A 230686-nucleotide genomic window follows, 5' to 3' on the forward strand; every position below is an offset into this window, starting at 1 on the left:
TGGCTGGCGGCCTACGAGCTGGTCGCGGCCACGCTGACCCCGCACCCGGCATCGACCTGGGCCAAGGGCCCGGACGCACTGCCGCTGACCGCGCCGCTGCGCGAGATGACCGACCAGGTCCTCGACGACGAGTTCCCGCTCTCGATGTTCTACGAGGCGCTCCACAAGAAGATGACGCCCGTCATCGAGTCGACCATCGGCATGACCGGCTCCAGCGCACTCTAAATTCCCCGGGGTTGCAAGTGCACCGCAAGGTGCGCTTGCAACCCTTCTACATGTGAGGTCTACACTCAGGATCATGGCAACGCTTACGGATCTGACAATACTCATTGCCGGCGCCACCTCCCCCTCCGGGGTTGCCGCGGCCCGCGCCCTGTGCGACGCCGGGGCCACCGTCCTGGCCGCGGGCTCCAACGCCGAGCGGCTCGCCGAACGCCTGCCCTTCGTCCACGGGCGCTACGAGGTGGACCTGGCGAACCACGCGGCCGTCACCGAGCTGCACCAGCTCATCGACACCGAGCGCGGGCGCATCGACGGGCTGCTGCACCTTGTCGGCGGCTGGCGCGGCGGCAAGGGCCTGGCCGGCCAGAGCGACGAGGACGCCGAGTTCCTGCACACCCAGGTCGTCACCACGCTGCGCAACACCACCCGCGTCTTCCACGAGGACCTGCTGGCTTCCCCGCGCGGCCGTGTTGCCATGGTGACCGCCACCGCAGTCGACGCCCCCACCGGCTCCAACGCCAACTACACCACCGCCAAGGCCGGCGCCGAGGCCTGGATGCGCTCCGTCGCCGCGGCCATGAACACCGCACAGTCCGGCAGCAAGACCAACCCGGAGCCGCAGCGCACCGCAGCGGTCCGCTGGGTCATCAAGGCCTTCAGCGACGAGGCCACCCGGGCGGCGAACCCCGACCGCAGCACCGCCGGCTTCACCGACGTCGAGGCGCTCGGCGCCGCCGCCGTCTCCCTGTTCACCACGGACGCCGCCACGCTCAACGGGGCGCGCATCCCGCTGCCGGTTCTCTGAACCCGGCGCTAGACTTCTTACCGACGCGCGGGCCCTCCGGCCCGTGCGCCCCACACCCCAGAACGGTTAGGACCCCTTTCCCCGTGACTTCTTCCCTGACTTCGGCCCTGCACGACACCTCGGTGCGCGGCTTCGCCTCCGACAACTACTCCGGCATCCACCCGGAGGTCCTCACGGCCCTGGCCGAGGCCAACGGCGGCCACCAGGTCGCCTACGGCGAGGACCAGTACACCGAGCGCCTCGGCGAGGTCATGCGCGGCCACTTCGGCGACGAGGCAACGATCTTCCCGGTCTTCAACGGCACCGGCGCCAACGTCACGGCCCTTCAGTCGCTGCTGCCGCGCTGGGGTGCCGTGGTTTGCGCCGAGTCCGCACACATCAACGTCGACGAGAACGGCGCCCCGGAGCGCATCGGCGGCATGAAGCTGCTCTCGGTGCCGACCACCGACGGCAAGCTGACCCCCGAGCTGATCGACCGCGAGGCCTGGGGCTGGGGCGACGAGCACCGCGCCCAGCCGCTGGCCGTCTCGCTGACCCAGTCCACCGAGCTCGGCACGCTGTACACCCTCGAGGAACTGCGCGCCATCACCTCCCACGCCCACTCGCTGGGCATGCGCGTGCACATGGACGGCGCCCGCCTCTCCAACGCCGCCGCCGCACTCGGCGTCGGCCTGGGCGAGATGACCACCGGCACCGGCATCGACATCCTGTCCCTGGGCGGCACCAAGAACGGCATCATGTTCGGCGAGGGCATCGTGGTCCTCTCCCCCGGCCCGGCCGACTCGCTGAAGTACCTGCGCAAGATGAACATGCAGCTGGCCTCCAAGATGCGCTTCATCTCCGCCCAGCTGCTGGCCCTCTACGGCACGGACCTGTGGCTGGCCTCGGCCTCCCACGCCAACGCCATGGCCGCCAAGCTCAGCGCCGCCGTCGCGCAGGTCGAGGGCGTGGAACTCGTCTACCCGACGCAGTCCAACGGCGTCTTCGCCACGCTGCCCAACGCCGCGGCCGACGCCCTGCGCGAGCGCTTCCGCTTCTACGACTGGGACCGCGCCGCCGGCCAGGTCCGCTGGATGTGCTCCTTCGACACCACCGAGGCCGACGTCGACGCGTTCACCGCGGCCCTCGCCGAGGAAATGGCCGCACTCAAGGCCTGATCCCCAGGGCGCCCCGCGCCCCGGTGCCGGGAGGCCGCGACACGCTGCCGCGGCCTCCCGGCGTGCCGTGACGCAACAATGCGCCACGGCACTTTAGACTCGCCATGTGAGCTCCCATGGACCGATATCAGTAGTGCCGCCTGCGTTCCTCGAAGCGCTGGCCGCGGTGCGCCGCACCAGCTGCCGCAGCGAATTGCGCCTGGAAGAGATTCCCGCCCCGGCACGGCTTGCCCCCTACGCCCTGGCCCTGGCCGCCGATGTCCACGAGCGTGTCCCGCGCGGCCCGCACTCCGCCGGCAAGGCCGGAGGCGACCCGCAGCAGGCGGTGCACGGCGAGGAGCTCGCCACCGGACGCTTCATCCTGCTGCACGACCCCGAAGGCTCTGCCGCATGGGACGGCAGCTTCCGAATCGTCACCTACATCAGGGCCCGCATGGAGTCGGAGATGGGCAACGACGCCATGCTCGGCTCGGTGGCCTGGACCTGGCTTGTCGACGCGCTCACCGAATCCGGGGCCGAGTACCGCCAGGCCGGCGGAACCGCGACCCGCGTGCTCTCGGAGAGCTACGGCACCCTCGCGGAGCGCAACGACACCATCGACATCGAGCTGCGCGCCTCCTGGACCCCCGGCGACGGAGACATCTCGGCGCACCTTGAGGCCTGGGCGGAGATGGTCTGCACCTTCGCCGGGCTGCCACCGCTGCCCAGCGGCGTCACGGCGCTGCCGCACCGCCGCTTTTCCTGAGCATCGGCCGCCAACCGCCGCCCCGCCGAGGCCCTTCATCCCCCGGGGCCGGCATTCGGTACTAGAATTGGTTGCACCATGACCCGTACCGAACAAGCCCAGCGCCACCGCGCTACAGATGCACCCAGCCGCGACGCCGCACCCCGGGAGTCGACAGAAACCCAGGCCGGGGAGGTGGTTGCCGAACCGATTCCGCTGGACACCCCGCGCGACGGGGTCCCCGAGGTCATCACCACACTTCCCGGGCTCAAGCGCGCAGCGCGCGCCATCGCCGCGGGCACCGGGCCCGTCTCCGTCGACGCCGAGCGCGCCTCCGGCTTCCGCTACGGCCAGCGCGCCTTCCTGGTCCAGCTGCGCCGCGAGGGATCCGGTTCCTGGCTCATCGACCCCGAGCCGTTCGAGGACCTCGACGAGATCCAGCAGGCCATCGGCGACGAGACCTGGATCCTGCACGCCGCCTCCCAGGACCTCCCCTGCCTGGCCGAGCTCGGCCTGGCCCCGGCCCGTCTCTTCGACACCGAACTCGCCGCACGCATCGCGGGGCTGCCGCGCGTGGGGCTTGGCCCGGCCGTGGAGGCGTTGCTCGGATTGCGCCTGGCCAAGGAGCACTCGGCCGCCGACTGGTCCACCCGCCCGCTGCCCGAACCCTGGCTGCGCTACGCCGCGCTCGACGTCGAGGTGCTTGACCAATTGCGCGAGGAGCTCGTCAAGATCCTGGAGACCGACGGCAAGCTCGAATACGCGGAGCAGGAGTTCGAGGCGGTGCGCACCGCACCGCCGGCGGCCCCGCGCACCGACCCATGGCGCCGCACCTCGGGGCTGCACCAGATCCGCGAACGCCGGACGCTGGCCGCGGTGAAATCCCTCTGGGAAGCCCGCGAGGCGCTGGCGCGCACCCGCGACGTCGCCCCCGGGCGCCTGATCCCGGACTCCGCGCTTGTCGCCGCGGCCAAGGCCATGCCCACCAGCGTCCCGGCGCTGCTGAAGACCCCGGGCTTCCACGGCCGCTCCGCCGCCAAGGACGCCCCGCGCTGGCTGCGCGCCCTGCAGGATGCCCGCAACACCCGCGAGCTGCCGCCGAACCAGGTCCCCTCCAACGCGCCGCCTCCGCCGCGCGTCTGGGCGGACAAGGACCCGGTGGCCGCCGCGCGCCTGCAGACCGCCAAGTCCCGGATCACCCGCACCTCCGAGGCCCTGAACATCCCGCTGGAGAACCTGCTGACCCCGGACTACCTGCGCCGGCTGTGCTGGACCCCGCCGGCGGAGATCGACCTCGACTCGGTGACCGACGCACTGCGCGAGCTCGGCGCCCGCCAGTGGCAGATCGACCTGCTGGCCCCGGTGATCACCGTGGCACTGCTGGACCCGGACAAACTGGCAGCGCGCTAAAAGCCACGCCGGTGTGCCGCACCCCCCCTCCCCGCCGCGGGAGGCGGAGTGCGGCGCACCGGTTTTTCGTGCCACTTGCACTCTAAGTTACCGACCAGTAGCGTATGGGGTGGATCACATTCCACCCAGCAATCGCAAGGAGCACCGGTGAGCCCACAGTCAGTGAACACGCGCCAGGCCACACGCCAGGTCCGCGACGTCGTCTTCGTCGACGGCGTCCGCACCCCCTTCGGCAAGGCCGGGGACAAGGGCATCTACCACGGCACCCGCGCCGACGACCTGATCGTCAAGTGCATCAGGGACCTCATGCGCCGCAACCCCTCGCTGCCGGCCGAACGCATCGACGAGGTGGCCATCGCCGCCACCACCCAGACCGGGGACCAGGGCCTGACCATCGGCCGCACCGCCGCGCTGCTGGCCGGCCTGCCGCAGTCCGTCCCGGGCTTCGCCATCGACCGCATGTGCGCCGGCGCCATGACCGCCGTGACCTCCACCGCCGGGTCCATCGCCTTCGGCGCCTACGACGTCGTCATCGCCGGCGGCGTCGAGCACATGGGCAACCACCCCATGGGCGCCGGAGCCGACCCCAACCCGCGTTTCCTTTCCGAACGCATCGTGGACCCCGCCGCACTGAACATGGGCAACACCGCGGAGAACCTGCACGACCGCTTCCCGGCCATCACCAAGGAGCGCGCCGACGCCTACGCCGTCGCCTCCCAGGAGAAGCTCGCCGCGGCATACCGCGCCGGGCAGATCCAGCCGGACCTGGTGCCCGTCGCGGCCCGCCGCCCCGAGGAGGGCTGGGCGCTGCACACCGCCGACGAGCCCCCGCGCCCGGGCACCACGCTGGACTCGCTGGCCGGGCTGCGCACCCCCTTCCGCGCGCACGGCCGCGTCACCGCCGGCAACGCCGCGGGCCTGAACGACGGCGCCACGGCGGCGATCCTGGCCAGCGCCGAGGCCGCCGAGGAACTCGGCCTGCCCGTGAAGATGCGCCTTGTCTCCTACGCCTTCGCCGGCGTCGAACCCCAGGTCATGGGCATCGGCCCGGTCCCGTCCACCGAGAAGGCGCTGGCCCAGGCGGGCCTGGGCATCGAGGACATCGGGCTCTTCGAGATCAACGAGGCCTTCGCCGTCCAGGTGCTCTCCTTCCTTGACCACTTCGGTATCGACCAGGACGACCCGCGCGTGAACCGCTACGGCGGCGCCATCGCCGTGGGGCACCCGCTGGCCTCCTCCGGGGTGCGGCTGATGACGCAGCTGGCCCGCCAGTTCGCCGAAGACCCCTCCGTCCGCTACGGGCTGACCACCATGTGCATCGGGCTGGGCATGGGCGGCACCGTCGTCTGGGAAAACCCGAACCACGCCGACTTTGGAAAGGACGCCTAGCCATGAGCCAGGGAACCATCGAGAACTTCACCGACCTCGCCGCGGCGGTCCCGCACGAGATCACCACGCACTCGCTCGTCACCGACGTGGTCCTGCCCGGCGGCAAGCGCCTGGCGCTGCTGACCCTGGACAACGGCCTCGACCACACCAAGCCGACGACGTTGGGCCCCAACACGCTGATCGAGCTGCACGGCGTGCTCACCGCCCAGAAGGCGCGCGCCGCCGCCGGGGAGATCGACGCCCTGGCAGTGACGGGCAAGCCGTACTTCCTGGTTGCCGGCGCCGACCTCTCCGGGGTCAAGCACCTCTCCTCCCCGGAGCACGGCGCCGCCATGGCAACGCTGGGCCACGCCGCCTACGACCTGCTCGCGGACTTCGGCGTGCCGACCTTCGCGTTCATCAACGGCGTCGCGCTGGGCGGCGGCCTGGAGATCGCGCTGGCCTGCACCTACCGGACGGTGTCCTCAGGCGCCAACGGCATCGGCCTGCCTGAGGCATTCATCGGCCTTGTCCCGGGCTGGGGCGGGGTCTACCGGCTGCCGCGGCTCACCGGCCCGGAGGCCGCGATGACGGTGATGATCGAAAACCCGCTGAACAACAACCGCTCGCTCAACGGCACGGCCGCGGCCAAGCTCGGCATCGCCGACGCGCTCTTCGGGCCCGCCGACTTCCTGGAGCAGTCCCTGCTCTGGGCCGAGGGAGTGCTGGAGGGCACCCTGGAGGTCGAGCGCCCGAACGCCGTGGATCCCGCAACGGATCCGGCGGTCGCGGCCCGCTGGGCGGCCGCCGCGGCCAAGGCCCGCGCCTTCGTCGAGGCGAAGACCGCCAACGCCGCCCCCGCGCCGGCGAAGGTGATCGAGGTCTTCGAGGCCGGCGCCACCATCAGCCAGGCGGAGTCCGCCCGGTTGGAGATCGCGGCACTCACCGAGCTCATGCAGACCAACGCCTTCCACAACACCGTCTACTCGTTCCTGGACCTGGTGCAGAAGCGGTCCAAGCGACCGGCCGGCGCGCCGGATGCCAAGCTCGCGCGGCCCGTGTCCAAGGTGGGCGTCGTCGGCGCCGGGCTCATGGCCGGCCAGCTGGCACTGCTCTTCGCCAAGAACCTCAAGGTGCCGGTGGTCATCACCGACATCGACGAACAGCGCGTGGCCAAGGGACTTGCCTACATCCACGGCGAGGTCGACAAGCAGCTGGCCAAGGGGCGCATCTCCCCCGATGCCGCGAACCGCACCAAGGCCCTGGTCACCGGTTCCGCCAGCAAGGAAGCCTTCGGCGACGCGGACTTCGTGATCGAGGCGGTCTTCGAGGAACTCGCCGTCAAGAAGCAGGTCTTCGCCGAGGTTGAGGCCGTGGTCTCCCCCGAGTGCATCCTTGCCACCAACACCTCCTCCCTCTCGGTCACCGAGATGGGCCGGGACCTGGCGCACCCCGAACGGCTTGTCGGGTTCCACTTCTTCAACCCCGTGGCCCAGATGCCGCTGTTGGAGATCGTGCGCACCGAGCACACCAACGACACCGCCCTGGCCACCGCGTTCGCGCTGGGCAAGGCGCTTCGCAAGACCAGCGTGCTGGTCAAGGACGAGGCGGCCTTCGTCGTCAACCGCATCCTGCTGCGCCTGATGGGCGAGGTCTCCAACGCCTTCGACGACGGCACAGACGCAACCGTCGCCGACACCGCGCTGCGCCCCATGGGGCTGCCGATGACACCGTTCACGCTGCTGGCCATGGTCGGCATCCCGGTGGCCCAGCACGTCTCGGGCTCCCTGAATGCCGCATTCGGCGAGCGCTACCGCGTTTCGGGCAACCTGCAGGTGCTGATCGAGCACGGCATCAAGTCCCTGTGGGTCCCGACCCCCGAGGGCGGGCAGGAGATCCCCGAATCGACGTTGGGGCTGCTGTCCTTCGGGTCGAGCCCGAGCACTGCCGGGGAGCTGCTGGTCCGCACGCAGGACGCGCTGGCGCAGGAGATCGGCTTGATGCTTGCCGAAGGCGTCGTCGCGGGTCCCGAGGACATCGACCTGTGCATGATCATGGGCGCGGGCTGGCCCATGCACTTGGGCGGCATCACGCCGTACCTCGACCAGGTCGGGGCCTCCGAACGCGTCAACGGGAAGAAGTTCCACGGCAAGTAGGCGCGCGGGAAGTCTTCGAAAGTGTCTGTCAGGTGGCCCGGGAGCACATGCTTCCGGGCCACCTGTCGCCTGCGGTGTGTGGGACCGCAGGATTCTCCCTGCTTCATCCATCGACCTTGCGGGGTTTCTAGGCAACACTGTGCTTATGAAACAGAACATTGCTTTGTCACCCACCCGCAGGGTTGTTCTCGGCACCTCGTTGGCGGCAGGAGCCGCGGCAACGCTTGCGGCGTGCGGGGGCGGCAAGTCCGGCGATACGGTCCCCTCCCCCAGCGGCACCGCATACGAGGCAACCGACCTGTCGCAGCTACCCGTCCAGGGCACTACCTCGGTGACGGTCAACGGGCACAACTACCTGCTCTACCGCCCCGACGAGAAAACCGTGCTGGCCTACACCTCCGTCTGCACACACCAGGGGTGCAAGGTGGGGACGGGCGACAGCAAGAACTTCATCTGCCCCTGCCACGGTTCGGAGTACTCGAAGCTTGACGGCTCGGTCACCCAGGGGCCCGCGCCGAAGGCGCTGACCAGGTACGCTGCGGTCATCGAGGGCGAGAAGGTCAAAATCTACCTGTAGCCGGGCTGGGCTTCGACCCGTGGAATGATGGAAGCATGAGTTCCCTTTCTCCACAGACCCGTCGTGCCTTTGTTGGATCCACCGTGGCCGCCGGTGCCGCAGTCGCCCTCGCGGCCTGCGGCGACGGTTCCTCGGCCGCGCCGAACAACGTCCCCTCGGCCCCGCCCGAGCCCGTCGGCGAGGGCACCGTCGTGGCCACGCTTGCCGAACTGTCCGTCGGCACGCGCCTCTCGGTGACGGCCCAGCGGACCGGCCCCGACGGGAAGACCAAGGACGCGGGTTTCCTGCTCTTCCGTCCCAACGAGAAGACCGTACTGGCGTATACCGCCATTTGCACGCACCAGGGGTGTGCGGTGACCACCAAGGCCCCCAAGGGCGAGGACTTCTACTGCCCCTGCCATGGTTCCTACTTCCAGCCCTCTGACGGCAAGGCAATTGCGGGCCCGGCGCGCGGCGCCCTGGAACGCATCGCCGCGTCGATCAAGGGCCAGGACGTACTGATCTTCGTTTAGGCTGGCTGCCGAGGCCGCGCGCTTGCGGCCATCAGTGGCTTTCGCCGGCAAGAAACCCGCCCACGATCGACTCCATGATTTCCAGGATCCGGTCGGGGCGGGTTTCGTTTGGTCCCTGCCGCCGCAGGATGCCCGAGCTCAGAGTTTCCGCCACCGGGGATTCCGGCGGCCAACCAACGGGAACCCGCAGGAACCAATCGAATCCGGGTGGCCGGGGAGGAATTCCCGCTGCGGCGAGGTACCCGTTGATCGCTTCTTCCACATCGGCCCGGTCATCCGCGCTGAATGGCTCCCGCCGGGAACACTCGGCCTTCGACACAACCATCGTTACCCGCACGCTCCTGCCTTCGTCGGATCCGGGGAAGCGGCGCAGGTTTGCCGCGCCCGCGACCCAGCACATCATGGCAAACCAGCCGTTTTCCGGCAACAACTCCCAGCCAGGCTCCGGCGCGTGGACCGGCACGTGATTCCACATGGCCACAACCGTAGCCGCCCGGGCTCCCGGCTGCCACCGCGACGACCAGCGGGCGGCGGCAGGGGTTTGACGCGGGAGCAACCGTGGCGTTGGAGACTGCAGCACGGGCCGGGTTCACAGCACAGGCGGCCCACGCCCTGGATCCGAGACCCGGCTAGCTTTCGGCGAGCCGACGTGTTTCCTCGGCGATCTTGATGACGCGGTCGATCACGGTGCGCGTGCTTACCCTGGTTCTCGCCTCCGGCCTTGTGAGGATGTCGATATGGCGGCCGAGGACGAGGTCCTCGATGGGGCGCAGCACGACCTGGTCGCGGAAGTATGGAATCAGCCCGGTGTAGCGAGGCAACAGCCCCACGCTGCGGGTCTCGGCAATGATGGCCGCCACCATGTTGAACTCATTGACTCGATGCGTGATCTGGATCGGGGTTCCGGCGCTTGCGAATAGCGCCTGGACGATCAGTGGTTCGAGAGCGAACCCCTCGTGTGCCGCCACCCAGGTTTCGTCCGCCAGGTCGGCCAGGCGTACCCGCTTCCGTTGTGCCAGGGGGTGTTCACGATGGATTGCCACGTCGATCGGCTCCTGCAACACCGGAGTAACGTGCACCCTGCGCGCGGGCCAGCGCTCCGAAGCCAGCGGTCGGTGGGCAATCACGACGTCGTGCTCACTGACCAGGTCGACGAATCCACTGACCGACACGTCCTCGTCCCGGCAGCGCACCGACGGCCCGTCGGGGTCGTCGAGGCTGCTCGCGATGAGTGTCGGGAACCATGCAAGGCCGGCGCTGTGGAAGGCGGTGACCGAAACCGGTTCCCGACGCGCCTGAAGGTACTCCGTGACTGAGTTCTCCGCGCGGGCAAGGGATTCCAGCACTTCGCCACCGGCATCGGCGAGTCGTTCCCCCGCCGGGGTGAGCACCAGCACCCGGCCCCGCTGTTCGGTGAGTGGTATGGGCAGTCCACGCTGCAAAGCGGCAAGTTGCTGGGACACTGCGGAGGGCGACAGGTGCAGGGCCTGTGCCACAGCGGTGACCGATCCACGATCCCTCAGCTCGCGCAGGGTCCGAAGGTGGTGAATTTCCATGAAGCACAGCTTACAAGATATTGAAGACACTGCCCGTTGTTCTGAATGATTAATGCTACCTACAGTAAAAGCATGCCTTTCACCTCGATTTCCGCTCGCCGGTTCCTGCCCGATCTGCTGCTCATGATCATCGCCATCCTTTGGGGCGGCAGTTACCTGGCAACGCAGGACCTGGCGGCCGCATCATCCGCCGCCGCGGTGATGTGCGCCCGGTTCGTACCCGCAGCCTTGATCCTGGTGTGCGTCAATTTCGCTCGGCCCGGGGTCAGGCTCCGCGATGCGGCGTTTCCGGGAATCCTGCTTGGATCCCTCCGCGCGGCGACAATCGCACTGGAAACGATCGGCGTCACGCTCACGAGCGCCACGAATGCGGGGCTGATCATTGCCCTCTCCATTCTTTTCACACCGATACTCGAATCCGCGCTCACTAAACGGCGGATGCCCCCATCCTTGATCGCCAGCATCCTGCTTGCCCTCGCCGGCATCGCCCTGCTCGTGGGCGGGCAGGATTTCGCCGGGTTCAACCTCGGCGACGGACTGATGCTTGTCGCGGCGGCAACACGGGCCCTCCTCGGTGTCGCCGAGGCGCGGTTTACCGTCGGCAGAAGCACCGACGTGCTGGGACTGACAACCGTCGAGATCCTGTTCGGCGCTGCCATCTTCGCCGCATGGGGTGGAAGTTCGCTGCTGGAGCACATTCCCGGCTTCACCATGGCAAACTGGCTCGCCATTGCCTACCTGTGCCTCGGCTGCACGATCTTCGCGTTTCTCGGGCAGCTCTGGGCAACGAAACACACCTCGGCCTCGCGCGCGGGAATGTTGCTTGGCACGGAACCCGGGTGGGCCCTCCTGGTGGGCGTCCTTCTAGGCGGGGACCGCATCGGGACCCTCGGCTATGTGGGAGCCGCGGTGCTTCTGGTCGCGACCTGGTGGGGCGCACGCGCGGAACAGCGCTGGCGCGGAAACGGCCCGGGCACCCGGAACACCGCGGTGCCCGCGGAGAAGATCCCGGCCGCCGGCTGAATCCGCTCTTCACGGGGCCCGGGGCCGGCGTGAGAGCCGCCGTCAGTCCGGGCCCGGGGCGTCGGGACCCATCCGGTGCACGCGGTGGGCGGTGGCTGCCATGAACCGTTCGTCGTGGCTTGCCAGCAGCACGGCACCCCCGCGGGCCAGCACGGACCCGATGGCAGCCTGCAACAGGGCCATCCCTCGGGCATCAAGTGCCTCGGTGGGTTCGTCGAGCAACAGGACCGACGGCTCGCGTGCTAGCACCGTGGCCAAGGCCACCAGCCGTCGGGCGGAGGCCGGCAACTCGTAGGGATGCGTCTCCGCCTCGTCTGCCAGGCCGAGGGCGGCAAGCACCTCCGGGATCCGGGCGGCCCGGGGACCGCGCCGGGGAAGACCGAAGGCGACCTCGCGGAGGACCGTGCGCTCGAACAGCTGGTCGGCGGGATTCTGCAGCAGCAGCCCCACGGAACCGTCCGAGGCGGCACGTCCTGCGACCCTCCCGGAGGAAGGCCGGAGCAATCCGGCGGCGGCCTTGAGCACCGTGGTCTTGCCGGCACCGTTCGGCCCGGCGAGCGCGATGCACTCCCCTGCCCTGACTTCCAGGTCCAGGCCGTCGAGCACGGGCGTGGCGGTGCCGGGGTAGGCGATCCGCACCCCGTCGAACCGGAGCAGGAGTGGCGCATCCGGGGCCGGCTGCCGGTGGTGCGGTATCGCAGCGGGCACCGGCCCCGCCACCGGGGTCCCGCCCCACGCATGACCCGGTCCCGGCCCCAGGCTCACCACCTCGTCGGCGTCGGCCGCAAACCGGTCCATGAAGCGGGTCAGCAGCACCACCGCGGTGCCGTCGGCGCGCAGTTGCCCCACCAGGGCGCAGACTCGGGCCGCTGCCGCGTCATCCAGCCCGGCCAGCGGTTCGTCGAGTACCAGCACGGGTGCCTCGCCCAGGGCCAGGGCCGCCAGCGCCACGAGGCGCTCCTGCCCGCCGGAGAGTTTTCCCGGGTCGCGGTCCAGCAATGCGTGCAGGCCAAGCCTGTCCGCGAGGGCGGCGATCCGCCCGCGCATCCGTTCCCGCGGTACCCCTGCGTTCTCCAGGCCCAGGGCCAGCTCTTCCTCCACGGTCTCGCGCACCCCGGAGAGGTAGTGGCGGGCGTCCTGGGGCAGCATGCCCACCTGGCGGGCCCACCCCACAGGGTCGATGCGCACGTGGCTGCAGGCTTCGTGGCGGACCTCCCGCCCCGCCAGCCCCAGTGTCGCTTCCAGCTCGTCTCCCTCGTGGCGCGGCAGCATCCCTGCCAGCACGGCGCCGAGCGTCGACTTCCCGGAGCCCGAGTCGCCCACGATGGCCGTCAGCGACCCCGGCGCCAGGGAGATGTCGATCCCCGCGAGCGAGTCGCGCGGTGCCCCGTGGTAGCGGAACCTGCAGATCCCCGCTTCGAGCACCACGGTGCCCCGCGCGCTCATGCCAGTCCCGCCCAGGAGGGAGCCAGCACGGCCAGCGGTCCCAGGACGGCGCAGGCCAGGGCCGCCCGGCGCAGCCGCCGCTGGGGCGTGGAGTCCGGCACCGAACGCAGCCTGGTGTGCGGCCCGGCGGCGGGGAAGCCGCGCGCCGCCAGGTGTGCCGAGCGGTCCACGGAATCCTGCAGGGAAGAGAGCACCAGCGGCACGGCGCGCAGTGTGGCGCGCCGCCACCACCCGCGGACCCCGGTGCCGGCGGCCGCCCCGCGCAGGGCCTGCGCCTCGCCGATGACCCGCTGCCGGGCCGCCATCCGGGGCAGCAGGGACAGCGTGGCGGCCAGCAGGTACCCCAGTTGGGGCGGAGCGGGCGAAAGGTCGACTGCCGCGACGAGGTCGTGGCGGTCGATGAGCACGGTGCACAGCAGCCCCGCGACCACCAGCACCGCGGTGCGCAGGCCCAGGGCTCCCGCTGTCTCGAGGCCCCCGGCGGTGACCCGCAGCGGACCTGCCTCCATGAGCACCCGGGCGCCGGAGGTGTCGACCATGGCGTGGATCAGCAGCTGGGATCCCCAGGCGGGCAGCAGGATGGCCGCCGCCAGGCCGGCCAGCCGGCGGGCGCGTCGGGCCCGGGCCGCCAGCAGGAGGCATCCGAGCAGCACCCCGCAGCTGAGCCACCAGCGTCCCGCGGCGACAGTCGTTGACGTGACGGCCGCAGCGAGCGCCAGCACGGTGAAGGGGTGCAACGTGGAGCAGGGGTGCAGCGCCCCGGCGCGGGAACCTCGCACCGGTGTCAGCGGTTGCCGCGGCTGCCGAGCACGCGGTGGCGGCGCACGAAGGCGAAGCTTGCGCTCAGGCGCCCGGGCAGCGCGTGGACAAGCAGGGCCGCCAGCAGGAAGACGATCGCCTTGTCTCCGGGATCGGAGATCAGCGCCTGCTTGGTCACCGCGGAGAGCAGCGAGTCGCCCATGGAGCGGAACGCCGCGACCACCGCGCCGGTCCCGACCCCGGAGGTGCCGCCGAAGACGAACGCGGCCACCGGTGCGGAGACGACACCCACCAGCACGCCGGCGGCAAGGCCGGCCACCGGTGCCAGGTAGGGTCGGCGGACCGCGCCGAAGCGGGCGGCCGTGCCGGCCAGGAAGCCCACCAGCGCGGCGCCGGCAGCGAAGGGCAGCACCGTCGGGTTGAACAGCGACCAGATGAGCGTGCCGAGCACGCCGGTGGCGGCCCCGGCACGGCGTCCGGCCAGGAAGCCGACCAGCACCGTGCCCAGCGAGTCCAGGTACAGCGGCACCATCACGGAGCCGACGAACTGGCCCAGCACGATGTTCAGGCCCAACGCCACCGGGATCAGGGTGAGCGTGGAGACGGGCAGCTCCGGCAGCACCGCGGCCAGCAGCAGCACGGCGGCGGCCAGGTAGGCCGTGAAGGTTGCCAGGGCCACGGTGGCGCCGAGCCCGTCGGTGAGGCCGGCGGGCTGCGTCAGCACCAGCGCGGCGTAGGTGCCGGCCAGCAGGAGCGCCCCGGAGGCGGCCAGCAGGCGGTTGTGCAGCGGGGTTCCGGCGGCGCGCTCGGGCAGGGTCAGGTTCTGTGACATGGTCAGTGAATCCTCGGGTGCGGGGCACCGCCGAGAAGGCCGGTGGCGCCGGTAGGCGTATTCCAGGGCCTATGTCACCTCGGCCGGGGGTGTGGACCTATGTCACCTCGGTCCGGTCAACGATTCTAGCCCAGGGTCCGGGCCAGGGCGCCCAAGCGGTCGACGAGCTCCTTGAACCCTGCCTCGGGGTCGTTCCGGGAAACGACGTGCGCGTTGGCGGGCTTGCCCCAGAGCGAGCGGAAGTCCGCCACGGTGGTTCCGAAGAGCAGCGGGGATTCGGTTTCCACCTCGATCGTCGCCGGGCGGGTGCGGTGGTCCAGGGTTCCGGCGGCGATCCCTGCGGCGAAGAAGTCGTGCACGTGGGCGATGTAGCCCTGGTCGTATTGGCGGTGGAACTCGAAGTAGAACCGCAACGCGTCGGAGAGGTAGCGCACCAGCGGGTTCGACGCCGTGCTGCGCAGCCCTTCCGGGTCCTCTGCCCGGACGTGCTCGGGTTCGGCGCAGCCGGCCGCCGCGGCAAGGTCGGTGAGCAGCCCCGGCTGCATCTCGAAGCGCTCGGTGGTGTCAAGGGAGCAGACGATCGGCAGCTTGGAGTCCTCGAGCCCCGCCTCGGCGGCTGCCGTGTAGGCGGCATAGACCTCAGCGGCCGCGTGCGGGTCCACGTGGGTGTTCCACTCGGCGGTCGGGGTGGTGTTGCCCTGGTGGTAGAAGGCCCCTCCCATGATGACGACCTTCCCCAGCAGCCAAGGCAGCCGCGGTTCGCGGCGCAGCGCCAGCGCGAAGTTCGTCAGTGGTGCGGTCAGCAGCGCCGTCAGCTCGCCCGGGTTGGCGCGGGCGGCCTCGATCCAGTGGTCGATGGCGTCCAGCTCCCCCGCCGGGGACTGTGCCGGGGCCGGCAGCGTGGCGTAGCCTACCCCCTGCGGACCGTGGGTTTCCGGGGTGGTGACAAGCGGGACGCGCAGCGGCTCCCGCGCCCCGATGAGCACGGGGACCTGCGGCTGCCCGCACAGCTCCAGCAGCGCCCTGTTGTTTGCTGCAACCTGGTCTGCGTCGACATTGCCCGGCGTGGCGGTGATGGCCACGATCTCAACGTGCGGGCAGGCGGCCAGGTAGGCCAGTGCGAGGGCGTCGTCGATTCCCGTGTCGTTGTCCAGCAGGATCCTGGTGCGTGGCATGTCCATGGCTAGAAGAGGGCCACCTTCGGGACCCGCGGGAAGATCGCGTCGAGCTCCTCAAGGTCCCCGGCGTCGGGGATCCAGCTCGCCGCCGCAGCGTTTTGCCGCACCTGCTCGGGCGTGGTGGCCCCGGCGATGACGCTGGCAACGGCCGGCTGAGCGGCAAGCCAGGAGAAGGCGACCTGGAGCTCGGTGAGGCCGCGTTCGCGGGCAAAGTCGGAGAAGCTGCGCAGCTGCCCGAAGTCCACGGTGTGCATCAGGTGCTGTCGGGCGTGGGTCAGGCGGGAACCTTCCGGGGCGGTGCCGTCGGAGTACTTGCCGGTCAGCAGCCCGTTGGCCAGCGGGAAGTAGGGCAGCAGGCCCAGCGAGTACGCCTCGGCCGCTGGCGCGACCTCGAGCTCGGCGCGCCGGTCCAGCAGGTTGTAGTGGTTCTGAGCGGAGATGAAGCGCTCGCCGCCCTGGATCCGGGCGGTGAACTCGGCCTCGGCGATCTGCCAGCCGGTGCGGTTGGAGTGACCGATGTAGCGCACCTTGCCGGCACGCACGAGGTCGTCGAGGGCCGAGAGGGTCTCGGCCACGGGCGTGTGCGGGTCCGGTGTGTGGAACTGGTAGAGGTCGATGTAGTCGGTGCCCAGGCGGCGCAGCGACGCCTCGACGGCCTTGGTGATGTAGGAGCGTGAACCCCGGGCGCCGAAGTCGTTGCCGTTGGCCCCCTGCATATCCATACCGAATTTGGTTCCGACCACGACCTCGTCCCGGCGCTTTCCCAGCGCCTTGCCGAGCATCGTTTCGGAAAGCCCGGGTTCCATTCCATAGATGTCGGCGACGTCGAAGAATGTGATTCCGGACTCAATTGCGGCCCCGATGACGGCGTCGGTTCCGGCCTGCGTCGACGTCGGCGTCCCGGCCCGCCCGAGGTTGTTGCACCCCAAACCGACCGCCGAAACCGCCAGGCCGGAATTGCCCAAACGCCGAAACTCCACAGTGCTCATAAGGATTCACTCTCTCAAATATTTATGCATTACCTGCCGCTTGCGCGGACGTCGCCGGGAAGCCTCGGTGAACGCGGCCCCCGGAAAATTCAAACACGGCCCGCACCGCGCGGCACAGTGTGTCGCCCTAACGTCGTCCCGGGTTCCCATCAAACGCCTACAGACCCTATAGGATGGGGAACATGTCTAAAGTCCTCACCTCCCTGCCCGTTGGCGAACGCGTAGGTATCGCGTTCTCCGGCGGCCTCGATACGTCCGTTGCCGTTGCCTGGATGCGTGAAAAGGGTGCCATTCCCTACACGTACACCGGCGACCTTGGCCAGTACGATGAACCGAATATTGATGCAGTCCCGGGCCGTGCCCTGGAGTACGGCGCCGAGGCCGCACGCCTCGTCGACTGCAAGCCGGCACTGGTTGAAGAGGGCTTCGTGGCCCTGGCCTGTGGCGCCTTCCACATCCGTTCCGGCGGAAAGTCCTACTTCAACACCACCCCGCTGGGCCGCGCCGTCACCGGCACCCTGCTGGTTCGCGCCATGCGCGAAGACGGTGTCGATGTATGGGGCGACGGCTCCACCTACAAGGGCAACGACATCGAGCGCTTCTACCGCTACGGCCTGCTCTCGAACCCCAAGCTCCGCATCTACAAGCCGTGGCTGGACCCGGCCTTCGTCGCCGAGCTCGGCGGCCGCCAGGAAATGAGCGAATGGCTCGTCGAGCGCAACTTCCCGTACCGCGACTCGGCAGAGAAGGCCTACTCCACCGATGCCAACATCTGGGGCGCAACCCACGAGGCAAAGACCCTCGAGCTGCTGAACACCTCGCTGGAGTCCGTCGAACCGATCATGGGCGTGCGCTACTGGGACGAGTCGGTCGAGGTCAAGACCGAAGACGTGTCGATCACCTTCGAGGCCGGCCGCCCGGTCGCGATCAACGGCGTCGAGTTCCCGAACTCCGTGGCCCTTGTCGACGAAGCCAACAAGATCGGCGGCCGCCACGGCCTGGGCATGAGCGACCAGATCGAGAACCGCATCATCGAGGCCAAGTCCCGCGGCATCTACGAGGCACCGGCCATGGCGCTGCTGCACATCGCCTACGAGCGCCTGCTCAACGCGATCCACAACGAAGACACCGTGGCCAACTACCACGCCGAAGGCCGCCGCCTGGGCCGCCTGATGTACGAAGGCCGCTGGCTGGACCCGCAGGCCCTGATGCTGCGCGAATCGCTGCAGCGCTGGGTCGGCTCCGCCGTCACCGGCACCGTCATCGTTCGCCTGCGCCGCGGCGACGACTACACGGTGCTGGACACCGTGGGCCCGAACCTGAGCTACCACCCGGACAAGCTGTCCATGGAACGCGTCGGCGACTCGGCCTTCGGACCGCTGGACCGCATCGGCCAGCTGACCATGCGCAACCTGGACATCGCCGATTCCCGTGCGCGTCTGGAGCAGTACGGCACCCAGGGCCTGCTGGGCAGCAAGACCGTCGAGCTCGTCGGCAAGCTCGAGGCCGGCGGGGCTTCCGCCATCGTCGACGCCGAGGCCGCAGGGGTCGACGAGTTGGCACAGGACCGTTCGCTTGAGCGCGCGGCCTTCGATGCCGGCACCGACTAGCCACTAGTCCGCCTGGCCTTGCGCCGGGGCGCCAGGGGGCGTTGTCCTTCACCCGGATCCGATCCGGGTGAAGGACAACGCCCCTTCGCATGACCCGTGTTTCACGCGCCTCGCCGCCGACGCACATCCACCGGGAGCCCGCGCTTTTCCCACCCCGTTCTGACATGATGGCCTGCATGAGCAACAGCCACGGCGATGCGGACCGGCGCCTCGGCATCGCGCCGGATGTCCAGACCATTCCCACGCATGTCTGGAACTATGCCCAGGACCAGGGCGAACTGGCCGACGCCGCCCGTGATATCAGGCGCTACCTGGAGGAGCTTGCCGAGCTCGGCAGCATCCCCATCTACGCAATCGAGTCGCGTGCCAAGAGCCTTGCCTCCTACCAGAAGAAAGCCAACAAGAAGGGTACCAACGGGGACCCGAAATACTCCGACCCGGCGTCCCAGATCACCGACTGCGTCGCCGCGCGGGTCATCGTCTTCACCACACGTGCCCGGCACGACCTGGCGGAACTCATCGAATCCCACGCCAACGTTGTCGAGCGCCAGAATCCCGGGTACACCAAGCACAACGGCTACGACAGCGAGCACCTCGTCGTTTCCAGCCTCAGGAACAGCGAGGCACTGGCCAGGCACGTCGCCCTCGGGCGCTACTTCGCGAAGTACCCCGGGCTCGAAATCCAGATCCGGAGCGTTGCCGGCCATGCGTGGGCGGAGTACGAGCACGACATCCGCTACAAGTCCGGCGCCTACCAGGAGCTCTCCGCGGACGGAAAATCCCAGATCGACCAGTGGTTCGTCGAGGCCGGGGGCATGCGACGGGTCATGGACGAGCTGTTCGGCCTGATCGAGGACCGGCTGACCGCTGTGGAAGCCGATGCCTTGGGGAGTCCCGGGCCGGGCGGCCGGGTCGACGACTCCGAGGAGGGTTTCGCCGAGGACCCGACCCCGCGGCACCTGGATGCCGAAATGCTCGGCGACTTCATCACCAGGCGCTTTCCCGACCAGAAGCGGGGCGACCCGGCCGCGATCAGCCAGCTCCTGGACCACCTCCACGCCCTGAACGTATCGACGGTTGCCAAGCTGAATGCGGAACTTGCCAACGTCGAGGCCGGGCACGTTGCCTGGCTTATGGACTACCCCGGGGAAACCAGCGGCGTGCGCCGTCTCGACGACGAGCTGCTCGCCGTGTTCACCGACCAGTACGTCACTGCGGCCGAAAGCGAAGAGCGCAAGCAGTTCCTCAGGCTCAGGCTCAGGCGCGTCCGGGGAAAGTTCGCCATCTATTCCGTCGGGGAGGGAGCCGATCCCTCTCGAAGGCTTGTCACGGCGGCCAAGGCGGTGCGGGAAACCGCCAGGCTCGTCGCCAACATCCGGGGGCGTGGGGCCGTGGTGATGGACGGGGCCGTGGCGCTCGGTCGTGGCGACCTGATGCCTTCCACCAATGCCGTCATGGTGAAAACCGGCGACGGGCCGATCCACGTGGCAACGAACCTCACCAGAAGCTGGGCCGAGACGGTGATGTGCGAGCTCGTGGGCAGGACGCCGGGATCCTCGCTGCGCGTCTTCCGCTCCGGGGACCTGCTTGTCGAATCGCCCCCTGGCACCGGCTCCGAAACCGGCACGGAGTCCCCGGGTGGGCGCAACTGACGCGGCCCCGGGGGCACCGCTCCCCCGGGGCTGGGCATCCCGGGGCGTCCGGGAAGCACAGTGCCCGGCAACGAATCGTCGTTGCCGGGCACTGTGCATTGCGGCGTTGCGGCCGCCGGGCCTGTACGCGCTGGGCTATGCCAGCGAGAAGGTTCCCTTGGCCGGCAGCGGGTGCGCCTGCTTCAGGTTCTCCAGCCCGTCGAACGGCGCCGTGGCGATGGAGAGCTTCGTGTAGTCGAGTTTCGCCTCGCGCAGGCAGGTCTTGATGGCCGAGACGGCGCGCTTGGGCTCCGGGGACAGGATGCGGATGTTCAGCTTGCGCGGCGCGTAGTCCGAGGACTCCACGGTGCCCAGGCCGCGCCAGGCCAGGTGGCCGGTCAGGGCTTCCTTGGCCGTGGATTCGAGGTACTTGTCACGGTCCGTACCGTCGACCGACTTCAGCGCGTACTGCACGATGACCCAGTGCTGCTCCTCGTCGGTGAGCGGCGCGTAGCCGTCCTCGGCGCACTGTTCGGTGAAGGCGTCGAGCAGCCCCTCCGCGACCTTCTCGGTGACGTCCTTGGCGGTCTCGGTCTTGGACTGGTGGCCGACGGTGCCGTGGTTGACGACGAACTGGCCCAGTTCCTCGCCCTCGTACTGCGAGTACCAGGCTTCGCGGAAGGTCAGGGTGCCGTCTTCGTCGCGGCGGTACGTGCGGACAATTGCCATGTGGTGGTGCTCCTTTAGCGGGTGGTGGCGCCGGAGTGCGCGGCTCGGCCGCGGGCAAACCATGCGTTCGTGGTGTCGTCGAAGGGCGCGTGGGCGGTTCCGACAAGGTTCAGTAGTGATGCTGCTTCGTGCTCGATGGCCTCGGCGAGCTCGCGCGGGTAGCCCATCTGTGCGCGGTGCTCGGCGAACTCGTCCCGGTCGTCCACGAAAACCCCGCGTTCCCGGGAATCCACGACGTCGAGGTCCATGTCCACGGAGTTCACTTCCCAGCCCCCGCGCGGCAGCTCGCGCCAGCCGATGTTGCAGGAGAGGTCGAGGTAGGTGCGCAGGTCCTCCACCTCCGGGGCGTCGTAGAAGGTGCCGACCCAGTAGCCGGTGTGCGGCACCAGGCACACGGCGTCGGTGTCCGCCCAGTGCCCGTGGCCGGGGCGCGAGACCAGCGAACCGGCGGGCTGGTAGATCCAGTGGCCGTGGGCGTCGCTGCCCAGGTAGTAGCCGGGGACCACCCAGTGGGGCTGCCCGTCGTACTTCCAGGCGCGGGCCACCACGATGTCGCCGGCGGCGGCATGCGCCGGGGCGCGGGGAAGGTCTGCGGGGATCGCCGCTGCGGGCCTCATACCTGCGGGATCTGCCCGGTGGGCAGCTCCTGGCCCGGCAGCGGCCGGGCGAAGGGCACCTTGGTGCCCAGCACCTGGGCCAGGGTGTCGTTGGCGATCTGCGCGGCGGTGAGGCCTACGCGTTCCATGACCTCGCCGCGGGTGCCGTGGGCCAGGAACTCGGTGGGCAGGCCCACCTCGTTCAGCGCCGTGTCGACACCGGCGGCACGCATCTCCTGGCGGATCCGCGAACCCACGCCGCCGGCACGCACGCCGTCCTCGACGCAGACGACGATCCGGTGGCGGGCGGCCAGCCCGATGATGGAGCGTGGCACGGGCAGCACCCAGCGCGGGTCCACGACCGTGACGCTGACGCCCTGGGCATTCAGCCGGCCCGCAACATCCAGGCAGAGTTCGCTCATGGCGCCGACCGAGACGACCAGCACGTCGCGTTCCTCGCCGGCACCGAGCTTGGCCAGCACGTCGACTCCGTCGTGCAGGCGTTCCAGCGCAACGATTTCCGGTCCGACCTCGCCCTTGGAGAACCGGACGACGGTCGGCGCGTCCTTGATGGCCACGGCCTCGCGCAGCTCCTCGCGCAGGCGCACCGCGTCGCGCGGGGCCGCAAGGTGCATGCCCGGGATGATCTGCATCAGGGCCATGTCCCACATGCCGTGGTGGCTCGGCCCGTCCGGGCCCGTCACCCCGGCGCGGTCGAGGACGACCGTGACGCCGGCCTTGTGCAGTGCAACGTCCATGAGCAGCTGGTCGAAGGCGCGGTTCAGGAACGTCGCGTAGATGCACACCACCGGGTGCAGGCCGCCGAAGGCCAGGCCCGCTGCGGAGGTCATGGCGTGCTGCTCGGCGATTCCGACATCCAGCACGCGGTCCGGGTGGCGTTCGGACATGGCCTTGAGGCCCACCGGCTGCAGCATCGCGCCGGTGATCGCCACGATGTCCCGGCGCTCGTCAGCGATGTCCGCGATTTCCTCGCCGAAGACCGAGGTCCAGGACTTGGCCGAGGCCTTGGAGACCGGTTCGCCGGTCTCCGGGTCGATGACGCCCACGGCGTGGAACTGGTCGGCCTCGTCGGCGCGGGCCGGCGCGTAGCCGCGGCCCTTTTCGGTCAGCACGTGGACGATGACGGGGCCGGCGAAGTGCTTGGCCTGTTGCAAGGCCTCCTCGACCGCGGCCTGGTTGTGCCCGTCGATGGGGCCCAGGTACTTCATGCCGAGGTCCTCGAACAGGCCCTGCGGGGCCCACCAGTCCTTGACGCCCTTCTTGGTGGCGTGCAGCGACTTGTAGGCGAACTGGCCCACGGCGCCGGAATCCTTCAGGCGGTCCTTGAGCTTGTCCATGGTGTGCTCGTAGGCCGGCAGCGTGCGGAACTTGTCGAGCTGGCGGCGCAGGCCCGCGAGCTGGTCGGCAAGACCGCCGATGGTCGGGGCGTAGGAGCGGCCGTTGTCGTTGACGACGATGACCACCCGGCGGTCCTTGTCGGCGGCGATGTTGTTCACTGCCTCCCAGGCCATGCCGCCGGTCAGCGCGCCGTCGCCGACCAGGGCCACGACGTAGCGGTCGGATTCGCCGGTGAGCTTGCGGGCGCGCGAGATCCCGTCTGCCCAGGACAGGGAGGAGGAGGCGTGCGAGGATTCAACGACGTCGTGGACCGATTCGGCACGCTCGGGGTAGCCGGAGAGGCCGCCCTGCTGGCGCAACGTGGAGAAGTCCTGGCGGCCCGTGACGAGCTTGTGCACGTAGGACTGGTGGCCGGTGTCGAAGATGACGGAATCACGGGGGGAATCGAAGACCCTGTGGATGCCCAGCGTGAGTTCGACGACCCCGAGGTTGGGACCCAGGTGCCCGCCGGTGCGTGCCACGTTGTCGATGAGGAACGTCCGGATCTCCCCGGCCAGCTGGTGCATGTCGGCCATGCTCAAACCCTGCAGGTCGCTCGGCTCGTTGATGGCCTGAAGCAGTGACACGGAGGCTGTCCTTTCGATGTGGCAAATACCCACTCAATCCTACCGCCCCCGGTTTGCCGGCGGGGCACCTCGCGGCGCACGCCACAGTGGCGTGCGGTACCGCGGCGGTCCGGCTGCGTAAGATCGAGGGGCACCGAAGTCCGCATTCCCGATCCGATCCAGAGGCTGGCAAACCGCATGAACTCCCCCGAAAGCTCCCCCGAAAACACACCGGCGCCGAGCGTCCTCTTTGTCTGCAACACCAACGGCGGCAAGTCGCAGATGGCCGCAGCCCTGCTGCGCCAGATCGCGGGAGGGTCCGTGCACGTGGAGTCCGCAGGACTGGTTCCGGCGCACCACATCAACGAGGCAGCTGCGGATGCCATAGCGGCGGTCGGGGCCGACATGCGCACCGAAGTTCCCTCGGAGCTGACCGAGCAGCGCCTGCGGGCCGCGGACCGCGTGGTCATCGTCGGGGAGGCGAAGGTCCCCGAGCTGGAGGGCGTCTCGATGGAACGCTGGGTACCGGAGGCTGCTCCGGGGAACCTGTCCACCGAGCGCGAGCGGCTGGAGTTCCTGCGCGAGGACCTCGCGGCGCGCGTCGCGACCTTGAACGGGGAACTCGGCGCTTCCGGAAGCTGAACCTCCCCGCTCCGCTTAATGTGGCTACGGGCGCCAGCGGATCCCGCCGTCCGCGCAGGCCTCGGTCCCGGCGGCCGGGCCGCCGAGGCAGGCCGCGTCGATGATCATCCGCGTTCCCACCGGCTCCGGAAGCACCACCGTCAGCGGAACGGGCTTGTTGCCCTGGCATCCGTAGGCACCCGCCGCCAGCGGTTCGACATGGGTGCTGAGCAGGATCCTGTCGTCGTGGAACCGCGCCTGCGGGGCCAGGACCTTTCCGGTGACCCCGCTCGAGCACTCGAGCCGAGTCACCTCGAGCTGCAGCGTCGTGGATTGGGGGGTGAGCGCATCGCGGTCATGCAGTTTCCAGGTCCCTATGCCGGGTTCCGTTTCGCCCACCGCGGCGCACCCTCCGAGCAGGAGCACCGCGCAGGCCAGCAGGCCGGACACCCGTGGATTAGCGGGGCTGACTGGGTACATGGTTCCCTCCCTGGATGCCGGCCCGGACCGCCGTCGTTTCCCACCATTGTGCACCGCCGGCATCGAACACGCCACGGCCGCGCAGCTGCGGCACCGGGCGGGAAGGTGGAAGGCGGGCGGGATACGGCAAGGGCCGGCCGGTCCCGGGAATTCCCGGGGCCGGCCGGCCCTTGCGTGCGTTGAACTGCGCTAACTGGTTAGTTGGCGGAGATCTGGCGCAGGACGTACTGCAGGATGCCACCGTTGCGGTAGTAGTCTGCCTCGCCCGGGGTGTCGATGCGCAGAACGGCATCGAAGGAGACGGTCTTGCCGTCTTCCGCCACGGCGGTGACCTTCAGGGTCTTGGGGGTGGTGCCGTTGTTGAGTTCGGTCACTCCCTCGACGGAGAAGGTCTCGGTGCCGGTCAGGCCCAGGGTGTCGGCGTTCTCGCCGGCCGGGAACTGCAGCGGAAGAACGCCCATGCCGATGAGGTTCGAGCGGTGGATGCGCTCGAAGGACTCGGTGATGACGGCCTTGACGCCCAGCAGTGCGGTGCCCTTGGCTGCCCAGTCGCGCGAGGAGCCCGAACCGTATTCCTTGCCGCCCAGGACGACCAGCGGGGTGCCGGCTTCCTTGTAGTTCTGCGCCGCATCGTAGACGTAGGCCTGCGGTGCGCCTTCCTGGGTGAAGTCGCGGGTGAATCCACCCTCGACGCCGTCCAGGATCTGGTTGCGGATGCGGATGTTCGCGAAGGTGCCGCGGATCATGACTTCGTGGTTGCCACGGCGCGAGCCGTAGGAGTTGAAGTCCTTGCGGTCCACGCCGTTGGCCAGCAGGTACTGGCCGGCCGGGGTGTCCGACTTGAACGAGCCGGCCGGGGAGATGTGGTCGGTGGTGACCGAATCGCCCAGCTTCAGCAGCACGCGTGCGCCGGAGATGTCCTCAACCGGTGCCGGGGTTGCCGTCATGCCCTCGAAGTACGGTGGCTTGCGAACGTAGGTCGACTCCTCGGCCCACTCGAAGGTGTTGCCGGCCGGGGTGTCGAGCGCCTTCCAGCGATCGTCGCCGTCGAAGACGCCTTCGTAGCCCTTGGCGAACATTCCCTCGTCGATCGACGAGTCGATGGTTGCCTGGACCTCGGTCGGGGTCGGCCAGATGTCCTTGAGGAACACCTCGTTGCCTGCTTCGTCGGTGCCCAGGGAATCGGTTTCGAAGTCGAAGTCCATGGTGCCGGCCAGTGCGTAGGCGATGACCAATGGCGGGGAAGCCAGGTAGTTCATCTTCACGTCCGGGTTGATGCGGCCTTCGAAGTTGCGGTTGCCGGAGAGGACTGCGGTTGCGGCGAGGTCGTTGGCCTGGATGGCCTCGGAGATCTCGGCATCCAGCGGGCCGGAGTTGCCGATGCAGGTGGCGCAGCCGTAGCCCACGACGAAGAAGCCGAGCTTCTCCAGGTACGGCATGAGGCCGGACTTTTCGTAGTACTCGGTGACGACCTTCGAGCCCGGGGCGACCGAGGTCTTGACCCATGGCTTGGCGGTGAGGCCCTTTTCAACGGCCTTGCGCGCCAGCAGTGCAGCGGCAAGCATGACCGAAGGGTTGGACGTGTTGGTGCACGAGGTGATCGAGGCGATGGAGACCAGGCCGTGGTCGATCGAGAACGCGGTGCCGTCGGCCTTGGTGACCTCGACGGAGGTCGACGGGCGGCCGATGTTCAGTTCGTCGGCTGCGCCGGCGGCGTAGTTGTGGATGTCCTTGCGGAACTGTTCCTTGGCGCTGGAGAGCTCGATGCGGTCCTGCGGACGCTTCGGGCCGGCGATGGAGGGAACAACCGTGGACAGGTCCAGTTCCAGGAACTCCGAGAAACGGATTTCGCGGTCGGCGTCGTGCCACATGCCCTGTTCCTTGGCGTAGGCCTCCACGAGGGCCACGTTCTCGGCCGAGCGGCCGGTCAGGCGCAGGTAGTCCAGGGTGACGTCGTCGATCGGGAACATGGCCGCGGTGGAACCGAATTCCGGGGACATGTTGCCGATGGTGGCGCGGTTGGCCAGCGGAACCTGGGCAACGCCCTGGCCGTAGAACTCGACGAACTTGCCGACGACACCGTGCTTGCGCAGCATGTCGGTGATGGTCAGCACGACGTCGGTCGCGGTGGCGCCGGCCGGGATCGAGCCGTTGAGCTTGAAGCCGACAACGCGCGGGATCAGCATGGACACCGGCTGGCCGAGCATTGCTGCCTCGGCCTCGATGCCGCCAACGCCCCAGCCCAGCACGCCCATGCCGTTGACCATGGTGGTGTGGGAGTCGGTGCCCACGCAGGTGTCCGGGTAGGCGCGGAGCACGCCGTTGACCTCGCGGGTCATCACGGTGCGGGCCAGGAACTCGATGTTCACCTGGTGCACGATGCCGGTTCCCGGGGGGACGACCTTGAAGTCGTCGAACGCGGTCTGGCCCCAGCGCAGGAACTGGTAACGCTCCCCGTTGCGCTGGTACTCGATCTCCATGTTGCGCTCGAGCGCACCGGCGTTGCCGGCGACGTCGATCTGCACGGAGTGGTCGATGACCATTTCGGCCGGTGCCAGCGGGTTGACGCGGGTCGGGTCGCCGCCGAGTTCCTTCACGGCTTCGCGCATCGTGGCAAGGTCAACGATGCACGGAACACCGGTGAAGTCCTGCATGATGACGCGGGCCGGGGTGAACTGGATCTCGGTGTTCGGCTGCGCCGAAGCATCCCACTGGCCCAGGGCCTTGACGTGGTCCGCGGTGATGTTCGCACCGTCCTCGGTGCGAAGCAGGTTCTCCAAAAGAACCTTGAGGCTGTACGGAAGGCTTTGCGCGCCTTCTACTGCGTTCAGCCGGAAAATTTCGTATTCGTTGCCATCGACGTCCAGTACGCCTTTGGCCCCAAAGCTGTCCACATTGCTCATTGGGACTCCTCTCGCCAGATTCTCATCTTCGTTGCACGCGTGCACCCGATTCCAGTTAGGAAGCCCTAACTGAGATTGTTGTGCGTTGGTTCGCGGCAGAGCTATAGACAGTCTATCCCCCACACGCGCCCAGACCCCGCCGACCCGACACGTTCGGGCCGAACGGAGTCACATCCACGCCTAGCGGCGCTCGAACAGCCCCACGGTTTCCATGTGGTGCGTGTGCGGGTAGAGGTCGATCACGTCGACCTCGTTCAGCCGGAAACCGGCCGCGGCCAGGTCCGCGGTGTCGCGGGCGAAGGAGGCCGGGTCGCAGGACACGTAGGAAATCCGCTTGGCCCCCGATCGGACCATCGCGGCAACAGCGTCCTTGCCGGCGCCGGTGCGCGGCGGGTCCAGCACTATCGAGTCCAGTCGCGCCTTGCGCTCATTCAGCTCGCGCGAGAGCGTCCGCTCGACGCGTCCCTGCGACACGACGGCCTGCGGGAAGGAGCGCAGGTTCTTCACCGCGTCCTTGCTGGTGCCCGGGGCACCCTCGATGGAAAGCACCATGCCGTCGTCGCCCACGGCCTTGGCCAGCGGCGCGCTGAAGAGCCCGGCACCGGCGTAGAGGTCCGCGACGCGGGCACCGTAGCCCGGGGCCAGCTGCGCCATGACGCGCTCGACAAGCGTGGCGGGGGCAAGCCTGTGGATCTGCCAGAAGCCCTCGCCGGTGATCCTGTAGTCGTGGCCGGCAACCGACTCGGAGAGCCAGGTGCGCCCGCGCAGGCGCTCGAGTGCACCGCGGCCGTCGGCCACCGAACCGCCGACCTGGGTGACGGAGGCGGCGGAGGCCCACTCCGGCAGGCGCTTCGCGGCACGGCCCGCGGCGCCGGCATGGGTGCCGTCCTCGACGAAGAGCACCAGCACTCCGGGCTCGGGCCCGGAGCCCACCGCGACCTCGACGCGGCTGATGCCCAGCAGCGGCAATTCCCAGAGCTTGAGCTCGTTGACCTTGGGGTGTGCCAGCGGCATCTCCTTGACGGGGACCAGCTGGTTGGAACGGTACGGGCTCATGGCCAGGCGGCCCTTGACATCCACGGCGAACGCGGCGCGGGTGCGCCAGCCCAGGGCATCCGCGCTTTCGCCCTCGGGGGCCCGTACGCCGGTGAACCCGTGTTCGGCGGCGTCGATCTTGCCCAGACGCTCGAGCTGCTCGGCGAAGATCAGCCCCTTGAGCTCACGCTGGTGTTCCAGGTCGATGTGGCCGAACTCGGCCCCGCCCACCGGCAGGACACCGCGCTCGGCGGCGCGCAGGGAGTCCGCGGCGGCCCAGAAATGCGGCACGCGGTGCTCGGAGGCCTCGTGGACCTCGACCACATCGCCGCGCCAGAAGCGGGACTTCTCCCCCGCGTCGCGCAGCACGATGCTGACCTCTTCGCCGGGGATGCCGTGGCGGACAAAGACCACCCGGCCCTCGTGGCGGGCGACGCTGTGTCCGCCGTGGGCTGCGGCGCCGAGGCGCACTCGCAGGATGTTCTTCTCGGTGCTCATGGGGTTGGATCTTTCGCGTTGGAAACCGGCGGTGGTGCCGGAGTGGTCTGGTGGCCCGGGGAGGCCTGTTCGGTGGATCCGCCGAAGGCCGCGGCGTCCGAGGACGCCAGGCGCCACGGCACGGAGGCCACCACGACGCCGGGCTCGTAGTGCAGGCGGTTCTTGATGCGTACCGCCGTCTGGTTGTGCACCAGCTGTTCCCACCAGCGGCCCACCACGTACTCGGGGATGTAGACGACGATCAAATCGCGCGGGGAATCGCGCTTGATGGAACGGATGTACTCGATCAACGGCGGGGAGATCTCGCGGTACGGGGAGGCCAGCACGGTGATCGGCACCGGGATGCCCAGGCGTTCCCACTCGGCGATGCTCGCCTCCGTCTGCTCGGAATCGGCATCCACGACTATCGCGTCGAGCTTGGAGGGCCGCGAGGCGCGGGCGAACGCCACGGCACGCAGCACTGGCTTGCGCACCGTGGAGACGAGCACCAGGGCGTGCACGCGCGCCGGAAGCGCGGTGGGCGACTGCCCGGTGTCGATGGCCAGTTCCGCGTCGACCTCCACATAGTGCCGGTGCAGCGAGTCCATCAGCGCGTAGAGCACCACGATGCCCAGCACCGCCAGCCACGCCCCGTGGATGAGCCTGGTCCCGAGCACTATCGCCAGCACCGCGGCGGTGAGCACGAAGCCCACCAGGTTCAGCAGCCGCGAGCGGCGGATCCGGGCGCGCAGGCGCTTGTCCGGGGTCATGGCCAGCGCCCGCCCCCAGTGCCTGATCATGCCCAGCTGGCTGAGCGTGAAGGAGACGAACACGCCCACCACGTAGAGCTGGATGAGCGTCTGCACGTGGGCGTCGAAGAGCCAGATCAGCGCGATGGCGGCGAAGGCCAGCGCGAGGATGCCGTTGGAGAAGCCGAGCCTGTCGCCGCGGGTGCGCAGCTGGCGGGGCAGGTAGCCGTCGGTGGCAAGGTGCGAGGCGAGGTTCGGGAAGGAGTTGAAGGCGGTCTGCGAGGCGACAAGCAGCACCGCGACAGTCAGCAGCACTATCGCGAAAAAGCCGACGGATCCCCCGCCGAAGATCGCGTGGGCCAGCTGCCCCAGCACCGGGTCCTGGATGTAGTCCGCGGGAACCGGCCCGCCGTCAAGGCTCAGCCCCGTCGCGGGGTTCTCCACCACGTGCACTTCCACGGCACGGGCCAGGTACATGGTCCCGAGCGTGAACACCGCGGCGATCAGCCCGAGCAGCAGCAGCAGGGCCGCGGCGTTCCGGGCCTTGGGTTCGGCCAGGGTGTGGACGTTGGAGATCGGGACCTCCACGCCGGTCAGCGCCGCCGAGCCGGTGGAGAAGGCGCGCAGCACCAGCAGCACCCCGGCCACGCCGGTGAGCCCATGCGGGTAGGCGGGGTCCGGGACAACCTCGAACCCGGCGCTCGGCGCGGTCCCCAGGTTCCCCGTCGCCGCGAAGATCCCGCCCAGGGCCAGCATCAGCAGCAGCGCCCCGATGAACAGGTACACCGGGGCGGCGTTTGCGATGCGCGAACGCCCGCGCCCGCGCAGGTTCAGCAGCGTGAGGACGGCGACCCCGGCCGTGGCGATCCAGGCCTGCTTCCCGGCCAGCGCCGGGAACGCGGCGATCACGTAGTGCGCGGCGGAGGAGAGCGAGACGGCCACTGTCAGCACGAAGTCGACAAGCAGCGCCGCGGCCACGGTGGTCCCGGCCTTCGGCCCCAGGTTCACCGAGGCGATCTCGTAGTCCCCGCGCCCCGACGGGTAGGCCTTCACCGACTGCCGGTAGGAGGCGATGATCACAAACATGACAACCATGATGGCCAGCCCGACGGTCGGCGAAATCGTCATGGCGGTGGCCCCGGCCAGGGCGAGGGTCAGCATCACCTCGTCCGGGGCGTAGGCGATCGACGAGAGCCCGGAGGCAGCGAAAACGGGCAGCGCAATGCGTTTGCGAAGCGGCGCACGCTTCAGGCGCTCCGTCCTGAACGGGCGCCCCACCAGAATCCGCTTGACGGCGTCGAGGAATGAAAGCACGATCCAAAGTTAGCCGCTTTGCGGCGGGCTGTCATACGGCGCACCGCTGCGGCGGGGCCGCCGGATCCCGCGCCGACCCGCTTTTCCATGAAAGACTGGGCTCCTGCGGCAGCGCCCGGGGCCCGGCCCCGCGCCGGCCCCGCGGGTTGGCCGGCGTTCCACCGGGTGGAACGCAACAAGGGAAAAGGCAGGGTCTGGCGCGTGGCGCATTTTGTCATTATGGGTTGCGGCAGGGTCGGGGTCACGTTGGCCCACACCCTGGACGATGCGGGGCATTCGGTGGCGATCATCGACCAGGACGACGCGGCGTTCCGCAGGCTGCGGCGCAGCTTCTCCGGCACCAAGGTCTCGGGCGTCGGCTTCGACAGGGACACCCTGGAACGCGCCGACATCGCCAAGGCCTACGCCTTCGCCGCGGTCTCCAGCGGCGACAACTCCAACATCCTGGCAACCCGCGTGGCCCGCGAGACCTACCACGTGCCGCACGTCGTGGCCCGGATCTACGACCCGGGACGGGCGGAGATCTACCAGCGCCTGGGCATCCCCACGGTTGCCGCGGTGCGCTGGAGCAGCGACCAGGTGCTGCGCCGCATCCTGCCCGAGCACGCACTGCGCGGGGACTTCCGCGAGGCCTCGGGCCGGCTCATGCTCGGCGAGGTCAACGTCCACGAGGGCTGGTTCGGCCACGCGCTCGAGGACCTGGAGGCCGCCGCCCCCATCCGCATCGCCTACCTCTCGCGCTTCGGCGAGGGTATGCTGCCGGTGCCCGGCACGCGCCTGCAGCAGGGAGACATCGTCCACGCCATGATGCCCGTGGATGCCACAAGCGAAATCGAAAAGGCCCTGTCCGCAGCGCCGAAACCAGTCACGGAGTAGACACCCCCATGAAGGTCATGATTGCCGGAGCCGGCTCGGTGGGAAGTTCCATCGCCAAGGAGCTCATCTCCCACGGGCACGAAGTGCTGCTCATCGACGAGAAGCCCGAGGTCGTCTCGCGGGCCGGGATCCGGGGCGCGCGCTGGCTCTTCGGCGACGCCTGCGAACTGAGCGTGCTCAAGGAGGCGAAGCTGGAGGAGGTCGACGTCGTCGTCTCGGCGACGGGCGACGACAAGGTCAACCTCGTGGTCTCCCTGCTGGCCAAGAGCGAGTTCGGCGTCGGGCGCACCGTGGGCCGGGTCAACAACCCCAAGAACGACTGGATGTTCGACGACGCCTGGGGCGTCGACGTCGCGGTGAGCACCCCGCGCCTGATGACGGCGCTGGTGGAGGAGGCCGTGGAGATCGGCGACCTGGTGCGCCTGATGACCCTGCAGTCCGGGGTGGTGTCGATGGTCGAGTTCACGGTGCCGCACGATTCGGCGCTGATCGGCCAGACCATCGGCATGGTGCCGTGGCCGGCCAACGCCACGGTTGTGGCGATCCTGCGCGACGACCTGCCGCTGACCCCCAGCCAGGACGACGTGATCGAGGGTGGGGACGAGCTGTTCTTCGTCACCACCATCGTGGCCGAGGACCAGTTGCGCGCGGTGCTGCGCAGCACCGGGACCGAATAGCCCGCCGGCGACGGGCCCTGCCCCGCCCCGGCCGCGGTCAGGCCCGGGAACCCCGGAGTCAGGAACCCTGCGGGGGCTCCGAACCGGTCGTCTCCTGCGCCGCGGCGTTGCCCTTCACGGGACGGGAAATCATCCAGGCCACCCACAGGCCCGCGGCATACAGCGGCACGCCCATGGCCAGGCGGGCGGCGCCAAGGGCGGCGATGTTGTCGGCGAAGTAGAGCGGCACCTGCACCGCAAGGCGGGCGGCAAAGACGCCCACCACGACCCAGGTCGCCCAGGCGTACTGCCGGGCGCGAACCTTCTCGGCACGCCATGCCGTGTTCTCCGAGCGGATGAACCCGAAGATCACACCCATCAGCGGCCAGCGGACCAGGATCGAGACCACCAGCGCGGCCCCGTAGGCGAGGTTCGTGTAGAAGCCCGGGACGTAGTAGTCCTTCGCCTCCCCTGTCACCCGGGACACCACGGCGCAGATGACGACGCCGGCCAGTCCCGTCAGCGCCTGCGTCAACGTGCCGCGGCGCACCAGCCGCGCCACGGTGAACACCACGGCAACGGCCACGGAGGCGATCAGCGCAATGTTCAGCTGCTGGCCCAGGATGAAGATCGAGAGGAACACGAGTCCCGGCAGCAGCGACTCGACGAGTCCGCGCACCCCGCCGATGGTCTTGAGCACGTCGATCTGGCCGTCCTCGCGGCGCTCGATTCCCGCGTTGGCGCCGATGCGCGCGGCAATGTCCTCGGCCGAGGGTGCTGCCTGCTCCTCGGGTTCGGGGGTGTTCGGGGTGGGATCGCTCATGGGTGGACTGTTCCTCGGGTGCTGTGCGGCCGGCGGCCGAACGGGGGCGGGGCTGGGTCGTGCTTCGCGGGCGCTCAGGCTCCGGGCCGGGGCCTCGGCATCTGTCCGGCACCACGGGCCGGCAGGATTTCGTAGCGCGGGTTGTAGATCGTGGGCACGCCGTCGATCGGCGCGACCATTCCCTCGTAGCGCAGCCGGGTTCCGGCCCAGATTCCGGGCACCCGGCGCTGGCCGACGAAAATCAGGCGCAGGTGCGGCACCACGGTGCGGCGGCCGCCGGGCGGTGCCGGGCGGTCGACCACCGAGACGGCAAAGGCCGGTGCCTGCTGCGCCGGCAGGATCGTTATGGATTCCACGAACCCGCGATGGCTGATGTGCCCGCGTTCGGGCAGTTCGGCAAGGGATTCCAGCTGCCGGGCACCCTCGTGGCCGGCGACGGGCTCACGCTCCTGCGCCGCCGGCGGGGACCCTGCGTTCTTCCGGAGCCGGGCCGCGCGTTCCTTCGGCACGGGGGCCTAACCGATCTGCGTGGTTTCCGGGCCGCGCTCGGGGCGCTCGATGCCCGGGGCTCCCCCGGCGGCGTCGGGGTGCGTCAGGGCACCCTGCGGCACCGTCAGCGGCAGCAGCTCGGTCGGCGGCATGGGGACGTCGCCGCGCACGACCACGATCTGAGCCAGCGCATCCTCCACGGCCTTTGCCTCTTCGGGATCGGTCAGCGCGGCGCCGCCGATCACGGCGCGCAGGAACCAGCGCGGGCCGTCGATGCCCAGGAAACGCAGCACCACGTAGCCCTGGCGGCCGTCCGGTGCCGTCTGCGGCACGCGTGCCAGCAGTTCGTTGCCGAAGCGACCGGGAACCATTTCGGTTTCCCCGCCCTGGTCGGCGATGCCGGTGGCGATCTGCGTGGAGATGCCGGGCCACAGCTCGTCGCTCTTCGGGGCCGCGAAGACCTGCAGCTGCATCCGGGAGGCGCCGAGTTCAAGCGCCACCGCGATCACGCGCTGGGTCGATTCCTCGACCTCGAGGCGAAGCTGGAGTCCCGGAACCGGCTTGATCAGCAGGGCGCCCATGTCCAGGTACTCGCTGTGGTCCTCGATGGAGTCCCCGTCGAAGGGCCCCTCCTCCGGGTTCCGCTTGGCGGCGGTCGGCGCGCTTTCCTGCTCGGAGGCGGTCTCCGCCGCGGCTTCCGGCGCGGGCGCCTGCCCGGCGGCATCCGTTTCGCCGTCCTTCGACGCCGCGGCGTTCAATTCCGCGATGGTCTGCTCGGGCTGCGCCTCGGCGGCTGCCGCCTTGTTCTTGCGCTTGAAAATCATGGAAGTGGCTCTCTGCTGTATCGACCGTCGGGTTGCGGTGCGTGCTTTAGCTTGGGGTGGAAGCGGTCTCGAAGCCGCCGGTGGAACCGAAGCCGCCTGCGCCGCGCACCGTTTCATCGAGTTCTTCGACCTGGATGAAGGTGGCCCGCTCAACCCTCTGGATGACAAGCTGGGCGATCCGGTCCCCGCGCTTGAGCACGATGGGGGTCCGCACATCAGTGTTCAACAATGTGACCTTCAACTCACCACGATAACCCGCATCGACGGTTCCCGGCGCATTGACCACGGTCAGGCCGTGTTTTGTGGCAAGTCCCGAGCGCGGGTGGATCAACCCGACGTAGCCCAAGGGAAGGGCGATGGAGACCCCGGTGGGCACCAGGATGCGCTCCCCCGGCGCCAGCGTCACGTCTTCGCGCGCGCACAAATCCGCACCGGCATCGCCCTCGTGGGCGTAGCTTGGCACCGGAAGCTCCGGATCCAGCATTCGCAGGGCAATATCGACTCTCGATTCGGACATGTAATTCACTCCAAGGGGTGCTGGTTCTCGGGCCGCCCGGCGGCCCACTCGTGCACTCCAACTCTAGTGCCTTGCCGGGCCGCGCGTGGCAAGGGGCCGCGGTGCCACGGCCTATGCTTGTAGGTATGGCCGAGAATTCTCCAACACCGTCCCACGCCCCCGTACTCTTCCAGGAAAAGCTCTGGCCGGCCTGGTGGATCTGGTTGATCTCCCTGGGACTTGGCGCGACGGCCTCCGTGGCCTTCATGCCAGTCGGCATCACCTGGGGCATCGTCGCCGGCGCCGTCGCCCTGGCCCTGATCGCCTTCGGACTGCTCACCAGCACCCCGACCATCGAGGTCACCGCCGACACGGTGCGCGTGGGCCGGGCAACCATCGAGCGCGAATTCGTCGGCGAGGTCACCGGCTACCGCGGTGCGGCCGCCTACCACCAGCGCGGCCCGGGCCTGAACGGCATCGCGTTCATGTGCATCCGCGGCTGGATCGACCCCGTGGTCCGCATCGAGATCACCGACGAGCGCGACGCCACCCCGTACTGGCTGACCTCGACCCGCCGCCCCGAGGAGCTCACCGCGGCGCTCGGCGGCGTGATGGCCCAGTTCCGCCAGGCGGAGCAGGAGAACGCTCCCGACGCGGAAAGCGCCGAGCCCGGCACCGGGGAAGCGGCACTGCCGAACCCCGAGGAGCAGTAGGCCCCGGCACGACGCAAAAAGGCAGGCCCGGCAACCGCCGGGCCTGCCTTTTTGCGTATCCGCTTCCTGCCGGTCAGCTCGGAGGCACCGGGGCCTCGGTCCGCAGGCCCGCCGCCACGGTGAGCACCACGCAGAGCGCTATCACCGCCTCGGCCCACAGGAAGGCTGCGTAGTCCAGCAGGGACCCTATCGGCGGGCTCCCCGGCGCCGTGTTGCGGAAGGCGGCCAAGGCAAAGAGCGTGGCGGCCATCCAGCCCAGCGCCGGCCACACCAGTCCGCGGCGTTGCGCCAGCAGGAACCGGGTCGCCGCGGCCACGGACAGGGCAAGCGCCCACATAGCCGCCATCATGAAGAACGAGTAGATCAACACGCCGCTGGAACGCGCCATGCCGACCTCGAAGACCGCGGCGCTGCCCGAGTCCACCACCTCGACCTCGGGCTGGAAGAGCGTGTCCTTGTTGGACAGCTCCACGCTGACCGGCACCCGTTCCCCGCCCTGCCGGGCCTCGAAGTCGATGTCGGCCAGGTACTCGTCCAGCGGGTAGTCGGAGATCGACCCGCCGGAGAGCGCCACCGGCACGTCGACCGAGGCGATCCGCGTGTGCGCGGGGAACGAGAGGTCTTGCCGGACATCGGGCGAGGTCAACAGCGACAGGTCCGCGTTGGGGCTGATCCCCCCGTCATCGCTCAGGGCCCCGCGGGGAACCACGAGCACGCGCAGGGTGAGTTCGCGGGCCGCGGCATCCACCCGCTGGATGGTCGCCGTCACGTCGATCCTGTCGGCCGCCTCCGGGTCGCCTGCCTGGTGCACCGCCTCCAGCGCCGTGCGCTCCCCGTACTGCAGCCAGCTGCCGGCCGCGATGGCCAGCAGCACGGCGAGGGCCGCCAACGGCCCGAAGAGTTTCCTGCCCCCGGGGATTCGTGCCCGTTTGCCCATGCTTAGTCCTTTTCTGAAGTTCCGGTTCCGAAGTCCCGGCGGGGACCGGCGGCGTGCCGCCGGTCCCGGTGGTGTACCCAGTGTGCCAGTTGCCCGCCACTCCGGGGCAGGTGTGTACGGGCGTCGGGCTCAGGCCGGCCCGAGTTCCACGTTGATGGCCCCGGCCAGCAGCTCCCGGGCCCGGTCCGCACTCATGGAACCGCTGAGCCAGCGTTCGCTCAGGCCCTCGACCAGCGACGTGAGCCGCACAGCCGCGTCGGCGGGCACCACCCCGCCGTGGGCCAACCCGGCCTTCTGGGCCCGGGATATCAGGATTTCCGCATCGTGGTTCCAGTCCCGCGTGGTGCTGCCCAGCAGCTCGCGCAGTTCCCCGTCGAAGACGGAGCTGGCCCGCAGCTCCCCCCAGGCGATGCTGTTCTCCCGCACCTCCGCCACGTCCTGGATCTCGAGCAGCAGCATGTGCTCGAGTTCCTCCCTGGCGTTTGCCGGGTCCCCGGCGGGTTCCGAGTACCGCTGGGCGCGGTCGTTGACGTGCTCCAGGGTGCTGCGCAGGACGCCCGAGCGATCCTTGAAGTGGTAGTAGATCAGCGCCGTGGAAACCCCGGCCTCGGCGGCCAGTTTCTCGATGCGCAGGCCGCGCACGCCGTCCTGGGCGATGACCCGGATGGCTGCCTCCATGATTTGCGCTGGGCGGGTTGCCACGATTTCACTCATTCCTTCGGTTGGTTCCTTCCGCGATTACTTGGGTTCCTGCTGCGTGGTGCAGTGGATGCCGCCGCCGCCGGCGGCGATGGCGTCGATGTTGATCTGGACGACTTCGCGGTCGGGGAACAGCCGCTCCAGCTCGCTACGGGCAGCCCCGTCCGTCACCGGGTCGCCGAATTCCGGGGCGATCACTGCGCCGTTGCACACGTAGAAGTTGATGTACCCGGCGGCAAAGTCGTCGGACTCGTATTTCGGCCGCACGCTGCCGGGTGCGTCGAGGACTGCAACCTCCAGCTTACGGCCGCGGGCGTCGGTGGCCTTCTCGAGGATCTCCAGGTGGCGGATGGTGACGGCGTGGTCGAAGGACTTGGAGTCGGGGTCGTAGCCGGCGACCACGACGCCCGGCTTGGCGAACCTGGCGTAGAAGTCGGTGTGGCCGTCGGTGATGTCCTTTCCCTTGATGCCCGGCAGCCAGATGATCTTCTCGAGCCCGAGCAGCCAGGCCAGCTCCTCCTCGACGTCCTTCTTGGTCCAGCCGGGGTTGCGGTTCTTGTTCAGCACGCAGCTCTCGGTGATGATGGCCGTGCCCTCGCCGTCGACCTCGATGCCCCCGCCTTCCAGGACCAGGTCGGTGTGCAGCGCCTTGACGCCGGCCTCCCCCGCGACGAGCCCGGCGACCTTGGCGTCCTTGGCATGGGTTTGCTTGCCGCCCCAGCCGTTGAAGTTGAAGTCGACGCCGGCGCGCTTGCCGCCGGCGTGGACGAACACGGGTCCGGTGTCGCGCATCCACAGGTCATCCAGGGGCGCTTCGACGATGTCCACGGTGGGGCCCAGGAGTTTGCGCGCCAGGTCGACCTCGGCCGGCCGCACGAGCATGGAAACGGGCTCGAAGCGCGCAATGGTCTTGGCGATCGTGGCCAGGTTGCGCCGCACCCCCGGCAGCAGTTCCGGGCCCCAGATCCTCTCGGTGGGGCCGAACGCCATCCAGGTGCGCAGGTGGGGTTCGCCTTCCTCGGGCATGCGCCAGCCCGCGGAGGTGTTGCCCGCGGTGCTTGTCACCAAGCCGCCCGAGGTGGCGCTGATCGGCGTGGGGGTGGTGCATCCGGCTACGAGCAGCCCACCGGCGGCGACCAGTGTTGACTGCAGGAAGTGTCGTCGCTGCATGGTGGTTTTCTCCTCTGGTTGTGGCCGCGTCGGTGGCGGCCTTGGGGATCGCGGCCGCCAGTCGCGGAAGCCGTCGTGTCTCCCACAGCATACCTGACTAAATTTTTAGTTAGGAGACTGGAGGCCCATGAGTTGCCCCAGAAACGCCGCGAGCGCGGCTTCCCGGGAGGGGAAACCGCGCTCGTTGTGGATTGCTAGGGCCTAGCCTTCGCAGTCGGTGCAGTAAAGCAGGCCGCCCTTTTCCAGGGCGATCTGCGAACGGTGCCGCACGAGGAAGCACGAGGCGCAGGTGAACTCGTCGGCCTGTGCCGGAAGCACCATGACCTGCAGCTCCTCGCCGGAGAGGTCGGCGCCGGGCAGCTCGTAGCTGTCGGCCAGGGCGGCCTCGTCCTCGTCGATCAGGTTCGAGGTGTTGGTGCTGCGCTGGGCCTTCAGCTCCGGCAGGGCCTCGGGCTTCTCGTCCTCTTCGGCATTCTTTCGAGGTGCATCGTAGTCGGTTGCCATAATTGCTGCTTCACACTCCGCTTGGTTAAAGCTGTAGTTCTGGTCGGGCACCGCGGTGCCGGATCGATTCCGCCCCGCGGCACCCACGCGTATGGGTGCGCCTATGGTTCAACACCGGCACCCCCGTTTTTGTGCCCGGTGGGCTTCGAGACTGTTCATCATCCCACTTTTCGGCCCGTGATCAGTGATTCCGTGACCAAAAACAAGGGTATCCGCCAGGTTCCGGGCCGCTCCCGGCGTGCCCGCGGGCCATCGCATGGGAAGAATCATAAAGCCGATCCGCGCCACACCAAGGCAGATCTTAGGTAATTGCGCGCGCAGGTGGCAGAGTTTTACCCAATACACGACGGCTTGTGGAGGATAGTCATGCGTCAACTCCGACTGGTGGGCATCCACGAGAACGGTGAAAGCCTGCACCTGAGCAGCGAGGATGGCAACAGCTTTGCGCTGCCCATCGACGAGGCACTGCGCAGCGCGTTGACCCGTGCCGCCAAGGCCGACCGCACCGAGGCTCCCGCAGCCCCGCTCTCGCCACGCGAAATCCAGACCCGGATCCGTGCCGGGGCCACGGCCGAGGACGTCGCGGCGGCCTCCGGCATGTCGATCGAGCACATCATGCGCTACGAGGGCCCGGTCCTGGCCGAACGCGAGTACATCGCCACCCAGGCCCGCAACGTCGAGGTCTCGGCCCCGCAAACCCACGACGGCTACCGCAGCATCTTCGGCGAGGAGCCGGCGAACCTCGGTGAGATGGTCGCCTACCGCGCCCACTCGCTGGGCATCGACGGCGCCTCCCTGGACTGGGATGCATGGCGCTCCACCGACGGTTCGTGGGACATCGTTGCCACGTTCGACGTTCCGGGTGCGGGTTCGGTGGACATCGAATCGACCGGCGAGGACTCGCTGGCGCGCTGGATCTTCAACCCGGGACGCAAGTCCCTGCAGAACGCCAACCGCTGGGCCCAGGTGCTCAGCGAACTCGAGCCTGTCGAGGCGCAGCAGGTCGGCACCCGCCGACTGGCAGCCGTCGTAGACCACCCCTTCGACGTCGAGGCCAACGCCGACGGAAGCGAGGGCGTCGACTTCGAGACGGCCGTCGCCGATTCCGAGGAACTCCTGGATGTGCTCAGCGCTCGCCGCGGTCAGCGCCTGGGACTCGACGAGGCGGGGGACGACAACCTGGCGGCGATGCTCACCCGCATCCCCTCCACGCAGCGTCCCGGGACCCCCCACCCCGACGAGGACCCACGCCTCGCCGGCCCGGCACACCCGGAGACCGGTGGACTGCCCCGACTCTACGACGGAGTCAGCACCCGCACCACGCAGATTTCCGTGGTTCCCTCCCTGCGCCCGGCCGCCGACCCCGTGGAGGACGCCGAGGCCGAAGGCAACGGCGACGAGGACGCCGCCGGCAAGAAGAAGGCCAAGCGTTCCTCCGTTCCCAGCTGGGACGAGATCGTCTTCGGGCGGCGCAACAACAACGACTAGCCGCACCGCGAACGAAAGCCCGGGCACCCATGCAATTGCAGGGATCCCGGGCTTTGTCGTTGCCGGTGCTACTTCTTCTTGGCCGTCGGCGCGGCAAGGGTCAGCAGCGGGACCTCGCGTTCGGCACGGGTCATCGAGCCGTGCTGGCCCACCATGGTGAAGGCCGCGGGGTTCACCCGGCGCCCGTCGAGGAAGGCAACATCCTCCGCCGCGAGCACCAGAAGGTCCCCGATGCGTTCACGCACCGATTCCTCGACGCTGCCGAAAAGCCCGTGCCCGATCGCCTGGTCGCGCGTGAGCACCCAGGCCTTGGAGCCGTAGGCGGCCCGCCAGGCATCCGCGACCGCCGCCCGCCGGGTGTCGGAGGTGTTGGCGGCAAAGTGCAGCTGCACCGCGCGCGGCTCCCCCGCCGTCAGCTCGACGCCGTCCACGAGTTCCGGCTCCTGCGAGTAGTCGATCCGCCACTTTTCGGGCACGTCGACCATGCCGTGGTCCCCGGTGAGCAACAGCAGGGTCCCTGCCGGGACCCGCGCCGCGAGGGTGCGCATCAGCGAGTCGACCTCTTCCAGCGCGTGCCCCCACTCCAGGGAGTCCTTGCCGTAGCGGTGCCCGGCCTTGTCCAGCTCGTTCCAGTAGCAGTAGAGCAGCGTGCGGGGGTTGGCGGCGAGGATCTCCGTGGCTGCGCGCACGCGCGCGTGCGGGCCGTTCGCCGCGGTGAACTCGGTGCCGCGCAGCGCGGCCCGGGTCAGCGCCGAGTCCTGGAACTGCGACATGCTAACCGTGGCGGTGTGCACGCCCTGGGCCGCGGCGCGCTCGAAGACCGTCTCGTGCGGCTGCCAGGAGACCGGGTCGAGGTCCGCCGGCCAGCCGCTGAGCTGGTTGACCACGCGCCGGCGCACCGGGTCCACAGCGTCGTAGCCGACGATCCCGTGGAGCCCGGGCGCCAGGCCGGTGCCCAGCGAGGTGAGCGAGGTGGCGGTGGTGGTGGGGAAGGGCGCGTGAAGGGTCTGCGAGTTCTCGGTGAGCCGGCGCAGGAACGGTGCGTGCCCGCCGCGGGCCTTGAGCAGTGCCTTGCCCAGTCCGTCGACCATCACCACACACACGCGGGAGGCGGCCGGGAGCCCCAAGGTGTTCGCATACCCCTCGACCCCCAGCGCGGCGGCCGCGCTGGGCAGCAGCTCGGCCATGGTCCTGGTGCCGTAGGGCGGCGGTGCCGGGAGTTCGGACGCGGGAGTCAGCCTGGTGCCGGTAGCCACGTGCTTGTGCCCGCCCCTAGCCCTGGTGGGTGTTGCGGCCGAAGCGGGATCCCACGCGGCCGCGCACCTCGGTGGCGGCGGCGGGCTGGATCTTTGCCTCGAGCGCGTTGCCGCGCGGGGCCGAGGCCCGGCGGATGGCCTTGGCGAAGGTGCGGGCGGCCGTGACTGCGGCGGCGCCGTCCGCCTCGGCACTGACGCGCAGCACCAGGTCCTCCTGCTGGCTGGTGCCGGTGTAGCCGTGGTCGGCGTCGCAGGCCGGGTCGTTGCAGCCGGCGGGGGCCAGGTCGATGCGCTGGGCGCCGGCCCAGGCGATGCCCAGGGTCAGTTCCTTGACCATGTCGCCCGTGCGGTAGTTCTGCGGCTGGTGGTAGACGTAGCTGGTGGCCACCGTGGTGACCTTGGACAGCTGAACCAGCTCGGTGGAGATCTGCGCCATGACCTCCTTGCCGTTCTCGTCCAGCTGCTGGTCGTCGACATGCGCCACCAGGAGCACGTCCTGGGCCAGCACGAGCACCGTGATGTGGCGGTGGACCTCGTTGTGGTCGAAGTGGGTTTCCAGGTGCACCAGGTGCTCGCCCGGGACCCGGCCATCGAGCACCTCCTCGATGATGTCCGAAACCATTTTCGGGTAGAACCCGGCGCGATTGAGGTCAGCTTGCAGGTCGCGGCCCGAGGCCGAAGAAAGGGGGGTCATGCCCTCAAGTCTACCCAAGCCCCGCCACGGCCCGCGGACCGGCGGCGGGCGGGTGCGGGCCCGATCAGTGGCTCATGGCCCGGCGCGCCGAATCCGTGCGCTGTTCCGGGTTCCCGATCCACACGTCGACGGCCAGCACGATGGCCTCGCTGCCGGTGACCATCACCGGGTTGATCTCCAGCAGGGAGACCTCCGGGTGGTTGTCCTTCAGCGTGGCGACCCGGTTCAGCAGGTCCTCCAGCGCGGCGACGTCCACCGCGGGCAGCCCCTGGTAGCCGCGCAGCCGGGCCGAGGCGCGCGGGGTGCGCACCAGGTCCGCGAGGTCCGTGTTGGTCAGCGGCGGGATCCCGTGCGCCCAGTCGTCGAGCAGGTTCACCGCGTCGCCGGAGAGCCCGAAGGACACCACCGGACCCAGCAGCGGGTCCTCGACGGCGCGGATGACGCAACCCTGTCCGGCGGGGGCCATCGACTGGACCTCGAGCTCGTGCGCCGCGTAGGGGGCAAGGACCTCGCGCATGTGGCCGATGTTCCCGCGCAGCGAGACCTCGTCCATGATGTTCAGGCGCACCCCACCCAGGTCCAGGCGGTGGCGCAGGTGCTCGTCGCGGGCCTTGAGCGCGACGGGCCAGCCCAGCCGGTTCGCCGCCTCGACGGCCTCGTCCTCGGTGCCGAAGCCCGCCGACTCCAGGACCGAGATGCCGTAGTGCCCCAGGAACTCGGCGGCCGCCGCGCGCGGCAGGTGCAGCAGGTCCAGCCCGGAGACCGAGGTGAGTGAACGCTCGATGAAGTCGGCTGCCGCGCCCGCGTCGATGCCCTCGGGCGCCAGGACCTCACCCTGGTCGCGGGCGACCCAGGCCGCGTAGCGCACTATCGCGGCCAGCGCGTTCACCGCGGCGCCGGGGCTCGAGTAGCACGGCAGGCCCAGGGCCGTGCCGTCCTCGGCGGTCCCCGTGGCCAGCAGCCCCTCGGCGGGGATCGAGGCGTCGATGATGCCGGTGAAGACGGCGACCACCGGCTTGCCCGCGGCGGCAGCGGCAGCGCGGATGCACTCGGCCAGGGCGTCGGTCATCACGCCCACGGTGGGCAGCAGGGTGACGATGCAGCAGTCGATGTCCTCGCGTTCCAGCACCGTGCGGACCAGTTGGGCCAGCCGGGGCAACGCGCGCGACTGCCCGTCCTCCAGGTTGGTCCCGGTGTCCTGGACGATGACCTGCAGGCCGTTCTGCCCGGCGGAGTCGGCCACCACGGAGGCCAGCGCCACGGAGTTGGAGACCACGGCCAGGCCGTTGCCGCCGGGCATCGGCTGCGACGCGACGATCTGGGCGATCTCCATGAGTTCCTCGTTGGTGCGCACCCGGATCACGCCGGACTGGCGGAGCATCGCATCCACAGCCGCCGTCGGCGCCTGCGTGGTGCGCACCGCGTGCCCGGGCGGCAGGCGCAGGCCCATCACGTCGGACTTCGCCACGATCACCGGCTTGGAGCGCGAGAGCCGGCGGGCGATGCGGGAAAACTTGCGCGGGTTGCCGAAGGACTCCAGGTACAGGCCCACCGCCCGGGTCCCGGGATCGTCCTCCCAGAACTGCATGGCGTCGTTGCCCGAGACGTCCGCGCGGTGGCCGGCGGAGACGAAGGAGGAGATGCCCATGGAACGGCGCGAGGCCGCGGCGTACAGCAGCACCCCGATCGCTGCCGACTGGCTGAAAAGCCCCAGCGAACCGCGCTTGGGCATGCCCGGGGCCACGGAGGCGTTGAGCCGGATCCCGGGATCCGTGTTCACAAGGCCCAGCGAGGCCGGGCCGATCACGCGCATGCCGTTGGCCCGGGCCAGGTGGACCAGGTCCCGCTGGCGGGCAAGCCCCCGCTCGCCGTCCTGCTCGAAGCCGCCCGTGACAACCAGCAGGCCCTTGACCCCGGCCGCCGCGCAGTCCTCGATGACCCCGCGCACCTCGTCCTGGGGCACGGCGATGACCGCCAGGTCCACCGGCCCGGGGATTTCGCGCACCGTGGCGTAGCTGGCCATGCCCCCGAGTTCGAAGGCCTCCGGGTTCACGCCGTAGACGGGGCCGGCGAACTCCCCCTCGATGAGGTTGTTCAGCAGGGTGTGGCCGATCGATCCCCACTCGCGGCTCGCCCCGATCACGGCCACCGAGCGCGGGGCCAGCAGCCCGCCGAGGGACTTGGCCTCGGCGCGGTGCTCGCGGGCCTCCATCACGGCGCGGGACTTCTCGGTGGGGTCGATGCTGAATTCGAGCATGACGACGCCCTCGTCGAAGTGGCGCCTGACCGCGTACCCGGCCTCGGCAAACACCGTGAGCATCTTGCGGTTTTCCGGCAGCACCTCGGCGGAGAACCGCTCGATGTCGTTTTCGCGCGCCGCGGCGGCGAGGTGTTCGAGCAGGATCGAGCCGACCCCCATGCCCTGGTAGGCGTCGGAGATGTTGAAGGCGACTTCGGCCTCGGCCGGGTCATCGAGCCTGTCGTAGCGCCCCACCCCGATGATGTCCCCGCCCCGGGTGACGACGAATGCGACGCGGTCCACGTGGTCGACTTCGGTGAAGCGCTTGAGCTCTTTGGCGGTGAGCACCGATTTGTACGTAAAATAGCGCATGTAGACCGAGGATTCCGATTGGCCCTGGTGCATTTTTTGCAAACCGTCGGAGTCGTTTGGTTGAATCGGGCGCAGGTGTGCCGTTGAGCCATTGCGCAAGACGACATCCGCTTCCCAATGGGACGGGTATTCACCGGGTTTACGACCATCCACCATAGGCTTAGCCTAGCGGGCACGGCGGCTGTTGGTGCATGAGCGACGCGCCACAGCCGCACCGCCCCGCACCCGCAGGTTCCCGACAGGGGCCGGCATCAGTACCGAACCGAGGATTCACACTTAATATGGCGCGCAAAAAGCCTGAACAACTTCCCGCCGACTTCGTGGAGCACATCGTCGACATCGATGTGACGAACGAGATGGAAGGCTCCTTCCTGGAGTACGCCTACTCGGTGATCTACTCCCGCGCCCTGCCCGATGCCCGCGACGGCCTCAAGCCGGTGCAGCGCCGCATCCTGTACATGATGAGCGAGATGGGCCTGCGTCCCGACAAGGGCCACGTCAAGAGCGCCCGCGTGGTCGGCGAGGTCATGGGCAAGCTGCACCCGCACGGCGACACCGCCATCTACGACGCGATGGTGCGCATGAGCCAGGGCTTCGCGCTGCGCCTGCCGCTGATCGACGGCCACGGCAACTTCGGCTCGCTCGACGACGGCCCCGCCGCCCCGCGTTACACCGAGGCGCGCCTGGATTCCTCGGCCGTGGCGATGACCGCGAACCTCGACGAGGACGTGGTGGACTTCGTCCCGAACTACGACAACCAGTTCATGCAGCCCGAGGTGCTCCCCGCAGCGTTCCCGAACCTCCTGGTCAACGGCACCACCGGCATCGCGGTGGGCATGGCCACCAACATGGCCCCGCACAACCTCGGCGAGGTCGTCGCCGCAGCCCGGCACCTGATCGCCAACCCGGAGGCCGACCTGGCCGCCATCATGAAGTTCGTGCCGGGCCCGGACCTGCCCACCGGCGGCAAGATCGTGGGCCTGGACGGCATCCGCGACGCCTACCGCACCGGCCGCGGCACGTTCAAGACACGTGCCAAGGTGGAGCTGGAGCAGATCACGGCCCGCCGTGCAGGACTTGTCGTCACCGAGCTGCCCTACATGGTCGGCCCGGAAAAGGTCATCGAGAAGATCAAGGACGCCGTCACCGCGAAGAAACTCGCGGGCATCGCCGACGTCATGGACCTGACCGACCGCAACCACGGGCTGCGCCTGGTCATCGAGCTGAAGAACGGCTTCAACCCCAACGCGGTGCTGGCCCAGCTGTACAAGTTCACCCCGATGGAGGATTCCTTCGGCATCAACAACGTGGCCCTTGTCGAGGGCCAGCCGCGCACGCTGGGCCTGCTGGAGATGCTCACGGTCTACGTGGAGCACCGCCTGACGGTGGTCCGCCGGCGCACCGGCCACCGCCTGCAGAAGAAGCTGGACCGGCTGCACCTTGTCGAGGGCCTGCTCATCGCGATCGTCGACATCGACGAGGTCATCGCGATCATCCGCTCCTCCGACGAGACGGCGCAGGCGCGCGAACGCCTGATCACCATCTACGACCTTTCCGAGCTGCAGGCCAACCACATCCTGGAACTGCGCCTGCGCCAGCTCACCCGCTTCTCCCGGATCGAGCTGGAGAAGGAGGCCGAGGAACTGCGCGCGGCGATCGAGGGCCTGCGTGCCATCCTGGATTCCGAGGAGCTGCTGCGCGGGCTTGTCTCCTCCGAGCTGGCCGAGATGGCGGAGAAGTTCGCGACCCCGCGCCGCACCGTGCTGCTGGAATCGGAGTCCGGCACGCCGCTGAAGGGCACCACCATGCCCGCCCCCGTCGGCACCGGCAAGGCGGCGCCGCTGAGCCTGGAGATCGCCGACGACCCGTGCTGGGTGCTGCTCTCCTCCACCGGGCAGGTGGCCCGCACCTCGCACCGCGACCCGATCGACGACTCGGGCGCCCGCACCAAGCACGACGTGCTCGGCTCGCTGGTGGCCACCACCGCGCGCGGGGAAATCGGCGGCATCACCTCCACCGGGCGCATGCTGCGCCTGCAGGTCGTCGACCTGCCGCTGCTGCCCCCGGCCAACGGCTTCCCGCAGCTGGCCGGCGGTGTGAAGATCGCCGAGTTCGCGCAGCTGGCCAAGGGCGAGAAGATGGTGGCCCTGGTCCCGCTGAACCAGGTCGTCGCGCTGGGCACCGCCAACGGCGTTGTCAAGCGGCTGACCCCGGACTACCCGCTGAACCGCGACGAGTGGGAGGCGATCACGCTCAAGGACAAGGACACCGTCATCGGTGCCGCCCTCGGCGCCGACGACGCGGACCTGGTCTTCGTGACCCGCGGCGCGCAGCTGCTGCGTTTCGCCGCGTCCGCCGTGCGCCCGCAGGGTCGCACCGCCGGCGGCATGGCCGGCATCAAGCTCTCCGCCGGGGACACGGCGATCTTCTTCGGCGTGGTGCCGGAGCACGCCGCACACCCGGTCTTCGTCTCGATCGCCACCGGGTCGGACGCGCTGCCGGGCACCGCGTCGCATTCGGTCAAGGTCACCGACTTCGCCGAGTACCCCTCCAAGGGGCGCGCGACGGCCGGCGTGCGGGCGCACCGCTTCCTGAAGGGCGAGGACCAGCTGGAGCTGGCGTACGCCGGCGAGGGACCGGCGCGTGCGGCCTCCGCCGCGGGCGTGGTCCGTGCGCTTCCCACCGAATACGCCAAGCGCGACGGGTCCGGCGTGCCGTTGGCCCAGGGCATCGACGTCCTGGGCGGATCCATCGGCGCGGCCGGGGCCGGGACCCCCGGGCCGGGGGCTGGCGGGCACGCGGCGGGCCTTCCCCAGACACCTGCGACGCGCGCGCCGCTGGCGGCCCCCGAGGTCGACAGCCTGCCGTTCGCCGATTCCGGCGTGGTCGAGGTCGAGGCAGCACGGCGCGTCGCCGTGCAGGACTCCCTGCTGGAGGACTAGCCCCAAGGGCGCCGGCAGCCTCGGCGCCGGCAGCCTCGGCGCCGGCATCGCCACAAGACGAAAGCGCCGTTCCGCTCCCCCCGGCAAAGGGGGTTCGGGACGGCGCTTTCGTCGTTGGCGGCAGGGGCCGGGCGGGACCGTGTCAGCCGCGGACGGTGACGGGCCGCTTCAGCTCCGAAAGGTCGATGACCTCGTCGGCGAGCCGGGCGACCGCGGCGTCGTGGGTGACAAGCAGCACCGCGCAGCCGCGCAACGCGGCACGCAGGTCCGCGACCAGCTCGAGGGCCTCGTCGGCCCCCAGGTGGGCGGTGGGCTCGTCGAGCAGCAGCACCCGGGAACGGGCCACCAGGGCGCGGGCCACCGCGAGGCGCTGCCTCTGGCCGCCGGAAAGGTGGTGGCCGCCGGAACCGATGCGTTCCTCGAGCCCGCCGGGCAGGGCGCTGAACCACTCCCCCAGCCCGACCCGTTCCAACACGGCCAACAGCTCGCCGTCGGCCGGCTGGTCCGCCAGTTCGCGGCCCAGCCCCAGGTTGGAACGCACCGAGGAGTCGAAGAGGTGCGCCTCCTGCGGGCACCAGGACACTGCGGCAAGGTCGGCGGCCGTGGCCGGCGCCCACAGGCCGTCGGCGCCGCGGGCCTGGAGGCTGCCGGCCAGCAGTGGCAGCGCACCCAGGAACGTGGCAAGCATCGTGGACTTCCCGGATCCCGAGGGGCCCGTCAGTCCCACCCAGCGGCCAACGCCGAGTTCGACGTCGGCGTGCTCGAACACCGCGCCACGTTCGTCCCAGCCGGCGCTTGCGTCCCGCAGGCGCAGCCCGGTCAACGCCGCGGCCGTCACCGCGGCCGGGTTGGCCTCCGTGCGGGGTTTCGCGCCGGGTTCCACGGCCGCGGCATTCGCGGCGGGCGCTTCTTCGAGGTTGGCCCAGACTCGCTTGAGCACGTCGTCGAGCTGCGGCAGTTGCTGCACCGAGGTTGCGGTGTTGGCGATCGGTTCGCCCAACGCAAGGAGCAGCAGGCCGGCAATCGCTGCCGCCTCCCCACCGCCGGTTGTCACGGCGACCGCCAGGACCGCGGCGACCGCCGAGAGCAGCGCGGCCCCGCCCTGGGCCAGTCCCGCGCCGCGGGCCGACGCCCGCAGGATGGCCGTCGCCTTGGCGTCCTCCCGGGCGAACTCCGCAAGCGCCGTTCCGGTGGCGTTGTTCGCGCGCAGGTCCGCGGCCGCGCGCAGCAGCGTGGGAACCCTGAAGGCGAGCCAGATGCGGTGCTCGCTCACGGCAATGGTCGTGCGCTTCTCCACGGCAAGCACCGCGAGCGGCAGCACCAGGAAGGCGAGCAGGCCGAGCAGCAGGGCCAGCCACAGCGCCTGCGGGGCCCAGAAACCGATGCCTACGGCGATGACGGCCCAGGTCGCGATGCCGGCAACCGGCGGGACCAGCACGCGGGGAACCGCGTCGCGGACCTCGTCGACCTCGGCCACCAGGTGTCCCAGCGCCGCTCCCGAGCGGGTGAGCCTGCCCCACATCCTTGGCTGGGCCACCAGCGCGTCCCAGAGCCGTTCGCGCAGGTTTCCGGAGAAGCGCAGCACCGCGTCGTGGATCCTGAGCTGTTCGGCATAGTGCAGCACGGACCTGCCGATGCCGAAGGTCCGAACCCCGACGATCGCTACCATCAGGTGCAGCATGGGCGGGCGGTGGCTGGCGGTGACGATCAACCAGCCGGAAATCCCGGTCAGCCCCACGCCGAAGAGCGCGGCAAGCGTTGCCAGCAGCAGGCCCAGACCCATGCCGCCGCGGAACCACGGCAGCGAGCGCAGCAGCTTCCAGTGCGCCAGCGTCCGTTTCCCGGCCGGGGCTGCGGTTGACTGGGTTTCCGTTGCCCGGGCCGGGCCGACATCCGGCACGGGTGCGTTCAACGTCGGTTCGGCGTCCGGGGCGGCGCCCGTGCGGGGCGCTGCCTGTCCGCGCAGCGCGGCGGCGAGCACCCGGTCGTGGCTTGCCACCAGCAGCGCGCAACGTGCGGTCAGGCGCACCAGGGCAGCGCGGATGCGCGCCGCGGACACCTCGTCGAGGTGGGCGGTCGGCTCGTCGGCAAGCACCAGGTCGACATCCGGGTCCGCGGCAACGCGGGCCAGCACGCGCGCCACTGCCACGCGGCGCAGCTCCCCGGGGCTGCAGTCCACCAGCCGGCGATCGGCCAGGTGCCCGATGTTTGCGTCCCTGCACACGGCCTCAAGGCCCGCGGCGTCCAGCGCGTTGCCGGCGTGCAACATGACCTCTTCGCGGACCGTGTCCTCGGTGAAGCGGGGGTGCTGGGAGATCCAGGCGGTGCGTTCGGCCCGCACGGCGATCGTGCCAAGGACCTCGGCGCCGCCGGTCTCACCGAGCACCGCGTGCAGCAGCGTGCTCTTGCCGGTGCCGCTGGCGCCGTCCAGCACGTGGGCCTGCCCGGCCCGCAGCTCGAGGTCCACGTTGTCCAGCACCGGTTCGGTCCGGCCGGCGTGGCGCACCGTGAGGTTGCGGATCTCCAGCACGCTTCCGGGGGCGGGGCGCCGACGTGGCGGGGTCCGGGACCCGTCCCCGCCCGGCCCCGCGGTGCCGCCGTCGATGAATTGCCCACTGCGCTCCAGGGCCTCGACCCCGTCCTCGGAGGAATGGTAGGCGGCGCCGAGCTCGCGCAGCGGCAGGTAGGCCTCGGGGGCAAGGATCAGGGCCAGCAGGCCGGCCTCGAGCCCCATGTGCCCGTAGACCAGGCGGACGCCGATGAACACCGCGACGACGGCCACCGAAATCGTTGCGACAAGCTCAAGCGCCAGGCCGGAGAGGAACGCGGTGCGCAGCGTCTTCATGCTGCTCTCGCGGTACCCGTCGGACACCTTCGCCAGCGCGCGGCCCTTGCCCCCGGCCCGGCGCAGGCCGATCAGCGCCGGCAGCCCCTGGGCGAGTTCCAGCAGCTGGTTCGAAAGCCTGTCGAGGCCCGCGGCCGCCGCCTTGACCCGGTCCTGGGTGTGCAGCCCGATCAGGATCATGAAGACCGGCACCAGCGGCAGCGTCAGCACGATCACCAGTGCCGAGACCCAGTCGGCCACCAGCACGCGCACCACCACCATGAGCGGGATGACGGTGGCCGCGACAAGCGCCGGCAGGTATTTCGTGTAGTAGTTGTCCAGCCCGTCCAGGCCGCGGCTGGCCAGGGCGGCCAGCGCCCCGTGCTCGGGGGCGGACCCCACGCCGGTTCCGGAGAGCCCGGCGGCCATCAGGCGTCCGCGCAGCTTCTCCTTGGCCCCCAGCCCGGCCCGGCGGGCGGCGAACTGGGCGCCCCACACCGCCCCGGCGCGCAGCAGCGCGCCGGCCAGGCCCGTGGCCAGCAGCCTTTCCACGTCTGCGCTTCCGGTGGCCGCCAGCTGGGCGATCGCGGTGGCCAGGGCGTCGGCGACAAGGATCAGCCCGACGCCCTTGAGCGCCGCCAGCCCGGCCAGCAGCGCCAGCACCACGCGTGATCCGGTTCCTGCGGGCAATCCTGGTTTCATGGGGTGGTGTGCAGCTTTCTGTGCGGCAGGCCGGGGGTCCGGCTAGACGATGGAGGTGACGACGTGCGCTTCGGGGATGTGCGACTCGGTGATGCGCTTGCGGAACACCCAGTAGGTCCAGCCCTGGTAGGCCAGCACCAGCGGCACGCCGAACGCCGCAACGATGCTCATGAGCCGCAGCGTGTACGGGGTCGAGGAGGCGTTGGACACCGTCAGGTTGTAGGCGGCGTCGATCGTCGACGGCAGCACGTTCGGGTACGCGGCCAGGAAGATGGTCGCAACGCCCATGACCAGGAAGAGCCCCAGCCCGATGAACGCGCGGCCCTCGCGGTGCTTGAGGGCGCAGACCCAGGCGAACACCAGCGCCACCACGGCCAGCGCCAGCGGCACCAGTGCTGTCGCGCTGCCGTTCAGCGCCACGACCGCCACGGCCCAGCCCGCCAGCGGCAGCAGGGCGACCGGCAGCCAGCGGCCCAACAGCTTGCGGGCGCGGACGCGGATCTCCCCGTCGGTCTTCAGGGTCAGGAAGGCCAGTGCATGGATCAGGCAGAAGGCCACCACGCCGACGCCGCCGAGCACCGCGTACATGTTGAACCAAGCGAAGGGGCCGCCGACGCGGTCGCCGTTCGCATCAAGCGGCAGGCCGGTGGTGCTCAAGGCCAGCATGGCGCCGATGCCGAAGGCGGCAACGAACGAGCCCAGGCAGATGGCCCAGTCCCAGAAGTTCCGTGCCGCAAGGGTGTGGGCCTTGCCGCGGTACTCGAAGGAGACGGCGCGGAAGATCAGCGCGATCAGCACCAGGACCAGCGGGATGTAGAGCGCGGAGAAGAGCGAGGCGTACCAGTAGGGGAAGGCCGCGAAGGTCGCCCCGCCTGCCGTCAGCAGCCACACCTCGTTGCCGTCCCAGACGGGCCCGACGGTGTTCAGCAGCACGCGCCGCTGGGTATCGCTCCGGGCGAAGGTCTTCATGAGCATGCCGACGCCCAGGTCGAAGCCCTCAAGGAACAGGTAGCCGATCCACAGCACGGCAATCAGGATGAACCACAGGGTGGGAAGGAAATCCACGTTTTTGTCCTCTCGTGAATCAGTGCGGTTAGTAGGCGAAGGAGAGCACGTCGGTGTCCTTGTGCCCGTCGTCGGGGTCGTGGTTCAGTTCCGGCATTGCCGCGCCGACGCCGCCGCGGACGAACCTCGTCAGCAGGACGACCTCGACGACCAGCAGCACCGCGTAGACCAGCGTGAGGGCAATGAGCGAGAAGAGCATCTCGCCGGCGCTGACCCCCGGGGAGACCGCCGCTGCGGTGAACATGAAGACCTGGTCGATCCCCTCGAAGCTCGGGTTCGGGGCCACGACGAAGGGCTGGCGGCCCATCTCCGTGAAGATCCAGCCCGCGGAGTTGGCGCCGAAGGGAGCCAGCATGCCGAAGAGCGCCAGGCGGGAAAGCCACTTGCTGCCCGGGACGGTTCCCTTTCGCGTGAGCCACAGGGCCACGCCCGCGGCGACGGCGGAGAGCCCGCCAAGGGTGATCATCAGGCGGAAGCCCCAGTAGGTCACCTCCATGACCGGCAGGTAGTTGATTTCGCTGCCGGCGCGGTCGCCGTACATCGGGTCGTCCGGAAGGTGGGTTCCGTACTTCTCCTGGTACTCGGGCAGAAGCGTGTTGACGCCCTTGATCTCCGTGGTGAAGTTGTCGTTGGCCAGGAAGGACAGCAGGCCCGGGAGCTCCCAGACGGCGACCATGTCATCGCAGGTCGTGGCTCCGGGCTGGCTGAGGTCGCCGATGGACAGGACGGAGAACCCCGTGCCGTCGTGGCATGCGGCCTCGGCCGCGGCCATCTTCATCGGCTGCTGTTCGAACATGAGCTGCGCCTGGGCATGGCCCGAGAACGCGACGCCCAGGAAGGAGACGAGGGCGACGGCGGAACCGATGCGCAGGGACTTGATCCAGACCTGGTAGTCGACCTTGTCGCGGTTCTTGCCCAGCTTCGCATCCTCGCCGATGACGACCTTTCCTGCCGCGTCCACGGTGTCAATTCCTGCCGAGCGGCGTTTGTAGAGGTGGTACCAGGAGATGCCGAGCAGGAACCCGCCGGCCACGGCGAAGGCGCCGAAGATGGTGTGCGGGAACGTCACAAGTGCCGTGTTGTTGGTGAAGACCGCCCACGCGTCGGTCATGGTTGCGCGCCCGTCCACGATCTCGGTCCCGACCGGGTGCTGCATCCAGGAGTTCGCAACGAGGATGAAGTATGCGGAGAGGATCGTCGCAAGAGAGGCGCACCAGATGGTCGCGAGGTGGATCCGCTTGGGCAGGCGGCCCCAACCGAAGATCCACAAGCCCAGGAACGTTGATTCAACGAAGAACGCCAGCAGGGCCTCCATGGCCAGCGGGGCACCGAAGACGTCGCCGACGAAGCGGCTGTATTCGCTCCAGGCCATGCCGAACTGGAATTCCTGCACGATGCCGGTGGCCACGCCCATGATGAAGTTGATGAGGAAGAGCTTTCCCCAGAACTTCGTCATGCGCAGGTACTCTTCCTTCCCCGTGCGGTGCCATGCCGTCTGCATGACGGCCACGACCAAGCCGAGGCCGATGGTCAGCGGCACCATCAGGAAGTGATAAACGGTGGTGATGCCAAATTGCCATCTGGCGATTTCAAGGGGATCCACGGCCAACCTCTCAACACATTTCCACTCGGACACTCCGAGCCTACACACTGGTTTCTACGTTGCGTAGAAGTTCTTTCTACTCACTGTAGAACATTTGGCCGCCACACTGTAAACTTGGTGTGGTGAGCGCCCTTTCGTGACGCTCACGGGCTCTTGCGCTTTTCGCTGGAACCCTGTTTCGAATGCGTTAGGAACTTAGATTGGCCACTCTTGGCGACCTTGAACGGGCAGTAATGGATCTCCTGTGGGATTCCGCCTCACCGCTCACGGCCAACGAACTTCGCGACCAGCTTGCCGCGCCCGGCGATGTAGAGGGCAAGGAACTTGCCGTCACCACCGTCCTGACGGTTCTGGCACGCCTGGAAAAGAAGGGGCTTGTGGCACGCGAACGCGACATCCGCCCCCACCGCTACACCTCGGTCACCAGCCGCGAGGACCACACCGTGGCGCTGATGAACGAGGCCCTCGGCACCGTCATGGACCGCGAGGCCGTACTGGCCCGCTTCATCGGCGGCATCTCCGCGGAGGAAGCACAGTCGTTGCGCATGCTGCTCGACACCCCGCACAGCGCCTAGCCCCGGTCCCGAACTCCGGGCGCCGTGCTGCTGACCTCGTACCTGCTGGCGGCCCTGGCCATCCTCTTGGCATGGCCGATACCCGTCGCGCTTTCGCGCGCCCGCTGGACGGCACGGTCCCCCTTCGCCGCCATGGTGGTGTGGCAGGCCATAGCCCTTGCCGGCGGCCTGTCCATGATCGGTGCCATGCTCTTTTGGGGCCTCAACCCCCTCGGCGACACCCTGATTTCCGCCTCGGTCGGAGGCATCCGGCTCCTCATGGGCGATCCCGACGCCAACTCCCCCGGCCCGGTGCACATCTTTGCCCTGAGCACCGCCGCGCTGTTGGGCTTCCACCTCGTGCTGACCCTCATTCGCGCCGCCTGGCGCATCACCCGCCAACGCGCCCGGCACAGGCACGTCCTGTCGCTGCTCTCGGAAAAGTCCCCGACTGATCCCGCAACGCTCGTCCTTGACCATGAAACACCTGTCGCATACTGCCTTCCGAGCTTTTCCGGTTCGGTCACGGTGCTTTCGCGGGGCTTGGTGCAGAAACTGAGCCCCGACGAACTCCGTGCAGTAATGGCCCACGAACGGGCCCACCTGGACCAACGCCACGACTTGCTGCTGCTCGCATTCACCTCCTGGAACGATGCGCTGCCATGGCTCCCTACCTCGAGGCTCTCCCTGGCCGCCGTCCACGAGCTCGTGGAAATGCTGGCCGACGACGCAGCCCTTCGCGAGGTCGAATCCCCCACGCTGCTCCGCGCCCTGCTGACGGTGGCCACCGGCGCCTTGGTCGACCACGGCGGCAAGCACTCCGCGATCCCGTCCGCCGGCACACCGGGCGGCCCGACCGAGGAGCTCTCCTCGCGACGCCTGCGACGCCTGCTGACACCCGAGCCACCTCTCAGCGGCGCCCTGCGCAACCTGATTATTGCCACGGCGATCTTCCTCTTTGCGCTGCCAACGACGTTGCTGATCGTTCCCGGCTTCTTCGAATAGGCCACGGCGCCGGCCGTTGCCAATCCCCGAAACACCGGCACCCAACCCCCTTAAGCAACAGTGGCGGGCCCCGAAGGGCCCGCCACTGTTGTCGATGGGTAATGCTAGGCGTCGATGCGGTCGCGTTCCAGCCGCTCGGCCCCGCCGATGATGAATTCCTTGCGCGGCGCGACATCCGAGCCCATCAACAGGTCGAATACCCGCTCGGCGCTCTCGGCCTGGGCCAGCCCGACGCGGCGCAAGGTGCGGTGGCGAGGATCCATGGTGGTTTCGGCCAGCTGGTCGGCATCCATTTCGCCCAGGCCCTTGTAGCGCTGGAGGGGTTCCTTGTACCGCTTGCCCTCTGCGGCCAGCGCATCAAGCACCTGGTGCATCTCGGCCTCGGAATAGGTGTAAATCATCTCGTTGGCCTTCGACCCGGCATTGATCACCTCGATGCGGTGCAGCGGGGGAACTGCCGCATACACCCGACCGTGCTCGATCATCGGCCGCATGTAGCGGAAGAAGAGCGTGAGCAGCAATGTGCGGATGTGGGCACCGTCGACGTCGGCATCCGTCATCAACACGACCTTGCCGTAGCGGGCCGCGGAAATGTCGAAGCTGCGGCCCGAACCGGCACCGATCACCTGGATCATGGCGGCGCACTCGGCGTTCGACAGCATGTCGGCGACGGAGGCCTTTTGCACGTTCAGGATCTTGCCGCGGATCGGCAGCAGCGCCTGGAAGTCCGAGGAACGGGCAAGTTTTGCGGTTCCCAGTGCGCTGTCGCCTTCGACGATGAACAGCTCGGATCGCTGCACGTCGGTGCTGCGGCAGTCCGCGAGCTTGGTGGGCAGCGAGGAGGTCTCCAGGGCGTTCTTGCGCCGCTGGGTTTCCTTGTGGACGCGCGCCGAGACACGCGACTTCATTTCGCTGACAACCTTTTCCAGCAGCATCGAGGCCTGGGTCTTGTCACCCCGTGCAGTCGAGTTCAGTTGCGCAGACAGTGATTTCTCGACCACCTTGGAAACGATCTGGCGCACGGCCGAGGTGCCCAGGATCTCCTTGGTCTGGCCCTCGAACTGCGGCTCGGCCAGACGCACCGTCAGCACCGCGGTCAGGCCGGCACCCACGTCGTCCTTCTCGATCTTGTCGTTACCGACCTTCAGTTTGCGGGAGTTGGCCTCGATGACCTTGCGGAAGGTCTTCAGCAGCGCCTGCTCGAAACCGTTCTGGTGCGTCCCGCCCTTGGGGGTCGAAATGATGTTCACGAACGAGCGTACCGTGGTCTCGTAGCCGATTCCCCAGCGCAGGGCCACGTCAACGTCGCAGACCCGCTCCACCTCGGTGATGCGGCTGTGGCCCGATTCGTCGATGACGGGAACCGATTCCTTGAAGGTGCCCGAACCGTGGAAACGCCAGATGTCGGTGACGGCTGCGTCGTTGGCCAGGTAGTCGACGAACTCGGAGATGCCTCCGTCGTGGTGGAAGACCTCCTCGAAAGTCCCCTCCTCGCCCGGTGTGCCAGGAACCCGTCGCTCGTCGCGCAGGGTGATCTTGAGGCCGGGGACCAGGAAGGAGGTCTGTCGGGCGCGCGCCTGCAACTCCGTGTAGGAGAACTTGGCATCCGGGGTGAAGATCTGGCGGTCGGCCCAGTAGCGCACGCGGGTGCCGGTGACTCCGCGCTTGGCCTTCCCCACGACATCCAGCACCGATGCGTCGGAGAACGGCTCGAATGCCGCATCCGGCTTTGGCTTGCCCGAGTCCTTGAAACGTCCGGGCTCGCCGCGGCGGAACTGCATACCGTAGGTCTTGCCGCCACGGTCGACCTGAACTTCCAGGCGCGCCGAGAGTGCATTGACCACCGAGGCGCCAACACCGTGCAGGCCGCCGGAGGCGGTGTATGAACCGCCGCCGAACTTGCCGCCGGCGTGCAGCTTGGTGAAGACGACCTCGACGCCCGAGAGGCCGGTTTTCGGTTCGATGTCCACGGGGATGCCGCGCCCGTCGTCGTGGATCTCCACGGACCCATCCGGGTGCAGGATGACGTTGATGGACTGGCCGTGGCCAGCCAGGGCCTCGTCGACGGAGTTGTCGATGATTTCCCAGAGGCAGTGCATCAGGCCGCGCGAATCGGTGGAACCGATGTACATGCCCGGGCGCTTGCGTACGGCCTCCAGGCCTTCAAGGACAGATAGGTGTCGGGCGTTGTAGTCACTGCTGATGGCCACGGTTTTAGAACTCCTCAAAAACGTCGGAACGACGCTATCCACAATAGTGCCCCGCCCCGCCAATTCGCTGATCGCGCTACTTCATTGAGCCGCAGCTCACCCCGGTACTGCTACGCGGTGAGCGAAAGCCCGGGGAATCGAGAAGAAAACCGGGGATTTACTGGTTGTATTGGTATGACAACGAATGAAGGAGGTCATCATGACAACGACAACGGTAACCCGGGAGCTGAACGCACTCGATCGTTGCGACCGCTGCGGGGCACAGGCCTTTGTACGTGCGGTGCTGGAGACCTCCGGCGGCGAGCTCTACTTCTGCGGACACCACGCTCGCGCAGTTGAGGCGAAGCTCCGCCCCTTGACCATTGAATGGCAAGACGAAACGGCGCGCCTCTACGAGAAGCCCGTATACGACGACGAGGACTAGTCCGCGTTTTCCCGGTTGGCACGAGGTGCCGGCGCGGGTAGACAGCGAGTGACTTGTGGATGGGCCCGGCGGTGAACCGCCGGGCCCATCCGTGCGTTGAAAGGCAAGTTGCGTGATGGGCCTGCTGCCCTCGTTAACGACGGAGCGCCGGTGGTTGCCGGGTGAGTACCCAACAACCGCCGGCGCTCCGGGGTGGATCTTTAGTCCAGGTAGTCGCGCAGGACCTGCGAACGCGAGGGGTGGCGCAGCTTGGACATCGTCTTGGACTCGATCTGGCGGATGCGCTCACGCGTCACGCCGTAGACCTTGCCGATTTCGTCCAAGGTCTTCGGCTGACCGTCGGTCAGGCCGAAGCGCATTGCGACAACACCGGCTTCACGCTCGGAGAGCGTGTCGAGCACCGAGTGAAGTTGTTCCTGCAGCAGGGTGAAGGAAACTGCGTCGGCCGGGACAACCGCTTCGGAGTCTTCGATCAGGTCGCCGAATTCCGAGTCGCCGTCCTCACCCAGCGGGGTGTGGAGCGAGATCGGTTCGCGGCCGTACTTCTGGACCTCGACGACTTTTTCCGGGGTCATGTCCAGTTCCTTGGCCAGTTCCTCGGGGGTTGGTTCGCGACCGAGGTCCTGGAGCATCTGGCGCTGCACGCGTGCAAGCTTGTTGATGACCTCGACCATGTGGACGGGGATGCGGATGGTGCGTGCCTGGTCTGCCATGGCGCGGGTGATGGCCTGGCGGATCCACCAGGTGGCGTACGTGGAGAACTTGAAGCCCTTGGTGTAGTCGAACTTCTCGACGGCACGGATCAGGCCCAGGTTGCCTTCCTGGATCAGGTCCAGGAAGAGCATGCCGCGGCCGGTGTAGCGCTTGGCCAGCGAGACCACGAGGCGCAGGTTGGCCTCGAGCAGGTGGTTCTTGGCGATCTTGCCGTCGTGGATGATCTGCTCGTAGTCCCAGCGCAGGCGCTTGTCCATCGAGCCGTCGTCGGCAAGCAGCTTTTCCTGTGCGAACAGGCCCGCCTCGATGCGCAGGGCCAGGTCGACTTCCTGCTCGGCGTTCAGCAGGGCCACCTTGCCGATCTGCTTCAGGTAGTCCTTGACCGGGTCGGCGGTGGCGCCGGCGACCATGACCTGCTGCTGCGGGGCATCGTCCTCGTCGGCAGAGAGCACGAAGCCCTTGGAGTTTTCCTCTGCCTTGGGTTCGGCCGAGTCATCGGCATCGTCGACATCGACCTCGACGTCTTCGGAGTCGGTGTCTTCGTCGTTCTTTGCCGCCTTGGCACGGGACTTCGCCGGAGCCCGCTTCACGGCTGCCTTCTTAGCGGGTGCAGCAGACTTGCCGGCTGCTGCTGTCGGCTCTTCGGCTTCGGCAGCCTGGCCATTGGTGGTCGTCTCAGAAGATGACACGAAATACCTTTCTCACGGTTCGTCCGCGATGCCACCTACCGGTAACACCACTATGACCCTGTCAAGTCCGCGTCCCGCCGAATTCGGCGAGCCGGGAGTGAGGGCCTACGAAATAGAACGCCCTACTCCCGCCATTTGTTCCCACCGGAGAACCGGCGGAAACTGCTGAAGAGCAATGGATCACGGACCCAACCGGGTCTGCTGGTTAATAGTCTCTCACGATTCGGCTTGCCGGGGATTCACCGTGCCGGATTTTTGCCGGGAGATGTTCCCGACAGTCGACCAAGCCGGCTACGCACTGAGCCGCCCGTCGAGCTTCCGGTGCCAGGCCCTGTCCGGGTCCGCTACCCACGACGGCATCTCCCCGGCCTCGAGCAACCGCAGGAGCAGCTGCGCCAGGCGGTATCCCGGATCCGTCCGCAGCGCCGCCTTGAGCAGGTTCAGGGCCGAGCTTCCCCGGCCCTTGGCCCATTCGATCCACGCGAGCAGGCACAGGAGTGCCGTTTGGTCCCGCCCGGAGGCCGCGCCCAGCAGGTCGCGGCAGATGTACCAGAGTCGGTCCATCCTGTCCCAGTCCGGTTGCACACCTCCGGTGCCGAGCAGGAAATCGGAAAAATCCTGGGATGCGCCGCTGAAGTCGACGGCACCTGTGACCTCGCGAAAGGCCAGCATCGCGTGTTCTTTCCCCCTGCCGGCGAGGTACGGAAGCAGGTCCCGGACGGTCTTGTCGTGCAGCGAAGCCAGCAGCGACCCGGCCACGGATTCCGTCCCGCGCATCTTCCGCTCGGCCGCGGCCGGGGCCGTGTCCAGGAGCGCCGCCCAGCCCGCAATGAGCCGCTCCCGTGGGCCGGATCCCGAAGATCCCTCAAGCACCTCCCTCACCTGCGCGCGGACGGCTTCCTTGTTCGGCCATTCGGCGACTCCGCTTCCATCCCAGAGGTTTTTCTCCGGCGCGGATCCCGCCACCACCATGCGCAGGTGGGTCTCGGTCAGGGCGAGGTCCGGAAGCGCAAATCCCTCTGCGGGACAGCATTCCTCGCTGCCGCAGAAGTAGCTGTGCCAGCGCTCGGGACCAACATGCCAGCCGTCGCGCACCAGGATGCCGCCACGCATCAAGGCACTAGTGAGCCCCTGGAGCAATGGCTGGCGCGGCGGCCAATCCTCGGCACCCTCCGGCGATTGCCCGGTGTAGAACGCGATGAACACCGCATCCGCCTGCGGCACCTTGCCCACCAGGTTCACCAGCTGGCGTACCCAGATGCGGTCGTCGGCCTGTTCGTGGTGCCCTGCAGGAAGGTCCACACGCAGCGTCGCCGCAAGTCCCGCCTTTTGCATGATCAACAGGACCGCGGAATTGCGCGGGTGGAATCCGAGCGCGTGGGGAATGTAGGCGAGCACCTCGTCGGGGCCGGCCAGCGAGAAGTTCGATGCCGATGCTGAAGTAGTCATGCACCACAGGGTGCCCCGCCCGCACCGGGCAGGGACGGACCGAACGCCCGCATGTGGAGCACCGGCCGGTCCCAGGCCGCGGCCCGCTGCCTGTGTGGGGCAGTGCGGATCGACAGTCCCGGGCACCGGCACAGCGGGTGACGGCGGGTCGCCGTTCCGCGCGGCTACCCGCGCAGGGCGAGGTTGCGGCGGGCCTTTCCGCGGGTGACAAGCATGCCGACGACGCCGATGGCGATCACCAGGAATTGGAAAGACATGGCCCAGCGGAAGGAATCAAGGGTGTAGAGCTCGGCACCGGCTCCCCCGGCCTTCTGCTGGAAATCCAGCAGCCAGCCGATGACGAACACTGTCACAAGTGCGGCAAGAAACCCGCCGACGTTGACGATGCCCGTTGCGGTGCCGATGACGTGCTGCGGGTTGAAGGTCCTGGCGAAGTCGAACCCGATCATGGAGGCCGGGCCGCCGATGGCCACGAAGACGATCAGGACGACGAGCATCCACAGCGGGGCGGTGCCCGGCCAGAGGAGCACCGCGAGCCAGCTCAAGGCGATGCCGCCGATCACGCCGAAGGCGATGTTCGAGCGGCGGGCCGGGTAGCGGGCGACGGCCGCACCGAGGATCGGGCCGAAGACCATCGCGACGAGCACGAAGATGGACAGCAGCCCCGAGGCCAGCTCCGGCGAGAGTCCCTGCCCCGAAACGAGGAAGGGGTAGCCCCACGTCAGCAGGAAGACGTTGGCCGAGAACTGCGTCGTGAAGTGCGTCCAGAAGCCCAAGCGCGTGCCCGGCTCCTTCCATGCGTGCGAGAGCAGGGCGCGGACCCGGGGCTGGACAGGCCGCGGGCCTGCGGCACGCGGACCGTCGCTGACCAGGAACACCGCAAGCAGCAACGCCAGGACGGACAGGGAGGCCAGCGACAGGAACGCCGGGGTCCAGCCCCACAGGTGCAACAGCGCAACGAAGGGAACCAGCGACAACAGCTGGCCCAGCTGGCCCACCATGCCGGTGACCTGGGTCAGCATCGGGATCCGGTAGCCGGAGAACCAGATGGGAAGCAGCCGGATCACCGAGACAAAGGTCATGGCGTCGCCGGCTCCCACAAAGAACCGCCCGACGAGTCCTGCCCCGACGGAGTCGGCCAGGGCCAGAAGCAGCTGGCCGACCACCATGAGCGCGGCGCCCCCGGTGATCATCGCACGGGGTCCCCAGCGGTCCACCAGCACGCCGACCGGGATCTGCAACCCCGCATAGACGACCAGCTGCACCACGGAGAACGTGGCGAGGATGGAGGCCGATGCGTCGAAGCGCTCGGTTGCCTCGAGGCCCGCGACCCCGAAGCTGGTGCGCTGGGTGACGGCGATCAGGTATGCCCCGACGCTCGCACCCCAGACCAGCCAGGCCCGCGCCGAGTCGTGGTGAACCGGCTTGCCCACTAGGATTCCGTGGCGGCCGGGCCGCCCTGGTCGTCCACCCCGGAGAGGAACGCCTCGACGGCCATCGCCAGTTCGTCCCCGTCGGGAACCTCCGCATCGACGCTCACCAGCAGCGAACGCCGCTCGGTTTCGGGGACATGCTGGTCGAAGCGCTCCTCGAAGCCTGCAACCATCTTCTGGACCTCGGGGCTGCCGGCTACCTGCTCGGCGATCTGGCCCTCGAGCCGACGGCCCTCTTCGCGCAGCCGGTCGGTGGGCAGGCCCAGGCCCATGGCGGCGCCGACATACTCCAACGCCCCGACGGCGACCTGCGGGTATTCGGCCTCGGCCAGGTAGTGCGGGGTGTGCATCGAGTAGCCGACGGCGTCGCGGGAAGCCTCGGTCAGCCGCACCTCGATGAGGTTGACAAGGCTGGCCGGGAGCTCTGCGGTGGGCGACCACGTGGAAATGCCCTCGATGATGTCCTTGCGGTTCCCGTGCGCGGTGACGCCCATCTGGCGGGTGTGCGGGACGGGCATCGGCACGGCGCCGAAGGAAACCGTCAACCGGACGTTCAGCGCCTCGACCAAAGCAACCACGGCCCGCGAAACCCGTTCCCAGGCGAGGTCCGGCTCGGGACCTGTGAGGAAGAGGAAGTCCTGCTCCAGCCCGTCGGTCAGCAGGTACAGCTCAAGGCGCGGCGGCTGGTAGGCGGCGAAGTGGTCGCCGAGGAAGGAGATCTGGGGCCGGCGCTCGCGGTAGTTGATCAGCTGGTCGGTGTCGAAGGAGGCGATCAACCGGGGGTTGAGCGACTCGAGCAGCTCGGTTCGCACCTGCGAGGCCACATGGCCGGCATCGGTGTGGCCACGCATGCCGATCAGCAGGTCGAGGCCTTGGAGTTCCGGGGCATCCAGGTCGACGTCTTCGAAGCGGACCAGGGATTGGTAGTCAAGCATTGCCGCTGCTCCTTTCAGGTTGCTGTCTTGTCGTTCTCCGCCGTCGCGGGCCCTGCGCCGGAAATGCGCACAGGCAAGTACCCGGACCCAACAGGAGGTGACATCGGGATTCGACCGGATCGGATCGGTTCCCGCTACAGAGGGGTCAACCAAGGGAGTGCGTGTTTTCTTCCCGTGACCACCTCCCAATTCTAGGCCGACTCGGGATCAAATGCGGTGTGTGCTCCGTCTCAGGGATACGATCGATAAAGCCCAATCGACACCGGGACCACCAAAGACCTTGGGGTCCGGGACCGATGACGAGCTCCCGAGGTACACGTACTTTCACTGCACCCACAGAATCTACCGAACAGGAATCGTTTCGTGATCAACTCAAGCGATCTCAAGCTGACCGCTGTTTCCACCGATATCAAGCGCATCGGCGCCGGCGCCCTGGTCCTTGGTGTCGTCAAGGGCACCGACGGCCCGACACTGGTCGCCTCCCCGTTCAGCCCGAAGGTGACGGAGTCGCTGGAGGCCTCCCTGAAGCTGCTCAAGGCCGGCGGAGCCGCCGACGAGCTGACCCTCCTGCCGGCCAACGCCGACACCAAGGCCGAGGTCATCGCCTTCATCGGCCTTGGCGACTTCGAGGAAGCAACGCTCACCGAAGAGGCATTGCGCCGTGCCGCAGGCTCGGCAGCCCGCCAGCTGGCCGGCACCCCCACCGTGCTCTTTGCCCTGCCCGCAGCAACCGTCGCCCAGGCCGGAGCCATCGCCGAGGGCATCGCCATGGGTGCCTACGATTTCTCCAGCCACCGCTCCACCCCTGCGAAGAAGCAGCCGTTGGGCGAAGCCGTCATCGCGACCGCCGCCTCGGCCGACAAGAAGCTGCCCGCCGCACTGAAGCGCGCCGCAGTGATCGGCCGTGCGGTGCGGGCAACCCGCGACCTGGTGAACACCGCCCCGAACGACCTGTACCCGGAATCCTTCGCACAGGTTGTCAAGGACGGCGCCAAGGGCCAGCCCCTGAAGGTCACCGTCATTGACGACAAGAAGCTTGAAAAGGACGGCTACGGCGGCCTGATGGGCGTGGGCCGCGGATCGGACCGCGGGCCGCGCCTGGTCAAGGTCGAGTACTCCCCCGCCAAGGCCGCCAAGCACCTTGCCCTCGTCGGCAAAGGCATCACGTTCGACACCGGCGGAATCTCCATCAAGCCGGCCGCCAGCATGCACATCATGAAGAGCGACATGGCAGGTGCCGCAACGATCCACCAGGCCATCGTTGCCATCGCCGAGCTGGGCCTTCCGGTCAAGGTCACCGCATGGCTGTGCCTGGCCGAGAACATGCCGGGCGGCGGCTCCACCCGCCCGGGCGACGTCATCACCATGTTCGGCGGCAAGACCGTCGAGGTGCTCAACACCGATGCCGAGGGCCGCCTGGTCATGGCCGACGGCCTGGTTGCCGCCAGCGCCGAGAAGCCCGATGCGATCATCGACGTCGCCACGCTCACCGGCGCACAGATGGTGGCCCTGGGCAACCGGACCGCCGGCATCATGGGCGACACCGAGCTGCGCAACGCCGTGGTTTCGGCGGCGGACCGCGCGGGTGAGGCCACCTGGGCCATGCCGATCCCCGAGGAGCTTCGCGCAAGCATCGACTCGCAGGTCGCCGACCTTGCGAACATCGGTGAGCGCATGGGCGGCATGATGACCGCCGCCGCCTTCCTCAACGAATTCGTCGGCGAGGTCGACGGCGCCAAGATCCCGTGGGCCCACATGGACATCGCCGGCCCGGCCTTCAACGAGGCCGCCGCCTACGGCTACACCCACAAGAACGCCACCGGTTCCTCGGTGCGCACCCTGGTGACCCTGGCCGAAGAAATGGCCGCCGCCAACTAGTCCCGCCCTCCCCCGAGGCTAGACCCGCACAATGCCGGGGTTTTTCCGGTACTTTTCCGTTTTTACCCCGGCATTGTGTAACCCGTCACACTTGGCGGCAATGTGCATCACGGCAGGTGGCCGAGTCCCTTTCATGGGGCTAAGGTAATTCTGATAGATCACTTGCATTACAGTTTCGTCGCGCCGGTATCACGGGCGCGAGGAACCAACCCCCACACACCACGGCCGACCACCCCGTTGGCCACAACTCATAACGAGGGAGCGTTCACGTGGCCGAATCGGCAGCAACGCAAGAATTCGACATCCTCATTCTCGGCGGCGGTTCCGCCGGCTACTCGGCAGCATTGCGCGCCGTCCAGCTGGGTTTCACCGTTGGCTTGATTGAGAAGGCCAAGCTCGGTGGCACCTGCCTGCACACCGGTTGCATCCCGACCAAGGCGTACCTGCACTCGGCCGAACTGGCCGAGAATGCTCGCGAAGGTGCCAAGTACGGCATCAACACCACGCTTGAGTCCATCGACCTCGGCGCCGTGCGCAGCTACAAGGACGGCATCGTCGCCGGCAAGCACAAGGGCCTGTCGGGTCTGCTGAAGATGAAGAAGGTCACCGTTATCGAAGGCAACGGCCGACTGGTGTCCCAGGACACCATCGACGTTGACGGTGTTGCGTACAAGGGCAAGAACATCATCCTCGCCACCGGTTCCGAGTCGAAGACCTTCGGCCTGGAAATCGGCGGACGCATCCTCACCAGCACCGAAGCCCTGAACATGGAGACCCTCCCGAAGAGCGCCATCGTGCTCGGCGGCGGCGTCATCGGCGTTGAGTTCGCCTCCGTGTGGAAGTCCTTCGGCGTCGACGTGACCATCGTTGAAGGCCTGCCTTCCCTGGTCCCGAACGAGGATCCCTCGATCATCAAGAACCTGGAGCGCGCGTTCAAGAAGCGCGGCATCAAGTTCAACACCGGCGTCTTCTTCGAAAAGGTCGAGCAGGACGCCAACGGCGTCAAGGTCTCCCTGGCAGACGGCAAGGTCCTCGAAGCCGAGATCGTCCTGGTCGCTGTCGGCCGCGGCCCGGTCACCGCAGGCCTTGGCTATGAAGAGCAGGGCATCCCGATGGACCGCGGCTTCGTGCTCATCAACGAGCGCTGCCACACCGGCGTCGGCAACATCTACGCCATCGGCGACATCGTTCCGGGCGTACAGCTCGCGCACCGCGGCTACCAGCACGGTATCTTCGTCGCCGAGGAAATCGCCGGCCTGAACCCGGTCGTGGTCGAGGACATCAACATCCCGAAGGTCACCTTCTGCGAGCCGGAAATCGCCTCGGTCGGATACTCCGAGCCCGCAGCCAAGGCCAAGTTCGGCGACGACCAGATCGAAACCACCGAATACAACCTGGCCGGCAACGGCAAGTCCTCGATCCTGGGCACCTCCGGCTTGATCAAGATGGTCCGCGTCAAGAACGGCCCGATCGTCGGCGTCCACGGCATCGGCGGCCGCATCGGCGAACAGATCGGTGAAGCACAGCTCATCGTGAACTGGGAAGCCTACCCGGAGGATGTCGCCCAGCTCATCCACGCCCACCCGACGCAGAACGAGTCGCTCGGCGAGGCCGCCATGGCCTTGGCCGGCAAGCCGCTGCACGGTTAGTCACAAATGGTTCACCGGGTACGCGGCCGAAAGGTACGCGTACCCGGTGCACTAGACTCGGAGGCAACGCCTCCCACGAGATGTGCGGGAAAACCGCGGATCTCTCGCACACAAGATTTAGTTTTTAGGAGAACGGGAACAAGATGTCTGAAACCGTGAACTTGCCCGCTTTGGGTGAAAGTGTCACCGAAGGCACCGTTACGCGCTGGCTCAAGCAGGTCGGCGACCGCGTTGAAATCGACGAGCCGCTGCTCGAAGTCTCGACCGACAAGGTCGACACCGAGATCCCTTCGCCGGTCGCCGGCGTCATCGAGGAGATCCTCGTCGCGGAAGACGAAACCGCAGAAGTCGGAGCCGCGCTGGTTCGTATCGGCGACGGCTCGGGTTCCGCAGCCGCACCGGCCGCCGATGCACCTGCAGCCGCTGAGGCACCGGCCCCGGCTGCCGCACCGGCACCTGTCGCAGAAGCCGCACCGGCTGCCCCGGCCGCGCCTGCCGCGCCTGCCGCGCCTGCCGCGCCTGCCGCAGGCGTCGAGATCACCCTTCCGGCCCTGGGCGAATCCGTCACCGAAGGCACCGTCACCCGCTGGCTGAAGGCCGTGGGCGACGACGTCGCCGTCGACGAGCCCCTGCTCGAGGTTTCCACCGACAAGGTCGATACCGAGGTTCCTTCCCCGGTTGCCGGCACCCTGCTGGAAATCCGCGTTGCCGAAGACGAGACGGCCGAGGTCGGCTCGATCCTGGCCATCATCGGCGCTGCCGGCGCAGCAGCCCCGGCAGCCCCCGTTGAAGCACCGGCCCCGGTTGCAGCACCGGCTCCGGCAGCTGCACCCGCCCCGGCAGCAGCCCCGGCCCCTGTCGCGGCGCCCGCACCGGCAGCCGCCCCGGCTCCCGCTGCAGCACCGGCCGCGCCCGCCGCCGCTGCCGCAGGCAACGACGGCTACGTCACCCCGCTGGTTCGCCGCTTGGCGAACCAGAACGGTGTAGACCTTGCCACCGTGACCGGCACCGGCGTTGGCGGCCGCATCCGCAAGCAGGATGTCATCGACGCAGCAGCAGCCAAGACCGTTGCCGCTCCGGCTGCAGCAGCACCGGCAGCAGCAGCACCGGCCACACCGGCAGCACCCGTCGTGGCCTCGTCGCTGCGCGGCACCGTTGCCAAGGCCCCGCGCATCCGCCAGGTCATCGCCCGCCGCATGCGCGAGTCCCTGGACATCTCGACCCAGCTGACCCAGGTGCACGAGGTCGACATGACCCGCATCTTCAAGCTGCGCAACTCGGCCAAGGACGCCTTCGCGGCAACCAACGGCACCAAACTCACCTTCCTGCCGTTCATCGCCAAGGCCGTTGCCGAAGCGCTGAAGCAGCACCCGAAGCTGAACGCCGAGTACAACGAAGAGACCCAGGAAATCACCTACCACAACGCCGAACACCTGGCGATTGCGGTGGACACGGACAAGGGCCTGCTGGTTCCGGTCATTTCCAACGCCGGCGACCTGAACCTTGCCGGCCTGGCCGGCAAGATCGCCGATGTAGCAAACCGCACCCGCACCAACAAGATCGGTCCGGACGAGCTCTCGGGCGGCACCTTCTCGATCACCAACATCGGTTCGGTCGGCGCGCTGTTCGACACCCCGATCATCAACCAGCCCCAGGTAGCCATCCTGGGCACCGGTGCGATCGTCAAGCGCGCAGTGGTTGTCGCAAACGCCGACGGCGACGACACCATCGCCATCCGCCACATGATGTACCTGTCGCTGACCTACGATCACCGTCTGGTCGACGGCGCCGATGCAGGACGCTTCCTGCAGACGCTGAAGGCACGCCTCGAAGAGGGCGCCTTCGCGGCCGACCTCGGCCTCTAAGGTCTAGCGCTTCAAGACTCAGGGCGGTACTCCACCACGGAGTGCCGCCCTGAGTCGTACCTGCATGTCATCAGACACTTTCACGGCCTCCAAGTTCTACGCGGCGTCGAATTTCCACTAGGCTATGGTCATGACCTTTTTGCATGCATTCCTCGTATTCCTGCACATTCTGGGTGCAGCGGCGATCTTCGGCGGCTGGCTTGCCAACTTCAAGACCCCGACCGTCAACGTATGGCAGTGGTACGGAGCCATTTCCCAGCTCGTGACCGGCCTGCTGCTCGTCGGGTTGGCTGAGATGCAGGATGTCGAACTGAACCACTTCAAGATTGCCGTCAAGCTCCTGCTTGCACTCGGCGTGTTCGTTGCGGCCCTGCTGGGCCGCAAGAAGATCAAGAACGGCCAGGAAGTCCCGACCGGGCTTGCCCATGGGACCGGCGGCACTGCATTGATCGCGATCGCCGTCGCCGTGCTCTGGGTCTAATCCACGGAGCGGACTGATGAACTGTTGCGGTGTGCACCCTCGGGCGCACACCGCAATTCCGTTTAACGGGGAAAACCGAGGCACCCTGTACTTCAGGGGATCCGGTGTCCCGCGAATGCCGGTGGCGGGATTACGACCCTTTCAGTTGCCCCCTCGCCGCCATAGGATGGCACCGGAGCGCAAGCTTCGATTCCACTGCAGACCCAAGGAGTTGTCACCATGGCAGTAACACGCAGCGCACACACCGTCTGGACCGGGGACCTTGTCTCGGGCGCCGGGGAAACCACCTTCGACACCTCGGGCATCGGCACTTTCCCCGTGACCTGGCGGGCACGCGCCGAAGCGGCCGAGGGCAAAACCAGCCCCGAGGAACTCATCGCCGCAGCACACGCGTCCTGTTACAGCATGGCACTCAGCGGGATGTTGAAAGACTCGGGCCACATTGCAGAAAGGCTCGTGACAACCGCAGAGGTTGATTTCGACACCAGCAGCGGGGCCCGGATCAGCGAGATCAGGTTGACCCTGGTGGCAGAGGTTCCCGGCCTCGACGACGAGCAGTTCCAGAAACTGGCCCACGCCGCCAAGGAGGGATGCCCGGTGTCTGCCGCCCTGGCCTCGGTACCGTCAATCACGCTGGAAGCCCGTTTGGCCTGAGCAACGGCAGGCGCCATGGGAATCCGACGCCACCGGCGTGCAAACCATCGGCGCCCGCCTTGCACTTCAACTCACTGCCCCCTGCTTGAAGCGGCGTTCACGTCCCAAATTTTCCACTTTCCCTTGTCGCGCCGCAGCTCCATCCGCATCGGTTGCAGTTCCGGGTCCCGCGCGCTGACAACCACCTTTCCGGACGTGTCCACGTACCTGTATCCGCCTTGCCGGCTGGTCGCCTCCACGAATGCGCTCTCGTTCTGGCCGACTGCCACGACCGAGGCACCTTCCATCGACGTCTGCAGGGACTCGAGCCTCAAGCCGTTGCGCTTCATGAGACTGAGGATTTCGTTGTCCCGCTGCATGGATGGCGAGCCCGGTGCGTGGATGGCGCTGAGCGCCGTCGCGTCGCCCTTCGAGAGCATGCGGTCCCTCTGCAGGGACAGGTCAGCCACCGCAAGAAGTATGTCATCACGTTCGTTGCCGAAGACCGACGGTTTCCCGACGGAGGACTGCGTCCCGGAATCCTCCGTCACGACAACGGGTGTCTTGGCCGCGCCCGCATCCGTGGCTGAAACCGGGCTGTCCAGCGATTGGGCGAGCACGGTACCCGCTGCGACCACCGCTATGCCAAGAAGCCCCGCGAGGAGCATTCTTCGATGTCCCGGCGCCGGCGAGCCGGTCCGAAACTCCTGCTCGAGATGCCCTGTCCGGGCTGCCCGTCGCACGGGACCACTCCGTGTTCGTGGGCTTCGCACCGGCAGGAATCTCAAACGAGGTTGACGCTTCGGTCGTTTGCCATCATGTCGTCGTGGTCCCTGTTTGCGGTTCCTCGTCTCGTTGCCAGCGGCCTTCCGTTTCCTGCGTGGGATTCGGCTGTTTCCGTGCGCCGCCTGCCGGGTAGTGACCATGTGCCTGAGTGCCTCCGGATCCACAGCCGACCCGAATTCGACGGCCGTGGGATTTCCCCCGAAAAATATCCGCTGCGCGAACTGCGCCGCACTTGGGCGCCGCAACGGGTCAACGGACAGCCCGGATTCAAGGAGATTCGCCAGCGTGTCGTTCACGTCGGGAACCATTGCCCCGATCGGTATCCGGTTGGATTCCATTGCCGGTGCTCGTCCAGTCAGGAGGTACCACGCACACGCAGCCAACGCGTAGATATCCCGGGCCGGCTCAAGTTGACCGGGTTCGGCACCCACCAGCATTTCCGGGGCGACGAAGCCGCTTGTTCCGTATTCCCCGGGCGTTCCGCCGCGTGCCTGGGCGGTTCCGAAGTCGCTCAACTTCGGTTTGCCCTCGGCAGTAAACAAGATGTTCGTCGGGCTGACGTCGCCGTGGGTCAGGCCCTTCTCGTGCAGGAACTGGAGGACTTCAGCGATCGGTGCAATCACCGTCAGGACTTCGCCCACCCTCAAGGGACCACGAGAAGCGACAACGGAAGCGGCGCTTCCGGCAGGGCAATACTCCATCAAGATTCCCGGGCCCTCGGAAGTATCCACGATTCCGTGCTCAAGCACCAAAAACTCATGACGCACATTTGAGTCCCACGCACCAATCGGACGCAATGATTCGTCACATCCAACGATCTTTACGGCGAACTCTTCACCGGAATCACCATCCTGAATAGCCCATACTGTTCCGTTTCCGCCTGCACCCAGATAGCGATTGGTGTCATAACCGGCGATTTGCGGTAGTTGCCGCGGTGCATCACGCGTTTCCATGCAATAGTTCTACGCTTCATAGAAGAATTTCGTTTTACTTATCCACAAGGGACATGCATTTGCCAAATTCGAAGGGAGTCATCGATAGGCGTAGCGTATTGGCCATGAGCATCAAATTCGAACGAATTGGCCTAGCACCGAAGCTGGTCGATTATCGCGAAGCATGGGAACTGCAACGAACCGTCCATGACGAAGTCACGCGCGGCGATTCCGGCCCCGTGGTCTTCCTTCTGGAACACGAAGCGGTCTACACCGCGGGACGGCTCACGGAACCCGAGGACCTCCCGGTGGACGGAACCCCCGTGATCGACGTGGACCGGGGCGGCAAACTGACGTGGCACGGCCCCGGCCAGCTCGTCGGATACGCGATCGTCCGCTTGCTGGATTTGAAGGGCATCCGCGAGTACGTTTCGGTACTTGAGGAAGCGATGATCCGCATTGCCCTCGGGTACGGAGTTCCCGCCACGCGAGTCAAGGGACGCAGCGGCGTGTGGGTGCTGGGCACCGACGGCGCCCAGGACCGCAAGCTCGGCGCCATCGGCATCCGCGTCGACCATGGCGTGACAATGCACGGGATCGCTTTCAACTGCTCCAACGACCTCTCCCCCTACTCACAAATCATCCCTTGTGGAATCACCGATGCCGGGGTCACGAACCTCAGCGCAGAAACTGGAACCACCATCACTCCAGCCGACGTTATTGACCGCCTCGAGAAGGAACTCGATCTCCTGCTGAGCCCCATCGTGTCGTTGACGTCGACAACCCCTGAAGGAGCCACCCGATGAACGCCGCACCCGAGGGCCGCCGTCTGCTACGCATCGAGCAGCGCAACTCCGCAACGCCCGTGGAACGCAAGCCTGCCTGGATCAAGGCCAAGGTCAACATCGGCCCTGAATACGTTGGGCTGAAGAACCTCGTAAAATCCGAGGGTCTGAACACTGTCTGCGAAGAGGCGGGCTGCCCGAATATCTTCGAATGCTGGGAAGACAAGGAAGCAACCTTCCTGATCGGCGGCTCCGAATGCACCCGCCGCTGCGACTTCTGCCAGATCGACACCGGCAAGCCGCAGGCCATCGACCGGGCCGAACCTTTCAAGGTCGCCATGAGCGTGAAGAAGATGGGGCTGCGCTACGCGACCGTCACCGGCGTCGCACGCGATGACCTGGAGGATGAGGGCACCTGGCTCTATGCCGAAACGGTCCGCCGCATCCACCAGCTGAACCCGGGTACCGGCGTCGAGTTGCTGATCCCAGACTTCTCCGGCAAGCCGGAATTCCTCGACGAAATCTGCGCCTCGGCCCCGGAGGTCTACGCTCACAACCTCGAGACGGTCCCCCGCCTGTTCAAGTCGATCCGTCCCGCCTTCCGCTACGAACGCTCGCTGGATGTCATTTCCCAGGGCCGTGCCAACGGAATGATCACCAAGTCCAACCTGATCCTGGGAATGGGTGAGAGCCGCGAGGAAATCACCGAGGCCATCAAGGACCTCGTGGATGCCGGGTGCGACCTCTTGACCATCACCCAGTACCTGCGCCCCACCGAACGCCACCACCCCGTGGAACGCTGGGTCAAGCCCCAGGAATTCGTGGAGCTCCAGCAGGAGGCTGAGGAGATGGGCATCCTGGGTGTCATGAGCGGACCGTTGGTGCGCTCTTCGTACCGCGCCGGACGCCTGTGGGCCTCCGCCATGCGCAAGAAGGGCCTGCCGATTCCCGAGGCCCTGGCGCACATCGAAAACTCCGGAGACACTCGGCAGGAGGCTTCATCGCTGGTCGGCGCATAGTCAGGCTCGAATCGCGTAGAATTGAATCACTATGGCCAAAAACACCGATAATGCCTCGATCGAGGACGCAAGCCCAAAGCGCGGACTATTTTCGCGCAAGCCAAAGGCCGAGAAGGCCACCAAGGAACCAGGCCGGCTGAAACAGCTGGGCCAGGTCTTCCAGATGACTCGCAAGAACGACCCGATGGTCGTTTGGGTGATGCTTCTGGCAGCCCTCGGCGTGATGGTGGTGGGCCTCATTGTGGGCCTGCTGATCAACAACTGGATCACGGCACTTCTCATCTCGATCCCGTTGGCATTGTTGGCTGCAACGATGATTCTTTCCCGCCGCGCCGAGAAGGCTGCGTTCAAGCAGCTCGAGGGGCGTCCCGGTGCAGCCGGCGCCGCCATGAGCGTGCTTCGCCGTGGTTGGATCCTGAAGGACGAGCCGGTTGCAGTGAACCCGCGCACCAAAGACCTGGTGTTCCTGGGCATCGGCCGCGCCGGCGTGGTTCTTGTGACCGAAGGGCCCACCTCGCGCGTTCGCACCCTGATTGACGCTGAGCGCAAGCGCATGAACCGTGTCCTTCCGAACGTTCCGATCCACGTGATCAACGCAGGCAGCGACGAGGGACAGGTCCCCTTGGCCGAGGTTGGCAAGGCGATGAAGAAGCTTCCCAAGGCGATCACCAAGCTGGAGATCAGCGCAGTCGACAAGCGCCTGAGCACCCTGGGCAGCGCACGCCTGCCGATCCCGAAGGGTATCGACCCGAACCGGGCCCGCCCGGATCGCCGCGCCCGCTAAGGCGCGTTGCTCAACGAGTGAGGGGCTGGAACCATTGTGGTTCCAGCCCCTCACTCGTTAAGCCCCAGCAACACCCACTAGATGCGCACAAGAATGGTCTTGCCGATCCGGTCGTGGTAGCCACGTTGGTCCGAATCGCTCAGCAATGGCGGGACCACCAGGCAGATCAGCACCGTCCGGAGGATGCCGGTCAGCGGCTTCACCGCGGTACCGTCCATGCCCTGGACCTGCATGCCGAAGATGCGGTGGCCGATGGAGTGTCCGGTGACGCCCACAAAGAGCATCTGCATCGCCGCAAAGATGACAAGGTTCGCGGTCGTGTCGGCCTTGAAGAAGACCAGCGAAATCAACATTGCGATTCCCCAGTCAACAAGCAGGGCACCGACACGCCGGCCAATCCTTGCCACCGAACCCGGTCCGCTCTCGGGGCGGCCGAGACGTTTGCCGGGCCATTCCTGGTTACTCAGTTGCGGCGGGCCCTCGAGCCACGAGCCAAAGTCTTTTCTTTCCACATCATCCAGACTACCGGGGGCGCACCGGCGCGCGCTCCGGATTCCCGCGGTTCAAGGCAATTCCGTTACTCACACCGGACCCCACCTGCAGCCGGCGTGACACACCTCACCGCCCAACTGTCGAATTCCGGGCCTGTGTAACGTACTCGAAACAATCGAGACACAGTAGAGTAACGGCAACGGTCTATGGTTGATAACGAAGGAAGGCAAGACCAGGCGTCTTCCCTTCCACGGCAGCCTCAGCCGCACCCAGTTGAAACAACACAGGAGCCCCTGACTATGTTCAAGAGTCCAGATGAAGTCATGGCATACATTGCCGAAGAAGACGTCAAGTTCGTTGACATCCGTTTCACCGACCTCCCCGGCGTCCAGCAGCACTTCAACGTCCCGGCCCGCACGGTCGACGCTGACTTCTTCCTCAACGGCCAGCTCTTCGACGGCTCCTCGATCCGCGGCTTCGCCGGCATCGCCGATTCGGACATGCAGCTGATCCCGGATGTGACTTCCGGCTTCGTTGATCCGTTCCGCCTGGAAAAGACCCTGGCGTTCAACTTCTCGATCGTGAACCCGCGCACCGGCGAGCCCTACCACCGCGACCCGCGCGGCGTTGCCGAGCGCGCAGAGGCCTACCTGACCTCCACCGGCATCGCCGACACCGCATTCTTCGCACCCGAAGCAGAGTTCTTCATCTTCGACAACGTGCAGTACGAATCCAAGCCGCAGGGATCCTTCTACAAGGTCGATTCCGTCGAGGCACCGTGGAACACCGGCAAGAAGGAAGAGGGCGGCAACCAGGGCTACAAGACCCCCTTCAAGGGCGGCTACTTCCCGGTTTCCCCGACCGACAAGCAGGCCGACCTGCGCGATGCCATCTGCCTCGAGCTCGAGGCCGCTGGCCTCGAGGTTGAGCGCAGCCACCACGAGGTGGGCGCCGCCGGCCAGGCCGAGATCAACTACAAGTTCAACACGCTGACCCACTCGGCCGATGACATCCTGAAGTTCAAATACATCGTCAAGAACGTGGCCGACGCCTGGGGCAAGTCCGCAACCTTCATGCCGAAGCCGATCTTCGGCGACAACGGCTCGGGCATGCACTGCCACCAGTCGCTGTGGTCCAACGGCGTTCCGCTGTTCTACGACGAGAAGGGCTACGCAGGCCTCTCGGACGTAGCCCGCTGGTACATCGGCGGCCTGCTCAAGCACGCCTCGGCCGTGCTCGCCTTCACCAACCCGACGGTGAACTCGTACCGCCGCCTGGTCAAGGGCTTCGAAGCACCGGTCAACATGGTGTACTCGCAGGGCAACCGCTCCGCCGGCATCCGTATCCCGATCACCGGTTCGAACCCGAAGGCAAAGCGCATCGAGTTCCGCGCACCGGATGCGGCATCGAACCCGTACCTGGCCTTCGCCGCACAGCTGATGGCGGGCCTCGACGGCATCAAGAACCGCATCGAACCGGCAGACCCGATCGACAAGGACCTCTACGAGCTCCCGGCCGAAGAAGCCAAGGGCATCCAGGTTGCACCGAGCTCGCTGGAAGAGGCCCTGCTGGCCCTCGAGAACGACTTCGACTTCCTGCTCGAGGGTGACGTCTTCACCGAGGACCTCATCCGCACCTGGATCGAGTACAAGCGCGAGCACGAGATCAAGCCGCTGTCCTTGCGCCCGAACCCGTACGAGTTCGAGCTGTACTACGGCTGCTAGTCTGCCGACAGGGTCACCCAGGCCGTGGCCCCACCGAAAGGGAGCCAACGACAACCGTCGTTGGCTCCCTTTCGTTTATCCGGGCGTTTCCGCACCGGCAGGTATTCGCTCCCTGCCGGTTTCAGCCGAACACGACGATGCCGCCGGTGCCGCCGAGCCTGTCGACTTCACCCAGGAAGCGTTTTCCTTCCACCCAGGCATACCCCGCTGGAGAGAACTCGCGCAGGATCGCCAGCTCGCCGCCCGCCGGCTTCACCAGCACGGCGAGCACCCCGTTGCCGAGGATCTTGTAGGCAACTTGGAAGCCCTCTTCGTCGTTCTTCCGGTACATCCCGCCCGTGGCAAGAGCAACAACCACCGACATGGCGGCCTCCCCTCCCCCGGGCCTAGCCCGCGATCGTGGTCAGCAGGAACGAGCTGTCCTCTTCCGCCGCCACGTCATGGAGCGCGTCGGGCAGCACGAACAACCCGCCGTGGGCAATCGAGGCGGAGTTTCCCTCCCAGCTCACGACGATGCGCCCGCGCAGCACCAGCAGCGTCGCGGACTCGGGCTTGGGGTGTTCGCTCAGGCGGGAGCCCGCCGTCAGCGTGATCAGGGTGTGGCGCAGCCGCCCGTCCTTGAGCACCGCCACGGCACTGCGCCCGTTGGCCGCGGATGCGGCCTTCGCCGCTTCGCGTTCGACCAGGTCATCCATCTCGGCTCGGGTGATGTGCATGGCGGGGCGCCTCCCTTTCAACGTAGCGGCAGCGGGTGCTGCTACTTACTATGCCCCGAGTTGCGGCGTTTTAGTCCTCGAAGGCGTAAAAATATCGTTCGAAGACCTGCCGGGCGCGCCGGGTCGCCTTGAGGTAGTCGTCCTCCATGACCGCGGCCTCCCCCGGCGAATAACCGCACCAGCGTGCGACGGCTTCCATGTCCCGCCAGGCATGGGGCAACACATCGGTCACCCGGCCCGTGCAGATCACTCCCGCGCTGCGGATCCTGGTGGCCAGCTCCCACGCGTGGTCCAGGATCAGGACGTCTTCCTCGGGGATGATGCCGGCCTCGGCGATTGCCTGCAGCGCGGGCCGGGTGGAGGTGGTCCGCAGCTCGGGAACGGCTGCCGCATGCTGCAGCTGGACCAGCTGCACCAGCCACTCGACGTCGCTGAGCGAACCGCGGCCCAATTTGAGGTGGCGGGCGGGATCGGCACCGCGCGGCAGCCGCTCGGCCTCCACGCGCGCCTTGATCCGGCGGATCTCCCGGACTTGGTCTTCCCCGATCGGTGCCCCGTAGCGCAGCTCGTCGGCCATGGCCATGAAGTCCGCGGCGAGCTCGTCGGACCCGGCCATGGGCGCGGCCCGCAGCAGGGCCTGGCGCTCCCAAACATGGACCCAGCGCCTGTAGTACTCCTGGTAGGCCTCGAAGGAGCGCACCAGCGGGCCGCTCTGTCCCTCGGGGCGCAGCTTGGCGTCGACCTCGAGCCGCGGCTCGGCCTGGATGGCCGGGGTCATGGGCTTGGCCAGGAAGGACCCGAGCGAGGTGACGATGCGCAGGGCCTGTTCCTGGGCCCCCTGCGGGTCGGCGCCGGGTAGCGGCCGCTGCACGAACATGACGTCGGCGTCCGAGCAGTAGCCGATCTCGCGGCCGCCCTGGCGGCCCATCGCAACGACAAGCAGGTCGCACAGCTGTTCGTTGGACTCGTACTCGAGGTTCTGCGCCACGCGCAGCGTGCCGAGCACCGCGGCGCGGTCGTTGTCCGCCAGCGCACGGCCGACCCCGTCCTGGTCGATGACCTCTGCGCCGTCGGCCAGGGCAATGCGCAGCATCTCCCGCCGGCGGATCACCCGGATGAGGCGGATGGCCGGGTCGGTGCCGAGGTTGCGCTTGAGCTTGGAGGAGATCTCCGCCCACAAGGCCTCGAAGGTGAGCGGCTGCAGGTCCTTGTCCGAGCCGAGCCAGGCAGTCGATTCCGGGGAGACCTCCAGCAGGTCGGTGATGAACCGGGAGTTGGAGAGGATCTTGCACAGCCGTTCGGCCGCGGCGTTCGAGTCGCGCAGCATGCCCAGGTACCAGTGCGACTCCCCCAGCGACTCGCTCAGCCGCCGGAAGCCCAGCAGCCCGGCGTCGGGGTCCACGCCCTCGGCGATCCAGCCCAGCAGCACCGGCAGCAGCTGGCGCTGCAGCGCGGCCCGGCGGCGCACCCCGCCGGTGAGCGCGTCGATGTGCCGCATGGCGGCCTTGGGATCGATGTAGCCCAGCGCGCGCAGGCGGGCCTGCGCGGCCTCCGGACTCAGCCGCACCTCGTCGCGGGAAAGGTTGGCGGAGGTGCTCAGCAGCGGGCGGTAGAAGATCCGCTCGTGCAGCTTGCGGACCTCGCGCTTGGTCTCCCCCCAGCGTTCCAGCAGCTTCGCCGCGGTGGCCAGCTCCACGCCGAGCATCGAGCGCACGCCGCGGGCCAGCACCCGCTGTCCCGCCTCCTTTTGCGGCATCAGGTGCGTGCGGCGCAGGTTCACGAGTTGGATGCGGTGCTCGAGCACGCGCAGGAAACGGTAGGATCCGTCGAAGCTCTCGGCGTCGTCGCGGCCGATGTAGCCGGCCCGGCTCAGCGCGCCGATGGCCGTGGTGGTGGTGCGCACGCGCAGGGACTCGTCGACCCGGCCGTGCACCAGCTGCAGCAGCTGGACGGTGAACTCCACGTCGCGCAGGCCCCCGGGGCCCAGCTTGAGCTGGCGCGGAAGTTCCTCCGGCTTGATGTTCGCCGTCACCCTGCGGCGCATGCCCTGCACGGATTCGACGAAGCCCTCCCGTTCGGAGGAGGACCAGATCAGCGGCGCAACCATCGCCTCGTACTCGGCACCCAGGTCCGCGTCCCCGGCGATCGCGCGGGCCTTGAGCAGCGCCTGGAACTCCCAGGAGGCCGCCCAGCGCTTGTAGTAGGCGGCGTGGGAGTCGAGGGTGCGCGAGAGTGCGCCGTCCTTGCCCTCGGGGCGCAGGTTCGCGTCGACCTCCCACAACCCCGGCTCCGGGCCCGTGGAATCGATGGCCCGGGAGATGCCGGCGGCCAGCACCGCGGCAATGCCTGATGCCAGCTGTTCGTCCAGGGTGTCGCTGGCGTGCACGTAGATGACGTCGACATCCGAGACGTAGTTCAGTTCGCGGGCCCCGCACTTGCCCATACCGATCACGGCGAGCCGCACCGCTGCAACGTCCCCGGCCTCGTAGCGCTCGGCGGCCTCGGCCCGGCTGACGGCCAGTGCCGCCTCGATGGCCGCGGCGGCCAGGTCCGCAAGCTCGCGCCCGACCACGGGCATGGCCTCAAGTGCGTCGGCGGCCCCAAGGTCGCGGTGGGCCAGCGAGAGCAGGGCGCGGCGGTAGGCCACGCGCAGGGCGCGGTAGCCCGCGGGCCCGGCCAGCGTCGCCACCGGGGCGGCGGCCGAGCCGGGGTCCGCCCCCACGGCCAGCAGCAGCTGCTCGCGCAGCTCGGCCGCCGGGCGGCCCTGGATGCGGGCCTCGGGCACCTGCTCGAACACGGAGAGCACCCCGGGTTCGCGGATCATGAAACCGGCCAGGGCGTCGGAGGCACCGAGGACACGCAGCAGGCCGGGGGCCGTTCGCGGGTCCTGCACCAGCGCCACGGCGGCCGGGGCGTGCGGGACAAGCCGGACCAGGGCCAGCAGCGCGAGGTCCGGGTCGGCGGCGCTGGCCAAGTTCCCGACGAGTTCCTTGAGGTCCACCCCGGAAAGTTCCTCCGCCGCGAGGAACCGCTTGGCACGTTCGAGGTCGTCGAAACCGGCGGAAATCAGCCGCCGTGTGGGATTCACGCAGGGCCCCCTAGAGGATCCCGAGGTAGCGGCGAAGCTCGAACGGGCTCACGTTCTGGCGGTAGGCCTCCCACTCGTCGCGCTTGTTGCGCAGGAACGAGTTGAAAACCTGCTCGCCGAGGATGTCCGCCACGAGCTCGGATTCCTCCATGGCACGGATCGCGTCGTGCAGCGAACCGGGCAGCGGGTCGTGCCCGGAGGCACGGCGCTCGGCGCTGCTCAGGCCCCAGACGTCGTCCTCCGCCTGCGGCTCGAGCTCGTAGCCCTCCTGGATGCCCTTCAGGCCGGCGCCCAGCAGGCAGGCGTAGGCCAGGTACGGGTTGGTTGCGGAGTCGATGCCGCGGTACTCGACGCGGGCGCTCTGTCCCTTGCCCGGCTTGTACAGCGGGACGCGGACCAGCGCCGAACGGTTGTTGTGGCCCCAGGAGCGGTGGCTCGGGGCTTCGCCGCCGCCCCACAGGCGCTTGTAGGAGTTCACGAACTGGTTGGTCACGGCCGTGAACTCCGGTGCGTGGCGCAGGATGCCGGCGATGAACTGGCGTGCGGTGTCCGAGAGCTGGAACTCGCGCCCGGCCTCGAAGAACGCGTTGGAGTCGCCCTCGAAGAGCGAAAAGTGGGTGTGCATGCCGGAGCCCGGCTCGTCGGAGAACGGCTTGGGCATGAAGGTGGCGTAGATGCCCTGCTGGATCGCGACCTCCTTGATGACGGTGCGGAACGTCATCACGTTGTCGGCGGTTTGCAGCGCGTCGGCGTAGCGCAGGTCGATCTCGTTCTGCCCCGGGCCGTTCTCGTGGTGGCTGAATTCCACCGAGATGCCCACGGCCTCGAGCATGGTCACGGCGGTGCGGCGGAAGTCCTGGGCGACGCCGCCGGTGACGTGGTCGAAGTAGCCTCCGCGGTCCACCGGCACCGGGTTGCCGTCGGTCCCGATCTCCGAGGACTTCAGCAGGTAGAACTCGATCTCCGGGTGGGTGTAGCAGGTGAAGCCCATCTCCGAGGCGACGGCCAGCTGGCGCTTGAGCACGTGGCGGGGATCGGCGGCCGCCGGCAGCCCGTCCGGGGTGAGGATGTCGCAGAACATGCGGGAGGTGGGTTCGGTTTCCCCGCGCCACGGAAGGATCTGGAAGGTGGCCGGGTCCGGCTGCAGGAGCATGTCGGATTCGTAGATGCGCGAGAGCCCCTCGATCGAGGACCCGTCGAAGCCCAGCCCTTCCTCGAAGGCGCCCTCGACCTCGGCCGGGGCCAGGGCCACCGACTTCAGCGAACCCACCACATCGGTGAACCAGAGACGGACGAAGCGCACGTCGCGCTCTTCGATGGTTCGGAGGACGAATTCCTGCTGGCGGTCCACGGCGGGTTCCTTCCACAACGGCTTCAAGGGGGGCGGAATGTGCCGCCTCCATCACTTTATACGGTTTTCCGTACATGACACGGTGCTACGTGTTCGGCGAATGTGCACTATCCTCGTGCCCATGAGTGCTCATCCTCCAGTTCCCGCAAATCCGACGACCGCCGCACAGGTGCAGGCGGGCCGCATCCGCGTCCACCACCTGCAGCAGGCCAAGGCCGAGGGGCGCAAGTTTGCGATGCTCACCGCGTACGACACGATGATGGCCGGCATCTTCGACGAGTCCGGCATCGAGGTCCTGCTGGTCGGTGATTCCGCCGCCAACACCGTCGTGGGGTACTCCTCCACCCTGCCGATCACGCTCGAGGAAATGATCGTCTTCGCCAAGGCAGTGGCCTCCGGCGTGAAGCGCGCCCTGGTGGTCTGCGACCTGCCTTTCGGCTCCTACGAGGTTTCCCCCGAGCAGGCGGTGGCCACCGCCGTGCGCCTGATGAAGGAGGGCGGGGTGCACGCGGTGAAGATCGAGGGCGGCGCCTACTTCGCCCCCCACGTGCGCGCCATGGTGGCGGCGGGCGTTCCGGTCATGGCCCACATCGGCTTCACCCCGCAGTCCGAGCACGCCCTGGGCGGCTACCGGGTGCAGGGCCGCGGGGACGCCGCGGAGGCGCTGGTCGCCGACGCCCTGGCCCTCGAGGCGGCCGGCGCGTTCTCGGTGTTGATGGAAATGGTCCCGACGCAGGCCGCGCGACGCGTCGACGAGGCACTGCACGTGCCGACCGTCGGCATCGGGGCCGGGCCGGTCACCACCGGCCAGGTGCTGGTGTGGCAGGACATGCTTGGGCTCGGCGGCGGCAAGTCGGCACGCTTCGTGAAGAAGTACGCCGACTTGCGTTCGATCGTTTCGCAGGCCGCCACGGCGTACCACCAGGACGTCGTTTCATCGACCTTTCCGGCACCCGAGCACGAGTTCGGGGACCAGTAGCAGGTTTCCGGTCGCCCGGGACCGGCTAGTCCTCGTCCTCGGCGGCGTCCTCGGCGTCCCACTGCTCGTTGCGCTCGCGCACCTTGGTCATGGCCTGTTCGGCCTCGGCGCGCGAGTTGTAGGGCCCCAGCAGCTGCGACCAGTCCGCCTGCGGGCCGGATTCGACCTGCCCCGTGACGATGTTGAACCAGTATTCGCCCTCACCCGGGAGTTCCTTGCTCATCTGCTGTTCCGCCTTCCCTCGACCCTGAATTGCGTGGCTAGTGCCCACCCTACATCCCCGGGCCGGGCCCCTGAATGCCGCGCCGCAAAACCATGTCCCGGGCGCGTGGGCGCACGGTTAGAATAGGCGTTATGCCTCTTGCGTCAACAGCACCCGTCGGTACCCTGAAGCCCGGCGTCCTCTCCCCCCAGCGACCCGTCCCGGCCTCGATCCCGCGCCCCGAGTACGTGGGCCGCCCCGCGCCACGCAAGTCCGACGCCTCCGAGGTCCGCAGCCCCGAGGTCATCGCCGCGATGCGCATCGCCTCGAAGATTGCCGCGCAGGCCCTCGTGGAGGTCGGCAAGGCAGTGGTTCCCGGGGTGACAACCGACGAGCTGGACCGGATCGGGCACGAGTTCCTGCTCGACCACAACGCCTACCCCTCCACGCTGGGCTACCGCGGCTACCCCAAGTCGCTGTGCGCCTCCATCAACGAGGTCATCTGCCACGGCATCCCGGACAGCACCGTCGTCCAGGACGGCGACATCATCAACATCGACATCACGGCTTTCATCGGCGGGGTCCACGGCGACACCAACGCCATGTTCCTGGCCGGGGACGTCGACGAGGAATCGCGGCTGCTGGTGGAACGGACCGAGGAATCCCTGCGCCGCGCCATCAAGTCGGTCATGCCCGGACGCGAAATCAACGTCATCGGCCGTACTATTTCGGCATACGCGAAGAGATTCGGCTATGGTGTGGTTCGGGACTTCACGGGCCACGGCGTCGGCGAATCCTTCCACACCGGCCTGATCATCCCGCACTACGATGCTGCACCGGCCTACAACAGGCTCATCGAACCGGGCATGACCTTCACGATCGAGCCCATGCTGACGCTGGGCACCATCGAGTGGGACATGTGGGAGGACGGTTGGACGGCCACCACCAAGGACCGCAAACGCACCGCACAGTTTGAACACACTCTGCTCGTCAATGAGGACGGCGCCGAAATCCTCACCCTGCCGTAACGGCAGGGCCCTCCCGCACGAGAGAGAACCCGAATAACAGCATGTCAAAAAACGCGCAGGATCCAGCAACCGTTGCCATCGGCATCGACATCGGCGGCACCGGCATCAAGGGCGGCATCGTCGACCTGACCCGAGGCAAGCTGATCGGCGACCGCTTCCGGATCGACACCCCCAAGCCCGCAACCCCAGAGGCGGTCGCGGAGGTCGTGGCCCGGATCGTCGAGGAGCTTTCCTCGCGCGAGGGCGCTCCGGACGCGGCAACCCCGGTGGGCGTCACCTTCCCGGCCATCATCCACCACGGTGTGGCACGCTCGGCCGCGAACGTCGACAAGTCCTGGATCGGCACCGACGTCGACTCGCTGCTCACCGGGCGCCTGGGCCGCCCCGTCCACGTCATGAACGACGCCGACGCCGCCGGCCTGGCGGAGGTGCGCTACGGTGCCGGGCGCGGGGTCGAGGGAACGGTCCTGATCATCACGCTGGGCACCGGCATCGGCTCGGCCCTGATCCACAACGGCGTACTGGTCCCCAACGTCGAGCTGGGCCACCTGGAGATCGACGGCGCCGTGGCAGAATCCAAGGCCTCGGCCTCGGCCCGCGAACGCGACGACCTGTCCTGGGACGAGTACGCGCAGCGCCTGCAGCGCTTCTTCACTCACACGGAGTTCCTGCTCTCCCCCAGCCTCTTCGTGATCGGCGGCGGCATTTCCAAGCGGGCCGACGACTACCTGCCGAAGATCTCCGTCAACGCGCCGATCGTCGTTGCGTCCTCGAAGAACAACGCCGGGATCGTCGGGTCCGCCCTGCAGTCGGTGATTTCCGAGCAGCGCGCCGGCTAGCCGGGCCCCGCTGCTACGCGAAACGGGTGGTGTTCCCGGGCAAGTTGCCCCGGGAACACCACCCGTTTTTCGATGGACCTGTTGTTTGGGTGGGCCGTGCGCTTCTACTTCGCGCCCAGCGGACGCTGGTGGCCCGTCGGCCGATCCTCGCGTTCGCGGCGCAGTTTGCCGATGGCCTGTTCGAAGTCCTCGAGCGACTCGAAGCCCTGGTAGACGCTGGCGAAGCGGAGGTAGGCCACCTCGTCCAGTCGCTGCAACGGGGCCAGGATGGCGAGGCCGACCTGGTGGGCGTCGATTTCCGCGGCGCCGCTGGATCGCACCGTTTCCTCGACCTCCTGGGCAAGCACCGCCAGGTCGTCGTCCGTCACGGGGCGGCCCTGGCAGGCCTTGCGCACGCCGTTGATGACCTTGGTCCGGCTGAACGGCTCGGCGACGCCCGAACGCTTGAGCACGTTCAGGCTCGTGGTTTCGGCGGTGGTGAACCTGCGCCCGCAGGCCGCGCACTGGCGGCGGCGGCGGATTGCCGTGCCGTCATCGGTGAGACGGCTGTCGACTACTTTCGAATCGGTATGCCGGCAATAGGGGCAGTACACGGCACTCCTTCTGTGGGAACCTGTGGCGAAGCACGTGGGTGCTCAGCTTCAGTTTAGAACCACATATAGCCTAATCACAACATTGTCACTACCACATGTTGTGGTTTGCGTCACCTCAGCGCGCTGGCGGGCGGCGGTTAGCGGCCGTTCGTGAAGCGAATCGCCACGGCATCGCCGTGCGCCGGCAGGTCCTCGGCGTTCGCCAGGGCGATCACGTGCCCCGCCACCTCGCCCAGCGCGGCGCGGTCGTAGTCGATGACCTGGATGGCCTTGAGGAACGTGTTGACGTTCAGGCCCGAGGCGAAGGCCGCTGTCCCGCTGGTCGGCAGCACGTGGTTGGACCCGGCGCAGTAGTCCCCCAGGCTCACCGGTGAGTGCGACCCGACGAAGACGGCGCCGGCGGCCGTGATGCGCCCGGCAACGCCGGCGGCATCCCGCGTGTGGATTTCCAGGTGCTCGGCCGCGTACACGTTGCACACCGCGATGCCCGCCTCGAGGTCGTCGACCAGGATCACCGCCGACTGCGTTCCGCCCAGGGCAACTCGCACCCGTTCGGAGTGCTTGGTGGTGTTGCACTGGACCTCCAGGGCCTCGCGCACGGCGCGCGCCAGGTCCGGGGAATCGGTGACCAGCACGGCGGCAGCGTTCGGGTCGTGCTCAGCCTGGGAGATCATGTCGGCCGCGATGTAGCCGGGGTTCGCCGTGTCATCGGCCAGGATGGCGATTTCGGTGGGGCCGGCCTCTGCGTCGATCCCGACGACACCCTTGACCAGTCGCTTGGCGGTCGCGACGAACAGGTTCCCGGGACCCGTGACGACATCGACCGGCTCGATCGCCAGGGCAACGTCCTCACCCTCGGCCACCGGCACACCGTAGGCGAAGGCGGCGATGGCCTGGGCGCCGCCCATGGCGTGGACCTCCGTGACACCCAACAGCTGCGCAGCGGCCAGGATGGTGGGGTGCGGCAGCCCGCCGAACTCCTTCTGCGGGGGCGAGGCGATGGCCAGCGAACCGACCCCCGCGGCCAGCGCGGGAACGGCGTTCATGATCACGGAGCTCGGGTACACGGCCAGGCCGCCCGGGACGTACAGACCCACGCGCCTCACCGGGACCCAGCGCTGGGTGACGGTGGCCCCGTCGGCGTAGCGTACCTCGCTGGTGCCCGGGACCTGCTCGGCGGCGAAGGTGCGGGCGCGGGAGATGGATTCCTCGAGCCCGGCGCGGACCTCCGGGTCCAACTCCTCCAGCGCGCGGGCCATGGCCTCGGCCGGGACCCGGGTGTGGAGCTGGGTGACGCCGTCGAAACGCTCGGCCAGGTCGCGCAGGGCGGCGAAGCCCTCGGTGCGCACGCGGGCGATGATCCCCTCGACCGCCTGCGCGGCGGTGGCGAAGTTCAACTCGGGACGCGGCAACACCGCCTTGAGGCTCGCATGGTCCAGTGCGGCACCGCGCAGATCCAGGTCTTGGAGCGCGGAAAAGGTCTCGGGGCTGGCGTTGCTAGTCACCGCACCAGTTTATAGGGTTGCCGGGCAGGCACTGCGAAAAGCGAAGTCCGGCGCTTAACAATGGGCGCGACACCCCGCGGCACCGGCACGCTTCCCCCGGCGCCGCCCGGTGCCATAGTCTGCAACAAGGACCGGAACCACCCGAAGGGAACCCCATGCCACAGCCACACGGCGGATTCGAGCCGTCACCGACGGGACTGCGCATCGTGATCGAACGCGAGGTCGGATTCGGCCTGGAGGAGATCTGGGACGCATTCACCACACCGGCCGGCCTCGAGCCCTGGATCGGGCTCCTGCGCGGCAGCCGCGAGACGGGCGACCTGCAGTTTTCCATGGTCGAGGGCGGGCAGGAAGCCTCCCCCGCGAACCTCGTGATCCACCGCTGCCGGGCGCCGCACGAACTCTCCCTGACCACCGACAGCGAGTACGGCGCGTGGAACCTCGGCCTCGAGCTATCCCGGCGGGACGCGGTGAGCACGATCCGCTTCATCCACGACCTCGGGATGACCGATGACCCGAGCACCATCGGGCCCGGATGGGAGTACTACGTGCAGCGGGCCATCGTTTCCCTCGGGGGCGGCGACGTCGAGTCCGTCGTCTGGGACGACTACTACCCCGCCATGGCCCCCGCCTACACGAAGGCGCCCGAATAGGGCCTTGTCCCGGCAGGAGGACACCGGATGGCAGAGGCACGCGGCGGCGTCGGGATCTGGGCCCGCACGGGAACACCGGCCATCGTCATCGAACTCGACGCAACGCACGGCATCCGTGAACTCTGGGATGCCACGACCACGGCCGAGGGCCTTCGTTCCTGGCTCGGGATCCTGGGCTGGAACGCCGACGACGGCGACCTGAAGTTTGCCCTGCTGGCCCATGGGACACAAGTGGCCGCCGGGAGCGTGCAGCTCCTCCGGTGCCGGCCGCCGTACTATTTCCATGTGGCCTTCGATACCGGTCAGGGGTCGCGAACCCTTGGACTGGAATTCTCGGGCCGCCGGGAAACGAAGAGAATCGTTTTCGCCCGCGAACTAGGGCCCGGGGACGACCCGGAAATCGCCGGGCCGGACTGGGAGTATTTCCTGCAGCGGCTGCTGGTGCACCTGGACGGCGGGGACATCGACTCCGTCGGGTGGGAGGACTACTTCCCGGCGCTTTCCCCGCATATGCCAAGGCGCCCGGATAGGTCCCCCGACGGGAGAAACATCCGGGCGCCTTTGCATGGCGCATGCCGTCCGGCGGGACCTAGCCGTCCAAGCAGGTCGGGCCGAGCAGCACCTTCAGGTCGCCAAAGAGCGCGGAGTTGGGGTTCACCCGGTACTCCATGCCCAAGCGCATGAGCGAGGTGCCGCGGCTGCCATGCAGTTTCACGCGGACCTCGGTGGTTCCCTGGTGCACGCGAAGCACGTCGCCGAGTGCCATGACCACCTCCTCCGTCGCCTTGTGCGCGGCCATGGAGATCACCACGGGGCCGCTTTCGCCGTCCTCGCGGATCTCGGGGACCGTGAGTTCCTGGGCGTTGAGCGTGATCGAGCCGTCGTCGCGCTTCTGCACCCGGCCCTTGACCACGACGATGAGGTCTTCGGCCAGCACGTTGGCGATCGGCGCGTAGGCGTTGCCGAAGAACATGGTCTCCATGGAGCCGGAGAGGTCCTCGATCTCGCAGCGCGCGTAGGGGTTGCCGGACTTCTTGGCGATCCTGCGTTGCAGCGAGGTGATCATGCCGCAGATGGTGACGGTGTGGCCGTCCTGCGGGCCGTCGTCGGAGAGCACCTGGGTCACGGACATGTCGGCGTTCTGTTCCAGCAGGCCGCCGAGCCCCTTGAGCGGGTGGTCCGAGACGTACAGGCCGAGCATGTCCCGCTCGAAGGCGAGCTTGTCCTTCTTCTCCCAGTCCGGCATGTCCGGGACCGAGACCGTCATGCCCGAGGCAACCGACGGGTCGTCGAACGCGCTGAAGAGGTCGAACTGGTTTGCCGCTTCGTTGCGCTTGACGGCGATGACCGAGTCGACGGCCTCTTCGTGGACAGCCACCAGGGCGCGTCGGGCGTGCCCCATGGAGTCGAAGGCGCCGGCCTTGATCAGCGATTCGATGGTCCGTTTGTTGCAGACGACCGCCGGGACCTTCTGCAGGAAATCGGAGAAGTTCTCGAAGCTCCCCTTTTCCTTGCGCGCCTCGACCATGGCGTTAATGACGTTGGCACCGACGTTGCGGATGGCGCCCATGCCGAAGCGGATGTCCTTGCCCACCGGAGTGAAGTTCAGCGACGATTCGTTGACGTCCGGTGCCAAAACGGTGATGCCCATGTGGCGGCATTCGTTCAGGTACATGGCCGTCTTGTCCTTGTCGTCGGCGACGGAGGTCAGCAACGCCGCCATGTACTCGGACGGGTAGTGGGCTTTCAGGTAGGCGGTCCAGTAGGAAATCACGCCGTAGGCCGCCGAGTGCGCCTTGTTGAAGGCGTAGTCGGAGAAGGGAAGCAGGATGTCCCAGAGGGCCTGGACGGCCTCCATGGTGAATCCGTTGTCGACCATGCCCTGGGAGAAGCCGGCGAACTGCTTGTCCAGCTCCGACTTCTTCTTCTTGCCCATGGCACGGCGCAGGATGTCGGCCTGGCCAAGCGAGAAGCCCGCCAGTTTCTGCGCGATGGACATGACCTGCTCTTGGTACACGATCAAGCCGTAGGTTCCGCCCAGGATCTCGCGCAGCGGTTCCTCGAGGGTCGGGTGGATCGGCGTTTCTTCCTGCAGCTTGTTCTTGCGCAGCGCGTAGTTGTTGTGCGAGTTCGCGCCCATCGGGCCCGGGCGGTACAGCGCGAGCACTGCGGAGATGTCTTCGAAGTTGTCGGGGCGCATGAGCTTGAGCAGCGAGCGCATGGGCCCGCCATCGAGCTGGAACACGCCCAGCGTGTCGCCGCGGGCCATGAGCTCGTAAGCGCCGGCGTCGTCGAGCGCCAGGCGCTCGAGGTCCAGGTCGACGTCCTGGTTGGCCTTCATGTTTTCCAGAGCATCGGAAATGATGGTGAGGTTTCGCAACCCCAGGAAGTCCATCTTGATCAACCCCAGGCCTTCACAGGTCGGGTAGTCGAACTGTGTGATGACCTGGCCGTCCTGGATGCGGCGCATGATCGGGATGACATCGATGATCGGGTCCGAGCTCATGATGACGCCGGCGGCGTGCACGCCCCATTGGCGCTTCAGCCCCTCGATTCCCTTGGCCGTTTCAAAGACGCGGGCGGCCTCGGGGTCGGTGGCAACCAGCTGCCGGAAGTCCCCCGCCTCGGAATAGCGCTTGGACTTGGGATCCTCGATGTCATTGAGCGGAATGTCCTTGGCCATGACGGCGGGCGGCAGCGCCTTGGTCAACGATTCGCCCATGGAGAAGGGGTAGCCGAGCACGCGCGAGGAGTCCTTCAGCGCCTGCTTGGTCTTGATGGATCCGTAGGTCACGATCATCGACACGCGTTCGTCGCCGTACTTCTCTGTCACGTACCTGATCACCTCCGAGCGGCGACGATCATCGAAGTCGACGTCGAAGTCGGGCATGGAGACACGTTCCGGGTTCAGGAAGCGTTCGAAGATCAGCCCGTGGACCAGCGGGTCGAGGTCGGTGATGCGCATGGCGTAGGCAACCATGGAACCCGCACCCGAGCCACGCCCGGGCCCGACGCGGATGCCGTTGTCCTTCGACCAGTTGATGAAGTCGGCAACGACCAGGAAGTAGCCGGGGAAGCCCATCTTGATAATGACGTCGAGTTCGAAGTCGGCCTGCTTGCGAGACGCCTCGGGGACGCCGTTGGGGTAGCGGTAGTGCATCCCCTTGTCGACTTCCTTGATCAGCCAGCTGGTTTCATCTTCGCCGGGAGGACAGGGGAACCGAGGCATGTAGTTGGCGCCGGTGTCGAAGGAGACCTCCGCACGTTCGGCGATCAGCAGCGTGTTGTCGCAGGCCTCGGGAAGTTCCTTGAAGAGGTGGCGCATCTCCTGCGGGCTCTTGAGATAGTAGCCGGAACCTGAGAACGCGAAACGCGATCCGCCCTGGTCGTAGGTCGGCTCATCGAGGGTGGAGCCCGAGTTGATGGCGAGCAGCGCCTCGTGGGCCTTGGCGTCGTGTTCGTGGGTGTAGTGCAGGTCGTTGGTGGCAACCAACGGAATCTGCAGCTCCTTGGCCAGGCGCAGCAGGTCGTGGGTGACGCGGCGCTCGATGTCCAGGCCGTGGTCCATGATTTCGCAGAAGTAGTTCTCCTTGCCGAAGAGGTCCTGGAACTCTGCGGCGGCGGTCTTCGCCTCGTTGTACTGGCCCAGGCGCAGCTTGGTCTGGACCTCGCCGGAGGGGCAGCCGGTCGTGGCGATGATCCCCTCGTGGTAGGTGTTGAGCAGGTCCCGGTCCAGGCGCGGGTACTTGCCGAACACCGAATCCAGGGAGGCGATGGAGGAGGCCTTGAACAGGTTCTTCATGCCGGTGTTGTTGTAGCTCAGCAACGTCATGTGGGTGTAGAGGCCACCACCGGACACGTCGTCGCCCTTTTGGCTTTCGTCGGTGCGCCACTTGATGCGGGTCTTGTCGTCGCGTGCCGTACCGGGGGTCACGTAGGCCTCGATGCCGATGATCGGCTTGATCCCGGCCTGGGTGGCCTTGTTCCAGAAGTCGAAGGCGCCGAAGAGGTAGCCGTGGTCGGTGGTGGCCAGTGCGGTCATCCCGAGCCTGTTGGTCTCTTCGAAGAGTTCAGTCAGACGTGCAGCACCGTCAAGCATTGAGTATTCGGTGTGCGTGTGAAGGTGTACGAATCCATCGCGATTAGAGCTAGCCACCGAACCAGTCTAGGCGCTCCCGCAGCCCCGTGGTGGCCTCTTGCGGGCGATGTGAAAAGTGGCACCCACCGACTTCGGCGGGTGCCACTACCGGCGACCTAGAATTCGCCGTCGCGCAGCATTTCGAGCGCATTGTCAAGATCCACAGGGTACTTGCTGGAGTACTCCACCCACTCGCCCGACACCGGGTGGAAGAACCCCAGGGTCTGCGCGTGCAGCCACTGACGCGTCAGCCCGAGGCCAGCGGCAAGTTTCGGATCTGCCCCGTAGGTCTGGTCGCCGACGCAGGGGTGGCGGAACGCGCTGAAGTGCACGCGGATCTGGTGGGTACGGCCCGTTTCGAGCGTCACCTCGACAAGCGAGGCACGGCCGAAGGCCTCAAGGACCTTGTAGTGCGTGACGGAATCCCGGCCTTCCTCAAGGACCGCGAACTTCCAGTCGTGGCCGGGGTGGCGGCCCAGCGGTGCATCGATCGTTCCCTGCAGTGGTTCAGGCAACCCCTGCACCACCGCATGGTAGATCTTTTTCGGGGTCCGCTCCTTGAAGGCGCGCTTCAGAGCTGTGTAGGCACGCTCCGTCTTCGCGACAACCATCAGGCCGCTGGTCCCGACATCCAGCCGGTGCACGATGCCCTGGCGTTCGGCCGAACCAGAGGTGGATATGCGATAACCCGCGGCCATGAGCGCGCCGACGACGGTCGGGCCGACCCATCCCGGGGACGGGTGTGCGGCCACCCCGACCGGCTTGTCGATGACGACGAAGTCATCGTCGTCGGCAATGATCTTGAGGTCTTCCACGAGTTCCACCCTGATCTCTAATGGGTCCGGTCGAACCGGGAGGTATACGTCGATCCGTTCGCCGGCGACTGTCTTGCGTGACTTCCCCACTACCTTGCCGCCGGCCCGGACGTTGCCTTCGGCGCAGAGGAGCGCCGCCTGTGCACGCGAAAGGCCGAGCCTGTCGGAGAGGAACGCGTCGATCCGTACCTTTGCCTCCCCGGGTTCGACGAGGAAGGTTTCCTCGCGTCCCTCGCTCATTCGTTGCCCTGCGTCTCGGGTTCCGCGCCCCTGGGGTGCTTCGCCTTGCGGTCGTGCTCGGCACGCGATCCGTCGACTTCCTTGCCCGTGAATAGGAGAAGGCAGATGCCGACCATCGAACAAACGATGAACATGTCGGCAACGTTGAAGATCGCAAAGTTCGGAAGGGCGATGAAGTCCACGACGTGGCCGTGGCCGAAGGACGGCGGTCGGAAAAGCCGGTCCGTCAGGTTGCCGGCAACGCCGCCCATCAAGCCACCCAGCGCCAGGGCCCACGGCAGGGAACCGATCTTGCGCACCAGGAACACTGCCACGTAGACCAGGACGGCGCCCTGGATGATGGTGAAGATCCAGGTCACGCTCTCCCCCATGGAGAAGGCCGCTCCCGAATTGCGGATGAAGTACCAACGCAGGAACGGAGGGAACACGTCGATGACTTGGCCCTCGTACATGTTGTTTTCAACAATACGCTTGGTGACTTGATCCAATACCAAGGCAATCACAGCCAGTGATGTGGTCAGCAGAATCAACTGCCTCTTGGGACCACCCGCTCTTCCGGTTCCCTGTGGATCCTGGGGCGCTGGTGGTACGGAACTGTTTTCCATTGTGTCCTTTAACGCATTGTTGGCGGCCGGGATATCCCGACCGCCAACAATCTTAAGCCATCAACATGTGAGGCAGGGATCGGCAGATTAGCCGTTGTCCTTGGACTCCGGGGAATCCATGGAGCCCTTGGCCTCAAGGTCGCGTAGCTGGCCTTCGATGTAAGTCTTCAGGCGCGCGCGGTAGTCGCGCTCGAAGCCACGGAGCTGTTCAACCTTGCGCTCGAGCACAGTCTTCTGCTGCTCCAGGGCGGAAAGCGTCTTGCGGCTCTTTTCCTCGGCGTCGGAAACCAGGCTGTTCGCCTCGACCTGCGCCTCGGCAATGATCTTGTCGCGCTGTTCAACGCCGGCGGACACGTACTCGTCGTGCAGGCGCTGGGCCATTGCGAGAACGCCTGCGGCGGATTCGGCGGTGGTTGCCGGGGCGGCAGGTGCTGCCGCAACGACCTTTGCAGGTTCGGCTGCCTTCGGGGCCTCCGCAGCGCGGGTTTCTTCCTTCTTGGCTTCGGCTTCCTTGGCCTTGGCCTTGTCGGCCTCGGCTGCCTTGGCGGCTGGGGCTGCTGCAACAGGAGCCGGCACAGCCAGGTCGCCTTCCGCAGCGCCCGCTTCGCTCAGGCGGCGACGCAGTTCATCGTTCTCCTGCGTCAGACGACGTAGTTCGACAACGATCTCGTCTAGGAAATCGTCAACTTCATCCTGATCGTAGCCTTCGCGGAACTTAGTTGGCTGGAATCGTTTGTTGACTACATCTTCTGGCGTGAGAGCCATCTGGTCACCTCGATACTTGGTTCTCTCCCCGGACCGCTGATGTGCGACCCGAGTACACTTACCCGTTTATTGACACGCTAACCGGTGCAGTCGTTGTGCCTAATGCGACAACACTATAACGACTGAACCACTATTGACTAAATTTAACGAACTTTCCGGAAGGAATTTTCATTAGTTACCACTGGTCGCGGCCCACTTCGGCTTCCACTGAAGCATTAACCCGCAGCCACCATTCCGCCCATCGAGCGGACGGCCAGCTTCAGGAAAATGACAACAAGGAACAAAATTATGAACGCCAGATCAAGGCGTATTCCCCCGATATCAAGCGGCTTGATGCGGGATCGCAGCCAGCGCATCGGAGGGTCCGTTGTCCTGGCGATCATGGACACCGCAACAAGAGCCACCCCTCGGGGGCGCCACGACCGGGCAAAGGATTCGGTGATATCAAGCACGATGCGCAACAAGAGCATGACTTGCAACACGGTAAGCACCATATAGAGCAGTGCGAAAATGAGCTCCACGTTGTGTTTGAACCCCGCTGCTAGCTCTGGTTGAAGAAGGTGGCTTGGTCTTCGGACTGCTTCTTGTCCTCGCCCAGGACCTCGACCGTGGAAGGCGAGAGAAGGAACACCTTGTTGGTGACCCGTTCGATGCTTCCGTGGAGGGCAAAGACCAGACCCGCGGAGAAGTCGACCAATCGCTTGGCATCGGCTTCACCCATGTCCGTGACATTCATGATGACGGGGATGCCGTCACGGAAGTTCTCGCCAATGACCTTCGCGTCATTGTATGAACGTGGGTGAACCGTGGTGATCTGACGCAATGAATCGTCCTCGTCCCGAGCTGAAGGCGCGCGCTTGATGGGTGTTACCGGAGCCCGGTATTCGTTTTCAATGACTGGCCGCGGTGCGACCGGTGCCGTAGGGGCAGGCTGGACGGCAGCCGGCTCCTCGTGAAGAGGCTCGACCACGCGCACTTCTTCACGCGCCTCGATGTCGCGCTGCTCCGTCTCGAAGTTCTCGTCGCCTTCGGCAAGCCCGAGGTAGATCATTGTCTTGCGCAGTGCGCCAGCCATGGTCTTCTCCTTTTAGTCGTGCGCGGTCGGCTTTGCCGGCCGCAAGTCTCTCCGCTGCTTCGACGCTACCGCACCATTCGACGGGGTCCCAGTACATCCGGGACTTCTCCTCGGTGTGTCGCGGTGTGGCCTTGGCCGCTTCGGCATTCCGGGGTTGGCTTCGGCCAATCGGCTCGTGAGCCGTATCGCGGGGAAGCCCCTACTCGACGGACCACACCAAGCCGGCCAGTCGGCCGGTTCCAGGGTCCCTTCGATAGGAGAAATAGTCCTCATTCTCGAGGGTGCAGATGCCACTTGGCGTAACGGAGACCCCAAGATGTTCGAGTTCGCGCCGCGCTTCTCCCGGCAGGTCCAATCCCGTGGTGCCCCAACGGGTTGCCGTGGTGATTCCAGGCCGCAGTGCTTCGGATTCTTCGGCCATCGAGGCCGGGACTTCATAGCAGGAGCCACAGATCGAGGGACCGATCCAGGCTTCCAGACCGGTGGCTCCGTGGAGCTTCATGTGTTCCACGGTATTGGCCAGGATTCCGTCAAGCAGTCCTCGGCGCCCTGCGTGGGCCACCGCACTGATCGTGCCGGAGGCGGTGGTGCCGGCGAAAACCACCGGAACGCAGTCCGCGACCATGACCGCCAGCGGCTGGCCGGCGTTCGGCGACACCAGCGCGTCGCAGGTCGGTACGTCCGAGACGTCCGCCGGGCCGTCGACGGAGACGACGTCCGCCGAATGGACCTGGTCCATGTAGGTGAATCGCGATCCACCCAAGCCCAGGTCCTGTTCCAGACCGTGACGCCGCAGCAGCACGGCGTCACGGTCATCCGGAACGTGGAGGGCGAGGTTGCCCTGCCCCATGGAAGTGAAAGCAATGTGCAGGCTTGGAGCGACTGCTGATTGGTAACGCAACATGGAACCGGGCGACTCCCCCGTCAGGCGACTTGCTTCTCTACTTCAGGAAGTCCGGGACATCCAGGTCATCGTTGGTTGCCGAAAGGTCCGGCTCGACGATGGCGGGAAGTTCCTCGAACGCAGGCTCCACCGTTGCCACGGCCACGCGGGTTTCCTCGCGGACCGGTGCTGCGACGACGGGTGCCTGCTGCGGTGCCGCGGCAGGTGCCGCAGGAACCGTGCGGGCCGGAATTGCGGCCTGCGGTGCGCTGGTTGCGTCGACCTGGTCGAAGCCTGCGGCGATAACCGTGACACGGGCCTCGTCACCCAGGGCGTCGTCGATGACGGCACCGAAGATGATGTTGGCCTCGGGGTGGGCAACTTCCTGCACAAGGCGGGCAGCCTCGTTGATCTCGAAGAGGCCGAGATCCGATCCGCCCTGGATGGAAAGCAGGACGCCGTGGGCGCCATCGATCGAGGCCTCGAGCAGCGGCGAGGCGATGGCGAGTTCGGCGGCCTTGACGGCGCGGTCTTCGCCGCGGGCCGAACCGATGCCCATAAGCGCCGAACCGGCACCCTGCATGACCGACTTCACGTCGGCGAAGTCGAGGTTGATCAAGCCCGGGGTGGTGATCAGGTCGGTGATGCCCTGGACGCCGGAAAGGAGCACCTGGTCAGCCTGGCGGAACGCATCGAGAACCGAGACGTTGCGGTCGGAAATCGAGAGCAAGCGGTCGTTCGGGATCACGATCAGGGTGTCGACCTCGTCGCGCAGTGCCTCGATGCCGGCCTCCGCGGAGTTCGCACGGCGGCGGCCCTCGAAGGTGAACGGGCGGGTGACAACGCCGATGGTCAGCGCGCCCAGGCCGCGGGCGATGCGGGCGATGACCGGCGCGCCACCGGTGCCGGTGCCACCGCCTTCGCCTGCGGTCACGAAGACCATGTCCGCACCGCGGAGCACTTCCTCGATTTCCTCGCCGTGGTCTTCGGCCGCCTGGCGTCCCACATCGGGGTTGGCGCCTGCGCCAAGCCCACGCGTGAGTTCGCGTCCAACGTCGAGCTTGACGTCTGCATCACTCATGAGCAGAGCCTGCGCATCGGTGTTGATTGCAATAAATTCGACGCCTCGCAGGCCAACTTCGATCATGCGGTTGACGGCGTTGACGCCGCCACCGCCGATGCCGACGACCTTGATGACGGCGAGGTAGTTCTGTGGAGCTGCCACGTCCTGATTCCCTTGTTCGATGTGCTGCTGACCGAGGAAGCTCAACCGGACCAACGTTAACCCTCAACTGGAAGGTTATAGTTATGTCAAGCAACCGCTGTTAAAACGCTATGGTTCGCGGTTCACACATGCAACAACCGAGGCCGCGTGTCGCCCCAAAGTCGTTGATTTTTCTGTGTTTTCCACGTTTGGTGGACCGTTACCGGGCCACCGGGTGTTGCGGGCTGGAAATGTCGTACACCTTGATCGGTGATTTCTTGTCCTTCGGCGCCCCCAGCAGCGCCTCAAGGACCTCGATTTTCAGCGCTGATTCCTGGTCGTCGCCCCAGATAACCAGGGTACCGTCCTTGAGTTTGAGCTCGACGAAGTCCTTGCTCGTGGCCGTTGCATGATCCACGGTCGCCAATAGTGTATCCGGTAGAACCGAAAGTACTTGCGTCAGCATCGAGAATACCTTGGGGTTCTTGACCACGGAGTTCGACTTGACGGTGGGCAATTTGGGTTTGTCCTTCGCCCCCAGTACCGCCAGCACCTGGCCTTCGGGTCCCACCAGCGATCGTCTTGAGCCATCGGTGAGGACGGCCACCGGCTGGTGTTCGATGATCTTCACGCGCAGGGTCTCGGGGACCTCCACCTGGACGATGGCGTCCTTCACGGCGGGCTGGCCCTCGAGCAACTCCATGACCTTGCCGGTGCCCACGCGGGCCAGGGGCACCCCGTGCAGGGGTTCCAGGGCGCGCTGGAGTTCCTTGTCCTTCACCAGCGAGTTTCCCTCGATCTGGATGTTCTTGATGGCCAGGATCGGCGAGAAACTCAACACCAGAATCAAGCCGACAATCGCTGCCGCAACGATCGAGCCGCCGATGATCCAGCGCTTGCGCGTGCGCAGGCGCGGATCGGGCGGCAGCTCCACGACGTTGGAACCGCCGCCGTGTGCGGGCTTGGCGGCCATCAGCTCCCCAGACGTGCGCGCAGTTCAGCCAGGATTGCGCTCCCCTGCTCGGTGACGTCGCCGGCACCGATCGTCATGATGACGTCTCCCGGCTTGGCGCAGGCGGCAACCACGGCAGCCGCCTGGCCCATCGACACCAATCCGCCGGCCGTGTCCAGTTCCTTGGTGACAAGTTCGCTGGTCACCCCCGGGATGGGAGTTTCGCGGGCGGGATAGATCTCAAGCACGTAGGCGGTGTCCGCCAGCGACAGTGCCTGCCCGAACTCGCGGTGGAACTCGTGGGTGCGGCTGAAGAGGTGCGGCTGGAACAGCACGTGCACGGCACCGGTCCCGGCCACGGCGCGGGCCGCCCGCAGGGCCGCCAGGACCTCTGTGGGGTGGTGGGCGTAGTCGTCGTAAACGCGGACGCCGCCGGCCTCGCCGCGGATGTCGAAGCGCCGCGCGGCGCCGGTGAAGGCACCCAGGCCCTCGGCAGCCGTTTCCGGGTCAAGCCCGCAGTCGAGTCCCACCGCAAAGGCCGCCGCGGCGTTGAGCAGGTTGTGGTTGCCCGGAAGCGCAAGTTCCAGGTCGGCCTGCTGGCCGCTGCCCCACTCCAGGGTGCAGGCAAAGCGGTTGCCGCGCGGGTGCGCGTCGAGCAGGCGGCGGTCGGCGTCCTCGGCGAAGCCGTAGGTCTGCACGCGCAGGTCGGGGCGTTCGCGCCGCATGCGGGCGGCCAGGGCGCGCGACCCCTCGTCGTCCGCGCAGCAGATGAGCAGGCCGCCGGCGGGCAGCAGCGAAGCGAAGGCGTGGAACGATTCATGCACGGCTTCGACGGAGCCGTAGTGGTCGAGGTGGTCGGCCTCGATGTTGGTGATCACCACGACATCGGGCTGGTAGTTCATGAACGAGGCGTCGGATTCGTCGGCCTCTGCGACGAAGACCTTGCCCTGGCCGTACTCGGCGTTGAAGCCCAGGCTGGCGATGTTCGCCCCGATGGCGAACGTCGGGGAAATCCCTGCCTCGCGCAGCATGTAGGCGATCAGCGAGGTGGTCGTGGTCTTGCCGTGGGTGCCTGCCACGGTGATGACGTGGTGGCCCTCCATGGTCGCGGCAAGGCCTTGGGAGCGGTGCAGGATCCGCAGGCTGCGGGAGACTGCCTCGTCGTATTCCGGGTTGCCGGGCTTGATGATCGAGGAAACCACGACGGTGTCTGCGTCGCCGATGTTCCCTGCGGCGTAGCCCACGTGGATGCGGGCGCCCGCCGCACGGAGGTCGTCGAGGACCGGCAGGTCCTTGGCATCGGTCCCCGAGACGGTCAGCCCGCGGGCGAGCATGAGCCGGGCGACGGCCGAGACCCCCACGCCGCCGATGCCCATCAGGTGGACTTTGCCGAGTTGGTCGAGAGTGTGTAATTCCTGCATGTCCCTAGCTTCCCATGTCGGCGGTGCGTGGCGGGGTTTGGCGACCCAGCGCGTCAAGAATCATTGCGGCCATGGCCTCTGCCGCATCGCTGCGCCCCTGGCCCGCAGCGGCCTCGGCCATGCGCTCGAGCGCGGCGGTGTCGCGGAGCAGCGGGAGTACCGTGCCTGTGACGTAGTCGGGGGTGAAGTCCGCATCCGCGACAATCAGCGCTCCCCCGGCGGCCACCAGGTCCGCCGCGTTCAGGCGCTGTTCGCCGTTGCCGATCGGCAGCGGGACGAGCACCGCGGGTGTTCCCGCAACGGCGAGCTCGCACACGGTGCCGGCGCCCGAGCGGGCCACCATCAAATCGGCGGCCGCGTAGGCCTGTTCCATGGAGTCCACGTACTCGACCTGGCGGTACCCCGGGGCGGCAAGCGGGTTGCCGGACTCGTCGGGCACGACCTTGCCGCGCCCGGTGATGTGCAGTACCTGGATCCCAGCGGCCGAGAGCCCGGGCAGCGCACCGGCTATCGCGGCGTTGACCGAGGCTGCCCCGGAGGAACCGCCCGTGACCACCAGGGCCGGGGCATCCGGTGCAAGCCCGAGCGCGCGTCGGGCGTCCTCCCGCAGCGCTGCTCGGTCCATGGTGGCGATGTTGCCGCGCATCGGCATGCCCACGACCTGCGCACCGGGCAGCCCGGTGCCGCTGAAGGCGGCGCCGACGCCCTGGGCGTAGCGTGCGCCGACCTTGTTGGCCAGGCCCGCGCGCGCGTTGGCCTCGTGGACGAAGATCGGCAGCCTGCGCTTGCGGGCCGCGAGATAGACGGGGGTGCAGACGTAGCCGCCGACACCCAGCACGGCCTGCGCCCCGGACTCGTCGAGGATCCGGCCCGCCGCCTTGATGGCCGCGGAGAAGCGGAAGGGCAGCTTGAGCAGGTCCATCGACGGGCGCCGGGGCATCGGCACCTTGGCGATGGTGCGCAGCTCGTAGCCCGCCTCCGGGACCAGCCGGGTCTCCAGGCCGCTCTCGGTTCCCACCGCGGTGACCCGGGTGCCGGGCGCCATGGTGCGCAGGGCGTCGGCGATGGCGATCATCGGGGAGATGTGTCCGGCGGTTCCCCCGCCGGCAACCACCACGCGCAAGTCTTCAGTCATGTTGTGCCAGTACTACTTTCGGTTCTCGGGTTTCGGTTCTCTGGCTTGGGGTGCCGCAGCACCGTGGCACGCACTGGCGGGCCGTACGGCGGGACGCCCAAGCAGGGCTGTCAGCGGGACGGCTTGGGGCCGCGGAGCCTGGCCGCGAGACCCGCCAGCGGGCCCGGCGCCACGCGCCCCTTCTTGGACATCCGCTGCTCGCGGGCGAAGGCCAGCACGACGCCGATGCCCAGGAACGTCGCGAGCAGTGCTGAGCCGCCGGAGGAAATGAAGGGCAGCGGGACACCGATGACCGGGAGCAGGCCGATCACCATGCCGATGTTCACGAACGCCTGCCCGACGATCCACGCCAGGATGCCGCTGACCGCCACGCGCCCGAAGATCGTCTCGGAGCGCACCGCGATGCGGTACATCGCCACGGCCAGCATCGTGTAGAGCAGCACCACGAAAAGCGTGCCGAGCAGTCCCATTTCCTCGCCGAGGACGGCGAAGATGAAGTCGTTCTGCGCCTCGGGGATGTGCGACCATTTCTGCCGCGACTGGCCCAGGCCCACACCCAGCCAGCCGCCGGAGGCCAGTGCGTAGATTCCCTGCTGCGCCTGGTAGCAGTAGTCCTGTTCCCCGGAGCATCCGAAGAGCCAGGCGGTGACGCGCCCGAGCCGGGTCGGTGCCACGGCCACGGCCACGGCCAGGAAGACGGCGGCGCCCGCAGCCCCGTAGCCGAAGATCTTGGCGGGCGCGCCTCCGACGAACATGACCACCACCAGGATCAGGGTCAGCACCATGACGGTGCCCAGGTCCTTGCCGAGCATGACCAGCAGGAGCATGAGTCCGCCGAACGGCACCACGAGCGGCACCACGGCGTGCTTCCACTGGTTCATCAGGTGCGCCTTGCGCTCGACGACGGCCGCACCCCACAGGGCCATGGCTGCCTTGGCGAACTCGGAGGGCTGGACGGAGAAGGAACCGATGTACAGCCAGTTCTTGTTGCCGTAGATCTCCTTGCCGAAGAGCAGCACCATGACCAGCAGGAACACGGCGAACCAGAGGGAGGGCCAGGCGAGCTTCCGCAGCCTGTCCGTGGGCAGCAGCTGGATCAGCACCATGCAGATCAGCCCCATGACGGCCCACAGGGCCTGCTTCCTGAAGTCCTCGAAGGGCGACTTGTTTCGCGCGATGGCCTCCACCGACGAGGAGGAGAGCACCATGATCAGCCCCAGCAGGGTCAGGGCGAGCGTGCACCCGAGCACTACGTAGTAGTTGATCTGGGCACCGCGCAGCGAGGGGTCCTCGAATTTCGAGAACATCCTGGCAAGCCCGCGCGGTTCACGGGCCCCGCCGGGCGCTGCCGCCTTGCCGGCGCTGCCGCCCTTGCCGCGCGGGGCCTGTGTCTTGCCGCTCACGACTGCTCCTTACTCCTTGGTGTCTTCTCCCATGAGGGCGCGGACCGCGTCGATGAACGCGTTGCCCCGCTGCGCATAGGAGGAGAACTGGTCCATCGAGGCCGCGGCCGGCGCCATCAGCACCGTGTCCCCCGCAACGGCAACCGCCGCCGCCTGGTTCACTGCCTCGGCCATCACGGCCCAGCCGTGCGCCGAGCCGTTTGACTCTTCTCCAGTTTCGCGCACCGCACCGGCGATCACCGGCACCTGCGGCGCGTGTCGCTCCAACGCCGACACCAGGTTCGCGGTGTCGGTGCCGATCAGCACCACGGCCTTCAGACGTGCCGCGTGCGCCTTGACCAGCTCGTTGTAGTCGACGCCCTTGGACAGGCCGCCGGCGATCCACACCACGGAGGAGAAGGCGCCCAGCGAGGCGCTTGCCGCGTGCGGATTCGTCGCCTTCGAGTCGTTGATCCACAGCACGTCGCCGCGGCGGGCCACGGCCTGGATGCGGTGGTCCCCCGCGTCGAAGCCGGAAAGGCCCTTGGCCACGGCCTCGGGTTCCACGCCGTAGGCGCGGGCCAGCGCCGCCGCGGCCGCCGCGTTTGCGGCGGTGTGCCGCGGGACGACCTCGGCGATCTGGTCAAGCGCCACGAGTTCGGCCGCGGAATTGCGGCGGTCCTCGATGAACGCTCGGTCAACCAGAAGGTCCTCGACCACGCCGACCATGCTCAGTTGCGGGACGCCGGTGGTGAAGCCGATGGCCCGGCAGCCCTCGACGACGTCGGCGTTCTCGACCATTTCCTCGATCACGCGCTCGTCGGCGTTGAAGATCGCCGCGACGCGGGTGCGCTCGTAGATCTTGGCCTTGTCGGCCTTGTAGTTCTCGAACCCCCCGTGCCAGTCCACGTGGTCCTCCGCGATGTTCAGCACCACGGAGGCCAGCGGGGAAATGGTGTGGGTGAAGTGCAGCTGGAAGCTGGAGAGCTCCAGGGCGATCACGTCGAAGCCCTCCGGGTCGCGGATCGCATCCAGGATCGGGGTTCCGACGTTGCCTGCGGCGATGGCGCGCAGCCCGGCGGCCCGGAAGATCGACTCGGTCATGCCCACCGTGGTGGTCTTGCCGTTGGTCCCGGTGATGACGACCCACTCGGCGGGCGTGCGGCCCTCCTTGGTGCGCACGCGCCAGGCCAGTTCGACGTCGCCCCAGATCTCGATCCCGGCCTCCGCGGCGGCGGCAAGCATCGGCTGGCGCGGGTTCCACCCGGGCGAGGCGATGACCAGCTGCGGCGCCGCACCGTCGATCTGCGGGAGGGCGTCGGTGTGTGCGGCGCCCAGCAGCACGTCTGTCGCGCCGACGATCCTCAGGGTGTCGGCACGCGAGCGGTTCACCTCGGTGTCGGCGCCGTCGACGACGACCACGCGGGCGCCGAGCTCGATGAGCGTGTCGGCTGCCGAGAATCCGGAGAGGCCCAGGCCCGCCACGACGACGCGCAGCCCGGCCCAGTCGGAGTCCCAGCTGGTCAGCTTTGCAAGATCCGTCATTGTCACAGTCCCACGACCCATTCGGAGTAGAAGATGCCCATGCCCGCAGCGACAAAGAGGCCGCCGAGGATCCAGAAACGGACCACGACGTTCTCCTCGGTCCAGCCGGAGAGCTCGAAGTGGTGCTGCAGCGGCGCCATCTTGAAGACGCGCTTGCCGCCGGACAGCTTGAAGAATCCGACCTGGATGATGACCGAGCAGGCGATCATCACAAACAGGCCCGCGAGCACCACCAGCAGCAGCTGCGTGCGGGAGAGGATCGCGAACGCGGCCACGGCGCCGCCGATCGCCAGGGAGCCGGTGTCGCCCATGAAGATCTTCGCGGGCTTGGCGTTCCACCAGAGGAAGCCGATCAGCGCACCGCAGAGGATCGCGCCCAGCAGCGCCAGGTCCATGGGGTCGCGCACCGTGTAGCAGACGTTGCCCGCCCCCGGAAGGCCGCAGGCCTGGTTGTTCTGCCAGATGCCGATCAGCGTGTAGGCGCCGAACACCATGATGGAGGTGCCGGCGGCCAGGCCGTCGAGCCCGTCGGTGAGGTTCACGCCGTTGGTGGTGCCGGTGACGATCAGGTTGGACCAGAGCACGAACAGGATCAGGCCCGCCAGCGGTCCGGCGAAGGCCAGGTCGATGTTGGTGTCGCGCAGGAAGGAGATCGCCGTCGAGGCCGGGGTGAGCCCTTCCTCGTTGGGGAAGTTCAGTGCGAGCACCGCGAAGGCGATGCCGACGGCCGCCTGCAGCACGATCTTTTCCCAGGGGCGCAGGCCCAGCGAGCGCTTCTTGGCGATCTTGATGAAGTCGTCGAGGAAGCCGACGAGGCCCATGCCCGCGAAGAGCAGCAGTGCCAGCAGGCCGCTGGCGGTGACCCCGGAGGTGGTCCTGCCCATGAGGGTGAGGATGCCGTGGGTGAGGAAGTAGCTCAGGATCACGGCCAGCACGATGATCACCCCGCCCATGGTCGGGGTGCCCGACTTCACGGAGTGGCTGGTGGGCCCGTCGTCGCGGACCACTTGGCCGTACTGTTTCTTGGTCAGCAGGCGGATGAACACCGGCATGGTGGCCATGGTAAAGACCAGGGAAATGCCGGCTCCCATGATTAGGGCGATCACTGCTCCGAGCCCTCCTTCGCGGTGCGCGCACCGTTGTTGGTTTCTGCGATCCGGTCGCCGAGGTGGCGCAGTCCGGAACCGTTCGACGACTTGAAGAGCACGATGTCGCCCGGGAGCAGGTTGTCATTCAGGATCCCGGCGGCGGCTTCGGCGTCCTCGGCGTAGTACGCCTCGTCGCCCCAGCTGCCCTCGAGCACCGCCGAGTTGTAGGCGGCCTTGGCGCCGCGCCCCACCACCAGCAGCTTCTTGATGTTCATGCGGACCGCGGCGCGGCCCAGCAGGTCGTGTTCGTGGATGGAGTCGGCCCCGAGTTCGAGCATCTCCCCCAGCACGGCCCAGGTCCGGCGGGCGACGCCGTCCTCGTTGGGCAGGCCCAGTTCGGCGAGCGTGACAAGGGCGGCGCGCATGGAGTCCGGGTTGGCGTTGTAGGCGTCGTTGATGATGCTCACGCCGTCGGCGCGCTCGGTGCGTTCCATGCGCCAGCGGCTGGCCGGGCCCAGGCCCTGCAGGGTGGCGGCGATCCGCGCGCCCTCGACGCCGAGGTACTCGGCGACCGCGGCAGCGGCAAGGACGTTGGTGGTGTGGTGGCGGCCGATCAGGCCCGAGCGCACGCGGTGCTCCGAACCGTCGCGCAGCACCAGGGTGAAGACCGGGTGCCCGTCGGCGTCGACCTGCAGGTCCCGTGCCCACACGCCGCCGGCCAGGTGCTCCGGGGCTTCTTCGGCAGTGCGCTGCACGCCGAATCCGAGCACCGGGGCGATGGTGCGCGAGGCCATGGCGGAGACCAGCGGGTCGTCGAGGTTCAGCACGGCCAGGCCGTCGGCGGCGAGGGACTCGACCATCTCGCCCTTGGCGATGGCAATGTTCTCCACGCCCCCGAATTCGCCGGCGTGCGCCGAACCGACCCCGAGCACCACCCCGACCTCGGGGTGGACCATCTCGGTGAGGTAGTTGATGTGGCCCACGCCGGTGGCGCCCATCTCCACTACCAGGAACTTCGTGTCCTCGGTGGCGCGGAAGACAGTCAGCGGCACGCCGACCTCGCCGTTGTACGAACCAACGGGGGCCACCGTGGGACCCGCGGTGGAGAGCAGCTCGGCCAGCAGGTCCTTGGTTGTGGTCTTGCCTGCGGAACCGGTGATCCCGACGACGCGCAGGCCGTTGCGGTCCTTGAGCCGGGCGACGACGGCCGCGGCGAGCTTGCCCATGGCGATGACGGCGTCCGGGACGATGACGGCGGGGTGCACCGTCCCGTCCGGCGCCGTGGTTTCGCGCTCGGCCAGTGCCAGCCGCGCGCCGCGGTCCATGGCGGCCTGCACGAAGTGGTGGCCGTCGGAGGCTTCACCGGGCTTTGCCACGAAGAGCCAGCCCTCGCGGCATTCTCGGGAGTCGGTGGCGACCCCGAGGACCTGCTGGTCGACGGGGGCAGTGGAAGTGAGTCGCCCACCGGTAATGGCGGCGATTTCAGCGGAAAGAAGATGAATCATGACAGGTAGGACTTTACCCTTCGTCCGTGGAATCAACGGAATCGGCGCCTTGGTCCAGGGTGCGGAATCCGTTCAGCTGCAGGGCACGGCGTAGCTCTTCCCGGTCGTCGAGTTCCAGGTTGATGCCCATGACCTCCTGGAAGACCTCGTGGCCGCGGCCGGCCACCAGAATGGTGTCTTCCGCGGTGGCCATGGCGACCGCCGCGGCGATGGCCTCGGCGCGCGGGTACACCTCGAGCGCCTGCGTGGAGAGTCCGCGGGCGGCGATTTCACTGCGGGCACCGGCCAGGATCGCCGTGCGGATGGGCGCGGCCTCCTCGCCGTGGGGATCGTCGTCGGTGACGATGACTACGTCGGCGTGGTTCGCGGCCACGGCACCCATGATCGGGCGCTTGGTGGCGTCCCGTTCACCGGTGGCGCCGAAGACGACAATCACGCGGGATCCGGCAACCGGGGACCTGACCGATCCCAGGGCCCGGGCCAGGGCATCGGGATTGTGGGCAAAATCAACAATCGCGGCGGGACGCTCGGCGATGACCTGCATGCGCCCGGGCACCTCGACGGTGAGCGGGTTGGCGGCATCGAGCGCCGCCTGCAGCACGGCCAGCGGCACGCCGGAAGCGAGGACCATGAGCACGGCCAGCGCCGCGTTCGAGATGTTGAAGTCCCCAGGCAGGCCGGTCTTCAGGCGCAGAACCTGCGACTTGGGGCCGTGGAGCTCGAAGCCGTGCCCCAGCCCCAGCGGGGCGACGTTGGCGATGATCCAGTCGGCATCGGCGTTCTCGGCATCCGATGCCAGCGTCCAGACCTCGGCGGTGGCCTGCTCGGCCATGGCCACGCCCCAGGGATCGTCGATGGTTATCACGGCGCGGTCGCTGCGTTCCAGGTCGAAGAGCGCGGCCTTGGTGTCGAAGTAGTCCTCCATGGACCCGTGCAGGTCCAGGTGGTCCTGGGTCAGGTTGGTGAATCCGGAGACGGCGAAGCGCAGTCCATCGACGCGCTTGTAGGAGAGCGAGTGTGAGGACACCTCCATGGCGGCGGCGTTGACGCCCATCTCGCCCATGCGTGCCATCAGCCCGTGCAGTTGCGGGGCCTCCGGCGTGGTGAGGATGCTCGGGATCGGCGTGTCACCCGCGGCGATCTCGATGGTTCCCACAAGTCCGGTTTCGCGGCCCAGTGCACGCAGCACGGAGCGGATCATGTAGGTGGTGGTGGTCTTGCCGTTGGTTCCCGTCAGCGCAAAGAGCTCCGGGCAGTTCACGTCGGTCCCGTAGATCAGTGCCGAAAGCTCGCCGACCACTTCGCGTACGTCCTCGACCAGCACCATGGGCAGCCCCAGCGCCGAGGCGATGGACTCCCCCTCGAGGTCGGTGAGGATAGCGGCCGCGCCGGCCTGCGCCGCTGCCTCGGCGAACTGGGCCCCGTGGAACTTGGCACCCGGTGCTGCCACGTACAGGTCCCCGGTCAGCACCGCGCGCGAATCCAGGCAGATGCCCGTGACCTGCCGCTGTGCGTCACCGATGATGTTCGCACCCCTGCCGGTTTCGTGGAGGTACTCCAGCATGGCACCCAGTGCCGTTGCGGACTTGCGGTGCGGCCGCAGAAGCTGTTCTGCGGCGCGGGGGGTGAGGACTTCAGGCATTACCAAGGTTTCTTTTGTTCGGATCCGATGAACACGTCGTACCCGTTGGGCTTCGAGTTGCTCGGCGGAACGTTGTAGGCGTTCAATGTCTTGCTCATGACTTCGCTGAAGGTGTCACCGACGGACCATGTTTTCCAATCGCCCTTGGGACGGTGCATGGTGACCGTCACCACGAACTGCGGGTCATCCAACGGTGCCACGCCCGCGAAGGAGCTGGTGTGGCCGTCGTACTTTCCGGAAGGCCCGGCGGCCTGTCCCGTTCCCGACTTTCCGCCGACACGATAGCCGGACACACCCATCTTAGTGCCCGTGCCTTCGAGGACGACCGTCTCCATCAACCGCAGCATCTCCTTGCTGGTCTTTTCCGAGAAAACTCGCCGGGTCTTGGACTCCGGGGTCTTCTCGACGGAGCCGTCGGCATTCACATAGGAATCGATGAGTTTCGGCTCGATCAGGACGCCGCCATTGGCAACGGCCTGGAAAATCTGCGAGGTGTGGAGCGCGGTCTGGGTGTAGCCCTGTCCGAACATCGTGGTGTACTGCTGGCGGCGTTCCCAATCCTGCCAGGGGGCGAGGATTCCCTTGCTGGCTCCAGAGACCCCGAGTTCGACCGGCGAGCCGATGCCGAGCTTCTTCATGTAGTTGTAGCGGGTTTCGTTGCTCATCTTCTGGCCCACCATCACCGTACCGGTGTTGTAGGAGCGTGCGAAGATTCCGGCTGCCGTCATGTCGTACGTCGCGTGCTTCAGCGAGTCGTTGATGACCTCGTTGTTGACCCTGTAGGCGTTCGGGACCTTGAAGGCGTCGGTCGCCTTGATGACCCCCTCCTCGAATGCTGCGGCGAAGGTGGCAACCTTACCCGTGGAACCGGGTTCGAAGGCCTGCGTAATGGCCGCGGAGGTCCTGAACTCGGCCTCGGTGGCGCTCGGGTCATTGGGGTCCAGCTGGTTCGAGTCGCCGATGGCGATCATTCGGCCGGTCTTCAATTCCTCGACCGTGACGGCAACCCAGTCGGCGTTGTACTGCTGCTGCTTCTTTCGTGCTTCTTCCTGGGCGATGAACTGGATATCGGTGTCGGTAGTCAGTACCACGTCCTGGCCGTCCACGGCCGGAACCTCGGACATGTCGGCCATGGGGATCCGGACGCCGTCGGCACCGATCTCGTAGGTCTTGCTGCCAGGGGTTCCTTTCAGGCGGTTTTCCTGGCTGAGTTCCAGACCTTCGGCACCTTCGAGGGAGGTCTGGTCTTCGGTGTTCTTGACGAACCCGAGCAATGGGCCTGCGATCACCCCGTTGGGGTACAGCCGTTCGCTGCGCAGCTGCCCGGTTAGCGTGCGGATCCTCAGTTCCATGGCCGCGTTGCGAACCTCTGGTGTGACACCCTTGGCTACCACCGAGTTCGCGTTGGGTTTGGCTCCCGGGGCGCCAACAACGGCGGTGCGAACCTCGTCGACGTCCTGTCCCAGGATTTCCGCGAGTTCGGAGACCGCTTGCTCGACAGTGACCTTCTCGCCGCCGGCACTTCCGTCGAGTTTTTTGCGGGCTATCATCCGCTCCGGCTCGACCTTGCGCTGGTCGATGACCAAGTCGTATCGGTCGACGCTGGTTGCCAGGACGCGGCCCTTGGAATCTATGATCTGCCCCCGTTTGGGGGTTGTCACCTGCTGCCGTGTCCGTTCCTTGACAGCGTCGGCCGCAACTGCGGAAGCATTCAACGACTGCACGAAGAACAGACGTCCTCCGATCACCAGCAAGGCAACCATGGAGAGGACCATCACGATGCGCACCCTGTGGTGCGTCGTTCCGGTATTCGTTGGGGATTTTCTTGACATGCTTTCCTCAGCTCATACCGAAAGGATGTGCGGTGCGTTGGCGCGGCTCTCACGCCACGGGTCGTGGGCTACTGGCCCGGCGTCTTCATGGCCGGAGCAGGGATGGTTCCGCCGTTGAGTTGCTGGGGCGTGAACGAAGGGCGTCCGTCGGCGCCGACCTCGATCGGCTGCTTGGCAGGCTCGGTCTTGGCTTCCGCAACCTGGCGCTCGGGAACCTGCTGGGAATCCTGGGTTGTTTCACTGGCGGGTGCCTGCTTTTCGGGCTGCGGCTTGCTTTCCTTGACCGGTGGAACGTCCGATTCCGGCGTGACAGGCGTGGCGAGCACCCCGGAGATCTTTTCGCCCTTCTCGGGTTTCACGGCGGCGGTCGCCTTGCCCGTAACCTTGCCGGTGTCGAGGTTGATCGCGGCGGGCGTTCCCGGCTTGACCATGCCAAGCTTGGTGGCCTTCTCGGCAATGACTTGTGGGGCCTCCAGGTACTGGGCCTCCTGGCGAAGCGCTTCGTTCTGTTGTGTCAGCGTGCGCTCCTGTCCCTTGAGACCCACCATGGCATATTGGCCGTTGGCGATGAAAACGTTGAGCAGCAGAACGATCATGGCCGAGGCAAGGATCATCAAGAGCAACGTGACAAGCATTGGAATGCGACGCCTGGTCGAAAGGGCCGGCACCACGGACAGTGTGATGCGGCGCTTGGACGAGGCGGACTCTGGCCTCGAGGCCGGGATCGGCTCCGGGGCGTAACTGAGCGCGTTGGCACCCTGCGTCTGGGGCACGTCAAGGGTGCGGGATCGTACGCGGTGGGGTGTCCGGTTGCTCATATACTCAGTTCCTCTTCAGGATGCGTTCCACGGCTCGCAGCTTCGCTGAGGCTGCACGTGAGTTTTCTGCGATTTCTTGGTCGGTCGGCTTCTCGGTTCCCCGTGTAAGGACCTTGAATTGCGCCTTGTGTTCCTCCAGCTCCACGGGGAAACCCGCAGGTGCCGAAGACTTTGAGCCAGCTGCGAAGTGGCGCTTGGTGATCTTGTCTTCCAGCGAGTGGTAGCTCATCACCACGACACGGCCGCCGAGGTTGAGTGCGCCCATGGCCGCGGGGATGGCCCGCTCCAGGACATCCAATTCCTCGTTGACCTCGATGCGCAGTGCCTGGAACGTCCGCTTGGCGGGATGTCCCCCGGTGCGGGCGGCTGCGGCCGGAACCACCGACCGGATGGCATCCACGAGTTCCTCGGTGGTGGCGAACGGCTTGACCTTCCGACCCTCGACGATCGAGGAAGCGATGCGGCCGGCAAACTTCTCTTCACCCCAAGCCCTAATGATCCGCACCAGCTCGGCTTCGCTGTACTCGTTAACCACGTCTGCCGCCGTCGGACCGCGCGATGTGTCCATCCGCATGTCCAGGGGTGCGTCGTAGGAGTACGCGAATCCACGATCGCGTTCATCGAGCTGCAGGGACGAAACCCCGAGATCGAAGAGCACGCCGTCGATTCCGTCGAATCCTAGGTCATCGACAACGTCTGCGATTTCGTCGTAGACGGCGTGCACGAGGTCGGTTCTGTCAGAGAATGGAGCAAGGCGGGCACCGGCGAGGGCAAGTGCCTGTTCGTCGCGGTCCAGCCCGATCAGGTGAAGTTCCGGGAAACGCTGGAGCAGGGCTTCCGAATGGCCTCCCATGCCCAGGGTGCAGTCGACCACGACGGCTTTCCCACGGGCCGCGATCCCCGCTTCGATGCCGGGGGCAAGCAACCCAACACATCGTTCCAGCAGGACGGGAACGTGGCGTTCCGAGGCGGGTCGCTCTGCGGCTCCGTCAGGATTCACTGCTACCCCTTTCACGTGGGCATTGATTCTTGGTCCCGGCTTGAACCAGAGCCCCCTCCGACCCGTGCATGCCCCGCCTGGCTTCGGGGAAGTGAAGCCAGGATGGACATCGTCTGGGCGGCTGGAGATCTCATCCAAGCCATGTTCGAGCCGCCGGCCACCGAAGTGGTCAGAAGCCCGGTAGTGCTTCGTCATCAGTCTCGGAGAACACGTTCTCCTGCTCCTCGAGGTATGAATTCCACGAAGCCGTGTCCCAGATCTCGACGCGGTTGCCTGCGCCAATCACCGTGACCTCGCGGTCCAAACCCGCATAAGAGCGGAGCATGGCCGGGATCGTCACCCGGCCTTGCTTGTCCGGCAGTTCGTCAGAAGCGCCGGAGAGGAATACGCGTGCATAGTCTCGCGCTTGGCGTGAGGAGATTGGCGCCTGACTCATTTGCTCATGCTGCTTCTCAAATTCACGCTGGCTAAAAACATAGATGCAACGTTCCTGCCCTCGAGTCAGAACCAATCCATTTGCTAATTCATCACGATATTTGGCAGGAAGAATCAATCTCCCCTTCTCATCGAGGCGCGGCGTATACGTTCCTAGGAACACATAGACCGCCTCTCGGATCGAAGGAGTCTCAACTCCATTTCCCTCTATTTCGCTCCACTTTACTCCACAGCCCTCCACTGTCAACGGCCCTCCGGCCGTTCCGACTTGGACGGATCTGAAAAATCATTGAATTTCCGCGGCATTCCGGCCGGGGTGCAAAGTGGAGGGAAATGCCACATGGGCGAACAGGTCACGGACGACGGGTGACTCAAGACACAGCCAGAGGCCGCAAGATCCTGATGAATCCGGGGTTTTCGACGGACGCCTTGCCGCCAGGGAGGCGAGTGGAGAGGTTGCGGGGATGGATGTGGAGGGAAAAAGGAGGCCTTCGCCACCCCCGGGTACGAGCCGCCGACGCATCCCGAAATAAAAATTACTTCGATTGGGCATACTCGGCGCGTCGGGCGCGTCGGATTCCTTTTAAGGCGCCTGGACCTATCTCCGGAATTACTGTCCGCGCCCATCGATGCCAGGCCCGATGGTCAGCAATGCCGGACGACGCGAAGCCGGTGAGCGCCTGCGGCAGGCAGTCTGGAAACTCCGGCGTTAAACACCTAAGGCCCCGCAGCTGCGGAGCCTTAGCGAATTCTATTAACTTGGGTCGACGCCGTACGGCGTGCCGGGACCGGGCGGCTAGGGGCCCTGCTCGTCGCGCTTGCGCTGTTCCCACTTGCTTTCCAAATCACTCATGAAGCCGGGCTTCGGCGCCGCTCCGGCTTTGTCCGCCGACTTCGAGGCCTTGGCACCGCCCCTGCGCGAAAGCGCCAGATAGACACCGCCGAACATCACAATGAACCCCAGTACGCCAACGAGAATGAGTTGACTCGAGATGCCTGCGATCAAGACGCCGATCCCGACGATACCGATCAACGCCCCCAACGCCAGATTGCGCGTTGAATAGTTCCCCGCGCTCGACACGGTCTTCATCGTCGAGGCGAAGCGATGATCCTCGTGGAGCTGCTTTTCAAGCTGCTCCAGAAGACGTTGCTCATGCTCGGAAAGTGGCATCGTCTCTTTCCTTTCACTTCACGGTCATGGCTCTCGCCCTTACCTTATGGAACGAACTACATCCTGACAATGTTCCCGACCATTTCCGTCAGTTGGTTCTACCTCAAGAATAGTCCTGAAACTTCTTAATAAGGTAGTCAGGATTCAACTCACAGTCCTCTCTCGGCATCCATTTCGCCTCCCGCTCCCCCGGGCTTTTCGGACTGCCCAGGCTCCATCAGGGAAGCCGGCTGCAGTGCTCCGCGGGGGAACCTTGAACGGATCCGGTCCATGGCAACCTCGGCCTGGCGCCAGTTGTCTTCCTGGGGATCGATGCTTAATTGCATTCCGAATCCTGCATCCCGCAACTTTTCAGCCCGAATTCCCACAAGCCTCACGGCCATGGGCCTGGTCCCGAGCTTGTCGAGCAGGCCGTCTGCCGCCGCGGCGAGAACACCTGCGGCGTTGCTGGGCGTTGGCAGGGTCCGGCTGCGTGAAAGAGTGGAAAAGTCCTCGTAGCGCAGTTTCAGGGCAACCGTTGAAGCTTCTTTGTTAGATTCTCGCAGTCGCATGGCGACCCGGTGCGCCAGTCGCAGAATCTCGCGTTTAACGATCTCGTCGTCGTGGACGTCCACGGCAAAAGTTTCCTCGGCTCCGATGCTCTTCTCTTCCCGCGCGACTTGGATTTCGCGGTCATCATGCCCCCACGCCAGTTGGTAAAGGTGCGTTCCCGTGGCGCCCAACCGCTTTCTCAGCGTGTTTTCGGGAGTCTGAGCAAGTTGCGCGACGGTGGAGATGCCCATCTCCCGCAGGACCTCGGCGGTCTTGCCGCCGACTCCCCACAGCGCCTTCACGGGCAACGTGTGCAGGTACTCGAGTGTGCGCTCTGGCGTGATCACCAGCATTCCATCAGGTTTCGCACGCGTCGAGGCCACCTTCGCCACGAACTTGCTTGTCGCGATTCCCACACTCGCCGGGAGCCCGAGTTCCGCCCTCAGCCGGGAACGGATCATCTCGCCGATGACTTCCGGCGGCCCAAGCCGGCGCATGCTCCCCGTGACATCGAGAAAAGCCTCATCGACGCTGAGTTGCTCCACCAGCGGGGTCACCTGGTGAAAGATCTCCATGATGCGCGCCGAATACTCGTAGTACAGCCCATGGGTTGGTTCGATGACGGTGGCCCGCGGCGCCATCCGCACCGCTTGGCTCATCGGCATCGCCGACTTCACACCTTTGGCACGGCATTCGTACGACGCGGAGAGCACCACCGAACGCTCCCCGGGGTGGCCGACGATAACCTCGCTGCCCACGAGTTCCGGCCGGGACAGCAACTCGACAGACACGAAGAAGGCGTCCATGTCCACATGCAGTATCGCCCGATGCCGTTCCCGTCCCATACACTCCAGTCTAGTGAGCGCCTCCGACGCTACGGTCGTTTCGCCAGCGCGTACTAGAGTTAACCCCAAACCACGTTGCGCAATCTATGGGATGGGAAACATGACTCTTTTCGCTGCGGACACCTTCGACCCCGAGCAAGCTCGGGAAATTTCCGCAGGCTTCTCGGAGCGCATCGAAGAACTTCTCAACGCATTCCTCTCCGAACAGCACCAAGTGATCTCCGAGATCGCCCCGGCAGCGGGTGAACTCGTGACGGCTATCAGTGACCTGACACGCGGCGGCAAGCGGCTCCGCCCACTCTTCGCCTTCTGGGGATTCATCGGGGCCGGCGGAAATCCCGAGGCGGAAAACATCGTTCGGGCCGGGGCGGCACTGGAACTCTTCCAGGCCGCGGCCCTCATCCACGATGACCTGATCGATCGCTCGGATACCCGACGCGGACAGCCAAGCATGCACCGCCGGTTCGAGTACCTGCACCGGTCTTCCGGGTGGCACCGCGATGCGCCCCGTTTCGGAGAAGCGGCCTCGATCCTCGCCGGAGATCTGTGCCTTTCCTTAAGCGAGCAGCTTTTCGCGACCATCGATCCGTCGGCGCCACGAGCCCGAGCAATCTTCGACCGGATGCGGGCCCAGGTCATGGCCGGCCAATACCTGGACGTGCTCGAGGAATCGGCGGGCCCAGCCTACGGTCCCGGGGATGCGGTCAAACGGGCACGCACGATCGTACGGTTCAAGTCCGCCAAATACTCGACGGAGAACCCGACCCTGCTGGGCGGCGCCCTGGCCGGTGCCGCCGATGAACTTCTGGAGCAGTACTCCCGGTTTGCACTCCCGCTCGGCGAGGCATTCCAGCTGCGCGACGACGTCCTGGGCGTGTTCGGCGATCCGGCCGTGACAGGCAAGCCCGCCGGTGACGACCTGCGGGAGGGAAAGCGCACGGAGATCATTGCACATGCCCTGACACTGGCATCGGATGAAGACCAGGCATTCATCCAAGGCCGGCTCGGTGCCGAAGACCTCTCCGAGCAGGAGGTTTCCCGGATGCGCGAGCTGCTCGAATCCTGCGGGGCACTGGCGGCAACCGAGGAATCCATTGCACAGCTTTCGGAACAGGGTTTTGCCGCGCTGGAGGAACTCGAGGTATCCCCCACAGCGCGGCATGCGCTGCGCACCCTGGGGTTGGCAGCCATCCGCAGGACCTCCTAGGAAGAGCCCCGCCGACTCGCGGCAAGACCAAGAGAAATGGGAGTGTTCCCGCCGTTTTCACGGCGGGAACACTCCCATTTCTGCAATGTGCCCAAGGTCCGTGATTTCACGGTTTCCGGGGCGGAAAGACTTCTACCAGCTCAGTGCCTGAGCGCGACGACGAATTTCGGTCTTGCGACCTGCGCGCAGAGCCTCCATCGGGGTTCCAGGCAGCGATTCGTCCGGGGTGAAGAGCCACACCAGGAGCTCGTCGTCCTCGTAGCCCGAATCCTTGAGGACCGAGATGGTTCCCTTCAGGCTGTCCACGAGCTGTCCGTCCTGGACGAAGTCGGCCGGTACCGAACGGATGTTGCGTTCACCCACGCGGACGGAGATGATGGCGCGCTCATCGATGAGGCTGTGGATCTTCTTGATGGAAACATCCAGCGCTTCGGCTAGGTCGGGCAGGGGCAGCCACTCGGCTACTAGATTCTCAATATTGCTCACCAATCCAGCGTCCCACATCCGGACGTGCTTCAGGACCCATATTGAAGTTTTTTGCATGGGATCTTTCACAAGTTTCCGCTAGTGGTGTAAATTCACAGGAGTCACACTCGCAACTTGAGTCACATGATTCACAAGGTTCTTCCTGTGAATTCACTTGCGACCGAACGATTCGCCCTTGCCCCAACCCAAAGGATCGCTTCATGTCCATCGCACAGAACCGCCATGTCCGAGCACTCGGCGGCGCAGTAGCCACCGCGGCAATTCCTGCCGTGGTCCTCGGAACGCTGGCCACCCCGGCCGTCGCTGCACCGCTTCCAACGCGTGATGCGCTTCAGCCCAAGATTGCCACCCCCGCCATGGTGAAGGCCGCCGAGGCCCGTATCAGCGCGCACCTGGTGGCCTCACACATACCCTCCTCGGTCGTCCCGTTGGCGAAGAAAAGCGATACCGTCACGGTGAAGAAGGGCGACACACTCTCGCACATTTCCCTTCGCACCAAGGTCTCCGTAGCCGACCTCAAGAAGGCCAATTCCCTGCGCTCCGACAACATCTACGTTGGCCAGGTCCTGCGGCTCAAGACTTCGGGTTCCCTGTCCCCCACGGCACAGAAGGCTTCCGGAAAAACGTCCTCCACTGCTTCGCAGTACAAGGTCGTTGCGGGAGACACACTCGGTGCCATTGCCAAGCGCACGGGCAAGTCGCTTGCCGAGGTTCGCAGTGCCGCGGGCAACCCCGCCGGAGACCTGATCCACATCGGGCAGGTGCTGCGTTTCGCCTCCGCGGGCACCGCCGCCACCAAGCCCTCCGCCACCCAGGGCTCATCCGCCGCCAGAACCGGCAGCTACGTCGTTCGCGCCGGTGACACGCCTTCGGGCATCGCGCTGCGCCACAACATGTCGGTTTCCTCGTTCATGGGCCTCAACGGCCTCGGCTCCTCCACCATCATCCGTCCAGGCCAGGTCCTGAAGGTTTCCGGCGGCCCGACCGGCTCGTCGTCGTCCAGTTCCTCGTCCTCGGCCTCCGCACCCAAAGCCACCGGGGTTGCCAACGGAAGCTACACCGTGGTCTCCGGCGACACCCTGATCGGCATCGCCAAGAAGAGCAACACCCCGGTCAATACGCTCTTGAAGCTGAACAAGAACCTCAGCTACAGCTCGACGCTCTCCATTGGGCAGCGCCTGAAGACCTCGGGCAACGGATCGGGAACCTCCACTGTCACGCCGACGACGTCCAAGCCCCTGGTCGGAAACACCTTCCTCGGCCGCACGTACTCCTCGGGCACCGTCAACTCCGCGAACGAGAACAAGCGGGCACTGCTGGCCGCAAAGTTGCCCTCGCGAGCGCAAATGCAGGCCATGGTCGCCTCGACCGCCCGTTCCATGGGCGTCGACCCGTCCCTCGCCCTGGCGCACGCCTTCCAGGAGTCGAGCTTCAACATGGCTTCGGTCTCCCCCGCCAACGCGGTGGGAGTCATGCAGGTCATCCCTTCGGCCGGCCGCTGGGCGGAGGACCTCGTGGGGCGCAAGCTCAACCTGCTTGACCCGCAGGACAACGTGACGGCCGGCGTGGCGATCATCCGCCACCACCAGCGCAACAGCCCGTCCAAGGAAATCGGCATTGCCTCCTACTACCAGGGAGCCGCCGGCGTGAAGAAGTACGGCATGTACCCGGACACCAAGCGCTACGTGGCAAACATCCTGGCCCTGCAGAAGCGCTTCTAGCAGCGCTCCCGGCACGGGGACCCCGAACGGAAACACACGAACAAGGCCTGGCCCACCAATGGTGGGCCAGGCCTTGTTCGTGTGACCGTTTTCCGGGTGGGGTCAGCGGCGCGCAGCCACCGGAAGCTCGATCACGACGCGGGTACCCGGACCGCTGCGGTCCTCCCAGTAGATGTTTCCGCCGAGCTCGCTGGTGACGAGGGTCCGCACGATCTGCAGGCCCAATCCCTCCTGGCGCGGTTCGGCCGGCAGGCCCACCCCGTCGTCGCTGATCGTGACGCGCAGGTAGTCCTCGCCGGCGGCGTCCCTGTAGCGTCCGGCGTTCAGCACCACGGTGCCGTCCCGGTCCGCCAGGCCGTGCTCCACGGCGTTCGTGACAAGCTCGTTGATCACCAGGGACAGCGGGGTGGCCAGTTCGGCGGGCAGGCCGCCGAAGGCTCCGGTGCGTTCGGTCTTCACCTTCTGGCCGGGCGAGGCGATCTCCACGATCATCCTGAACTGCCTGTCGATCAGCTCGTCGAAGTCCACGTGCTCGCTCAGGCCCTGCGAGAGCGTCTCGTGGACCGCTGCGATCGTCGCCACCCGGCGCATGGCCTGATCAAGGCCCTGGCGGCCCTCCTCGGACTTCATGCGGCGCGACTGCATACGCAGCAAGGCGGCGACAGTCTGCAGGTTGTTCTTCACGCGGTGGTGTATCTCGCGGATCGTGGCGTCCTTGGACACCAATTCCTTCTCGCGCCGGCGAAGCTCGCTGACGTCGCGGCAAAGCACCAGTGCGCCGTAGCGCTTCTTGCCGTCGCGCAGCGGGATGGCGCGCAGCGACAACGTCACACCCATGGACTCGATCTCGGTGCGCCACGGCATCTTGCCGGAGACCACCAGCGGCAGCGACTCGTCGATGAGCCGGCGGTCCTTCACCAGGTTCATCGTGACCTCGGACAGGGACCTGCCTTCGAGGGTATCGGCCGCTCCCAGGCGCCGGTATGCCGAGACCGCGTTGGGGCTCGCGTACTCAACCACACCGTCGGAGCCCAGGCGGATGAATCCGTCCCCGACGCGTGGCGCGCCGCGGCGCGAACCGGTCGGCGTGGCGAAGTCGGGCCACAGGCCCTGCGTGCACATCTTCAACAGGTCCTCGGCGCACTGCTTGTACGTCAGTTCCAGGCGCGATGGCATGCGTGACCCGGAAAGGTCCACGTGCACGCTGACCACGGCCAGCGTGCGCCCGTTGCGGACCATCGGGACGGCCTCGATAAGCAGCGAGTGCTCCTCGTGCTCCGCCCCGCGGTCCGAACGGACGATTTCCTGCGTCCGCCAGGCCTCGTCCACGAGGGACTTGAGGTCCTTGCGGATCCGCTCCCCCACGAAGTCCGTGTGGAAGACGGTGTGCGAGGTGGAGGGACGTACATGGGCAAGCGCCATGTACGTCCCGTCCGGGACCGGAAACCACAACACCATGTCGGCGAATGCCAGGTCGGCGACAAGTTGCCAGTCCCCCACCAAGAGGTGAAGCCAGTCTTCATCTCCAGGCCCAAAATCAGCTGACTCTCGAAGTTGGTCCGTGAAGATGGCCAAGGGTTACCTCCGTACGATTGAACGCAACAGTCGCAAAGCCACCGACAGCGACGCCATGTCATCGCGCTCGAGCCGGTTCACTTCGTCGAACATGTTCTTTGCACGTTCAAGGTTAGCCGCGTTTGCTTCCTGCCATGCATCAACGCGCACGACCGGGTCCGATTCGGCGTCGTCCGAGGCCTCGAAGACGTCTCGGGTGAAGTCGATGACCGTCGAGTACAGGTCGTCGCGCAGGGCGGCACGGGCAAGCGCCTGCCAGCGGTCGGCACGCGGCAGCGAGGTGATGCGCTCGAGCAGCTTGTCGATCTGGAAGCGGTCGTAGAGCACGTAGTAGATCTTCGCGATCTCCCCCGCGTCCAGCCCGGTGCGCGTCGCCATGGCGGCGATGTCCAGCAGCACGAACGACTCGAACTGCTCGGCCCAGCGGGTGGCCAGGCCCTTGTCGAGCCCCCAGCCCAGCGCCTCGGTCTTCAGCGCGCTCACGCGTGCATCGTCCGAACCGCGCAGCAGGGTGCCGACGACCGGGCGCAGTGCCTGGATCACCGGGGCGAACTCCTGCATGGACTCGGTCACCGGCTGGCTGCGGTCCACGTGGTGGATGAACCAGCGGGTGGCGCGGTCCAGCAGGCGGCGCATGTCCAGGTGCAGGCGGCACCAGGTCTGCGTGTCGAAGGACGGGGCCAGCGCGTTGATCGAATCGAACTCGGAGTCGAAGGCGTAGATGTCGCGCAGTGCGACGAACGCCTTGGCAACCTGGGCCTCGGTGGCACCGGTTTCCTCCATGACGCGGAAGGCGTACGTGGTGCCGCCGACGTTGACCATGTCGTTGGCGACGACCGTGGCGATGATCTCGCGGCGCAGCGGGTGCGAATCGAGTTCCTCCCCGAAGCGCTCCGCCAGCTGGACCGGGAAGTAGTTGCGCAGCGTGGCCGCGAAGTACGGGTCGTCCGGCAGGTCGGAGGCAGCCAGCGCGGAGGCCAGCTGGATCTTCGCGTAGGCGACGAGCACGGAAAGCTCCGGCACGGTCAGCGTCTGGCCTGCGGCAAGGCGCTCCTCGAGCTGCTCGTTGGTCGGCAGGAACTCGAGCTCGCGGTTCAGGTCCGCGTGCTCCTCCAGCCAGTCCATCTGGCGTTCGAAGGCCGGCGACCAGCTGGCCATCTCCTGCTTGTCGTTGAGCAGCATCACGTTTTGGTCGAAGTTGGTCTTCAGCACCAGGCGCGCGACCTCGTCGGTCATCGAGTGCAGGAACGGCGCGCGCTCCTCCGGGTCGATCTTCCCCGCGCGGACCATGCGGTCCACGAAGATCTTGATGTTGACCTCGTGGTCCGAGCAGTCGACGCCCGCGGAGTTGTCGATGGCGTCGGTGTTCAGCAGGACGCCGTGCAGCGCCGCCTCGATGCGGCCGAGCTGGGTCATGCCCAGGTTGCCGCCCTCGCCGATCACCTTGGCGCGGATCTGCTTGCCGTCCACGCGGATCGCGTCGTTGGCGCGGTCCCCGACCTCGGCGTGGGTCTCCGTGGAGGCCTTCACGTAGGTGCCGATGCCGCCGTTGTAGAGCAGGTCGACCGGGGCGCCCAGGATGGCCTTGAGCAGCTCGGTGGGGGCCATGGAGGAGACCGTGGCGCCCAGGCCGAGTGCGTCGCGGACCTCCGGGGAGATCGGGATCGACTTCAGCGAGCGGGAGAAGACCCCGCCGCCAGCGGAGATCAGGTCCTTGTTGTAGTCGGCCCACGAGGAGCGCGGCAGCTCGAACAGGCGAGCACGTTCGTCGAAGGAGGCTCCGGCGTTCGGGTTCGGGTCGAGGAAGATGTCGCGGTGGTCGAACGCGGCGACGAGCTTCACGGTGCGGGTGCGCAGCAGGCCGTTGCCGAACACGTCGCCGGACATGTCGCCCACGCCGGCGGCGGTGAATTCCTCGGTCTGCGTGTCGACGCCGAACTCGGCGAAGTGGCGCTTGACGGACTCCCAGGCGCCGCGGGCGGTGATGCCCATGGCCTTGTGGTCGTAGCCGATCGAGCCGCCGGAGGCGAAGGCGTCGCCCAGCCAGTGGCCGCGTTCCTCGGAGATCGAGTTGGCGATGTCGGAGAAGGACGCGGTGCCCTTGTCCGCGGCGACCACCAGGTAGGTGTCGTCGCCGTCCAGGCGCACGACGTTGGCCGGCGGCACCACGGTTTCGCCGTTCTCGTCGGTGACAAGGTTGTCGGTGATCTCCAGCAGCGAGCGGATGAAGATGCGGTAGGCGCTCTTGCCTTCTTCCATCCAGGCACCGCGGTCGACGGCCGGGTTCGGCAGCTGCTTGGCGAAGAAGCCGCCCTTGGCGCCGGTCGGCACGATCACTGCGTTCTTGACCATCTGTGCCTTGACAAGGCCCAGGACCTCGGTGCGGAAGTCATCGCGGCGGTCCGACCAGCGCAGGCCGCCACGGGCGACCTCGCCGAAGCGCAGGTGCACGCCCTCGACGCGCGGGGAGCAAACCCAGATCTCGTACTTCGGGCGCGGGAACGGGGCCCCGTCGATCTTGCCCGGCATCAGCTTGAAGGCCAGCGCCGCGGGCTCGGTGTAGTAGTTGGTGCGCAGCGTTGCCTCGATGACGTTCACGAAGCGGCGCAGCAGCTTGTCGGCATCCAGCGTCGGGACCTTTTCCAGTGCCACCGCCAGCGATGCGTGGGCCTCCTCGCGGGCTGCCGCGGACTCGCCGGCGGACAGCGACGGGTCGAAGGTGCCCTGGAAGAGCGCGACGATGCCGCGGGTGACATCCGGGTTCGAGACGAGGGTGTCGGAAACGAACGAGTAGGAGTTCGAGACGCCCAGCTGGTGCAGGTACTTGGCGTAGGCACGCAGCAGCGCGACCTCGCGCCAGCCCATGGACTCGCGCAGCACCAGGCGGTTCAGGTGGTCGGACTCGGCGACGCCCGTCACGATGGCGCCGTAGGCGGCCTCGAGCAGGGATTCCGCGGCCAGCGGGTCGATGCCCTCCGGGAAGCGCAGGCCCAGGTCGTAGAGGTAGCGTTCCTCGGCACGCATCGGGGTCACGGCGAACGGGCGCTCGTCGATGACCTCAAGGCCCAGGTTCTGCAAGACCGGCAGGATCTTCGAGAGCGAGAGCGGTGCCGTCAGGTAGAGCTTCATCCGGGCGTTGACCTCGGAGTCCTCGTCATCCTCGGGCACGTAGAGCTTGATGACCGGACCCACGTGGTCCGGCTCCTCGTAGACGCCGAAGCGCTCGATGTCGGCGAGGGCTTCCTCGACCTCGAACTCCACGCGGTAGGCGGCGGGGAAGGCCTCGGCCCAGTTCGCGGCAAGTGCGGTTCCGGCCTCGGCGCCGTAGCGCTCGGTGGCGGCCTCGGAGATGCCTTCGGACCAGGAACGCACGGCTGCGACAAGGCGGGTTTCCAGGGCGGCGCGGTCCACAACCGGAGTCAGGCCGTGGCGCTGCAGGCGGATGCGGTAGAAGAGGCGCACCAGCGAGGACTCGCTCATGCGGGTCTCGAAGTCCATCGACTCGGCGTTGAACGCCTCGGTGAGCTCCTTCTCGATGCGCAGGCGGACGCCCGTGGTGAAGCGGTCGCGCGGCAGGTAGACCAGCGCGGACATGAAGCGGCCGTAGGCGTCGGGGCGCAGGAAGAGCGAGGTGCGGCGGCGTTCCTGCAGACGCAGGATGCCCAGCACGGTTTCCGTGAGTTCCTCGACGGAGATCTGGAAGAGCTCGTCGCGCGGGTAGGTCTCAAGGATCGTGACGATGTCCTTGCCGGAGTGCGAGTTGGGGGCGAAGCCGGTGCGCTGCAGCACGGCCTTGACCTTTTCGCGCACCACGGGGACGCTCAGCACCGAGGAGGTGTAGACGCTGGAGGCGAACAGCCCGATGAAGCGGCGTTCGCCGTTGACGTTGCCCTGCGCGTCGAAGCGCTTGATGCCCACGTAGTCCAGGTAGACGCCGCGGTGCACGGTGGAGCGCGAGTTGGCCTTGGTGATCACCAGGGCGCGCTTATCGCGGGCCATGGCGCGTCCGCGCTTGGTCAGGTGCTGGGAATTGCGGGCGGCGGCGGTGTTGCGCATGAGGCCCAGGCCGGAATCCGGGCGGATACGCAGGACGTCCTCGTTGTTCTCGGTGACAAGGTCGTAGTCGCGGTAACCCAGGAAGGTGAAGTTGCCGTCGTCGAGCCAGTGCAGCAGGTCCACTGCCGCCTGGAGGTCGGGGATCTCTTCGGCGCCGGTGACAAGCGTCAGGGAATCGGCGATCTCGTGGGCCTTGTTGCGCATGGCGGACCAGTCCTCGACCGCGGCGCGCACATCCACGAGGATGCGTTCCAGGCCCGCGACAAGGGATTCGACGGTCTCGTCCGTCGGGTCGCCGCCGAGCTCCACGGAGATCCAGGATTCGATGGCGGTGTCGCGGTTCTCGGCGACCCGTGCGGAGAGCTTCGGGAGGGCGGCGGTGTCGCCGCTGGCCAGGTGCTCGTGGGCCGGTACGGTTTCCAGCGAGGTGATGCGCCCGTGCTCGGAGTCGCGGCTCACCACGAAGGTCGGGTGGACCACGAGGTTGATGGCGGCCTTCTGGCGCACGATCTCGGCGGTCACGGAATCGACGAGGAACGGCATGTCGTCGGTCACCACATACACGATGGTGGTGCCGGCGTGCCGGGTGATCGAGACCCTGGCTGACTTCGGGTCACGTTCCCAGCCGACGGCCAGGTGTGCCGCGACCCTTGATTCGAGCTGCTCCGGCGAGTATGCCGCCGCATCTTCTGCTGCTAGCTGGCCGTAGTAGGTACCTACTAAATCGGCAGTAAGTGTCTCAGCGATGAATGTTTCGGACATGCTGGACTCCGACGAGTTCAAAAGAACGCCTCCGTGTATAGATGTACGTTCCGCTCCGTTGCGCAACGCTAGTGTTACAACACTATCCCGCCAAATTACGGGCGTCACTTTGAGGGGGCTAAACGCGGCAAAATGCGCGTCCTGGCCTTAATCTTTCGTCCCGCAAGTGCCGCAATGCCGATCCGCAACGCCGAGTGCGGCGCGATCTCCGCCAGCGCGCTTCCGGCAAGCAGCGCGGACTCGACGGCGGCCGGGTCGTGCGGCAGGTAGGCGACCACCGGCTGGTCCGGTCCGAAGCGCGCCCAGGTCTCCTCCAACGCCCGGTTCGGTGCCGAACCGACGCTGGCTGCCGAAACCTTGTTGAACACGACCTTGACGTCCATTTCCCCTACCGAGGCCTGCATCTCGTCGAGCGCCCGGATCAGCCGCGGCACCCCGATGCTGTTGGCCTGGCCCACCGCGTAGATCTCGTCCGCGATCCGCAGCATCGCGGCAGCCGCTCCGTTGCGCTGGGGCGCCGCAGTGTCGAAGCTGAGCTCCTCGTCGAGTTCCAGCGGACCGGCGATGTCGAGCACTATCACGTCGCAGCGCTCCCGCAGCGCCAGCACCGCCCGGCGCAGGGCCGTGGGGCGCAGCTCCGGCCACCGGTTGGCCCGCGGCAGGCCGGTGGCAACGCGCATCCTGGCCCCTGCGATCACCACCGGCGCGCAGATGCGCTCCAGGGTCTGCGCATCGAATCGGTCCTGGTCAACGGTCCTGCAAATCTGTGCGAGCCCCGCCGCCTCGTCAAGCAGGCCCAGTTGCACGGCCTGGGTGGCGCCGTAGGTATCGGCGTCGAGCAATATCACTTCCTGCTCCTCGAGGGCGCATTCCACGGCGTAGTTCAGCGCGACCAGCGACCGCCCGGGCGACCCGACGGGCCCCCAGAACACCACGATCCGCGCACGCCGGCCGGTCGGCTCCTCGTCCTTTTCCAGGACGGCCGGGGAGCCGTCGGTCCGGGCTGCGCGATGGCTCTCACCGCAGGCCCGCTCGACCAGCACACCGAGTTCCACGGCGTCGATACCGCGCGCCGCCACGTGGGCACCCGCCCGGCCGAGCCGGCTGGCCTGCGCGGGGTCGTCGCACAGCACCACCACGGGCACCCCGCGTTCGGTGATCGCGTCGATATCCCCGGTCTCCACCAGGTCCGGCACCCCGGCGAGGATGACGGCATCGGCAAGCCCCGTCTCCGCGAGGGCAATGGCCTCGACGATCTCCGGACAGGTGCGGGCCACCGTGAGGATGCCGCGCTGCCGCTCCAGCAATTCCACCAGTTCACCGTCGTCCGACCAGATGACCACCGAGATGTTCATCACGAACTCGCCGCCGGGTTGAAGACCACGGTGATCCGGGCGTCGTTCGCCATCGCCTCGAGCAGGTCTGCCAGTGAATCGTCGACCACCAGCAGCTCCACCACGGTGCCCGCGGTTCCGCCGAACCCGGTGGGTCGTTCCGCGCGGTAGGTGACCTCGGCAGCGGGCAGCAGGAGCGTCGGGGCCGCGAAGGCGTTGGCGGCGCGGTCCTTCGGCGCGACCCACACATCCACGTGGGAACCGGCGGTGATCGCCGCGGGCAGGGCGTCCGAGAGGTTCACCGAGACCGGCCTGCGGTTTGTCCCGTCCTGCAGGCCGATGGCGCTTGAGGGGATGAGTTCACCGGCACGGATCAGCGCGTTGGCGCGCCTTCCGGCCAGGGCCTTGGGATCCGCCGCCAGGTAGCTCTCGCCGAGGGCGTCGAGCTTGACGTTGGCCACCGCCAACTTCTCCTCGGTAAGCTGCTCGCCCAGCGAGATATCGGCCTTGGCCACATACATGGGCACGGTCTTGTCCAGGGTGCTGGTCAGTGCCAGAACGCCGACGCAGGAAGCGATCACGATCAGGATCCCGACCAGCAACCGCGGGTCTTTCCATGTGGGTCGCACCAGTCGGCGCGCTTCTCCCGCGACGCGGTCCTGAACTCGGTCCATGGTGCACTCCCCCTTGATTCCTGGCCGACGGATTTCCCGCTGGGGATCCCCTGCGGCCGTGTCCCGCACGCCACGCCCGGACCACGCAACGTTCGGGGCCCTTGAGCCGACACCCTACGCCCGCTTCCGGACCGCTGGAAAGCCCCGGTGCGCAAATTGTTGATAGTCAGTTTTCCCTGCGGACCCATGCCACCACGGGGATCGGCACCAGGCTCGAACCTCGGAGTGCCGGGGTGCGGCGGTACTCGTCGCGCTCGTGGCGAGCGACTTCAAGGAAATCCCTTCCCGCTTGGTCGAGCGTTCCTGCGGCGATCAGGGAACCGTCGATGCCGCCGATGCTGATCCTCGCCCGGTCACGCACCAGTACGCGCAGGGCCTGGCCCAGGCCGATGCGCGGCTCCCGGGCGTCCTGCCGTTGCCCCGGCGTGCGCTGCGTCCAGCCGGCCAGCGCGTGCACGGGGACCAGCTCCTCGAACTCGCCGCTGCGCAACATGAACCAGTCCTTGCCCAGCGCGGCCAGCCTTCCCTGTAGCCTGTCCCCGCCCAGCAACTGCACTTCGACGTGCGCGTTGATCTGGGGCGACAACCGCTGCACCAGTCCCTCGCGGGCGCGTTCGACACGCACGGCCTCCTGCACCTCGCTGGTTTTTTCACGCGCCGACTCGGCTTCAAGTTGAGCCTCAAGATCCTCGAAAAGCGATTCCCACCTCATGGGCACACCCTAGGTCCCGATTTCCTTCGCCGAAACCCCTAGCCTCCATACACACGAAGTGCCATCATGTTGATCAGATGGAATGAAATAGCATCAAATAAACTCAAACGAGGTCAAAATGCACACAACATCCGTTCGGGATCTCGCCGCCTTCTTGTCGATGGCCCTGCTGTCGTCGGTGTTGCTGTGTGGCGGGCACCTCGTGGCGCGAAGCCTGGATCCAGGTGCGCTGCGCTCGATGGAACTGACGCCCGCGCTGCTGGAACGGCTCACGGGGCTGATGTTGGGCTTCCTTGGCGCGGCAACCCTGCTCTGGCTGTTGCTCTCAACCCTCTTGTCCCTTGTCGCGGCGCTGGGCGCCAGGACGGGACACCACCGGCTGGATGCGCGCATCCGCCGGCTGCTGCCCGGCTTCCTGTCCAGGCTCGGTGTGGCGGCAGTGGGGGGATCGATCCTGCTCGCGACACCGGCACAGGCCGCAGTACCACCGGGCCAAACCGCCAGCCAGGGTGCTGTCCTTCCAGTGGCCCGCCCGGCCGCCCAATCCGAGGGACCCGGGGACGCATTGGGGCAAGCACAATCACCACCCGCGCTGCTCTCGCCGGGATGGTTTCCGCAAAGGATCTCACTGCCGCTGCAACGCATGCTCGGGGCAGCCACGCGCACGTTGCCGGACGTCGTCGTGCACCCCGGCGACACCCTCTGGTCCATTGCCGCACGGCATCTGGGCCCCGACGCCACGGACGGAGACATTGCCGATGCATGGCCGCAGTGGTACGCGGCAAACCGCGAAACCATCGGGCCGGATCCGGACAGGCTTGGCGTCGGGCTGGTCCTCTCCCCTCCGGACCCCGGCGACTCCCGTCCTTAGTCCGTCCTTCCGAATTCCAGCCATCCACGCCGGCATCCGGACACGGACCCACCCGCAAGCCGACCACCAGGAGCACAGCATGAGCATCACCATGATCGAACCCGCCACCCGCACCACGCCCGCGGTCTTGCTGCACGAGGGCGTCTGGACCGAAACCGGCGAGGCCCCGGTGCCACGCACCGCCGGCCGACGCTTCCCGCAAGGCCTGCGGGGCGCCGCCGCACCCCGCAGGCAGCGCTGCACCGTCACCCCTGCCGTGCTTCCGGCACCGGGCCCGCTGCCCGATCGGGAGCCGAGGCCAGCGTCCGCCCCGGACATCCCGGCCGGCCCGCGGCCGGAACCTGCCACAGCATGGAACCCCAGGGTTCCGGAGGATGATGCTCTCGAGGTGCCGGAGGAAGTGCGGCCGCTCATCGAGAAGATCTTCCCCCGGGCCGGCTCCATGGCGAACCTCGAGGAATCCGTGGCAACCGTCGTGCATGCGGTGGCCCCGGCGGTGCTTGAGGTGCTGGCCGGGGCCCGTCCCGCGCACCAACTGGTCAATGCCCTGAACCCGGAGTGCATGGGCAAGCTCGAGCAGCACCGGCGGATTTGGCAGGAGCGCCGCCCGGACCCAGGCACCTGCTGCTACAGCAACCCGCGGGTGCTGCGCATCCGCATTTCCGAGGTCCTGCCACTGGTCTTCGAGGCCGCGGTGGTCCTGCTGGATGCGCAAAAAGTCCGTGCCACCGCCCTGAGGATAGAGCGGTGGCACGGACGGTGGCAGGTCACTGCCCTGGAGATCGGCTAGCTGCGCTTGCCCTTCTTCTTCTTGTTGTTGCCCGCCGGCTTCGCGGCCGGGGCACCCGGGGTGCGCTCGATGTGCGTGGAAGCCTCGCCGCTCTCCTCGGGCGCGGTGTAACGCAACGTGGCGGGGCGCTCGGGCGCCTCAAGGCCCGGGGTGCTGAGCACCGGCCCGATGGTCGCGGCGCGTCCGTCGGTGACTCCGGGCAGCGAGACCTCGGGGGCCTGGCGCGTCTCGACCTCGATGTTGAAGAGCATGCCGATGCTCTCCTCGCGGATGGATTCCATCATGGTCTGGAACATGACGAAGCCCTCGCGCTGGTACTCGACCAGCGGATCGCGCTGGGCCATGGCGCGCAGGCCGATGCCCTCCTTGAGGTAGTCCATCTCGTAGAGGTGTTCCTGCCACTTGCGGCCGATGACCGAGAGCACCACGCGGCGCTCCAGTTCGCGCATGTTTTCCTCGCCGACGGCCTGTTCACGGGCCTGGTACTGCAGGCGGGCGTCGGAGAGGATCTCGCGCTCGAGGAAGTCGGCGCTCAGCGAGCTGCGGTGGCCGGCCTCGGCGATGACCTCGTCAAGGGTGATCGAGATCGGGTAGAGCTGCTTCAGGTTGGTCCACAGCTGCTTCAGGTCCCAGTCGTCGGCCTGTCCCTCGGCGGTTGCCTCGGTGACCATGGCCTTGACGACGTCCTCCAGGAAGTGCGCGACCTTCTCGTGCAGGTCCCCGCCCTCGAGGATCCGGCGGCGGTCCCCGTAGATGGCTTCGCGCTGGCGGTTCATCACGTCGTCGTACTTCAGCACGTTCTTGCGCTGCTCGGCGTTGGTGCCTTCAACCTGCGCCTGGGCGGTCTCGATGGCCTTGGAAACGATCTTGGATTCCAGGGCCACATCGTCGGGCATCGACGGGTTGTTCATGATGCGCTGCGCGGCGCCGGCGTTGAAGCGGCGCATGAGTTCGTCGGTCATGGACAGGTAGAAGCGGGACTCGCCCGGGTCGCCCTGGCGGCCCGAACGACCGCGCAGCTGGTTGTCGATGCGGCGGGACTCGTGGCGCTCGGTGCCCAGCACGTACAGGCCGCCCGATTCGGCGACTTCATCGGCCTCGAGGGAGACCTTCTTCTTCGCCGAGGCGAAGACATCGTCCCACTCGAGCTCGTACTGCTCCGAGTTCTCCTCCGGATCCAGTCCGCGGCGTTCCATCTCCGAGACCGCCAGGAACTCGGCGTTGCCGCCGAGCATGATGTCGGTGCCGCGGCCAGCCATGTTGGTGGCCACGGTGACGGCACCCTTCTTGCCGGCCTGGGCAACGATGGCCGCTTCGCGGGCGTGCTGCTTCGCGTTGAGCACCTCGTGGCGGATGCCGCGCTTGGCCAGCAGACGGGCCAGGTACTCGCTCTTTTCGACGCTGGTGGTGCCCACCAGGACCGGCTGGCCGGTGGCGTGGCGGGTAGCGATGTCCTCGACGACGGCGTCGAACTTGGCGATCTCGTTCTTGTAGATCAGGTCCGGCTGGTCCTTGCGGGCCAGCGGCTTGTTCGTCGGGATCTCGACGACGCCGAGCTTGTAGGTGGACATGAATTCGGCGGCTTCGGTCTGCGCCGTGCCGGTCATTCCGGCAAGCTTGCCGTAGAGGCGGAAGTAGTTCTGCAAGGTCACCGTCGCCATGGTCTGGTTCTCGGCCTTGATCTCCACCCCTTCCTTCGCCTCGATGGCCTGGTGCATGCCCTCGGAGTAGCGGCGGCCCGCCAGCGAACGGCCGGTGTGCTCGTCGACGATCATCACCTCGCCGTTGATCACGACGTAGTCCTTGTCGTTCTTGAACAGTTCCTTGGCCTTGATGGCGTTGTTCAGGAAGCCGATCAGCGGGGTGTTCGAGGCCTCGTAGAGGTTGTGGATGCCGAGGTAGTCCTCGACCTTCTCGATGCCCGACTCGAGCACGCCGATGGTGCGCTTCTTCTCGTCGACCTCGTAGTCGTCATCGCGCACGAGGCGGTTCACGAGCTTCGCGAACTCGGTGTACCAGCGGTTCACGTCGCCCGAGGCCTGGCCGGAGATGATCAGCGGGGTGCGGGCCTCGTCGATGAGGATCGAGTCGACTTCGTCGACGATGGCGAAGTTGTGGCCTCGCTGCACGAGTTCATCGGCGCTCCAGGCCATGTTGTCGCGCAGGTAGTCGAAGCCGAACTCGTTGTTCGTCCCGTAGGTGATGTCGGATTCGTACTGCAGGCGGCGCTGCGCCGGATCCTGGTTCGAAAGGATGCAACCGCTGGTCAGCCCGAGGAAGCGGTAAACGCGTCCCATGATGTCGGACTGGTATTCGGCGAGGAAGTCGTTGACGGTGACGACGTGGACGCCCTTGCCGCTGAGTGCGTTGAGGTAGGCCGGGGCCGTGGCCACCAGCGTCTTGCCTTCACCGGTGCGCATTTCGGCGATGTTCCCCATGTGCAATGCGGCGCCACCCATGAGCTGGACATCGAAGTGACGCATGCCGAGGGTGCGGTCTGCGGCCTCGCGGACGGCCGCAAATGCCTCGGGGAGCATGTGGTCGAGCGATTCGCCGTCGGCGATGCGGGCCCTGAACTTGTCCGTCTCGCCGCGCAACTCGGCATCGCTCAGGGCGCGGAATTCGCTATCAAGCACGTTGATAGCGTCGGCGTATCCACGCAACTTTTTCAGCGTCTTCTTATCGCCGGTACGCAGGATACGTTCAAGCATTGATGCCACGAGGCAGCTCCCAAATCTCAAGCACAGGAATTCTGGCGTGTTCAGTCTACGTGAGAGATTGCCGTCACTAGTGGTTATCAGCCAATTTGGGCGAGCTTAGCGAAAACTCCAAGGCTGCTGCCAGATTTCCCCGCGGCGAAACCTCGATTCCGTCCAGTCCCAGCCAGTCCGCCATCAGGCCCAACTCCGCCGCGAGTTCATCGGCGGTTTCGGGCGGGGCGCCCGCCTCGGCGTAGGCCCCGCGGACGAGCAGCGCCTTCCTGCCGCGGTCGGCCTTCACATCGACCCGACCCACAAGGTTCTCCCCCAGCAAGAACGGGAGTACGTAGTATCCGTAGGTCCGCTTTTCGCTCGGTGTGTAGATTTCCAGCCGGTAGGTGAAGTTGAAGAGCTTTTCGATGCGCTTGCGGTTGAACACCAGCGAGTCGAAGGGACTCAGCAGTGCGCGTCCCGCGGCCCGGCGCGGAACCACTGTACCCGGGAGCATGTAGAACGTGTCCTTGTGCCCGTTCACGTCGACCCTGACCAACATGGACCTGTCGGCAAGCTCCTCCAAGGCCCCCGCGCTCTGCCTGACCGGCAGCCTGAAGTAGTCGGCCAGGCAGTGCGCCGTCCCGATGCCGTGGGCGCGCGCCGAGGCCAGCAGCAGGCGTTCCATGGCCTGGCCCGGATCCACCTGCTCGAGGTGTCCGCGGTAGTCCGGCAGCACCTTGTGCAGCGCCGTGTACCGGCGTTCGAATTGCTTGTTGCGTCCCGCGGCGGTGATCACGCCTTCGGCGAAGAGCGCCTCCAGCACTCGCTTCACGGCCGACCAGTTCCACCCCCACTCCACGGTTTCCTTCCGGTGATCGTGGCCGAGCTCCTCGGAGACCTCGCGAGCCGTCATCGGGGCGGAGCGCTGCAGCAGTTCCTGAATTTCCTGCGAGAGCGAATGTCCGGCGCCGTCGAGGGCACCGAGGTTTCCTGGCCAGGTCCGACGCTGCCACGGCACGAGGTCCGCGAAGTGCTCCGCCCTGACCAGTGATGCCTCGTGCGCCCAGTATTCGACGACCTTGCGAGGCGTCCCGACACAGAGGTCATCGAGCATCGACGTCTCGTAGGGGCCCAAGCGGGAGAAGAGCGGCAGGTACTGCGCGCGGGTGACGACGTTTACCGAGTCGATCTGGAGCAGCTCCAGGCGGTTAAAGGTGCGACCCACCGCACCAATCGTGACCGGTGCGGTGGGTCGGGCCCTGAGCAGCCCCTGGGCTGCGAGGGCTATCCGACGGGCCTGGGACGTCGAGAGGATCGTGGTCATAGGCCCATCGTAGTTGTCTTAGTTCCTAGGCGTTGACCGTGGCTGCGTCGCGGTAGCGGCGGGTTTCCAGGGTTGCCTCGTCGGTGGCCTCGGGGTCGAGGGTGATGATGCCGTAGGCGTACTGGCGGCGGTTGTAGACCACCGAGTGCGCACCCGTCGCTTCGTCGATGAAGAGGTAGAACGGGTGGCCCACCATTTCCATGCGGTCCAGGGCGTCGTCGACGCTCATCGATTCGGCTGGGAAGACCTTGCGCCGGATCTCGATCGGGCTGGCGTTGGCCTCTGCCGCCTCGGCGGCAAGTCGTGCTTCCTCCTCCTGCTGCGCAATGAGGGTGGCCTCGTGCAGCGGGATGGATGTGGCGGCGGGCTCCAACCCGCTGGTTGCCTGGTGGACGGCCTTCGGCGTCCGGCTGCCGTGGTGGACCTTGCGGCGGTCCCGTGCCTTGCGCAAACGCTCGAGCAACTTGGCGAATGCGGTGTCGAAGGCGGCGAACTTGTCTCCGGCCTTGGCTTCGGCGCGGATTGCCGGTCCACGGCCCAGAACCGTCAGTTCGACGGTCAGGGCGCTGTCGGCGTTGCGGGCAGCGTGCGGTTCCTTGGTGACCTTGATGTCCAAGCGCTGGATCTTCGTCGCAAGCTGATCGACCTTGTCGATCTTTTCATCCACGTACTCGCGGAAGCGATCGGAAACCGTTACGTTTCGTCCGCTGATCGTCATCTCCATGGTGTCCTCCATCGTTGCTCAGGTGACACAACAGCGACTGAAAACCATTCCTTTCAGTCGCTGAAGATGGGTTCGTTACCCCTATGCGGGTGCCCATACTTCACCCTATGACACATGCCGAGATAATCAAGAATCTTCCGATTATTACTTCATCGCGGAGAGCTTAATTGCCCCCTTCCGGCAGGTGCCGCGGTGCTGGCCAGCACGACGGCACCGCATACCTTCGGACCGCGGGCCTCCAGGCAACGGTGCGCCTCGGACAATGTTGCACCGGTTGTCAAGACGTCGTCGACAAGGATCACCTGTGCGACGGAGGAAACAGCCCGTCGCGCCCCGGGCGTGTCGCGCATCCTCATCGTGTTGTGCACCGACCTCCGGCCACGGCGGCCCCGACCCTTCTGGGCTGCATCCCAGGAGCTTCCGAATGCATGGCGCAGCAGCGGTGCGACCTGCACGTTCCCGGGCAATTTCCCTCCGGCCGCCGCACGGCGCAGCAACAACCCCACTGGCCAGTAGCCGCGCACGGCACGCGCCTGCCGGCGCGTGGGCAGCGGCACCAGGAGCACGGGCCGGCTCGGGTCGGCCAGTTCCAGGATGCCCACCCGCAGCGCCGTGGCGAGGACCGGGGCCAGGGCCTTGCCAAGCGAAACCATCTGGTGGTTCTTGTAGGCCAGCAGGACCGCGGCGAGCTCATGCTCGTACGTCCCGGCGGCAATGACGGGCAGCACCTGCCCGAGCTGGTCCAGCGGCAGGGCCTCGGCATGGCGCTCGACACGGCCCGGGCGCATGCCCGCCCGGCGCAGTCCGGTGGCGCAGGCCCGGCACAAGGCAAAATCGGGGCGTCCGCAGCAGACGCACTGCACCGGGAAGAGCAGGGCGGCCGTCCCCCGGAACGCGGCACGCAGGATCCGGGCTTCCCTGGCCGACCACAGCCGGTCCATGACGCGCGCCCATCCACCGTTGTGTGCGCCGCGGCCTTCGTTCTCTCCCATGTCCCCCAGTGTGGGGCAGGGGCGGGGCCGCGGCGCAGGGGCCGGTCGGAGTGTGGATACGGCCGGCGGAGACGTCGCTATCCGGGATAGGAGAGGTCGCGCGCGGACTCTTCCATCTTGTGCCAGGAGTTTCCGACGCGGGTGTAGAGCTTGTCCCTCGTCTCCGCGTAGATCGGGCGGCGTTCGCCCGGGCCGGCCGACAGACCGACCATGCCCAGCAGCGGCTGGAACTTCTCCGGCTTGCCGCCGAGGCTGATCCGCTCCGCCTCGACGCTTTCGGTCGGGTCGGAGGCCGCAACGATGATGCTCGAGTCCGAGTCCCAAACGGCCCGGGTGACAGGGACCGAGGGGTAGAGGTTCATCGGCGTCGCGAAGCCGCGCGGCGTGCCGTCGCTGTCGCGCAGGATGCCGCTGATGCTCACCGTCGACTCCCCGCCCTTGGAGGAGACGATCAGTGCGCGGGCGCCGTCGCGGGAGATGCGGATCGAGGAGACCCTGGAGTCGTTGAGCCAGTCCGCGGCGATGGGCCTCACCTTGCCGTTGAGTGCGATGTCCTCGGGCACCGCGAGGATCCGGGTCTTCCCGGTGTGGTCGGCCGTCCAGGTCCAGCCGCTGGCGTCGATGCTCGGGCGCACCAGTGCCGTGCCCCTGGCCACGACCCGGCTGTGCCCCTGGTCATCGACGGCGAAGAGCCTGTTGAACGTTCCGTCCAGGAAGGCGTAGCGGTTGCCCAGCGGGCTCATCGCGGGGTCGCGGGGGTGGTAGGCGGAGATGTCGTCGATGGCAACGCGCGAGATGGACTTGCCCTTGACGTAGTACAGCGCCTCGTCGACGATGCCGATCTGGGTATCGGGAACCGACGCGTTGACCTCCGCCTCGCGGAACTGCGGGTCCTTTGGACCGAGCTTGACCTCGCGCTGCTCGTCGGTCATCACCACCGTGCGGATGCCGCCGATGCCCTTCAGGGTCAAATCCAGCTGCTGCTGCATCTGCTGGCGGCCAAGTTCCGTGGCATCGACGAACGTCGCGGGGGTCAGGTCCACCGTGGCCCGCTGGCTTTCAATGGGCACCGCGGAGCGCGCCAGCGAGCTGCCACTGGGGAACGCCGAGACCACGGCGTTCTCCAGGTAGCCCGCTGGGCCCTTGAGCAGTGCCTCGACAAGCGCCGCGGGCAGGCCCGTGCTCTTGGGGAACCAGCGCATGTCCGGCACCGCGTAGTGGTAGGTCGCGTCGTAGAAGTAGATCGGCTGGGCGGTGAACAGGCCCTCGAAGGAGTCGCTGTCGATCATGGTTCCGTCGGGCAGCTCCGAGATGCGCCATTGGCCCTCGAGCTTCTCCAGTGTCATGTCCACGGCGCGCGTGGAGTGCGGCGGCAGCTCGGTCCGCTCGCCGTTGGCGTCGACCTCGGCCACCACCTCCAGCTGCACGGTGAACGTGTTGGGTTCGGTGTCGGGGATCACGCTGGGCCGGGCGTCGTAGACCAGCGTCTTCACGGCACCCTTCCAGACGCCCCGCTGCTTGGGGTTGAGGAACTCGCGGGCGACCTTGTAGTCGTCCTGCGGGGCGATGCCGGCCTCGATGAACCCCTCGATGACCTCCCGCGGGGTCGCGTCGGTCTTGGGGCCGGGCGGGGAGAAGGTGCTGCCCTGGCCCTCGGTTCCGGTTTCGACCTCCAGTGCCTGGACCGGGCCGCTGCGCGGGATCGCGGAGCAGCCCGTGAGTGCCAGCGCCAGTCCGAGCAGCAGGGCCAGGGCCGTGCGGAATCCGGGGTGTCGCCTAGGCATCTGGTTCCTGCTTTCGGGTGGGGTTTTCCTCGCCGGCCGGCGGCGCGGCTTCGGGGCCGGCCTTGGTGTCCGACGAGGTCATTGGCTGCAGCGGCTTGAACCCGACGATCGGGATCTCTCCGGTGAGCGGGAAGGTGACAAGCATGTTCCTGTCGAGAACCGCGTCGGCGAGCACTATCGGCTCCAGCGGCAGCGGGGATCCGGTGATCGTCTGCCCCAGCTGCCGGGGCAGGGTGAGCCGGAAGCAGGACCCGACGCCGCGCTCGCCCCAGGCCTCGAGCCGCCCGGTGTGCAGGCGGGTGTCCTCGGTGGCGATCGACAGGCCCAGGCCGGAGCCTCCGGTGGTGCGGGCGCGGGCCGGGTCGGCGCGCCAGAACCTGTCGAACACGCGCGTGCTGGCCTCCGGGCTCATGCCGATGCCGCGGTCGCGCACGGTCAGCGCCACTGCCGACTCGTTGCCGGCGACGGAGATGTCGATGGGGTTTCCCTCGCCGTGTTCGATGGCGTTCATGACAAGGTTGCGCACCACGCGTTCGATGCGCCGTGCATCCATCTCCGCGACGCAGCCGCCGGCGGGCGTGGAGAGGCGCAGCAGCGAACCCATGGCGTCGGCGTGCGGGGTTGCGGCGTCGATGACGCGGCGGGCCACGGCGACGAGGTCGGTGGGTTCGGCGTCGAGCACCGCGACTCCGGCATCGAAGCGGGAGACCTCCAGCAGGTCGTTGAGCAGGATCTGGAAGCGCTCGACCTGGTTGTAGAGCAGCTCGGCGCTGCGCTTGTTGATCGGGTCGAAGTCCTCGCGGGCGTCGTGCAGGACCTCGGCGGCCATGCGGACGGTGGTCAGCGGGGTGCGCAGCTCGTGGGAGACGTCGGAGACGAAGCGCTGCTGCATCTGCGAGAGCGTGGCCAGCTGGTTGATCTGGTCCTGCAGGGACTGGGCCATGTGGTTGAAGGAGGTGCCCAGGCGCGCTATCTCGTCGTCGCCCTTGACCTCCATGCGTTCCTGCAGCTCGCCGGCGGCAAGCTTTTCCGAAACCTGCGCGGCGTCCGCGACGGGGCGGACCACGCCGCGGGTGACGTACCAGGTGATGCCGCCAACGACCAGCAGCAGCAGGCCGCCGACCAGTGCCATGGCCCGGTTGATGAAGTCCAGGGTGTTTTGCACGCTGGAAAGGTCGTAGACCAGGTAGAGACCGTAGTCGGCGCCCGGTGGCAGGGTCACCCGGGTGCCGAAGATCAGCCCGGGCCCGGTGCCGGCGCCCTGCTTGACCTCGATCGACTGCCAGTAGATGGCGTTGGATTCTCGGATCTGCGCGGCCAGCGCCTCCGGGACGATGCGGGAGGTCAGGTTGCCGCTGGCCGTGGGGCCCACGTACAGGTTCTCGCGCGAGAGCGGGACAAGCACGAAGTCGCGGGGCACCAGCGCCCCGTCGCCCTCCAGGATCTTCAGCGTGTTCGTCACCAGCGAGTGGGTACTGGCGCGGTCGGTGGTCGCGGCGGAATCGAAGATCGCCTTGACCTGGTTCAGGCCGCGCACCGACTCGGACTCGACCTGGTGGAAGCGTTCCTGGAAGAGCCCGGCGGCGATCTGGTTGGACAGGAAGCCGCCGGCGGCCAGCAGCGCGAGGGCGCTCAGCAGCACCGCCGAGGTGACGGTGCGGAAGAGCAGCGAGCGGCTCCAGCGGGAAAGCACTGCCCCCTTCGCGTGCCGGATCGCCTCGAGGGTGCGGCGCATGAAGGAGCCGGCCTTCGAGCCGGCACCAGCGGTCGCGGCACCAGCGGTCGCTGGCTCCGTCTCCGGGCTCCCGGGCTGCGCCGACGGGACGCCGCCCTCCGTGTGCTTGCTCAGGCCTGACCGGCCTTGTAGCCGACGCCGCGCACTGTCAGCACGACGCCCGGGCGCTCGGGATCGAGCTCCACCTTGGAGCGCAGCCGCTGGACATGCACGTTGACCAGGCGGGTGTCGGCGGCATGGCGGTAGCCCCAGACCTGCTCGAGCAGCTGCTCGCGGGTGAAGACCTGCCACGGCTTGCGGGCCAGCGCGACAAGCAGGTCGAATTCCAGGGGGGTCAGGCCGATCGGCACGCCCTCGCGGGTCACGCGGTGTCCGGCAACGTCGATGCTCAGGTCCCCGATCTTCAGCGTCTCCGGGGCGTGCTGCTCGGTGGGGCGCAGGCGGGCGCGCACGCGGGCCACCAGCTCGGCCGGCTTGAAGGGCTTCGGGACGTAGTCGTCGGCACCGGATTCCAGGCCGCGGACCACGTCGGCGGTATCCGACTTGGCGGTGAGCATGACGATGGGGACGTCGTCCTCGGCACGGATGAGCTTGCAGACCTCGATGCCGTCGAGTCCCGGAAGCATCAGGTCAAGCAGCACCAGGTCCGGCTTGACCTCGCGGAAGATGCCCAGCGCCTTGGCGCCGTCGTAGCAGAATACGGCCTCGAAGCCGTCGTTCTGCAACACGATCCCGATCATTTCGGCCAGCGCCTCGTCGTCGTCGACAACCAGGATGCGTGCCTTCATAATCTGCCTTTCCGTAGCCCTGCAGGGGCCGGGTGTACACCGGTGCCCATATATGAACAAGACTACATGAGCCCGGCGCACAAACGGGCCGTGAAACGGACCTCCGCCAATGCCCCGCAGGTCAGGCCCCAACGCCTAGGCTGGAGGGGGGCTCCCCGGAGGGCCGCGGTCAGGATGCACCGGGCATCGGCCCGACGCCTCGGACGGGGATGTCTCGCCACAGGACACGCACCACAAATCACGCACCACAGAACATGCACCACAGAACACGCACCACAGGACAAGAGGTCGAATCGATGTCGCAGGATCCAGCAGCTTCACCCGAAGGGCCGGACTCGCCCACGCCACCCCCGCCGCCACCCGGGGATCCGGCGGGACAGCAGCCGGGCTGGGGACCGCCGCCTCCGGGCTGGGGTCCTCCTCCCCCGGGCTGGGGACCGACCCCTCCGCCGTACGCCGGGCAGTCCCCCTACCCGGGCCCCGGGTTCCCGCCGCCCGGCCACGGCTACCCGCAGTTCCAGCCACCCCCGCGTCCGGCCAAGCCGGGAACCGTCGAGCTGCGTCCGCTCTTCCTCTCCGACCTGCTTGAGGGAACCTTTGCGACGCTGCGGCGCGCCCCGATGCCGACCCTTGTCAATGCGGCGGTCGTCCAGCTGGTCCTGGGCATCCTGGGGGTTGCCCTGATGGGCTGGCTGTTTGCCCCGACCATGGGACTCGAGGATGCGCTGGTGAGCCTTTCGGTGGAGGCCGACGACCTCGGGGTGCTGGAGAGCACCCTGGGCAACGCCTTCCCCTATCCGTGGTACCTGTACGTGGCGGCGGGGCTGCTGGCGGCGGTGGGACAGCTGGCCGCATACGCACTGGTGGCCGGCCCGGCCACCGTGGCAGCGATGCGCGCAACGCTGGGGCGCCCCACGTCCTGGCGCCAGGGCTACGGACTCTCCCGGAAGGCCCTCCCGAAGCTGGTGGGCTACCAGGTCCTGCTGTTGCTGGCGCCACTGGTGCTGCTGGTTCCGATGGGCCTGCTGGTCTATTTTGCGGGAATGATGGAATCCGACTGGGGGCTCGCCGCCATGGCGCCGCTGCTGCTGTTCGGCTTCGCCGCAGCCATCACCATGACCTGGGTGGCAGTGCGCCTGACACTGGTCCCCGCGCTGCTGGCCAGCCGGCAGCTGACGGTCGGCGGGGCACTCGCCGCGTCCTGGCGCCTGACCCGGGGATCGTGGTGGCGCATCTTCGGCATCGTGCTGGTCGTCGGCCTGGTGATCGGGGTGCTCAGCGGCATCGTTTCCTCGATCTTCGGCCTTGCCGAATCCGTGCCCGGCGGCACCGGCGGCGCCTGGCTCCTGCTGGTGCTCTCCACCATCGTCAACGTGCTTGTCACGGCGATGGGCACGGTGATCCTGCAGGTCCTGGTGACGCTGCTGCAGGTCGACCTGCGCATCCGGCACGAGCGGCTGGACCAGGCGCTGCTCGCCGAACTCAACGACCCGGCGGCCCACCCCGTCCCGGGCCACGACGCGCCCGACCTTTCGGCGGCCGGCCGGTAGCCGGCGCGGCCGGGCCGCGGCATGCAGCGATGGTCCCGGGCGGGTGCGCCCGGGACCTTCGCCGTTCGGGCAGGGGGTCAAGCAGCGGATCAGGCGTCGACGCGGACCTGGTTCAGCGCGTCGGCGTAGGCCGAGAGGCGCGAGAGCACCGCGGTGGCCTGCTCCGGGGAGACAGCGTCGAGGCCCCGGGTGGGGGTCAGCACCAGGGCATCGAGCCGGGCGTCGGGCAGGCCCAGCTGCCGCCAGGGACGGCGGATACTTGCCACGGCCTCCACGACGCCGGGGGCCGCGGTGTCAGGGGCGAGGCAGCCCAGCCAGAGCCGGTGCCCCGCTTCCACGGTGCCGGCCAGCAACTCCCATCCGGGAACCGTCAGGTCCTCGGCGTTGACGCCGAGCCCGTCGACGCCCGCTTCCAGTGCCGTCGTGGCGATTTTCGTCCAGGTGGCGGGTTCGCCGGCACTGCCGAGCACCACCTGGTGGGCGCCGGCGTCCTTCAGCGACTCGACAAGCCCTGCCCACCAGGAGCGGACCTCGGCCACGGGCACCGAACGCAGGGTGCGGTAGCCGCTGGCGGTGGGCAGCGTGCCGTTGAGCACCGCGCCGGCGTCGGGCTCCTCGATGTAGACGGTGAGAAGTTCGCGGCCCGTGCCGCGGGCGACGTCGCGCAGGTGGCGGGCCGCGCCCAACGCGAGGGACTGGGCCAGGTCGCGGCGCGCCCCGACATCGCTGAGCGCGCGTTCACCTTGGTGCAGGTAGAGGTTTGCGGCAAGCGTGGCAGGACCCGGCAGCTGGATCTTCAGTTCCCGGCCACCGGACTCCTCGGCCCCAATCACGTCGCCGAGCACGTTCAGGTCGGTGCGCAGTGCGGAGGCCGCGCGCCGCGCGTCGATGCCAGGGGCCGAGGCGAGCCGCCAGCCGTGCGGCTGCAGGTCGACGCCGAGCTCCTCCAGGAACATCGCGCCGCGGCCGATGGAGTCCGAGCCGACACCCCGCTCCGGCAGCTGGTGCAGGTGGGGAAGGTTGGGTTCGCCGAGTTCGCCGCGGATGATGCGCTGGCTTTCGAGCGGGTCGGTACCGGGCATCGGGCCGTGCCCGCTGGCCTGGACCTGCCGGGATTCGGCAGCGGCGTCGCCGGCCTGCGTGCTGGGGGTGTTCATCTGCACGAGCCGTCTAGTGTTCGTGCTCTGCGTGGGAGGCGGAGATCGTCTGGTGGTGCCGGATGACCTCGGAAATGATGAAGTTCATGAACTTCTCGGCGAACTCGGGGTCCAGGTGCGCCTCCTGGGCGAGCCGGCGCAGACGCTCGATCTGCGCCTTCTCGCGGCCCGGATCGCTGGCCGGAAGCTGGTGCACGGCCTTGAGGTGGCCCACGCGCTGGGTGGCCTTGAAGCGCTCGGCCAGCAGGTACACCAGCTGGGCGTCGAAGTTGTCGATGCTGCCGCGGATGGAGAGCAGTTCCTCCATGACCTCGTCGCGGACCGTCCCGGAGAGGGAACTGGTCGTCGGGTCGTAGTCGACCTGTCGGTCGTTGTCCGCGGCCTGCGGGGTGGTCTGTGGGCTCATGCCTTCCAGTCTATGGTTCGCGCAGCATGCCTACGCAACCGTGACGCGCCCGGAGTCGCACGTCGGGACGGGATCGCCGGCCGGATACGGCAACGGGATGCGCCGGTGTCAACCAACGCATCCCGTTGCCGTGCGGGCCCGCCTAGCTTGCCTTCAGGAACGCGATCCGGCGCGCTTCCTGCTCGACGGGGTCGGGCACCGGCAGCGAGGCGATCAGCCGCTTGGTGTAGGGGTGCTCCGGGCTGCCCATGACGCGGGAGCCGATGCCTTCCTCCACCAGTTTGCCGCGGTACAGCACGCCCACCCAGGTGGAGAGCATGTCCACCACGGCCAGGTCGTGGGAGATGAACAGGGCCGCGAAGCCCAGCTCCTGCTGCAGCTCCTTGAACAGCTCGAGCACCTTGGCCTGGACCGAGACGTCCAGCGCGCTGGTCGGCTCGTCGGCGATCAGCAGCTTCGGGTCAAGGGCCAACGCCCGGGCCAGCGAGGCGCGCTGGCGCTGCCCGCCGGAAAGCTCGTGCGGGAAGCGGTCGGCGAAGGACCGGGGCAGCTGGACGGCCTCCAGGAGTTCGTCGACGCGCCGGCGGGCCTCGAGCGCCGAGACCTTCCGGTGCACCAGCAGCGGCTCGGCGACACACGCACCGATGCTCAGCTGCGGGTTGAAGCTGGCCGCGGGATCCTGGAAGACGAAACCGATGTCCTGGCGAAGCTTCTTGAAGTTCCGCTCCTTGAAGCCGAGCATCTCGTGCCCCAGCACCTTCAGCGATCCCCCGCTGACCCGGTTCAGGCCGGCGATGGCCCGGCCGATGGTGGTCTTGCCGGAACCCGACTCGCCCACCAGCCCATAGACCTCGCCCGCGCAGATCCGCAGCGACACGTTGTCGACTGCGGTGAAGGCGGGGGTGCCCATGCGTCCCGGGTAGGTGATGTTCAGGTTTGTCGCCTCGACCAACACGTCCTTGTCCTGCCCGGCGCGTTCGGTCATGCCCTCCGAGGCCGAGTGCCGGCCCAGGTGCGGCACCGCGGCCAGCAGCGCCTTGGTGTAGTCCTCGCGCGGGTTGGCGAAGAGCTCGAGGGACGGGGCGGTCTCCACGACCTTGCCCTGGTACATCACCACCACGCGGTCGGCCAGGTCCGCGACAACGCCCATGTTGTGGGTGATCAGCACGATCCCGGTGTTGAACTCGTCGCGCACCTCGCGCAGCAGCTCGAGGATCTCCGCCTGCACCGTCACATCCAGCGCGGTCGTCGGCTCGTCGGCGACGATCAGCGCCGGGTTCAGCGCGAGCGCCGCGGCGATGACCACGCGCTGCTTCTGGCCGCCGGAGAACTGGTGCGGGTAGTAGTTGACGCGTTTTTCCGGTTCCGGGATGCCGACCTTGCGCAGCACCTCGATGGCGCGGGCCTTGGCCTCCTTCTTGGAGACCTTGCCGTGGGCGCGGAGGCCCTCGGCGATCTGCCAGCCCACGGTGTACACGGGGTTCAGGGCCGTGGAGGGCTCCTGGAAGACCATGGACACGTCGTTGCCGCGCACCGCGCGCAGCTCGCTGCCGCGCAGCGTCAGCATGTTGTTGCCGCGCAGCACCACGGCCCCGCGGGCCGTGGCCGTCTCGGCCAGCAGGCCCAGCACGGTGCGTGCCGTCACGGACTTGCCGGAGCCGGATTCGCCCACGACGGCCACGACCTCGCCGGCGGCGACCTGGAAGCTGACTCCCTGGACCGCGGCGACATCGCCGGCGTCGGTGGCGAAATCGACCTCGAGTTCCTCGATGCTCAGCACCGTGCCGTCGGCCCGGGCCCCGGTGGGGGTGCGGTTCTCGCTCATGCCTGGACCTTTCCGCCGGTGGGCAGGGTCGTGTTCTTCGTCTTGGTCTTGCGGCGTTTGCGCAGTCGCGGATCCGCCAGGTCGTTCATGGACTCGCCCACCAGGGTCAGGCCCAGCACCGTCAGCACGATGGCCGCGCCGGGGAAGACGCCCGTCCACCAAATGCCGCTCGTGGCGTCGGAGAGCGCGCGGTTCAGGTCGAAGCCCCATTCCGCGGCCTTGGTCGGCTCGATGCCGAAGCCCAGGAAGCCCAGGCCCGCCAGGGTCAGCAGCGCCTCCGAGGCGTTGAGCGTGAAGATCAGCGGCAGCGTGCGGGTCGCGTTGCGGAAGACGTGCTTGAACATGATGCGCCAGCTGGAGGCGCCGACGACCTTGGCGGACTCGACGAACGGCTCCGCCTTCAGGCGCACCGTCTCCGCGCGGATCACCCGGAAGTACTGCGGGATGAACACCACGGTGATGGAGATCGCCGCGGCGAGGATGCCGGTCCAGAGGCCGGACTGCCCGTGCGAGATGACGATCGACATGACGATGGCCAACAGCAGCGACGGGAAGGCGTAGATGGCGTCGGCCAGCACGACAAGCACGCGGTCAAGCCAGCCGCCGATGTAGCCGGAGACAAGGCCAAGGAACACGCCGGCGAAGATGGAGAAGACCACGGCGACGACGATGACCAGGGCCGCGGTCTGGGCACCCCAGAGGGTGCGGGAGAACACGTCGAAGCCGCCGACGGTGGTGCCCCAGAGGAAGCGGCCGCCCGGCGGCTCCTGCGTGGGGAAGCTGCCCTGGTCGTCGGCGATCTGGGCGTAGCCGTAGGGCGCTATCAGCGGCGCCAGCAGCGCGGTAAGCAGGAAGGCCACGGTCAGGACCAATCCGGCCACGAGCATGCCGCGCTGCAGGCCGGCACTCATCTGCAGGTGGGAGACGATCGGCAGTCTGGAGGAGAGCGGGCGCTTGCGCGGACGCAATGGTGCAGTGGTGGTGCTCATGGGCTAGAACCTCACTCGCGGGTCGATGAGCGCGGCGATGATGTCCACGATGAAGTTGGTGACGGCCACGATGACGGCCAGCAGCACCACGATGCCCTGCACCGCCACGAAGTCGCGCGCGGTGAGGTACTGGGCCAGCTGGAAGCCCAGGCCCTTCCACTCGAAGGTGGTTTCGGTGAGCACCGCGCCGCCGAGCAGCAGCGCGATCTGCAGGCCCATCACGGTGATGATGGGGATCAGTGCCGGGCGGTAGGCGTGCTTGGTGAGCAGTCGGTACTCGGAGACACCGCGCGAGCGGCCGGCCTCCACGTAGTCGCGTCCCAGGGTGCCGATCACGTTGGTGCGCACCAGGCGCAGGAACACGCCGGCGGTGAGCAGGCCCAGTGCGACGGCCGGCAGGATGGCGTGCTGGATGACGTCGGAGGCCGCGGCCATGTTGCCCGAGCGCAGGGCGTCGAGCAGGAAGATGCCGCTCGGGTTCTGCAGGCTGGTCAGTTGCAGCTCGGCGTTGACCCCGGCACGTCCGGCGATGGGCAGCCAGCCCAGCCAGACACCGAAGACGAGTTTGAGCAGCAGGCCGGCGAAGAACACCGGGGTGGCGTAGCAGAGGATCGCGAAGACGCGCAGCACGGCATCGGGCCAGCGGTCACGCATCCGTGCGGCAACCAGGCCGAAGGGGATGCCGATCAGCAGGGCGATGACCAGCGAGTTGAATGCCAGCTCCAGGGTGGCGGCACCGTAGGTGGCCAGCACCTCGGTGACCGCGCGGTTGTCGGAGATGGTGCGCCCGAAGTTGCCGGTGAAGACCTGGCCGAGGTACTCGAAATACTGAACAATCACCGGGCGGTCGTAGCCGGCCGCGTGGATGCGTTCGGCCAGCTGGTCCGGGGTGAGCCGCCCGCCCAGGGCCGCGGTGATCGGGTCGCCTGTGACGCGCATCAGGAAGAACACGAGGGTCACGAGGATGAAGATGGTGGGGAATATCAACAGGAAGCGGGTGACGAGGTAGCGCGCAAAGCTGCCTCCTGCTTTCTTTGCCGCCGGGCTCGCCGACGGGGGTGCCGCCGGTGCATCGGCGAGGTCGTTCATGATTGCCATTGACAATGCGTCCTAGCTTGGAAGGGGTTATCTGTCCGGGGCGCAGTCCCGGGGCAACCTGGGCTCCTCCCCCGCGTCGGGGAAGGAGCCCAGGTGGTGGTGGCCCGCGATGCTGCGTGCGGGTGGACGGCTACTTGCCGAGTACGCCCAAGCGGAACTTGAACGAGGCGTCCAAGGTCTTCTCGACGCCCGTGACCCCGGCGCCTGCAACGGCAACCTGCGCGCCCTGGAGCAGCGGCAGGGTGGAGAGGTCGCCGGCGACCTTGGTCTGGATCTCCTCGATCTTCTCCGTGCGCTTCGCCGCATCGGTTTCCACGCGCTGCTCGCTGATCAGCTTGTCAACTTCCGGGTTGTCGTAGCCGTTGCCCAGGAAGTTGTCCTTGGCGAAGAACGGGCTCAGGAAGTTGTCGGCATCCGAGTAGTCCGGGAACCAGCCCAGCTGGTAGGCCGGGTAGTCGGTGACGCGCGACTTCTGGTAGGTGACCCACTCGGTGGACTGCAGGTCGACCTTGAACAGGCCGCCGGTTTCCAGCTGCGCCTTGACCTTTGCATACTCGTCGCCCGAGCTCGGGCCGTAGTGGTCCGGGTTGTACTGCAGCTTCAGGTCCACCGGCGTGCTCACACCGGCAGCCTCGAGCACGGCCTTGGCCTTGTCCAGCGACGGACCGCCGTTTTCGCCGTACATTTCCTTCAGCGGCTCGATGGCTCCGGTGAAGCCCTGCGGGACGTAGGAGTAGACCGGCAGGTAGGTGCCCTTGTAGACGTCGTTGGCGATCGCTTCGCGGTCGACGAGGTTTGCGGCTGCCTGGCGGACGGCCAGGGACTTCGCCGGGTCCGCGTCGGAGGTCTTGGCGCCGTGCGGCATGATGTCGAAGTTGAAGACGATGTAGCGCAATTCGCCGCCCGGGCCCTTGTGGACCTTGACCTTGGAATCGCTGCTCAGCGACTCCACGTCGGTCGGCGAGAGCGAGCGCCAGGCAACGTCGATGTTGCCCTGCTGCACATCGAGCTTCAGGTTGTTCGAATCGGCGTAGTACTTGATGTTCGAGGCGCTGTTGGCCGGCGCTCCGAGCATGCCCTTGTACCCGTCGTAGGCCTTGAAGGAGACCAGCGAGTTCTTGGCGTAGCTTTCGATGGTGTACTGGCCGGCGAAGGCCTTGCCGGCGACGATGTCCTCGTCGCTGACGACCTTGTCGGCCGGGAAGACCTCGTCGTCGACGATCGGCGCGACGGGGCTGGTCAGGATCTGCGGCCACGTCTGGTCGTTGCCGCTCCTGAGCTTGAAGACCACGGTGGTGGCGTCCGGTGCCTCAACGCTTTCGAGGTTGCCCAACAGCGAGGACGGGCCGTTCGGGTCGGCGATCTTCACCTGGCGGTCGAAGGAGTTCTTGACGTCCTTGGAGTCAAGGGTGTGCCCGTTGGCCCACTTCAGGTCTGCCTTCAGCTTGACCGTGTACTCGGTGGGGCTGGTGAACTCAGCCGATTCGGCAATGTCGTTCGCCGGCTCGGCGGAGCCCGGCATGGAGTTGAGCAGGAACGGGTAGATCTGGTTCATGACCATGAACGAACCGTTGTCGTAGGAGCCTGCGGGATCCAGCGAGGTTACCTTGTCGGTGGTTCCCAGGGTGATCGGGGCGCTGGCGGCGCCCGTCGATCCGCCGGAGGCGTCCGGGGTCGCGGCCGGACCCGTGCAGGCCGTGAGGGCCAGTGCGGAGATGCCAACGACGGCGGCGGCTACGCGCAAACCGTTTTTCTTGCGGGTCATGAGCAATCCTTCTCTTTCTGCGAGTGCATGGATTGTGGGGTAAACCACAACTCGTACAGCCTAAGTGATTGCCGTCACAAGATGTCAATAAATCGGGGCACGCCACGCAATGAATCTGAAACGTTATCTTCAAGGGCATCGCCGGAGGTCAATCCGGAACATGACGGTGCTCACCAAGCACCCCTCGGCCGCGTGTTGTGGCCTACGCTTGAAGGCGATGATGACACGTAGAGACGCCGCGATCGCCCTGGACATTCCGATGGAGATGGCGAAGCGACACAACATTCCCGCCCGCTTGAGCGAGGCCGAATTCACCGAGATCAACACCAATCCCCCGGCTTGGCTCGTGCAGTCGCGCGCCAACAAGCAGGGCAAGCGCCCCGTGTGGGTGCACCTGACCTGCGCGGTGTGCGGGTTCAGCGAGGCCGAACGGCCCAAGAAGTGGTGGCCGGAATTCGATTTTGTGCACTGCGCCCACCACGGGCCCGCGCAGCTGCCCTCCCTGGAGGCAGGCAAGACCCGCCTGGAGTATCCGGACATCTCCACCCACATGTACGGCATCGTGGACGAAGCCAAGGTCTGAGCGCGCCGCCCGGAACCGCAACGGTCCCGTTTCACGTCCGCCAAGTGCGGCAGGGAAACGGGACCTTTGCGTATCACCATGGGACGTGAGGCAAAACCTCCGCCCAGAAACTAGGATTCCAATGCACTTGAACAAGAAGGCACTCAAAGCCGACGGATTCGCCGGGTTCCGGCCCATCAGTTCCCTTGAGATCAACCGGATCCCACAACATCAGGGCATTTTCGCCATTTTGCGACCCGCAGGCTTCGAACCTCACTACATTCCCAAGAGCACAGCGGGCGTCTTCAAGAAGAAGAACCCCTCCCTGGCGCAGGCCGAGCTCAGCGCAGAATGGGTCGCCGACGCGGTCGTGTTGTACATCGGCAAAGCCGGGCCCGGCAGCAAGGGCAATCGCGGGCTGCGACGCCAGATCCAGGAATTCGTGGACTTCGGACAAGGAAAGCCGCCGGGGCACTGGGACGGCCGACTGATCTGGCAGCTGGCTGATGCGGGGAACCTGGTCGTTGCGTGGAAGGAGCTGCCCGCCGAAGAGCTCAACGCCGCCCTCGCGAACTACCACGAGCGGTTCCTCGGGGACTACGGCAGGCTGCCGTTCGCAAACCTTGTCCAGGCCCGTACTTAGGGCGCGCCCACCTAGACGCAGCACTCCCGGCATCGCACATAGATGCCCCGGCCCGGCAGGCGGCCACCGGCAACTCCTGTCCGGGTCCAGAGCCTCGGATCGCAAGTTTCGGTGCACAATCGAGACATGATATTTGGCGGCATCGTTCCCGAAGACGCACCCGACCCACGCATCGAACAGGCCCGGCTCCTCAATCTCATGCCGATCCCCGTGATGGGCCTCGTGGACCAGGCCTCGCTGGAGGAGGCGGATACCATCGGCTTTCAATCCAGCGAAGGAATTCATGGATACAGCGACATGACGGTGGGTCTCAGTTACACACTCTGGCGAAACCCGAACGACCATTCGGACCCCGTTAACCTCGCCGATCTCGACGCCGAGGTGAGAACCGCCATCGAACAGGTTCCCCCCTGGCCGCGGCCCGCGTGGCTGGCGGAGCATGTTGGACGTTTGCGCTACCCATTGCTCTGGGAAGCCGTGAGAACAGCCTGGCACCGAGACCCATCCGAGCGTACAACGGTGGGTGAACTGCTGGTCGACCACGTCAACTACATCCTCATGAACCAATTTCGGCAGGAACGCGGGCTCAGCGGATACCCGTGGGACCGGCCCGCACCGGATGTGACCGTCCGAGCGGTGAATCGCCGGGTCACGGTCCTGGTCAACGGAATCGAGATGCCTGCAGCGGAGATCGACACGGATCCCTTCGTGTACGGCATCGGCTCGGAATTGGGCGCCGGAGGCGTCGTGACGGCGGTAATTCCGCGCGCCGAGCTTGGGCACGTCCGGATGGAATTCGCTACGAGGCGCTAACGGTCACAGTGCGTCGCGGATGGATGGCCGGCGTTCGAGGGCAACGACAACGGTTTGCGACACCGTCGGAGCCCCGGCCCGCCGGCTCGAGTGGCCGTCGACGGACGGGTCCCGAAGGCATAATGAACTGCATGACGCCGAACGAGGAACTGGACCGGATCTTTGCCGCACGGGACCGGGACAACATGCAGCCAACCATCGACGCGCTGCTGCCGCTCCTGGATGCGAACCCGTTGAATGCCCGGGTGCTCTACGAGGTGGGCGGGGCCTACGACACCGCGGGCCAGGAGCCGGCTGCGGCGGCCTTCTACGAGCGGGCCCTCGACGCCGGACTGTCGGGTGACCTGTTGCGCCGCTGCTACCTCCAGTACGGCTCCACCTTGCGGAACCTCGGCGAACTCGAGCGATCCGCGGACGTCTTTGACAGGGCCCGAAGCGATTTTCCCGATTCCCCGTCGCTGGCAGCGTTCCGAGCCATCACGCTTCATGCCTCCGGCCACCTCGACGAGGCTGTCGCGTCCCTGCTTGAGCTGGTTGCCGGGAGCGTGGATTCCCCCGACCTGGAACGCTACAAGCCCGCGATCCGCGGCAACGCCTCATACATCCGTTCCCTGGCCGCATCTCCTCCCCCGACAAAGCCCAGCGGGAAACACTGAAGAGCGCACGAGGCCAGGCCGGGGAGCCCGGCCTGGCCTCGTGGGCAGGTCAGTCCCGGCACACCGCCTACGCCTATTCCGGCGATGCGCCGATCTGCTGCATGAGTGACGTCGTATCGGTGATCCCCCAGTGCTCGACTACCTTGCCGCCTTCGGTTCGGATGATGTCGATCGACTCGAACTCGATGCTCTGGCCGGTCGCCGCGACACCCATCAATTCACCCCGGTGCGTGCCGGCAAGCACCGTGTGGACGGCTTCGAGGTTCCCCTCCGCAAGGGAGGGCTCGAAGGACTGGACGTTCAGGTCCGGCAGGGCGCTGCGCATCATCTCGACGAAGAACCTCACCCCGTCCTTGCCCGGCGGCTGGCCCGGCAGGCTCTCGTGGTCGACGAATCCCTCCGCCACCAGCTCGTCGATGAGGTCGGTGTTCCCGCCGGCCAGCACCTCCTCGTAGAAACGCTTGATCAATCCCGTTCCATCAGACATGGCCAACTCCCTTGGTGCAATTCCTCCCCCGGCACCATGGTCCCACCACCGGCAGGCGGGTACAACGGAGATTCCGCACAGACCCCGGAACGCCGAAGGCCCCGCCGGCTGGATGATCCAGGCGGCGGGGCCTTCGGGGTGTCTGCGTGCGGAACTAGGCGATCAGGCTCGGGTCCCAGGCAGCGGAACGCGCCGAGTCGATGGTCGCCTGGCCCAGCACGCGGGTGCCCTGGTAGACGACCATCGTCTGGCCCGGGGCCACCCCGCGCATCGGCTCGATGAGCGTCGCGACAAGGACGTTGCCGCCGTCGGCCTGCGGCTCGACGCGCGCGCGGGCGTCGACGGGGTCGCCGTGCGCGCGGACCTGGACCATGCAGTCGAACTCCGTGCCGGTCTCGGCATCGGGAATCGGCAGACCGGCCCAGGAGATGCGGATCCCGCGCAGCTCGTCGACCGCCAGCAGCTTCTCGGGGCCGACGATGACCTTGTTCTCCTTCGGGCGGATCTCCAGCACGAAGCGCGGCTTGCCGTCGGCGGCCGGGACGCCGAGCTTCAGGCCCTTGCGCTGGCCGACGGTGAAGGCGTGCGCGCCCTCGTGGGTGCCCAGGGACTTGCCCTCGGAGTCGACGATCTCGCCCTGGGTCATGTCGATGCGTTCGGCGAGCCAGCCGCGGGTGTCCCCGTCCGGGATGAAGCAGATGTCGTGGCTGTCGGGCTTGTTGGCCACCGAAAGGCCGCGGGCCTCGGCCTCGGCGCGGACCTCTGCCTTGGAGGGGGTGTCGGCCAGCGGGAAGATGCAGTGTTCCAGCTGTTCGTGGGTCAGCACGCCGAGCACGTAGGACTGGTCCTTGGCCCAGTCGGCGGCGCGGTGCAGCTCGGGGTTGCCTTCGGCGTCGCGGATCACCTTGGCGTAGTGGCCGGTGCACACCGCGTCGAAGCCCAGCGCGATGGCCTTCTCCAGCAGCGCGGCGAACTTGATGCGCTCGTTGCAGCGCATGCACGGGTTCGGGGTGCGGCCGGCCTCGTACTCGGCGACGAAGTCGTCGACGACGTCCTCCTTGAAGCGCTCGGAGAAATCCCACACGTAGTAGGGGATGCCGAGCTTGTCGCAGGCGCGCCACGCGTCGTTGGAGTCCTCGACGGTGCAGCAGCCGCGGCTGCCGGTGCGCAGGGTGCCGGGCATGCGGGAGAGCGCCAGGTGGACGCCGACGACCTCGTGGCCCGCCTCGACGGCGCGTGCCGCCGCAACGGCCGAGTCGACCCCGCCGCTCATTGCTGCCAAAACCTTCATCGTGTAAACCCTGTCCCTGCCGTTTGGATGCTGCTGACTTGTGCGGCCATTCCGGCCTTTTGCGCGCGGGCGTAGGCCTCGGGCAGCGCGGCCACCAAGGTCTCCACGTCGGCGGCGGTGGTGGTGTGCCCGAGCGTGAAACGCTGGGCGCCACGGGCTGTTTCCTCGTCCCGGCCCATGGCCAGCAGGACGTGTGAGGGGCGCGGCACCCCTGCGGTGCAGGCGGACCCGGTGGAGGAATGCACCCCAAGCATGTCCAGCACGAAGAGCAGCGAGTCTCCCTCGCAGCCCGGGAACGTGAAGTGCGCGTTGCCTGGCAGCCGGGTGCCGGCGTGGGCCGCGTCCTCGGTGCCGTTGAACACGGCCTCCGGGACCAGCTCGCGCACCCCGGCCACCAGCGCGTCGCGCAGCACGGCCAGGCGTTCGTTTTCCTGCCCGAGGTTTTCCACGGCCTCGGCGGCGGCCGCCGCAAAGCCCGCGGCGGAGGCGGCGTTCAGCGTACCCGAACGCAGCGCTCGCTCGTGCCCGCCGCCGTGCTGGACAGGAGTCAGGACCACGTTGCGGCGCACGAAGAGCGCACCGATTCCCACCGGCCCGCCGATCTTGTGCCCGGAGACCGCCATGGTGGCCAGCCCGGAGGCCGCGAAGGAGATCGGGACGGCGGTGAAGGCCTGCACCGCGTCGGAGTGCACGGGGATGCCGTGGGGCTCGGCGAGCGCCACGACCTGCTCGATCGGTTGGATGCTGCCTACCTCGTTGTTCGCCCACATGACCGTGAGCAGTGCGATGGTCTCCGGGGCCCTGGCGATTTCCGCCTCGAGGACGGCGAGGTCAACCACGCCGTCGGCGTCCACGGGCAGCCAGGTGACCTCGGCGCCCTCGTGCGCCTCGAGCCATTCGACGGTGTCGAGCACCGCGTGGTGTTCGACGACGGAGCAGAGGATGCGGGTGCGTACCGGGTCCGAGTCGCGGCGGTTCCAGTACAGGCCCTTGAGCGCGAGGTTGTCCGATTCGGTGCCGCCGGAGGTGAAGATGACCTCGGAGGGGTGCGCGCCGGCGGCCGCGGCGAGCTGTTCGCGCGACTCCTCCATGACGCGGTGGGCGCGGCGCCCCGCCCCGTGCAGCGAGGAGGGGTTGCCGGTCTGCGCCAGCTCGCGGGTCATGGCCGCCAGGGCGCCGGGCGACATGGGCGTGGTGGCGGCGTGGTCGAGGTAAACGGGGGTGGTGCGCACCGGTCAATTCTACCGCCACGGCGCACGGGCCCGGCAGAGGCCTTGCTCACAAGCGCTGCTCCCGACCCGTTCGGTGGCCGGGAGCAGTGCCCGGCAACGGAGCGGCTAGGCGGTGAAACCGTCCTCGAGGGTCCCGCGGCGGGCATCGTCGTCATCGTCGTCGTCGTCATCTACCTCTGGAGCGACGGGCATCGGATTCACCGCGTCCCCCTCCAGGTCCAGGCGGGTGTCGATGAAGACCTCGTGGGCCTCGAGTTCCGCGCTGGCGAGCAGCGCGTCGACGAGCGCCCGGGAACCGGCGACGATGCTGGAATCCTCGTAGAGCTCGGTGGACAGCAGCCAGGACCTGTCCTCCGGCCAGGCCAGGTTGGGGGCCTGGCGCTGCTCGCCTTCGGAGGTGCGTGCCCACAGCGGACTGGCCAGGTCTTCGAACGTACCTTCGAAAACATAGTAGGCGCGGTAGCCCGAGCCCATCTGCAGGGTCGGTCCGTTGCGGACCTCCTCGGAGAAGGCGGGTCGCTTGGCCTCGGCGTTGGCGGCCTCCCGGCGCGCGGCGTTTTCCTCGGCGCCGAGCTCCGGGTCGTCGTCGTGCAACACCTCGATCCGGTCCCCGCCGTGGATGAACGCCAGCCCGTTCCACAGCGCCAGGTAGAGTTTCCCGGCCCCCGGCGTGTGCGCGGCAAGGATCGGTGCCAGTGCCGCGAGGTCCGCGGCGGACAGCCCGTCGCCGGAGGGAGCCTCGCCCTCCCAGGCGTCCTCCACCAGGGCGATGCCGTCCTCCCCGATGCCGGAGACCGGCGTGAACTGCGCCCCGCCGTGCATGGTGGTGCCGCGCCCCGCGGCGATCCTGCCCCAGCGCACGGCCTCGCCGTCCAGGCCCAACGCCGGGTGGAAGATGCGCGCGTAGGCCTCGTAGCCGGAGGGCACCTGCCCCGCCACGAGGTCCGCAGCCCCGGGCTCGGCCGCCTGCGCCGTGAGCGCATCGAGAATCCAGCCACCTGCCGCGGGTCCCGCAAAGTTCAAAGTCATGCCAACAGGTTACCGAGGATTCCCGCCGCGGGTGGGGCGGGTGCGACGCAAAACACCCCGAACCCGCCTGCCAGCTGGTATGAATGGATCAACTGCGTCAAGGGAGCAACACAACATGGGCATGTACCTACCGCCGCTGCGACACCCGGTGCACCACTTCGGCCACCGGAGCATCGACTTCTCCTCGAGCATCGCCCTGATGGCGATCATCAACCGCACCCCGGACAGCTTCTACGACGGCGGGGCGACCTTCGCCCTGCAGGCCGCGGTGGATGCGGCCCTTGCCGCCGTTGACGCGGGGGCGGACTGGATCGACATCGGCGGGGTGCCCTTCTCCCCCGGCCCGGCGCTCGGCTGGCAGGAGGAGGCACAGCGCGTGGTCCCGGTGATCGCGGCCGTGCGCGCCGTCTCCGACGTCGTCATCTCCGCGGACACCTTCCTGCCGGAGGTCGCCGCGGCGGCCATCGAGGCCGGGGCCGACGTCATCAACGACACCACGGGGCTGAGCAACCCGGAGCTCGGGCGGGTGGTGGCGGATGCCGGAGTGCACCTGGTGCTCACCCACTCGCTGGCGGCCCCGCGGACCATCTACCCCCGCCCGCACTACGACGACGTCGTCGCCGAGGTCGCGCACTACCTGCGCACCAAGGTGGAACTGGCCCGCTCGCTGGGCATCGCCGAGGACAAGCTGGTCATCGACCCCGGCCACGACCTGAACAAGAACACCCTGCACACCCTGGCACTGACCTCCGGGTTCGAGTCGATTGCCGCGCTGGGCTACCCGGCGCTTGCCGCGGTGTCGAACAAGGACTTCATCGGCGAGACGCTGGACCTGCCCAAGGCCGAGCGCACCGCCGGCTCCCTGGCCGCCGCGGCCATGTGCATCATGAACGGGGCCCGGATCATCAGGATGCACAACATCCCGGAGTCCGCCTCCGCGGTCCGCCTGCTGGAGGCCGCCATGGGCTGGCGCGAGCCCGCCTACCTGAAGCACAACATGGGTGATGTCAACGCACCCGCCCACCCCGGGCGCACGGCTGCCGAGTCGGAGAGCATTTCCGCGGAGGCCGACGCCTGATGCAGCGGCTCTATCCGGGGCACGTGGCGGATCCCGACGACGCCCAGCTGCTGGGTTTCTACGCTCCCCCGCCCGGCACCGCACCGTTCGTCCGGTTCAACTTCGTGGCCAGCATCGACGGTGCGGCCACCCACCGCGGGCTCTCCGCGCCCCTGGGTTCGCCAGCGGACAAGCGCGTCTTCTCCCTGTTGCGCCGGTTCGCCGATGTGATCCTGGTGGGCGCCGGAACCGTGCGGGCCGAGGGCTACGAGGGCGAACTGGTTGACGACGCGTCGCGCGCCTGGCGCCTGGCCCGCGGCATGCCCGAACGCCCCGTGCTGGCCGTCGTCTCCGGGCGCCTCGACCTTGATGAAACCGGCGAACTCTTCGCGCGGAACCCCGGCGAGATCCTGATCCTGACCTCCGCCTCGGCAGACACTTCCCGGGCGGCGGCGCTGTCCTCCGTGGCCGAGGTGGTGCGCAGCCCGCTTCCCGGCTCCGCCGTCGACCCGCTGTGGCTGCGCGAGATGCTGGGCGCCCGCGGGCACCGCGTCATCCACGCCGAGGGCGGGCCGCATCTGCTCGGCTCCTTCCAGCACGCCAACGCCATCGACAGCCTTTGCCTCACCACCGCGCCGCTGGTGGCCGGCGGCGACTCGGGGCGCATCAGTGCCGGGAACCCGGACAGCCCGCTGCACCGGCTGGCGCTGCACGGACTGCTGGAGGAGGACGGCAACCTGCTGGCCGAATACCGCCGCGGGCCCCTCGCCTGACCTTGTTGATTCCGACGCCGGAGCCGGGGCACCGGATCCACGCATGTGGAACCTAGAACAGCAGCTGCACGGCCCCCGGGGCCACCTCGATCTCCACGGGCAGCGCCCCGACCTCCTCGCCGTCACCGAACCCGCGCGTGTCCGCCGCCAGCAGGCGCAGGCGGCGGACCTGTTCGATGCGCACCGCCGGGTGGGCGATGTGCCTGCCGGAGAACACCGACGGGAAGATCCCCAGGAACCGCAGCCTGCCCAGCGGGGCGATGACCACCAGGTCCAGCATCCCGTCGGTGATGCTGGCCTGCGGCACGATCCGCATGCCCCCGCCGATGTACTGCGCGTTAGCAACGGACACCATCATGGCCCGCAGCCGTTCGCCCTTCCCGTCGATCTCCAGCGTGTAGCTGCGCGGCCTGAAGGCGACGAGCTCGCGCAGCAGCGCCAGGTTGTAGCGCTGGGCGCCGCGCGGCCAGCGCATCGCGTTGGCGCGCTCGTTGACCACCGCGTCGAAGCCCGCACTGAACACCCCGGCGACGTACCTGCTGCCGAACGCCCCGCTCACCCGTGCCGCGTCGACGGGGCGGGGGCCGGCCTCCAGGGCACGGGCGATGCGCTCGACGGCGATCTCGGGCACCTTCGGGCCGAGTCCCAGCATCCGGGCAAAGTCGTTGCCGGTGCCCGCCGGAACCACCCCCAGCGGCGTCCCGGTGGTGGCGACGGCGTTGAAGCCCAGGTGCACCATGCCGTCCCCGCCGACGACGACCAGCGCCCCGATGCCTTCGGCAACCCTGCGGCCCGCCTCCTGCTGCAGGTGCGCATAGCTTGGCGCCTCGAGGAGCTCGGCGTCGATGCCGCGGGCGGCCAGCGCGGCCATGGTGCGATCCACGGCGCGATGGCCGCGGCCGGTTCCTGCGCTGCGGTTGGCGGCGACGATGACACGTTGGTTTTGTTCCGGGGGCATCCGCCGAAAATACGTGCCGGCCCGCCCGCTGCGCAACCTTCGTGACGTGCAGCCTTCGTGAGATGCCGCGCGGGGTGCCCTTCGGGTGGCGCCGGACTGCGCGGACTTGCGCCGGCCCGCCAACACGCGGGCCTTGCGCGGCCGGGAAAGTTTAGCGCCACAAGGCCCAACCGGTAGGATTTCAGGAGCACCGGTTCCGTCCCCGCCCTGTCCCCCGCACCCCGGGACGCGGTCGGGGCCAAGCCCCCTGTCACCAGCGAAAGGTCTTCCACCCGTGGCCCAGCGTCGAACCCACTACGAGGTCCTGGGCATCGCGCGCACCGCAAGCGCCACGGAGATCAAGACCGCCTACCGCAAGGCCGCCCGGGCGACGCACCCGGACCACGGCGGGAACGCCGAGGACTTCGGTGCCGTGACCCTGGCCTACGAGACGCTCAGCGACCCGGCGGCCCGCGCGCGCTACGACCGCAGCTACGGCACCGAGTCCAGCTACCTGCGCGGCAAGGCCCCTTCCGCGGGCACCTACGGGCCGGCCGACGACGCCGGTGCCTCGATGCGCTTCGAGTCGAACGCCCCGCGTTCCTCCGCCTCGGACCCCACGGTGTTCGTTCCCCCGCTGCTCGAATCCCCCGACTCGCCGCTGGAAAAGGCCAAGTCCCTCCAGCAGATCCACGGGGCACCCCGCAAGCGCGGCATCTTCGGCGCGCACGCCCGGCTGGCCCGCGAGGCGCGGACGGTCCAACTGCTCTCGCGCCAACTGCTCCCGGCGCTGCCCTCCACCCGGCTTGTCAACGGGCTGCATGCCCCGGGCGGCGGATACATCGACCATGCGCTGCTCGGCGGCTACCGGCTGGCCATCGTGCATTCGATGCTGCTGCCCCGCGGCGTGTACCGCTGGGACGGGGCCTCGCTCTTCCGCGACGGCAAGCACATCGACCCGCCGCGCATCGCCCCGACGGTGCACCGGATGCAAGCGCTGTTCCCCGAGCTCAACGTCACGGGGTGGACGGTGATCCACTCCCCCGACGGCAACCTGCACGAGCCCGTCATCGACTACGCCCGCGGCGGGGAACCCGGCCCCACCAGCACCTCCAACGTCGTCAACGCCGTGAACCTGGTGCGCGAGATGAAGATGTTCCTGGGCACCGGACCGGCCCCGAACCTCGTGGACCGCTCGGTGCTCGCCCGGCTGCTCGGCGGCATGTACTAGCGCCGCCTCCCCGGGTCCACTCCGGGTTCCCTTCCCACCCCCACACACCGTTCACCACTACACCGTTCACTCACCACCCGAAGGCTGGACCCCCGTGTTTCGCATCCTGTTCTACACCCCCGAAATCCCCGGCAACACCGGCAACGCCATCCGACTGGCCGCCGTGACAGGCGCCGAGCTGCACCTGGTGGAGCCGCTGGGCTTCGACTTCGAGGACTCCAAGCTGCGCCGCGCGGGCCTGGACTACCACGACCTCGCCGTCGTCACAGTGCACAAGGACCTCGAGTCGGCCTGGGCGGCACTGGCCCCCGAGCGCGTCTTCGCCTTCACCTCCGAGGGCGAGACCCTGTACACCGACGTCGCCTACCGGCCCGGCGACGTGCTGATGTTCGGACCCGAGTCCGTCGGGCTGCCGGCAGGGGTCAAGGCGGACCCGCACGTGACCTCCACGGTACGCCTGCCCATGCTGGAGGCCCGCCGCTCGCTGAACCTCGCAAACTCCGCCTCGATCGCCCTCTACGAGGCCTGGCGCCAGCACGGTTTCGCCGCGGCGAGCACCAAGTAGCGCACCGGGGCGGCGCACCGCACCAAGCCGGCTCGCGGCCGGCACACACTCAACGCATAGCCTTTTCCCCTATGCTTACTGGTGGCCGGATCCGGCTTACCGAAAACCACCCGAAGGATGGCACACCATGAGCGGCACCGATCCCATGTACCCGGGGCATCGTGACGACGACAACGACGACCTCGGCATGGATCTCGTGGACCAAGTGTCCACCGACTCCGAAACCACCCGCAGGCCGTTGCAGAAGTGGGTGTTTGTCGTGGCCGGCCTCGCCGTCATCCTCATCGGCGTCGTCATCCTGCTGGCCAACCTGATACCCAAGAACTACGTCTCGCAGGTCGAGGGCGCCAAGGACAAGGTCGTGGTGCAGGCGGACCTGGAGGGCGGCGGGCACGCTGTGCTTGGCACCTCCGCCAAGGCCGACGCCGGGTCCATCGCCCTGACCGGGCTTCCGGCCATCGACGGCTCGGAACGCTACACGGTGTGGCTCATCGACGCCGCGTCCGACCGCGCCACGCTCCTGTCGACCGTCGAGTCCGGCGCCCAGAGCGCCACCGAGGGATTCAACGGGGCGGCGAACGTCGGCTCCGTGATGGTCACCATCGAACCGGCCGAGGGCAGCAGCACCCCTTCCACCGAGCCGCTGGCCGTGCTGGAAACCCCCGCCTCCAAGTAGCGGGAACCGGCCCGCGCACCGCGTCTTGACCTTGACGCTACGTCAACTCCTACGCTGGATCGCATGAGGCACCACCACCCCGCCGGGTACGGCATCTCGCAGCTGGCCAGGGATTCGGGAATCACCACCCGGACCCTGCGCCACTACGACGCCATCGGCCTGCTCGCCCCGTCCTTCACCGCCGCCAACGGCTACCGTTTCTACGGCCCGCCCGAAGTGCTGCGCCTGCAGCGCATCCTGCTGCTGAAGGAGCTGGGGCTGTCCCTCGAGACCATTTCCTCGGTGCTCGACGGGCAGCAGGACGAGCTCAAGGCCCTCGCCGCCCACGCCGGGTGGCTGGATGCCGAGCGCGAGCGGCTCGACGCCATGGCGGCGAGCGTGCGTGCCACCATCGCACACCTTCAGTCAGGAGAAGACATGGACCCCGCACAGGCATTCGACGGCTTCGGGCCGAACCCCTACGAGGCCGAGGCGCGGGAGCGCTGGGGCAACCGGGCAGTGGACGACGGCAACGCGCGGCTGCGCGCGCTGGGCCCCGGGGGCCGCGAGGCCCTGCTGGCCGAGCACGAGGCCATCGCCGACGCCCTGTACGAGGCCCTCGGCGCCGGGCTGGGACCGGGCGACCCGGAGGTGCAGGAGACGGTCGCCCGCCACCACGCCTGGGTCTGCCACAGCTGGACCCCCGGCCCCGAGGCCTATGCGGGCCTCGGGGAAATGTACGTGGCCGATGCCCGCTTCACCGCCTCCTACGACGCGCCGAAGCACGGCACCCCGCGCCCGGGCGTCGCGCGCCTGCTGGCGGCCGCCATCGCCCACTACGCCGAGGCCTCCCCGGAACGCTTCGAGGCGTAGCGCGCAGGCGGGAAACCGCCCGGCAGCAGCCGGGTTAGTAGCAGGGCCGGCAGCACAAAGCACGGGGCCAAGCGTGGATTTCCACGCTTGGCCCCGTGCTTTTCCCGTCCCGGCCGTGCCTGCCGCAGCATGCCGGCGCTGGGCTCAGAACCCGGCGATGGTGTCCGCCGCGTTGACCGCCACCACGTGGAAGGCCTCGGCCAGCGCCCCTTCGGCCAATCCGTACTCCCGGGCCTTGGCCAGGCACTGGGAGCGCACGTAGCGCTCCATCGCCGGGACGTCCGGGTGCTGGCTCAGGTGCTGGCGCAGCGCCTCCAGCTTGAGTTCAAAGACCCCGCTGATGTCCACCGCGTGGTTTTCGCGCTCCGTCGGCGCCCCGTAGAGCCACAGCCAGGGCAGCTTGTAGGCGTGCAGCCCGGCTTCCTCAAGTTCCGGGTAGGCGAACGGGTTCTCCACGGCCGGGTAGATCGCGCGGGTCACCGCCTCGCCGCAGGCCAGGTGGTCGGGGTGCGAGCGCTGGATGCGCTCCCAGTTCCGCTCCGGGTGCATGGCCAGCACCACCTCCGGGCGCACCGTGCGGATCAGCTCGACGATGCGCTTCTGCACCGCGTGGGTGGGTTCCAGGTAGCCGTCGCGCTCGCCCAGGAAGTGCACGGTGTCGACTCCCACGAGGGCGGCGGCGGCCCGCTGTTCGACGTGCCGGGTGGCGGTGATCTCCGCCGCGGTGCGCTCGTCGAACCCGCCGGCATCGCCGTCGGTCATGATGCAGTATTCGACGTGCACGCCCGCGGCGGTCCAGGCCGCCACGGTGCCCGAGGCGCCGAAGTCGAGGTCGTCGGGATGCGCGCCGAAGCAGAGCACCCGCTTCACGGGGTGCAGGGCCGGGTCGAAGACCATGCCCCTAGCCCTTGCGCCGGCGGATCTCGGCGGCGGCCTGCGGCAGCACCTGGGCCAGGTCCCCGACGATGCCCAGGTCCGCGATCTCGAACACCGGGGCGTCCGGGTCCTTGTTCACCGCGACGATGTAGGTGGAGGACTGCATGCCGGCCTTCTGCTGGATCGCCCCGGAGATGCCCGCGGAGACGTACAGCTGCGGGGACACGGTCTTGCCCGTCTGCCCGATCTGCGCCGAGTGGTCGATCCACCCGGCGTCGGTGGCGGCACGGGACGCTCCGATGGCGGCCCCCAGGGCGTCGGCAAGGTCCTCGACGGGGCCGAAATCCCCGTCGACGCCGCGCCCGCCGGCCACCACGAAGCGGGCCTCGGACAACTCCGGGCGGCCCGAGGCCGTGCGTTCAACGGTGCCGGTGATCCGGGCGGCCGGGCCCGGCTCGCCGGTCTCCAGGAACCGGATGTCCGCGGGGGTCGCTGCGGCCGGCTCCGCGGCGGGCAGGTGCACGCTGTTGGGCTTCAGCGTCACGAGCACCGGGCCGCGCGTGGCCTTCACCCGCACGGTGTAGCTGCCGGCCAGCACCGACTTGCCGACCACCAGGTCCGCGTCGACGTCGATGGCGTCGGTGACGACCCCGGCGTCGAGCTTCACTCCGGCGCGGGCCGCGACCTCGCGGCCGTGGCTGTCGTTGGGCAGCAGCACCGCGGTGGCGGCAAAGTCCCGGGCGGCGGCGGCCAGCAGGGCGGCCTGCGGGGCCACCAGCGCATCGCTTGCCGCTGCCGCGTAGAACCCGGTGGCGCCCCAGGCGGCCAGCCCGGCGCGTGCCGCGTCGTCGGCCTCGGCGCCGAGCACCGCGCGGACCTCGCCGAGCGTTCCGGCGAGGGTCAGCAGCTCGCGCTGCGACTTGGTCGGGACGGCGGCGGGCGCCGGGATGTAGACAAGAATGTGTGACATGTTGTTCCCCTCGAGAATTGCTAGATCAGCTTCGCCGCGGCCAGGAAGTCGACGAGCTCGACGCCGGCGTTGCCCGAATCGGTGATGACGGTTCCGGCGGTGCGCGCCGGGCGCGCCTGCACCTCGAGCACCGCGGTCGCCGAGCCGGCGGCCCCTACCTGCTCGGCCTCGAGCCCGATGTCCGCGAGGGTGAGCACCGTGATGGTCTTCTTCTTCGCCGCCATGATGCCCTTGAAGTTCGGGTAGCGCGGCTCGTTGGCCTGGTCGGTGACCGAGAGCAGCACCGGCAGCTCGGCCTCGAGGCCCAGCGCGGCCTTGTCTGTCTCGCGCACGGCACGCACCGTGGTGGAGTCCGCGTCGAGCTCGACGCGGGCCACCTGGGTCAGCTGGGCCAGGCCCAGCCGCTCGGCCAGCTGCGCCGGCACCAACGAGGTCTCCGCGTCGGTCGCGGCCATGCCGGTGACGACCAGGTCGAAGTCGCCCAGGTGGCGCACCGCCGCCGCGAGGGCCAGCGAGGTGGCCCCGGCGTCGGAACCCGCCAACGCGTCGTCGCACAGGTGCACGCCGTCGGTGGCGCCCATCTGCAGCGCCTTCTTCACGGCGTTCGCCGCGGCCTCGGGTCCCATGGACAGGGCCGTGACGGTGCTGCCGGCGGCGGCCCCGCCGCGCGACTCGGCAAGCTGCAGCGCCGCCTCGATCGCGTATTCGTCAAGTTCGGAGAGCACCGAGTCCTTGCGGTCCAGGCGCAGGTCCGCGCCGCCCAGGTGGCGTTCGAATTGCACGTCCGGGACGTGTTTGACGAGTACGAGGATCCTCAATGGAGCGCCTGTCAGCTGGCTCATTGCTGCCTTTCCTAGAAGTGTCCGGATGCGGTGCCCGTGCTTGCCCGCGCTGCGGGAAAAGGCACCCCTTACATGTTAGCCGTGCACCGCGGGAGGGCGTGGCGCACGAACAGCGGGCCCGAAATGTTCCGGACCCGCTGCCCGCGGTGTGACTATTTGTTGCCCCCTGCGGGGATTATGAAGCCGTCGAGGCCCCCACGGTCGCGTCGGTCGACGCCTGCTGACCGTTGCGGGTGTAATGAATCGTCACCTGGCCGCCGGCCGGGACCTCGCGGATCGCCGCGGTCAGCGAGCTGCTGTCGGAGATCACCCGGTCGCCGACCCCGGTGATGATGTCCCCGGCCTTCAGCCCGGCCTTGGCACCGGCGCTGCCCGACACGACGTCCTTGACCTGCGCACCGACGCTGAAGGAGGAGTTGCCGTCCTTCACGTCCGCCGGCTTGGCCTGCACCGTCACGCCGAGCATGCCGTGGGTGGCCTTGCCGTTGGCGATCAGGTCGTCGGCGATGCGCTTGGCGTAGTCGATCGGGATGGCGAAGCCGACGCCGATGGACCCGCTGTCGCCCGAGTCGCTGGTGCCCGACCCGGAGGAGGCGATGGCCACGTTCACGCCGATGATGTCGCCGTTGGCGTCGACCAGCGCGCCGCCGGAGTTGCCGTGGTTGATGGCCGCGTCGGTCTGGATCACGTTGATGTAGATCGAGCCCTGGGAGCTCTGCTGCTGTTGCTGCGGGGCACCCGGGAACTGGAAGTTGAACTGGTTGTTGTCGTTCTGGTCGGTGCCCTCGCTCTGTTCCGGCACCGCCGAGGAGGCGACGGAGATCGTGCGGTTCAATGTGGAGATGATGCCGTCGGTGACGGTTCCGCTCAGGCCCAGCGGGGCGCCGATGGCCACCGCGGTGTCCCCGACGTTCAAATCCGCGGACGAGCCGAGCGTCGCCGGGGTCAGGCCCTGCGCGTCGACCTTGATCACGGCGAGGTCGGAGAGCGGGTCGGTGCCCACCAGCGTGGCGTTGTAGACCTTGCCATCGGACATCCGCACGGCGATCTTCGGGCTCGCCGTGGTTCCACCGAGGGTCACCACGTGGGTGTTGGTCAGGATGTGTCCCTCGGCGTCCAGGATGATGCCCGAGCCGGAGCCCGAGGCACTGCTGCCCGTCACGTCGATGGTCACGACGCTCGGGCTGGCCTTGGCGGCGGCCGCGGTGACGGCCGTGACGTTTTCCGGGTTGTTGATGACGACGCCGCTCTGCGGTGTCTGGCTTCCGGTGCTCGAGATCGACGAAGCCGGGTTCATCAGGGCGTTTGCTCCCACGGCACTGCCGGCACCCACAAGGGCGGCGGCGACCATGCCCAGGACCAACACGCCGGAGGTGAACTTCTTCGGCGCGCTCCGCTGGGCCGGCGGAACCGGCGAGGGGACGCCGAACGCCGAGTTCTGCTCTGCGTGGGTCGGCGTGCCGTACGGGGAAGCTGGCGTGCCGTAGGGGGGCTGTGCCGCGCCCTGGGTCGCCCCGTGGGCCGCTGCCGCTGCGTGGGCTCCCGAAACACCGGCGTAGGCGGAGGTTTCGGGTGCGCTTCCGGCGCCCGGTGCTGCCGGCGCTGCCGACGTGGCGGAGGCCGGGGCGTCGGCGCTGTGCCGCGGAATGGCCTGCGTCTGGTCGACGGCACCGTCGATCTTGGACACGGGGGCTTCCTGGCCGGGGGCCGCGGGCGGCGTCACGGGGCGCTGCGGCGCCGGGGTGCCTGCCTGGTCCGGGGTGCCTGCCTGGTCCGGGGTCTCCGGTGCCTTCGGCTGCTCAAACTCGTTCTCGCTCATCGTTAACCTTCCGATGCTGGTGGTGCCTGACTGCTCTTCTTGGTTACAACTATGCCCTCCGGAACTGTGGCAGCGAAAAGTGGCACCTGAGTAGATCCTGTGAGCTTGCCGTGCTTGGCTGCACAATTCACCGGTGCACGGCGGTTTTCGTGGACTCGCACCGGTCCCGGCCATAGAATCAACATCGTTAGCAGAAATCAGGGCATATGGTGGTTTCACTACGTGCTTTGCCAAGTATTCTGCGGCGACTCAAGCAAGGGTGAAGGAAAACCATGAAGTTGTTGACCCGGCGGTTGGCTCAGGCCGCCGCTGCAGGAATCTTGTCCGTATTCATCTTTGCGCCCGCCGCATCCGCCACCGATCCGGTGACGATCCCGCCGGGGCAGTTCGTCATCGACGATGCCGGCGTCCTGGGTTCCTCCAAGTCGGAAGTCACCGACGCCGTGACCCAGCTGCGCACCGAGACCGGGCAGAACCTGTTCGTGATCTACGTCGACACCTTCACGAACCCCACAAAACCCGTGGACTGGATCACCAAGGTGGCCGAAGCCAAGGGCATGGGAACCAACGACTCGGTCCTGGCAGTGGCCGTCGAGTCGCGCCAGGGGCAGCTATCGGCCGCCAACAACGGCGCCATCGGAGCGGAAAACGCCCAGGAAATCTATACAAAGCTGGTGTCGCCGGCGCTTTCGAAGGACGACTGGGCAGGTGCCGCGATTGGCGCGGCCACCGGCATCGAGAACGTCGCCAAGGGCAAGTCACCCACCTCCAGCGGATCCGGCGCCGGCTGGTGGGTCGTGGGTGGCGTGGTCGTCGCCGGAGGCGCCACGGCCTGGGCGCTGACCCGCCGCAAAAAACTCACCGGAGGGGCCCCGCAGGTGGCCACCGGCCCCGACGGCCAACCGATCGACCCGCTCGCCTCGATGAGCGTCCCGGAGTTGCGCACCAAGGCCGGCGGCCTGCTCATCGCCGCCGACGACGCCATCCGCTCCAGCGAGCAGGAACTGGGCTTCGCCCAGGCGCAGTTCGGCGACGACGCCATCAAGCCCTTCGCCGCGGACATCGAGGCCGCGAAGGAACACATGTCCGCGTCCTTCAAGCTACAGCAGCAGCTTGACGACGAGATTCCCGACACCGAGGCCGAACAACGCTCCTGGCTGGGCGAAATCATCCGCCGCTGCGAGGCAGTCAACGAAACCCTCGAACAGCACAGCGCCGAATTCGCCTCGCTGCGCGAGCTCGAGGCCAACGCCCCAGCCGCCGTGGCGTCGCTGAAGGCAGGCCTCGACCCGCTGCGCGAACGTGTCGGCACGGCCAAGGCGGAGCTTGCCGACCTTTCCGCACGCTACGCGGACAGCGCCCTCCACCAGGTCAACACGAACATCTCCGAGGCCAACGACAGGCTCGACTTTGCCCATACCGCGGTCCTGACGGCGGAGGCGAAGATCGCCGAGGGCACCCTGCCGGAGGCTGCCGTCGCCATCCGCGCCGGCGAGGACGCCGTGCACCAGGCCACCGTGCTGCTCGATGCCATCGAGCACACCGATGCGGACCTCGAGAACGCCCGCAAGGACCTGGAGTCGCTCGTCTCGTCCTCCGCACAGGACCTTGCCCAGGCCCGGGCCTTGCTGGCCAACGGCAACAACCCGGAACTCGCCGGTTCGGTAGCCGCCCTCGAGTCGGCCCTCTCTTCGGTCCAGGCCCAGGTTTCCACAGGCCGGATCGACCCCGTCGCCCTGATCACCGCCGTCACCGAAGGCAGCGCACCGCTCAACGAGCAGCTCAACCAGATCCGGGACCAGCAGGAGCGGGCTCGCCGCGCAGCGGAGCAGCTCCAGGCCGCGGTGCGAACCGCTCAGATGAAGATCAAGGGCACCGACGAGTTCATCCGCGCCCGCCGCGGTGGAGTGGGGGCGACCGCCCGCACCCGCCTGGCCGAGGCCCAGCGGAACCTTGACGAGGCACTGCGCACCGCTGCCTCCGACCCCGCCTCGGCGCTTGCCTATGCGGAACAGGCCTCGGCGCTGGCGGACCAGGCGGCACGCCAGGCTGAATCCGATGTCAATGGCTTCGGTGGCGGCGGCGGAGGTTTCGGCGGCGGTGGCGGCAACGGACTCGGCGGGGCCATCCTCGGCGGCATCCTCATCGACTCGATCCTGCGCGGCGGCAGCCACGGCCACGGTGACGGCGGCGGGGGCGGCATCTTCGGCGGAGGCGGCTTCGGCGGCTTCGGTGGCGGAGACGGAGGCGGATTCGGCGGAAGCGGCGGCTTCGACGGCGGAGGCGGTAGCTTCTAGCCGGCGGCCACGGATCCACCAGGATCCCCACGGATTGCAGGACCGGCCCCGGCAACGGGGCCGCAGGAATCAAACGAAACACCTCAAGTAACCACCAACGAAAGGTCTCATCGTGGCAAAGCAGTCTATTTTTGGTCGTATCTCGCAGCTGGCCAAGGCAAACATCAATGCCATGCTGGATTCGGCGGAGGACCCGCAGAAGATGCTCGACCAGATGGTCCGTGACTACACGGATAACATCGCCGAAGCGGAAACAGCCGTTGCCCAGACCATCGGCAACCTGCGCATGATCGAGGACGACTACCGCGAGGACGTGAACGCGGCCGCCGACTGGGGCAACAAGGCACTTGCGGCATCCTCGAAGGCCGACGAATTCCGCACCGCCGGTGACAGCGCCAACGCCGACAAGTTCGATTCGCTCGCAAAGGTCGCCATCCAGCGACAGATGCAGTCCGAGTCCGAGGCCAAGACCGCGGAGCCGACCATCAACTCACAGCGTGAAATCGTCGAGAAGCTCAAGACCGGCCTGGACGCCATGAAGTCCAAGCGCCAGGAGCTGGTCTCGAAGCGAGACGAGCTGATCGCCCGCGCCAAGTCGGCCCACGCGCAGAACCAGGTCCAGGAAGCCGTCAAGAGCATCGACATCATGGACCCCACCAGCGAGGTCAGCCGCTTCGAAGAGAAGATCCGCCGCGAAGAGGCACGGGTCCGCGGCGCCGCGGAACTCGCCTCCTCCTCGCTCGACGCCCAGTTCAACTCACTCGAGGACCTCGGCGAGCAGACCGAGATCGAGGCTCGCCTTGCCGCACTCAAGGGCGCCAAGGCGGCGCCGTCGATCACCCCGGGTTCGGGCCTCTAGGCCGGGATACCCAGGCCATACAATCCAATGGGCGGACAGCCCGGGACCGGAGCAGCATTCCACGGTTCCCGGGGTGTCCGCCCATTGTCATACCCCTGGCAGGCTCCACGCCCGCGCTTCCGACGCCACCTACCCGCACAGCACCATCCCCGCCGCGGGCCAGGAACCTCACCGCCAAAGGTTCTCCACAACACCGGCACTGCCATGGTTCCGAATATGGCAAGCGGCCCCATGCTCGATCACATGAGCAGCGCAGCAACCACCCCCTCGCGGACCGCCCTCGGGCACGGGTCCACTCAAACCCCCGGACAGGCCGTGTCACGGGAAGAGCTGCTGCGAGACTTCTTCGAACTCCAGGACCGTCTCGATACACTCACCGAGGCCCTCGCGGCACTGGCCATCGGCTCCCCCGCGACGGCTGTCCTGCTCAACATGGGGCTGGAAAAGTCGCGCCGTCGCGCCGGATACCACCGTCTGCTTGCCGCCCGCGCGGCCCAATACTCGCTCGCCCATGAGCTTCCCGTCGAGACGCTCAACGAGCTGCGGGACATCAGCGAGCACCCGGCGGACTTCGCGGCGGGCGACGCCGCCCTGCCGGAGGATCCCTGCGGCGTCCCGAGCGGCAGGCTTCCCCACAAGGACACGGCAGAACTTCTCCAGAACATCTGCTCCATCGGCTATTTCGAGGCACGCGACCGCCTCGAGGCCGTGCGCCTCATGCTTCCCGGTGCGGCCGATCCGACGTCCGCCGCGCCACCACGATTCCCGCTGCTGGCGGCACAACTCAGGGCCGGAAACCTCCGTCCGGTCGAGGCGACCCGGGCCGCTTCCAGGCTCGAGAAGTTGCGTCCGGAGATCTCCGGACGGACCAACGCATCCGAACTCGCCGCCTCCATCGAGGAAAAGGTACTGGATTCCCTGCTCACCCAAGGCCCTGCTGCCACCGCCAAGCTCCTCAAGACCGTGGAAACGGAGCTCGAGGACGCCCCGGCGCCGACCCCCACCGCCGAGCAACTTGCCGCAAAGACCGGGTTCAGGCTCACCCGCCGCACCGAACACCTCACGTACTTCACACTGACCATGACAAACCTGGACGCCGAGCTGGTCCTGTCCCACTTCGCGCTCTCCGACAATCCACGAACCAGTGCCGGAAACAGGGAAGGCCTCGCCAGCGACGCCGCAGCCGTCGGGACCCCGCCCCGGGCCGAAAGCCTCCACATCTGCGACGGCGAGAGAACACCCCACGAACACCTGACCAGCGGAAACCCGGCACCGAGCATCCCAGAATGGGCGGTGGCCCCCAATACCCCACCCGATGAACGACCCCGAGCAGAATGGACGGATCTCGGCCTCGCGGCGCAGGCACACCAGGGCAGTGGGACGGGCACACCGTCGCCAACGAACGGTCACCCGGAGCCGGCGGCACCGGCATCCCGGCAAACGTCTTTCGGCGAGGCCGACGACGCCACGGAGGCGCCCGACGGCCTCTCCCCGGCCAGACGCAGGTTGCAGACCTTGCTCAATATCATGAGAGCCGCCGGAGGCCCGGGCGGCAGCGGGGGCAAACGAACAACGGGCCTTCCACAGGCCCGCCTCATCGTCTATTGCCACCTCGCCACCTTGCTCGGGCTCTCCGAGAAGGCGGGCATCACCCAGCACGGGCTCGAGGTGTCCCCCGGGGATCTTCGCCGGGAACTGTGCAACGCCGGAGTCATCCCCCTCGTCCTCAACGGCGAGAGCCAGATCCTCGATGTGGGCCGGGAGCAACGATTCGTCCCCGACCACATGCGCCAAGCGGTCCTTGCCAGGGATGGCGGCTGCCTGGTCCCGGGCTGCACAGTGCCGCCCGAGCACCTCGAAATGTGCCACGTCAAGGCATGGGCCGACGGCGGAACCACCAGCATCGCCAACACGGGACCCGGCTGCACCAACCACCACCACGGGTTCCACACGGGGCAATACAAGCTCGTGCTCAACGAACAGGGGCTGCCCGCGGTCATACTCCCCCGGTACCTGGATCCCTCGCAGAAACCCCGGCGGAACGCCCACTGGCAACAGCAGACACTCACCGACCCCATGCTCTTCTAAACAGAGCCGGGCGCAGGCGCAAGAAAACCCATGATCCTATGGGATCATGGGTTTTCTTTTCTGTGGCGGGGACAGGATTTGAACCTGTGACCTCCGGGTTATGAGCCCGGCGAGCTACCGAACTGCTCCACCCCGCGTCGGTAGGTTCAACACTACCAGCGCAATGCCGCGACACCTAATCGGGGTGAACCGCAGGTCAACAGCCGGCCACGGAGGCAGCCTGACCGGTCTGATCCAGCGCGCCGCCCCGGGCAAGAGTACGGAAACCAGCGGGGCCGGCGGAAAGCTGCGAAAACAAAAACGACCCCGACCGGGTTTCCCCGGTCAGGGTCGTTGTTTCGTGGCGGGGACAGGATTTGAACCTGTGACCTCCGGGTTATGAGCCCGGCGAGCTACCGAACTGCTCCACCCCGCGGCGATGAATCAATCATCGCCGACGGGGCACGACCAGCGCAAATTCAGGCGGTGTCGCCCTGCTCACACCCGGAGGTCGGCACCGGATTAAGGTGCGGGGGTTTCCTGTGCCGGCGTTTCGGACGCCGGGGCACCCGTGCCGTCACTCGGGGCCGGAGCCTCCGGCACCACCGGCTTTCCGGTCACCTCGGCTTCCGCCTCGAGCGCCGCCTCGATGGCCTTCTCCAGCTTTGCCTGCTCGGCGCCGTACTTCGCGAAGTCGTTCTTCGCCAGCGCCTCCTGGCCCGCCTTGATGGCCGCGTTGGCATCGTCCAGGGCCTTGGCGAGCTTCTCCTGGGCCGTCTGCTTCACGGGCTCCGCGCCGGGTTCGCCCTCGCCGGAGGTCCCGCCGTTCTCACTTGTCACGGCGCCCGAGGAGCCCTCGAAGACCTGGTCAAGCGCCTCGGAGAGGGTGTCGGCGAAGCCGACGTTGTCACCGAACGCCACCAACACCTTGCGCAGGGTCGGGTAGGACGTCGGGCCCGAGGACTGCACGTAGACGGGCTGGACGTAGAGGATGCCGCCGCCGACCGGCAGTGAGAGCAGGTTTCCGTTCTTGACCTGCGACGCACCCTGGCGCAACAGGTTAAGCGTCTGCGACACCGTGGTGTTGGAGTCGAAGTTCTGCTGCGCCTGGCCCGGGCCGGGGACGCTGGTTTCGCGAGGCAGTGCCAGCAGCCGGAGCTTGCCGTAGCCCTCCGCCTTCTTGCCTGCCTCGTTGCCCGCATCGGCCTCGGCCGACAGGAAGCCGAAGAGCACGTTTCGCTGCTGCCCGCCCGCCGCTGTCTGCGGAATGAAGGTGGAGGTCAGCGAGAAGGTCTCGGCGTCCTGCGTCGGCATCTTCAGCGACATGTAGTACGGCGGCTGCTTCACGTTGGCGTTGCCCTGCGTCGGGTCCGAGGGAACGGCCCAGGCGTCGTTGGAGTCGTAGAAGCCGTCGGGATCCGTCACGTGGTAGGTGGCCAGCAGTTCGCGCTGGACCTTGAACAAATCCTCCGGGTAGCGGACGTGGCTCATCAGCTCGCCTGACATCTCGCTCATCGGCTTGATGTTCGTCGGGAAGACCTTCTGCCACGCCTGCAGGAGCGGCTCGTCTTCTTCCCAGGCGTACAGGGTGACCGAGCCGTCGTAGGCGTCGACGGTCGCCTTGACCGAGTTGCGGATGTAGTTGACCTGGCCGGTCAACGCCGCGGCCCGGGTGCCGCCGCTCAGCGAGTCTGCGACAGCCGAATCGAGCTGCTGCTGCTTGGAGTACGGGTAGTTCTTGGAGGTGGTGTACGCGTCCACGATCCACTTCACGCGGCCGTCGACGATTGCCGGGTAGGCGTTGGAGTCGACAGTGAGGTACGGCGCGACCTTCTGGACGCGGTCCTTCGGGTTGCGGTCGTAGAGGATCTGCGACTCCGAGTTGATGGCGTCCGACAGCAGCAGGTCGGTGGAGGCGAACTTCAGCGAGTAGACAAGGCGGTTGAAGAAGTTGCCGACCGACGGGCCGCCGTCGCCGGAGAAGGTGTTTCGGGTGTCCTGGCTGCCGGACCCGGAGGCCGGACGGTCAAGTTCCCGCGGGGCCCAGCCTTCGGGGCCGCCGACGATCGAGTATTCCGGGGACAGCTCGCCGAAGTAGATGCGCGGCTCGTAGGTCTTGTCGCTGGCGAGCACGCCGCCGGTCGGGATGCCACTGAGCATGAAGTCGGGGCGCCCGCCGGAGGTCACGCGGTTGCCGTACGCGGCCACGACGCCGTAGCCGTGGGTGTAGGTGATGTGCTGGTTGACCCAAGACTCGGTGGGATCGACACTCAGCTCGCGCACGGCGATCACGGTGTCCTCGGTCTTGCCGTCGATGTCGTAGCGGTCGACGTTCAGCGTCGGGGCAAACTTGTAGTAGGTGCGGAACTGCTGCAGCTGGGCGAACGCCGAGGAGACGAGGTTCGGGTCCAGCAGGCGGATGTTCGTGGTGGTCGCGCTGTCCTTGGCCAGCGCGTCCTTCTTCGGGTTCACCTCGGCGTTGTAGGCGGTCTCCTCGACGCCGTCCAGGCCGTAGGCCTTGCGGGTCATGTCGATGTTCTTCTCGATGTACGCGCGCTCGAGCGTCTTCTCCGACGGGACGACCTGGTACTGCTGCACGATGAACGGGTAGATGCCGCCGGCGACGACGACGGTGACGAGCAGCATCGCGGTGCCGATGACCGGCAGGCGCCAGCGCCCGATGATCGCGGTGATGATGAACGTGATGGCCACGAGCACCGCGGCGATCGCCAGGATCGTCTTGGTGGGGATGACGGCGTGCACATCGGTGTAGAGCGCACCTGCCACGCGGCCGTTTTGCGAGAGCAGCGTCGAGTAGCGGTCGAGCCAGAAGTTGCCGGCCTGCAGGAGCAGGAAGGCCACGGCGAAGACGGCGATGTGGATGCGGGCCGCCTTGCCAACGACGATGCCGCCGCGTTCCTCAACGCGGATTCCGCCGTAGAGGTAGTGGGTGAGCAGCCCGGCGATGCCGGCGATCAGCACCACGGAGACCATGTAGCCCAGCAGCAGGCCCAGGAACGGCAGGGTGAAGATGTAGAAGCCGAGATCCATGTTGAACTGCGGGTCGGTTTCCCCGAACGGGACCTGGTTGAAGAAGAGCAGCACTTCCTTCCACTGGGAAGTCACTGCGGTGGCGGCGAAGACGCCGATGACCACCGGCACGCCGATCATCAGCAGCCGGCGCATCGGTTCGAGCTGCGACTGGTACTTGGACATGGCGTCCTGCTGGCGGCCGTCCGGCGCATACACCGGGCGGGCACGGTAGGCCAGGCGCATCGAGATCCAGATGGCGAAGCCCATGACCAGGAACGCCACGGCGAAGATTCCGATCTTGGCGAGGTTCTCGGTCCAGAACACCGACTGGAAGCCGAGCTGGTTGTACCAGAGCACGTCGGCGTACACGCTCGCGAAGAAGACGAACACGGCGACCAGGATGCCGATGATGACGATTGTGGGCATCAGCGGCGAGGAGCGCCGCTCCGGATGCTGCTGCGGGTCAGGGCGCTCCTGCGGGCCGCGCGGGGGCCCTCCGAAGGGATTGCCGTTGCCAAAACTCAATTTTTACCTCACCGTTGGACCGATTCGGCACGCCGCGGAGGCGCACCTCGAACATGGACTTTGTTCTCCATTCTGCCCTGCATCCGGCCCGGCGGCTCAATGGGCACAGCCATTCGTCGGCAAAAGTGCGTAAATCGTGACAGTTGCCGGACAAAACCCGGCAAATCCCGCCCGAACCTGAGTGTTTACTGGCAAAAACTACCGGCATGTGGGGAACGAGGCGGGGTCCTGCCCGCCGCCGATCCCCTCCACCGCTGCCCGTGCCTGCTCCAGCGTCTCCACCTTCACCACGTCCAGCCCCGCCGGCACCCGACCGACGACGTCGGCGCAGTTCTCCGCCGGGGCCAGGAACACCTGCGCGCCGTTGGCCTTGGCACCGACCATCTTCTGCGCGATGCCGCCGATGGGCTGGACCTGGCCGTCGGCGGTGATCGCACCGGTGCCGGCGAAGTGCTTGCCGCCGGTCATTTCCCCGGGGGTCAGCTCGTCGACGATGGCCAGGGCGAACATCATCCCGGCGCTCGGGCCGCCCACATTCTCCAACCCGAACTTCACGTCCACGGGGAAGTCGAAGCCGCTGGAGAGCATGATCCCCAGCTGGCGCTGGCCGCCCTGGCCCTCGGTGGTGGTGACAGTGGCCGTCAGCGGCTTGCCGTCGCGCAGGATCTCCAGCTCACTGGGTTTGCCCCCCGCCTTCTGCAGCTCGGACTTCAGCAGTTCCAAGCCGGTGATGGCCGTGCCGTTGATGGACACCAGCCGGTCCCCGGTCTTGAGTTCGGCGGAGTTCTGCTCGGTGGCGAACCCGGCGATGGAGAGATGCTGGGTGAAGGGAATGTCCAGCTCGTGCAGCGCCGCGGCAGTGGAGAGCTGCTGGGAGTCGTCCATCATCACGGTGTTCTGCTCGCTTTGCTGCTCGGTGGTGGTGCCGCGCGGCAGCACCATTTCCTCCGGCAGCACGTCCTTCTTCGGGTCGATCCACCCGCCGAGCACGTTGAAGAAGCCCAGGCGCCGCTGCCCCCCGCCCTGAACGTAGACGGTGGTCATGTCCAGCGCACCGCTGGTCGGGTGGGTCGGCTTCCCGGTGACCTCCAGCATGGGGGTTCCGTCGACGGATCCGATGGTGTTCATCGCCGGCCCTGCGGATTCGACAACGAAGTGCGTGGGCAGCACCGCGGCCAGGGCTATCGTTCCCACGGTGATCCACCCGGCGATCGACATGCCGCGCTGCGCGGCGGCAGACCGGGGGGTTGCTGCGGCGAAGGGGTTGCGTCCGTGCAGCAGCGGCCTGTGGTCGGCGCCGTCCGGGCCTTCGATTCCCCCGACGCCCCCGATTCCCCGGGCTCCCCCGATGGTGCCCGCACCGCGCGGGTCCGGGGCTGCAGCGTCGTTCGTCGTCGACTCGGGTCCCGGGGACTCCGGCGTTCCTGGCACTGCTGGCACTGTTCCTCTTTCACGTTTACGGGGCGTTCCCGCGGGGTGGCGGACGCTGCCCGCGGCGCGCGCCCGACCATGCGGCTGCGTTCCAGCCTACAAGCACGCACGCCGGAGCATCCGCGCAGCTGGTCCGCGCTCCGGTGTTCACAGCATTTTCCGATGTGCCCACAGCGAACTGGCTTCAACGCCCGTGGGACGCGGAGGCGGGGCCGGGGTACCGTTGAACCATGGCTGAGAATCCCCCATCAAACCGTCCCGATGATTCCGAAAACAACGACGGCAACCCGAAGGACCCCTTCTCCGAGATGTTCGGATCGTTGTTCGGCGGCGCCGGTGGATTCGACCCGAAGAACCTCCCCGAGGGACTGGGCGAGGCCATGGGCATGGGCAACAACCCCGAGGCCATGGCGCAGATGATGAAGCAGGCCCAGGCGATGATGGCCGCGATGGCCCAGGGCGGCTCCGGCCCGGTCAACTGGAAGATGGCGACGGACACGGCCCGCCAGTCGATTGCCGGCGACGACCCCTCGATCACCCCGGCCCGCGCCTCCGCGATCGCCAACGCCGCACAGCTGGCCGACCTGTGGCTCGATGCCGCCACCGCGTTGGAGGGGGACGGCAGCACCTGCCGCGCGTTCTCCCGCGCCGAATGGGTCGAGAAGACCATGCCCGTGTGGAAGTCGCTGACCGAGCCGGTGGCCGAATCCGTCGGCAAGGCCATCACCGCGGCGCTGACCGAACAGATCCCCGAGCAGATGCGCCCGATGATCGGCGGCGCACAGGGCATGCTGCAATCCCTGGGCGGCACCATGTTCGGCATGCAGCTGGGCACCGCCGTGGGCGGCCTGGCCAAGGACGTGCTGGGCGCCACCGACATCGGCCTGCCGCTGGCCGGCTCCGCCCCGGCGCTGGTGCCGAGCAACCTGGCAGCATTCGGCGAGGGGCTCGAGGTCCCGGAGCAGGAGGTGCTGCTCTTCGCCGCGTTGCGCGAAAGCGCCCACGTGCGCCTGTTCAACCGGGTGCCGTGGTTGCGCTCGACGCTGATCGGCGCCATCGAGGCCTACGCCCGCGGCATCCACATCGACATGTCGCGCATCGAGGAAGCGGTGCGTGACATCGACCCGATGAATCCCGAGTCGATGCAGTCGCTCATGGGCGAGGGTTTGTTCATGCCCCAGCGCACCCCGGCGCAGGACGCCGCGCTGGAGAAGCTGGAGCTGGTGCTGGCGCTCGTGGAGGGCTGGGTCGACGAGGTGGTTGCGGCTGCGGCCGTCAACCTGCCCAGCGCCGTGCCGCTGCGCGAGACCATCCGCCGGCGCCGGGCCTCCGGCGGCCCCGCGGAGAATGCCTTCGCGTCCCTGGTGGGACTCGAGCTTCGCCCGCGCCGCCTGCGCGAGGCCGCTGCCCTGTGGGCGCACCTGCTGGAGGAACGCGGCATCGAGGGCCGCGACGCCGTGTGGGACCACCCGGACCTCATGCCGACCGGCGAGGACCTGCGCGACCCGGAGGGCTTCACCCCGCGCCGCCAGCTCGCCGAGGCGAGCATGGACGACATCGACGCGGCGCTGAGCAAGCTGCTGGCCGGCGGCTTCGACGAGCCGGAGGACGCTGCCGGGGCCGGAGACGCCGTGGCCGAGGGCGAAGAACCCCCCGGCGAGGCCTCCGGCGACGAGCCCTCCGACGACGGGGAACCGCAGGGCAAGTAGCCACGCCCCGGGCCGCACCACCCGGGCCCCGGAACGAACAATGGCCGGCGGCCGCAGACTCCACTTGGTGGGTCCGCGGGCGTCGGCCATCGTCGTTACAACGGTGCTGCGCTGGATTCCCGGGGTCCCGGTGGTGCATCGAGCGCGGTGTCCACGCCGGCACACGGGGACTCAGAACGGCCGGTGGTCCGCCGGCCTGCCGGACTGCCCTGCGCGCGCGGCGCCGCGAGGGTCGGCCGGGACTGCCGGCTCCGCGTCGAAATCGTCGAAATCGTCGAAATCGTCGAAATCTTCCCCGAGCGGGATGCCCGACTCCGGCACGCCCTCGGCGCCGGCGTGCAAGCGGGCGGCGTACCCGTGGCTCACCCCCGCAAGGAAGATGTTGGCGTCGTGGACGCGCGGGTAACGGGACAAGGCCGCCTTGAAACGCGGACCGTGGCCGTCGCGCGGCTCCACCAGGTGGGCCAGCTCGTGGGCGAGAACATAGTCCTGCACCCACTGCGGCATGGCACGTAGCCGTTCGGACAGGCGGATCCTCCGGCTGACCAGGCTGGCCGAGCCCCAGCGGCGGTTCTGGTTGCCCACCCAGCGCGCCGAGGCCGGCGCCGCCCGCCCGCCGAACAACTGCGCATCCAGGGAGCGCGCGCGCTCAAGCAGCAGCACGTCGGCATCGGGCACCGCCGCCCGGGCCACCTTGCGCTCGAGCTTCTTGACCATGTCAAGCACCAGGATCCGCTCGGCGTCGTGCGTCAATGCCGCGGGGACCGAGACCACCATTGTCTCTTCCTTCCAGACGGCGGAGATCGTCTTGCGGCGCTTGGTGGAGCGCACCACCCGGATGGGCGTGCCGGAGTCGTTCACGAACTCGATGCTCGACGGGTGCACTGGCATGACGTGTTCCTTTCCTGGGCCGGGGCGCGGCGGGAGCCTCCTCGGGCACCGCATCCCCGCGCTGTTGCACTTGCCCGCGCCGGCTTGTGGATAGCTCCGGCACGGCGTCGGGGCAGTGCCACCATGGGCTGGAGGAAACCGTTCGGTTCACGATGAAAGGGGCAGCGGGATGAGGATCAACCCGGGTCTACAGGTACTCAGCATAGTGGAGGGGACCATCCAGATCGGCACCGGGCAACATGCTCGGTGGATAACTGGTCTGGACACCGCGGAGCAGCAATTCGTGCTCTCACTGGGCGGGCGGGAACCAGTGCCCGGGCCCCCTGGGGCACCGCCGCTGGCACCCGCGCGGCAGCAGGCGATCCTGTCCGTGCTGCGTCCGGTGCTCATCGACCCCGGCCCGCAGCCGGCGGGCACCGTCGGGTCGGTGGCGCCGGGGAACGCTGCCGCACCCGAGGGGCCGCTGCCCGCCGGCGGCCCCCGGGCCGTTGACACCTCCGGGGGGCCCGGGGATTCCCGGCTCACCCCGGACATCCTGCAGTGGTCCGCCGCCTATGAACTCGATGCCGCCCCGGTGTTGCGCAGGCGTGCCGAGGCGCGCGTTGCCATCCACCACCTGGGCAGGACCGGGCAGATGCTGGCGGGGATCCTTGCCGCGTCGGGCATCGGCTCGCTGCTGCTGTGCGACGACGGGCGGATGCAGCCCGAGGACCTCGGCGCGGCAACCACCGGTATCAACAGCGTGGGGCAATGGCGCACCAGGGCGGCGGCACGGGCGCTGGCGCAGACCTACCCTCGGCTCACGCTCGCCGAAGCCCCGCTGCGTCCGCCCGACGCGGCACCGGTGGACCTTGCCGTGGTGATAGCCGGCGGGCTGTTGCCGGACCTCGGGTCCCTGCCGCAGGATGACCGGCTGCTGCCGGTGCTCTTCACCGACGCCGGGGTGCGCATCGGGCCGATGGTGATCCCCGGGCTGACCATCTGTGAAGCGTGCGCCTGGGAGCAGTGCGATCCCACGCTGCGCATCGTTCCCGCTGGCGGGCACCCCGGGAACCGGCACCCGCTGCTGCCCGAGGCAAGTCTTGCCGCCACCGCAGCCGGCACCGCCGCCACGCAGATCCTCATGGCGCTGGACGAGGTGAACGTGCCGGTCGCGGCCGAGGCCATGATTCTCGTCGACTTGGCGACCGGTGCCACACGGCAGGTTCCGGCGCGGCCCCGGCCCGGCTGCACCTGCCTGGACGGGCAGGCGGCCTAGGCGGAGCCGAGGATCTGCAGGATCGCTTCCCCGTAGCGCTCGAGCTTGCCGGGACCCACCCCGGAGACAAGCCCCAGCCCCGCCAGGTCGCCGGGGTTCGCTTCGGCGATGGCCATCAGCGTCGCATCGGTGAAGATCACGAACGCCGGCAGCGAATTGGCCTGGGCGACCTGCAGCCGCCAGGAGCGGAGGTTCTCGAAGACCGCCTCGTCGTACCCGGCAGGGCAGTTGCCGCAGCGCCCGAGCTTGCGTTCGGTGGCGCCGGCGAGCAGCGTGCCGCAGGTGCGGCACGTCGGGGGCCCGGCGAGCGCCTTGCGCCGGGTCGCCCGGGGCGGTCCCTGGATGCGGGAGCTGCCGGCGGGGCGCAGCCCGTCCAGGAAGCGCGAGGGCCGCCGGTGCGCGCGTCCGCCCGGGGTCCTGGCCAGCGACCAGGACAGCGACAGGTGGACGCGGGCACGGGTGATGCCGACGTAGAGCAGCCGGCGTTCCTCGTCGTACCCGGCCTGGTCCTCGGCGAAGGAGATCGGCATGAGGCCCTCGGAGAGGCCCACGAGGAAGACCGCGTCCCATTCCAGGCCCTTGGCCGCGTGCAGCGAGGCGAGGGTGACTCCCTGGATGGTCGGGGCGTGCTGGCTGGCGGCGCGTTCCTCCAGCTCGGTGACGAAGGCGTGCAGGGTGAAGGGGGTTTCGTCGTCCATGCGGGCTGCCGCCATCTCGTCGGCAAGTCCGACGAGTGCGGAGAGCGACTCCCACTTCTCGCGCACCGCTCCCCCTCCGCTCGGGGCGGTGGCGCTGTAGCCCAGCGACACGAGGATGTCGCGGGTGAGTTGCGGGACGGATTCGTCGCTCGCCGAGCGCGCCGCGGAGCGCAGCTGCAGCATCGCGTCGCGCACCTCGCGTCGGTTGAAGAACCGTTCCCCGCCGCGCAGCAGGTAGCCGATGCCCTGCGCCGTAAGGGCCTGCTCGTAGGCCTCGGACTGCCCGTTGGTGCGGTAGAGGATCGCGATCTCGGCGGCCGGGGTGCCGGCGGCGAGCAGCTTCTTGATGCGCGCGGCGACCTCGGCGGCCTCCGCCTCGTCGTCCTTGGCCTCGAGGAAGTCCGGCTCCGGTCCGGGGTCGCGCTGGGCGACCAGTTCCAGCGGTGTCGGCCAGGCGATGTCCCGGTCCGGCACCCCTGGTTCGGGGCTGCGCGCGGCGAGCACCCGGTTGGCCAGGTGCACCACCTGTGGGGTGGAGCGGTAGTCCCGCACCAGCTTCACGACGGGGGCGTGGCCGTACTTCGCCGGGAAGTCCAGCAGGTGGCGCGGCGTGGCACCGGTGAAGGAGTAGATGGTCTGCGAGGCGTCGCCCACCACGCAGAGCTCGTCGCGCCCACCCAGCCAGAGGTCAAGCAGGCGTTGCTGGAGCGGGGAAACGTCCTGGTACTCGTCGACGACGAAGTGGCGGTACTGTTCGCGCACCGAGGCGGCGACCCTCTCGTCGTCCTCCAGGATCGCGACGGTCAGCAGCAGCACGTCCTCGAAGTCGATGTACTGGCGGTCGGTCTTCACGTCCTCGTAGGACTGGAAGATGCGTGCGACGGTGGTGGTGTCCAGCCCGCCCGGGGTCCCGCGGTCGGCGGCGGCCGCGACGTAGCTCTCCGGGGTGAGCATCGAGACCTTGGCCCACTCGATCTCGGCTGCGAGGTCGCGGACCGTGGCCCGGTCCGCGTTGGTGCGCAGGCGCCGGGCGGCCTCGGTGATCAACGGGGCCTTGTAGTCGACGATGCCGGGCAGCGACCCGCCGATGGCCTGCGGCCAGAAGTACTGCAGCTGGCGCAGCGCCGCGGCGTGGAAGGTGCGCGTCTGTACGGCCCCGGCACCGAGCTCACGCAGCCGGGAGCGCATTTCGGCGGCGGCGCGGGCGGTGAAGGTGACGGCCAGCAGCGAGCTGGGCTTGTACACGCCCGAGTGCACCCCGTAGGCGATGCGGTGGGTGATGGCCCGGGTTTTGCCGGTACCGGCACCGGCGAGCACGCAAAGCGGGCCGTTCAGCGTGGTGGCGACCTGGCGCTGCTCGGCGTCCAGTCCGGCGAGGATGCGGTCTTCGAGGGATGCCATGGGCGTTCTAGTTCTCCAGGTGTTCGGGTTCGGGCAGCGCGCCGCCGTACCAGTTTTCGATCAGGGCGCTGGCGATGGAGACCCCGGCCGGCACGCCGATCTCCCCGGAGCGGATCTGGGCTGCAAGCTCCTCACGGGTGAACCAGCGCAGATCGATGATCTCCACCCCGTCCGGGCGCAGCTCGGTGCCCACGGCGGTGGCCGTGAAGCCGAGCATCAGCGAGCACGGGAACGGCCACGGTTGCGAGCCCATGTAGCGCGGGTTGGCCACCGTGACGCCCGATTCCTCGGCGACCTCGCGGACCACCGCCGACTCCAGCGACTCCCCCGGTTCCACGAATCCGGCCAGGGTGGAGAAGCGCTTCCCGCCCCATTGGGCGTTGGCACCCAGCAGCAGGCGGTCCTCGGCGTCGGTGATGGCGACGATGACGGCGGGGTCGGTGCGCGGGAAGTGCTCCGACCCGTCGTTCGGGCAGGCCTTGACCCATCCGGAGGCACGCGGCTCCAGCCAGTGTCCGCAGCGCGGGCAGTACTGCATCGAGTGGTTCCAGTTGGCGATGGCGACGGCCTCCACGAACAGCCCTGCATCCCGGGGGGCCAGGCCCGCCGCGACGTCGCGCAGCCCCAGCCATTCGCCGGGGTCGGCCCCCGCATGTTCCCGGGTCAGCACGCCGGGGTCGTCGTGGAAGGCGTGCAGGACGATTTCGCGTTCGCCGTCGAAGCCCAGGTAGACCTCCGTGCCGCCGTCGGGAACCAGGTCCCGGGCCACGAGTTCCAGGGCGCCGTCGCGTACGTGAACCCGGCCGCCGACCATGATGAGGTATCCGGTCTCCGGGGAGTCGCCCAGCCGCTGAAGCCAGTCGCTTTCCGTTCGCCGTTCGCACCGCCTGTCGACGGATTCACGCGCCAGCGGCAGGGCCCCGAGGGCCGGGTGGGTCTGGCCTGCTGGCTGCGCTGATTCACTCATACCCCTAACGGTACTGACCCTCGCCGCCCAACACCTACTCCCGCGTATCCCTCCTGCGGTTTCAGGGCCCAGGTGCGCCTCCCCGGCACAAGGCCGCTTCCCCGGGGCCCGAAACGTTGCCGGTGCCACACCGTGGCTGGGAACCGGCTGGATATTGGGCTTAAATCACGCGACTCGCCGCCTCGCGGCAGGACGCGGGCGGCACCGGCGGTCTACGGTGGAGGATGTGAAACGCTCTCCCATGGAACTCGCTGCCATCGCCACCGCCGCGGTCCCCGGCTTGGCCCCCACGGGCGTGGCCTCATTGCCGGATGACAGCGACGATTTTGACTCGGTGCTCATCGTCGACGCCGAGAAGAACCGCTGGCGCGTGCGCTCCCCGCGCCACGACGAGGCAAGCATCCGACTCGAATCCGAGCTGGCGGCCTTGCGCGCGTTTTCCGCAGGCATCCGGGCTTCCCTGCCCTTCCAGCTTCCCTCGGTCGCCGGCACGGTGCGCCAGGGCACGCTGCGCACCTTCGTCTACAACCACCTGCCGGGCAAACAGTACTCGCTGGAGGACCTGGTGGGCCTGGGTTCCCGCTGCGCCCAGGACCTCGGAGCCGTCATGGCCGCGATCCATTCCATGCCCAAGTCCGCCATCGACCGCGCGGATTTGCCGTCACATTCCTCCGAGCAGGTCCGCCAGCGGCGCCTGAACGAGCTCGACGCTGCGGCAACAACCGGCATGATCCCGTCCCGTCTGCTGCGCCGGTGGGAACATGCACTTGAGGACGTTGCCCTGTGGCGGTTCAACTCGACAGTCATCCACGGCGACCTGCACGAGGACCAGCTCCTGGTCGAGGATGCGAAGGTCGTCGCGGTCACGGGCTGGACCGACCTCCAGGTCGGAGACCCCGCCGACGACTTTGCGTGGCTGGCCGCGGTGCACGAGCAAGCCTTCGCCGATGCCGCCTTGGAAGGTTACGTGGCCGTGCGCGGCGACCGTGCCGATCCCCACATCATGCGCCGCGCAGCGCTTGCCGCCGAGTTCGCCCTTGCGCAGTGGCTGGTCAAGGCCATCGCCAGCGAGGACGTACAGCGGATCGCCGAAGCCAAGACCATGCTCGAGGATCTCGACAACGACATCGCGGAGTACGGCGGACAGCCGATCAGCGTTGTCGAACCACCTCGTGCAACGCGGGTGGAAACCCCCGCAGCGTCCCCCGTCCCCGTGGGTTCCGCGGTCACTCCGCTGTCCCCCGATGCAGCCGAAGCGTCGGACAATTCTCCCGAACCGGAACCGGCAACGAACGCCATCCGGCTGGTTCCGGTGCCGGATTCGATCACCCGTCCCGTCCCGGCGCAACCCGAATCCTTGCCCCTACCCGTACCAAGTGGCGCCGACTCTACGGGTCCCGATGCTGAAGTCGCCGAAGAACTGCCCGCGCCTCTCAAGGCCGTGCCAGCGCCGGAATCCGCCGATGATGCACGCGTCGACGATGGCCCGAAGGACGAGGCAAGGGCCAACGGTTCGTCCGAGGAGGGCGATGGCCAGGAGGCTTCCGGCCCCGACACCACCGCCATACCGATCCAGCCGGTTGAACCCAAGTAGCTGTGGAAAGTACCTGAGGCCACCACTCCGTAGCGATCAGCGGGCCCGGGAAACGGTCATTCGTTTCCCGGGCCCGCTGCGCATGCGGCCAATTCGCTAGGAGTTGAGTGTGCCGATGGACTCGGTGATCAGTGCCACGAGTTCTGCTTCCTCGGCCAGGTCGTGCGGCCTGATGGTGATGCCGGAACCGACGTAGTAGAACGCGGCGCGCACCTGCTCCACGTCGATTCCCAGCAGGCGCGCCCAGCCCAACCGGTAGACGGCCAGCTGCAGCGACTTGCTGCGCAGGTCCTCCCCACGCGGCACCCTCCCGGTTTTCCAGTCGACCAGCAGCCACGAGCCGTCGGGCTCCTGGAACACCGCGTCGATGCGGCCACGAACACTGACCGGACCGATCCTCGTCTCGATGGCCGCCTCCACATGGGCAGGCTGGCGGTGGGCCCACTCGGACTTGAGGAACGCGTCCTTCATCTCCTCCAGGTCCAGCGCCTCATCGATGTATGCGTCGGCGGCGCCCATGAATTCGCCGAGGTCAAGCATCCCCGTGGAATCGAAGTACTCCTCGAGCCACGCGTGGAATGCCGTGCCTCGGCGCGCCGCGGTTCCCGGGCGTCGGGGAACGGGCCGCCGCAGGTCATCCAGCACGGCTTGGGCGTCGGTGGCCAGTTCGACGAACACCGAGGCCCGGACGTGCTTGGGCACGCTGGTGGTCCGCACTTCGGCGGCCTCCGCTGCCATCCTGGCCACCAGCAGCTTCGTTTCTTTGAGCCACGCCTCGCCGATGGGCGTCTGCCAGGAAGCGTCCACGTCCCCGGGGACAGCTGCGGACCCGCCGTCGCGTGGTTCCGCGGACTCTTCCGCCGCCGCGCTGCCCGCTTCATCGGCAGGCGCATCGGGTGCGGAGACCGGGAGCCCCGCGGCGGCGAGCACCGATCTGGCGGCGGCCTCGAGTGCGGCACGGCGACCCGGCGGGCGGGGCCGAACAGTTCCCCCGCCGACCACGACGGGTCCTTCCAGCGGGTCGTAGGGCCAGCGGGCCTCGAGCGGTTCCTCACGGAACGGGTTGGCTTCCGGAGCATGGTCGTCCTCGACCCAGGTCGTGATGTGCGCCGAGGCCGTCGGCCCCTCGGCCAGCGGCAGCATGTCGCCCAGGAACCCCGAGGGTTCGGTCATCTTGGTCCGGGTTCCGGTCCAGACCGTGGCCGAGCAGATCAGCAGGCTCTTGGCGCGGGTCAGTGCCACGTAAGCCAGGCGCCGCTCTTCCATTTCGGCGTGTGCCAGGACCTCGGACTTGAACATGCCTTCGGCCTTGACCGCGTCGAAGAGCGATTCCTGGTCGGTGTCCCACTGCGGGAGGTCGTGTTTGTCCCCGCGCAGCGGCCAAGGAAGTGCAGCGTCCCCGCTGGTCCAGCGCGAGTCGTTGGAACTGGGGAAGATTCCGTCGTTCATGCCCGTCACGGCCACCACGTCCCACTCCAGCCCCTTGGAGGCGTGGATTGTCAGCAGCTGTACGGCTTCCGGGTTCGACTCCGCCTGCACGATCGCCAGGCCGCCTTCCTTTTCGGCGGCGGCCTCAAGCCAGGTGAGGAACCCGGCCAGGTCTACGCGAAGGGAGGAACGCCCGTAGTCCTGGGCGATGTCGGCGAACGCGTCCAGGTGGCGACGGGCTTCGTGGATGCCGACGCCCGGCTTGGCGGCGACCTCCAGGTCAAGGCCCATGGCACGCTCGGTTTCGCGCAGCAGCGTTTCAAGGTCGTCGTCGATGAAGCCGCGCAGGTAGCGCAGCTCGTCGCGCAACTTGGTCAGCCGGGTGAGCGCCTCGGGGCTCAGCGCGCGCCCGTCGCCGCTGACCCAGTCGCGGTGCGGCAGGTAGTCAAGGGCCTCGACCAGGCTGGCGGCGTCGTTGAGCTCCGCGCGTGCCTCGGCGCGGATGGTTTCCTCGGCATCGTCGGGACGCTCGAGGTTTTCGGAGCCACCGTCCCTGAGCGCGAACTCCCGGCGTCGGGCCAGGAAGCGCGACCAGTCGGCGAATGCCATGAGGTCGGCTGGGCCGATGCGCCAGCGGGCGCCGGAAATCAGCCTCAGCAGGTGGTCGGACCGGTTGGGGTCCACCAGCACGTTGAGCGTTGCCACCAGATCGGTGACCTCCGGCATGCTCAACAGTCCGCCGAGGCCGAGGATCTCGTACGGGATCCCCGCATCCTCCAACCCGCGCGCGACAGGGGTCAGTTGGGAGCGGGTGCGGCAAAGCACTGCCATGGTCGGGTGCTTGCCGTGCAACTTGGTGAAAGAGTCGCGCTCGGCGATGAAGCGCTGGGCCAGCGCCGCGGCTTCCGCCGCGCCCGTGGCATGGCGGGCCAGCTCGACCACGCCGGTTCCTGCGAAGGCGCTGGGTTTCAGCGAGGGCACGGCGATGCCGGAGGCGGAGGCGGAATTCAGCCGGGCGGAAACGGCGTTTGCCGCCTCCAGCACGTTGACCGAGTTGCGCCAGGCGGTGCTCAGGTAGGCGACGGAGGCCGGGCGTCTACCCTCGTCCGCGACCGCCGGGAACACCGTCGGGAAGCGGAAAAGCTGCCCGGCGCTGGCGCCGCGGAAGCCGTAGATCGACTGGTTGGGGTCACCGACAGCGGTCAGGGCATGTCCGCCGCCGAAGATCGAGGAGAAAAGGACCATCTGCGCGTGCGAGGTGTCCTGGAACTCGTCGAGCAGCACCACCTTGAACTTGGCGCGCTCCCCCTCCGAAGCTTCGGGGACCTCCTGGGCGATCCTGGCCGCCAGCGCCACGAGGTCGCCGTAGTCCAGGGCCCCTCGTGCGGCCTTCGCCCGGGCATAGTCCACTGCCAGTTCGGCGATGGTGGAGCGGGTGCGCAGCTTGTCCAGCAGCTTGCGTGCCTCCAGCGACGGCGCGGCCTGCTTGTCCACCCGGTAGGGCAGCGACTCGAGCCTCTCCACCAGGTCGTCGATCCAGGCCTTGGCGTCGACGGGCGGCATCAGGTGCTCGGCGCATTCCCCGGCGAACGTGACGACGGCGTCGATCAGCGTGTTCTTCGACGAGGCGAGGTGTTCGTAGTCCCCGGTGTAACCTTCCACGACGGCGGCCGCGACCTGCCAGGCCTGAGCGGTGCCCAGCAGCGCGGTGTCTGATTCCACACCGATACGCAGCCCGTGCTCCTTCACAATGGTGTTGGCGTAGGAGTGGTAGGTGGAGACGCTTGGATCCAGAAGCCCCTCGCCGTCTTCGAGTTCCAGCAGCCCGGAACGTGCGAGCTTTTCCAGCTGCCCGCGGATGCGCTGGGCCAGCTCGCCGGCGGCCTTGCGGGTGAACGTCACGCCGAGGATCTCCTCGGGGCGCACCAGCTTGTTGGCCACCAGCCAGATGACCCGGTCGGCCATGGTGGCGGTCTTGCCCGAGCCGGCTCCGGCAATGACCAGCAGCGGTTCGAGCGGCGAGGAGATGATCGCGGATTGCTCGGCGGTCGGCTGGTGCTGCCCAAGCAGGTCTGCGAGCTCCTCCGGGGTGTAGATGCGCTCCGGGCTGTGCTCCCCGGCCGTGGCTACCTGGGGTTCGGTCATGGGGCGGTTCACGGCTCGGTCACCTGTTTTCCTTCGCTGCAGAGCGGACAAATGCTGGGCAGGCGGCAGTTGCTGCCGCTGCGTCCTCCGCGGGCAGGATCGTGCCGGCTGAGGAAGTCGGCCTCTCCCATGAGTTCGGCGGCCCGGAGCACCATGGGGGTGGCCCAGTCCTCGTCGGCGATCGGCGGCTGGGCTTGCTCGCGTGGGCTCTTGGTGCTGGTGCCTAATTGCACCAGGGAGGCACCGGCCGGCTGCGTTGTCAGCACCTCGGAGGTCTTGCCTGCGAGCGCGCCGTTGATGACTGCGGCCTGGTAGGCACCGAGCTGCGGATGGCGCTCGACGTCCTTTCCGCTGGGCTGGGACTTTCCTGTCTTGAGGTCGACGACCCAGGGGTTTCCGGCCTCGTCGGCCTCAACCCTGTCCACCACGCCGCGCAGCAGCGCATCGCGCTTGGCGCCCTGGATCGTGACGTCGAACGGGATTTCCCGGCCGATGAGCCGGCGGTTTTCCCCCCGCATCATGATCGAGTACTGGGCGAGCTTCTTGAGCATGGCCTCGGCGCGTTCGCGGTCGCGCGCGCCCTCCCAGTTCTCCGGCATCTCGAGTTCCGGCCATCGGCCGTCGAGGACCTGCAGGTATTCACCGCCGCTGGCTTCGGGGTGCTCCTCGGCGATCGAGTGGACCAGGGTGCCGAGGCTCCGTGCGAAATCTGTAGCCGCTTCGCCGCCGGCCGCCTGCACGAACCAGTTCAGCGGCGAGTTCATGACCGATTCCACCTTGGAGGGGGAAACCTTGACCGGCTCCCCCGGGGGTGTGACGGGCCCGTGGCTGGTTGCTTCCTGCAGTCCCCACCAGCTGTTCGGGTGGACGCCGCGGACAGGGAAGGGCGCCCGGAGCAACATGGCCAGGGATCCTGCCGCATCGGCGTGCAGCGGGGCCCGCTCCGGGTCAAGCGCCGTGGCCTCCGCGGCCTGGCGCAATTCGGCGACAAGCGCGCCGAGCGTGCGCGGTCGGGGCACGAAGACCGTGCGCCGGGGCTCCAGCGCGCCGTGCGGGTCCACCGTGTCCAGGAATGAGGAAGGCTGCGAGTCCTCCGAGGAGACGGCGATGCAGATGACCTTGTGGCGCGCCCGGGAGAGCGCATTGGCGAAGGTGCGCATTTCGTCGGCACGTGTTTCACGCAGGCGGGCGGCGATGCTGCGGGTGGGCAGGATCTGCGGGCCGTGCTCGATGACGTCGCTGAGCGCACCGCCGCCGAGCAGTTCACCACGCAACCGGGTGTTGGGCCAGATGCCCTCCTGCATGCCGGGGATCAGCACCAGGTCCCATTCCCGTCCGGCTGCGGCAGCAGTGGTGAGCACCTGCACTGAGGCGGCGGACCCGCCGCGGTTGGCCAGGGTGTCCATAGGGAGTTCCTGGCCCAGCACGTGGTCGACGAACTGCTGCACGCTGGAGCCTGGGAGCTGGTCGACGAAGCGTTCGGCGCCCTGGAAGATGGCGAGCATCGCATCGAGGTCGTGGTCCGCGCGGGATCCGAGCACACCTCCGGCCAGTGCGGCCCCCGTCCACTTTTCGGCCATGCCGCTGGCGGCCCACAGCGCCCACAAGGCGGTTTCGGCGTTGACGTTGGGCCCGGCAAGTTCGCCCTTGAGTGCTTGGTACATTCGGGCCAGGCGCCTGGCACCCGCCGCCTCACGGCCCATGGTCTCCAGCAAGGGAAGCTCTTCGAGCATTCCGGCCAGCAGGTCGGCGCTGGAGCGTTGCCCGCCCCCGGCCACCTCGTGGCGTCGCAACCCCTGGCGCAGCCTGCGCACATCCAGGGCAGTGGCGTTCGCATAGCGGGACATTAAAAGTTCCTGGAGCAACAGCGGGTCCGGGATCTTCTCCGGGTCCAAGGCCAGCTGCATCAGGTCAAGCAGCGGACGCACCGCAGGTTCCTCGCGCAGCGGGGTTTCAGCGGGCGGGGTGTTCACCGCGATTCCGGTGCCGGCCAGGTACTTGGCCATGGCCCTGACCTGCCCGCCGTTGCGCAGCACGACCGCCATCGAATCCAGTGGCCGGTCGTTCATCAGGTGTTCCTCGAGCAACCGCTGGGCTACCAGGCGCTGTTCGTGGATGGGCGAGTCGACGAGCAGGATTTCCAAGGCAGCCGCTGCGCCGTCGCCGTCCTGGTCGGCAGGTTCAGGTCCGTCGGTTCCGGCGCCGGCGGGCCGGGTTTCCCCGACCTCGGCCGCCGGTTCCACCAGCGTCCGCCCTGCGGCGCCGGCCGAGACCGGGATGCGGCGTGCCACCAGCTCCCAGGCCCGGGCCAGGCCCGGGTTCAGCCGGTAGGAGGTTGCCAGTTCGAGTGTGCGTGCCGGGGAGTCCGCCGTGCCGTGGAGCGTGCCGAAGTCGCCCAGCAGGTCCGGGCGCGCGCCACGGAAACCCTGGACGACGTTGTCGGGCACGGCGAAGGCAACGAGGTCGCGCCCGCGGGCCAACATGGACAGCAGCCGTTGCTGCGCCGGATTGGCCTCCTGCAGGTCATCGACCATGACCAGCCTCAGCCGCTCGTGCTCGGCGGCGAGGAATTCCGGGTTCGATTCCAGCAGGTATGCCGCCTCGGCGATCAGCCCCGCGGGGTCGAATGCCTCGGCGCTGCCCAGATCCAACAGGTCCCGGTACTCCTGGTAGAACTGCGCTGCGGCAACCCACTCGGGGCGATCCAACGCCTCGCCGAGGTCCTGCAGTTCCCCCGCATCGAGCCCATGCTCGGAGACACGGTCGAAAAGTTCACGCAATTCCTTGCGGAAGCCGCGCGTGCCCACGGCTTCGCCCAGGGACGCGGGCCACTGCGGCGCCGGGGTGAATCCCTGGGCATGGCCTTCGAGAAGGTGCCCGATCAACGTGTCCTGTTCGGGGCCCGAAAGCAGCCGAGGTGGGCGCTGCAACTGTGGCAGCAGCCCACCGAGCCTCGCCCGGCGGATCAGGTCGAAGGCGTAGGCGGACCAGGTGCGCACCGCGGGTTCGGAGAAGGTCTTCGTCGTGCCGGCTGAGAGGTCGTCGCGCAGCTGGGCAGCGGCAATTCTGGTCGGCGAAAGCACCAGGAGGTGTTCCGGCTCCAGCCCACGGTCAAGCCGTGCAGTCAACATGCGCAGCAGCGTCGTGGTTTTCCCGGTGCCCGGCGCACCGAGCACCAGGACCGGGCCGTGCCCGGAAACCATGTCTATCAGTACCTGCTGGGCGGGGTCCGCGGCGTAGGCCGCCCCGCCCGGGGCGGCACCGTGCCCGGCGGTCCCGGTATCCGTCGTCGGGGAATCCATCATGCGGGAATTCATGCTCTCCATCAGATCAGGGGTGTACGACGTTTAGGGATCGGCAGCGTGGCCGCAACTTCGTCGATGCGCCGGTGGGAAGCTTCATCGGGCTCCCACCTTGCAGTCTTCATGTGAACACCGGAACCGCGGCGCGGCGTTCCTTCGGCGAGCCAGCGCTCCTCAGCCTGCCGGTTCAGCTCCGCAGGCAGACTGCCGTCCGCCCGAAGCACCCGCCACCAGCACACGGCCGACCCGGACCTGGACATGGCCTTGCCCACCTGGCGCGGGCCGCCGGAACCCAACAACTCTGCAATGTCCCCGTAGGAGAGCACCCTGCCCGACGGAATCAAGGCGGCCACCTCCAGCACCGCTTCCTCGTAGTGGGGTCGGCTGCCGTTTTCCTGCTGCCCGACGGCAGAGCTTTGCACCATGCATCAAATCTATCGGGCTTCGGCCCCTGGCCGGCAATGTGCCGCATCGGCGCACGGCAGCGGTGTCGCGCGCCAAAGTGTCCGCGATCCCCGGTAGCGTTGTTTCATGACTTCCTGGCATACACTCCCCCGCGCCGCATTCGACCTTGAAACCACCGGGCGCGATCCGCTCGATGCCCGCATCGTCACGGCGTCGATCGTCGTCGTCAATGGACGCTCCGAAATCCTGCAGGCCAAGGAATGGCTGGTGAACCCCGGGGTGCCGATCCCGGTAGAGGCCAGCGAGATCCACGGCATCTACACCGCCCAGGCACAGGCCGAGGGCATGGACGCCGCAACCGCCGTTGCGGAAATCTCCGCCTACCTTGCCGACCTGTTCGAGACAATGCCGGTCATGGCCTTCAACGCAGCCTACGACTTCACCGTGCTGGACCGCGAGGCACGGCGCCACGGTGTTGCGCCTCTGGCGCCCGGCCCGGTCATCGACCCCTACATCATGGACAAGCAGGTCGACAGGTACCGCCGCGGCAAGCGCAACCTCTCGGTGATGAGCGAGTTCTACGGAGTCCCGCTGGTCAACGCCCACACGTCGCAGGCCGATGCTGCGGCCACCATCGGCATTGCGGATGCGCTGGCCACCAAGTACCCCAAGCTGCAGATAGACCCGCGTGAACTCCACGGAGCCCAGGTTTCATGGGCCGCGGAACAGGCGGCAAGCCTCCAGGAGTTCTTCCGCCGCAAGGACCCGGCAGCGGTTGTCGACGGCCAGTGGCCGGTGCGCGACTAACAGCAAAGCCCGGCCGGAGTCCGTCCGGCGCCTTCCCAGCAATCCAACGGCACCCGGTGAACGTGATTCAGTTCACCGGGTGCCGTTGTGCCTTGGCCCAACTCGCAGCACGCCGTGGCGCCGTCGAATTCTTCGACAAAGCGCCCCTTCCTGCAACGATTCGATGGCAGCATCGCGGTTGCGACCTGCCCGGCGCGCAATATTACGCCAAATGGCCAAGATTACGCCGCGATCGTTCGACAGTGTTTCAATATGTAGTACCGTATTTGCCTTCCGATTGCCGAGGACACCCCTTTTGATCACAGTTACAGACCTGCGCAAGGTCTACCAGCAGGGCGACCGCACCGTCGTCGCCCTCGACGGTGTCTCCTTGCACGTTGATGCCGGCCAGATTCACGGCATCATCGGCCATTCCGGGGCCGGAAAGTCGACGCTGGTGCGTTGCCTGACCCTGCTGGATCGCCCCACTTCCGGGTCCGTTGCAGTGAACAACAAGGAACTCGCCAACGTCTCGGATGCCGACCTGCGCACCGCGCGCCGCCGCATCGGAATGGTCTTCCAGCACGCAAACCTGATGGACTCGCGCACCACCGCGCAGAACGTTGCCTTCCCGCTGGAACTCATTGGCACCCCGAAGGCCAAGATCGCCGCAAAGGTCGCCGACCTGCTGGAACTGGTGGGCCTTGCGAAGTTTGCCGATGCCTACCCGTCACAGCTCTCCGGCGGCCAGCGCCAGCGTGTGGGCATAGCCCGAGCCCTGTGCTCGGATCCCGATGTGCTGCTTTGCGACGAACCAACAAGTGCCCTGGACCCGAAGACCACCGACGAGATCCTCGAACTCATCAAGTCGGTGCGCGACAGGTTGAACCTCACGGTCTTGATCATCACGCACGAGATGAACGTCGTGAAGCAGGCCTGCGACTCGGTTTCGCTGCTTGAGGCCGGCCGCATCGTCGAGCACGGCGATATCCAGAAGGTCGTCGCCGACCCGGCCGGCCGCCTCTCCCAGGCCCTGTTGCCGATGCCGGGCGACCTGCCCGACGATCTGCCCGCAGGCACCGTCATGGACCTGCTGTACTCCGGTGCCCGCGCCACGGAGCCGGTGATCTCCTCGATCGCGCGCACCTTCGACATCGATGTCAACGTGCTGGCCGGTTCCGTCGAGCACCTCGGCGAACACCAATTTGCCCACCTGCGCATCCAGCTTCCAGAAGGATCGGACATCGCCGCCATCACCACGCACCTGCTCTCCAACGGCGTCGCCGTGACCGTGAAGGAGGCCAAGTAGGACATGGACTTCCTCAACGACCTGCTGACCAATCCCGGCATCACCAAGGCCATGTGGCCTGCATTCCTCGAAACGCTGCAGATGACAGCAATTTCCGGGCTGTTTACCGTCATTGTGGGCCTGCCCTTGGGCATCCTGCTGCTGAATACCGCCAAGGGCGGACTGACCCCGAACCGGCCGCTGAACTTCGTGCTCTCGGGCGTCATCGTGAACATCACGCGTTCCATCCCGTTCGCGATCCTGATGGTTTCGCTGATCCCGTTTGCCGCAATGCTGGTCGGAACGTCCCTTGGCCCGATCGCGGCTTCCGTGTCGCTGACCATCGGCACCATCCCGTTCTTCGCACGCCTTGTCGAGACGGCCCTGCGCGAAGTCTCCGCCGGGAAGATCGACGCCGCACTCGTCATGGGTTCGACCAAGATGCAGGTCATCCGCAAGGTCCTGGTTCCCGAGGCGCTGCCCGGCATCATCGCCGCGACGACGACCACCCTGGTCACCCTGATCGGCTACTCGGCCATGGCCGGCCTCGTCGGCGGCGGCGGTCTGGGACGTCTCGCCTACAACTACGGTTTCCAGCGCTACGAACCCGCGATCATGGTCGTCACGATCGTGATCATGGTGCTGCTGGTGCAGCTCGTCCAGATCGTCGGCGACCGCGTCGCCCGTCTGGTCGACCACCGCTGACCCACCGGACGCCCCAACGGCGTCCTCGAAAATCTTCCGGCGGCCTGTCCGCCGGCGCGCAGCCAGTAGCCGCTAGCTGCGTCGGCCCCCGCGTGCCCCGTGCACCGGTTCTTCATGAAAAGGAACGCATCAAATGCGTAAGAAACTAGCTCTCGCCCTCACCGGTGTCGCCACCCTGTTCGCACTGACGGCCTGCGGCGGCAGCACTGCCACCGCCCCCAGCGCGGAAGCTTCCGCAACCTTGGACCCGGCGAACCCGACGGTCGTCAAGGTAGGCGCAAGCCCGGTCCCGCACTCGCAGATCCTCGAGTACATCGACGAGAACCTGGCCAAGGAAGCAGGCATCGACCTGGAGATCACCCAGATCGACGACTACCAGACTCCCAACCTGGCGCTGAGCGATGAATCGATCGACGCCAACTTCTTCCAGCACGTCCCGTTCTTCGAGGACCAGGTGAAGACCAAGGGCTACAAGCTCGAGCACGGTTCCGGCATCCTTCTCGAGCCGCTGACGGCGTTCTCCAAGAAGTACCAGGACTCGGCTTCGGTCGAGGACGGCGCACTCGTCGTACTGATGAACGACCCGTCCAACCAGATCCGCGGCCTGCGCGTCCTGGAAGGGGCCGGCCTGCTCAGCGGCATCGTCGACGGGGATTCCGTCCTGACCGTAGAGTCCGACGAGGCCAAGAACCCGAAGCACCTTAAGTTCCAGGAAGTGAACGCCGAGCAGGTTCCGAAGTTCTACCAGGAAGACCCGACGGTCGGCATTGCCGTCGTCAACGGCAACTACATCGTCCAGGCGAAGCTGAACAAGGACGAGGTCATCGCCGTGGAGCCGACCAAGGACAACCCGAACGCCAACATCCTGGCCTGGCGCGAGGGCGGGAAGACCGCTGCCGTTGCCAAGCTCGATGAGCTGCTTCATTCCGACGAGGTCCGCACCTACATCAAGACCACCTGGCCTGAAGGCGACGTCATCCCGGCCTTCTAGGTCCGTACCGACGTACCACCAGAGGTTCCAGGTTGGTGCGGCGGCCCCGGCCGCCGCACCGCCACCCGGGGTGCGGTCTCCCGTTGACGAGGCGCACCCGCTTTTCCATCGCAGTACCCCCGCGAGGCACACCGTGCCTCCCCGTGGTTTTCCGGCGGCCCACCCACCGCCGGCGCGCAGCCAGTAGCCGCTAGCTGCGTTAGTCGCCCTGTGTCGCAAAACACCGGGTCCAGATGAAAAGGAAACGCATCAATATGCGTAAGAAACTCGCACTCGCCCTGACCGGCGCAGCAACGTTGTTCGCACTGACGGCTTGCGGCGGTGGCTCTGCCACCACCCCCAGCGCGACTCCCTCCGCTGGCGTCTCCTCCGCACCGACTGTCGTCAAGGTAGGCGCAAGCCCGATCCCGCACGCACAGATCCTCGAGTTCATCGATGAGAACCTGGCCGCGAAGAACGGCATCGACCTGGAAATCACCGAAATCGACGACTACCAGACGCCGAACATCGCCCTGGCGGACAAGACCCTTGACGTGAACTTCTTCCAGACCGAGGCCTACCTGGCCGACCAGGAAAAGACCAAGGGCTACAAGTTCGACCACGGTGCCGGCGTCCACGTCGAACCGCTGACCGCCTTCTCCAAGAAGTTCAAGGACGTTGCCTCGGTCGCCGAGGGCACCACCGTTGTGCTGAACAACGACCCGGTCAACCAGCTGCGCGGCCTGCGCGTGCTTGAAACCGCAGGTCTGCTCAACGGCCTGGTCGACGGTGACTCCGCACTGTCCATCCAGGACGACACGGCCAAGAACCCGAAGAAGCTGAAGTTCCAGGAAGTGAACTCCGAGCAGGTTCCGAAGTTCTACCAGGAAGACCCGGCAGTCGGCATCGCCATCGTCAATGGCAACTACATCGTCCAGGCCAAGCTGAACAAGGACGAGATCCTGGCCCAGGAAGAGGCAGTAAACAACCCGAACGCCAACTTCCTGACCTGGCGCGAAGGCGAATCGACCGAGGCCATCGCCAAGCTCGAGGAGCTGCTGCACTCGGACGAAGTCCGCGAGTACATCAAGACCACCTGGACCGACGGAAGCGTCCTTCCGGCCTTCTAGGCTCCCGGGTTTTCCGCATACGGGAAGCACGCCTTGGCGCTGTCTCCCTGCCCTTCCGGGCAGGGAGACAGCGCTTTCTTGTTCCCCGGGCACGCCCCCGCCCGGCGTTTGGCAGGAACCCGCCCCGCCAACCTGTTTCACGAGCGCATCCAGTGCTAGCATGTGCCCACGAGCCCGTCCCGGATGCCACTCGCAGCGTCCGGAGCCGCTCAGGACCCCGGCCGTGATGGCGCGGTCGAGGCCCCCTGCAAGGACAAATCCGAGTGGCCGAGGCCGGCCACGGTCAATGGGGGTGGCCCGGTGTCACGGAAGTTCGTTGCGTTTTGGGGAGCCCTTGAGGCGCTGGTTCTCGTTGGTGCGATCAGTGGCTGGCCAATGGCCGGCAGCCCGTCGGACTCGCCACCGAGGCAAGTGGTGGCAGCGCATCAACCGGCCACCGGAAACCCTCCGAACACCGTGCAGCCAATGAAGACCGGGCAGCCGACAAAATCCCATCCGGAACGGACCGCCGCAGGCAATGCCTCCGGACCTCAAATCACCGCGATGAGTTTCAACATCCTGACCGCACTCCGGCACCAGGACGACAGGCCGTGGGACAAACGACGCTCCGCCGTGGCCAAAACGATCGTCTCCCATGCAGCGGATGTCCTGGGCGTCCAGGAAGCGTCGATCACCCGCGATTGGGAAGACAACGACGATGACATCCCGCAGTGGGAGAGCCTGCGCCGGGCGCTTGCCAAGAAGGGGTACGGCCACGCCCTCACCGGTTCGGACGGCAAGTACGAGGACTGCGGCAGGAAGGACTGCTCGTCCGACGAGGCGAAACAGTTCGGCCTGCACATCTTTTACAAGAAGGCGGCGCTCGAACCCGTCGGAGCCGGCGGGATGGTCAATGTGGACAACGACTGGTGCGAATGGGACGACCGCGCCATGGTCTGGCAGTTCTTCCGTACGCGGAGCAATCCTTCGAGTACGTTCCTGGCGGTGAACACCCACCTGGACTCCGAGGGCATCACCGAGCGCGGGGATTTCGAGCGCTGCCGCAACGGGCAGGTCAAGAACATCCTCAAGGCGGTGCGAACCTCGATCAATCCGCAGGGCCTGCCGGTGGTCCTCATGGGCGACCTGAACTCCTACGCCTACCAGAAACCGGTGAAGACCCTGCTCAAGAACGGTTTCATGGACACCGCGAACGCCGCCGGCCCGCACAAGAACACCAGCTTCAACAGTTTCCACGGATTCAAGAACCCTCCCCCGCGGGTCCCCGGCCGCCGGATCGACTACATCATGGTCACCAAGGGCATCGGGGTCAAGAGCTGGGAACTGGTCGTGAAGACCGATCCCCGCACGGGCCGGCTCAAAGGCAAGGTGCCCTCGGACCACTATCCGCTCATGGCGGTGCTCACTGTTCCGGGGCCCGCTGTCGCGGCCCCCGAACCGCCCCCAGACCGTTGGCTCTGCGGTACCGCCTTCCCCGCGGCACTGCGCCTGAGCTGCTACTGATCCCCTGACGGGGCCCATCGGGCGTCCCAGCCGCGGCGCAGACTCGCGGTGTCCTCGGGTGCCGAGGGACCCGGACGTCTGGTGGACGGCAGGCCACCACGCCGGGTATGGCGGGTACGGAAAAGCGCCGGCACCCTGTTCTGGATCGCAGAAGCAGTACCGGCGCTTTCGCCTGGTCAATACCTTGTGGCCGCACCCCTGTGGCGTGCGGCGCCCTTACGTTGAGACGGGCTCTTCGACCTTTTCCATGGCTGCGACCTGGTCGGCGTACTTCTCGTTCAGGCGCGAGTGGCGCCGTCCGTAGCCGAAGTAGATCGCCACGCCCAGCACCAGCCACCCCGCGAAGTAGATCCAGGTCTCAACAGCCAGGTTGAACATCAGGTAGGTGCACAACAAGGCCGAAACGACAGGGATGACCGGGCCGAACGGCACACGGAAGGCGGGCTTCAGGTCCGGGCGCTTGCGGCGCAGGACGATGATGCCCAGACTGACCATCACGAACGCGGACAGCGTGCCGATGTTGATCATTTCCTCGAGCACGTCCACACGGGTGAAGCCTGCCGCGAATGCCACGAGGGCACCGCAGATGACGGTGATCCGCACGGGGGTTCCGCGCTTGGCGCTGGTCTTGGACAGCGAGTAGGGCAGCAGCCCGTCGCGGCTGATGGCCAGCACCACGCGCGAGAGGCCCATGAGCAGCACCATGATCACGGTGGTCAGGCCGATCAGTGAACCGACGGCGATCACCGAGGCGGCCCCTTCGTTGCCCACCAGCGAGAACGCTGTGGCAAGGTTCGGGGTTTCGACGGCGGCGAGGTCAGTGTAGGAGACCATGCCGGTCAGCGCGAGCGAGACGCCCACGTAGAGCAGCGTGGTCAGGGCCAGGCCCGCAAAAATGCCACGCGGCAGCGTCTTGCTCGGGTTCTTGACCTCCTCGGCGCTGGTGGCGACGACGTCGAACCCGACGAAGGCGAAGAACACCAGTGCGGCGCCCGCGAAGACGCCCATCATGCCGTACTGCGCCGGGGCTGCCCCAGTGGCGAAGGCGAAGAGGGACTGCTTGAGCACCTCGGTGGTGCCGTCACCCGCAGCCGGTACGGCGTCGGGGACGAACGGCGTGTAGTTCTCCACCTTGACGTAGAAGAACCCGGCGACGATGACAAAGAGCACCACCGCGATCTTGATGACGGTGAAGATGTTGCCGACCGTGGCTGACAGCTTGGTGCCCATGACGAGCAGCAGCGTGAACAGCGCAACGATCAGCAACGGCCCCCAGCTCATGGTGACGATGCCTAGGTCGATGGTGGGTGAGAGGTGTACTCCCACGAGCTGGAAGACTTCGGTGAGGTAGATACCCCAGTACTTGGCGATCACCGCAGCCGCGGTGAACAATTCGAGGATCAGGTTCCACCCGATGATCCACGCGATGAACTCGCCCATGGTGGCGTAGGAAAACACGTAGGCCGAACCTGCGACGGGGATCGCCGTCGCAAATTCCGCGTAGCACATGATCGCCATGGCGCAGGTAAGCGCGGCGATCACAAACGAAAGCGTGACTGCCGGGCCGGCGAAGTTGGCCGCCGCCCGTGCACCCACGGAAAAGATTCCGGCGCCCACCGATACTGCCACACCCATGATCATCAGATCCCAGGTGTTCAGGGTCCGCTTGAGCTGGCGACCCGGCTCTGCGGCATCCGCCAAGAAACTCTCGACGGGTTTTGTACGAAATAGGCTCACTATGATCCCCTGGACAATGAAACGCGAAAACTAACCGACCAAGCCTAGCCGTGCCGCCTTGGCGGGGATTCCGCTGCCCGGAGTCCGGCCGAGTCTGGAGCCGGGCGGTCCGGGGCGGAGCAGCCAACCGCACCGTCAACCCACAGTGGCTAACAATCTCATGTTGACTTGGGTCTTTGTGCGATACTAGTGGGGCTCCGCCAGGTTGCGCCGTCCGACTCGCAGCCTCCGGCGCGATGCCCGGCCACGGCGACCCACGTGAGCCAGAACTCACCGCCAGGGCTCGCGGTGACGCCGTGCGGGCGGTCCCGCTTACCTCGCGTCAGCCACGGAACGCAGGATGCTCCCCGGGTTCCCTTCTCGCGCTTGCGGTGTCGGGGAACCCGGGGAGCATCCGGGGGTACTGCTGTCGGGCCTTGTCTACGGGGCTTCGGGGGTCGCTGCCGCTGCCGCGCGGGCCGCAGCCGGGAGGGCCGCGAAGATCTTCTCCATGGCCGTATCGTCGTGGGCCGAGGACAGGAACCAGGCCTCGAAGACGCTCGGCGGCAGGTAGATGCCCGAGGAGAGCATCGAGTGGAAGAACGGCGCGTAGCGGTAGGCTTCCTGCGCCTGCGCCTGCGCGTAGTTGTGCACCCCGTGCTCGGAGGTTCCGAAGGCGACGGAGAACAGGTTTCCCGCACGCTGGATGGAGTGGTCAACGCCGGCGTCGTCCAGGGCCGAGACCAGCGCGGCCTGGAGTTCCAGGGACTTCGCGTCGATGAGCGCGTAGACCTCTTCGGTGGCGTGGGTGAGCTGGGCGATGCCCGCGGCCATGGCCACCGGGTTCCCCGACAGCGTGCCGGCCTGGTAGACCGGGCCCAGCGGGGCCAGGTGGTCCATGACCTCGGCGCGGCCGCCGAGCGCGGCGGTGGGCAGGCCGCCGCCGATGACCTTGCCGAAGGTGTACAGGTCAGGGGTCCAGCCCTCGGTCCGGCCGGTCAGGCCCCAGTAGCCGGCGTCGGAGGCGCGGAAGCCGGTGAGCACCTCATCCAGGATCAGCAGCGCGCCGTTGGCGCGGGTGGTCTCGGCCAGGAACTTGTTGAAGCCCGCCTCCGGGGTGACCACTCCCATGTTGCAGGGTGCCGATTCGGTGATGACCGCGGCGATGTTCGCTCCGTGTTCGGCGAAGGCGGCTGTGACGGCGGCGCGGTCGTTGTAGGGCAGCACCAGGGTCTCGGCGGCTGTCGCGGCGGTGACGCCGGCGGAGCCGGGCAGCGCCAGGGTGGCCAGGCCGGAGCCGGCGGCGGCCAGCAGGCCGTCGAGGTGGCCGTGGTAGCAGCCGGCGAACTTCACGATCAGGTCGCGGCCGGTGTAGCCGCGGGCCAGGCGCACCGCGGTCATTGTCGCCTCGGTGCCGGTGGAGACCATGCGCATGCGCTCCACGCCGCCGACGCGGCCCATGACCAGCTCGGCGAGCCTGCCCTCGTCGGGCGTCGAGGCGCCGAAGGACAGGCCGCGGTCGACGGCCGCGTGCACGGCGTCCTGGATGGCCGGGTGTGCGTGGCCGAGCAGCGCCGGGCCCCACGAGCAGACGAGGTCCACGTAGGAGTTCCCGTCGGCATCGGTGAGGTAGGCCCCCTTGGCGCCGACCATGAACGGGGGCACGCCGCCGACCGAGCCGAAGGCCCGCACCGGGGAGTTCACCCCGCCGGGCATGAGCTTCCGGGCGGTGGCGAAGAGTTCTGCGGAGCTGGTCATTACTTTCCTTCTTTCAGCCACTGGGCGAGTTCACTGGCCCAGTAGGTCAACACGGTGTCGGCACCGGCGCGGCGGATGCCCAGGACGGATTCGATGATGGCGGCGCGGCGGTCGATCCAGCCGTTGGCGGCGGCGGCCTCGATCATCGCGTACTCGCCGGAGATCTGGTAGGCGGAGACCGGGACCGGGGACATGGCGGCCACGTCGGCCAGCACGTCCAGGTAGCTCATGGCCGGCTTGACCATGACCATGTCCGCGCCCTCGGCCAGGTCCAGCTCGACCTCGAGAAGCGCCTCGCGGCGGTTGGCGGCGTCCATCTGGTAGGTGCGGCGATCGCCGGTGAGCTGGGAGTCGACGGCCTCGCGGAACGGGCCGTAGAACGCGGAGGCGTACTTGGCGGCGTAGGCCAGGATCGAGACGTCCTGGTGGCCGGCGTCGTCCAGGGCCTGGCGGATGACGGCGACCTGGCCGTCCATCATGCCGGAGGGGCCGAGCATGTGGGCGCCGGCCTCCGCCTGCGCGACGGCCATGGCCCCGTAGATCTCCAGCGTGGCGTCGTTGTCCACGTTGCCCTTGGCGTCGAGCACTCCGCAGTGGCCGTGGTCGGTGAACTCGTCCAGGCAGACGTCGGACATGATGACCAGCTCGTCGCCGACCTCCGCGCGCACGGCCTCGATGCCGCGGTTCAGGATGCCGTTCGGGTCGGTGCCGGCGCTGCCCATGGCGTCGCGGGTCTCCGGGATGCCGAAGAGCATGATGCCGCCCAGGCCCAGCCCGGCGGCCTCGGCCGCGGCGGCCTTGAGCGTGTCCAGGGTGTGCTGCACGACGCCGGGCATGGAGGTGATCGGGTTGGGTTCGGCCAGGCCCTCGCGCACGAACGCGGGCAGGATGAGCTGCTGCGGGGCCAGGGTCAGCTCCGCGGAGAGGCGGCGCATGGCGGGGGTGGTGCGCAGGCGGCGTGGCCTGCGGGACGGGAAGGACATTCTTCGCTCCTTGTGAAGCTCGGGGTTGTTCAAGTTCGGGTGTTCGCGGGTGGGCGGCCGCGGGTGGGCGGCCGCGTCGCTAGCCGCTCCGGGAGGCCGCCAGCGCGGCTTCCCACGCGGCGACCATGCCCGCGGGGGTGGGCATGGCCGCGACCGCGGCAGGGACGAAGCCCCGCTCGCGCAGGCGCGTCGCGGTGCTGTCCCCGATCGCGATGAGGTCCGGCACGGCTCCCGGTGCGGGCACCGCCTCCAGGAACCTGTCAACGGTGCTCGGGGACGTGAAGAAGACCGCGTCGATGCCGGGCAGGGCCGCCGCGAGGTCGGCGGCGTCCAGCAGCCGGCAGCCGGGCGGGAGGCCGGGGTCCGCGGGGTACAGGGCGCGGGCGGGGTCGGCGGGCGCCGCAACGGTGTGGTAGGCGACCACGACGTGCGCGTCCCACCCGTGGGCGGCGAACCCGTCGCGCAGCGTGGCGGAGGCGATGTCCGCCTGCGGCATGAACACGCTCGCCGGGCCGGCACGCAGGGCGCCCCAGGCGGCGAGCATGCCACGGGCCGATTGGTCGGCCGCCGGCATGAAATCGACGTTCGCGCCAAGCTCCCGCACGGCCCGCGCCGTCGCCTCTCCGACGACGGCGATGCGGGTGGCGGCCGGGATGGCCGGTTCAAGGCCCAGGGCCCTGGCCCGCAGGGTGAGCGCGCTGAGCGTGTTGACGGAGGTGAACACGCACCAGTCGAATTCGCCGGCCAGCAGCCGGCGCAGGCCGCCATCCAGTTCCGCGGTGTCGGCGGGCAGCTCGAAGTCGATGAGCCGGCACAGCGCGGCGCGCGCCCCGCGCGCGCGCAGCGCGGCGATCGTGGCGGCAGCCCGATCGGCGCTGCGCAGCAGCAGGACGGTGCGCCCCGCCAACACCCCGGGAATGGACATGGCTGCTAGAGCCCCGCCAACGCGGCAGCGCCCTCGCGCAGCAGCTGCTCGGCCAGGGCCACGCCCAGGGCGTGCGCCCCGTCGACCGTGAGGTCGCGGGTGTTCGCGGAACGGCGCATGGTGTCCGAACCGTCGGGGGCGCAGGCCACCGAGTCCAGCAGCAGCGTGTCCCCTGACACGCGGGCCAGGGCGCCGATGGGCGCGGCGCAGCCTGCCTCAAGGCGGGCCAGCAGCGCGCGTTCGGCGGTGACCGCCAGGCGGGTTTCGTGGTCGTCGAGCCGCGCAAGAGCCGCGTCGACAGCGGCGTTCGAGCTGCCCGCCGCGCGCACCTCCACGGCCAGGGAGCCCTGACCGGGGGCCGGGAGCATGATCTCCGGGTCCAGGTACTCGGTGATGTGGGACTCGAAGCCCAGGCGCTCCAGGCCGGCCGCGGCCAGGATGACGGCGTCCAGGTCACCCTGGGCGGTGCGGCCCACTCCCCCGTCGTCGGCCTGCGCGGGCGAACCCTTGACGCGGCCCAGCCGGGTTCCGACGTTGCCGCGGATGTCGACGATCTTCAGGTCGGGGCGGAAGGCCAGCAGCTGGGCGGCACGGCGCGGCGAACCGGTGCCGACGCTCGCGCCCTCCGGCAGCTCGGCCAGGAACAGCCCGTCGCGGGCGCACAGCGCGTCGCGCACGTCGGCGCGCCGCGGCGTCGCGGCGATGACCAGGCCCTCGGGCTGGGTCGTCGGCAGGTCCTTGAGCGAGTGCACGGCCAGGTCGCACTCGCCGGTGAGCAGCGCCTGGCGCAGCGCCGCGGCGAACACTCCGGTGCCGCCGAGGGCCGAGAGCGGCCCGGTGGTCACGTCGCCCTCGGTCTTGACCAGGACGGTTTCGATCTCCACGCCGGCGTCGGCCACCAGTTCGTCGGCCACGTGCCCGGTCTGGGTGGTGGCCAGCGCGGAGCCGCGGGTGCCGATCCGGAAAGGTGCCTGGGTCATGGCGTCGGCACCCCGACCTCGGAGTCGACGGCGGCGATGGTGGGCTTGACGGTGCCGTCGCGCATGACCTTGGCGCAGCAGTTGGGCCGGCAGACGTCGAACCACGGGCCCAGCGCGGCGACCGACTCGCGGCCGGGCTTCAGCGCGTTCCCGTCGGCACCGGCAACACGCTCGCTGACCAGGTCGACCATGCCGGAGATGAACGTGGCGTGGGTTCCGGGGGTCGGCACGCGGTGGAAGGCCAGGCCGAGCTCGGCGCAGGTGTCCTTCGCCTCGGTGTCCAGGTCCCAGAGCACCTCCATGTGGTCGGAGACGAAGCCGATGGGCACCACCACGACGCCGGCAACGCCGGCTTCCTTGTACTCCTCCAGGGCGTCGTTGATGTCCGGCTCCAGCCACGGGATGTGCGGGGCGCCAGAGCGCGACTGGAAGACCAGCGTGTGCTCAAGGCCGGCGGCCGTCGGCACCCCGGCGAGGATCGCGTCTGCCACGGACAGGTGCTGGGCCGTGTAGAGGTCGGTGTCCAGGGTCGCGACGAGGTCGCGCGGGCCAGCTGCCTCGGCGTCGGAGGTCGGGATGGAGTGCGTGACGAAGACGATCTTGATTTCGCCGTCGGGGTTGCCGGCCTGTGCCAGCTGCCCGCGCACCTCGGCCAGGGAGCCGGTGAGCCCCTCCATGAACGGGGTGACGAACGCGGGGGTGTCGAAGTACTGGCGCACCTTGTCAACCTCGAGCTTGCCCTCGAGGCCGGTGCCGCGCAGGGCCTCGCCGAGGTCCTCGCGGTACTGGCGGCAGCTTGAGTAGCCGGAGTAGGCGCTGGTGGAGAGCATGAGCACCTTGCGGTGCCCCTCGGCGTACATCCGCTCGACGGTTTCGGGGATGTACGGGGCCCAGTTGCGGTTGCCCCAGTAGACGGGAAGGTCGATGCCGCGGACGGCCAGCTCGGCCTCGAGCGCGGCCTTCAGCGCACGGTTCTGCGCGTTGATCGGGGACACTCCGCCGTTCTTGCGGTAGTGGTGGGAGACCTCTTCGAGGCGCTCGTCCGGGATGCCGCGGCCGGCGGTGACGTTGCGCAGGAACGGGATGACGTCGTCCTGCCCCTCCGGGCCGCCGAAGGAGGCCAGCAGGATCGCGTCGTAGGCCTTGGGGGCCATGACGCCGTTCTCGTCGTACCCCTGCCGGGGGTCGAAGTCCTGGCTCATCGCAGGACCTCGGCGACCTCGGCGGCGGAGATGCGGCGGCCGGTGTAGAACGGGGTCTCCTCGCGCACGTGGTTGCGGGCCTCGGTGTAGCGCAGGTGGCGCATCATGTCGACGAGGTCGATCATGTCCGGCGCCTCGAGGCAGATCTGCCACTCGTAGTCGCTGAAGGAGAAGGCGGCGACGGTGTTGGCGAGCACCATCGGGAACTCGCGGCCCAGGATACCGTGGTCGCGCAGCATCTTGCCGCGGTCCTTCGGGTCAAGCAGGTACCAGTCGTTGGTGCGCACGAACGGGTAGACCGTCATCCACTCGCCCGGGGTCACGCCGCGGGCGAAGGCCGGCGAGTGGTCCTTGGCGAACTCGGCCTCGCGGTGCACGCCCATCGTCGAGTAGACGATCGTTGTCTCGGCGAAGAGGAAGGAACGGCGGATCTTGCGCACCGCTGCCTGCAGGGACTCGGCGGTGGCGCCGTGCAGCCAGGTCATCACGTCGGCGTCCTCGCGCATGGCGGAGACGTCGTAGGTGCCGCGGAGGGTGACACCCTCGGCTGCCAGCTCGGCGACAAGTGCCTCGAACGCCTCGACGCCCTCGGTGCGGTCCAGGTCCGAATCGCGCTTGAAGACGGTCCACAGCGTGTAGTACATGGTGGCGTCGTCCCCGGCGGCCTCGCGGTCGCGGATCACTGGCGAATTGCTTTCAACTGCACTCATGGCGGTTCTTCTGCTTTCTCTGCGGTTCTTCGCGTGAAGGCGAAGAGGCTGTTTCTTCTCTGGTCTGAAGTCTTCCCTGCGCTCCGGTGCGCGGCCCGGGGCCCGCCGGCGCTAGCTGGCGCTGATGCGCAGGCGCTTGCGGGTGTCTGCCACGACGGCGGCAAGCCCGGTCCCGGAGAGCCAGGCGCCGACGACCTCGAGCCCCGGGGTGGCCTGCGCCAGGTCGCGGATCCCGGCGACGCGGGCCGCATGGCCGGTGGTCGCGAAGGGCAGCGCGCCGGCGTAGCGCACCACGTCGAAGCCCAGCACGTCGCCGGCGGTGATCTCCAGGCCCAGCAGCGTGGAGGCGTCAAGCAGCGCGGCGGCGCGCAGCGACTTGTCGTCGGCCTGGGCCAGCGACCCGGCCACGTCGTTCAGCCGGCCGTAGGACAGGCGCAGCACGTGGGAGCCGGGGCCGGATTCGTCGCCCAGCCACTGCCACTTGGCCGTGCCGTGGGTCAGTGCCTTCGCCCCGACGGTGTCCACCGTGGGGGCGACCAGCAGGCCGGTGCCGCGCGGGGCGTCGTCGAGCTCGGGCTTGTCGATGACGAGCGTCACCAGCGCGATGTCGGCGCCGGGGGCCGGCCGGTGACCGGCAAAGGCCGGGTCGATGCCCGCCAGAAGATCCGTGGCGGTTTCCCCGGGCGTCGCGATGACCACGCGGGAGAATCGGGCCGGTTCCGGGGCCTCGGCGTCCGGTGTGTCCGCGGCCAGCCGGATCTCGAAGGCCGCCTCCGGGTCTTCTCCCCCGGCCCGGTGGTGCACCGAGGCCACGGGCGTGGAAGGCAGCAGCACCACGTAGGCGGCGCGCAGGTCCTCCAGCAGGGCCGCGGTGAGCCGGTGCATGCCGCCGGAGACCGAGGCGACAGCGGACCCGGCCGGGGCCGCGGCGCGCATCGCGGCAACGGCCTTGGCGAGCGACCCGTGCTTCAGCACCGCGGCGCGCAGGCCCGGGGCGACGGCGTCGACGTCGAGGGTGTCGGGGTCGGCCGAGTGCACGCCGGAGACCACCGGCGTGACAAGGTTCTCCAGCACCGCGGTGCCCATCCGGGAACGGACCAGGGCGCCAAGGGAGAGTTCGCCCTCAAGCAACTTCTTGGACACCGGGGTGATCAGGTCCGCCGCCGCGCGCAGGGCGCCGGCGCGTCCCACGGCGCTGCGCACTTCCTCGGCCCACGGGTCCCCGGGGATGCCCAGGATGCCAGTGGCCGGCAGCGGCTGGGCCATGGCCTCGCCGCCGCGCTTGAGGTAGAGCCAGGCGCCGCCGGGGGCCGGGGTGACGACGTCCTCCCCCAGGCCGAGCTCGGCCAGCAGGTCGGCAACGGCCGTGGAACGGGTGGCGAAGGACTCGGCACCGGCGTCGAGCACCAGGCCGGCGACCTCGTGGGACCGCACGCAGCCTCCGAAGGCCGCGGAGGCCTCGTAGAGAGTGACGGCATGGCCGCTCGCGGCAAGTTCGCGGGCCGCAACCAGGCCGGCGATGCCGCCGCCGATGACCGCGGCACGCGGACCGGCGGGGACCTTGGGCTCGGCGGAGCGGTGCTCGCCGGCACGGGCCCGGTGCAGCAGGCGCATGGCGTGTGCCGCGGCATTCGAGGCCACGGGTGCACGCTTGGGCTTGGGCGCCGCGCCGGGTTCCTGGCTCGCAGGTGCGGCGTCGGGGGCTGGCTGCTCTGGTGCGTCTGACTGCATGATCTCTTCCTGGAGAGGGGTGCCCCTGCGCCGTTCCCGTCCCGCCGCGGCCCGGAGGGGCGCTGGATGCGGGGTTGAGCCGGAACGGGGACGGCGAATGCGGGCCGTGTCTCTAGCTTAACGTGCGACCGGGGCTACCGAGTGGATGAGTTCCACCACACGGGTCAGCGTCGCCGGGTCGGTGTCCGGCGGGACGCCGTGGCCCAGGTTTGCCACGTGGCCCGGTGCGCTGTCGCCGGCGGCGAGCACCTGGCGCACGTGTGCCTCGAGCACCTCCCACGGTGCCTCAAGCAGGGCCGGGTCGATGTTGCCCTGCAGCGGGATGTCCCCGCCCAGGCGGCGGTTTGCCTCGTCCAGCGGCAGCCGGTAGTCAACGCCCATGACGTCGACGCCCACGTTGCGCATGGCCCCGAGCAGCTCGGAGGTGCCGGTGCCGAAGTGCACCAGCGGCACGCCCAGGTCGCGCACGGCGTCCAGGGCGCGGGCGGAGGACGGCGCCACGAAGTTGGTGTAGTCGGCCAGCGAGAGCGAGCCGGCCCAGGAGTCGAAGAGCTGCCCGGCGGAGGCGCCGGCCTCGATCTGTGCGCGCAGGAACGCGCCGGAGGCATCGGCCGCCCAGTTGGCAAGCTCCTCCCAGACGCCCGGCTCGGCGTGCATCATGGTGCGCGGGCCCAGGTGGTCGCGGGACGGGCGTCCCTCGACCATGTAGGCGGCCACGGTGAACGGCGCTCCGGCGAAGCCGATCAGCGGCGTGTTGCCCAGCTGCTCGACCGTCATCGAGACGGCCTCGCGGATCGGGTCCAGGGCCGCGTCGTCCATCTTCGGCAGGGCGCGCACGTCGGCGGCGGTGCGCACCGGCGAGGCGAGGACCGGGCCCACACCCGGGACGATGTCGACCTCGACGCCCGCGAGCTTCAGCGGGATGACGATGTCGGAGAAGAAGATGCCGGCGTCCACGCCGTGGCGGCGCACTGGCTGCAGCGTGATCTCGGAGGCCATCTCGGGGCGCAGGCAGGATTCGAGCATCTGCGTGCCCTCGCGCAGCTTGCGGTACTCGGGCAGCGAGCGGCCGGCCTGGCGCATAAACCACACGGGTCGGCGGCTGGGGGTCTTGCCCCGGTAGGCGGAAATCAGCGGCGAATCGGCGGTGCGACCGTCCATCATCGGGTGGTTCTGGCTCAACGTCATAGTCAAGATTGTGCCAAGTTGTCGCGCCGAAGAGTAATCCGGTCGCCGCGGGCGAACACGCGGACCCCCACGCCGGCCAATACCGATCAACACTCAGTTTTCTACGTGCGGTAGAAGCGGTACGATGGGAGGCACTGTGGTTTTACTATCTCTCGTCGCATCCCATTCAGACATCGACCTCGAGACCGTGGCAAAGATCAGCGCCGACGCCTCCCAGGTCGCTTCCGTCGTGCTCGCTTCGGCCAGCCCCGTTGCCGGTGCCATCACCCTTGCCACCTGCAACCGCTACGAAATCTACTGCGAGGTCCCCCGCTCCGAGGACGTTCCCGCCGCCCGCTCCTCCGTGATCACCCAGATCGCCGCCAGCACCGGCCTGAGCGAGGAAACCGTCTCCGCCGCACTGGTGTCCAAGACCGAGTCCGACGTCGTCTCCCACCTCTTCTCCGTGGGCGCCGGCCTGGATTCGGCAGTCATCGGGGAACGCGAGATCGCCGGACAGGTCCGCCGCGCCCTGAACGAGGCCCAGGCCTCGGGCACCGCCACGGGTTCCCTGGTACGCCTCTTCCAGACCGCATCGCGCACCGCCAAGGACGTCGGCTCGCGCACGGCGCTGGGCTCGCGAGGCCTCTCGGTCGTCTCCGTGGCACTGGACCTGGCCACAGACCTGAGCGTGGACCCGTCCTGGGAAGACAAGAACATCGTGATCTTCGGCACCGGTGCCTACGCCGGCGCCACGATGTCCCTGCTGCGCGATCGCAAGGCACACAACATCTCGGTGTTCTCCGCCTCCGGCCGTGCCGAGGCCTTCGTCTCAACCCGCGGCGGCACCGCCCTCGATGAGGACTCGCTCGAGGCCGCGCTCGCGGCCGCCGACATCCTGATCGGTTGCAGCGGCTCCGACCACCGGTTGATGAGCAATGACATCGCGTCGCTGGAACGCGCCGGACGGCCCTTGGTCGCCATCGACCTGGCATTGACCAACGACTTCGACCCGAACCTCGGCCAGCTGCCGGGCGTGGACCTGATCAACCTCGAATCGGTCCGCATGGCCGCCCCCGACGAGCAGGCACAGGCACTTCACCAGGCACGCGGGATCGTCCAGGACGCCACCCGCGCCTTTGCACTCGAGCAGCGCGAACGCGCTGCCGACGCCGCCATCGTCGCGCTTCGCCGGCACACCCAGTCCGTTCTCGAGGCAGAGGTGGAGAAGGTCCGTGCGCAGCACGGCTGCACCGCCGCGGCCGAAGAGGTCGAATTCGCCATGCGCCGCATGATGCGCCAGCTGCTGCACGTGCCCACGGTCCGGGCACGCGAGCTCGCGGCCGAGGGCCGTGCGGGCGACTACATCGACGCCCTCGAAACGCTCTACGGCCTTGAGATCGAGCTCCCGGCGGCACCCGCTTCCCGGCAAGGCGTCTGCCCTGTCAGCTCGGCGCAGCCCGCCGATGACCGGATGCGCGACGCCGGCTGACGGCCGCACGTCCAGACCACGCACCAAGACGCCGCGGGAACCGCCCCTCAGGGCAGGATCCCGCGGCGTCCTTGCGTCGGTGGCACCGTGTGCGGATGCCGGGTTTCCGGCGGCCCCCCTGCTGCCGGAAACCCGGCGGCTACACTCCGGCGGGGCGCTTGCCCGCCAGCAATGCGCTGGCGGCCTGGTTCTGCGCGGAGGTGCACTTGCCCTTGTATCCGGCGATGTAGGTGTTGCCGTTGGGCAACGTTCCCGTCCGTTTCGCGCCCATCTTGTCGCTCATGCAGTCGGCCAGGTGTTCGATCCCGCGCCCGTCACGGCGCGGGTTGATGCGCTCGGCAAAGCTCGTCAACTTCGCGAACCCCGAAGGGTAGACCGTGAACTGGAGGATGTGCGCGCATTCGTGAAGCGCCACGGCCTTGATGTTTGCCGCGTCGGGGTCGTTGTTGCCGACCCTGCTGAGCGTAATGCTGCGCGGAATCGATTCGGCGTAGTACTCGCCCTTCGTCTTGGAAACGCGCACCGGGATCGAGGGGCAATACCTGGAGATGTTCTGCCGGATCTTCTTGGACCATGCGGAATCCGAATACGACTTCTTGCCGGCTCCCGCAGCTGCCTTCAACGACACGCCTTTGAGGTCCTTGGAGGCAACCCAGCCGGTCTGTCCCCGGTACTGGACCTGGGTCCACTTGTTCTTTTTCGCATTGGTCAGTGTTCCCACGGTGTAGTCGGTGGGCAACGTCGCGATCGACTTTCCGGCAGCAGCCTGCGAACGCATCTTCGTGCCCCGCGTGGTGGTGTAGTTTGCGATGGCGATGCGCTTGAGCTGCTTGGACTTCACCCATGCGTTCTTGCCGAAGAACTTGATCTGGGTGTGCCCGGAAGAGGTCTTGCCCGTGCCCCACACGGTGTACCCCTTGGACGCGGAACCCAGCCGGGCGCCGCTGCTTTTGCCCGATCGCGGCGCGATGGATGTGGTGGTCACGAACCGCGGTTTCGAGGCCGTGACGGTGCTGGTCCCCGAAAGCTGCACTTCGCCAGGGGCGGTATTCGGTTCGGTGGTGTGGGCGTCGCCGCTGGCCGGTCTGGATATTTCGGGTGGGATGGGCAGTTCGCCGATGCCGGGGGCGCCCAGCTGGGCGGGTGAGAGAGCCAATAAACTTACAAGTGCAAGTAAGAGTACCTTCATTGTGAACCTAACCTCAGTGCCCTCCCCACAGAGCAACACTTCAGTATGTTCTCCACACACTATGTGAACTTTATTCATTTCGCATTATTTGTATACACAATTCTTTCGACCCGCTTCACCACCCCGCCCCCGAGGCCCAAGTTCGGGCCTCAGTAGGGGGTAAGCGTCCCGTCGACATCCCGGATCCAGGCCAGGATTCCACCCTCCAGGTGGCGGACCGCTGGATACCCCTCGCGGCGCAGGTAGCGCAGGACCTCGGCCGAACGGGCGCCGGATTTGCAATGGAGAATGATTTCCCGCCCGGCCGGCAAGGTGATTTCGCCCGAGAGCACCGCCCCGCGCGGCGCGAGAACCGAACCCGGAATCGCGACGATCTCGTGCTCGCCGGGCTCGCGGACATCGACGAGCAGGAAGTCCCGCCGTCCCTCGGCCCGCTCGGCCAGCAGCCCGGCAAGCTCCGCGGCACCGACGACGGCATCGGTGCCCAGCTGCCCCGTTGTCGCAGGCCCGGCGCAGAACGCCTCGTAGCTGGGCAGCAGTCCGGTGATTTCGGGTGCTTCCGGGTCCTTCTCGAGCCTGACCTCGCGCCAACGCATGTCCAGGGAATCCAGCACCAGCAGCCGGCCCAGCAGGGTCTGTCCCACGCCCGTGATCAGCTTGATGGTTTCGGCGACCATGACGGATCCGACTTGGGCGCACAACACCCCGAACACCCCGCCCTCCGAACACGAGGGCACGGTGCCGGCCGGCGGCGGCGAGGGGTAGAGGTCCCGGTAGTTCGGCCCGAACTCGTCCCAGAACACACTCACCTGGCCGTCGAATCGAAGGATCGATCCCCACACGTAGGGCTTCCCGCTCAGCACTGCCGCGTCGTTGACCAGGTAGCGGGTGGCGAAATTGTCGGTGCCGTCGAGGATGACGTCGTACTGGGCAAACAGCTCCAGGGCATTGTGCACATCCAGCCGCTGCCGGTGCTGGGTCACCGAGACGAGCGGGTTCAACTCGCGGATGCGGGCCGCTGCGGATTCGGTCTTGGCCATGCCGACCGAGGAAACGGCGTGGATGACCTGTCGCTGCAGGTTGCTGACGTCAACCACGTCGTCGTCGATGATCCCGATGGTTCCGATGCCTGCCGCTGCCAGGTACAGCAGGGCCGGGGAGCCGAGTCCGCCGGCGCCAATGACCAGGACCCGGGCGTTCTTGAGCCGGCGCTGTCCGGCCATCCCGATCTCCGGGATGATGATCTGGCGCGAATAGCGCATCAGCTCCTCGGCATCAAGCTCCGCGCCGGGTTCGACAAGCGGCCCCGGACTCGATCCCCGGTGGCGCTTCGGGGCTGTGCCTGCTGGGACGGGACGGGGCTCGAGGGGTTCCATGGAAACACCATAGCCCCGCGTCGGGGGCCGCGCGGCACTCTTTCCTCTTCGTTACCCGAGAGTAGACTTGCTCGAGAGCCCGCCGCATCCGACGGCGACTGCACCTCGAAAGGGCCGATGTGACAAATCCCCCCAGCCGCAGCGTACGCACGCAGCGGATGCCGCGCGAGGCCCGCCGGCGCCAGCTGCTGCAGGCCGCACACCAGGTATTCGTCTCCCGCGGTTTCCATGGCGCTTCGATGGATGAAATCGCGGAGGTCGCCGAGGTCTCCAAGCCCGTGCTCTACCAGCACTTCCCCGGCAAGCGCGAGCTTTACATCGCCCTGCTGGACCAGCACATGGACGAGTTCAGCACGCTGCTTCAGCAGGCCATGAATTCGACGACGGACAACAAGCTGCGCGTGCGGGCCACCATACACGCCTACTACGAGTTCATTGCCCGCGATTCCCAGGCATTCCGGCTCATTTTCGAGTCCGACCTGCTCAACGACGAGGAGATCGGCGGGCGCATCGAGGCGTTCAATGCGAAGTTCGCGCTGGGCATCGCCGGGGTCATTGCCGAGGACACCAACCTTCCCACCGGGCAGGCGGTGCTCATGGGCCGCGCCCTGGCCGGGATGGCGCAGGTGTCGGCCCGCTACTGGGTGGATTTGCGCGACGAGGTGAGCATGGAGGAGGCCAGCAAACTGGTCTCGCGTTTAGCTTGGCGCGGAATCGGTCGCTTCCCCAAGGAATCCTGACGTAAATTCGGATCAGAAGTCATCCGGTGCCATGTGGGTGCCGGATACGCACCCACCAGGAAGGCCACCATGGACGTTCGCATCGGAATTCAGAATGTTGCCCGCGAGATCGTAATCGAATCCGCCGAAAGCGCCGAAGAGCTGGCCCAGCGCGTCTCGGACGCCCTGAGCAGCGGCGGCGAACTGCGCCTCACCGATGCCAAGGGCCGCCTCATGCTGGTTCCCGTGGCGGGCATCGCCTACGTCGAGATCGGCGTCGAGGAATCTCGCCGCGTGGGCTTCGCCCACTAGTTGCACGAGGTTCCCGGGGCGCCGGGTCTGCAGTCCTGACGGAGTGCGGACCCGGCGCCCCGGTGCGTTAAGCGCCGTGGCGCCGGGCGGTTAGTGGTCGAGCGGCTCGCCGGGGAGCTCGGGTTCGGCACACAGGCACATGCGGTTGCCGTCGGGATCCGTGTAGACGACCCAGTCCGGGGCGTTGGCGCCGTCCCCCTCGCCGGCTTCCGGGAGCATCTTCGCGCGGGCGGCCTCGAATTCCGAACGGGCCACGATCCGATCGACGTGCAGGGCGTTGGCGTTCGGTGCTGCGGTTTGCTGGAACCACAGCGGCGGGTTGCGCCGCTCCGGATCCACGAGGTCGCCGTCGCGTCCCTTGCGGTAGCCCAACGACGCTGACCAGAAGGCCTCCAGCGCCGACGGGTCGGCGGCGTCGAGGGCCAGCGACAGGTCCTGGTGCCGGTGCGGGACGGCGAGCGCCCCGGAATCGGCGGCGGCGAATTCCAGCAGCGTGGCCAGTGCGATGTCGCGCGGCGTGATCTCCCCGCCCACGTCGTGCGAGGTGGTTCTCAGGAAGATGGTGTTCCAGCGCCAGTCGACGTCGGGGTGGTGGCCCTGGTGCTCGGCCGCCTCGGCGACGATGGACAGGAAGTCCACGGCCTCCCGGGAGGTCGCGAACGACCAGGCGCACACCAGTGCGCCATGGCGCTGGCGCCACGACGGAAGCTCCTTCAGCGCGCGGGCGATCTCGTATCCGTCAAGGACGTGGTCCGGTGAATCCATGGTCGTTCCTCAGGTTCGGGTCCGTGGTGGGGGTTTGGTGTGGTTCGGGCGGCAGACTGCGCTCAGGCCGTCATGCCCAGGGTGCTCATGCGGCGGGAGTGGTTTTCCACGAGCCGCGCGAAGAGCGCCGTCATGGTCTGCCCGCGGTCCCCACGCTCCTCCAGGGAACCCCAGTAGTCGTACTGCTCCCCGATCTCGCGGGCCTGGGTGAGGGCCTCGCCCAGCAGCCGGCGTCCCCACAGGGCCAACCGCGAAGCCCGCTCCGGGCGGTCGGCGATGGCCAGCTGCAGGCGGTCCCGCAACCACTCGGTGTTGGCGTCGGAGGTCTTCACGCTCTGCACCACCGAGCGGGATTCCTCGGTGAGCTCCGAGGCGATGTAGGAGTAGAAGTCCGCGGCGACGCCGTCGATCACGTAGGCCTTGGCCAGCGACTCGTACCAGTCCCCCGGCTTGGTGCGCGCGTGCATCTCGTCCAGCGAGGCCATGAACGGCTCCATGACTTCCTGCGCGTCCATGCCGCGCGAGGCGATGATCTCGCGGATGAGTTCGTAGTGCCCGAACTCGGTGACGGCGAGCCTGGCCAGCGTCTCCCGGTCCACGAGGGTCGGCGAGAATCGGGCGTCGGAGGAAAGGTGCTCGAAGGCCGTCAGCTCCTGGTAGGCGATCAGGCCCAGCAGCGCCATCTCGTCCTGGGCGGCGTCCCGACGGGCGGGTGTTGCGGAAGGAATGCTCATGCGTTCAGCCTACTCGGGGCGCCATGGGCGCGACAGTTGGGGCCCCGGGGCCGGGGCCGTGGTTATGCTGTGGGGGTGAGCCACAACATCCTCGGGTTGACGCCCGCCGCACAGAGCACAGACCTGGCCCAGGCCCTGGTGGCCCTGGAAACCGAATTCGAGCTGCGCACCGATTTCCCGTCGGAGGTGATCGAGGAGGCTGAGCGCGCCATCCGCGACTTCGAGTTCCCTCCCGCGGACCGGCGGGAGATCGAGTTCGTGACGATCGACCCCGCGGAATCCACCGACCTTGACCAGGCGGTGCACCTCTCGCGGACCGGTAACGGGTACCTTGTCCACTACGCCATTGCCGACGTGCCCGGGTTCGTGAGCCTGGGCGGCAGGCTGGACGGCGAGGCGAGGCTGCGCGGGCAGACCGTCTACCTGCCCCACCGCAGGATCTCGCTGCACCCCGAATCGATCGCCGAGGGCGCGGGGTCGCTGCTTCCGGGGCAGGACCGCAGCGCCTACCTGTTTTCCTTCACCCTCGATGCCCGCGGCAACGTCCGTGGCACCACCCTGGAACGTGCAACGGTGCGCAGCCGCGCGAAGCTCAGCTACACCGGGGCCCAGGAACAACTCGACGCCGGGACGGCACCCGAACTCCTGCAACTGCTGCGCGAGGTGGGCCTCAAGCGGATCGAGCTTGAACGCGAGCGCGGCGGGGCGAGCCTGCGCATCCCCGCCCAGGAAGTCGAATGCCTCGAGGGCACCTACGTGCTGCGCGCCAGCGCTCCACTCCCCGTCGAGGACTGGAACGCGCAGATCTCCCTGCTGACGGGGATGGAGGCCGCGCGGCTGATGATCGGTGCGAAGGTCGGCATCCTGCGCACCATGCCCGCCCCGCTGCCCCGGGACCTCGCGGTGTTCAGGCTCCAGGCCCGCACGCTGGGCGCCACCTGGGACGAGGGACTGCCCTACGGCGAATTCCTGCGCTCGCTGGACCTCTCCGATGCCGGGCAGCTGGCCCTGATGCACCACGCGGCAAGCCTGTTCCGAGGCGCCACCTACACGGTGTTCGACGGCGAGGTCCCCGCCGACCTGGAACAGGCCGCGATCGGCGCGCCCTACGCCCACACCACCGCGCCGCTGCGCCGGCTTGTCGACAGGTTCTCCCTGCTGGTGTGTGCGTACGCCGCACGCGGCCTCGAGGTGCCTGCGGCCCTGCGCGAGGTGCTGCCGCTGCTGCCCCGGCTCATGGGTTCCTCCAACCAGCTGGTCAACAAGGTGGAACGTGCCGCGATCGACACCGTGGAGGCCGCGTCGCTGGCCCACCGGGTGGGCGAGCGCTTCACCGCCGTCACGCTGACCGGCACTGTCCCATCCCCCGGAGCGGCGCAGCCGGGCAGCGGGGGCAACGGACAGGCCAACGGGGCCAACGGGCGTTCACCACGCGGCACGCTGCAGCTGGTCTCCCCCGCCGTCACGGCACCCTTCGAGGGGTCCGCGGCGGCAGGGCAGCGGGTCGAGGCCGAACTCGTCACGGCCGACCTGCTCACCCGCTCGGTGCTCTTCAGGATCGTCGGCCCATAGGGCCCGGGTGCGCCGATCCGGCGAAATGCGGGGATCGGAAGCGGTGCGGGATATGCTGGATGGATATACAAGGATGCCCGGTCGCGAATCGTCAACAAGTTTTTGGCGGGATTACCCAGCGAATCCCGCACCCCCTGCAGCCACGAGAATCCGGCTGCGATGCATAGCCTGCGATCGGCTCCGCTGGAAGCACCGCCATGTGGTGGACTCCGAACCCCCGGTTTTCCCAACGACCCGGGATCGTCGAGCACCCCAAGCACGGTGCCTAAACGAATGAGAACCCTGTCTTGAACACTGAACACCTGCTCACCGCCGACTCCGCGTCGGAAGCCGTCGACATCGAGGAATCGCTGTCCACCGACGAAAAGCCGCACGAACTGCCCGAGCAGTCCTTCGCCGATTTCGGGGTCCGCCCCGACATCGTCGAATCGCTCGCGGCCGCCGGCATCACCCACCCGTTCCCGATCCAGGCCATGACCCTCCCGGTCGCCCTGGGCGGCCACGACATCATCGGCCAGGCCAAGACCGGCACCGGCAAGACCTTCGGCTTCGGCATCCCCGCGCTGCAGCGCGTCATCGGACCGGACGACGAGGGCTACGAGTCCCTCCCGGTCCCCGGCGCCCCGCAGGCCCTGATCGTCGCCCCGACCCGCGAACTGGCCGTCCAGGTCGCCGCCGACATGGACAAGGCCTCAAAGTTCCGCAACGCGCGCATCGCCACCATCTACGGCGGCCGCGCCTACGAGCCGCAGATCGAGCAGCTGCAGGCCGGCGTCGAGATCGTCGTGGGCACCCCGGGCCGCCTGATCGACCTCTACAAGCAGAAGCACCTGAGCCTGAAGAACGTGCGCATCGTGGTGCTCGACGAGGCCGACGAGATGCTGGACCTCGGCTTCCTGCCGGACGTCGAGACCCTGCTGGCCGCCACCCCGGCCGTGCGCCAGACCATGCTCTTCTCCGCCACCATGCCCGGTGCCGTCATCGCCATGGCCCGCCGCTACATGACCAAGCCGACGCACATCCGCGCCGCAGACAACGACGATGACTCCATCACCAAGAAGGACATCCGCCAGGTCATCTACCGCGCCCACCAGCTGGACAAGGACGAGGTCGTCGCCCGCATCCTGCAGGCCGAGGGCCGCGGACGCTGCATCATCTTCACCAAGACCAAGCGCTCGGCAGCCAAGCTGACCGACGAGCTGGTGGACCGCGGATTCGCCGCCGGCGCCATCCACGGCGACCTGGGCCAGGGCGCCCGCGAGCAGGCGCTGCGCGCCTTCCGCAACGGCAAGGTCGACGTGCTCGTCGCCACCGACGTCGCGGCCCGCGGCATCGACGTCGACGACGTCACCCACGTGATCAACCTGCAGTGCCCGGAGGACGAGAAGACCTACCTCCACCGCGTCGGGCGCACCGGCCGCGCCGGGAACAAGGGCACCGCGGTGACCTTCGTGGACTGGGAAGATGTCCCGCGCTGGGGCCTGATCAACAAGGCGCTGGGCCTGGACGTCACCGAGCCGGTGGAAACCTACTCCTCCTCGCCGCACCTGTTCTCCGACCTGCACATCCCCGCCGGCACCAAGGGCCGCCTGCCGCGCAGCGCCCGCAAGCTCGAGGGCCTGGCCGGGGAAAAGCTCGAGGACCTGGGCGAGACCGGCAAGAAGAACAGCTCACGCGCCCCCCGCTCCGGTGGCTCCGACCGCGGCGGACGCGGCGGGGAACGACGCGGCGAACGCGGATCCGAGCGCGGCGGCCGCCACGGCCACTCGCACGGCCGCGCGGACCGCCCGGCACGCGAGGGCGAGCGCCACCACCACGAGCCCAAGGTGGCAACCGAGGGCGAAGCCCCCGCAGCCGAAGGCACCGAGCGCTCCGAACGTCCGGCACGCACGCGCAGCAACCGCAGCCGCACGCGCCGCCGCAACGGCGAAGTAGTGAACAAGACCGACTCCGAGTAGATCCGTGAGCCGTCTGAACACCCCCGACGGGCCCGCCGGCGCAACCGAACAGGTTGCCGGCGGGCCCGCCGCCGTCCCGCCGGTGCGGTCCTGGGACCCCGAGGGTCCCAACCTGATCGTCCACGCGGAAAACGCGACGTTCCTGCCCACGCTGCCCGATGCGTCATTCACGCTGATCTACGTCGATCCCCCGTTCAACACCGGGCGCACCCAAAAGCGCCAGGTGCTCAAGTCCGTGCGCGCGGCCGAGGGCGAGGGCGACCGCATCGGATTCCAGGGCCGCAGCTACTCGACGCTGCGCGGGGACCTGCACAGCTACGACGACGCGTTCGACGACTACTGGTCGTTCCTGGAGCCGCGCCTGCGCGAGGCCTGGCGCCTGCTGGCCGACGACGGCACGCTGTACGTGCACCTGGACTACCGCGAGGTTCACTACGCCAAGGTCATGCTCGATGCGATTTTCGGCCGCGAGTCCTTCCTCAACGAGATCATCTGGGCGTACGACTACGGTGCGCGCGCCAAGAGCCGCTGGCCGGCCAAGCACGACAACATCCTGGTGTACGTGAAGAACCCGAAGTCCTACCACTTCGACGCGGCAGAGGTCGACCGCGAGCCGTACATGGCCCCCGGCCTCGTCACCGCCGAGAAGCGCGAACGCGGCAAGCTGCCCACGGATGTCTGGTGGCACACCATCGTCTCGCCCACCGGCAAGGAAAAGACCGGCTACCCCACGCAGAAGCCGGAGGGCATCCTGCGCCGCATCATCAACGCCAGCTCCCGCGAGGGTGACTGGGTGCTGGACTTCTTCGCCGGCTCCGGCACCACCGGCGCCGTGGCCGCGGCGACCGGCCGCCGCTTTGTCTGCGTGGACGAGAACCCCCAGTCCATCGCTGTCATGAACGCGCGCATCCCCGGCGCGAGCCTGCTCGAGGCCCCGCCGGAATAGCCCGTCCGCCGGGTCCGACACCCGGCGCGGCCCGGCTGGACACGCCACATAGAAATGCCTCCGACACATCCCGCAGCCACGGGGTAGGTTGGAGGCATTTCCGTTGGGTGTCACCTACAGCAAGGACCGCGAGCGATGAACGACGCAAACGCACACGAGCAGCAGGCCACGGCCCTGGCCCAGCAGGCCGCGCAGGTTGCCGCCAAGCTCAAGCCCGGGACGTGGGATTCGGTCCAGGCACTGGCCACGCTGTCGATCGCGCACAGCCTGCTGGGCGCCGCGGAGCGCGGGGCCGGCGGAGGCCCCGTCGCCGGTTCCCGCGGCTAGGGGATCTCCGGCATGCCGACGGGCGAGCTGCCGGTTCCGGCCTCCAGGATGCGCCGCAGCATCTCCGGGGCCGTGGTGTTCTCCCCGAGCCGGTTCGGCTTGCCCGTGCCGTGGTAGTCCGAGGACCCCGTCACCACCAAGCCGTGCCGGTCGGCGAGCGCCCGCAGATGCCTGCGGCCGTCCTCGGGGTTGTCGCGGTGGTTGATCTCCAGGCCCAGCAGCCCCGCCCCGATCATCGCCTCGTAGGTTTCCTCCCCAACGATCCGTCCGCGCGCCGAAGCGACCGGGTGGGCAAAGACCGGCACTCCCCCGGCCTCGCGCACCAGGCGCACCGCCGTCACGGGATCCATCGCGTAGTGCCCCACGTAGTACCGCGAGCGCGCGGTGAGCACCTGGGCGAAGGCCTCGGTGCGGGTGCGCACCACCCCCGCCGTGACAAGCGCATCGGCGATGTGCGGGCGGCCGATCGTGGCCCCCGGCACCGAATGCTTCGAGACCAGCTCCCAATCCACGGGGTAGTCCTCGGCGAGCAGCTCGACCATCCGGCGGGCCCGGGTGATGCGTGCGTCGCGGGCCTTCTCGATCTCCTCGAGCAGTCCCGGGTGGGTCGGGTCGTGCAGGTAGCTGAGCAGGTGAACGCTGATCCCGTGGTCCGTCTTGCAGGAGATCTCCATGCCCGGGACCAGCCCGATGCCCAGTTCCAGGGCGCGTGCCGAGGCATCCGCCCAGCCGGAGGTCTGGTCGTGGTCCGTCAGCGCCACCACATCGAGTCCCGCGGCGGCCGCCGCCGTGACAAGGTCGGCGGGAGACTCCGTCCCGTCGGATACATGTGAGTGGGTGTGAAGATCGATCCGCATAACCTACAGCGTAGTCCTTGCCGGCCCCGCGGTACCGCCCGGGGGCGCGTGCACCGGAAACGGGGTCCCGCCTCGGGCCCGGCTCCGCTCTGCGCTAAGCGCCTTGGCACATTTCGCCGCGCTTTGAGACGATTGGAACCATGAGCACTGATGCAACCACCACCACCGGCAGCGACCAGCCCCTCGAGGAGCGTGTGAACAACCGTTCGCAGCGCCCGTCCTCCGAGGCCTTCAAATCCTTCATGGCCTCATCCTGGGCCCCCGACACCTCCGAACTTCCCGGCGCCGACGAGGTTGCCCCCTACGCCGCGGCACGCCGCGCCGCGGTCTCCGCACGTTTCCCCGGCGAGCGCCTGGTCATCCCCGCAGGCCCGCTGAAGGTCCGCTCGAACGACACCGACTACCGCTTCCGCCCGCACTCGGGCTTCGCCCACCTGACCGGCCTGGGCCTTGACCACGAACCCGACGCGGTCCTGGTCATGGAGCCCACCGACCAGGGCGCCGGCGACGGCGGATCCAACCACAACGCCACGCTCTACTTCTCCCCGATGGCCGGACGCGACACCGAGGAGTTCTACTCCAACGCCCGCACCGGCGAATTCTGGATCGGCCCGCGCCCGACCCTGGGCCTGCTGCAGGCCCGCCTGGGCCTGCCCACCGCCGACCTGGGCGGCCTCGAGGTGGCCATCACCAAGAACGCCGGCGTCGTCGAGCTCGGCGGCATGCGCATCCGCCTGCTGCGCGACGTGGACATGAACTGCGACGCGCTGGTCGACACCTCCCGCATCAACACCGGCGTCGACCTGGAGGTCTCCGACTCGCTGGACGGCGAGCTCACCGAGGCCCTCTCCGAGATCCGCCTGGTGAAGGACGCCTGGGAGATCGGCGAGATGAAGAAGTCCGTCGCGGCGACCATCAACGGCTTCACCGACGTGGTCCGCTCCCTGGACCGCGCGCTCACCCACCCGCGCGGCGAGCGCGTCGTCGAGGGTGCGTTCTTCGCCCGCGCCCGCGAGGAGGGCAACGACCTGGGCTACGACACCATCGCGGCCTCCGGCAACAACGCCACGGTCCTGCACTGGATCAACAACAACGGCACCGTCAACGACGGCGAACTGTTGCTGCTCGACGCCGGCGTGGAGGCAGAGTCCCTCTACACCGCCGACGTGACCCGCACCCTGCCGGTCAACGGCACCTACTCCGAGGTGCAGCGCAAGATCTACCAGGCGGTGCTCGATGCCGCCGACGCCGCGTTCGCCGTGGCCAAGCCCGGCACCAGGTTCCGCGACCTGCACGGCGCCGCCATCAAGGTGCTCGCCGAAAACCTCGACGCCTGGGGCCTGCTCCCGGTGTCCCTGGAGGAGGCGCTCGCACCCGAGGGCCAGCAGCACCGCCGCTGGATGCCGCACGGCACCAGCCACCACCTGGGCCTGGACGTGCACGACTGCGCGCAGGCCAAGGCCGAGCTGTACCTGGACGGCGTGCTGGAGGAGGGCATGGTCTTCACCATCGAGCCCGGCCTGTACTTCAAGAACGAGGACCTCGCCGTGCCGGAGGAATACCGCGGCATCGGCGTGCGCATCGAGGACGACGTGCTCATCACGGCCGACGGCTGCGTGAACCTCTCGGCCGCACTCCCGCGCACCCCGGAGGCCGTCGAGACCTGGATGGCCGAGATCCGCAACAGCTAGCCCGCCGGCGCCCGGTGCGGTCCCCATGGGGCCGCACCGGGCGCGGGCCTGTCCGGCGGGACCGGCATGCACGGCCCGCTCCCGGAACACGAACGGCCCGGGTCCTTCCCCGCACCTCGTCGAGGTGGCGGGAAGGACCCGGGCCGTTCGCTGTTAAGCTGCGGGGCCGCGCGCTGCCTACGGGCGCGGCGCGGATTCCCCGTGTGGCTCGGTGCCGGAACCAGTGCCTGCCTCGCCGTCGGAACCATTCTCGGATTCGCTGCCGGTGGCGTTGCTCGTGGCGTTCCCCGGGGCACTACCGGAGACCGGGGCCTGCGGTTCCTCCACTGCCGGTGTCTGCGGGTGCGCCTGTGGCTGGGCGGCAGCTGCGGCATCGGCCGCGGCAACGGGGGCCTCGGGGGCCGGGGCTGCGGGGGTTGCCGGCTGGACGCGGATGCCGAACTGCGGGCGGCCGTCGGGAAGGTCTGCGTAGCTGCCCGAGGAGACCGGCGCCGGGGCCGCGGGCGCCTGCCCGTCCACGGGTGCCGCGGGGGCCTGTGGCTGGGCGGGGGCCGGCGGCTGCACCGGCACCGCGTGGACGCCCACCCCGGCGTCCGCCGCACCGCGGCTCATCGGCAGCTTGGCGGCCAGCGCCCGGGCGGCGTGGGCGTGTGAGAAGTCGACGACGACGTCGTAGCTGGTGGCCAGCACCTGGGACTGCGAGGCGAAGTCGCGCTTGCCGCGGCGGAAGGAATAGCCCGCCACCGCCACGATCATCCAGATCGCGATGCCCAGGCCCACCGAGGAGAGGATCGCCGCCCACGAGTCGGGCGACGGGTTGAAGATCGAGAGGATCAGGCCCACGAACATGCCGAACATGGCACCCTGCGCCGCGCCGGCGGCGGCGACCTTCGGGTAGCTGAGCTTGGCCGTGACGCGCTCGACGCTGCGCAGGTCGTTGCCCACGATCGTGATGTTGCTGACCGGGAAGTCGTTGTCGGCCAGGTAGTCGACGATCTTCTGCGCGTCGAGATAGGAGTCGTAGCGCCCCAGGAGTTCGCCGCGCGGCAGGCCGAGCACGTTCGATGGGGTCGGGGAAGCACCAAGTGGGGATGACATGCTTCCATTGTGCACGCTCCGGGCCCCGCTCCGCCCGCTTGATCGCTCAAGGTGAAAGCCGTGGGACGCCCGCGACAGCACCGCGGCCCATGTCACGCCGCCGCCCGGCCGGTGCGGCACGACGTCCGCACGGGGCGTCACCGTATGTGCCCCGCGCTGCGCAAGGCAGTAGCCTAGAGAGCGTGAGCAGCAATTCTACGAAGGTCTTCATCGCCCGCTTGTTGGGGCTGGACGTGTTCGACCCGCTGGGCGACCGGCTGGGCCGACTGCGAGACGTCGTCGTCATCTCGCGTTCGCTCACCAAACCCGCCCAGTGCGTCGGTGTCGTGGTCGAGGTCCCCGGCAAGCGCCGCGTCTTCGTCCCGATGACCCGCATCCAGGCCATGGAGTCCGGCCAGATCATCTGCTCGGGCCTGGTGAACATGCGCCGCTTCCAGCAGCGCGGCGCCGAGATGCTCGTGGCCGCGGAACTCTTCGACCGCCGCGTCGAGTTTGCCGACGGCAGCGGCAACGCCGTCGTGGAGGACATCGGGCTCAGCCAGGAGCGCGGCGGGGACTGGATCATCTCCGACTACTTCGTGCGCCGCGGCGAGCACGCCGGGGGGCTGCTGGGCCTGCGCCGCTCCCGCGGCGAACGCCTGCTGGTGCCCTGGGACGCCATCGTCCACACCGCACTGCACGAACCCCAGGCCGCAAGCACCTACGTGGCGGCGCACGACGAGATGAAGCCCGCCGACTTCGCCGACGCCCTGCACGAGATGAACGACAAGCGCCGCGTCGAGGTCGCCAGCGAACTGCAGGACGACCGCCTGGCCGACGTGCTGCAGGAAATGCCCGACGACGAACAGGTGCAGATCATCTCCGCGCTGGACATGGAACGCGCCGCAGACGTGCTCGAGGAAATGGACCCCGACGACGCCGCCGACCTGCTCGCCGAGCTCAGCGAGGACACCAAGCACGCGCTGCTCGAGCTCATGGAGCCCGAGGAGGCCCGCGACGTGCGCCGCCTGCTCGAGTACGCCGAGGGCACTGCCGGTTCCATGATGACCCCCGTGCCGGTGATCCTCTCCCCGGAGGCGACGGTCGCCGAGGCGCTGGCCTCGGTGCGCCGCGAGGAACTCTCCCCCGCGCTGGCCTCCACCGTCTATGTGACCCGCCCGCCGCTGGAGACCCCCACCGGGCGCTACCTGGGCGCCGTGCACATCCAGGCGCTGCTGCGCACCCCGCCCCCGGAATCCCTGGGCAACATCCTGGACACGGCCCTGGCACCGATCTCCGATATGGCCGACGTGCCCGAGGTCGCCCGGACCCTTGCCACCTACAACCTCACCTCGCTCGGCGTCGTGAACGACGCCGGACGCCTGGTCGGCGCCGTCACCGTCGACGACGTGCTTGACCACCTGCTGCCCGAGGACTGGCGCACGCACGACGACCACACCGCCAAGAACCCACCGGCGACGAACGGAGACACCCATGGCTGAGAAGCGCCAGGCAGGCAGCGGCCTGGACACCCCGATGAGCGCCCGCGACCGTTTCTTCCCCCGCTTCTCCCCCGACCCGGACGCGTTCGGCTCAAGCACCGAGAAGTTCGCGCGCTTCATGGGCACCCCGCAGTTCCTGCTCTACATGAGCATTTTCTGCATCTTCTGGCTCATCTGGAACACCTGGGCGCCCGAGGCTTGGCGCTTCGACTCCGCGGCACTGGGCTTCACGGCGCTGACCCTGATGCTCTCGCTGCAGGCCTCCTACGCCGCCCCGCTGCTGCTGCTGGCCCAGAACCGGCAGGACGACCGGGACAAGGTGGCCCTGTCCGACGACCGGGGCCGCGCCGAACGCAACCTCGCGGACACCGAGTACCTCACCCGCGAGCTCGCCGCCCTGCGCATCGCCCTGCGCGATGTCGCAACCCGCGACTACGTGCGCTCCGAGCTGCGCTCCGTGCTCGAGGAACTGCTGGAAACCGCCGACGGCGAGGAGCTGAAGCTGCGCGCCAAGAACCCCAAGCGCCGCGACCGCTCCTCCACCAACACCGGGCTCATCCCGCAGGTTCCCAAGGCCGCAGCCCGCGCGGACAAGCCGGCAAAACACCCCGGGAAGCCGCACGAGAAGCACCACGACACGCAAGCAGAGAAGAACGCACCCTCATGAGCATCGAGCCGCGGCTCCTTGAAGCACTCTCCGCGGTCCAGGACCCGGAACTGCGCCGCCCCATCACCGAACTGGGCATGGTCGACTCCGCGGTCCTCGACCACGGCACCGCGCGGGTCCGGATCCTGCTCACCATCGCCGGCTGCCCGCTGCGCTCCACCATCGAAAACGACGCCACGGCCGCACTGGCAACCCTGCCGGAGGTCGACTCCGTGGAGCTGTCCCTGGGCGTGATGAGCCCCGAGCAGCGTGCGGCGCTGCGCGAGTCTCTCAAGGGACGCGCCGTCCCCTTCGGCGACCCGGCCTCGTTGACCCGCGTCATCGGCATCGCCAGCGGCAAGGGCGGGGTCGGCAAGTCCTCGCTGACCGCGAACCTCGCCTGCGCCATGGCCGCCGACGGGCTGCGCGTGGGCCTCATCGACGCCGACGTGCACGGCTTCTCCATCCCCGGCCTGCTCGGCATCCCGAACGCGAAGCCCACCCGGGTGGATGAGATGATCCTGCCGCCTGTCGCCCACGGGGTGAAGGTCATCTCCATCGGCATGTTCGTCGATGACAACAAGCCGGTGATCTGGCGCGGGCCGATGCTGCACCGCGCCCTGGAGCAGTTCCTCACCGACGTGCACTTCGGGGACCTCGACGTGCTGCTGCTTGACCTGCCGCCGGGCACCGGGGACATCGCCATCTCCGTGTCCCAGCTGCTTCCCGGCTCGGAGCTCGTGGTCCTCACCACCCCGCAGGCCGCCGCCGCACAGGTCGCCGAGCGCGCCGGGGCGATCGCCGTGCAGACCGGCCAGAAGGTCCTCGGCGTCATCGAGAACATGAGCTGGCTGCAGCTGCCCGACGGCTCCACCATGGAGGTCTTCGGCGCCGGCGGCGGCCTGGAGCTTGCCGGGCGGCTGACCGAAACGCTCGGCTCCGAGGTGCCGCTGCTGGGCCGGGTGCCGCTGGAGCCGCTGCTGCGCGCCGGCGGCGATGCGGGAATGCCGCTGGTGCTCTCGCACCCCGGCTCCCCCGCGGCCGCGGAGATCACCTCGATCGCCCGCGCGCTCTCGCACCGCCCCCGCGGCCTGGCCGGACTGAAGCTCCCGGTCTCCCCCGGGCGGGCCCCGCACGCCGGCTAGTCAGCCGCGGGCCCATCCGTCCGCGGCGCCGGTTCGCCACATCCCACACGCAAGGAGTCCGCATTCCCGTTCGGGAATGCGGCCTCCGCTGCTGTGGCTTGTTTTCTGTGGCTTGTTCGTGCGCGGCACGCCGCCTGTGGCGAGGTTGGCTACGTCGCTTCCATGTCGAACGGTGCCGGCTCGTTCGCCGCCAGGGGCTTCACCCGCGGCTTCGAGACGGGACGGTGCTCGATGGCGACCGGTTCCTTCACTGCGCTGACCACGTCGTCGAGGTCGTCAAGCAGCGCCTCCTTGATGATCCGGCGGGGGTCGTACTGCCTCGGGTCGAGCTTCTTCCAGTCCATGTCGACGATGTCGTCGCCGACCTCCTCGCGCAGCTGCTCCTTCGCGCCCGTGGCCATGCGGCGCAGTTCCTTGACGAGCCGCCCCAGCTGGGCCGCGTACTCCGGGAGTTTTTCGGGTCCCAAAATAACCACTGCCAGTATGGCCAGCACCAGCAACTCACTACCGTTGATTCCCAGAAACACCCTAGTAGACTACCTGCTTTCCCTGCATCATTTGGCCAAGGCCTAGTCGAAGTCCAAAACCATGAGTTTGGACAGCCCGCGCATCAGGCGCTCGCCCAGCTCCTCGGGGCTCTCGTAGCCGACGGAAGCGCCCGTGTGCTCGCCGACGACCAGGCGCTGCAGGAGCAGTTCGACGTCCTTCTTGGCAAGGTTCGAGGTGATCGAGTAGTCGACGCCGTCCATGCTCAACGTCGCGGTGCCCTTGCCGAAGCTGGCCGATGCCGCGGCCTTGGCCCCGAGCCGGCGCCCCAGTTCGGTCAGCGAGCCCTCGGTGGCCTCTGCCGCCTGTTGCGGGGCCGCCACCTGCTGCGGCGCCGCCAGGCTGCCCGTGGCCAGCGGCCCGCCGGCGAGCCGGCGCACCTCTGTCACGCCGACCTCGTGCTTGCCGTTCTTCATCACCAGGTGCACGGAGGCGCTGCCGTCGGAGCGGGTGCCGCTGGCCGAGGCCAGATGGTAGCCGGCCGACTCGATCACGGGGCAGGTCCAGCCCGCCGCGCGCAACTCGCCCAGGTCGTCCTCGTCGAGGCTGGTGGCCGTCGCGTTCCACGCACCCGTGGGGTCGTGCTGTTCGGCTGTGGCGACGCCCGGGGCGCCCAGCGACCACGACAAGCCCACCACGACCCCGAGCACGGCAAGGATCCCCACCAGCGCCACGGCAGGGAGCCACGGGCGGAAGCGGGTGGTACGGCGGGGGGCTCCCGTGTCGCGGTGCTCGTCGGCGCTGCTGAGCAAGGTGTGCGCGGTCAGCGGAGGGGCAGGGATTTGAGCGTGGCCGCTCCAGTGCGGAGCGGTCCTCGGCGTGGCGGATTGGAGCGCTTCCCAGCACCGCAGGCATCGATGCACATGTCTTTCGATACTGCGGCGGTTCTTCGCATCCAGCTCACCTGCCGCATAGGCGTGGATCCGTTCCTGTGGTGAATGCATGCCTAGCGGACTCCCGGGATCGACCGCCGGATCTTGGGCAGCCCCACGGCCGGGGTCGGCCGGGCTGCGGGATTCCGGTGGGCAAGCTTCTCGCGGAGCATCGCCCTGCCGCGGTGGATGCGCGAGCGGACCGTGCCGAGCTTGACGTCCAGCGCCTCGGAAACCTCTTCGTAGGAGAGGCCTTCAAGGTCGCACAGCACGATGGCGGCGCGGAACTCCGGGGACAGGCCCTCCAGGGCCGCCTGCACGTCGACATCCAGGTTGTTGTACTCGAAGCTGCGCTCCGGCCCGGGGGCGGTGCCGGGAAGCTTGGCTTCGGCTTCCTCGCCCAGTCCGTCGAAGCGGATCCGCGACTTGCGCCGCGCCTGGTCCAGGAACAGGTTGGTGGTGATGCGGTGCAGCCAGCCGCCGATGGTTCCGGGGGTGAAGGTGTGCAGTGAGCGGAAGACTCTCACGAAGGTTTCCTGCGCCAGGTCCTCGGCATCCTGGCGGTTGCCCGTCAACCGGTAGGCGAGGCGGTAAACCCGCGGGGAATGGTCCCTGACGATCTCCTCCCACGTGGGAACCGCGAGCTCGCCGAACCCAGCGGTGGAGCTCGTGTCGGTGGCCATGGTCGGATCTGTTGCGTTCACGGTTTCAATTCTGGCCCAGCCGCCTGAGCGAATCCTGTAAGCAGGCTGTGCCGGACCTACGTTTCCAATTCGGCCGTTGAAATGGACACACAGGGATAGGATGGGGATGTACCGGCACCCCGCCCGGCGGCACGCCGTGGCCGGGCACCGAGGGCAGCCAGCCCGGGGCCGGCCCCCGAATGCGTGCCATCACCCGCCATTCCCCCACGCCTCGTGAACAGGACCCCACCACACTCATGAACCTGGATGTCTACAGCAGCTGGTCCTACGCCGAGGCACAGGCCACGGAGGACCCCGTCATCGAGCGTGCCCGCGAACGCGGCAGGGAGCTCGGAGTCGAATCGGTGGGCGCGGCCACGGCCGGCCTGCTGACGGTGCTGGCAGCCACCTCCAAGGCGCGCCACGTGGTGGAGATCGGGTCGGGCGTCGGCGTCTCGGGAACCAGCCTGCTCCGCGGGCTTGGGGCGCACTCGGCACTGACCACCATAGACATCGACGTCGACCACCTTGCCGCGGCACGCGAGGCCTTCCACGAGGCCGGATTCGACTCCTCACGCTTCCGTGCCATCGCCGGGCGTGCGGAAGCGGTGCTGCCGCGCCTCACCGACGAGGCCTACGACATGGTGTTCATCGACGCCGACAAGGCACACCTCTCCGAGTACACCACCCAGGCGATGCGCCTGGTCAAGGCCGGAGGCATGGTCCTGCTGCACGACGCCTTCGACCACCACCGCGTGGCCAAGCCGGCCGTCCGCCAGCCCAGCACCGTTGCCACCCGCAACGCCATCCGCATGCTGCGCAGCGACGAACGTTTCACCACCACGCTCGTACCCAGCGGCATGGGCCTGCTGGTCGCCGCACGGACCCACTAGCCCGGACACCGCTGCGCAGCCTGGACGGAAAAGCCCGAACACACGGAAATGGGAGCCGACCCGTGCGGGTCGACTCCCATTTCCACAATCCCAAGCCGATGACTACTCGGTGACACCCACGAGGCAGTCACGCAAGGAAGCGGCTTCGTCGGCGTTGAGTTCAACTACCAGACGCCCGCCACCGTCGATCGGTACGCGCATGATCAGGCTACGGCCTTCCTTCGTGACCTCCATCGGACCATCCCCGGTACGTGGTTTCATCGCAGCCATTAGCGCTGTCCCTTTCCTTTGGGGCGGAGGAGGGTTGCCCCCTGCGCCCGGTCGTGAGTTACTTGGCGAATCCATCTGTTCGGTGAATCGCTTTCAACTTGCTGACTACCATTATTCCGAATAATTGCCCGTGGTGCTAATCACACGCTCTTCTCCGCGTTGCGCGATGACCTGATGCAACCTGTCGATCTCGGCCGAAAGCGCATCCAGGACCTCATCAACCTGGTCACATCGGTAGCCCCGAAGGGCCAGCGAGAATCCCACAGCCTCGATGTCCGCAGGGGTGGGCTGAAGGGGCAACAAGACCGGGGGAAGCGACGCCACGGGCTCCACGAGCCCCTGGATCGGGGCCCTTGCCGGTTCGTAGCGCGCCCCGCCGCCGGGCAAACGCGCCCGCCGGCTGCCGGTTCCCAGAAGCACCGCCGCGCCCAGCACCAGGATGGCCAGGACCAACAAAACGTAAACCACTACCTATTCCTCCCGAATACCTGTTTCCCGGACACGCACCCTCAGTCGTCCGAGGCAAATCCATCGCCGCGCGCGGACCCCACGACGATGCGCACGGCTTCCTCGATGTCGTCGGTCAGCGTGATCAAGTCCAGGT

The 230686-nt window shown here is 67.9% G+C and carries 194 protein-coding genes, 2 tRNA genes and 1 pseudogene (2 of these 197 only partly in view); 73 read left to right on the top strand and 124 right to left on the bottom strand.

Features of this window, described 5'->3' with window-relative positions; genetic code table 11:
• The 9 genes from ACSYDW_RS02095 to ACSYDW_RS02135 form a co-directional block, all read left to right on the top strand.
• A protein-coding gene (locus tag ACSYDW_RS02095; RefSeq protein WP_438337037.1) for a DUF6421 family protein crosses the window boundary here: on the top strand, nt 1–225 show its 3' end. Its footprint begins 1149 nt before the window's first position; 225 of the gene's 1374 nt are visible here — the last part of the coding sequence; the start codon falls outside the window, past its left edge; the stop codon is at nt 223–225.
• A gap of 73 nt (nt 226–298) precedes the next feature.
• Nucleotides 299–1027 carry an SDR family NAD(P)-dependent oxidoreductase gene (locus ACSYDW_RS02100; protein ID WP_438337038.1) on the top strand — a complete coding sequence of 243 codons (729 nt, stop codon included), beginning with the start codon at nt 299–301 and terminating at the stop codon, nt 1025–1027.
• Between the two features lie 83 nt (nt 1028–1110).
• A complete protein-coding gene (locus tag ACSYDW_RS02105; protein WP_438337039.1) occupies nt 1111–2184 on the top strand; it encodes a threonine aldolase family protein in 1074 nt (357 codons plus the stop codon).
• Between the two features lie 133 nt (nt 2185–2317).
• The gene (locus ACSYDW_RS02110; RefSeq protein ID WP_438337040.1) at nt 2318–2929 is read left to right on the top strand and encodes a DUF3000 domain-containing protein; all 612 of its coding nucleotides are present in this window, start codon (nt 2318–2320) and stop codon (nt 2927–2929) included.
• Nucleotides 2930–3007: 78 nt separating this feature from the next.
• Nucleotides 3008–4318 carry an HRDC domain-containing protein gene (locus ACSYDW_RS02115; protein ID WP_438337041.1) on the top strand — a complete coding sequence of 437 codons (1311 nt, stop codon included), beginning with the start codon at nt 3008–3010 and terminating at the stop codon, nt 4316–4318.
• 147 nt (nt 4319–4465) lie between these two features.
• Nucleotides 4466–5707 carry a thiolase family protein gene (locus tag ACSYDW_RS02120; protein ID WP_438337042.1) on the top strand — a complete coding sequence of 414 codons (1242 nt, stop codon included), beginning with the start codon at nt 4466–4468 and terminating at the stop codon, nt 5705–5707.
• Between the two features lie 2 nt (nt 5708–5709).
• Complete coding sequence (locus ACSYDW_RS02125) at nt 5710–7842, top strand: 3-hydroxyacyl-CoA dehydrogenase NAD-binding domain-containing protein (RefSeq protein ID WP_438337043.1); 2133 nt, start codon at nt 5710–5712, stop codon at nt 7840–7842.
• A gap of 145 nt (nt 7843–7987) precedes the next feature.
• Nucleotides 7988–8419, top strand: a complete 432-nt coding sequence (locus ACSYDW_RS02130) for a QcrA and Rieske domain-containing protein (RefSeq protein WP_438337044.1) — start codon at nt 7988–7990, stop codon at nt 8417–8419.
• Between the two features lie 35 nt (nt 8420–8454).
• Entirely contained in the window at nt 8455–8931 is a 477-nt protein-coding gene (locus ACSYDW_RS02135; RefSeq protein ID WP_438337045.1) for a Rieske (2Fe-2S) protein, read from the top strand.
• 31 nt (nt 8932–8962) lie between these two features.
• On the opposite strand, the gene ACSYDW_RS02140 is transcribed toward ACSYDW_RS02135, so the two are convergent.
• Together ACSYDW_RS02140 and ACSYDW_RS02145 are read right to left on the bottom strand one after the other, a co-directional pair.
• Nucleotides 8963–9406, bottom strand: coding sequence for a DUF5956 family protein (locus ACSYDW_RS02140; RefSeq protein WP_438337046.1), 444 nt, complete (start codon nt 9404–9406; stop codon nt 8963–8965).
• 154 nt (nt 9407–9560) lie between these two features.
• Complete coding sequence (locus tag ACSYDW_RS02145; RefSeq protein WP_438337047.1) at nt 9561–10487, bottom strand: LysR family transcriptional regulator; 927 nt, start codon at nt 10485–10487, stop codon at nt 9561–9563.
• A gap of 72 nt (nt 10488–10559) precedes the next feature.
• Between ACSYDW_RS02145 and ACSYDW_RS02150 the strand changes: the two genes are divergently transcribed.
• Complete coding sequence (locus ACSYDW_RS02150; protein ID WP_438337048.1) at nt 10560–11510, top strand: DMT family transporter; 951 nt, start codon at nt 10560–10562, stop codon at nt 11508–11510.
• Between the two features lie 42 nt (nt 11511–11552).
• On the opposite strand, the gene ACSYDW_RS02155 is transcribed toward ACSYDW_RS02150, so the two are convergent.
• From ACSYDW_RS02155 to ACSYDW_RS02175, 5 genes are all read right to left on the bottom strand, one after another.
• Nucleotides 11553–12956: an ABC transporter ATP-binding protein gene (locus tag ACSYDW_RS02155; RefSeq protein WP_438337049.1), complete on the bottom strand. Its 1404-nt coding sequence runs from the start codon at nt 12954–12956 to the stop codon at nt 11553–11555.
• Complete coding sequence (locus ACSYDW_RS02160; protein WP_438337050.1) at nt 12953–13735, bottom strand: energy-coupling factor transporter transmembrane component T; 783 nt, start codon at nt 13733–13735, stop codon at nt 12953–12955. Before ACSYDW_RS02160 ends, ACSYDW_RS02155 begins: the two co-directional genes overlap by 4 nt.
• 5 nt (nt 13736–13740) lie before the next feature.
• On the bottom strand, nt 13741–14547 hold the full coding sequence (locus tag ACSYDW_RS02165; protein ID WP_438337051.1) for an ECF transporter S component: 807 nt from the start codon (nt 14545–14547) through the stop codon (nt 13741–13743).
• A 125-nt stretch (nt 14548–14672) separates the two neighbouring features.
• Entirely contained in the window at nt 14673–15728 is a 1056-nt protein-coding gene (locus ACSYDW_RS02170; protein ID WP_438337052.1) for a nucleoside hydrolase, read from the bottom strand.
• Between the two features lie 2 nt (nt 15729–15730).
• Nucleotides 15731–16714: an aldo/keto reductase gene (locus ACSYDW_RS02175; RefSeq protein WP_438337053.1), complete on the bottom strand. Its 984-nt coding sequence runs from the start codon at nt 16712–16714 to the stop codon at nt 15731–15733.
• A 182-nt stretch (nt 16715–16896) separates the two neighbouring features.
• Between ACSYDW_RS02175 and argG the strand changes: the two genes are divergently transcribed.
• Entirely contained in the window at nt 16897–18324 is a 1428-nt protein-coding gene (gene argG / locus ACSYDW_RS02180; RefSeq protein ID WP_438337054.1) for an argininosuccinate synthase, read from the top strand.
• 176 nt (nt 18325–18500) lie between these two features.
• A complete protein-coding gene (locus tag ACSYDW_RS02185) occupies nt 18501–19976 on the top strand; it encodes a GTP pyrophosphokinase (protein ID WP_438337055.1) in 1476 nt (491 codons plus the stop codon).
• A gap of 135 nt (nt 19977–20111) precedes the next feature.
• Here the strand turns inward: ACSYDW_RS02185 and ACSYDW_RS02190 are convergent, their stop codons facing one another.
• The 3 genes from ACSYDW_RS02190 to dxs are packed head-to-tail and all read right to left on the bottom strand — an operon-like array spanning nt 20112 to nt 23265.
• Nucleotides 20112–20684, bottom strand: coding sequence for a hypothetical protein (locus tag ACSYDW_RS02190; protein ID WP_438337056.1), 573 nt, complete (start codon nt 20682–20684; stop codon nt 20112–20114).
• A gap of 14 nt (nt 20685–20698) precedes the next feature.
• Complete coding sequence (locus tag ACSYDW_RS02195; RefSeq protein ID WP_438337057.1) at nt 20699–21301, bottom strand: DUF402 domain-containing protein; 603 nt, start codon at nt 21299–21301, stop codon at nt 20699–20701.
• Nucleotides 21298–23265: a 1-deoxy-D-xylulose-5-phosphate synthase gene (gene dxs / locus ACSYDW_RS02200; RefSeq protein WP_438337058.1), complete on the bottom strand. Its 1968-nt coding sequence runs from the start codon at nt 23263–23265 to the stop codon at nt 21298–21300. Before dxs ends, ACSYDW_RS02195 begins: the two co-directional genes overlap by 4 nt.
• Nucleotides 23266–23442: 177 nt before the next feature.
• On the opposite strand from dxs, the gene ACSYDW_RS02205 reads away from it, so the two are divergent.
• On the top strand, nt 23443–23886 hold the full coding sequence (locus tag ACSYDW_RS02205) for an arsenate-mycothiol transferase ArsC (protein ID WP_438337059.1): 444 nt from the start codon (nt 23443–23445) through the stop codon (nt 23884–23886).
• Nucleotides 23887–23910: 24 nt separating this feature from the next.
• Here the strand turns inward: ACSYDW_RS02205 and ACSYDW_RS02210 are convergent, their stop codons facing one another.
• The 4 genes from ACSYDW_RS02210 to ACSYDW_RS02225 all read right to left on the bottom strand — a co-directional run bounded on the left by ACSYDW_RS02210 (nt 23911) and on the right by ACSYDW_RS02225 (nt 30823).
• Nucleotides 23911–24345 carry a hypothetical protein gene (locus ACSYDW_RS02210; RefSeq protein WP_438337060.1) on the bottom strand — a complete coding sequence of 145 codons (435 nt, stop codon included), beginning with the start codon at nt 24343–24345 and terminating at the stop codon, nt 23911–23913.
• 197 nt (nt 24346–24542) lie between these two features.
• Nucleotides 24543–27248, bottom strand: coding sequence for an aconitate hydratase AcnA (gene acnA, locus ACSYDW_RS02215; protein WP_438337061.1), 2706 nt, complete (start codon nt 27246–27248; stop codon nt 24543–24545).
• A 180-nt stretch (nt 27249–27428) separates the two neighbouring features.
• On the bottom strand, nt 27429–28781 hold the full coding sequence (locus ACSYDW_RS02220) for a class I SAM-dependent RNA methyltransferase (protein WP_438337062.1): 1353 nt from the start codon (nt 28779–28781) through the stop codon (nt 27429–27431).
• Nucleotides 28778–30823, bottom strand: coding sequence for an APC family permease (locus ACSYDW_RS02225; RefSeq protein WP_438337063.1), 2046 nt, complete (start codon nt 30821–30823; stop codon nt 28778–28780). The genes ACSYDW_RS02220 and ACSYDW_RS02225 overlap by 4 nt, the downstream gene beginning before the upstream one ends.
• 201 nt (nt 30824–31024) lie before the next feature.
• On the opposite strand from ACSYDW_RS02225, the gene ACSYDW_RS02230 reads away from it, so the two are divergent.
• On the top strand, nt 31025–31699 hold the full coding sequence (locus ACSYDW_RS02230; protein ID WP_438337064.1) for a potassium channel family protein: 675 nt from the start codon (nt 31025–31027) through the stop codon (nt 31697–31699).
• Nucleotides 31700–31707: 8 nt separating this feature from the next.
• Nucleotides 31708–32376 carry a potassium channel family protein gene (locus ACSYDW_RS02235; protein WP_438337065.1) on the top strand — a complete coding sequence of 223 codons (669 nt, stop codon included), beginning with the start codon at nt 31708–31710 and terminating at the stop codon, nt 32374–32376.
• A 58-nt stretch (nt 32377–32434) separates the two neighbouring features.
• Here ACSYDW_RS02235 and ACSYDW_RS02240 read toward each other — a convergent pair whose 3' ends face one another.
• The 4 genes from ACSYDW_RS02240 to dut all read right to left on the bottom strand — a co-directional run bounded on the left by ACSYDW_RS02240 (nt 32435) and on the right by dut (nt 35008).
• Entirely contained in the window at nt 32435–33178 is a 744-nt protein-coding gene (locus tag ACSYDW_RS02240) for a DUF3159 domain-containing protein (protein WP_438337066.1), read from the bottom strand.
• A 74-nt stretch (nt 33179–33252) separates the two neighbouring features.
• Nucleotides 33253–33687: a hypothetical protein gene (locus ACSYDW_RS02245; RefSeq protein ID WP_438337067.1), complete on the bottom strand. Its 435-nt coding sequence runs from the start codon at nt 33685–33687 to the stop codon at nt 33253–33255.
• Between the two features lie 6 nt (nt 33688–33693).
• The gene (locus tag ACSYDW_RS02250; RefSeq protein ID WP_438337068.1) at nt 33694–34491 is read right to left on the bottom strand and encodes a DUF3710 domain-containing protein; all 798 of its coding nucleotides are present in this window, start codon (nt 34489–34491) and stop codon (nt 33694–33696) included.
• Between the two features lie 46 nt (nt 34492–34537).
• Nucleotides 34538–35008 carry a dUTP diphosphatase gene (dut, locus tag ACSYDW_RS02255; protein ID WP_438337069.1) on the bottom strand — a complete coding sequence of 157 codons (471 nt, stop codon included), beginning with the start codon at nt 35006–35008 and terminating at the stop codon, nt 34538–34540.
• 125 nt (nt 35009–35133) lie between these two features.
• Between dut and ACSYDW_RS02260 the strand changes: the two genes are divergently transcribed.
• Nucleotides 35134–35700: a DUF3093 domain-containing protein gene (locus ACSYDW_RS02260; protein ID WP_438337070.1), complete on the top strand. Its 567-nt coding sequence runs from the start codon at nt 35134–35136 to the stop codon at nt 35698–35700.
• Between the two features lie 73 nt (nt 35701–35773).
• On the opposite strand, the gene ACSYDW_RS02265 is transcribed toward ACSYDW_RS02260, so the two are convergent.
• From ACSYDW_RS02265 to ACSYDW_RS02280, 4 genes are all read right to left on the bottom strand, one after another.
• Nucleotides 35774–36637, bottom strand: a complete 864-nt coding sequence (locus ACSYDW_RS02265) for a DUF4436 family protein (protein WP_438337071.1) — start codon at nt 36635–36637, stop codon at nt 35774–35776.
• A gap of 129 nt (nt 36638–36766) precedes the next feature.
• On the bottom strand, nt 36767–37351 hold the full coding sequence (locus ACSYDW_RS02270; protein ID WP_438337072.1) for a TetR/AcrR family transcriptional regulator: 585 nt from the start codon (nt 37349–37351) through the stop codon (nt 36767–36769).
• Between the two features lie 24 nt (nt 37352–37375).
• The gene (locus tag ACSYDW_RS02275) at nt 37376–38506 is read right to left on the bottom strand and encodes an agmatine deiminase family protein (RefSeq protein ID WP_438337073.1); all 1131 of its coding nucleotides are present in this window, start codon (nt 38504–38506) and stop codon (nt 37376–37378) included.
• Nucleotides 38507–38707: 201 nt separating this feature from the next.
• The gene (locus ACSYDW_RS02280) at nt 38708–39010 is read right to left on the bottom strand and encodes a DUF4193 domain-containing protein (protein WP_438337074.1); all 303 of its coding nucleotides are present in this window, start codon (nt 39008–39010) and stop codon (nt 38708–38710) included.
• 366 nt (nt 39011–39376) lie between these two features.
• On the opposite strand from ACSYDW_RS02280, the gene sepH reads away from it, so the two are divergent.
• Nucleotides 39377–40498 carry a septation protein SepH gene (sepH, locus tag ACSYDW_RS02285; RefSeq protein WP_438337075.1) on the top strand — a complete coding sequence of 374 codons (1122 nt, stop codon included), beginning with the start codon at nt 39377–39379 and terminating at the stop codon, nt 40496–40498.
• Between the two features lie 68 nt (nt 40499–40566).
• Here the strand turns inward: sepH and ACSYDW_RS02290 are convergent, their stop codons facing one another.
• The 3 genes from ACSYDW_RS02290 to ACSYDW_RS02300 form a co-directional block, all read right to left on the bottom strand.
• The gene (locus ACSYDW_RS02290) at nt 40567–41685 is read right to left on the bottom strand and encodes an alkaline phosphatase family protein (RefSeq protein WP_438337320.1); all 1119 of its coding nucleotides are present in this window, start codon (nt 41683–41685) and stop codon (nt 40567–40569) included.
• Nucleotides 41686–41770: 85 nt separating this feature from the next.
• Nucleotides 41771–42448 (bottom strand): DUF5998 family protein, encoded by a 678-nt coding sequence (locus ACSYDW_RS02295; RefSeq protein ID WP_438337076.1) that lies wholly within the window; start codon nt 42446–42448, stop codon nt 41771–41773.
• Nucleotides 42449–42512: 64 nt separating this feature from the next.
• A complete protein-coding gene (locus tag ACSYDW_RS02300; protein WP_438337077.1) occupies nt 42513–45215 on the bottom strand; it encodes a bifunctional acetate--CoA ligase family protein/GNAT family N-acetyltransferase in 2703 nt (900 codons plus the stop codon).
• Between the two features lie 125 nt (nt 45216–45340).
• Between ACSYDW_RS02300 and ACSYDW_RS02305 the strand changes: the two genes are divergently transcribed.
• The gene (locus tag ACSYDW_RS02305; RefSeq protein WP_438337078.1) at nt 45341–48001 is read left to right on the top strand and encodes a DNA gyrase/topoisomerase IV subunit A; all 2661 of its coding nucleotides are present in this window, start codon (nt 45341–45343) and stop codon (nt 47999–48001) included.
• Nucleotides 48002–48143: 142 nt separating this feature from the next.
• Here the strand turns inward: ACSYDW_RS02305 and cydC are convergent, their stop codons facing one another.
• The 3 genes from cydC to ACSYDW_RS02320 are packed head-to-tail and all read right to left on the bottom strand — an operon-like array spanning nt 48144 to nt 54195.
• On the bottom strand, nt 48144–51527 hold the full coding sequence (gene cydC / locus ACSYDW_RS02310; RefSeq protein WP_438337079.1) for a thiol reductant ABC exporter subunit CydC: 3384 nt from the start codon (nt 51525–51527) through the stop codon (nt 48144–48146).
• A gap of 42 nt (nt 51528–51569) precedes the next feature.
• On the bottom strand, nt 51570–52592 hold the full coding sequence (gene cydB, locus ACSYDW_RS02315) for a cytochrome d ubiquinol oxidase subunit II (RefSeq protein WP_438337080.1): 1023 nt from the start codon (nt 52590–52592) through the stop codon (nt 51570–51572).
• A gap of 28 nt (nt 52593–52620) precedes the next feature.
• Complete coding sequence (locus ACSYDW_RS02320; RefSeq protein WP_438337081.1) at nt 52621–54195, bottom strand: cytochrome ubiquinol oxidase subunit I; 1575 nt, start codon at nt 54193–54195, stop codon at nt 52621–52623.
• A 200-nt stretch (nt 54196–54395) separates the two neighbouring features.
• Between ACSYDW_RS02320 and ACSYDW_RS02325 the strand changes: the two genes are divergently transcribed.
• Nucleotides 54396–54770, top strand: a complete 375-nt coding sequence (locus ACSYDW_RS02325; RefSeq protein WP_438337082.1) for a BlaI/MecI/CopY family transcriptional regulator — start codon at nt 54396–54398, stop codon at nt 54768–54770.
• A gap of 24 nt (nt 54771–54794) precedes the next feature.
• Complete coding sequence (locus tag ACSYDW_RS02330) at nt 54795–55754, top strand: M56 family metallopeptidase (RefSeq protein WP_438337083.1); 960 nt, start codon at nt 54795–54797, stop codon at nt 55752–55754.
• Nucleotides 55755–55858: 104 nt separating this feature from the next.
• On the opposite strand, the gene ACSYDW_RS02335 is transcribed toward ACSYDW_RS02330, so the two are convergent.
• Nucleotides 55859–57964 carry a DNA gyrase/topoisomerase IV subunit B gene (locus tag ACSYDW_RS02335; RefSeq protein ID WP_438337084.1) on the bottom strand — a complete coding sequence of 702 codons (2106 nt, stop codon included), beginning with the start codon at nt 57962–57964 and terminating at the stop codon, nt 55859–55861.
• Between the two features lie 199 nt (nt 57965–58163).
• Here ACSYDW_RS02335 and ACSYDW_RS02340 point away from each other — a divergent pair, with 199 nt between their 5' ends.
• Nucleotides 58164–58388: a DUF7455 domain-containing protein gene (locus tag ACSYDW_RS02340; RefSeq protein WP_387525694.1), complete on the top strand. Its 225-nt coding sequence runs from the start codon at nt 58164–58166 to the stop codon at nt 58386–58388.
• 200 nt (nt 58389–58588) lie between these two features.
• Here ACSYDW_RS02340 and ACSYDW_RS02345 read toward each other — a convergent pair whose 3' ends face one another.
• From ACSYDW_RS02345 to ACSYDW_RS02360, 4 genes are all read right to left on the bottom strand, one after another.
• Nucleotides 58589–59791 carry an RNA polymerase sigma factor gene (locus tag ACSYDW_RS02345; protein ID WP_438337085.1) on the bottom strand — a complete coding sequence of 401 codons (1203 nt, stop codon included), beginning with the start codon at nt 59789–59791 and terminating at the stop codon, nt 58589–58591.
• Nucleotides 59792–60082: 291 nt separating this feature from the next.
• Nucleotides 60083–61240: a DUF4192 domain-containing protein gene (locus ACSYDW_RS02350; RefSeq protein WP_438337086.1), complete on the bottom strand. Its 1158-nt coding sequence runs from the start codon at nt 61238–61240 to the stop codon at nt 60083–60085.
• 164 nt (nt 61241–61404) lie between these two features.
• Entirely contained in the window at nt 61405–62673 is a 1269-nt protein-coding gene (locus tag ACSYDW_RS02355; RefSeq protein ID WP_438337087.1) for an MFS transporter, read from the bottom strand.
• Nucleotides 62673–63608 (bottom strand): proteasome assembly chaperone family protein, encoded by a 936-nt coding sequence (locus ACSYDW_RS02360; protein ID WP_438337088.1) that lies wholly within the window; start codon nt 63606–63608, stop codon nt 62673–62675. Before ACSYDW_RS02360 ends, ACSYDW_RS02355 begins: the two co-directional genes overlap by 1 nt.
• A 363-nt stretch (nt 63609–63971) precedes the next feature.
• Between ACSYDW_RS02360 and ACSYDW_RS02365 the strand changes: the two genes are divergently transcribed.
• From ACSYDW_RS02365 to ACSYDW_RS02385, 5 genes are all read left to right on the top strand, one after another.
• Nucleotides 63972–65486, top strand: a complete 1515-nt coding sequence (locus ACSYDW_RS02365; protein ID WP_438337089.1) for a leucyl aminopeptidase — start codon at nt 63972–63974, stop codon at nt 65484–65486.
• A gap of 269 nt (nt 65487–65755) precedes the next feature.
• Nucleotides 65756–67135 carry a dihydrolipoyl dehydrogenase gene (gene lpdA, locus ACSYDW_RS02370; RefSeq protein ID WP_438337090.1) on the top strand — a complete coding sequence of 460 codons (1380 nt, stop codon included), beginning with the start codon at nt 65756–65758 and terminating at the stop codon, nt 67133–67135.
• A 143-nt stretch (nt 67136–67278) separates the two neighbouring features.
• On the top strand, nt 67279–69000 hold the full coding sequence (gene sucB / locus ACSYDW_RS02375) for a 2-oxoglutarate dehydrogenase, E2 component, dihydrolipoamide succinyltransferase (protein ID WP_438337091.1): 1722 nt from the start codon (nt 67279–67281) through the stop codon (nt 68998–69000).
• A gap of 130 nt (nt 69001–69130) precedes the next feature.
• A complete protein-coding gene (locus ACSYDW_RS02380; RefSeq protein WP_438337092.1) occupies nt 69131–69481 on the top strand; it encodes a hypothetical protein in 351 nt (116 codons plus the stop codon).
• A gap of 219 nt (nt 69482–69700) precedes the next feature.
• Nucleotides 69701–70135, top strand: a complete 435-nt coding sequence (locus ACSYDW_RS02385) for an OsmC family peroxiredoxin (protein ID WP_438337093.1) — start codon at nt 69701–69703, stop codon at nt 70133–70135.
• Nucleotides 70136–70206: 71 nt separating this feature from the next.
• On the opposite strand, the gene ACSYDW_RS02390 is transcribed toward ACSYDW_RS02385, so the two are convergent.
• Nucleotides 70207–71853: a serine/threonine protein kinase gene (locus ACSYDW_RS02390; protein WP_438337094.1), complete on the bottom strand. Its 1647-nt coding sequence runs from the start codon at nt 71851–71853 to the stop codon at nt 70207–70209.
• Between the two features lie 104 nt (nt 71854–71957).
• Between ACSYDW_RS02390 and lipB the strand changes: the two genes are divergently transcribed.
• Genes lipB through ACSYDW_RS02405 form a run of 3 tightly spaced genes read left to right on the top strand, consistent with a single transcriptional unit; the run spans nt 71958 to nt 74420 of the window.
• On the top strand, nt 71958–72638 hold the full coding sequence (gene lipB / locus ACSYDW_RS02395; RefSeq protein ID WP_438337095.1) for a lipoyl(octanoyl) transferase LipB: 681 nt from the start codon (nt 71958–71960) through the stop codon (nt 72636–72638).
• Entirely contained in the window at nt 72635–73636 is a 1002-nt protein-coding gene (gene lipA / locus ACSYDW_RS02400; protein ID WP_438337096.1) for a lipoyl synthase, read from the top strand. The genes lipB and lipA overlap by 4 nt, the downstream gene beginning before the upstream one ends.
• 31 nt (nt 73637–73667) lie before the next feature.
• Nucleotides 73668–74420, top strand: coding sequence for a DUF4191 domain-containing protein (locus ACSYDW_RS02405; RefSeq protein ID WP_438337097.1), 753 nt, complete (start codon nt 73668–73670; stop codon nt 74418–74420).
• A gap of 77 nt (nt 74421–74497) precedes the next feature.
• On the opposite strand, the gene ACSYDW_RS02410 is transcribed toward ACSYDW_RS02405, so the two are convergent.
• Entirely contained in the window at nt 74498–74773 is a 276-nt protein-coding gene (locus ACSYDW_RS02410; protein WP_438337098.1) for an RDD family protein, read from the bottom strand.
• Between the two features lie 438 nt (nt 74774–75211).
• On the opposite strand from ACSYDW_RS02410, the gene glnA (ACSYDW_RS02415) reads away from it, so the two are divergent.
• Nucleotides 75212–76636 carry a type I glutamate--ammonia ligase gene (gene glnA, locus ACSYDW_RS02415; protein ID WP_438337099.1) on the top strand — a complete coding sequence of 475 codons (1425 nt, stop codon included), beginning with the start codon at nt 75212–75214 and terminating at the stop codon, nt 76634–76636.
• Between the two features lie 121 nt (nt 76637–76757).
• Here the strand turns inward: glnA (ACSYDW_RS02415) and ACSYDW_RS02420 are convergent, their stop codons facing one another.
• From ACSYDW_RS02420 to glnA (ACSYDW_RS02435), 4 genes are all read right to left on the bottom strand, one after another.
• Nucleotides 76758–77000 (bottom strand): hypothetical protein, encoded by a 243-nt coding sequence (locus tag ACSYDW_RS02420; RefSeq protein ID WP_438337100.1) that lies wholly within the window; start codon nt 76998–77000, stop codon nt 76758–76760.
• A gap of 22 nt (nt 77001–77022) precedes the next feature.
• On the bottom strand, nt 77023–77352 hold the full coding sequence (locus ACSYDW_RS02425; RefSeq protein WP_438337101.1) for a cupin domain-containing protein: 330 nt from the start codon (nt 77350–77352) through the stop codon (nt 77023–77025).
• A 70-nt stretch (nt 77353–77422) separates the two neighbouring features.
• Nucleotides 77423–80440, bottom strand: a complete 3018-nt coding sequence (locus ACSYDW_RS02430; RefSeq protein ID WP_438337102.1) for a bifunctional [glutamine synthetase] adenylyltransferase/[glutamine synthetase]-adenylyl-L-tyrosine phosphorylase — start codon at nt 80438–80440, stop codon at nt 77423–77425.
• Nucleotides 80441–80450: 10 nt separating this feature from the next.
• Entirely contained in the window at nt 80451–81791 is a 1341-nt protein-coding gene (gene glnA, locus ACSYDW_RS02435) for a type I glutamate--ammonia ligase (RefSeq protein ID WP_438337103.1), read from the bottom strand.
• A 121-nt stretch (nt 81792–81912) separates the two neighbouring features.
• On the opposite strand from glnA (ACSYDW_RS02435), the gene panB reads away from it, so the two are divergent.
• Nucleotides 81913–82770: a 3-methyl-2-oxobutanoate hydroxymethyltransferase gene (panB, locus tag ACSYDW_RS02440; protein WP_438337104.1), complete on the top strand. Its 858-nt coding sequence runs from the start codon at nt 81913–81915 to the stop codon at nt 82768–82770.
• A gap of 25 nt (nt 82771–82795) precedes the next feature.
• On the opposite strand, the gene ACSYDW_RS02445 is transcribed toward panB, so the two are convergent.
• Nucleotides 82796–82993 (bottom strand): SPOR domain-containing protein, encoded by a 198-nt coding sequence (locus tag ACSYDW_RS02445; RefSeq protein ID WP_387525747.1) that lies wholly within the window; start codon nt 82991–82993, stop codon nt 82796–82798.
• Nucleotides 82994–83124: 131 nt separating this feature from the next.
• Between ACSYDW_RS02445 and map the strand changes: the two genes are divergently transcribed.
• Together map and ppgK are read left to right on the top strand one after the other, a co-directional pair.
• Nucleotides 83125–84000 (top strand): type I methionyl aminopeptidase, encoded by an 876-nt coding sequence (gene map, locus ACSYDW_RS02450; RefSeq protein WP_438337105.1) that lies wholly within the window; start codon nt 83125–83127, stop codon nt 83998–84000.
• 41 nt (nt 84001–84041) lie between these two features.
• The gene (gene ppgK / locus ACSYDW_RS02455; RefSeq protein WP_438337106.1) at nt 84042–84839 is read left to right on the top strand and encodes a polyphosphate--glucose phosphotransferase; all 798 of its coding nucleotides are present in this window, start codon (nt 84042–84044) and stop codon (nt 84837–84839) included.
• Nucleotides 84840–84943: 104 nt separating this feature from the next.
• On the opposite strand, the gene nrdR is transcribed toward ppgK, so the two are convergent.
• On the bottom strand, nt 84944–85432 hold the full coding sequence (nrdR, locus tag ACSYDW_RS02460) for a transcriptional regulator NrdR (protein WP_438337107.1): 489 nt from the start codon (nt 85430–85432) through the stop codon (nt 84944–84946).
• A 137-nt stretch (nt 85433–85569) separates the two neighbouring features.
• Complete coding sequence (hisD, locus tag ACSYDW_RS02465) at nt 85570–86937, bottom strand: histidinol dehydrogenase (RefSeq protein ID WP_438337108.1); 1368 nt, start codon at nt 86935–86937, stop codon at nt 85570–85572.
• Between the two features lie 155 nt (nt 86938–87092).
• Between hisD and ACSYDW_RS02470 the strand changes: the two genes are divergently transcribed.
• Complete coding sequence (locus ACSYDW_RS02470; RefSeq protein ID WP_438337109.1) at nt 87093–87590, top strand: SRPBCC family protein; 498 nt, start codon at nt 87093–87095, stop codon at nt 87588–87590.
• Between the two features lie 589 nt (nt 87591–88179).
• Here the strand turns inward: ACSYDW_RS02470 and dnaE are convergent.
• From dnaE to dinB, 22 genes are all read right to left on the bottom strand, one after another.
• A complete protein-coding gene (gene dnaE / locus ACSYDW_RS02475) occupies nt 88180–91746 on the bottom strand; it encodes a DNA polymerase III subunit alpha (protein WP_438337110.1) in 3567 nt (1188 codons plus the stop codon).
• A gap of 98 nt (nt 91747–91844) precedes the next feature.
• Nucleotides 91845–92783, bottom strand: coding sequence for an RluA family pseudouridine synthase (locus ACSYDW_RS02480; RefSeq protein WP_438337111.1), 939 nt, complete (start codon nt 92781–92783; stop codon nt 91845–91847).
• Nucleotides 92780–93286 carry a signal peptidase II gene (gene lspA / locus ACSYDW_RS02485; RefSeq protein ID WP_438337321.1) on the bottom strand — a complete coding sequence of 169 codons (507 nt, stop codon included), beginning with the start codon at nt 93284–93286 and terminating at the stop codon, nt 92780–92782. Before lspA ends, ACSYDW_RS02480 begins: the two co-directional genes overlap by 4 nt.
• Before the next feature lie 189 nt (nt 93287–93475).
• Nucleotides 93476–94153, bottom strand: coding sequence for a DivIVA domain-containing protein (locus ACSYDW_RS02490; protein ID WP_438337112.1), 678 nt, complete (start codon nt 94151–94153; stop codon nt 93476–93478).
• Between the two features lie 215 nt (nt 94154–94368).
• The gene (locus ACSYDW_RS02495) at nt 94369–94674 is read right to left on the bottom strand and encodes a YggT family protein (RefSeq protein WP_438337113.1); all 306 of its coding nucleotides are present in this window, start codon (nt 94672–94674) and stop codon (nt 94369–94371) included.
• Between the two features lie 20 nt (nt 94675–94694).
• The gene (locus tag ACSYDW_RS02500) at nt 94695–95228 is read right to left on the bottom strand and encodes a cell division protein SepF (RefSeq protein WP_438337114.1); all 534 of its coding nucleotides are present in this window, start codon (nt 95226–95228) and stop codon (nt 94695–94697) included.
• Nucleotides 95229–95427: 199 nt separating this feature from the next.
• Nucleotides 95428–96078, bottom strand: coding sequence for a purine nucleoside phosphorylase YfiH/LACC1 family protein (locus tag ACSYDW_RS02505; RefSeq protein ID WP_438337115.1), 651 nt, complete (start codon nt 96076–96078; stop codon nt 95428–95430).
• Between the two features lie 91 nt (nt 96079–96169).
• Nucleotides 96170–97336: a cell division protein FtsZ gene (ftsZ, locus tag ACSYDW_RS02510; protein ID WP_438337116.1), complete on the bottom strand. Its 1167-nt coding sequence runs from the start codon at nt 97334–97336 to the stop codon at nt 96170–96172.
• Nucleotides 97337–97535: 199 nt separating this feature from the next.
• On the bottom strand, nt 97536–98288 hold the full coding sequence (locus tag ACSYDW_RS02515) for a cell division protein FtsQ/DivIB (protein WP_438337117.1): 753 nt from the start codon (nt 98286–98288) through the stop codon (nt 97536–97538).
• Complete coding sequence (murC, locus tag ACSYDW_RS02520) at nt 98288–99688, bottom strand: UDP-N-acetylmuramate--L-alanine ligase (RefSeq protein WP_438337118.1); 1401 nt, start codon at nt 99686–99688, stop codon at nt 98288–98290. Before murC ends, ACSYDW_RS02515 begins: the two co-directional genes overlap by 1 nt.
• 4 nt (nt 99689–99692) lie before the next feature.
• On the bottom strand, nt 99693–100823 hold the full coding sequence (gene murG, locus ACSYDW_RS02525) for an undecaprenyldiphospho-muramoylpentapeptide beta-N-acetylglucosaminyltransferase (protein ID WP_438337119.1): 1131 nt from the start codon (nt 100821–100823) through the stop codon (nt 99693–99695).
• A gap of 110 nt (nt 100824–100933) precedes the next feature.
• Entirely contained in the window at nt 100934–102226 is a 1293-nt protein-coding gene (gene ftsW / locus ACSYDW_RS02530) for a putative lipid II flippase FtsW (protein ID WP_438337120.1), read from the bottom strand.
• A 9-nt stretch (nt 102227–102235) separates the two neighbouring features.
• The gene (gene murD / locus ACSYDW_RS02535; protein WP_438337121.1) at nt 102236–103750 is read right to left on the bottom strand and encodes a UDP-N-acetylmuramoyl-L-alanine--D-glutamate ligase; all 1515 of its coding nucleotides are present in this window, start codon (nt 103748–103750) and stop codon (nt 102236–102238) included.
• Nucleotides 103751–103752: 2 nt separating this feature from the next.
• Entirely contained in the window at nt 103753–104856 is a 1104-nt protein-coding gene (mraY, locus tag ACSYDW_RS02540; protein ID WP_438337122.1) for a phospho-N-acetylmuramoyl-pentapeptide-transferase, read from the bottom strand.
• Nucleotides 104853–106343, bottom strand: coding sequence for a UDP-N-acetylmuramoyl-tripeptide--D-alanyl-D-alanine ligase (locus ACSYDW_RS02545; RefSeq protein ID WP_438337123.1), 1491 nt, complete (start codon nt 106341–106343; stop codon nt 104853–104855). Before ACSYDW_RS02545 ends, mraY begins: the two co-directional genes overlap by 4 nt.
• A 13-nt stretch (nt 106344–106356) precedes the next feature.
• A complete protein-coding gene (locus ACSYDW_RS02550) occupies nt 106357–107985 on the bottom strand; it encodes a UDP-N-acetylmuramoyl-L-alanyl-D-glutamate--2,6-diaminopimelate ligase (RefSeq protein ID WP_438337124.1) in 1629 nt (542 codons plus the stop codon).
• Nucleotides 107985–109817, bottom strand: coding sequence for a peptidoglycan D,D-transpeptidase FtsI family protein (locus ACSYDW_RS02555; protein WP_438337125.1), 1833 nt, complete (start codon nt 109815–109817; stop codon nt 107985–107987). The genes ACSYDW_RS02550 and ACSYDW_RS02555 overlap by 1 nt, the downstream gene beginning before the upstream one ends.
• A 68-nt stretch (nt 109818–109885) precedes the next feature.
• Complete coding sequence (ftsL, locus tag ACSYDW_RS02560) at nt 109886–110635, bottom strand: cell division protein FtsL (protein WP_438337126.1); 750 nt, start codon at nt 110633–110635, stop codon at nt 109886–109888.
• Nucleotides 110636–110639: 4 nt separating this feature from the next.
• Complete coding sequence (gene rsmH, locus ACSYDW_RS02565; RefSeq protein ID WP_438337322.1) at nt 110640–111773, bottom strand: 16S rRNA (cytosine(1402)-N(4))-methyltransferase RsmH; 1134 nt, start codon at nt 111771–111773, stop codon at nt 110640–110642.
• A gap of 31 nt (nt 111774–111804) precedes the next feature.
• The gene (gene mraZ / locus ACSYDW_RS02570) at nt 111805–112233 is read right to left on the bottom strand and encodes a division/cell wall cluster transcriptional repressor MraZ (protein WP_438337127.1); all 429 of its coding nucleotides are present in this window, start codon (nt 112231–112233) and stop codon (nt 111805–111807) included.
• 633 nt (nt 112234–112866) lie between these two features.
• Complete coding sequence (locus tag ACSYDW_RS02575; RefSeq protein ID WP_438337128.1) at nt 112867–113241, bottom strand: DUF3040 domain-containing protein; 375 nt, start codon at nt 113239–113241, stop codon at nt 112867–112869.
• A gap of 149 nt (nt 113242–113390) precedes the next feature.
• Nucleotides 113391–114617 carry a DNA polymerase IV gene (gene dinB / locus ACSYDW_RS02580; protein ID WP_438337129.1) on the bottom strand — a complete coding sequence of 409 codons (1227 nt, stop codon included), beginning with the start codon at nt 114615–114617 and terminating at the stop codon, nt 113391–113393.
• Nucleotides 114618–114717: 100 nt separating this feature from the next.
• On the opposite strand from dinB, the gene ACSYDW_RS02585 reads away from it, so the two are divergent.
• The gene (locus tag ACSYDW_RS02585) at nt 114718–115824 is read left to right on the top strand and encodes a polyprenyl synthetase family protein (RefSeq protein ID WP_438337130.1); all 1107 of its coding nucleotides are present in this window, start codon (nt 114718–114720) and stop codon (nt 115822–115824) included.
• Nucleotides 115825–115956: 132 nt separating this feature from the next.
• Here ACSYDW_RS02585 and ACSYDW_RS02590 read toward each other — a convergent pair whose 3' ends face one another.
• The gene (locus ACSYDW_RS02590) at nt 115957–116310 is read right to left on the bottom strand and encodes an Rv2175c family DNA-binding protein (RefSeq protein ID WP_438337131.1); all 354 of its coding nucleotides are present in this window, start codon (nt 116308–116310) and stop codon (nt 115957–115959) included.
• 200 nt (nt 116311–116510) lie between these two features.
• Here ACSYDW_RS02590 and ACSYDW_RS02595 point away from each other — a divergent pair, with 200 nt between their 5' ends.
• Nucleotides 116511–118031, top strand: a complete 1521-nt coding sequence (locus ACSYDW_RS02595) for a LysM peptidoglycan-binding domain-containing protein (RefSeq protein ID WP_438337132.1) — start codon at nt 116511–116513, stop codon at nt 118029–118031.
• A gap of 102 nt (nt 118032–118133) precedes the next feature.
• Here the strand turns inward: ACSYDW_RS02595 and ACSYDW_RS02600 are convergent, their stop codons facing one another.
• The 5 genes from ACSYDW_RS02600 to ACSYDW_RS02620 form a co-directional block, all read right to left on the bottom strand.
• A complete protein-coding gene (locus tag ACSYDW_RS02600) occupies nt 118134–119606 on the bottom strand; it encodes a sensor histidine kinase (RefSeq protein ID WP_438337133.1) in 1473 nt (490 codons plus the stop codon).
• A 3-nt stretch (nt 119607–119609) separates the two neighbouring features.
• Nucleotides 119610–124424, bottom strand: a complete 4815-nt coding sequence (locus ACSYDW_RS02605; protein WP_438337134.1) for an NAD-glutamate dehydrogenase — start codon at nt 124422–124424, stop codon at nt 119610–119612.
• 104 nt (nt 124425–124528) lie between these two features.
• Nucleotides 124529–125779: a CpaE/TadZ family protein gene (locus tag ACSYDW_RS02610; RefSeq protein WP_438337135.1), complete on the bottom strand. Its 1251-nt coding sequence runs from the start codon at nt 125777–125779 to the stop codon at nt 124529–124531.
• On the bottom strand, nt 125779–126432 hold the full coding sequence (locus ACSYDW_RS02615; RefSeq protein ID WP_438337136.1) for an SAF domain-containing protein: 654 nt from the start codon (nt 126430–126432) through the stop codon (nt 125779–125781). Before ACSYDW_RS02615 ends, ACSYDW_RS02610 begins: the two co-directional genes overlap by 1 nt.
• 166 nt (nt 126433–126598) lie before the next feature.
• Entirely contained in the window at nt 126599–127144 is a 546-nt protein-coding gene (locus ACSYDW_RS02620; protein ID WP_438337137.1) for a hypothetical protein, read from the bottom strand.
• A gap of 118 nt (nt 127145–127262) precedes the next feature.
• Between ACSYDW_RS02620 and ACSYDW_RS02625 the strand changes: the two genes are divergently transcribed.
• Nucleotides 127263–128015, top strand: coding sequence for a LysM peptidoglycan-binding domain-containing protein (locus ACSYDW_RS02625; RefSeq protein WP_438337138.1), 753 nt, complete (start codon nt 127263–127265; stop codon nt 128013–128015).
• Nucleotides 128016–128094: 79 nt separating this feature from the next.
• Nucleotides 128095–128805, top strand: coding sequence for an Rv3235 family protein (locus ACSYDW_RS02630; RefSeq protein WP_438337139.1), 711 nt, complete (start codon nt 128095–128097; stop codon nt 128803–128805).
• Here the strand turns inward: ACSYDW_RS02630 and secA are convergent.
• From secA to mtrA, 7 genes are all read right to left on the bottom strand, one after another.
• Nucleotides 128802–131525 (bottom strand): preprotein translocase subunit SecA, encoded by a 2724-nt coding sequence (gene secA, locus ACSYDW_RS02635; protein WP_438337140.1) that lies wholly within the window; start codon nt 131523–131525, stop codon nt 128802–128804. The genes ACSYDW_RS02630 and secA overlap by 4 nt on opposite strands.
• Before the next feature lie 67 nt (nt 131526–131592).
• Nucleotides 131593–132822, bottom strand: coding sequence for a winged helix-turn-helix domain-containing protein (locus tag ACSYDW_RS02640; RefSeq protein ID WP_438337141.1), 1230 nt, complete (start codon nt 132820–132822; stop codon nt 131593–131595).
• Nucleotides 132823–132847: 25 nt separating this feature from the next.
• A complete protein-coding gene (gene hpf, locus ACSYDW_RS02645; protein WP_438337142.1) occupies nt 132848–133546 on the bottom strand; it encodes a ribosome hibernation-promoting factor, HPF/YfiA family in 699 nt (232 codons plus the stop codon).
• Nucleotides 133547–133695: 149 nt separating this feature from the next.
• On the bottom strand, nt 133696–134538 hold the full coding sequence (locus ACSYDW_RS02650) for a ComF family protein (RefSeq protein WP_438337143.1): 843 nt from the start codon (nt 134536–134538) through the stop codon (nt 133696–133698).
• Between the two features lie 77 nt (nt 134539–134615).
• Nucleotides 134616–136322 (bottom strand): LpqB family beta-propeller domain-containing protein, encoded by a 1707-nt coding sequence (locus ACSYDW_RS02655; protein WP_438337144.1) that lies wholly within the window; start codon nt 136320–136322, stop codon nt 134616–134618.
• Entirely contained in the window at nt 136315–138057 is a 1743-nt protein-coding gene (gene mtrB / locus ACSYDW_RS02660; protein ID WP_438337145.1) for an MtrAB system histidine kinase MtrB, read from the bottom strand. The genes ACSYDW_RS02655 and mtrB overlap by 8 nt, the downstream gene beginning before the upstream one ends.
• Before the next feature lie 110 nt (nt 138058–138167).
• On the bottom strand, nt 138168–138845 hold the full coding sequence (mtrA, locus tag ACSYDW_RS02665) for an MtrAB system response regulator MtrA (RefSeq protein WP_438337146.1): 678 nt from the start codon (nt 138843–138845) through the stop codon (nt 138168–138170).
• Nucleotides 138846–139141: 296 nt separating this feature from the next.
• On the opposite strand from mtrA, the gene ACSYDW_RS02670 reads away from it, so the two are divergent.
• Nucleotides 139142–140395, top strand: coding sequence for a hypothetical protein (locus ACSYDW_RS02670; RefSeq protein WP_438337147.1), 1254 nt, complete (start codon nt 139142–139144; stop codon nt 140393–140395).
• 89 nt (nt 140396–140484) lie between these two features.
• Here ACSYDW_RS02670 and ACSYDW_RS02675 read toward each other — a convergent pair whose 3' ends face one another.
• From ACSYDW_RS02675 to ACSYDW_RS02700, 6 genes are all read right to left on the bottom strand, one after another.
• Nucleotides 140485–141552 (bottom strand): uroporphyrinogen decarboxylase/cobalamine-independent methonine synthase family protein, encoded by a 1068-nt coding sequence (locus ACSYDW_RS02675; RefSeq protein WP_438337148.1) that lies wholly within the window; start codon nt 141550–141552, stop codon nt 140485–140487.
• Between the two features lie 13 nt (nt 141553–141565).
• Nucleotides 141566–141958, bottom strand: coding sequence for a chorismate mutase (locus tag ACSYDW_RS02680; RefSeq protein ID WP_438337149.1), 393 nt, complete (start codon nt 141956–141958; stop codon nt 141566–141568).
• Nucleotides 141959–142100: 142 nt separating this feature from the next.
• Entirely contained in the window at nt 142101–143783 is a 1683-nt protein-coding gene (locus ACSYDW_RS02685; protein WP_438337150.1) for a dipeptide ABC transporter ATP-binding protein, read from the bottom strand.
• Nucleotides 143780–144772 (bottom strand): ABC transporter permease, encoded by a 993-nt coding sequence (locus tag ACSYDW_RS02690; RefSeq protein WP_438337151.1) that lies wholly within the window; start codon nt 144770–144772, stop codon nt 143780–143782. Before ACSYDW_RS02690 ends, ACSYDW_RS02685 begins: the two co-directional genes overlap by 4 nt.
• Nucleotides 144773–144775: 3 nt before the next feature.
• On the bottom strand, nt 144776–145861 hold the full coding sequence (locus tag ACSYDW_RS02695) for an ABC transporter permease (RefSeq protein ID WP_438337323.1): 1086 nt from the start codon (nt 145859–145861) through the stop codon (nt 144776–144778).
• 139 nt (nt 145862–146000) lie between these two features.
• Nucleotides 146001–147635, bottom strand: a complete 1635-nt coding sequence (locus ACSYDW_RS02700) for an ABC transporter substrate-binding protein (protein ID WP_438337152.1) — start codon at nt 147633–147635, stop codon at nt 146001–146003.
• A 217-nt stretch (nt 147636–147852) separates the two neighbouring features.
• On the opposite strand from ACSYDW_RS02700, the gene ACSYDW_RS02705 reads away from it, so the two are divergent.
• The 4 genes from ACSYDW_RS02705 (at nt 147853) to ACSYDW_RS02720 (ending at nt 150309) form a co-directional block, all read left to right on the top strand.
• On the top strand, nt 147853–148218 hold the full coding sequence (locus tag ACSYDW_RS02705; RefSeq protein ID WP_438337153.1) for a hypothetical protein: 366 nt from the start codon (nt 147853–147855) through the stop codon (nt 148216–148218).
• 121 nt (nt 148219–148339) lie between these two features.
• On the top strand, nt 148340–148840 hold the full coding sequence (locus tag ACSYDW_RS02710) for a hypothetical protein (protein ID WP_438337154.1): 501 nt from the start codon (nt 148340–148342) through the stop codon (nt 148838–148840).
• Between the two features lie 126 nt (nt 148841–148966).
• Entirely contained in the window at nt 148967–149653 is a 687-nt protein-coding gene (locus ACSYDW_RS02715) for a hypothetical protein (RefSeq protein ID WP_438337155.1), read from the top strand.
• A gap of 131 nt (nt 149654–149784) precedes the next feature.
• A complete protein-coding gene (locus ACSYDW_RS02720) occupies nt 149785–150309 on the top strand; it encodes a tetratricopeptide repeat protein (RefSeq protein ID WP_438337156.1) in 525 nt (174 codons plus the stop codon).
• 73 nt (nt 150310–150382) lie between these two features.
• Here ACSYDW_RS02720 and ACSYDW_RS02725 read toward each other — a convergent pair whose 3' ends face one another.
• From ACSYDW_RS02725 to ACSYDW_RS02740, 4 genes are all read right to left on the bottom strand, one after another.
• Entirely contained in the window at nt 150383–150796 is a 414-nt protein-coding gene (locus ACSYDW_RS02725) for an ester cyclase (RefSeq protein ID WP_438337157.1), read from the bottom strand.
• Nucleotides 150797–150950: 154 nt separating this feature from the next.
• Nucleotides 150951–152087, bottom strand: a complete 1137-nt coding sequence (gene mnmA / locus ACSYDW_RS02730) for a tRNA 2-thiouridine(34) synthase MnmA (RefSeq protein WP_438337158.1) — start codon at nt 152085–152087, stop codon at nt 150951–150953.
• A complete protein-coding gene (locus ACSYDW_RS02735) occupies nt 152084–153319 on the bottom strand; it encodes a cysteine desulfurase family protein (RefSeq protein WP_438337159.1) in 1236 nt (411 codons plus the stop codon). The genes mnmA and ACSYDW_RS02735 overlap by 4 nt, the downstream gene beginning before the upstream one ends.
• A gap of 105 nt (nt 153320–153424) precedes the next feature.
• Nucleotides 153425–154348, bottom strand: a complete 924-nt coding sequence (locus ACSYDW_RS02740) for a hypothetical protein (protein ID WP_438337160.1) — start codon at nt 154346–154348, stop codon at nt 153425–153427.
• A gap of 115 nt (nt 154349–154463) precedes the next feature.
• On the opposite strand from ACSYDW_RS02740, the gene folP reads away from it, so the two are divergent.
• Nucleotides 154464–155426, top strand: a complete 963-nt coding sequence (gene folP / locus ACSYDW_RS02745) for a dihydropteroate synthase (protein WP_438337161.1) — start codon at nt 154464–154466, stop codon at nt 155424–155426.
• On the top strand, nt 155426–156178 hold the full coding sequence (locus ACSYDW_RS02750; RefSeq protein WP_438337162.1) for a pyrimidine reductase family protein: 753 nt from the start codon (nt 155426–155428) through the stop codon (nt 156176–156178). Before folP ends, ACSYDW_RS02750 begins: the two co-directional genes overlap by 1 nt.
• Nucleotides 156179–156230: 52 nt before the next feature.
• Here ACSYDW_RS02750 and ACSYDW_RS02755 read toward each other — a convergent pair whose 3' ends face one another.
• Complete coding sequence (locus ACSYDW_RS02755) at nt 156231–157136, bottom strand: diacylglycerol/lipid kinase family protein (RefSeq protein ID WP_438337163.1); 906 nt, start codon at nt 157134–157136, stop codon at nt 156231–156233.
• A gap of 274 nt (nt 157137–157410) precedes the next feature.
• Here ACSYDW_RS02755 and ACSYDW_RS02760 point away from each other — a divergent pair, with 274 nt between their 5' ends.
• The 4 genes from ACSYDW_RS02760 (at nt 157411) to ACSYDW_RS02775 (ending at nt 160439) form a co-directional block, all read left to right on the top strand.
• On the top strand, nt 157411–158346 hold the full coding sequence (locus tag ACSYDW_RS02760) for a J domain-containing protein (RefSeq protein WP_438337164.1): 936 nt from the start codon (nt 157411–157413) through the stop codon (nt 158344–158346).
• Between the two features lie 94 nt (nt 158347–158440).
• A complete protein-coding gene (locus ACSYDW_RS02765; RefSeq protein ID WP_438337165.1) occupies nt 158441–158911 on the top strand; it encodes a tRNA (cytidine(34)-2'-O)-methyltransferase in 471 nt (156 codons plus the stop codon).
• Nucleotides 158912–159038: 127 nt separating this feature from the next.
• Nucleotides 159039–159587, top strand: coding sequence for an anti-sigma factor domain-containing protein (locus ACSYDW_RS02770; RefSeq protein ID WP_438337166.1), 549 nt, complete (start codon nt 159039–159041; stop codon nt 159585–159587).
• Between the two features lie 63 nt (nt 159588–159650).
• A complete protein-coding gene (locus ACSYDW_RS02775; RefSeq protein WP_438337167.1) occupies nt 159651–160439 on the top strand; it encodes a MerR family transcriptional regulator in 789 nt (262 codons plus the stop codon).
• 144 nt (nt 160440–160583) lie between these two features.
• On the opposite strand, the gene ACSYDW_RS02780 is transcribed toward ACSYDW_RS02775, so the two are convergent.
• The 4 genes from ACSYDW_RS02780 to ACSYDW_RS02795 form a co-directional block, all read right to left on the bottom strand.
• The gene (locus ACSYDW_RS02780; RefSeq protein WP_438337168.1) at nt 160584–161336 is read right to left on the bottom strand and encodes a PIG-L deacetylase family protein; all 753 of its coding nucleotides are present in this window, start codon (nt 161334–161336) and stop codon (nt 160584–160586) included.
• Between the two features lie 4 nt (nt 161337–161340).
• Nucleotides 161341–162285: an electron transfer flavoprotein subunit alpha/FixB family protein gene (locus tag ACSYDW_RS02785; RefSeq protein WP_438337169.1), complete on the bottom strand. Its 945-nt coding sequence runs from the start codon at nt 162283–162285 to the stop codon at nt 161341–161343.
• A 20-nt stretch (nt 162286–162305) separates the two neighbouring features.
• Nucleotides 162306–163127 (bottom strand): electron transfer flavoprotein subunit beta/FixA family protein, encoded by an 822-nt coding sequence (locus ACSYDW_RS02790; RefSeq protein ID WP_438337170.1) that lies wholly within the window; start codon nt 163125–163127, stop codon nt 162306–162308.
• A 175-nt stretch (nt 163128–163302) separates the two neighbouring features.
• The gene (locus tag ACSYDW_RS02795; RefSeq protein ID WP_438337171.1) at nt 163303–164946 is read right to left on the bottom strand and encodes a S1C family serine protease; all 1644 of its coding nucleotides are present in this window, start codon (nt 164944–164946) and stop codon (nt 163303–163305) included.
• Nucleotides 164947–165218: 272 nt separating this feature from the next.
• Between ACSYDW_RS02795 and ACSYDW_RS02800 the strand changes: the two genes are divergently transcribed.
• From ACSYDW_RS02800 to ACSYDW_RS02810, 3 genes are all read left to right on the top strand, one after another.
• Complete coding sequence (locus ACSYDW_RS02800; RefSeq protein WP_438337172.1) at nt 165219–167243, top strand: TPM domain-containing protein; 2025 nt, start codon at nt 165219–165221, stop codon at nt 167241–167243.
• Nucleotides 167244–167355: 112 nt separating this feature from the next.
• Complete coding sequence (locus tag ACSYDW_RS02805) at nt 167356–168102, top strand: PspA/IM30 family protein (protein ID WP_438337173.1); 747 nt, start codon at nt 167356–167358, stop codon at nt 168100–168102.
• A gap of 243 nt (nt 168103–168345) precedes the next feature.
• Nucleotides 168346–170190 carry an HNH endonuclease signature motif containing protein gene (locus ACSYDW_RS02810; protein WP_438337174.1) on the top strand — a complete coding sequence of 615 codons (1845 nt, stop codon included), beginning with the start codon at nt 168346–168348 and terminating at the stop codon, nt 170188–170190.
• A gap of 63 nt (nt 170191–170253) precedes the next feature.
• Here the strand turns inward: ACSYDW_RS02810 and ACSYDW_RS02815 are convergent.
• The 4 genes from ACSYDW_RS02815 to ACSYDW_RS02830 all read right to left on the bottom strand — a co-directional run bounded on the left by ACSYDW_RS02815 (nt 170254) and on the right by ACSYDW_RS02830 (nt 175167).
• A tRNA-Met gene (locus tag ACSYDW_RS02815) sits at nt 170254–170327 on the bottom strand.
• Nucleotides 170328–170531: 204 nt separating this feature from the next.
• A tRNA-Met gene (locus ACSYDW_RS02820) sits at nt 170532–170605 on the bottom strand.
• A gap of 86 nt (nt 170606–170691) precedes the next feature.
• The gene (locus ACSYDW_RS02825) at nt 170692–173628 is read right to left on the bottom strand and encodes a UPF0182 family membrane protein (RefSeq protein ID WP_438337324.1); all 2937 of its coding nucleotides are present in this window, start codon (nt 173626–173628) and stop codon (nt 170692–170694) included.
• 297 nt (nt 173629–173925) lie between these two features.
• Nucleotides 173926–175167: a YlbL family protein gene (locus ACSYDW_RS02830; protein WP_438337175.1), complete on the bottom strand. Its 1242-nt coding sequence runs from the start codon at nt 175165–175167 to the stop codon at nt 173926–173928.
• A gap of 221 nt (nt 175168–175388) precedes the next feature.
• Between ACSYDW_RS02830 and ACSYDW_RS02835 the strand changes: the two genes are divergently transcribed.
• Nucleotides 175389–176867, top strand: coding sequence for a zinc-dependent metalloprotease (locus ACSYDW_RS02835; protein WP_438337176.1), 1479 nt, complete (start codon nt 175389–175391; stop codon nt 176865–176867).
• Nucleotides 176868–177038: 171 nt separating this feature from the next.
• On the opposite strand, the gene ACSYDW_RS02840 is transcribed toward ACSYDW_RS02835, so the two are convergent.
• Nucleotides 177039–177758, bottom strand: coding sequence for a M48 metallopeptidase family protein (locus ACSYDW_RS02840; RefSeq protein WP_438337177.1), 720 nt, complete (start codon nt 177756–177758; stop codon nt 177039–177041).
• A gap of 169 nt (nt 177759–177927) precedes the next feature.
• Here ACSYDW_RS02840 and ACSYDW_RS02845 point away from each other — a divergent pair, with 169 nt between their 5' ends.
• Nucleotides 177928–179016, top strand: a complete 1089-nt coding sequence (locus tag ACSYDW_RS02845) for a ThiF family adenylyltransferase (protein ID WP_438337178.1) — start codon at nt 177928–177930, stop codon at nt 179014–179016.
• Here ACSYDW_RS02845 and ACSYDW_RS02850 read toward each other — a convergent pair.
• Nucleotides 179013–181115: an ATP-dependent DNA helicase UvrD2 gene (locus tag ACSYDW_RS02850; protein WP_438337179.1), complete on the bottom strand. Its 2103-nt coding sequence runs from the start codon at nt 181113–181115 to the stop codon at nt 179013–179015. The two genes, ACSYDW_RS02845 and ACSYDW_RS02850, sit on opposite strands and share 4 nt — an antisense overlap.
• A 7-nt stretch (nt 181116–181122) precedes the next feature.
• On the bottom strand, nt 181123–182082 hold the full coding sequence (gene nudC, locus ACSYDW_RS02855) for an NAD(+) diphosphatase (RefSeq protein WP_438337180.1): 960 nt from the start codon (nt 182080–182082) through the stop codon (nt 181123–181125).
• Nucleotides 182083–182323: 241 nt separating this feature from the next.
• Here nudC and ACSYDW_RS02860 point away from each other — a divergent pair, with 241 nt between their 5' ends.
• Nucleotides 182324–183676 (top strand): phosphotransferase, encoded by a 1353-nt coding sequence (locus ACSYDW_RS02860; protein ID WP_438337181.1) that lies wholly within the window; start codon nt 182324–182326, stop codon nt 183674–183676.
• A 96-nt stretch (nt 183677–183772) separates the two neighbouring features.
• Here the strand turns inward: ACSYDW_RS02860 and ACSYDW_RS02865 are convergent, their stop codons facing one another.
• The 3 genes from ACSYDW_RS02865 to ACSYDW_RS02875 are packed head-to-tail and all read right to left on the bottom strand — an operon-like array spanning nt 183773 to nt 190976.
• Complete coding sequence (locus ACSYDW_RS02865) at nt 183773–187249, bottom strand: ATP-dependent helicase (RefSeq protein ID WP_438337182.1); 3477 nt, start codon at nt 187247–187249, stop codon at nt 183773–183775.
• Between the two features lie 8 nt (nt 187250–187257).
• Nucleotides 187258–190554, bottom strand: a complete 3297-nt coding sequence (locus ACSYDW_RS02870) for an ATP-dependent helicase (protein WP_438337183.1) — start codon at nt 190552–190554, stop codon at nt 187258–187260.
• A 20-nt stretch (nt 190555–190574) separates the two neighbouring features.
• Nucleotides 190575–190976, bottom strand: a complete 402-nt coding sequence (locus ACSYDW_RS02875; protein ID WP_438337184.1) for an MGMT family protein — start codon at nt 190974–190976, stop codon at nt 190575–190577.
• A 106-nt stretch (nt 190977–191082) separates the two neighbouring features.
• Between ACSYDW_RS02875 and ACSYDW_RS02880 the strand changes: the two genes are divergently transcribed.
• The 6 genes from ACSYDW_RS02880 (at nt 191083) to ACSYDW_RS02905 (ending at nt 197338) form a co-directional block, all read left to right on the top strand.
• Entirely contained in the window at nt 191083–191763 is a 681-nt protein-coding gene (locus tag ACSYDW_RS02880; RefSeq protein ID WP_438337185.1) for a 3'-5' exonuclease, read from the top strand.
• A 295-nt stretch (nt 191764–192058) separates the two neighbouring features.
• Nucleotides 192059–193051, top strand: coding sequence for a methionine ABC transporter ATP-binding protein (locus ACSYDW_RS02885; protein ID WP_438337186.1), 993 nt, complete (start codon nt 192059–192061; stop codon nt 193049–193051).
• A 3-nt stretch (nt 193052–193054) separates the two neighbouring features.
• Nucleotides 193055–193735, top strand: coding sequence for a methionine ABC transporter permease (locus tag ACSYDW_RS02890; protein ID WP_438337187.1), 681 nt, complete (start codon nt 193055–193057; stop codon nt 193733–193735).
• A 133-nt stretch (nt 193736–193868) separates the two neighbouring features.
• Complete coding sequence (locus tag ACSYDW_RS02895) at nt 193869–194726, top strand: MetQ/NlpA family ABC transporter substrate-binding protein (RefSeq protein ID WP_438337188.1); 858 nt, start codon at nt 193869–193871, stop codon at nt 194724–194726.
• 254 nt (nt 194727–194980) lie between these two features.
• On the top strand, nt 194981–195835 hold the full coding sequence (locus ACSYDW_RS02900) for a MetQ/NlpA family ABC transporter substrate-binding protein (RefSeq protein WP_438337189.1): 855 nt from the start codon (nt 194981–194983) through the stop codon (nt 195833–195835).
• A gap of 543 nt (nt 195836–196378) precedes the next feature.
• On the top strand, nt 196379–197338 hold the full coding sequence (locus tag ACSYDW_RS02905) for an endonuclease/exonuclease/phosphatase family protein (protein WP_438337190.1): 960 nt from the start codon (nt 196379–196381) through the stop codon (nt 197336–197338).
• Between the two features lie 216 nt (nt 197339–197554).
• On the opposite strand, the gene ACSYDW_RS02910 is transcribed toward ACSYDW_RS02905, so the two are convergent.
• From ACSYDW_RS02910 to hemE, 9 genes are all read right to left on the bottom strand, one after another.
• Nucleotides 197555–199075, bottom strand: a complete 1521-nt coding sequence (locus tag ACSYDW_RS02910; protein WP_438337191.1) for an amino acid permease — start codon at nt 199073–199075, stop codon at nt 197555–197557.
• Nucleotides 199076–199495: 420 nt separating this feature from the next.
• On the bottom strand, nt 199496–200812 hold the full coding sequence (gene hemL / locus ACSYDW_RS02915; RefSeq protein ID WP_438337192.1) for a glutamate-1-semialdehyde 2,1-aminomutase: 1317 nt from the start codon (nt 200810–200812) through the stop codon (nt 199496–199498).
• Complete coding sequence (hemB, locus tag ACSYDW_RS02920; protein ID WP_438337193.1) at nt 200812–201795, bottom strand: porphobilinogen synthase; 984 nt, start codon at nt 201793–201795, stop codon at nt 200812–200814. Before hemB ends, hemL begins: the two co-directional genes overlap by 1 nt.
• A gap of 79 nt (nt 201796–201874) precedes the next feature.
• Nucleotides 201875–202720, bottom strand: coding sequence for a uroporphyrinogen-III synthase (locus ACSYDW_RS02925; protein WP_438337194.1), 846 nt, complete (start codon nt 202718–202720; stop codon nt 201875–201877).
• 5 nt (nt 202721–202725) lie between these two features.
• Entirely contained in the window at nt 202726–203700 is a 975-nt protein-coding gene (hemC, locus tag ACSYDW_RS02930; RefSeq protein ID WP_438337195.1) for a hydroxymethylbilane synthase, read from the bottom strand.
• Nucleotides 203697–204902 (bottom strand): ferrochelatase, encoded by a 1206-nt coding sequence (locus ACSYDW_RS02935; RefSeq protein ID WP_438337196.1) that lies wholly within the window; start codon nt 204900–204902, stop codon nt 203697–203699. The genes hemC and ACSYDW_RS02935 overlap by 4 nt, the downstream gene beginning before the upstream one ends.
• Nucleotides 204899–205546 (bottom strand): hydrogen peroxide-dependent heme synthase, encoded by a 648-nt coding sequence (hemQ, locus tag ACSYDW_RS02940; RefSeq protein ID WP_438337325.1) that lies wholly within the window; start codon nt 205544–205546, stop codon nt 204899–204901. Before hemQ ends, ACSYDW_RS02935 begins: the two co-directional genes overlap by 4 nt.
• Before the next feature lie 177 nt (nt 205547–205723).
• Nucleotides 205724–207343 carry a protoporphyrinogen/coproporphyrinogen oxidase gene (locus ACSYDW_RS02945; protein ID WP_438337197.1) on the bottom strand — a complete coding sequence of 540 codons (1620 nt, stop codon included), beginning with the start codon at nt 207341–207343 and terminating at the stop codon, nt 205724–205726.
• A 117-nt stretch (nt 207344–207460) separates the two neighbouring features.
• Nucleotides 207461–208531 (bottom strand): uroporphyrinogen decarboxylase, encoded by a 1071-nt coding sequence (gene hemE, locus ACSYDW_RS02950; RefSeq protein WP_438337198.1) that lies wholly within the window; start codon nt 208529–208531, stop codon nt 207461–207463.
• 136 nt (nt 208532–208667) lie between these two features.
• Between hemE and ACSYDW_RS02955 the strand changes: the two genes are divergently transcribed.
• Nucleotides 208668–210002, top strand: a complete 1335-nt coding sequence (locus ACSYDW_RS02955; protein WP_438337326.1) for a glutamyl-tRNA reductase — start codon at nt 208668–208670, stop codon at nt 210000–210002.
• A gap of 139 nt (nt 210003–210141) precedes the next feature.
• Here ACSYDW_RS02955 and ACSYDW_RS02960 read toward each other — a convergent pair whose 3' ends face one another.
• Nucleotides 210142–211158 carry an SH3 domain-containing protein gene (locus tag ACSYDW_RS02960; RefSeq protein WP_438337199.1) on the bottom strand — a complete coding sequence of 339 codons (1017 nt, stop codon included), beginning with the start codon at nt 211156–211158 and terminating at the stop codon, nt 210142–210144.
• Between the two features lie 182 nt (nt 211159–211340).
• Nucleotides 211341–212567: a molybdopterin-synthase adenylyltransferase MoeB gene (gene moeB, locus ACSYDW_RS02965; protein WP_438337200.1), complete on the bottom strand. Its 1227-nt coding sequence runs from the start codon at nt 212565–212567 to the stop codon at nt 211341–211343.
• Nucleotides 212568–212725: 158 nt separating this feature from the next.
• Here moeB and ACSYDW_RS02970 point away from each other — a divergent pair, with 158 nt between their 5' ends.
• On the top strand, nt 212726–213307 hold the full coding sequence (locus ACSYDW_RS02970) for a TetR/AcrR family transcriptional regulator (RefSeq protein ID WP_438337327.1): 582 nt from the start codon (nt 212726–212728) through the stop codon (nt 213305–213307).
• Nucleotides 213308–213376: 69 nt separating this feature from the next.
• Nucleotides 213377–213598 carry a DUF3107 domain-containing protein gene (locus ACSYDW_RS02975; RefSeq protein WP_438337201.1) on the top strand — a complete coding sequence of 74 codons (222 nt, stop codon included), beginning with the start codon at nt 213377–213379 and terminating at the stop codon, nt 213596–213598.
• Between the two features lie 90 nt (nt 213599–213688).
• On the opposite strand, the gene ACSYDW_RS02980 is transcribed toward ACSYDW_RS02975, so the two are convergent.
• Nucleotides 213689–214363 (bottom strand): 4a-hydroxytetrahydrobiopterin dehydratase, encoded by a 675-nt coding sequence (locus ACSYDW_RS02980; RefSeq protein WP_438337202.1) that lies wholly within the window; start codon nt 214361–214363, stop codon nt 213689–213691.
• Between the two features lie 62 nt (nt 214364–214425).
• The gene (locus tag ACSYDW_RS02985; protein ID WP_438337203.1) at nt 214426–215097 is read right to left on the bottom strand and encodes a ferritin-like fold-containing protein; all 672 of its coding nucleotides are present in this window, start codon (nt 215095–215097) and stop codon (nt 214426–214428) included.
• Nucleotides 215098–215172: 75 nt separating this feature from the next.
• Here ACSYDW_RS02985 and ACSYDW_RS02990 point away from each other — a divergent pair, with 75 nt between their 5' ends.
• The 4 genes from ACSYDW_RS02990 (at nt 215173) to ACSYDW_RS03005 (ending at nt 219900) form a co-directional block, all read left to right on the top strand.
• Nucleotides 215173–216669, top strand: coding sequence for an RNB domain-containing ribonuclease (locus ACSYDW_RS02990; protein ID WP_438337204.1), 1497 nt, complete (start codon nt 215173–215175; stop codon nt 216667–216669).
• Nucleotides 216670–216971: 302 nt separating this feature from the next.
• On the top strand, nt 216972–218627 hold the full coding sequence (locus ACSYDW_RS02995) for a DEAD/DEAH box helicase (RefSeq protein ID WP_438337328.1): 1656 nt from the start codon (nt 216972–216974) through the stop codon (nt 218625–218627).
• Between the two features lie 82 nt (nt 218628–218709).
• Nucleotides 218710–219573, top strand: a complete 864-nt coding sequence (locus ACSYDW_RS03000; protein ID WP_438337329.1) for a DNA-methyltransferase — start codon at nt 218710–218712, stop codon at nt 219571–219573.
• A 135-nt stretch (nt 219574–219708) separates the two neighbouring features.
• Complete coding sequence (locus ACSYDW_RS03005) at nt 219709–219900, top strand: hypothetical protein (protein WP_438337205.1); 192 nt, start codon at nt 219709–219711, stop codon at nt 219898–219900.
• On the opposite strand, the gene ACSYDW_RS03010 is transcribed toward ACSYDW_RS03005, so the two are convergent.
• A complete protein-coding gene (locus tag ACSYDW_RS03010) occupies nt 219897–220757 on the bottom strand; it encodes a PHP domain-containing protein (RefSeq protein WP_438337206.1) in 861 nt (286 codons plus the stop codon). The genes ACSYDW_RS03005 and ACSYDW_RS03010 overlap by 4 nt on opposite strands.
• A gap of 140 nt (nt 220758–220897) precedes the next feature.
• Here ACSYDW_RS03010 and ACSYDW_RS03015 point away from each other — a divergent pair, with 140 nt between their 5' ends.
• Nucleotides 220898–222448, top strand: a complete 1551-nt coding sequence (locus tag ACSYDW_RS03015; RefSeq protein ID WP_438337207.1) for an aminopeptidase P family protein — start codon at nt 220898–220900, stop codon at nt 222446–222448.
• Between the two features lie 177 nt (nt 222449–222625).
• On the opposite strand, the gene ACSYDW_RS03020 is transcribed toward ACSYDW_RS03015, so the two are convergent.
• Nucleotides 222626–223546, bottom strand: coding sequence for a YflT domain-containing protein (locus tag ACSYDW_RS03020; RefSeq protein ID WP_438337208.1), 921 nt, complete (start codon nt 223544–223546; stop codon nt 222626–222628).
• Between the two features lie 182 nt (nt 223547–223728).
• On the opposite strand from ACSYDW_RS03020, the gene ACSYDW_RS03025 reads away from it, so the two are divergent.
• Genes ACSYDW_RS03025 through ACSYDW_RS03035 form a run of 3 tightly spaced genes read left to right on the top strand, consistent with a single transcriptional unit; the run spans nt 223729 to nt 226818 of the window.
• Entirely contained in the window at nt 223729–225027 is a 1299-nt protein-coding gene (locus ACSYDW_RS03025; protein ID WP_438337209.1) for a magnesium transporter MgtE N-terminal domain-containing protein, read from the top strand.
• Nucleotides 225020–225694: a DUF1003 domain-containing protein gene (locus tag ACSYDW_RS03030; protein WP_438337210.1), complete on the top strand. Its 675-nt coding sequence runs from the start codon at nt 225020–225022 to the stop codon at nt 225692–225694. The genes ACSYDW_RS03025 and ACSYDW_RS03030 overlap by 8 nt, the downstream gene beginning before the upstream one ends.
• Nucleotides 225691–226818 (top strand): P-loop NTPase, encoded by a 1128-nt coding sequence (locus ACSYDW_RS03035; RefSeq protein ID WP_438337211.1) that lies wholly within the window; start codon nt 225691–225693, stop codon nt 226816–226818. The genes ACSYDW_RS03030 and ACSYDW_RS03035 overlap by 4 nt, the downstream gene beginning before the upstream one ends.
• A gap of 149 nt (nt 226819–226967) precedes the next feature.
• Here the strand turns inward: ACSYDW_RS03035 and ACSYDW_RS03040 are convergent, their stop codons facing one another.
• From ACSYDW_RS03040 to sigE, 4 genes and pseudogenes are all read right to left on the bottom strand, one after another.
• Nucleotides 226968–227345: a sec-independent translocase gene (locus ACSYDW_RS03040; RefSeq protein WP_438337212.1), complete on the bottom strand. Its 378-nt coding sequence runs from the start codon at nt 227343–227345 to the stop codon at nt 226968–226970.
• Nucleotides 227346–227387: 42 nt separating this feature from the next.
• Nucleotides 227388–228116 carry a hypothetical protein gene (locus ACSYDW_RS03045; RefSeq protein ID WP_438337331.1) on the bottom strand — a complete coding sequence of 243 codons (729 nt, stop codon included), beginning with the start codon at nt 228114–228116 and terminating at the stop codon, nt 227388–227390.
• Nucleotides 228117–228218: 102 nt separating this feature from the next.
• Nucleotides 228219–228308: pseudogene (locus tag ACSYDW_RS03050) on the bottom strand (zf-HC2 domain-containing protein); the annotation flags it as partial.
• 2 nt (nt 228309–228310) lie between these two features.
• The gene (gene sigE, locus ACSYDW_RS03055; RefSeq protein WP_438337213.1) at nt 228311–228940 is read right to left on the bottom strand and encodes an RNA polymerase sigma factor SigE; all 630 of its coding nucleotides are present in this window, start codon (nt 228938–228940) and stop codon (nt 228311–228313) included.
• A 236-nt stretch (nt 228941–229176) separates the two neighbouring features.
• On the opposite strand from sigE, the gene ACSYDW_RS03060 reads away from it, so the two are divergent.
• Nucleotides 229177–229812, top strand: coding sequence for an O-methyltransferase (locus ACSYDW_RS03060; protein ID WP_438337214.1), 636 nt, complete (start codon nt 229177–229179; stop codon nt 229810–229812).
• A gap of 102 nt (nt 229813–229914) precedes the next feature.
• On the opposite strand, the gene ACSYDW_RS03065 is transcribed toward ACSYDW_RS03060, so the two are convergent.
• The 3 genes from ACSYDW_RS03065 to ACSYDW_RS03075 all read right to left on the bottom strand — a co-directional run.
• A complete protein-coding gene (locus tag ACSYDW_RS03065) occupies nt 229915–230082 on the bottom strand; it encodes a DUF3117 domain-containing protein (RefSeq protein ID WP_438337215.1) in 168 nt (55 codons plus the stop codon).
• A 111-nt stretch (nt 230083–230193) separates the two neighbouring features.
• Entirely contained in the window at nt 230194–230550 is a 357-nt protein-coding gene (locus tag ACSYDW_RS03070; RefSeq protein WP_438337216.1) for a DivIVA domain-containing protein, read from the bottom strand.
• 41 nt (nt 230551–230591) lie between these two features.
• Nucleotides 230592–230686: the 3' end of an LOG family protein gene (locus tag ACSYDW_RS03075; RefSeq protein ID WP_438337217.1), read on the bottom strand. The gene runs 694 nt beyond the window's last position; 95 of the gene's 789 nt are visible here — the last part of the coding sequence; the start codon falls outside the window, past its right edge; it ends in the stop codon at nt 230592–230594.

The organism is Paeniglutamicibacter selenitireducens (genome assembly GCF_051550675.1).
Classification (GTDB): domain Bacteria; phylum Actinomycetota; class Actinomycetes; order Actinomycetales; family Micrococcaceae; genus Paeniglutamicibacter.

What these genes read in the sequence shown, in the direction of transcription:
- ACSYDW_RS02100 (WP_438337038.1), top strand. Translation starts at nt 299, where the DNA reads ATGGCAACGCTTACGGATCTGACAATACTCATTGCCGGCGCCACCTCC.
- ACSYDW_RS02115 (WP_438337041.1), top strand. Translation starts at nt 3,008, where the DNA reads ATGACCCGTACCGAACAAGCCCAGCGCCACCGCGCTACAGATGCACCC.
- ACSYDW_RS02125 (WP_438337043.1), top strand. Translation starts at nt 5,710, where the DNA reads ATGAGCCAGGGAACCATCGAGAACTTCACCGACCTCGCCGCGGCGGTC.
- ACSYDW_RS02130 (WP_438337044.1), top strand. Translation starts at nt 7,988, where the DNA reads ATGAAACAGAACATTGCTTTGTCACCCACCCGCAGGGTTGTTCTCGGC.
- ACSYDW_RS02135 (WP_438337045.1), top strand. Translation starts at nt 8,455, where the DNA reads ATGAGTTCCCTTTCTCCACAGACCCGTCGTGCCTTTGTTGGATCCACC.
- ACSYDW_RS02140 (WP_438337046.1), bottom strand. Translation starts at nt 9,406, where the DNA reads ATGTGGAATCACGTGCCGGTCCACGCGCCGGAGCCTGGCTGGGAGTTG.
- ACSYDW_RS02145 (WP_438337047.1), bottom strand. Translation starts at nt 10,487, where the DNA reads ATGGAAATTCACCACCTTCGGACCCTGCGCGAGCTGAGGGATCGTGGA.
- ACSYDW_RS02150 (WP_438337048.1), top strand. Translation starts at nt 10,560, where the DNA reads ATGCCTTTCACCTCGATTTCCGCTCGCCGGTTCCTGCCCGATCTGCTG.
- ACSYDW_RS02155 (WP_438337049.1), bottom strand. Translation starts at nt 12,956, where the DNA reads ATGAGCGCGCGGGGCACCGTGGTGCTCGAAGCGGGGATCTGCAGGTTC.
- ACSYDW_RS02165 (WP_438337051.1), bottom strand. Translation starts at nt 14,547, where the DNA reads ATGTCACAGAACCTGACCCTGCCCGAGCGCGCCGCCGGAACCCCGCTG.
- ACSYDW_RS02170 (WP_438337052.1), bottom strand. Translation starts at nt 15,728, where the DNA reads ATGGACATGCCACGCACCAGGATCCTGCTGGACAACGACACGGGAATC.
- ACSYDW_RS02175 (WP_438337053.1), bottom strand. Translation starts at nt 16,714, where the DNA reads ATGAGCACTGTGGAGTTTCGGCGTTTGGGCAATTCCGGCCTGGCGGTT.
- argG (WP_438337054.1), top strand. Translation starts at nt 16,897, where the DNA reads ATGTCTAAAGTCCTCACCTCCCTGCCCGTTGGCGAACGCGTAGGTATC.
- ACSYDW_RS02185 (WP_438337055.1), top strand. Translation starts at nt 18,501, where the DNA reads ATGAGCAACAGCCACGGCGATGCGGACCGGCGCCTCGGCATCGCGCCG.
- ACSYDW_RS02190 (WP_438337056.1), bottom strand. Translation starts at nt 20,684, where the DNA reads ATGGCAATTGTCCGCACGTACCGCCGCGACGAAGACGGCACCCTGACC.
- ACSYDW_RS02195 (WP_438337057.1), bottom strand. Translation starts at nt 21,301, where the DNA reads ATGAGGCCCGCAGCGGCGATCCCCGCAGACCTTCCCCGCGCCCCGGCG.
- ACSYDW_RS02205 (WP_438337059.1), top strand. Translation starts at nt 23,443, where the DNA reads ATGAACTCCCCCGAAAGCTCCCCCGAAAACACACCGGCGCCGAGCGTC.
- ACSYDW_RS02210 (WP_438337060.1), bottom strand. Translation starts at nt 24,345, where the DNA reads ATGTACCCAGTCAGCCCCGCTAATCCACGGGTGTCCGGCCTGCTGGCC.
- acnA (WP_438337061.1), bottom strand. Translation starts at nt 27,248, where the DNA reads ATGAGCAATGTGGACAGCTTTGGGGCCAAAGGCGTACTGGACGTCGAT.
- ACSYDW_RS02220 (WP_438337062.1), bottom strand. Translation starts at nt 28,781, where the DNA reads ATGAGCACCGAGAAGAACATCCTGCGAGTGCGCCTCGGCGCCGCAGCC.
- ACSYDW_RS02235 (WP_438337065.1), top strand. Translation starts at nt 31,708, where the DNA reads ATGAAGGTCATGATTGCCGGAGCCGGCTCGGTGGGAAGTTCCATCGCC.
- ACSYDW_RS02240 (WP_438337066.1), bottom strand. Translation starts at nt 33,178, where the DNA reads ATGAGCGATCCCACCCCGAACACCCCCGAACCCGAGGAGCAGGCAGCA.
- ACSYDW_RS02250 (WP_438337068.1), bottom strand. Translation starts at nt 34,491, where the DNA reads ATGATTTTCAAGCGCAAGAACAAGGCGGCAGCCGCCGAGGCGCAGCCC.
- dut (WP_438337069.1), bottom strand. Translation starts at nt 35,008, where the DNA reads ATGTCCGAATCGAGAGTCGATATTGCCCTGCGAATGCTGGATCCGGAG.
- ACSYDW_RS02260 (WP_438337070.1), top strand. Translation starts at nt 35,134, where the DNA reads ATGGCCGAGAATTCTCCAACACCGTCCCACGCCCCCGTACTCTTCCAG.
- ACSYDW_RS02265 (WP_438337071.1), bottom strand. Translation starts at nt 36,637, where the DNA reads ATGGGCAAACGGGCACGAATCCCCGGGGGCAGGAAACTCTTCGGGCCG.
- ACSYDW_RS02270 (WP_438337072.1), bottom strand. Translation starts at nt 37,351, where the DNA reads ATGAGTGAAATCGTGGCAACCCGCCCAGCGCAAATCATGGAGGCAGCC.
- ACSYDW_RS02275 (WP_438337073.1), bottom strand. Translation starts at nt 38,506, where the DNA reads ATGCAGCGACGACACTTCCTGCAGTCAACACTGGTCGCCGCCGGTGGG.
- ACSYDW_RS02280 (WP_438337074.1), bottom strand. Translation starts at nt 39,010, where the DNA reads ATGGCAACCGACTACGATGCACCTCGAAAGAATGCCGAAGAGGACGAG.
- sepH (WP_438337075.1), top strand. Translation starts at nt 39,377, where the DNA reads ATGCGTCAACTCCGACTGGTGGGCATCCACGAGAACGGTGAAAGCCTG.
- ACSYDW_RS02290 (WP_438337320.1), bottom strand. Translation starts at nt 41,685, where the DNA reads ATGGCCGAGCTGCTGCCCAGCGCGGCCGCCGCGCTGGGGGTCGAGGGG.
- ACSYDW_RS02295 (WP_438337076.1), bottom strand. Translation starts at nt 42,448, where the DNA reads ATGACCCCCCTTTCTTCGGCCTCGGGCCGCGACCTGCAAGCTGACCTC.
- ACSYDW_RS02300 (WP_438337077.1), bottom strand. Translation starts at nt 45,215, where the DNA reads ATGGTGGATGGTCGTAAACCCGGTGAATACCCGTCCCATTGGGAAGCG.
- ACSYDW_RS02305 (WP_438337078.1), top strand. Translation starts at nt 45,341, where the DNA reads ATGGCGCGCAAAAAGCCTGAACAACTTCCCGCCGACTTCGTGGAGCAC.
- cydC (WP_438337079.1), bottom strand. Translation starts at nt 51,527, where the DNA reads ATGAAACCAGGATTGCCCGCAGGAACCGGATCACGCGTGGTGCTGGCG.
- ACSYDW_RS02340 (WP_387525694.1), top strand. Translation starts at nt 58,164, where the DNA reads ATGACAACGACAACGGTAACCCGGGAGCTGAACGCACTCGATCGTTGC.
- ACSYDW_RS02350 (WP_438337086.1), bottom strand. Translation starts at nt 61,240, where the DNA reads ATGACTACTTCAGCATCGGCATCGAACTTCTCGCTGGCCGGCCCCGAC.
- ACSYDW_RS02360 (WP_438337088.1), bottom strand. Translation starts at nt 63,608, where the DNA reads ATGCTTGACTACCAATCCCTGGTCCGCTTCGAAGACGTCGACCTGGAT.
- sucB (WP_438337091.1), top strand. Translation starts at nt 67,279, where the DNA reads ATGTCTGAAACCGTGAACTTGCCCGCTTTGGGTGAAAGTGTCACCGAA.
- ACSYDW_RS02380 (WP_438337092.1), top strand. Translation starts at nt 69,131, where the DNA reads ATGACCTTTTTGCATGCATTCCTCGTATTCCTGCACATTCTGGGTGCA.
- ACSYDW_RS02385 (WP_438337093.1), top strand. Translation starts at nt 69,701, where the DNA reads ATGGCAGTAACACGCAGCGCACACACCGTCTGGACCGGGGACCTTGTC.
- ACSYDW_RS02390 (WP_438337094.1), bottom strand. Translation starts at nt 71,853, where the DNA reads ATGGAAACGCGTGATGCACCGCGGCAACTACCGCAAATCGCCGGTTAT.
- lipB (WP_438337095.1), top strand. Translation starts at nt 71,958, where the DNA reads ATGAGCATCAAATTCGAACGAATTGGCCTAGCACCGAAGCTGGTCGAT.
- lipA (WP_438337096.1), top strand. Translation starts at nt 72,635, where the DNA reads ATGAACGCCGCACCCGAGGGCCGCCGTCTGCTACGCATCGAGCAGCGC.
- ACSYDW_RS02405 (WP_438337097.1), top strand. Translation starts at nt 73,668, where the DNA reads ATGGCCAAAAACACCGATAATGCCTCGATCGAGGACGCAAGCCCAAAG.
- ACSYDW_RS02410 (WP_438337098.1), bottom strand. Translation starts at nt 74,773, where the DNA reads ATGTTGATTTCGCTGGTCTTCTTCAAGGCCGACACGACCGCGAACCTT.
- glnA (WP_438337099.1), top strand. Translation starts at nt 75,212, where the DNA reads ATGTTCAAGAGTCCAGATGAAGTCATGGCATACATTGCCGAAGAAGAC.
- ACSYDW_RS02420 (WP_438337100.1), bottom strand. Translation starts at nt 77,000, where the DNA reads ATGTCGGTGGTTGTTGCTCTTGCCACGGGCGGGATGTACCGGAAGAAC.
- ACSYDW_RS02425 (WP_438337101.1), bottom strand. Translation starts at nt 77,352, where the DNA reads ATGCACATCACCCGAGCCGAGATGGATGACCTGGTCGAACGCGAAGCG.
- panB (WP_438337104.1), top strand. Translation starts at nt 81,913, where the DNA reads ATGAGTGCTCATCCTCCAGTTCCCGCAAATCCGACGACCGCCGCACAG.
- ACSYDW_RS02445 (WP_387525747.1), bottom strand. Translation starts at nt 82,993, where the DNA reads ATGAGCAAGGAACTCCCGGGTGAGGGCGAATACTGGTTCAACATCGTC.
- map (WP_438337105.1), top strand. Translation starts at nt 83,125, where the DNA reads ATGCCTCTTGCGTCAACAGCACCCGTCGGTACCCTGAAGCCCGGCGTC.
- ppgK (WP_438337106.1), top strand. Translation starts at nt 84,042, where the DNA reads ATGTCAAAAAACGCGCAGGATCCAGCAACCGTTGCCATCGGCATCGAC.
- ACSYDW_RS02470 (WP_438337109.1), top strand. Translation starts at nt 87,093, where the DNA reads ATGCCACAGCCACACGGCGGATTCGAGCCGTCACCGACGGGACTGCGC.
- ACSYDW_RS02480 (WP_438337111.1), bottom strand. Translation starts at nt 92,783, where the DNA reads ATGAGCGAGGGACGCGAGGAAACCTTCCTCGTCGAACCCGGGGAGGCA.
- ACSYDW_RS02490 (WP_438337112.1), bottom strand. Translation starts at nt 94,153, where the DNA reads ATGGCTCTCACGCCAGAAGATGTAGTCAACAAACGATTCCAGCCAACT.
- ACSYDW_RS02500 (WP_438337114.1), bottom strand. Translation starts at nt 95,228, where the DNA reads ATGGCTGGCGCACTGCGCAAGACAATGATCTACCTCGGGCTTGCCGAA.
- ACSYDW_RS02505 (WP_438337115.1), bottom strand. Translation starts at nt 96,078, where the DNA reads ATGGGGCAGGGCAACCTCGCCCTCCACGTTCCGGATGACCGTGACGCC.
- ACSYDW_RS02515 (WP_438337117.1), bottom strand. Translation starts at nt 98,288, where the DNA reads ATGGCCGCCAAGCCCGCACACGGCGGCGGTTCCAACGTCGTGGAGCTG.
- murC (WP_438337118.1), bottom strand. Translation starts at nt 99,688, where the DNA reads ATGCAGGAATTACACACTCTCGACCAACTCGGCAAAGTCCACCTGATG.
- murG (WP_438337119.1), bottom strand. Translation starts at nt 100,823, where the DNA reads ATGACTGAAGACTTGCGCGTGGTGGTTGCCGGCGGGGGAACCGCCGGA.
- murD (WP_438337121.1), bottom strand. Translation starts at nt 103,750, where the DNA reads ATGACGGATCTTGCAAAGCTGACCAGCTGGGACTCCGACTGGGCCGGG.
- ACSYDW_RS02545 (WP_438337123.1), bottom strand. Translation starts at nt 106,343, where the DNA reads ATGATTCATCTTCTTTCCGCTGAAATCGCCGCCATTACCGGTGGGCGA.
- ACSYDW_RS02550 (WP_438337124.1), bottom strand. Translation starts at nt 107,985, where the DNA reads ATGCCTGAAGTCCTCACCCCCCGCGCCGCAGAACAGCTTCTGCGGCCG.
- ACSYDW_RS02555 (WP_438337125.1), bottom strand. Translation starts at nt 109,817, where the DNA reads ATGTCAAGAAAATCCCCAACGAATACCGGAACGACGCACCACAGGGTG.
- ftsL (WP_438337126.1), bottom strand. Translation starts at nt 110,635, where the DNA reads ATGAGCAACCGGACACCCCACCGCGTACGATCCCGCACCCTTGACGTG.
- ACSYDW_RS02575 (WP_438337128.1), bottom strand. Translation starts at nt 113,241, where the DNA reads ATGCCACTTTCCGAGCATGAGCAACGTCTTCTGGAGCAGCTTGAAAAG.
- dinB (WP_438337129.1), bottom strand. Translation starts at nt 114,617, where the DNA reads ATGGGACGGGAACGGCATCGGGCGATACTGCATGTGGACATGGACGCC.
- ACSYDW_RS02585 (WP_438337130.1), top strand. Translation starts at nt 114,718, where the DNA reads ATGACTCTTTTCGCTGCGGACACCTTCGACCCCGAGCAAGCTCGGGAA.
- ACSYDW_RS02595 (WP_438337132.1), top strand. Translation starts at nt 116,511, where the DNA reads ATGTCCATCGCACAGAACCGCCATGTCCGAGCACTCGGCGGCGCAGTA.
- ACSYDW_RS02605 (WP_438337134.1), bottom strand. Translation starts at nt 124,424, where the DNA reads ATGTCCGAAACATTCATCGCTGAGACACTTACTGCCGATTTAGTAGGT.
- ACSYDW_RS02610 (WP_438337135.1), bottom strand. Translation starts at nt 125,779, where the DNA reads ATGAACATCTCGGTGGTCATCTGGTCGGACGACGGTGAACTGGTGGAA.
- ACSYDW_RS02615 (WP_438337136.1), bottom strand. Translation starts at nt 126,432, where the DNA reads ATGGACCGAGTTCAGGACCGCGTCGCGGGAGAAGCGCGCCGACTGGTG.
- ACSYDW_RS02620 (WP_438337137.1), bottom strand. Translation starts at nt 127,144, where the DNA reads ATGAGGTGGGAATCGCTTTTCGAGGATCTTGAGGCTCAACTTGAAGCC.
- ACSYDW_RS02625 (WP_438337138.1), top strand. Translation starts at nt 127,263, where the DNA reads ATGCACACAACATCCGTTCGGGATCTCGCCGCCTTCTTGTCGATGGCC.
- ACSYDW_RS02630 (WP_438337139.1), top strand. Translation starts at nt 128,095, where the DNA reads ATGAGCATCACCATGATCGAACCCGCCACCCGCACCACGCCCGCGGTC.
- ACSYDW_RS02640 (WP_438337141.1), bottom strand. Translation starts at nt 132,822, where the DNA reads ATGACCACGATCCTCTCGACGTCCCAGGCCCGTCGGATAGCCCTCGCA.
- hpf (WP_438337142.1), bottom strand. Translation starts at nt 133,546, where the DNA reads ATGGAGATGACGATCAGCGGACGAAACGTAACGGTTTCCGATCGCTTC.
- ACSYDW_RS02650 (WP_438337143.1), bottom strand. Translation starts at nt 134,538, where the DNA reads ATGGGAGAGAACGAAGGCCGCGGCGCACACAACGGTGGATGGGCGCGC.
- ACSYDW_RS02655 (WP_438337144.1), bottom strand. Translation starts at nt 136,322, where the DNA reads ATGCCTAGGCGACACCCCGGATTCCGCACGGCCCTGGCCCTGCTGCTC.
- mtrB (WP_438337145.1), bottom strand. Translation starts at nt 138,057, where the DNA reads ATGCGCCGCACCCTCGAGGCGATCCGGCACGCGAAGGGGGCAGTGCTT.
- mtrA (WP_438337146.1), bottom strand. Translation starts at nt 138,845, where the DNA reads ATGAAGGCACGCATCCTGGTTGTCGACGACGACGAGGCGCTGGCCGAA.
- ACSYDW_RS02670 (WP_438337147.1), top strand. Translation starts at nt 139,142, where the DNA reads ATGTCGCAGGATCCAGCAGCTTCACCCGAAGGGCCGGACTCGCCCACG.
- ACSYDW_RS02675 (WP_438337148.1), bottom strand. Translation starts at nt 141,552, where the DNA reads ATGAACACCCCCAGCACGCAGGCCGGCGACGCCGCTGCCGAATCCCGG.
- ACSYDW_RS02680 (WP_438337149.1), bottom strand. Translation starts at nt 141,958, where the DNA reads ATGAGCCCACAGACCACCCCGCAGGCCGCGGACAACGACCGACAGGTC.
- ACSYDW_RS02685 (WP_438337150.1), bottom strand. Translation starts at nt 143,783, where the DNA reads ATGAGCGAGAACCGCACCCCCACCGGGGCCCGGGCCGACGGCACGGTG.
- ACSYDW_RS02690 (WP_438337151.1), bottom strand. Translation starts at nt 144,772, where the DNA reads ATGAGCACCACCACTGCACCATTGCGTCCGCGCAAGCGCCCGCTCTCC.
- ACSYDW_RS02695 (WP_438337323.1), bottom strand. Translation starts at nt 145,861, where the DNA reads ATGAACGACCTCGCCGATGCACCGGCGGCACCCCCGTCGGCGAGCCCG.
- ACSYDW_RS02700 (WP_438337152.1), bottom strand. Translation starts at nt 147,635, where the DNA reads ATGACCCGCAAGAAAAACGGTTTGCGCGTAGCCGCCGCCGTCGTTGGC.
- ACSYDW_RS02705 (WP_438337153.1), top strand. Translation starts at nt 147,853, where the DNA reads ATGATGACACGTAGAGACGCCGCGATCGCCCTGGACATTCCGATGGAG.
- ACSYDW_RS02710 (WP_438337154.1), top strand. Translation starts at nt 148,340, where the DNA reads ATGCACTTGAACAAGAAGGCACTCAAAGCCGACGGATTCGCCGGGTTC.
- ACSYDW_RS02715 (WP_438337155.1), top strand. Translation starts at nt 148,967, where the DNA reads ATGATATTTGGCGGCATCGTTCCCGAAGACGCACCCGACCCACGCATC.
- ACSYDW_RS02720 (WP_438337156.1), top strand. Translation starts at nt 149,785, where the DNA reads ATGACGCCGAACGAGGAACTGGACCGGATCTTTGCCGCACGGGACCGG.
- ACSYDW_RS02725 (WP_438337157.1), bottom strand. Translation starts at nt 150,796, where the DNA reads ATGTCTGATGGAACGGGATTGATCAAGCGTTTCTACGAGGAGGTGCTG.
- mnmA (WP_438337158.1), bottom strand. Translation starts at nt 152,087, where the DNA reads ATGAAGGTTTTGGCAGCAATGAGCGGCGGGGTCGACTCGGCCGTTGCG.
- ACSYDW_RS02740 (WP_438337160.1), bottom strand. Translation starts at nt 154,348, where the DNA reads ATGACTTTGAACTTTGCGGGACCCGCGGCAGGTGGCTGGATTCTCGAT.
- folP (WP_438337161.1), top strand. Translation starts at nt 154,464, where the DNA reads ATGGGCATGTACCTACCGCCGCTGCGACACCCGGTGCACCACTTCGGC.
- ACSYDW_RS02750 (WP_438337162.1), top strand. Translation starts at nt 155,426, where the DNA reads ATGCAGCGGCTCTATCCGGGGCACGTGGCGGATCCCGACGACGCCCAG.
- ACSYDW_RS02755 (WP_438337163.1), bottom strand. Translation starts at nt 157,136, where the DNA reads ATGCCCCCGGAACAAAACCAACGTGTCATCGTCGCCGCCAACCGCAGC.
- ACSYDW_RS02770 (WP_438337166.1), top strand. Translation starts at nt 159,039, where the DNA reads ATGAGCGGCACCGATCCCATGTACCCGGGGCATCGTGACGACGACAAC.
- ACSYDW_RS02775 (WP_438337167.1), top strand. Translation starts at nt 159,651, where the DNA reads ATGAGGCACCACCACCCCGCCGGGTACGGCATCTCGCAGCTGGCCAGG.
- ACSYDW_RS02780 (WP_438337168.1), bottom strand. Translation starts at nt 161,336, where the DNA reads ATGGTCTTCGACCCGGCCCTGCACCCCGTGAAGCGGGTGCTCTGCTTC.
- ACSYDW_RS02785 (WP_438337169.1), bottom strand. Translation starts at nt 162,285, where the DNA reads ATGTCACACATTCTTGTCTACATCCCGGCGCCCGCCGCCGTCCCGACC.
- ACSYDW_RS02790 (WP_438337170.1), bottom strand. Translation starts at nt 163,127, where the DNA reads ATGAGCCAGCTGACAGGCGCTCCATTGAGGATCCTCGTACTCGTCAAA.
- ACSYDW_RS02795 (WP_438337171.1), bottom strand. Translation starts at nt 164,946, where the DNA reads ATGAGCGAGAACGAGTTTGAGCAGCCGAAGGCACCGGAGACCCCGGAC.
- ACSYDW_RS02800 (WP_438337172.1), top strand. Translation starts at nt 165,219, where the DNA reads ATGAAGTTGTTGACCCGGCGGTTGGCTCAGGCCGCCGCTGCAGGAATC.
- ACSYDW_RS02810 (WP_438337174.1), top strand. Translation starts at nt 168,346, where the DNA reads ATGAGCAGCGCAGCAACCACCCCCTCGCGGACCGCCCTCGGGCACGGG.
- ACSYDW_RS02825 (WP_438337324.1), bottom strand. Translation starts at nt 173,628, where the DNA reads ATGCCCACAATCGTCATCATCGGCATCCTGGTCGCCGTGTTCGTCTTC.
- ACSYDW_RS02835 (WP_438337176.1), top strand. Translation starts at nt 175,389, where the DNA reads ATGGCTGAGAATCCCCCATCAAACCGTCCCGATGATTCCGAAAACAAC.
- ACSYDW_RS02840 (WP_438337177.1), bottom strand. Translation starts at nt 177,758, where the DNA reads ATGCCAGTGCACCCGTCGAGCATCGAGTTCGTGAACGACTCCGGCACG.
- ACSYDW_RS02845 (WP_438337178.1), top strand. Translation starts at nt 177,928, where the DNA reads ATGAGGATCAACCCGGGTCTACAGGTACTCAGCATAGTGGAGGGGACC.
- ACSYDW_RS02850 (WP_438337179.1), bottom strand. Translation starts at nt 181,115, where the DNA reads ATGGCATCCCTCGAAGACCGCATCCTCGCCGGACTGGACGCCGAGCAG.
- nudC (WP_438337180.1), bottom strand. Translation starts at nt 182,082, where the DNA reads ATGAGTGAATCAGCGCAGCCAGCAGGCCAGACCCACCCGGCCCTCGGG.
- ACSYDW_RS02860 (WP_438337181.1), top strand. Translation starts at nt 182,324, where the DNA reads ATGGAACTCGCTGCCATCGCCACCGCCGCGGTCCCCGGCTTGGCCCCC.
- ACSYDW_RS02865 (WP_438337182.1), bottom strand. Translation starts at nt 187,249, where the DNA reads ATGACCGAACCCCAGGTAGCCACGGCCGGGGAGCACAGCCCGGAGCGC.
- ACSYDW_RS02870 (WP_438337183.1), bottom strand. Translation starts at nt 190,554, where the DNA reads ATGATGGATTCCCCGACGACGGATACCGGGACCGCCGGGCACGGTGCC.
- ACSYDW_RS02875 (WP_438337184.1), bottom strand. Translation starts at nt 190,976, where the DNA reads ATGGTGCAAAGCTCTGCCGTCGGGCAGCAGGAAAACGGCAGCCGACCC.
- ACSYDW_RS02880 (WP_438337185.1), top strand. Translation starts at nt 191,083, where the DNA reads ATGACTTCCTGGCATACACTCCCCCGCGCCGCATTCGACCTTGAAACC.
- ACSYDW_RS02890 (WP_438337187.1), top strand. Translation starts at nt 193,055, where the DNA reads ATGGACTTCCTCAACGACCTGCTGACCAATCCCGGCATCACCAAGGCC.
- ACSYDW_RS02895 (WP_438337188.1), top strand. Translation starts at nt 193,869, where the DNA reads ATGCGTAAGAAACTAGCTCTCGCCCTCACCGGTGTCGCCACCCTGTTC.
- ACSYDW_RS02900 (WP_438337189.1), top strand. Translation starts at nt 194,981, where the DNA reads ATGCGTAAGAAACTCGCACTCGCCCTGACCGGCGCAGCAACGTTGTTC.
- ACSYDW_RS02905 (WP_438337190.1), top strand. Translation starts at nt 196,379, where the DNA reads ATGAGTTTCAACATCCTGACCGCACTCCGGCACCAGGACGACAGGCCG.
- hemL (WP_438337192.1), bottom strand. Translation starts at nt 200,812, where the DNA reads ATGACCAGCTCCGCAGAACTCTTCGCCACCGCCCGGAAGCTCATGCCC.
- hemB (WP_438337193.1), bottom strand. Translation starts at nt 201,795, where the DNA reads ATGTCCTTCCCGTCCCGCAGGCCACGCCGCCTGCGCACCACCCCCGCC.
- ACSYDW_RS02925 (WP_438337194.1), bottom strand. Translation starts at nt 202,720, where the DNA reads ATGTCCATTCCCGGGGTGTTGGCGGGGCGCACCGTCCTGCTGCTGCGC.
- hemC (WP_438337195.1), bottom strand. Translation starts at nt 203,700, where the DNA reads ATGACCCAGGCACCTTTCCGGATCGGCACCCGCGGCTCCGCGCTGGCC.
- ACSYDW_RS02935 (WP_438337196.1), bottom strand. Translation starts at nt 204,902, where the DNA reads ATGAGCCAGGACTTCGACCCCCGGCAGGGGTACGACGAGAACGGCGTC.
- hemQ (WP_438337325.1), bottom strand. Translation starts at nt 205,546, where the DNA reads ATGTACTACACGCTGTGGACCGTCTTCAAGCGCGATTCGGACCTGGAC.
- ACSYDW_RS02945 (WP_438337197.1), bottom strand. Translation starts at nt 207,343, where the DNA reads ATGCAGTCAGACGCACCAGAGCAGCCAGCCCCCGACGCCGCACCTGCG.
- hemE (WP_438337198.1), bottom strand. Translation starts at nt 208,531, where the DNA reads ATGACGTTGAGCCAGAACCACCCGATGATGGACGGTCGCACCGCCGAT.
- moeB (WP_438337200.1), bottom strand. Translation starts at nt 212,567, where the DNA reads ATGGAACCCCTCGAGCCCCGTCCCGTCCCAGCAGGCACAGCCCCGAAG.
- ACSYDW_RS02970 (WP_438337327.1), top strand. Translation starts at nt 212,726, where the DNA reads ATGCCGCGCGAGGCCCGCCGGCGCCAGCTGCTGCAGGCCGCACACCAG.
- ACSYDW_RS02975 (WP_438337201.1), top strand. Translation starts at nt 213,377, where the DNA reads ATGGACGTTCGCATCGGAATTCAGAATGTTGCCCGCGAGATCGTAATC.
- ACSYDW_RS02980 (WP_438337202.1), bottom strand. Translation starts at nt 214,363, where the DNA reads ATGGATTCACCGGACCACGTCCTTGACGGATACGAGATCGCCCGCGCG.
- ACSYDW_RS02985 (WP_438337203.1), bottom strand. Translation starts at nt 215,097, where the DNA reads ATGAGCATTCCTTCCGCAACACCCGCCCGTCGGGACGCCGCCCAGGAC.
- ACSYDW_RS03005 (WP_438337205.1), top strand. Translation starts at nt 219,709, where the DNA reads ATGAACGACGCAAACGCACACGAGCAGCAGGCCACGGCCCTGGCCCAG.
- ACSYDW_RS03010 (WP_438337206.1), bottom strand. Translation starts at nt 220,757, where the DNA reads ATGCGGATCGATCTTCACACCCACTCACATGTATCCGACGGGACGGAG.
- ACSYDW_RS03015 (WP_438337207.1), top strand. Translation starts at nt 220,898, where the DNA reads ATGAGCACTGATGCAACCACCACCACCGGCAGCGACCAGCCCCTCGAG.
- ACSYDW_RS03020 (WP_438337208.1), bottom strand. Translation starts at nt 223,546, where the DNA reads ATGTCATCCCCACTTGGTGCTTCCCCGACCCCATCGAACGTGCTCGGC.
- ACSYDW_RS03030 (WP_438337210.1), top strand. Translation starts at nt 225,020, where the DNA reads ATGGCTGAGAAGCGCCAGGCAGGCAGCGGCCTGGACACCCCGATGAGC.
- ACSYDW_RS03035 (WP_438337211.1), top strand. Translation starts at nt 225,691, where the DNA reads ATGAGCATCGAGCCGCGGCTCCTTGAAGCACTCTCCGCGGTCCAGGAC.
- ACSYDW_RS03060 (WP_438337214.1), top strand. Translation starts at nt 229,177, where the DNA reads ATGAACCTGGATGTCTACAGCAGCTGGTCCTACGCCGAGGCACAGGCC.
- ACSYDW_RS03065 (WP_438337215.1), bottom strand. Translation starts at nt 230,082, where the DNA reads ATGGCTGCGATGAAACCACGTACCGGGGATGGTCCGATGGAGGTCACG.